This window comes from Streptomyces sp. NPDC048659 (genome assembly GCF_040650575.1).
Classification (GTDB): domain Bacteria; phylum Actinomycetota; class Actinomycetes; order Streptomycetales; family Streptomycetaceae; genus Streptomyces.
The window spans coordinates 1-220,813 of sequence record NZ_JBEZHM010000007.1; the positions used below are offsets into that span (position 1 = coordinate 1).

Annotated in this window: 189 protein-coding genes, 1 tRNA gene and 4 pseudogenes; 76 read left to right on the forward strand and 118 right to left on the reverse strand. The window is 73.4% G+C overall.

The window, feature by feature from the left end:
- Positions 1-130: 130 nt before the first annotated feature.
- From AB0C99_RS07560 to AB0C99_RS07615, 12 genes are all read right to left on the reverse strand, one after another.
- Entirely contained in the window at positions 131-466 is a 336-nt protein-coding gene (locus AB0C99_RS07560) for an RNA polymerase-binding protein RbpA (protein WP_003976875.1), read from the reverse strand.
- A gap of 77 nt (positions 467-543) precedes the next feature.
- Positions 544-774, reverse strand: coding sequence for a preprotein translocase subunit SecG (gene secG, locus AB0C99_RS07565; protein WP_362470785.1), 231 nt, complete (start codon positions 772-774; stop codon positions 544-546).
- A 97-nt stretch (positions 775-871) separates the two neighbouring features.
- Positions 872-1,627: a triose-phosphate isomerase gene (gene tpiA / locus AB0C99_RS07570; protein WP_362471275.1), complete on the reverse strand. Its 756-nt coding sequence runs from the start codon at positions 1,625-1,627 to the stop codon at positions 872-874.
- Positions 1,628-1,658: 31 nt separating this feature from the next.
- Positions 1,659-2,870, reverse strand: coding sequence for a phosphoglycerate kinase (locus AB0C99_RS07575; RefSeq protein WP_362470788.1), 1,212 nt, complete (start codon positions 2,868-2,870; stop codon positions 1,659-1,661).
- Between the two features lie 106 nt (positions 2,871-2,976).
- Positions 2,977-3,987 (reverse strand): type I glyceraldehyde-3-phosphate dehydrogenase, encoded by a 1,011-nt coding sequence (gap, locus tag AB0C99_RS07580; protein ID WP_362470791.1) that lies wholly within the window; start codon positions 3,985-3,987, stop codon positions 2,977-2,979.
- A gap of 252 nt (positions 3,988-4,239) precedes the next feature.
- A complete protein-coding gene (locus AB0C99_RS07585) occupies positions 4,240-7,200 on the reverse strand; it encodes a M14 family zinc carboxypeptidase (RefSeq protein WP_362470794.1) in 2,961 nt (986 codons plus the stop codon).
- A gap of 167 nt (positions 7,201-7,367) precedes the next feature.
- Complete coding sequence (whiA, locus tag AB0C99_RS07590; protein WP_046911893.1) at positions 7,368-8,357, reverse strand: DNA-binding protein WhiA; 990 nt, start codon at positions 8,355-8,357, stop codon at positions 7,368-7,370.
- Positions 8,348-9,376 (reverse strand): uridine diphosphate-N-acetylglucosamine-binding protein YvcK, encoded by a 1,029-nt coding sequence (gene yvcK, locus AB0C99_RS07595; RefSeq protein WP_362470798.1) that lies wholly within the window; start codon positions 9,374-9,376, stop codon positions 8,348-8,350. Before yvcK ends, whiA begins: the two co-directional genes overlap by 10 nt.
- Positions 9,373-10,362, reverse strand: a complete 990-nt coding sequence (gene rapZ, locus AB0C99_RS07600) for an RNase adapter RapZ (RefSeq protein ID WP_362470801.1) — start codon at positions 10,360-10,362, stop codon at positions 9,373-9,375. The genes yvcK and rapZ overlap by 4 nt, the downstream gene beginning before the upstream one ends.
- A complete protein-coding gene (gene uvrC, locus AB0C99_RS07605) occupies positions 10,359-12,395 on the reverse strand; it encodes an excinuclease ABC subunit UvrC (RefSeq protein WP_362470804.1) in 2,037 nt (678 codons plus the stop codon). The genes rapZ and uvrC overlap by 4 nt, the downstream gene beginning before the upstream one ends.
- A gap of 109 nt (positions 12,396-12,504) precedes the next feature.
- Positions 12,505-13,338 (reverse strand): hypothetical protein, encoded by an 834-nt coding sequence (locus tag AB0C99_RS07610; RefSeq protein WP_362470806.1) that lies wholly within the window; start codon positions 13,336-13,338, stop codon positions 12,505-12,507.
- A gap of 5 nt (positions 13,339-13,343) precedes the next feature.
- Positions 13,344-13,949, reverse strand: coding sequence for a papain-like cysteine protease family protein (locus AB0C99_RS07615; protein ID WP_362470809.1), 606 nt, complete (start codon positions 13,947-13,949; stop codon positions 13,344-13,346).
- 235 nt (positions 13,950-14,184) lie between these two features.
- Between AB0C99_RS07615 and AB0C99_RS07620 the strand changes: the two genes are divergently transcribed.
- Entirely contained in the window at positions 14,185-15,114 is a 930-nt protein-coding gene (locus tag AB0C99_RS07620; protein WP_362470812.1) for a hypothetical protein, read from the forward strand.
- An 18-nt stretch (positions 15,115-15,132) separates the two neighbouring features.
- Here the strand turns inward: AB0C99_RS07620 and AB0C99_RS07625 are convergent, their stop codons facing one another.
- Complete coding sequence (locus AB0C99_RS07625; protein WP_362470815.1) at positions 15,133-15,558, reverse strand: Rieske (2Fe-2S) protein; 426 nt, start codon at positions 15,556-15,558, stop codon at positions 15,133-15,135.
- Between the two features lie 144 nt (positions 15,559-15,702).
- Here AB0C99_RS07625 and AB0C99_RS07630 point away from each other — a divergent pair, with 144 nt between their 5' ends.
- Positions 15,703-16,596, forward strand: a complete 894-nt coding sequence (locus AB0C99_RS07630) for a carbohydrate kinase (RefSeq protein ID WP_362470818.1) — start codon at positions 15,703-15,705, stop codon at positions 16,594-16,596.
- Between the two features lie 56 nt (positions 16,597-16,652).
- Here AB0C99_RS07630 and uvrA read toward each other — a convergent pair whose 3' ends face one another.
- Complete coding sequence (gene uvrA, locus AB0C99_RS07635; RefSeq protein WP_362470821.1) at positions 16,653-19,688, reverse strand: excinuclease ABC subunit UvrA; 3,036 nt, start codon at positions 19,686-19,688, stop codon at positions 16,653-16,655.
- 167 nt (positions 19,689-19,855) lie between these two features.
- Between uvrA and AB0C99_RS07640 the strand changes: the two genes are divergently transcribed.
- From AB0C99_RS07640 to AB0C99_RS07650, 3 genes are all read left to right on the forward strand, one after another.
- Entirely contained in the window at positions 19,856-20,548 is a 693-nt protein-coding gene (locus tag AB0C99_RS07640; RefSeq protein WP_362470824.1) for a maleylpyruvate isomerase family mycothiol-dependent enzyme, read from the forward strand.
- A 47-nt stretch (positions 20,549-20,595) separates the two neighbouring features.
- Positions 20,596-21,252: an MBL fold metallo-hydrolase gene (locus tag AB0C99_RS07645; RefSeq protein WP_362470827.1), complete on the forward strand. Its 657-nt coding sequence runs from the start codon at positions 20,596-20,598 to the stop codon at positions 21,250-21,252.
- A gap of 102 nt (positions 21,253-21,354) precedes the next feature.
- Positions 21,355-22,644 (forward strand): MFS transporter, encoded by a 1,290-nt coding sequence (locus tag AB0C99_RS07650; protein ID WP_362471277.1) that lies wholly within the window; start codon positions 21,355-21,357, stop codon positions 22,642-22,644.
- A 75-nt stretch (positions 22,645-22,719) separates the two neighbouring features.
- On the opposite strand, the gene AB0C99_RS07655 is transcribed toward AB0C99_RS07650, so the two are convergent.
- The 5 genes from AB0C99_RS07655 to AB0C99_RS07675 all read right to left on the reverse strand — a co-directional run bounded on the left by AB0C99_RS07655 (position 22,720) and on the right by AB0C99_RS07675 (position 29,695).
- The gene (locus AB0C99_RS07655) at positions 22,720-23,733 is read right to left on the reverse strand and encodes a TerC family protein (protein WP_362470830.1); all 1,014 of its coding nucleotides are present in this window, start codon (positions 23,731-23,733) and stop codon (positions 22,720-22,722) included.
- Positions 23,734-23,953: 220 nt separating this feature from the next.
- Positions 23,954-25,825 (reverse strand): TerD family protein, encoded by a 1,872-nt coding sequence (locus tag AB0C99_RS07660; protein WP_362470832.1) that lies wholly within the window; start codon positions 25,823-25,825, stop codon positions 23,954-23,956.
- 51 nt (positions 25,826-25,876) lie between these two features.
- Positions 25,877-26,455, reverse strand: a complete 579-nt coding sequence (locus AB0C99_RS07665; RefSeq protein WP_362470835.1) for a TerD family protein — start codon at positions 26,453-26,455, stop codon at positions 25,877-25,879.
- Between the two features lie 127 nt (positions 26,456-26,582).
- The gene (uvrB, locus tag AB0C99_RS07670) at positions 26,583-28,715 is read right to left on the reverse strand and encodes an excinuclease ABC subunit UvrB (protein WP_362470838.1); all 2,133 of its coding nucleotides are present in this window, start codon (positions 28,713-28,715) and stop codon (positions 26,583-26,585) included.
- Between the two features lie 71 nt (positions 28,716-28,786).
- A complete protein-coding gene (locus AB0C99_RS07675) occupies positions 28,787-29,695 on the reverse strand; it encodes an MHYT domain-containing protein (RefSeq protein ID WP_362470841.1) in 909 nt (302 codons plus the stop codon).
- 156 nt (positions 29,696-29,851) lie between these two features.
- Here AB0C99_RS07675 and AB0C99_RS07680 point away from each other — a divergent pair, with 156 nt between their 5' ends.
- Together AB0C99_RS07680 and AB0C99_RS07685 are read left to right on the forward strand one after the other, a co-directional pair.
- Entirely contained in the window at positions 29,852-30,415 is a 564-nt protein-coding gene (locus AB0C99_RS07680; protein WP_362470843.1) for a methylated-DNA--[protein]-cysteine S-methyltransferase, read from the forward strand.
- 122 nt (positions 30,416-30,537) lie between these two features.
- Positions 30,538-31,797 (forward strand): MFS transporter, encoded by a 1,260-nt coding sequence (locus AB0C99_RS07685; RefSeq protein ID WP_362471280.1) that lies wholly within the window; start codon positions 30,538-30,540, stop codon positions 31,795-31,797.
- A 55-nt stretch (positions 31,798-31,852) separates the two neighbouring features.
- Here AB0C99_RS07685 and AB0C99_RS07690 read toward each other — a convergent pair whose 3' ends face one another.
- The 4 genes from AB0C99_RS07690 to AB0C99_RS07705 all read right to left on the reverse strand — a co-directional run bounded on the left by AB0C99_RS07690 (position 31,853) and on the right by AB0C99_RS07705 (position 36,095).
- Positions 31,853-32,821: a hypothetical protein gene (locus tag AB0C99_RS07690; protein WP_362470846.1), complete on the reverse strand. Its 969-nt coding sequence runs from the start codon at positions 32,819-32,821 to the stop codon at positions 31,853-31,855.
- Entirely contained in the window at positions 32,818-34,125 is a 1,308-nt protein-coding gene (locus AB0C99_RS07695; RefSeq protein ID WP_362470849.1) for an MFS transporter, read from the reverse strand. Before AB0C99_RS07695 ends, AB0C99_RS07690 begins: the two co-directional genes overlap by 4 nt.
- The gene (locus AB0C99_RS07700) at positions 34,125-35,456 is read right to left on the reverse strand and encodes a discoidin domain-containing protein (RefSeq protein ID WP_362470852.1); all 1,332 of its coding nucleotides are present in this window, start codon (positions 35,454-35,456) and stop codon (positions 34,125-34,127) included. The genes AB0C99_RS07695 and AB0C99_RS07700 overlap by 1 nt, the downstream gene beginning before the upstream one ends.
- A 282-nt stretch (positions 35,457-35,738) precedes the next feature.
- Positions 35,739-36,095 carry a cupin domain-containing protein gene (locus AB0C99_RS07705; RefSeq protein ID WP_362470855.1) on the reverse strand — a complete coding sequence of 119 codons (357 nt, stop codon included), beginning with the start codon at positions 36,093-36,095 and terminating at the stop codon, positions 35,739-35,741.
- A gap of 559 nt (positions 36,096-36,654) precedes the next feature.
- On the opposite strand from AB0C99_RS07705, the gene AB0C99_RS07710 reads away from it, so the two are divergent.
- The 4 genes from AB0C99_RS07710 to AB0C99_RS07725 all read left to right on the forward strand — a co-directional run bounded on the left by AB0C99_RS07710 (position 36,655) and on the right by AB0C99_RS07725 (position 40,770).
- Positions 36,655-37,509 carry a hypothetical protein gene (locus AB0C99_RS07710; RefSeq protein ID WP_362470858.1) on the forward strand — a complete coding sequence of 285 codons (855 nt, stop codon included), beginning with the start codon at positions 36,655-36,657 and terminating at the stop codon, positions 37,507-37,509.
- Positions 37,510-37,549: 40 nt separating this feature from the next.
- Positions 37,550-38,734, forward strand: a complete 1,185-nt coding sequence (locus tag AB0C99_RS07715) for a hypothetical protein (RefSeq protein WP_362470861.1) — start codon at positions 37,550-37,552, stop codon at positions 38,732-38,734.
- Positions 38,735-38,923: 189 nt separating this feature from the next.
- Positions 38,924-39,835, forward strand: a complete 912-nt coding sequence (locus AB0C99_RS07720) for a pseudouridine-5'-phosphate glycosidase (protein ID WP_362470864.1) — start codon at positions 38,924-38,926, stop codon at positions 39,833-39,835.
- The gene (locus AB0C99_RS07725; protein WP_362470867.1) at positions 39,832-40,770 is read left to right on the forward strand and encodes a PfkB family carbohydrate kinase; all 939 of its coding nucleotides are present in this window, start codon (positions 39,832-39,834) and stop codon (positions 40,768-40,770) included. Before AB0C99_RS07720 ends, AB0C99_RS07725 begins: the two co-directional genes overlap by 4 nt.
- Before the next feature lie 35 nt (positions 40,771-40,805).
- Here AB0C99_RS07725 and AB0C99_RS07730 read toward each other — a convergent pair whose 3' ends face one another.
- Positions 40,806-41,468, reverse strand: a complete 663-nt coding sequence (locus AB0C99_RS07730; protein WP_362470870.1) for a uridine kinase — start codon at positions 41,466-41,468, stop codon at positions 40,806-40,808.
- Between the two features lie 50 nt (positions 41,469-41,518).
- Between AB0C99_RS07730 and AB0C99_RS07735 the strand changes: the two genes are divergently transcribed.
- Positions 41,519-42,277, forward strand: a complete 759-nt coding sequence (locus AB0C99_RS07735; protein ID WP_362470873.1) for an SDR family oxidoreductase — start codon at positions 41,519-41,521, stop codon at positions 42,275-42,277.
- A 35-nt stretch (positions 42,278-42,312) separates the two neighbouring features.
- Positions 42,313-42,768, forward strand: a complete 456-nt coding sequence (locus AB0C99_RS07740; RefSeq protein WP_362471283.1) for a MerR family transcriptional regulator — start codon at positions 42,313-42,315, stop codon at positions 42,766-42,768.
- 58 nt (positions 42,769-42,826) lie between these two features.
- Here AB0C99_RS07740 and AB0C99_RS07745 read toward each other — a convergent pair whose 3' ends face one another.
- Positions 42,827-43,435, reverse strand: a complete 609-nt coding sequence (locus AB0C99_RS07745; protein WP_362470876.1) for a helix-turn-helix domain-containing protein — start codon at positions 43,433-43,435, stop codon at positions 42,827-42,829.
- 84 nt (positions 43,436-43,519) lie between these two features.
- Between AB0C99_RS07745 and AB0C99_RS07750 the strand changes: the two genes are divergently transcribed.
- Positions 43,520-44,731, forward strand: a complete 1,212-nt coding sequence (locus AB0C99_RS07750; protein ID WP_362470878.1) for a pyridoxal phosphate-dependent aminotransferase — start codon at positions 43,520-43,522, stop codon at positions 44,729-44,731.
- A gap of 470 nt (positions 44,732-45,201) precedes the next feature.
- Here the strand turns inward: AB0C99_RS07750 and AB0C99_RS07755 are convergent, their stop codons facing one another.
- Positions 45,202-45,936 (reverse strand): hypothetical protein, encoded by a 735-nt coding sequence (locus AB0C99_RS07755; protein ID WP_362470881.1) that lies wholly within the window; start codon positions 45,934-45,936, stop codon positions 45,202-45,204.
- Positions 45,937-46,050: 114 nt separating this feature from the next.
- Between AB0C99_RS07755 and AB0C99_RS07760 the strand changes: the two genes are divergently transcribed.
- Complete coding sequence (locus tag AB0C99_RS07760; protein ID WP_362470884.1) at positions 46,051-46,509, forward strand: hypothetical protein; 459 nt, start codon at positions 46,051-46,053, stop codon at positions 46,507-46,509.
- A 155-nt stretch (positions 46,510-46,664) separates the two neighbouring features.
- Positions 46,665-47,324 carry a DUF2293 domain-containing protein gene (locus tag AB0C99_RS07765; protein WP_362470886.1) on the forward strand — a complete coding sequence of 220 codons (660 nt, stop codon included), beginning with the start codon at positions 46,665-46,667 and terminating at the stop codon, positions 47,322-47,324.
- Positions 47,325-47,349: 25 nt separating this feature from the next.
- On the opposite strand, the gene AB0C99_RS07770 is transcribed toward AB0C99_RS07765, so the two are convergent.
- Positions 47,350-48,111 (reverse strand): chaplin, encoded by a 762-nt coding sequence (locus AB0C99_RS07770; protein WP_362470889.1) that lies wholly within the window; start codon positions 48,109-48,111, stop codon positions 47,350-47,352.
- Positions 48,112-48,860: 749 nt separating this feature from the next.
- Between AB0C99_RS07770 and AB0C99_RS07775 the strand changes: the two genes are divergently transcribed.
- On the forward strand, positions 48,861-50,186 hold the full coding sequence (locus tag AB0C99_RS07775) for a hypothetical protein (protein ID WP_362470892.1): 1,326 nt from the start codon (positions 48,861-48,863) through the stop codon (positions 50,184-50,186).
- 23 nt (positions 50,187-50,209) lie between these two features.
- On the opposite strand, the gene AB0C99_RS07780 is transcribed toward AB0C99_RS07775, so the two are convergent.
- From AB0C99_RS07780 to AB0C99_RS07795, 4 genes are read right to left on the reverse strand one after another with little or no spacing between them, the layout of a single operon-like run.
- Entirely contained in the window at positions 50,210-52,351 is a 2,142-nt protein-coding gene (locus AB0C99_RS07780; protein ID WP_362470895.1) for an AAA family ATPase, read from the reverse strand.
- The gene (locus AB0C99_RS07785; RefSeq protein WP_362470898.1) at positions 52,348-52,872 is read right to left on the reverse strand and encodes a hypothetical protein; all 525 of its coding nucleotides are present in this window, start codon (positions 52,870-52,872) and stop codon (positions 52,348-52,350) included. The genes AB0C99_RS07780 and AB0C99_RS07785 overlap by 4 nt, the downstream gene beginning before the upstream one ends.
- 46 nt (positions 52,873-52,918) lie before the next feature.
- The gene (locus tag AB0C99_RS07790) at positions 52,919-54,250 is read right to left on the reverse strand and encodes an SWIM zinc finger family protein (RefSeq protein ID WP_362470901.1); all 1,332 of its coding nucleotides are present in this window, start codon (positions 54,248-54,250) and stop codon (positions 52,919-52,921) included.
- Complete coding sequence (locus AB0C99_RS07795) at positions 54,247-57,156, reverse strand: DEAD/DEAH box helicase (protein WP_362470904.1); 2,910 nt, start codon at positions 57,154-57,156, stop codon at positions 54,247-54,249. The genes AB0C99_RS07790 and AB0C99_RS07795 overlap by 4 nt, the downstream gene beginning before the upstream one ends.
- 190 nt (positions 57,157-57,346) lie before the next feature.
- On the opposite strand from AB0C99_RS07795, the gene AB0C99_RS07800 reads away from it, so the two are divergent.
- Together AB0C99_RS07800 and AB0C99_RS07805 are read left to right on the forward strand one after the other, a co-directional pair.
- Complete coding sequence (locus AB0C99_RS07800) at positions 57,347-57,682, forward strand: hypothetical protein (protein ID WP_362470907.1); 336 nt, start codon at positions 57,347-57,349, stop codon at positions 57,680-57,682.
- 105 nt (positions 57,683-57,787) lie between these two features.
- Positions 57,788-58,057, forward strand: a complete 270-nt coding sequence (locus tag AB0C99_RS07805; protein ID WP_362470909.1) for a DUF6343 family protein — start codon at positions 57,788-57,790, stop codon at positions 58,055-58,057.
- Between the two features lie 76 nt (positions 58,058-58,133).
- Here AB0C99_RS07805 and AB0C99_RS07810 read toward each other — a convergent pair whose 3' ends face one another.
- From AB0C99_RS07810 to rpsA, 4 genes are all read right to left on the reverse strand, one after another.
- Complete coding sequence (locus AB0C99_RS07810; RefSeq protein WP_362470911.1) at positions 58,134-58,505, reverse strand: tetratricopeptide repeat protein; 372 nt, start codon at positions 58,503-58,505, stop codon at positions 58,134-58,136.
- Between the two features lie 186 nt (positions 58,506-58,691).
- A complete protein-coding gene (coaE, locus tag AB0C99_RS07815) occupies positions 58,692-59,297 on the reverse strand; it encodes a dephospho-CoA kinase (protein ID WP_362470914.1) in 606 nt (201 codons plus the stop codon).
- Positions 59,298-59,328: 31 nt separating this feature from the next.
- A complete protein-coding gene (locus AB0C99_RS07820) occupies positions 59,329-60,267 on the reverse strand; it encodes a PAC2 family protein (RefSeq protein WP_362470917.1) in 939 nt (312 codons plus the stop codon).
- Between the two features lie 154 nt (positions 60,268-60,421).
- Positions 60,422-61,930: a 30S ribosomal protein S1 gene (gene rpsA / locus AB0C99_RS07825; RefSeq protein WP_315890802.1), complete on the reverse strand. Its 1,509-nt coding sequence runs from the start codon at positions 61,928-61,930 to the stop codon at positions 60,422-60,424.
- A gap of 348 nt (positions 61,931-62,278) precedes the next feature.
- On the opposite strand from rpsA, the gene AB0C99_RS07830 reads away from it, so the two are divergent.
- Both AB0C99_RS07830 and hrpB read left to right on the forward strand, forming a co-directional pair.
- Positions 62,279-63,112, forward strand: a complete 834-nt coding sequence (locus AB0C99_RS07830) for a methyltransferase domain-containing protein (protein ID WP_362470919.1) — start codon at positions 62,279-62,281, stop codon at positions 63,110-63,112.
- Positions 63,113-63,259: 147 nt separating this feature from the next.
- The gene (gene hrpB / locus AB0C99_RS07835) at positions 63,260-65,818 is read left to right on the forward strand and encodes an ATP-dependent helicase HrpB (protein ID WP_362470922.1); all 2,559 of its coding nucleotides are present in this window, start codon (positions 63,260-63,262) and stop codon (positions 65,816-65,818) included.
- Here hrpB and AB0C99_RS07840 read toward each other — a convergent pair.
- The 3 genes from AB0C99_RS07840 to AB0C99_RS07850 all read right to left on the reverse strand — a co-directional run bounded on the left by AB0C99_RS07840 (position 65,802) and on the right by AB0C99_RS07850 (position 68,952).
- Entirely contained in the window at positions 65,802-66,881 is a 1,080-nt protein-coding gene (locus AB0C99_RS07840) for a DUF3068 domain-containing protein (RefSeq protein WP_362470925.1), read from the reverse strand. The two genes, hrpB and AB0C99_RS07840, sit on opposite strands and share 17 nt — an antisense overlap.
- A 12-nt stretch (positions 66,882-66,893) precedes the next feature.
- On the reverse strand, positions 66,894-67,034 hold the full coding sequence (locus AB0C99_RS07845; RefSeq protein WP_362470928.1) for an SPW_0924 family protein: 141 nt from the start codon (positions 67,032-67,034) through the stop codon (positions 66,894-66,896).
- Positions 67,035-67,212: 178 nt separating this feature from the next.
- On the reverse strand, positions 67,213-68,952 hold the full coding sequence (locus AB0C99_RS07850; RefSeq protein ID WP_362470931.1) for a lytic transglycosylase domain-containing protein: 1,740 nt from the start codon (positions 68,950-68,952) through the stop codon (positions 67,213-67,215).
- Between the two features lie 194 nt (positions 68,953-69,146).
- Here AB0C99_RS07850 and AB0C99_RS07855 point away from each other — a divergent pair.
- A pseudogene (locus AB0C99_RS07855) lies at positions 69,147-69,935 on the forward strand (DUF4184 family protein); the annotation flags it as partial.
- Positions 69,936-69,972: 37 nt separating this feature from the next.
- On the opposite strand, the gene AB0C99_RS07860 reads toward AB0C99_RS07855, so the two are convergent.
- Together AB0C99_RS07860 and polA are read right to left on the reverse strand one after the other, a co-directional pair.
- On the reverse strand, positions 69,973-71,088 hold the full coding sequence (locus tag AB0C99_RS07860) for a serine hydrolase (RefSeq protein WP_362470934.1): 1,116 nt from the start codon (positions 71,086-71,088) through the stop codon (positions 69,973-69,975).
- A 132-nt stretch (positions 71,089-71,220) separates the two neighbouring features.
- Positions 71,221-73,947, reverse strand: coding sequence for a DNA polymerase I (gene polA / locus AB0C99_RS07865; RefSeq protein ID WP_362470937.1), 2,727 nt, complete (start codon positions 73,945-73,947; stop codon positions 71,221-71,223).
- Between the two features lie 166 nt (positions 73,948-74,113).
- Here polA and AB0C99_RS07870 point away from each other — a divergent pair, with 166 nt between their 5' ends.
- The 9 genes from AB0C99_RS07870 to AB0C99_RS07910 all read left to right on the forward strand — a co-directional run bounded on the left by AB0C99_RS07870 (position 74,114) and on the right by AB0C99_RS07910 (position 85,071).
- Positions 74,114-76,396 carry an FdhF/YdeP family oxidoreductase gene (locus tag AB0C99_RS07870; RefSeq protein WP_362470940.1) on the forward strand — a complete coding sequence of 761 codons (2,283 nt, stop codon included), beginning with the start codon at positions 74,114-74,116 and terminating at the stop codon, positions 76,394-76,396.
- A gap of 437 nt (positions 76,397-76,833) precedes the next feature.
- Positions 76,834-77,778, forward strand: a complete 945-nt coding sequence (locus AB0C99_RS07875) for a hypothetical protein (RefSeq protein ID WP_362470943.1) — start codon at positions 76,834-76,836, stop codon at positions 77,776-77,778.
- Positions 77,779-77,843: 65 nt separating this feature from the next.
- A complete protein-coding gene (locus tag AB0C99_RS07880) occupies positions 77,844-78,347 on the forward strand; it encodes a hotdog fold thioesterase (RefSeq protein ID WP_362470946.1) in 504 nt (167 codons plus the stop codon).
- 145 nt (positions 78,348-78,492) lie between these two features.
- Entirely contained in the window at positions 78,493-78,927 is a 435-nt protein-coding gene (locus AB0C99_RS07885; RefSeq protein ID WP_362470949.1) for a hypothetical protein, read from the forward strand.
- Positions 78,928-79,367: 440 nt separating this feature from the next.
- Positions 79,368-80,609 (forward strand): branched-chain amino acid ABC transporter substrate-binding protein, encoded by a 1,242-nt coding sequence (locus tag AB0C99_RS07890; protein ID WP_362470951.1) that lies wholly within the window; start codon positions 79,368-79,370, stop codon positions 80,607-80,609.
- 100 nt (positions 80,610-80,709) lie between these two features.
- Entirely contained in the window at positions 80,710-81,642 is a 933-nt protein-coding gene (locus AB0C99_RS07895; protein WP_362470953.1) for a branched-chain amino acid ABC transporter permease, read from the forward strand.
- 5 nt (positions 81,643-81,647) lie between these two features.
- On the forward strand, positions 81,648-83,408 hold the full coding sequence (locus tag AB0C99_RS07900; RefSeq protein WP_362470956.1) for a branched-chain amino acid ABC transporter permease: 1,761 nt from the start codon (positions 81,648-81,650) through the stop codon (positions 83,406-83,408).
- Between the two features lie 5 nt (positions 83,409-83,413).
- Positions 83,414-84,358 carry an ABC transporter ATP-binding protein gene (locus AB0C99_RS07905; protein WP_362471286.1) on the forward strand — a complete coding sequence of 315 codons (945 nt, stop codon included), beginning with the start codon at positions 83,414-83,416 and terminating at the stop codon, positions 84,356-84,358.
- On the forward strand, positions 84,355-85,071 hold the full coding sequence (locus AB0C99_RS07910) for an ABC transporter ATP-binding protein (RefSeq protein WP_362470959.1): 717 nt from the start codon (positions 84,355-84,357) through the stop codon (positions 85,069-85,071). Before AB0C99_RS07905 ends, AB0C99_RS07910 begins: the two co-directional genes overlap by 4 nt.
- A 65-nt stretch (positions 85,072-85,136) precedes the next feature.
- Here AB0C99_RS07910 and AB0C99_RS07915 read toward each other — a convergent pair whose 3' ends face one another.
- Positions 85,137-85,805, reverse strand: a complete 669-nt coding sequence (locus AB0C99_RS07915; protein WP_362470962.1) for a response regulator — start codon at positions 85,803-85,805, stop codon at positions 85,137-85,139.
- 98 nt (positions 85,806-85,903) lie between these two features.
- On the opposite strand from AB0C99_RS07915, the gene AB0C99_RS07920 reads away from it, so the two are divergent.
- Both AB0C99_RS07920 and AB0C99_RS07925 read left to right on the forward strand, forming a co-directional pair.
- Positions 85,904-85,978 (forward strand) — tRNA-Leu (locus AB0C99_RS07920).
- Between the two features lie 110 nt (positions 85,979-86,088).
- Entirely contained in the window at positions 86,089-86,877 is a 789-nt protein-coding gene (locus AB0C99_RS07925; protein ID WP_362470965.1) for a helix-turn-helix domain-containing protein, read from the forward strand.
- A gap of 15 nt (positions 86,878-86,892) precedes the next feature.
- On the opposite strand, the gene pyk is transcribed toward AB0C99_RS07925, so the two are convergent.
- Together pyk and AB0C99_RS07935 are read right to left on the reverse strand one after the other, a co-directional pair.
- Complete coding sequence (gene pyk / locus AB0C99_RS07930; RefSeq protein ID WP_362470968.1) at positions 86,893-88,323, reverse strand: pyruvate kinase; 1,431 nt, start codon at positions 88,321-88,323, stop codon at positions 86,893-86,895.
- A gap of 146 nt (positions 88,324-88,469) precedes the next feature.
- A complete protein-coding gene (locus AB0C99_RS07935; protein ID WP_362470971.1) occupies positions 88,470-89,147 on the reverse strand; it encodes an SIMPL domain-containing protein in 678 nt (225 codons plus the stop codon).
- Positions 89,148-89,272: 125 nt separating this feature from the next.
- Between AB0C99_RS07935 and AB0C99_RS07940 the strand changes: the two genes are divergently transcribed.
- Positions 89,273-91,090, forward strand: coding sequence for a 5'-nucleotidase C-terminal domain-containing protein (locus AB0C99_RS07940; RefSeq protein WP_362470973.1), 1,818 nt, complete (start codon positions 89,273-89,275; stop codon positions 91,088-91,090).
- Between the two features lie 7 nt (positions 91,091-91,097).
- Here AB0C99_RS07940 and AB0C99_RS07945 read toward each other — a convergent pair whose 3' ends face one another.
- From AB0C99_RS07945 to AB0C99_RS07980, 8 genes are all read right to left on the reverse strand, one after another.
- Complete coding sequence (locus AB0C99_RS07945) at positions 91,098-92,510, reverse strand: SidA/IucD/PvdA family monooxygenase (RefSeq protein WP_362470976.1); 1,413 nt, start codon at positions 92,508-92,510, stop codon at positions 91,098-91,100.
- Positions 92,507-93,883 (reverse strand): aminotransferase class V-fold PLP-dependent enzyme, encoded by a 1,377-nt coding sequence (locus tag AB0C99_RS07950; RefSeq protein ID WP_362470979.1) that lies wholly within the window; start codon positions 93,881-93,883, stop codon positions 92,507-92,509. Before AB0C99_RS07950 ends, AB0C99_RS07945 begins: the two co-directional genes overlap by 4 nt.
- A gap of 109 nt (positions 93,884-93,992) precedes the next feature.
- Positions 93,993-96,185: a hypothetical protein gene (locus AB0C99_RS07955; RefSeq protein WP_362470981.1), complete on the reverse strand. Its 2,193-nt coding sequence runs from the start codon at positions 96,183-96,185 to the stop codon at positions 93,993-93,995.
- Positions 96,186-96,359: 174 nt separating this feature from the next.
- On the reverse strand, positions 96,360-97,097 hold the full coding sequence (locus AB0C99_RS07960) for a DUF3800 domain-containing protein (protein WP_362470984.1): 738 nt from the start codon (positions 97,095-97,097) through the stop codon (positions 96,360-96,362).
- 258 nt (positions 97,098-97,355) lie between these two features.
- Positions 97,356-99,854: an aminopeptidase N gene (pepN, locus tag AB0C99_RS07965; RefSeq protein WP_362470987.1), complete on the reverse strand. Its 2,499-nt coding sequence runs from the start codon at positions 99,852-99,854 to the stop codon at positions 97,356-97,358.
- A gap of 133 nt (positions 99,855-99,987) precedes the next feature.
- Positions 99,988-100,983 carry an asparaginase gene (locus AB0C99_RS07970; RefSeq protein ID WP_362470990.1) on the reverse strand — a complete coding sequence of 332 codons (996 nt, stop codon included), beginning with the start codon at positions 100,981-100,983 and terminating at the stop codon, positions 99,988-99,990.
- Positions 100,983-101,279 carry a chorismate mutase gene (locus AB0C99_RS07975; RefSeq protein WP_362471289.1) on the reverse strand — a complete coding sequence of 99 codons (297 nt, stop codon included), beginning with the start codon at positions 101,277-101,279 and terminating at the stop codon, positions 100,983-100,985. The genes AB0C99_RS07970 and AB0C99_RS07975 overlap by 1 nt, the downstream gene beginning before the upstream one ends.
- A 119-nt stretch (positions 101,280-101,398) precedes the next feature.
- The gene (locus tag AB0C99_RS07980) at positions 101,399-102,286 is read right to left on the reverse strand and encodes an AraC family transcriptional regulator (RefSeq protein WP_362471292.1); all 888 of its coding nucleotides are present in this window, start codon (positions 102,284-102,286) and stop codon (positions 101,399-101,401) included.
- A gap of 96 nt (positions 102,287-102,382) precedes the next feature.
- On the opposite strand from AB0C99_RS07980, the gene AB0C99_RS07985 reads away from it, so the two are divergent.
- Positions 102,383-104,128, forward strand: a complete 1,746-nt coding sequence (locus AB0C99_RS07985) for a beta-galactosidase family protein (protein ID WP_362470993.1) — start codon at positions 102,383-102,385, stop codon at positions 104,126-104,128.
- 136 nt (positions 104,129-104,264) lie between these two features.
- On the opposite strand, the gene AB0C99_RS07990 is transcribed toward AB0C99_RS07985, so the two are convergent.
- A complete protein-coding gene (locus AB0C99_RS07990) occupies positions 104,265-105,050 on the reverse strand; it encodes a serine protease (RefSeq protein WP_362470996.1) in 786 nt (261 codons plus the stop codon).
- A 174-nt stretch (positions 105,051-105,224) separates the two neighbouring features.
- On the opposite strand from AB0C99_RS07990, the gene AB0C99_RS07995 reads away from it, so the two are divergent.
- Positions 105,225-106,076, forward strand: coding sequence for a hypothetical protein (locus AB0C99_RS07995; RefSeq protein ID WP_362470999.1), 852 nt, complete (start codon positions 105,225-105,227; stop codon positions 106,074-106,076).
- 69 nt (positions 106,077-106,145) lie between these two features.
- Positions 106,146-107,969, forward strand: a complete 1,824-nt coding sequence (locus AB0C99_RS08000; protein ID WP_362471002.1) for an ankyrin repeat domain-containing protein — start codon at positions 106,146-106,148, stop codon at positions 107,967-107,969.
- Positions 107,970-108,216: 247 nt separating this feature from the next.
- Here AB0C99_RS08000 and AB0C99_RS08005 read toward each other — a convergent pair whose 3' ends face one another.
- Both AB0C99_RS08005 and AB0C99_RS08010 read right to left on the reverse strand, forming a co-directional pair.
- Positions 108,217-109,092 carry an SDR family oxidoreductase gene (locus AB0C99_RS08005; RefSeq protein ID WP_362471005.1) on the reverse strand — a complete coding sequence of 292 codons (876 nt, stop codon included), beginning with the start codon at positions 109,090-109,092 and terminating at the stop codon, positions 108,217-108,219.
- Complete coding sequence (locus AB0C99_RS08010; protein WP_362471008.1) at positions 109,092-109,865, reverse strand: SDR family oxidoreductase; 774 nt, start codon at positions 109,863-109,865, stop codon at positions 109,092-109,094. Before AB0C99_RS08010 ends, AB0C99_RS08005 begins: the two co-directional genes overlap by 1 nt.
- A 67-nt stretch (positions 109,866-109,932) precedes the next feature.
- Between AB0C99_RS08010 and AB0C99_RS08015 the strand changes: the two genes are divergently transcribed.
- Genes AB0C99_RS08015 through AB0C99_RS08035 form a run of 5 tightly spaced genes read left to right on the forward strand, consistent with a single transcriptional unit; the run spans position 109,933 to position 114,208 of the window.
- A complete protein-coding gene (locus tag AB0C99_RS08015) occupies positions 109,933-110,688 on the forward strand; it encodes an enoyl-CoA hydratase family protein (RefSeq protein WP_362471011.1) in 756 nt (251 codons plus the stop codon).
- Positions 110,685-111,533: a CoA-transferase gene (locus AB0C99_RS08020; protein ID WP_362471014.1), complete on the forward strand. Its 849-nt coding sequence runs from the start codon at positions 110,685-110,687 to the stop codon at positions 111,531-111,533. The genes AB0C99_RS08015 and AB0C99_RS08020 overlap by 4 nt, the downstream gene beginning before the upstream one ends.
- On the forward strand, positions 111,530-112,243 hold the full coding sequence (locus tag AB0C99_RS08025; protein ID WP_362471017.1) for a CoA-transferase: 714 nt from the start codon (positions 111,530-111,532) through the stop codon (positions 112,241-112,243). Before AB0C99_RS08020 ends, AB0C99_RS08025 begins: the two co-directional genes overlap by 4 nt.
- A complete protein-coding gene (locus tag AB0C99_RS08030) occupies positions 112,240-113,286 on the forward strand; it encodes a nitronate monooxygenase (protein WP_362471020.1) in 1,047 nt (348 codons plus the stop codon). Before AB0C99_RS08025 ends, AB0C99_RS08030 begins: the two co-directional genes overlap by 4 nt.
- A 31-nt stretch (positions 113,287-113,317) precedes the next feature.
- Positions 113,318-114,208 (forward strand): tyrosine-protein phosphatase, encoded by an 891-nt coding sequence (locus AB0C99_RS08035; protein ID WP_362471022.1) that lies wholly within the window; start codon positions 113,318-113,320, stop codon positions 114,206-114,208.
- A 60-nt stretch (positions 114,209-114,268) separates the two neighbouring features.
- Here the strand turns inward: AB0C99_RS08035 and AB0C99_RS08040 are convergent, their stop codons facing one another.
- From AB0C99_RS08040 to AB0C99_RS08055, 4 genes are all read right to left on the reverse strand, one after another.
- A complete protein-coding gene (locus AB0C99_RS08040) occupies positions 114,269-115,426 on the reverse strand; it encodes an acetyl-CoA C-acetyltransferase (protein WP_362471025.1) in 1,158 nt (385 codons plus the stop codon).
- Between the two features lie 36 nt (positions 115,427-115,462).
- Positions 115,463-116,050: a TetR/AcrR family transcriptional regulator gene (locus tag AB0C99_RS08045; RefSeq protein ID WP_362471028.1), complete on the reverse strand. Its 588-nt coding sequence runs from the start codon at positions 116,048-116,050 to the stop codon at positions 115,463-115,465.
- A gap of 127 nt (positions 116,051-116,177) precedes the next feature.
- On the reverse strand, positions 116,178-116,963 hold the full coding sequence (locus tag AB0C99_RS08050; protein ID WP_362471031.1) for an SDR family oxidoreductase: 786 nt from the start codon (positions 116,961-116,963) through the stop codon (positions 116,178-116,180).
- The gene (locus tag AB0C99_RS08055) at positions 116,960-118,111 is read right to left on the reverse strand and encodes an acyl-CoA dehydrogenase family protein (RefSeq protein ID WP_362471034.1); all 1,152 of its coding nucleotides are present in this window, start codon (positions 118,109-118,111) and stop codon (positions 116,960-116,962) included. Before AB0C99_RS08055 ends, AB0C99_RS08050 begins: the two co-directional genes overlap by 4 nt.
- A gap of 52 nt (positions 118,112-118,163) precedes the next feature.
- Between AB0C99_RS08055 and AB0C99_RS08060 the strand changes: the two genes are divergently transcribed.
- Positions 118,164-119,318 (forward strand): acyl-CoA dehydrogenase family protein, encoded by a 1,155-nt coding sequence (locus tag AB0C99_RS08060; protein WP_362471037.1) that lies wholly within the window; start codon positions 118,164-118,166, stop codon positions 119,316-119,318.
- Positions 119,318-120,319 carry an acyl-CoA dehydrogenase family protein gene (locus AB0C99_RS08065; protein WP_362471040.1) on the forward strand — a complete coding sequence of 334 codons (1,002 nt, stop codon included), beginning with the start codon at positions 119,318-119,320 and terminating at the stop codon, positions 120,317-120,319. Before AB0C99_RS08060 ends, AB0C99_RS08065 begins: the two co-directional genes overlap by 1 nt.
- Positions 120,320-120,345: 26 nt before the next feature.
- Here AB0C99_RS08065 and AB0C99_RS08070 read toward each other — a convergent pair whose 3' ends face one another.
- The 3 genes and pseudogenes from AB0C99_RS08070 to AB0C99_RS08080 all read right to left on the reverse strand — a co-directional run bounded on the left by AB0C99_RS08070 (position 120,346) and on the right by AB0C99_RS08080 (position 121,996).
- The gene (locus AB0C99_RS08070) at positions 120,346-120,891 is read right to left on the reverse strand and encodes a pyridoxamine 5'-phosphate oxidase family protein (protein WP_362471042.1); all 546 of its coding nucleotides are present in this window, start codon (positions 120,889-120,891) and stop codon (positions 120,346-120,348) included.
- Positions 120,892-120,987: 96 nt separating this feature from the next.
- A pseudogene (locus tag AB0C99_RS08075) lies at positions 120,988-121,353 on the reverse strand (VOC family protein); the annotation flags it as partial.
- Positions 121,354-121,396: 43 nt separating this feature from the next.
- Positions 121,397-121,996 (reverse strand): PadR family transcriptional regulator, encoded by a 600-nt coding sequence (locus tag AB0C99_RS08080; protein ID WP_362471045.1) that lies wholly within the window; start codon positions 121,994-121,996, stop codon positions 121,397-121,399.
- 105 nt (positions 121,997-122,101) lie between these two features.
- Here AB0C99_RS08080 and AB0C99_RS08085 point away from each other — a divergent pair, with 105 nt between their 5' ends.
- The 3 genes from AB0C99_RS08085 to AB0C99_RS08095 are packed head-to-tail and all read left to right on the forward strand — an operon-like array spanning position 122,102 to position 125,012.
- The gene (locus AB0C99_RS08085; RefSeq protein ID WP_362471048.1) at positions 122,102-123,229 is read left to right on the forward strand and encodes an LLM class flavin-dependent oxidoreductase; all 1,128 of its coding nucleotides are present in this window, start codon (positions 122,102-122,104) and stop codon (positions 123,227-123,229) included.
- Positions 123,226-123,951 carry a glucose 1-dehydrogenase gene (locus AB0C99_RS08090; protein ID WP_362471049.1) on the forward strand — a complete coding sequence of 242 codons (726 nt, stop codon included), beginning with the start codon at positions 123,226-123,228 and terminating at the stop codon, positions 123,949-123,951. The genes AB0C99_RS08085 and AB0C99_RS08090 overlap by 4 nt, the downstream gene beginning before the upstream one ends.
- On the forward strand, positions 123,948-125,012 hold the full coding sequence (locus tag AB0C99_RS08095; RefSeq protein ID WP_362471052.1) for an alpha/beta hydrolase: 1,065 nt from the start codon (positions 123,948-123,950) through the stop codon (positions 125,010-125,012). Before AB0C99_RS08090 ends, AB0C99_RS08095 begins: the two co-directional genes overlap by 4 nt.
- 127 nt (positions 125,013-125,139) lie before the next feature.
- Here AB0C99_RS08095 and AB0C99_RS08100 read toward each other — a convergent pair whose 3' ends face one another.
- From AB0C99_RS08100 to AB0C99_RS08110, 3 genes are all read right to left on the reverse strand, one after another.
- The gene (locus tag AB0C99_RS08100; RefSeq protein WP_362471054.1) at positions 125,140-126,600 is read right to left on the reverse strand and encodes a glutamate synthase subunit beta; all 1,461 of its coding nucleotides are present in this window, start codon (positions 126,598-126,600) and stop codon (positions 125,140-125,142) included.
- Positions 126,593-131,155 carry a glutamate synthase large subunit gene (gene gltB, locus AB0C99_RS08105; protein WP_362471055.1) on the reverse strand — a complete coding sequence of 1,521 codons (4,563 nt, stop codon included), beginning with the start codon at positions 131,153-131,155 and terminating at the stop codon, positions 126,593-126,595. Before gltB ends, AB0C99_RS08100 begins: the two co-directional genes overlap by 8 nt.
- Positions 131,156-131,676: 521 nt before the next feature.
- On the reverse strand, positions 131,677-132,405 hold the full coding sequence (locus AB0C99_RS08110; protein ID WP_362471058.1) for a VIT1/CCC1 transporter family protein: 729 nt from the start codon (positions 132,403-132,405) through the stop codon (positions 131,677-131,679).
- A gap of 243 nt (positions 132,406-132,648) precedes the next feature.
- On the opposite strand from AB0C99_RS08110, the gene AB0C99_RS08115 reads away from it, so the two are divergent.
- From AB0C99_RS08115 to AB0C99_RS08145, 7 genes are read left to right on the forward strand one after another with little or no spacing between them, the layout of a single operon-like run.
- On the forward strand, positions 132,649-133,644 hold the full coding sequence (locus tag AB0C99_RS08115) for an ADP-ribosylglycohydrolase family protein (RefSeq protein ID WP_362471061.1): 996 nt from the start codon (positions 132,649-132,651) through the stop codon (positions 133,642-133,644).
- Entirely contained in the window at positions 133,644-135,107 is a 1,464-nt protein-coding gene (locus AB0C99_RS08120; protein ID WP_362471064.1) for an ADP-ribosylglycohydrolase family protein, read from the forward strand. The genes AB0C99_RS08115 and AB0C99_RS08120 overlap by 1 nt, the downstream gene beginning before the upstream one ends.
- Complete coding sequence (locus AB0C99_RS08125; RefSeq protein ID WP_362471067.1) at positions 135,088-136,239, forward strand: ADP-ribosylglycohydrolase family protein; 1,152 nt, start codon at positions 135,088-135,090, stop codon at positions 136,237-136,239. The genes AB0C99_RS08120 and AB0C99_RS08125 overlap by 20 nt, the downstream gene beginning before the upstream one ends.
- Entirely contained in the window at positions 136,236-137,669 is a 1,434-nt protein-coding gene (locus AB0C99_RS08130) for an ADP-ribosylglycohydrolase family protein (RefSeq protein ID WP_362471070.1), read from the forward strand. The genes AB0C99_RS08125 and AB0C99_RS08130 overlap by 4 nt, the downstream gene beginning before the upstream one ends.
- Complete coding sequence (gene rbsK, locus AB0C99_RS08135; RefSeq protein ID WP_362471072.1) at positions 137,666-138,577, forward strand: ribokinase; 912 nt, start codon at positions 137,666-137,668, stop codon at positions 138,575-138,577. Before AB0C99_RS08130 ends, rbsK begins: the two co-directional genes overlap by 4 nt.
- Positions 138,574-139,812: a CoA transferase gene (locus AB0C99_RS08140; protein ID WP_362471075.1), complete on the forward strand. Its 1,239-nt coding sequence runs from the start codon at positions 138,574-138,576 to the stop codon at positions 139,810-139,812. The genes rbsK and AB0C99_RS08140 overlap by 4 nt, the downstream gene beginning before the upstream one ends.
- The gene (locus AB0C99_RS08145; RefSeq protein WP_362471077.1) at positions 139,809-140,624 is read left to right on the forward strand and encodes an aldolase/citrate lyase family protein; all 816 of its coding nucleotides are present in this window, start codon (positions 139,809-139,811) and stop codon (positions 140,622-140,624) included. The genes AB0C99_RS08140 and AB0C99_RS08145 overlap by 4 nt, the downstream gene beginning before the upstream one ends.
- A gap of 93 nt (positions 140,625-140,717) precedes the next feature.
- Here AB0C99_RS08145 and lgt read toward each other — a convergent pair whose 3' ends face one another.
- The 11 genes from lgt to hisI form a co-directional block, all read right to left on the reverse strand.
- The gene (lgt, locus tag AB0C99_RS08150; RefSeq protein ID WP_362471079.1) at positions 140,718-141,746 is read right to left on the reverse strand and encodes a prolipoprotein diacylglyceryl transferase; all 1,029 of its coding nucleotides are present in this window, start codon (positions 141,744-141,746) and stop codon (positions 140,718-140,720) included.
- 93 nt (positions 141,747-141,839) lie between these two features.
- Positions 141,840-142,667, reverse strand: a complete 828-nt coding sequence (locus AB0C99_RS08155; protein ID WP_362471082.1) for a thioredoxin domain-containing protein — start codon at positions 142,665-142,667, stop codon at positions 141,840-141,842.
- A gap of 64 nt (positions 142,668-142,731) precedes the next feature.
- The gene (gene trpA / locus AB0C99_RS08160; protein ID WP_362471084.1) at positions 142,732-143,559 is read right to left on the reverse strand and encodes a tryptophan synthase subunit alpha; all 828 of its coding nucleotides are present in this window, start codon (positions 143,557-143,559) and stop codon (positions 142,732-142,734) included.
- Positions 143,556-144,794: a tryptophan synthase subunit beta gene (gene trpB, locus AB0C99_RS08165; protein ID WP_362471087.1), complete on the reverse strand. Its 1,239-nt coding sequence runs from the start codon at positions 144,792-144,794 to the stop codon at positions 143,556-143,558. The genes trpA and trpB overlap by 4 nt, the downstream gene beginning before the upstream one ends.
- A gap of 79 nt (positions 144,795-144,873) precedes the next feature.
- On the reverse strand, positions 144,874-145,128 hold the full coding sequence (locus tag AB0C99_RS08170; protein ID WP_362471090.1) for a tryptophan synthase subunit(beta): 255 nt from the start codon (positions 145,126-145,128) through the stop codon (positions 144,874-144,876).
- A gap of 6 nt (positions 145,129-145,134) precedes the next feature.
- The gene (gene trpC, locus AB0C99_RS08175; RefSeq protein WP_362471093.1) at positions 145,135-145,944 is read right to left on the reverse strand and encodes an indole-3-glycerol phosphate synthase TrpC; all 810 of its coding nucleotides are present in this window, start codon (positions 145,942-145,944) and stop codon (positions 145,135-145,137) included.
- Between the two features lie 131 nt (positions 145,945-146,075).
- Positions 146,076-146,579 (reverse strand): DUF2752 domain-containing protein, encoded by a 504-nt coding sequence (locus AB0C99_RS08180; RefSeq protein WP_362471095.1) that lies wholly within the window; start codon positions 146,577-146,579, stop codon positions 146,076-146,078.
- A gap of 77 nt (positions 146,580-146,656) precedes the next feature.
- Positions 146,657-146,911, reverse strand: a complete 255-nt coding sequence (locus AB0C99_RS08185) for an HGxxPAAW family protein (RefSeq protein WP_362471098.1) — start codon at positions 146,909-146,911, stop codon at positions 146,657-146,659.
- Positions 146,912-147,025: 114 nt separating this feature from the next.
- A complete protein-coding gene (locus tag AB0C99_RS08190) occupies positions 147,026-147,685 on the reverse strand; it encodes a TIGR02234 family membrane protein (protein WP_362471101.1) in 660 nt (219 codons plus the stop codon).
- Positions 147,686-147,710: 25 nt separating this feature from the next.
- Positions 147,711-149,204 (reverse strand): anthranilate synthase component I, encoded by a 1,494-nt coding sequence (locus AB0C99_RS08195; protein ID WP_362471103.1) that lies wholly within the window; start codon positions 149,202-149,204, stop codon positions 147,711-147,713.
- Positions 149,205-149,215: 11 nt separating this feature from the next.
- The gene (gene hisI, locus AB0C99_RS08200) at positions 149,216-149,584 is read right to left on the reverse strand and encodes a phosphoribosyl-AMP cyclohydrolase (RefSeq protein ID WP_362471105.1); all 369 of its coding nucleotides are present in this window, start codon (positions 149,582-149,584) and stop codon (positions 149,216-149,218) included.
- An 84-nt stretch (positions 149,585-149,668) separates the two neighbouring features.
- Here hisI and AB0C99_RS08205 point away from each other — a divergent pair, with 84 nt between their 5' ends.
- Positions 149,669-150,304 (forward strand): TIGR03085 family metal-binding protein, encoded by a 636-nt coding sequence (locus tag AB0C99_RS08205; RefSeq protein WP_362471108.1) that lies wholly within the window; start codon positions 149,669-149,671, stop codon positions 150,302-150,304.
- 75 nt (positions 150,305-150,379) lie between these two features.
- Here AB0C99_RS08205 and AB0C99_RS08210 read toward each other — a convergent pair whose 3' ends face one another.
- The 10 genes from AB0C99_RS08210 to hisD all read right to left on the reverse strand — a co-directional run bounded on the left by AB0C99_RS08210 (position 150,380) and on the right by hisD (position 158,113).
- Positions 150,380-151,624: an MFS transporter gene (locus AB0C99_RS08210; protein WP_362471111.1), complete on the reverse strand. Its 1,245-nt coding sequence runs from the start codon at positions 151,622-151,624 to the stop codon at positions 150,380-150,382.
- A 4-nt stretch (positions 151,625-151,628) separates the two neighbouring features.
- A complete protein-coding gene (locus AB0C99_RS08215) occupies positions 151,629-152,216 on the reverse strand; it encodes a helix-turn-helix domain-containing protein (RefSeq protein WP_362471114.1) in 588 nt (195 codons plus the stop codon).
- Positions 152,217-152,333: 117 nt separating this feature from the next.
- Positions 152,334-153,089 (reverse strand): imidazole glycerol phosphate synthase subunit HisF, encoded by a 756-nt coding sequence (gene hisF, locus AB0C99_RS08220; RefSeq protein ID WP_362471117.1) that lies wholly within the window; start codon positions 153,087-153,089, stop codon positions 152,334-152,336.
- Entirely contained in the window at positions 153,086-153,499 is a 414-nt protein-coding gene (locus tag AB0C99_RS08225) for a RidA family protein (RefSeq protein WP_362471120.1), read from the reverse strand. The genes hisF and AB0C99_RS08225 overlap by 4 nt, the downstream gene beginning before the upstream one ends.
- Positions 153,496-154,227, reverse strand: coding sequence for a bifunctional 1-(5-phosphoribosyl)-5-((5-phosphoribosylamino)methylideneamino)imidazole-4-carboxamide isomerase/phosphoribosylanthranilate isomerase PriA (gene priA, locus AB0C99_RS08230; protein WP_362471123.1), 732 nt, complete (start codon positions 154,225-154,227; stop codon positions 153,496-153,498). Before priA ends, AB0C99_RS08225 begins: the two co-directional genes overlap by 4 nt.
- Positions 154,224-154,871 carry an imidazole glycerol phosphate synthase subunit HisH gene (gene hisH, locus AB0C99_RS08235; protein WP_362471126.1) on the reverse strand — a complete coding sequence of 216 codons (648 nt, stop codon included), beginning with the start codon at positions 154,869-154,871 and terminating at the stop codon, positions 154,224-154,226. Before hisH ends, priA begins: the two co-directional genes overlap by 4 nt.
- Complete coding sequence (locus AB0C99_RS08240) at positions 154,868-155,032, reverse strand: hypothetical protein (RefSeq protein ID WP_362471129.1); 165 nt, start codon at positions 155,030-155,032, stop codon at positions 154,868-154,870. The genes hisH and AB0C99_RS08240 overlap by 4 nt, the downstream gene beginning before the upstream one ends.
- Before the next feature lie 2 nt (positions 155,033-155,034).
- Entirely contained in the window at positions 155,035-155,628 is a 594-nt protein-coding gene (gene hisB, locus AB0C99_RS08245) for an imidazoleglycerol-phosphate dehydratase HisB (RefSeq protein WP_030211590.1), read from the reverse strand.
- On the reverse strand, positions 155,625-156,773 hold the full coding sequence (locus tag AB0C99_RS08250; protein WP_362471132.1) for a histidinol-phosphate transaminase: 1,149 nt from the start codon (positions 156,771-156,773) through the stop codon (positions 155,625-155,627). The genes hisB and AB0C99_RS08250 overlap by 4 nt, the downstream gene beginning before the upstream one ends.
- Positions 156,770-158,113 (reverse strand): histidinol dehydrogenase, encoded by a 1,344-nt coding sequence (gene hisD / locus AB0C99_RS08255; protein WP_362471135.1) that lies wholly within the window; start codon positions 158,111-158,113, stop codon positions 156,770-156,772. Before hisD ends, AB0C99_RS08250 begins: the two co-directional genes overlap by 4 nt.
- 172 nt (positions 158,114-158,285) lie before the next feature.
- On the opposite strand from hisD, the gene AB0C99_RS08260 reads away from it, so the two are divergent.
- The 4 genes from AB0C99_RS08260 (at position 158,286) to ybaK (ending at position 162,274) form a co-directional block, all read left to right on the forward strand.
- On the forward strand, positions 158,286-159,887 hold the full coding sequence (locus AB0C99_RS08260) for an oxidoreductase (RefSeq protein WP_362471138.1): 1,602 nt from the start codon (positions 158,286-158,288) through the stop codon (positions 159,885-159,887).
- Positions 159,888-160,005: 118 nt separating this feature from the next.
- Positions 160,006-161,028 carry a hypothetical protein gene (locus AB0C99_RS08265; RefSeq protein ID WP_362471140.1) on the forward strand — a complete coding sequence of 341 codons (1,023 nt, stop codon included), beginning with the start codon at positions 160,006-160,008 and terminating at the stop codon, positions 161,026-161,028.
- Between the two features lie 5 nt (positions 161,029-161,033).
- Positions 161,034-161,771, forward strand: a complete 738-nt coding sequence (locus AB0C99_RS08270) for an LON peptidase substrate-binding domain-containing protein (RefSeq protein ID WP_362471143.1) — start codon at positions 161,034-161,036, stop codon at positions 161,769-161,771.
- A gap of 8 nt (positions 161,772-161,779) precedes the next feature.
- Complete coding sequence (ybaK, locus tag AB0C99_RS08275) at positions 161,780-162,274, forward strand: Cys-tRNA(Pro) deacylase (RefSeq protein ID WP_362471146.1); 495 nt, start codon at positions 161,780-161,782, stop codon at positions 162,272-162,274.
- Between the two features lie 170 nt (positions 162,275-162,444).
- Here ybaK and AB0C99_RS08280 read toward each other — a convergent pair whose 3' ends face one another.
- From AB0C99_RS08280 to AB0C99_RS08295, 4 genes are read right to left on the reverse strand one after another with little or no spacing between them, the layout of a single operon-like run.
- On the reverse strand, positions 162,445-163,068 hold the full coding sequence (locus AB0C99_RS08280; protein ID WP_362471149.1) for a DUF2567 domain-containing protein: 624 nt from the start codon (positions 163,066-163,068) through the stop codon (positions 162,445-162,447).
- 34 nt (positions 163,069-163,102) lie between these two features.
- Positions 163,103-163,912 (reverse strand): ABC transporter permease, encoded by an 810-nt coding sequence (locus AB0C99_RS08285; protein ID WP_362471295.1) that lies wholly within the window; start codon positions 163,910-163,912, stop codon positions 163,103-163,105.
- A 55-nt stretch (positions 163,913-163,967) separates the two neighbouring features.
- A complete protein-coding gene (locus tag AB0C99_RS08290) occupies positions 163,968-164,939 on the reverse strand; it encodes an ABC transporter ATP-binding protein (RefSeq protein WP_362471298.1) in 972 nt (323 codons plus the stop codon).
- Positions 164,940-164,959: 20 nt separating this feature from the next.
- The gene (locus AB0C99_RS08295) at positions 164,960-166,309 is read right to left on the reverse strand and encodes an NYN domain-containing protein (RefSeq protein ID WP_362471152.1); all 1,350 of its coding nucleotides are present in this window, start codon (positions 166,307-166,309) and stop codon (positions 164,960-164,962) included.
- A 215-nt stretch (positions 166,310-166,524) separates the two neighbouring features.
- On the opposite strand from AB0C99_RS08295, the gene AB0C99_RS08300 reads away from it, so the two are divergent.
- On the forward strand, positions 166,525-166,701 hold the full coding sequence (locus AB0C99_RS08300) for a hypothetical protein (RefSeq protein ID WP_362471155.1): 177 nt from the start codon (positions 166,525-166,527) through the stop codon (positions 166,699-166,701).
- Positions 166,702-166,765: 64 nt separating this feature from the next.
- On the opposite strand, the gene dnaE is transcribed toward AB0C99_RS08300, so the two are convergent.
- Positions 166,766-170,305 (reverse strand): DNA polymerase III subunit alpha, encoded by a 3,540-nt coding sequence (gene dnaE, locus AB0C99_RS08305; RefSeq protein WP_362471157.1) that lies wholly within the window; start codon positions 170,303-170,305, stop codon positions 166,766-166,768.
- A gap of 157 nt (positions 170,306-170,462) precedes the next feature.
- Between dnaE and AB0C99_RS08310 the strand changes: the two genes are divergently transcribed.
- The 5 genes from AB0C99_RS08310 (at position 170,463) to AB0C99_RS08330 (ending at position 176,627) form a co-directional block, all read left to right on the forward strand.
- On the forward strand, positions 170,463-171,797 hold the full coding sequence (locus AB0C99_RS08310) for a DUF2252 domain-containing protein (RefSeq protein ID WP_362471159.1): 1,335 nt from the start codon (positions 170,463-170,465) through the stop codon (positions 171,795-171,797).
- An 81-nt stretch (positions 171,798-171,878) separates the two neighbouring features.
- Positions 171,879-172,592 carry a hypothetical protein gene (locus AB0C99_RS08315; protein ID WP_362471162.1) on the forward strand — a complete coding sequence of 238 codons (714 nt, stop codon included), beginning with the start codon at positions 171,879-171,881 and terminating at the stop codon, positions 172,590-172,592.
- A gap of 72 nt (positions 172,593-172,664) precedes the next feature.
- A complete protein-coding gene (locus AB0C99_RS08320; RefSeq protein WP_362471166.1) occupies positions 172,665-173,480 on the forward strand; it encodes a DsbA family protein in 816 nt (271 codons plus the stop codon).
- A gap of 184 nt (positions 173,481-173,664) precedes the next feature.
- Positions 173,665-175,314 carry an alkaline phosphatase D family protein gene (locus tag AB0C99_RS08325; protein ID WP_362471169.1) on the forward strand — a complete coding sequence of 550 codons (1,650 nt, stop codon included), beginning with the start codon at positions 173,665-173,667 and terminating at the stop codon, positions 175,312-175,314.
- 347 nt (positions 175,315-175,661) lie between these two features.
- Complete coding sequence (locus AB0C99_RS08330; protein ID WP_362471172.1) at positions 175,662-176,627, forward strand: zinc metalloprotease; 966 nt, start codon at positions 175,662-175,664, stop codon at positions 176,625-176,627.
- Between the two features lie 48 nt (positions 176,628-176,675).
- Here AB0C99_RS08330 and AB0C99_RS08335 read toward each other — a convergent pair whose 3' ends face one another.
- The 6 genes from AB0C99_RS08335 to AB0C99_RS08360 form a co-directional block, all read right to left on the reverse strand.
- A complete protein-coding gene (locus tag AB0C99_RS08335) occupies positions 176,676-177,245 on the reverse strand; it encodes a dienelactone hydrolase family protein (RefSeq protein ID WP_362471175.1) in 570 nt (189 codons plus the stop codon).
- Positions 177,246-177,289: 44 nt separating this feature from the next.
- Positions 177,290-178,876 carry a Na+/H+ antiporter gene (locus tag AB0C99_RS08340; RefSeq protein ID WP_362471178.1) on the reverse strand — a complete coding sequence of 529 codons (1,587 nt, stop codon included), beginning with the start codon at positions 178,874-178,876 and terminating at the stop codon, positions 177,290-177,292.
- A gap of 69 nt (positions 178,877-178,945) precedes the next feature.
- A complete protein-coding gene (locus AB0C99_RS08345; protein ID WP_362471181.1) occupies positions 178,946-179,431 on the reverse strand; it encodes a GNAT family N-acetyltransferase in 486 nt (161 codons plus the stop codon).
- Positions 179,428-180,369 carry an RluA family pseudouridine synthase gene (locus AB0C99_RS08350; protein WP_362471184.1) on the reverse strand — a complete coding sequence of 314 codons (942 nt, stop codon included), beginning with the start codon at positions 180,367-180,369 and terminating at the stop codon, positions 179,428-179,430. Before AB0C99_RS08350 ends, AB0C99_RS08345 begins: the two co-directional genes overlap by 4 nt.
- A gap of 64 nt (positions 180,370-180,433) precedes the next feature.
- Complete coding sequence (gene lspA, locus AB0C99_RS08355; protein WP_362471187.1) at positions 180,434-181,015, reverse strand: signal peptidase II; 582 nt, start codon at positions 181,013-181,015, stop codon at positions 180,434-180,436.
- A 34-nt stretch (positions 181,016-181,049) separates the two neighbouring features.
- Positions 181,050-181,811 (reverse strand): TraR/DksA family transcriptional regulator, encoded by a 762-nt coding sequence (locus AB0C99_RS08360; RefSeq protein WP_362471190.1) that lies wholly within the window; start codon positions 181,809-181,811, stop codon positions 181,050-181,052.
- A gap of 563 nt (positions 181,812-182,374) precedes the next feature.
- Between AB0C99_RS08360 and ileS the strand changes: the two genes are divergently transcribed.
- Both ileS and AB0C99_RS08370 read left to right on the forward strand, forming a co-directional pair.
- The gene (ileS, locus tag AB0C99_RS08365) at positions 182,375-185,518 is read left to right on the forward strand and encodes an isoleucine--tRNA ligase (protein ID WP_362471193.1); all 3,144 of its coding nucleotides are present in this window, start codon (positions 182,375-182,377) and stop codon (positions 185,516-185,518) included.
- An 800-nt stretch (positions 185,519-186,318) separates the two neighbouring features.
- Positions 186,319-186,489, forward strand: a pseudogene (locus AB0C99_RS08370) (pentapeptide repeat-containing protein); the annotation flags it as partial.
- Positions 186,490-186,738: 249 nt separating this feature from the next.
- Here AB0C99_RS08370 and AB0C99_RS08375 read toward each other — a convergent pair.
- The 16 genes and pseudogenes from AB0C99_RS08375 to rsmH form a co-directional block, all read right to left on the reverse strand.
- Positions 186,739-186,873, reverse strand: a pseudogene (locus tag AB0C99_RS08375) (DivIVA domain-containing protein); the annotation flags it as partial.
- 76 nt (positions 186,874-186,949) lie between these two features.
- Entirely contained in the window at positions 186,950-187,240 is a 291-nt protein-coding gene (locus AB0C99_RS08380) for a YggT family protein (protein ID WP_362471196.1), read from the reverse strand.
- 73 nt (positions 187,241-187,313) lie between these two features.
- A complete protein-coding gene (gene sepF / locus AB0C99_RS08385; protein ID WP_362471199.1) occupies positions 187,314-187,931 on the reverse strand; it encodes a cell division protein SepF in 618 nt (205 codons plus the stop codon).
- A 139-nt stretch (positions 187,932-188,070) separates the two neighbouring features.
- The gene (locus tag AB0C99_RS08390; RefSeq protein WP_362471202.1) at positions 188,071-188,790 is read right to left on the reverse strand and encodes a YggS family pyridoxal phosphate-dependent enzyme; all 720 of its coding nucleotides are present in this window, start codon (positions 188,788-188,790) and stop codon (positions 188,071-188,073) included.
- Complete coding sequence (gene pgeF / locus AB0C99_RS08395) at positions 188,787-189,527, reverse strand: peptidoglycan editing factor PgeF (RefSeq protein WP_362471205.1); 741 nt, start codon at positions 189,525-189,527, stop codon at positions 188,787-188,789. The genes AB0C99_RS08390 and pgeF overlap by 4 nt, the downstream gene beginning before the upstream one ends.
- Positions 189,524-190,735: a cell division protein FtsZ gene (ftsZ, locus tag AB0C99_RS08400; protein ID WP_362471208.1), complete on the reverse strand. Its 1,212-nt coding sequence runs from the start codon at positions 190,733-190,735 to the stop codon at positions 189,524-189,526. Before ftsZ ends, pgeF begins: the two co-directional genes overlap by 4 nt.
- A gap of 280 nt (positions 190,736-191,015) precedes the next feature.
- Positions 191,016-191,813: an FtsQ-type POTRA domain-containing protein gene (locus tag AB0C99_RS08405; RefSeq protein WP_362471210.1), complete on the reverse strand. Its 798-nt coding sequence runs from the start codon at positions 191,811-191,813 to the stop codon at positions 191,016-191,018.
- A 24-nt stretch (positions 191,814-191,837) separates the two neighbouring features.
- Positions 191,838-192,932, reverse strand: a complete 1,095-nt coding sequence (gene murG / locus AB0C99_RS08410) for an undecaprenyldiphospho-muramoylpentapeptide beta-N-acetylglucosaminyltransferase (RefSeq protein WP_189830621.1) — start codon at positions 192,930-192,932, stop codon at positions 191,838-191,840.
- Between the two features lie 6 nt (positions 192,933-192,938).
- Positions 192,939-194,279 carry a putative lipid II flippase FtsW gene (gene ftsW, locus AB0C99_RS08415; RefSeq protein WP_362471213.1) on the reverse strand — a complete coding sequence of 447 codons (1,341 nt, stop codon included), beginning with the start codon at positions 194,277-194,279 and terminating at the stop codon, positions 192,939-192,941.
- Positions 194,280-194,334: 55 nt separating this feature from the next.
- Positions 194,335-195,756 carry a UDP-N-acetylmuramoyl-L-alanine--D-glutamate ligase gene (murD, locus tag AB0C99_RS08420; protein ID WP_362471302.1) on the reverse strand — a complete coding sequence of 474 codons (1,422 nt, stop codon included), beginning with the start codon at positions 195,754-195,756 and terminating at the stop codon, positions 194,335-194,337.
- Positions 195,753-196,823 carry a phospho-N-acetylmuramoyl-pentapeptide-transferase gene (gene mraY / locus AB0C99_RS08425; protein ID WP_351659651.1) on the reverse strand — a complete coding sequence of 357 codons (1,071 nt, stop codon included), beginning with the start codon at positions 196,821-196,823 and terminating at the stop codon, positions 195,753-195,755. Before mraY ends, murD begins: the two co-directional genes overlap by 4 nt.
- On the reverse strand, positions 196,820-198,247 hold the full coding sequence (gene murF / locus AB0C99_RS08430) for a UDP-N-acetylmuramoyl-tripeptide--D-alanyl-D-alanine ligase (protein ID WP_362471216.1): 1,428 nt from the start codon (positions 198,245-198,247) through the stop codon (positions 196,820-196,822). The genes mraY and murF overlap by 4 nt, the downstream gene beginning before the upstream one ends.
- 4 nt (positions 198,248-198,251) lie before the next feature.
- Positions 198,252-199,877: a UDP-N-acetylmuramoyl-L-alanyl-D-glutamate--2,6-diaminopimelate ligase gene (locus tag AB0C99_RS08435; RefSeq protein ID WP_362471219.1), complete on the reverse strand. Its 1,626-nt coding sequence runs from the start codon at positions 199,875-199,877 to the stop codon at positions 198,252-198,254.
- A 118-nt stretch (positions 199,878-199,995) separates the two neighbouring features.
- Positions 199,996-201,966 carry a penicillin-binding protein 2 gene (locus tag AB0C99_RS08440; protein WP_362471222.1) on the reverse strand — a complete coding sequence of 657 codons (1,971 nt, stop codon included), beginning with the start codon at positions 201,964-201,966 and terminating at the stop codon, positions 199,996-199,998.
- Between the two features lie 4 nt (positions 201,967-201,970).
- Positions 201,971-202,543, reverse strand: a complete 573-nt coding sequence (locus AB0C99_RS08445; RefSeq protein ID WP_362471225.1) for a septum formation initiator family protein — start codon at positions 202,541-202,543, stop codon at positions 201,971-201,973.
- 37 nt (positions 202,544-202,580) lie between these two features.
- Positions 202,581-203,540 (reverse strand): 16S rRNA (cytosine(1402)-N(4))-methyltransferase RsmH, encoded by a 960-nt coding sequence (gene rsmH, locus AB0C99_RS08450; protein ID WP_362471228.1) that lies wholly within the window; start codon positions 203,538-203,540, stop codon positions 202,581-202,583.
- Positions 203,541-203,869: 329 nt separating this feature from the next.
- Between rsmH and AB0C99_RS08455 the strand changes: the two genes are divergently transcribed.
- The 4 genes from AB0C99_RS08455 (at position 203,870) to AB0C99_RS08470 (ending at position 209,395) form a co-directional block, all read left to right on the forward strand.
- Entirely contained in the window at positions 203,870-204,409 is a 540-nt protein-coding gene (locus AB0C99_RS08455) for a carbonic anhydrase (RefSeq protein WP_362471231.1), read from the forward strand.
- Between the two features lie 203 nt (positions 204,410-204,612).
- A complete protein-coding gene (locus AB0C99_RS08460) occupies positions 204,613-205,641 on the forward strand; it encodes a MoxR family ATPase (protein ID WP_362471234.1) in 1,029 nt (342 codons plus the stop codon).
- Positions 205,641-207,011 carry a DUF58 domain-containing protein gene (locus tag AB0C99_RS08465; RefSeq protein WP_362471237.1) on the forward strand — a complete coding sequence of 457 codons (1,371 nt, stop codon included), beginning with the start codon at positions 205,641-205,643 and terminating at the stop codon, positions 207,009-207,011. Before AB0C99_RS08460 ends, AB0C99_RS08465 begins: the two co-directional genes overlap by 1 nt.
- The gene (locus AB0C99_RS08470) at positions 207,008-209,395 is read left to right on the forward strand and encodes a DUF3488 and transglutaminase-like domain-containing protein (protein WP_362471240.1); all 2,388 of its coding nucleotides are present in this window, start codon (positions 207,008-207,010) and stop codon (positions 209,393-209,395) included. Before AB0C99_RS08465 ends, AB0C99_RS08470 begins: the two co-directional genes overlap by 4 nt.
- Positions 209,396-209,711: 316 nt before the next feature.
- Here AB0C99_RS08470 and AB0C99_RS08475 read toward each other — a convergent pair whose 3' ends face one another.
- From AB0C99_RS08475 to AB0C99_RS08485, 3 genes are all read right to left on the reverse strand, one after another.
- A complete protein-coding gene (locus tag AB0C99_RS08475) occupies positions 209,712-210,116 on the reverse strand; it encodes a DUF3040 domain-containing protein (protein ID WP_362471243.1) in 405 nt (134 codons plus the stop codon).
- A gap of 304 nt (positions 210,117-210,420) precedes the next feature.
- Positions 210,421-211,209, reverse strand: a complete 789-nt coding sequence (locus tag AB0C99_RS08480; RefSeq protein WP_362471246.1) for a methyltransferase — start codon at positions 211,207-211,209, stop codon at positions 210,421-210,423.
- Between the two features lie 67 nt (positions 211,210-211,276).
- A complete protein-coding gene (locus AB0C99_RS08485) occupies positions 211,277-211,807 on the reverse strand; it encodes an SAV_6107 family HEPN domain-containing protein (protein ID WP_362471248.1) in 531 nt (176 codons plus the stop codon).
- Positions 211,808-211,966: 159 nt separating this feature from the next.
- Between AB0C99_RS08485 and AB0C99_RS08490 the strand changes: the two genes are divergently transcribed.
- The 5 genes from AB0C99_RS08490 to AB0C99_RS08510 all read left to right on the forward strand — a co-directional run bounded on the left by AB0C99_RS08490 (position 211,967) and on the right by AB0C99_RS08510 (position 218,043).
- Entirely contained in the window at positions 211,967-212,902 is a 936-nt protein-coding gene (locus AB0C99_RS08490) for an ATP-binding cassette domain-containing protein (RefSeq protein WP_362471251.1), read from the forward strand.
- Entirely contained in the window at positions 212,874-214,961 is a 2,088-nt protein-coding gene (locus AB0C99_RS08495) for a YhgE/Pip domain-containing protein (protein WP_362471254.1), read from the forward strand. Before AB0C99_RS08490 ends, AB0C99_RS08495 begins: the two co-directional genes overlap by 29 nt.
- A gap of 19 nt (positions 214,962-214,980) precedes the next feature.
- Positions 214,981-215,589, forward strand: a complete 609-nt coding sequence (locus tag AB0C99_RS08500) for a TetR/AcrR family transcriptional regulator (protein ID WP_362471257.1) — start codon at positions 214,981-214,983, stop codon at positions 215,587-215,589.
- Positions 215,590-215,946: 357 nt separating this feature from the next.
- Positions 215,947-216,585: a DUF4126 domain-containing protein gene (locus tag AB0C99_RS08505; protein WP_362471260.1), complete on the forward strand. Its 639-nt coding sequence runs from the start codon at positions 215,947-215,949 to the stop codon at positions 216,583-216,585.
- A 30-nt stretch (positions 216,586-216,615) separates the two neighbouring features.
- Positions 216,616-218,043: an NAD(P)/FAD-dependent oxidoreductase gene (locus tag AB0C99_RS08510; protein WP_362471263.1), complete on the forward strand. Its 1,428-nt coding sequence runs from the start codon at positions 216,616-216,618 to the stop codon at positions 218,041-218,043.
- Positions 218,044-218,086: 43 nt separating this feature from the next.
- Here AB0C99_RS08510 and AB0C99_RS08515 read toward each other — a convergent pair whose 3' ends face one another.
- The 3 genes from AB0C99_RS08515 to thiE form a co-directional block, all read right to left on the reverse strand.
- On the reverse strand, positions 218,087-218,941 hold the full coding sequence (locus AB0C99_RS08515) for a hypothetical protein (protein WP_362471266.1): 855 nt from the start codon (positions 218,939-218,941) through the stop codon (positions 218,087-218,089).
- Positions 218,942-218,992: 51 nt separating this feature from the next.
- Positions 218,993-219,910 carry a methylenetetrahydrofolate reductase [NAD(P)H] gene (metF, locus tag AB0C99_RS08520; RefSeq protein WP_362471269.1) on the reverse strand — a complete coding sequence of 306 codons (918 nt, stop codon included), beginning with the start codon at positions 219,908-219,910 and terminating at the stop codon, positions 218,993-218,995.
- Between the two features lie 136 nt (positions 219,911-220,046).
- Positions 220,047-220,697, reverse strand: coding sequence for a thiamine phosphate synthase (gene thiE, locus AB0C99_RS08525; protein WP_362471272.1), 651 nt, complete (start codon positions 220,695-220,697; stop codon positions 220,047-220,049).
- Positions 220,698-220,813 lie beyond the last annotated feature (116 nt).

Here is a 220,813-nt window from a genome sequence, read left to right on the forward strand (position 1 = left end):
GTCTTTTCTGCCGCCTTCCCTGTGTCTAACGCGGCTCACGACGCCGCGGTCCTCGTTTCATCACCCGGTTCGGGGCCGTGGCCGCGCGTCCGCGCGGCCGGGGCCCGTATGTCATGTCGTCACGTCGTGCTCAGATCTCGCCGCGCAGCTTGGCGAGCGCCTCCGCGAGGATCGCCTCGCCGTCCGCGTCGCTGCGCCGCTCGCGTACGTACGCGAGGTGCGTCTTGTACGGCTCGGTGCGCGGCGGGTCCGGCGGGTTGTCCCGGTCCTGGCCGGCCGGGAAGCCGCAGCGCGGGCAGTCCCAGGTCTCCGGGACCTGTGCGTCACTGGCGAAGCTCGGCTGGGTCTCGTGCCCGTTCGAGCACCAGAAGGAGATGCGGAGACGGGGCGCGGACTCGCCCCGCTCGGCCTCGCCCATCGGCCCCGCTCCGACCCGGCTTCCCCGGATCGCGTTGCCACTTGCCACGGTCGTAACTCCCTGCGTGATGGTGCTCGAAGATGCCCCAGTCTACGTAAGGCCCAACGCGCGTCCAGTGATTGGAGTTACCCGTCCATCTTCATCAGCAGGCCGAGCACGACAATGGAGGCGAACCAGAGCAGACCGACCACGACGGTGATGCGGTCGAGGTTGCGCTCGGCGACCGAGGAGCCGCCGACGGAGGACTGCATGCCGCCACCGAACATGTCGGAGAGACCGCCGCCCTTTCCCTTGTGCATCAGCACGAGCAGCATCAGCAGCCCGCTGAAGACGATCAGGGCGATCGAGAACCCCATAACCACGGCTGGACCAACTTCCTCGGACTTATACGGACGGGGGCCGGGCACCTGCCCGACCCCCGCAAGGGTACGACGTATCTCCGCTACCGCATACTCACTGGTCGCGGAAGCGCACGATCTTGACGAACTCGTCGGCGTCCAGCGAGGCACCGCCGACCAGCGCGCCGTCGATGTCGGCCTTGGCCATGATCTCCGCGACGTTCGAGCCCTTGACGGACCCGCCGTACTGGATGCGGATCTTGTCGGCCACGTCCTGCGAGTACAGCTCGGCGAGCTTGCCTCGGATCGCCGCGCAGACCTCCTGCGCGTCGTCGGCGCCGCAGACCTTGCCGGTGCCGATGGCCCAGACGGGCTCGTACGCGATCACGATGGTCTCGGCCTGCTCGGCCGGGAGACCCTTCAGGCCGCCCTCGACCTGGGCCAGGGTGTGCGGCACGGCGTTGCCGGCCTCACGGACCTCCAGCTCCTCGCCGACGCAGAGGATCGGGGTGATCCCGTGCGCGAAGGCGGCCTTCACCTTGGCGTTGCAGAGCTCGTCGGACTCGCCGTGGTACTGACGGCGCTCCGAGTGGCCGACAGCCACGAAGGAGCACTTCAGCTTCGACAGCATGAGGCCGGAGATCTCGCCGGTGTAGGCACCGGACTCGTGCGCCGAGATGTCCTGGGCGCCGTACTTGATCTTCAGCTTGTCGCCGTCGACCAGGGTCTGCACGGAACGCAGGTCGGTGAAGGGCGCGAGGACCGCGACCTCCACGGCGTCGAGGTCCTTCTCGGTGAGGGCGAAGGCCAGCTTCTGGACGTGCGCGATGGCCTCAAGGTGGTTGAGGTTCATCTTCCAGTTGCCCGCCATCAGCGGGGTGCGGGTGTTGCTCATGAAAGGGTCAGTCCTCCAGTGCGGCGAGGCCGGGAAGCGTCTTGCCCTCAAGGTATTCGAGGGAGGCGCCGCCGCCGGTCGAGATGTGGCCGAACTTCGTCTCGTCGAAGCCCAGGTTGCGGACGGCCGCGGCGGAGTCGCCGCCGCCGACCACGGTGAAGCCCTCGCTGTCGAGCAGGGCCTGCGCGATGGCGGCGGTGCCGCCCGCGTAGTCGGGGTGCTCGGCGACGCCGACCGGGCCGTTCCAGAACACGGTCTCGGCGTCGACGATCTTCGAGGCGAACAGCTCGCGGGTCTTCGGGCCGATGTCCAGGCCCTCCTTGTCCGCGGGGATCTTGTCCGCGTCCACCGTCTCGAAGTCGGCCGGGGCCTTGGTCTTCAGGTCGGGGAAGTCCGTGGAGACCAGGACGTCGACCGGGAGGACGAGCTCGACGCCGGACTTGGCGGCGCGCTCCATGTACTCCGTGACCTTCGGGATCTGGTCCTCCTGGAGGAGGGAGATGCCGACCTCGTAGCCCTTGGCCTTGAGGAAGGTGTAGGCCATGCCGCCGCCGATCAGCAGCCGGTCGGCCTTGCCGAGCAGCTCGTCGATGACGGCGAGCTTGTCGGAGACCTTGGCGCCGCCGAGGATCACGGTGTAGGGCCGCTTGACGTCCTCGGTGAGCTTCTTGAGGACGCCGACCTCGGTGGCGATGAGGTAGCCGGCCGCGTGCGGCAGGCGGGCGGGGAGGTCGAAGACCGAGGCGTGCTTGCGGTGCACCGCGCCGAAGCCGTCGCCGACGTACAGGTCGGCGAGCTCGGCGAGCTGGTCCGCGAAGGCGCCGCGCTCGGCGTCGTCCTTGGCGGTCTCGCCCGCGTTGAAGCGCAGGTTCTCGACGACGGCCACCTTGCCGTCGGTCAGGCCCGCGACGGTCTCCTTGGCGGAGGGGCCAACGGTGTCGGTCGCGAAGGCGACATCGGCGCCGAGCAGCTCGCCGAGCCGCGCGGCGGCCGGGGCGAGCGAGAAGGCCGGGTCCGGGGCGCCCTTGGGGCGGCCCAGGTGCGAGGCGACGACGACGCGGGCACCCGCGTCGGCCAGCGCCTTGACGGTGGGGACGACGGCACGGATGCGGCCGTCGTCGGTGATGGCGGTGCCGTCGAGCGGCACGTTGAGGTCGGCGCGGACGAACACCCGCTTGCCGGAGACGCCCTCGGCGAGAAGCTCGTCGATCGTCTTCATCTGTTCACTGACTCCCTTGGTACGCGGTGGAGCACACGAACAGGGCCCGTACAGCGCGTCTTCGCGCTGCCCGAGCCCTGCTCACATCGAAAACCCGCCCTGAAGTTTAGAGCTGGCCGCCGACGAAGACGGTGAGGTCGACGAGACGGTTGGAGTAGCCCCACTCGTTGTCGTACCAGCCGAGGATCTTGACCGTGTTGCCTTCCTGGACCATCGTCATGAGGGAGTCGAAGGTGCAGGACGCCGGGTCGCTGACGATGTCCGAGGAGACGATCGGGTCCTCGGTGTAGTACAGGATGCCCTTCAGCGAGCCGTCCTCGGACGCCTTCTTGAAGGCCGCGTTGACCTCGTCCTTCGTGACCTCACGGTCGAGGGTCACGACGAGGTCGGTGGCGGAGCCGGTCGGGACCGGGACGCGCATGGCGATGCCGTCCAGCTTGCCCTTGAGCTGCGGGAGGACCAGGGCGGTGGCCTTGGCGGCGCCCGTCGTGGTCGGGATGATGTTCTCGGCGGCGGCGCGGGCGCGGCGGAGGTCCTTGTGCGGGAAGTCCAGGATGCGCTGGTCGTTGGTGTACGCGTGGACCGTGGTCATCAGGCCCTTGACGATGCCGAAGTTCTCGTCGAGAACCTTGGCCATCGGCGCCACACAGTTGGTGGTGCAGGACGCGTTCGAGATGACGTGGTGGTTGGCCGCGTCGTACTGGTCCTGGTTGACGCCCATGACGATGGTGATGTCCTCGTCGCTGGCCGGAGCCGAGATGAGGACCTTCTTCGCGCCACCGGCGATGTGCTTCTCGGCGTCGGCCTTCTTGGTGAAGATGCCGGTCGACTCGATGACGATGTCGACGCCCAGCTCACCCCAGGGGATGTCGGCCGGGTTGCGCTCGGAGAGCACCTTGATGGTGTGGCCGTCCACCGTGATGGTGTCGGCGGTGTGGGTCACCTCGGCCTTGAGGCGGCCCAGGATGGTGTCGTACTTCAGCAGGTGGGCCGTGGTCGCGGTGTCACCCAGGTCGTTGACAGCCACGATCTCGATGTCGGCACCCTGCTCAAGGAGCGCGCGGAAGTAGTTGCGACCGATACGGCCAAAGCCGTTGATGCCTACGCGGATCGTCACGAACCGATCTCCTCGTTAGGTGACGCCGGGTGCTCTTCGCCGCCCGGCGAGCTTCTCTTTTGGGATGTCCCCGACCGCTTACGACCCTACCTCTCCGAGCGGCCGAGAGTGACATCCAGTGGGGCCGTCCGGGCCTCGGAACAGCCGGAAAAAGGCCGACAGCCCTTACCTCCCAAGAGGTAAGGGCTGTCGCGGGACCTTCGCCCCCACTACGGAGAGTCACCGACGAGAGTGCTCGACTGAGCGCCCGGATCAGCGTCGGAGCGAATTAAGGGCCTTTCCGAGCAGAGCCGCCCGATCCGCCGCATTCGGGACGTGTTCCAGGCCGAAACCGAAGAGCACGGTGTCACGGGTGGTGACGGCCGCCTGCGAGTGGAAGAGCGCCGCCGAAACGGCCCAGTCGGTTCCGTTGCCGGGGCTGCCGGCCGGCGGACCCGGTACGGACCACTTCCCGGTCCCGTTCTCGAATCCCTCCGCGTCGGAGGCGGCCCCCGCGTTCAGCCGGAGGTCGTCGACGAAGGCGCCCATCTCGCCGGTGCCGGGGTCGGAGACGTACGAGATCGCCAGCTCGACCCGCTTGCCCGCGTAGGCGCTCAGGTCCACCTTCGCCTGCCGCCAGCCGTTGGACGGGCCCGTGAAGGCGTTCCAGGCGCCGGTGGTGCCGGTCGCCGCGCAGCCGTCCTGCCCGACCGTGAGGTAGTGGCCGAGGAAGGGGTGGCCGCGCACGTAGTAGCCCTCGCCGCAGTCGGCGGGCGGCTCGGCGGAGGTGCCGCCGTTGGCGTCGGGCAGGGTGGTCCAGTCGTCCTGGCCGACGGTGCGGGCCTCGACGATCAGGTTGTCGTAGCCCGGCTCGGTGTCGTAGCTGACCTGGAAGGTCAGGTTCGGCGCCTCGGCGGCCGTGACCCCGGTCAGGTCGACGGTCCGCGCGAGCCTCCCCCAGGTGTTGTCCGAGTGGCGCAGCGCCGCGAAGCGGGTGCCCTCGTACGGCTCGAAGGGGGTGCGCAGGCCCGGGTAGTCGCCGGCCGAGGCGCTGCTGGCGAACTGCGGGAAGAGCTTGGGCTTCAGGGTGTCGGAGGTGACGGTGTAGGCGCCCGCGTTGTCGAGCGGGTTGCCCGCCGCCGCGCCGAGGGGCGCGCCCGCGCCGCCGAGGCGGCCGGTCCCGGCGAAGGAGGCCGGGCCGTTGAGCCCGGCCCTGCGGTAGGCGCCGAGGTAGTACTGGGCGAAGTCGTTGGACTGGGCGCGGCCGATGGTGACCTGGCCACCGGACTTCTCGCCCGCGTTGACCAGCTTGCCGCCCTCGTTGAGGTAGGCGCGGACGGCGAGGACCGAGCCGCCGGAGGGCTCCTCGGCGCCGGTGTACCAGACGACGGAGCGGAAGTGGCTCAGGACGCCGAGGGGGTGCGGGGTGCCCTGGGTGGCGACGTCCCAGACGGCGGCGCGGCGGCCCTGGGCGGCGAGCGCCTGCACGTACAGACCGGCGTTGCGGGCGGCCGTGGTGCCGCCCTCCTCGGCGAGGACGAGGACGTCGCCGCGGGGGCGTTCGGCCACGGTGTACGTGAACGGGGCGGACGCGGTGGCCTTGCCCTCGCGGGTGCGGGCGGTGTACCAGACCTCGACCCGGTCGCCCGGCTTCGTGCCCTCGACCTCGGCGCGGTACTGGTCGAAGTAGAGGTTGTCCTCGCCGCCGAAGGTCTCGCCGCCCTTCCAGGGCTCCAGGCCCTCGCGGTGGGTGCGGCCGCCGTTGATCCGGTAGTTCAGGGTCTTGGCGCGCAGCGACTTGCGGGCCGTGACGGCGAGCTCCTGGTCCTGGCCGCGGGCGGCGTAGGAGACGGCGAAGGCGTCCGGGGTGAAGTCGGGGGCCTCGATGCCGACCGGGGAGACGGGCCGGTCCGGGTGGGCGGAGGTCTCGGCGACGGCGAGCGCGAAGGGGATGTTCTTCGCGAACTCGGCCTGGATCAGCTTCTCGTCGTCCGGGAAGGTGAAGACGGAGGCGCAGTCCGCCGGGTCCCAGGCGTCGTTCGGGTCGACGCGGGAGGCGGTGGCGCAGGTCGACATCTCCGGGGTGAACATCTGCATCCCGTTGACGTTCGCCGCGTGTCCGTCGGCCTCGCCGTTGGTGATGTAGAGCTCGGAGGAGACCTGCGGGCGGTAGCCGGGGACCGCGGAGTTCTGCGGGGTGCCGGCGAGCGCCTTGAGGGCGATGTCGTCGGGGGTGTCGGTGGCGACCTGCCAGCCGACCCCGTAGAGCAGCAGCTGGGCGGCGGAGTGGTAGTTGATGCCGTACTGGAAGCCGATGCGCTTCTCGAAGGCGTCGACGGCGCGGGTCTCGGGCTCGGAGCCGGCGCTGGGACCGCGGTAGGTCTCGTCGGCCAGGTCGGGCGAGGAGCCCTCGTCGTCGTAGCCCCACTTGTAGGCGAAGTTGCGGTTGAGGTCGACGCCGTCGCCGGAGTCGATGCGCCCGTCGCCGTCGTTGTCCCGCAGGTTCTTGCGCCACTGGCGGTTGGCCGGGTCGGCGTGGGTGAAGTCGTAGCCGTCCGGGTTGGCGGAGAGCACGAACCACAGCTCGGTGGTGTCCACCAGCCTGGTGAGCCGGGTGTCCTTGCCGTAGCCGTCGAGGTAGTAGTGCATCAGCCGCCGGGTCATCTCGGGGGTGATCCACTCGCGGGCGTGCTGGTTGGACATGTAGAGCGTGGCGGGCTTCGAGCCGTCCTTGCTCTTGGCGGCGCCCTTGCTGATCTTGAGGGCGAGGATGTCCTGGCCCCGGACCGTCTTGCCGATGGAGACGACCTTGGTGATCCCGGGGTGGGACCGGGCCGTGTCCATGATCTCCTGCTTGAGGCCGCCGGGGCCTCCGTACGGGCGGAAGACGCCGTCCCCGGCGCCCGCGACCCGCTTCTCCGCCTGGGCGGAGAGGGTGTGCTCGGTGATCTCGACACCCTCGCCGCGCAGCTTCCCGGCCTGGGCGTCGGTGAGGTAGAGCTCCACGGTGGCGGAGCCCTTGGCGGGCACCTGCTCGGTCAGCTCCCGGGCGTCGGTGCCCGCGTCGAGCAGCAGCGGCACCTGGTCCTTGCTCACCTTGGCCCGCCATACGGAGAGTGCGTCGCCCCGGGTCGTGCCGTCGGTGTTCGGCTGTGCCCCGGCGACGGGTGCCGCCGCCAGTCCCGCGATCAGCAGTGAACCGGCGGCGAGCACCGCTCTCACTCTGCGTCTCATAAGCCCCCCTTGCTCTTGTCTGCCACGAAAGTGAACAGACGCCAGGCTCGTGGTGACTCACGGGCCTCGTCAAGGGTGCGGACGGCGCGCCGGAAAGGAAGCCGCCGGTGCCTCAGGAAGGCACCGGCGGAAGGGAGTTGAACGGAACCGGCCGTTCAGCGAACGGGTCAGCCGACCAGGCTGTCGTCCAGCTCCTCGGTCAGGTTGGACTCGGTCCCGGGGATGCCCAGGTCCTGCGCCCGCTTGTCGGCCATGGCGAGCAGCCGGCGGATCCGGCCGGCCACCGCGTCCTTGGTCAGCGGCGGGTCGGCGAGCGCGCCCAGCTCCTCCAGGGACGCCTGCTTGTGCTCCATGCGCAGCCGGCCCGCGGCGGCGAGGTGCTCGGGCACCTCGTCGGCGAGGATCTCCAGGGCCCGCTGCACCCGGGCGCCCGCGGCGACGGCCGCGCGGGCCGAGCGGCGCAGGTTGGCGTCGTCGAAGTTGGCCAGCCGGTTGGCGGTGGCGCGGACCTCGCGGCGCATCCGCCGCTCCTCCCAGGCCAGCACCGACTCGTGCGCGCCGAGCCGGGTCAGCAGGGCGCCGATGGCGTCGCCGTCGCGGACGACCACCCGGTCCACCCCGCGCACCTCGCGGGCCTTGGCCGCGATGGAGAGCCGGCGGGCCGCGCCGACCAGGGCGAGGGCGGCCTCCGGGCCGGGGCAGGTGACCTCCAGGGAGGAGGAGCGGCCGGGCTCGGTCAGCGAGCCGTGCGCCAGGAAGGCGCCACGCCAGGCCGCCTCGGCGTCACAGGTGGCGCCGGAGACGACCTGCGGGGGCAGCCCCCGGATGGGCCGGCCGCGGCCGTCCACCAGGCCGGTCTGCCGGGCCAGCTGGTCGCCGCCCGCCACCACCCGCACCACGAAGCGCGAGCCCCGGCGCAGTCCGCCGGGCGCCATCACGATCAGTTCCGAGCTGTGGCCGAAGATCTCCAGGATGTCCCGCTTGAGGCGGCGGGCCGCCATCGCGGTGTCCAGCTCCGCCTCGATCACGATCCGGCCGCTCACCAGGTGCAGCCCGCCCGCGAACCGAAGGATCGACGAGACCTCGGCCTTCCTGCAGCAGGTCCGGGTGACGGGGAGCCGGGAGATCTCGTCCTTCACCGCTGCCGTCATCGCCATGGGCCGATCCTTCCATGCATCCGAAAAATACGGTCGTACGCGGCGGCCAACAGCTCCGGGTCGTGCTTCGGAGCACCGTCGGGCCTGGCCACGGGCGCCAGCTCGACCGCGGCGCCGAGCCGCTTGGCGGCGTCGGCGAGGGACTCGCGGTCGGGCACGGCGGCCTCGTCGGCCAGCACCACGTCCAGGGCGAGTTTAGGGGCGTGTCGGGCCAAAACCTCCAAATGACGCTGCGGGGAGAAGCCCTCTGTTTCTCCGGGCTGCGGCGCGAGGTTCAGCGAGAGCACCCGGCGGGCCTTGGTCTCGACCAGGGCGTCGAGCAGCTCGGGCACCAGCAGGTGCGGGATCACCGAGGAGAACCAGGACCCCGGGCCGAGCACCACCCAGTCCGCGTCCAGGACCGCCTCGACGGCCTCGGGCACCGCCGGCGGGTCGTGCGGCACCAGGTGCACGGACTGCACCTCGCCGGGGGTGAGGGCCACCGTGGCCTGGCCGCGCACGGTGTCCACGTCCCCCGGGCGCTCCGGGTCGTGGCCCTTGACCAGGGCCTGGAGCTCCAGCGGCACGGCGGACATGGGGAGCACCCGGCCCTGCGCGCCGAGCAGCTTGCCGACCAGGTCGAGGGCCTGGACGGGGTCGCCGCCGAGCTGCTCCCACAGGGCGACGATCAGCAGGTTGCCCACGGCGTGGCCGTGCATCTCGCCCTGGGACTGGAAGCGGTGCTGGATCACCCGGGCCCAGGTCTGGCCCCAGTCGTCGTCGCCGCAGAGCGCGGCGAGCGCCTTGCGCAGGTCTCCGGGGGGCAGCACGCCGAGCTCCTCCCGGAGCCGGCCGCTGGAGCCCCCGTCGTCGGCGACGGTGACGACGGCGGTCAGGTCGCCGGTGATGCGGCGCAGGGCGGCGAGCGAGGCGGAGAGCCCCATGCCGCCGCCGAGCGCGACCACCTTGGGCTGCGCGCCGCGCCTGCGGAGCGTGCGCCGCACCGAGAGGGTGGAGGCACGCCGCTTGGACGGCCTCACTCGCGCCCCATGTCCCGGTGGACGACGACGGTCTCGACACCCTCGGCGGCGATGCGGGCGGCCAGCTTCTCGGCGGTGGCCACGGAGCGGTGCTTGCCGCCCGTGCAGCCGACGGCGATCGTCACGTACCGCTTGCCCTCGCGGCGGTAGCCGGCGGCGATGAGCTGGAGCAGCTCGGTGTAGCGGTCCAGGAACTCCTTGGCGCCGGGCTGGTTGTAGACGTAGTTGGCGACCTCTTCGTTGAGCCCGGTGAAGGGGCGCAGCTCGGGGACCCAGTGCGGGTTGGGCAGGAAGCGCATGTCCACGACGAGGTCGGCGTCGACGGGCAGGCCGTACTTGAAGCCGAAGGACATGACGGTGGCCCGCAGCTCGGGCTCCTCGTCGCCGGCGAACTGGGCGTCCATCTTGGCGCGCAGCTCGTGCACGTTGAGGCTGGAGGTGTCGATCACCAGGTCGGCGTCGCCGCGCAGCTCGCGCAGCAGGTCGCGCTCGGCGGCGATGCCGTCGACGATGCGCCCGTCGCCCTGGAGGGGGTGCGGGCGGCGGACCGACTCGAAGCGGCGGACCAGGGCGTCGTCGGAGGACTCCAGGAAGACGATCCGGCGGGTGACCTGCTTGGCGTCGAGGTCGGCGAGGGAGTCGCGGAGGTTGTCGAAGAACTGCCGGCCGCGGACGTCGACGACGACGGCGATGCGGGCGACGTTGCCCTGCGAGCGGGCGCCGAGCTCCACCATGGTGGGGATCAGCGCGGGCGGCAGGTTGTCGACGACGAACCAGCCGAGGTCCTCCAGGCACTTCGCCGCGGTGGACCGGCCGGCTCCGGACATGCCGGAGATGATCACCAGTTCGGGGGTGGCCGCGTCGGCGCTGGTGTCGCCCGCGGGCTCGGTGGTGCCCGTGTCCATGTCTGGCGCTCCGTCTTCGTACTCGTTCTCGTTGTGCTGGTCGTTCCGGTCGTGCTCGTCGTGCCGGTCGTGCGTGGTCATGCCGTCGTGCCCCCGTCGTCTTCCATGATCTCTCCTGTTGCCGTGTTCACGGCGGGCGCGGCCGGGGCCGCCGTCGCGAGGGCCACCGCCACGGCCTCCGCCGTCTTGCGGCCCATGCCGGGAACCTCGCAGATCTGCTCGATTGTCGCCTGCCGGAGGCGTTTGACCGAGCCGAAATGCTTGATGAGTGCCTGTTTGCGGGTCTCCCCCAGGCCGGGGACCGCGTCCAGGGGGCTGGACCTGATGCGCTTGTTCCGCTTGGACCGCTGGTAGCGGATGGCGAAATCGTGAGCCGTGTCACGGACCCGCTGGAGGAGGTACAGCCCCTCGCTGGAGCGGGGCAGCACCACCGGGTCGTCGTCGCCGGGCAGCCAGACCTCCTCCAGGCGCTTGGCGAGGCCGCAGACGGCGATGTCGTCGATGCCGAGCTCGTCCAGCGCCCGGCGGGCCGCCGCGACCTGCGGCTGCCCGCCGTCGACCACGACGAGCTGCGGCGGGTACGCGAAGCGCTTGGGCCGCCCGTCGTCGTCCCGGCCCTCGGCGGCCCGGCCCTCGGTGTCCTCGGCCCCGGACGCCCGGCCTTGGGCGTCCTCGCCCCCGGGGACGTCCCCGTCGACCCACTCGCCGGTCTTCTCCTTCTCTGCGAGGTAGCGCTTGAAGCGGCGGCTGATCACCTCGTGCATGGACCGGACGTCGTCCTGGCCCTCGAAGCCCTTGATCTGGAAGCGGCGGTACTCCCCCTTGCGGGGCAGCCCGTCCTCGAAGACGACCATGGAGGCCACGACGTCCTCGCCCTGGAGGTGCGAGATGTCGAAGCACTCGATGCGCAGCGGCGCCGAGTCCAGGTCCAGGGCGTCGGCGATCTCCTCCAGGGCCCGCGAGCGGGTGGTGAGGTCGCTGGCCCGCTTGGTCTTGTGCAGCACGAGGGCCTGCTGCGCGTTGCGCGCGACGGTCTCCATCAGGTCCTTCTTGTCGCCGCGCTGCGGGACGCGCAGCGAGACCTGGGACCCGCGGCGCCCGGCGAGCCAGGCGCTGACCGCGTCCGTGTCGTCCGGCAGCGCGGGGACCAGCACCTCCTTGGGGACGCCCTCGCCGGTCTCCTCGCCGTACAGCTGCTGGATGGCGTGCTCGACGAGCCCGGCGGTGTCGACGGCCTCGACCTTGTCGGTGACCCAGCCGCGCTGGCCGCGGATCCGGCCGCCGCGCACGTGGAAGATCTGGACGGCGGCCTCCAGCTCGTCCTCGGCGAGGGCGATCAGGTCGGCGTCGGTGGCGTCGGCGAGGACGACCGCGCTCTTCTCCATGGCCTTGCGCAGGGCCCCTATGTCGTCGCGGAGCCGGGCGGCCTTCTCGTACTCCATGTCCTCGGCCGCGATCGTCATCTGCTTCTCCAGGCGGCGCAGATACGTGCCGGTGCGGCCGGCCATGAAGTCGCAGAAGTCCTCGGCCAGTTCGCGGTGCTCCTCGGGGGTGACCCGGCCGACGCAGGGGGCCGAGCACTTGCCGATGTAGCCGAGGAGGCAGGGCCGGCCGGCCGAGGCGGCGTTGCGGAAGACACCGGCCGAGCAGGTGCGCACCGGGAAGACCCGCAGCATCAGGTCGACGGTCTCGCGGATCGCCCAGGCGTGCCCGTACGGCCCGAAGTAGCGCACGCCCTTCTTCTTGTGGCCGCGCATCACCTGGACGCGCGGATACTCCTCGTTCAGGGTGACGGCGAGGTAGGGGTAGCTCTTGTCGTCCCGGTACTTGACGTTGAACCGGGGGTCGAACTCCTTGATCCAGGTGTACTCCAGCTGGAGCGCCTCGACCTCGGTCGACACCACCGTCCACTCCACGGACGCGGCCGTGGTCACCATCGTGGCCGTGCGCGGGTGCAGGCTCGCGAGGGGCTGGAAGTAGTTCGCCAGGCGCTGGCGCAGGGACTTCGCCTTCCCGACGTAGATCACCCGGCGGTGCTCGTCGCGGAATTTGTAGACCCCCGGCGAGTCGGGGATCTGTCCCGGCTTCGGGCGGTAGCTGGAGGGGTCGGCCATGGTTCCCACCCTACTGGCGGGGACCGACAGTCAGGCCGTGCCCGGCCCTCCTCGTGGGCGGGGGCCCGCCCGGCGCGCCGGCGCCGGACGGGCCCCCGCCGGGCGGGCCTCAGACCTCCCCGGACGCGCGCCGCCTGCGTATCGCGACGGTCCCGGCCAGGGCGAGGACCAGCACCGCCCCGGCGCCCGCCGCCGTGGACGCGGCGGTCACGGCGGACCCGTCGGCGGCCCCGGGGGCCTCGGCTGCCTCGGGGGCCGTCGCGGAGGCGGGGGCGGCGGTGTCGAAGCCGCCCGCCGCGCCCTTCCTGGCGTACGCGGACCCCGGCAGCTTGTCCCCGTACGCCTTCACGACCCGCTCCCGGTACGCGGCGAGGCTGGTCCCGTTCTTCCCGACCGCCCGTACCGCGTCCTCGTCCAGGGGGAGCACCTTCGCGCCCTTCTGGACGTACCAGGCGTCGATCTGCGGCTCGCGGAAGACGAGGCCGCCGGGCAGCGCCCGGTCGCCCTGTGCCGCGTAGCGCAGCTCGTCGTCGCCGGTGGCGATGTTCACGACCCGCCAGCCGCCGTCCGCCGGGACGGTCCACAGCGAGGCGGTCCGGCCGTCGGCGGCGACCGCCCTGCTCGCGCGGAACTCCACCCGGGCGACGGGCGCGCCCGGCTTCCCGGCGACGAAGTCCGGCGAGAGGATCCGCACCGGCACGGACGCGCCGTCGATCCGGGGCGCGGCGGCCGCGGTCCGGGCGAGCGCGGCGCCGTCCTTCGCGTCCCTGGCGAAGAAGCGGGCGACCGTGTCCAGCGTCTGCGGCGCGGCGGCCGCCTGTTCGGGGGTCGGCGCGGTCGGCGGGACCGGCGCCGGGGCCGCGCCGGCCGGGGCGGCGCCGAGGACGGTCAGGGCGGCGGCGGCGAGCAGGCCGGCGCCCAGGGCACGTGTGCGTGCGGTCATCGTCGTCACGCCCCGATCCGGTAGAGGGAGTGGGTCCAGGAGAACGAGCTGTTGTTGATGTACCAGTCGTGCGAGGCCCAGTTGTAGCGGTCGCTGGAGGGCCACGGGTCGCCCCAGTAGACCCAGCTGTTGGCGTCGTCGTAGCCGTAGATCACGTGCATGTGGCCGCCGCCGCTGGACCACTGGATGCGGGTCTCGACGGGCCGGTTGGCGTTGATCTCGGTCTGCACGGTGGAGTAGCGCAGCCAGCCGTCCACGTACGAGCCGGGGTTGATGCCGGCCCAGCTCAGTCCGGTCTGGACGTTGCCGAGGGTGGCCTGCGAGTTGGGGCACTCGTAGCCCTGCTGGCGGTTGAAGGCGGCGTTGCAGAACTGGTTCTGGCTGTAGGAGCGGCCGAACCAGGTGGCGATGGTGTTGCCGGCCGCCGCCCAGCACCAGTTGGTCTTCTGCTGGGCCTGCATGGTGATGTTGAGGCGCTTGTAGGCGTACGCCGACACCGTGTCGCTCTGCGTCCCGGAGCCGGCCGGCGCGGCGGTGGCCGGCGTGGCGGGCAGGACGAAGAGGGCGGCGGCTGCGGCGAGTGCCGCGAAGGAGAGCTTTCTCTTGCGCATCGCGTTCCTCCCGAGGCGGGGATGTGGGGAGCTGGAGGAGAGGAGCGCGTCCGGACGCTGGTCAGGAGCATCGGCCGTTGTCCGGAACGGGTCAACACGCTTCAATGCGGGGTGACGGCGAGCTGTGAACGGTGTGACCCGGCTGTGAACGGAGGCCCCCGGTCCACCAGCCCGCCCCTCCCGGGCGGCGCCGTGCTCCGTCCGCCCTGACGTGAACGTTCACTGAGGAGTCCTCGTGGGTCACACCGAGGCCGATCTGGCTCAGCTGCTGCACACCGGCCCCTTCCACCTGGCGCTGCGCACGGCGCTCGCGGTGCGCGGGCTGCCGCTCCAGCGGGTCCAGCACCATCTGGCGCACCGGGGCATCAAGGTCGGGGTGACCTCGCTGAGCTACTGGCAGCAGGGCGCCCGCCGCCCGCAGCGGCCCGAGTCGATGAAGGCGGTGCGGGCGCTGGAGGAGGTGCTCCAGCTGCCGGGGAACTCGCTGACCCGGCTGCTCGCCGAGGACGCCGCCGCCCGCGCGGACGTCGAGCGCCCGGCGACCCGCTCGTACCGCTCGCTGGTGGAGGCGTCCGGGGTGGTGGAGGGGCTGCTGGCCGAGCTGGAGAGCCCGGCGGACGGGGGGCTGCACACGGTCGGGCACCACGAGCGGGTGCGGATCGGGGCGCGCCGGGAGCTGCTGGGCCGGGACTCGCAGCAGGTGGTGCGGGCGCACCGGGACGGCATCGACCGCTATCTGGCGATCCACTGGGGCGATCCCGGCTGCGATCCGGCCCGGGTGGAGGTCCGGGCGGCGGAGAACTGCCGCGCGGGGCGGGTGCGGCGGCACGCGGAGACGGGGGTGCTGGTCGCGGAGCTGCTCTTCGACACGCGGCTGCGGGCCGGGGACACGTACTTCTTCTCGTACGGCTTCGAGGACGGCACGGGCGGCGCGAGCCGGGAGTACGTGCGGGGCTTCAGCTTCGCGGGCGGGCAGTACGTGCTGCAGGTGCGCTTCGACGAGGCGGCGCTGCCGGTGCGCTGCCGGCGCTTCGCCCAGGCGTCGGCGGGCGCGCCGCGCGGCGGCCGGGCCGAGCTGACGCTGAGCGGCCGGCACCGCGCGGTGCACCTGGTGGAGCAGGGGGTGCGCCCGGGGATCCTGGGGATCGACTGGGACTGGGCGTAGGGCCTGTCTGGTGGGCCGTCAGGCTTCCGGGCCGGCGACCAGCGTGCCGTTCTCGACGCGGACGGGGACCTCGGGGAGCGGCACGGTCGCCGGGCCCTGGAGGGCCTTGCCGGTGGTCACGTCGAAGCGGCTGCCGTGGCAGGGGCAGTTGCCCTCGTTGTCCTCGATCTTGTCGAGGACGCAGCCGGCGTGGGTGCACTGGGCGCTGAACGCCTTGTACTGGCCCTTGGCCGGGCAGTGCACCAGGACGCGCTGCTCCCGGTAGAGCTTGGCGCCGCCGACGGGGACCTCGTCGGGCGCGCCGAGGGAGACGGGCGCGGTCGGGGTCGGGGTCTGGGCGTGGCCGAGCTTGGAGTCCGTGGAGCAGGCGGAGACACCCAGTCCGGCGGCGCCGGCGAGGGCGGCGCCTTTCAGCACGGTGCGGCGGGTGGACTGGCCGGACATGAGCACTCCACGGGTTCACGGGGGCACGGGGAAATCGGGGACAAGCCACCCGAAGCGGGTGACCGAAACGACGATACCGGCGCGCTCTCGGGGCCCTGCGGCGGGGCTGTCGTGACGGGCGGGGCATGGGTTACCTTCCGGTACGTGATCGTCGTCGCCGGTGAGTCCCTGATCGACCTGGTTCCGGACGGGGCCGGTGGCCCGCTGTCCCCGCTGCTGCCCCGGCCGGGCGGCGGGCCGTACAACACGGCGGTGGCCCTGGGGCGGCTCGGCGCGCCGGTTGCCTTCTGCTCGCGGGTGTCGACGGACGCCTTCGGGGAGGCGCTGCTGGCCGGGCTGCGCGCGGCGGGGGTGGCGACCGGGCCGGTGCAGCGGGGGCCGGAGCCGACGAGCCTGGCGGTGGCCTCGGTGGGCCCGGACGGCTCGGCGCGGTACGGCTTCTACGTGGAGGGCACGGCGGACCGGCTCTTCGCGCTGCCGGAGCGGCTGCCGGAGGGGGTGCGGGCGGTGGCCTTCGGGACCTGCTCGCTGGCCCTGGAGCCGGGCGCGAGCGCGTACGAGGCGCTGCTGCGGCGCTCGGCCCGGGAGGGCGTCTTCACGCTGCTGGACCCGAACGTGCGGCCGGGCCTGATCCCGGACCCGGTGGCCTACCGGGAGCGCTTCGCGGGCTGGCTGCCGTACGTGTCGCTGCTGAAGCTGTCGGAGGAGGACGCGGCCTGGCTGGGCGGTTCGCCCGCGGCGTGGGCGGCCCGGGGTCCGGCGGCGGTGGTGCTGACCCGGGGCGCCGGGGGCCTGACGGTCTTCGCGGGCGCGCTGGAGGTGTCGGTGCCGGCGGTGCCGGTGCGGGTGGTGGACACGATCGGCGCGGGCGACACGGTGAACGCGGCGCTGCTGCACGGGCTGGCGGGCCGCGAGCCGGGCGCGCTGTCCCGGGAGGAGTGGCGGGAGCTGCTGTCCTTCGCGGCGCGCGCGGCGGCGGTGACGTGTACGCGGGCGGGCGCGGAGCCGCCGTACGCGCGCGAGCTGGGCGACGGCTGAGGGGGTGCCCCGCCGGGTCGGCGGGGCACCCCCTCGGGTGCCGGTGGCGGGCTCCGTCAGACCTTGCGGGTCTTCGCGGCGGCCTTCTTCGCGGTCGTCTTCTTGGCGGGCGCGGCCTTCTTGGCGGTGGCCTTGGTGGCCGTCTTGGTGGCCGTCTTGGCGGCCGTGGCCTTCTTGGTCGCCGGGGCCTTCTTGGCGGCGGTCTTCGCGGTGCCGCGCGCGGCGGGGCCCGCGGCGTCGCTGATCCGGTCGGCGCCCAGGACCTCGCGGAGGAACTTGCCGGTGTGGCTGGCCGGGACCGAGGCGACCTCCTCGGGGGTGCCCTCGGCGACGACGATGCCGCCGCCGCTGCCGCCCTCGGGGCCCATGTCGATGATCCAGTCCGCGGTCTTGATGACGTCGAGGTTGTGCTCGATGACGATCACCGAGTTCCCCTTGTCGACCAGGCCGGACAGGACCTTGATCAGCTTCGAGATGTCCTCGAAGTGGAGGCCCGTGGTCGGCTCGTCCAGGACGTAGACCGTGCGGCCCGTGGAGCGCTTCTGGAGCTCGGAGGCGAGCTTGACGCGCTGGGCCTCGCCGCCGGAGAGGGTGGGCGCGGACTGCCCGAGGCGGACGTAGCCGAGGCCGACCTCGTGGAGCGTGCGCAGGTGGCGGGCGATCGTCGGGACGGCCTCGAAGAAGTCCAGGGCCTCCTCGATCGGCATGTCCAGGACCTCGGCGATGGACTTGCCCTTGTAGTGGACCTCCAGGGTCTCCCGGTTGTACCGGTCGCCGTGGCAGACCTCGCACGGGACGTAGACGTCCGGGAGGAAGTTCATCTCGATCTTGATGGTGCCGTCGCCGGAGCAGTTCTCGCAGCGGCCGCCCTTGACGTTGAAGGAGAAGCGGCCGGGCAGATAGCCGCGGACCTTCGCCTCCATCGTCTCCGCGAAGAGCTTGCGGACGTGGTCGAAGACGCCGGTGTACGTCGCCGGGTTGGACCGCGGGGTGCGGCCGATGGGCGACTGGTCGACGTGGACCACCTTGTCGACGAGGTCGTCGCCGTCCACCCGGGTGTGCCGGCCGGGCACCGACTTGGCGCCGTTGAGCTCGCGCGCCAGGTGGGTGTAGAGGATGTCGTTGACCAGCGTGGACTTGCCGGAGCCGGAGACTCCGGTGACGGCGGTGAGGACACCCAGCGGGAAGGAGACGTCGATGTCCCGCAGGTTGTTCTCGCGGGCGCCGTGCACGGTGAGGCGGCGGCCCGGGTCCACCGGGCGGCGGATGTCCGGGGTGCCGATGGCCCTGCGGCCCGACAGGTACTGCCCGGTCATCGACTCCTCGTTGGCGAGGAGCTCCTTCAAGGGGCCGGAGTGGACCACCTTGCCGCCGTGCTCGCCGGCGCCGGGGCCGATGTCCACGACCCAGTCGGCGACCTTGATGGTGTCCTCGTCGTGCTCGACGACGATGAGCGTGTTGCCCATGTCGCGGAGCCGGACCAGGGTCTCGATGAGCCGGTGGTTGTCGCGCTGGTGGAGGCCGATGGACGGCTCGTCCAGCACGTAGAGCACGCCGACCAGGCCGGAGCCGATCTGGGTGGCGAGCCGGATGCGCTGGGCCTCGCCGCCGGAGAGGGTGCCGGCCGCGCGGTTGAGCGAGAGGTAGTCCAGGCCGACGTCGACGAGGAAGCGGAGCCGCTCGTTGACCTCCTTGAGGACCCGCTCGGCGATCTTCTTGTCCCGGGCGTTGAGGGTGAGGCGGCCGAGGAAGTCGGCGCAGTCGCTGATCGACATCGCGGAGACCTCGGCGATGGACTTCTCCATCACGGTGACCGCGAGGACGATCGGCTTGAGGCGGGTGCCCTGGCAGGTGGGGCAGGGCACCTCCCGCATGTACCCCTCGAAGCGCTCGCGGCTGGAGTCGCTCTCCGCCTCGCTGTGCCGCCGCTTCACGAAGGAGACGGCGCCCTCGAAGGCGGGGGTGGTGTAGGCCCGCTCGCGGCCGTAGCGGTTGCGGTAGCGGACCTCGACCTGGGTCTTGTGGCCGTACATCAGGGCCTTCTTGGCCCGCTGCGGCAGCCCGGCGTACGGGATGTCGGTGCGGAAGCCGAGGGCCTGGGAGAGGCCGCCGATGAGCCGCCCGAAGTACTCCTTGGTGTGGCCGTGCGACCACGGGTGGATGGCGCCCTCGTCGAGGGACTTCTCCTCGTCGGGGACGACCAGCTCGGGGTCGACCTCCATGCGGGTGCCGATGCCGGTGCAGTCCGGGCAGGCGCCGAAGGGCGAGTTGAAGGAGAAGGAGCGGGGCTCCAGCTCCTCGAAGGAGAGGTCGTCGTACGGGCAGTAGAGGTGCTCCGAGTACATCCGCTCGCGCTCGGGGTCGTCCTCGGCGAGGTCGACGAAGTCGAGCACGACCATGCCGCCGGAGAGGCCGAGCGCGGTCTCCACCGAGTCGGTGAGCCGGCGCTTGGCGCTGTCCTTCACGGTGAGGCGGTCGACGACCACCTCGATCGTGTGCTTCTCCTGCTTCTTGAGCGTCGGCGGCTCGCTGAGCTGGATCGTCTGCCCGTCGACCCGGGCGCGGCTGTAGCCCTTGGTCTGGAGGTCGGCGAAGAGGTCGACGAACTCGCCCTTGCGCTCGCGCACCAGCGGCGAGAGGACCTGGAAGCGGCTGCCCTCGGGCAGCTCCAGGACCTTGTCGACGATGGCCTGCGGCGACTGGCGGGAGATCGGGCGGTGGCACTCCGGACAGTGCGGCTTGCCGATGCGGGCGAAGAGCAGCCGGAGGTAGTCGTAGACCTCGGTGATCGTGCCGACCGTCGAGCGCGGGTTGCGCGAGGTCGACTTCTGGTCGATGGAGACGGCGGGCGACAGACCTTCGATGAAGTCGACGTCCGGCTTGTCCATCTGGCCGAGGAACTGGCGGGCGTAGGAGGAGAGCGACTCGACGTACCGGCGCTGCCCCTCGGCGAAGATCGTGTCGAACGCGAGGGAGGACTTGCCCGACCCGGACAGCCCGGTGAAGACGATCAGGGAGTCACGGGGGAGGTCGAGCGAGACGTTCTTGAGGTTGTGCTCACGAGCGCCACGGACGATGAGACGGTCGGCCACGCCGGTCCGCACCTTTCTTGAGAGAGCGGATGTGCCTGAGAGACCCAACAACCAAGGATGCCGGATGCTTCCTCCGAGCTTATAGCACGCACATTCGATTTCCGGAGTTCCGCCGCCCTCTTCACCCGAACGAGTGGCGGCACCCTCGCGGCGCTAGGGTCGGCGCCATGATCGACCATGTGCGTGACCTGACCTCCGTACGCGAGGCGACCGACCGGCTCATCGCCGAGGTCGCCTCCTGGGACAACGCGGCACTCGCCGAGCCGTCACGGCTTCCGGGCTGGACCCGCGGCCACGTCCTCGCCCACCTCTCCCGCAACGCCGACGCCCTGGTGAACGTCCTCCAGGGCCTGCCGATGTACAAGGACGCCGCCACCCGCGACGCCGACATCGAGCGGGACGCCGCCCGCCCGCTCGACGCGCACCTCGCCGACCTGCGCGCCACCGCCGGGCGCCTCCAGGAGGTCTGCGCCGAGCCCGCCGACTGGGACCGCACCGTCGAGCTGCGCAACGGCATCACCGACAGCGCCTCCCGGCTGCCGTTCCGCCGCTGGGTCGAGGTCGCCCTGCACCACGTCGACCTGGGCGCCGGCTACGAGCTCGGCGACCTCCCCGAGGAGTTCCAGCTCCGGGAGATCGACTTCCTCGCCGACCGCTGGTCCGGCCGCGCGGACGTCCCGCCGGTGACCCTGCGCACCCCCGACGGCGCCGACCGCGGCCGGACCGGCGGCGAGGAGGGCGCCCCGGTCACCGTCACCGGCCCCCTGGACGCCCTCCTCGGCTGGCTGTCCGGCCGCGGCGGGCCCGCCGCGGCCCTCACCACCGAGGGCGGCCCGCTGCCCCAGCTCCCGCCCCTGTAGGCGCCGTTGCCGCCCCGGGCGCCCGCGCCCGGGGATAGGCTGAGGCCATGACGTACAGCGGAGCGGTGAAGGTCGGCGGACCTGCGGACGTGCACGAGCTGACCGACCTGATGATCTCGAAGGTCGCGGTCGGCCCGATGGACAACAACGCGTATCTGCTGCGCTGCCGGGCGACCGGCGAGCAGCTGCTGATCGACGCGGCGAACGAGGCCGGGACCCTGCTCACGCTGATCGGTGACGACGGCATCGCCTCCGTCGTCACCACCCACCAGCACGGCGACCACTGGCAGGCGCTGGCGGAGGTCGTCGAGGCCACCGGCGCGCGCACCTACGCCGGGGCGTACGACGCGGAGGGCATCGCCGTCCCGACCGACGTCCTCGTCCGGGACGGCGACACGGTCCGGGTCGGCCGGGTCGAGCTCACCGCCCGCCATCTGGTCGGCCACACCCCGGGCTCGATCGCGCTGGTCTACGACGACCCGCACGGCCACCCGCACCTCTTCACCGGCGACTGCCTCTTCCCGGGCGGCGTCGGGAACACCTGGGGCGACGCCGACGCCTTCGCCAGCCTGCTCGGCGACGTGGAGACCAAGCTCTTCGCCGCCCTCCCCGACGAGACCTGGGTCTACCCCGGCCACGGCGGCGACACCACGCTCGGTGACCAGCGCCCGCACCTCGCGGAGTGGCGCGAGCGCGGCTGGTGAACCCCAGGTGAGCCGGTGAGCCCCCGCACGCCCCCGTAACCGGGACGGCGGGCGGGTAGTTGGCGCCACATGCGCCACAGTCACTCTCCGCACTCCCCCTCGATGGGGCGGCTCGCCGCCGCCTCCCTCGTGGGCACCGCCATCGAGTTCTTCGACTTCTTCGTCTACGGGACGGCCGCCGCGCTCGTCCTCGGCCCGCTCTTCTTCCCGAACTTCTCGCCGCTGGCCGGCACCCTGGCGGCCTTCGGCACCTTCGCCGTCGGCTTCCTCTCCCGCCCGCTCGGCTCGGTCCTTTTCGGCCACGTCGGCGACCGGTACGGGCGGCGGCCGGTGCTCTTCGCCTCGCTGCTGCTCACCGGCTGCGCCACCGTCGCCGTCGGCTGCGTCCCCACGTACGAGAGCATCGGCCTCGCCGCGCCCGTCCTGCTGCTCGTCCTGCGCTTCCTCCAGGGGCTCGGGCTCGGCGGCGAGTGGGGCGGGGCGGTGCTGCTCACCGCCGAGCACGCCCCGGCGGACCGGCGGGCGCTGTGGGCGAGCTTCCCGCAGATCGGGCCCGCGGTGGGCTTCCTGCTCGCGAACGGGGTGATGCTGGCGCTGACCGCCGGGCTCAGCGACGCCGAGTTCCGCTCCTGGGGCTGGCGGGTGCCGTTCTGGGCGGCGGGGCTGCTCGCGGCGGCCGGGCTCGGGCTGCGCTCCTCGCTCGCCGAGACGCCCCAGTTCGAGAAGCTGGCCGCCTCGGGGCAGCGGGCGGAGGCGCCGCTGACCGAGGTGTTCCGGGACCACTGGCGGCTCGTGCTGCTGACGGCGGGCGCGCTGGCGGTGGGCTACGCGGTCTTCTACACCGTCTCCACCTGGGCGCTCGCCTACGGCACCGAGCGGCTGGGCGTGTCCACCACGGTGATGCTGGTCTGCGTGATGGCGGCGGTGGCGGTCCAGGGGGCGGTGACCCCCCTCATGGCGCTGCTCGGCGACCGCTACGGGCGCCGGACGCTCTGCCTGGCGGGCTGCGCGGGCTCGGCGCTGTGGATGTTCCCGATGGTGGCGCTGCTGCACACCGCGTCGCCGCCGCTGATGTTCCTGGGCTTCCTGGGCTCCATGCTGGCCTTCATCACGATGTTCTCGGTCGTCGCCGCCTATCTGCCCGAGCTGTACGAGCCCCGGGTGCGCTGCACCGGCGCCGCCGTCGGCTACAACCTCGCCGGGGTGCTCGGCGGGGCGCTCACCCCGATCGTGGCGACGAGCCTCTCCGAGGGCGGCGAGGGGCCGCCGTGGGGCGTGGCGGCCTATCTGACGGTGGTGGCGCTGGTGAGCCTCGGCTGCTTCGCGCTGCTCCCGGAGACCCTGCCCGCGCGCGAGGCGTCGCGGCCGGAACCGGAGCCGGAGCCCGTCTGAGGCCCCGGGAACGGCACAGGGGCCGGTGCGGGTGGCGTGACACCACCGGGCACCGGCCCCTGCTCACGTCGGCCGTCAGGCGTCGACGCTGTCCTTCTCGCCGCCGTCGGCCGCCGGAGTCTCCGCGGCCTTGGCCGCCTCCAGCCGCTCCTGCTTCTTGGATGCGATGAGGCTCGTGATCGTGGTGATGATCAGGACACCGCAGATGACGGAGAGCGAGAACGGGATGGAGATCTCGGGGACGTGCACCCCGGACTCGTGCAGCGCGTGCAGCACCAGCTTCACACCGATGAAGCCGAGGATCACCGACAGGCCGTAGCTGAGGTGGACCAGCTTCTTGAGCAGGCCGCCGATCAGGAAGTACAGCTGCCGCAGACCCATCAGGGCGAAGGCGTTGGCCGTGAAGACGATGTACGGGTCCTGCGTGAGGCCGAAGATCGCCGGGATCGAGTCGAGGGCGAAGAGGATGTCGGTGGTGCCGATCGCCAGCATGACGACCATCAGCGGGGTCAGGATCCGCTTGCCGTTCTCACGGATGAAGAGCTTGGTTCCGTGGTAGCGGTCGGCGACGCCGAACTTCTTCTCGATCGACTTGAGGAGGCGGTTCTCCTCGAACTCCTCTTCCTCGTCGTCGGCACGGGCCTCCTGGATGAGCTTCCAGGCAGTGTAGATGAGGAACGCGCCGAAGATGTAGAAGACCCACGAGAAGCTCGTGATGATCGCGGCACCGGCCGCGATGAAGATCGCGCGGAGCACCAGGGCGATCAGCACACCGATCAGCAGCACCCGCTGCTGGAGGTGCGAGGGCACCGAGAACTTCGCCATGATCAGGACGAAGACGAACAGGTTGTCCACGCTGAGCGACTTCTCGGTGATGTAACCCGCGAAGAACTCGCCCGATGCCTGGCTGTTGCCCCAGATGAGCAGGCCCAGGCCGAACAGCACGGCGAGGACGATCCAGACGATCGTCCAGATGCCGGCTTCCTTGACCGACACGTCATGGGGCTTGCGCCCGATGAAGAAGTCGACCGCGATCAGGGCGCTCAGACCGAGAACGGTCAGCACCCACAGGGTCATCGAAACGTCCACTGCGCCTCCGGCGTCGTACGGCTTGTGATCAGCGTCGTCGCTGCCGGAGGTCTCTTCCACCCGGGGACTTCCCCGGGCCGACGCCCCGGGATCAGATCGCCGATCTGTCCGTACTGACGGGCACGCCGCGCATGGGGAGTACTCCCCTCCGCAAAAAAGAGACTACCCGAAGAACCAAGGAAAGGTAAAGAGAAGGGTAAAGTCGACCCAAAACCGCAGGTCAGCGGCCCCACTGCCGCCGAGCGTCAGTCACCTGGGAGAGCACCTGCCGGAGCACCGAGCTGCCCGGCGGGACCACCGGCGGCTCGTACGTCCAGGCGTGGCCGACCCAGGGGTCGGCGAGGTGGTCGTCGGGGACCGGGGTGAGCCGGGTCAGCGCCCGCCACAGCGGGTCGAGCACCGGCCCGTACGCGGCGGCGTCCGCGCGGTCCGCGACCATCAGCAGGTGCAGGCCGACCTCCGGGCCCTCGTCGGCGAGGTAGCGGAGCTGGTTGACCGTCCGGTCGTCGAAGCCGTGCGGGAAGTCGTGGACGACCAGGAGGTGCTCCGCGGTGTCGAGGCCCGGCGGCAGGTCCTCGGCGGCGCCCGCGCGGGAGGCCATCTGGAGCAGGTCCACCCGCTCGGTCAGCTGGGCCAGGACGGCCGCGACCCCGGCGGCGCCCGCCGCGGGCGGGCCGGCCAGCACCCCGGACTCGACCAGCGGCGCGAAGGCGCCCGCGCCCGCGCCGGCCGGGTCGATCACCCGGACCCGGAAGCAGTCCGCAGGGTGGACCGCGACCAGCCGGGCGACCAGCGAGACGGCCGTGTCCAGGGCGAGCCGGCGCAGCTCCGCCTCGTCCAGGAGCGCCGCCGCCTCGGAGTGGCCGCGCCCCGAGTCCACCCACAGGCCCCGGGCCAGCGGGAGCCGGGCGAGGAAGGGGATGCGCAGGGCGGTGCGCTCGGGGAGGTGCAGATCGCCGAGCCGGACGGCCATCGGCGCCTCCATGGGCACCCGGTACGCCTGCCAGACGGGGCTGTCCCAGCGCGCGTACGCGGCGGGCAGGGCCGGCTCGACGACCTCGGACTCGGCGGTGAGCTGGGCGAGGTCGCGGTCGAGGGCCTCCCGCGCGCGGGCGGTGAGCTCGTCGTGCTTCGCCTTGGCGGCGGCCCGGGCGGCGTCCCCGGCGCCGCCGATCCGGCCGCGCGGGTCGGAGAGCGCCCGGTCGAGCTCCTGGTCGAGCCGGGACTCGGCGAACTGGCAGGCGCTGCGGTAGGCGGCGGTGGTGCGGGCCAGGTCCTCGAACATGCCCCACACCTGGTTGTAGAGGCGCTCGTCCATGGACCAGCCGGTGGCGTCGCCCGCGACGGGGGCCGGGTGCCCGGCCGGGGCCGGGGGCTGCTCGGGGCGCGGCGGGACGCCGTCGGGCGCGGGGCGGCGGCCCCGGTGCGTGTAGTCGATGGGCCCGCCGGGGGCGGCCGGGGCGGCGGGTGCGGCCGGGGCGGGTCTGCGGACCCGGTCGGGCTCGGGGACGCGCGGCGGCGGGGCGGTGACGGTCCGGGCCGGCTCCTGGGCGACGGCCGCCAGGATCGAGCCGGCCAGCTCCGCCGGGCGCTCCAGGCCCTGGTCGGTGAGGAGCTCGGCGAGCCCGCCCTCGTACCCCTGGCCGACGGCGCGGACCTTCCAGGCGCCCTGGCGGCGGTAGAGCTCCAGGGCGACCAGCGCGGACTCCTGGTCGAGGCCGGTGATGGTGTAGTCGGCGATGCCCGTGCCGTCGGGCGCGGCGACGGTGAGGACCGGGGAGGCCGAGGCCCCGAAACGGGCGGGTCCCGCTGCCCCGACCGGCAGGGCGAGCAGGACGCAGACGCGGTGGACGGCCGGGTCGACGGCCGCCAGGTCGACGGCGAGGCGGTGCGTGGCGGCGGCCTGCCGGGGCACCTCCACGCCGGGCAGCGCGGTCGCGCCCGGGTGGGCGACGGCCCCGGCGCCCGGGACGCGGCCCGCCTCGTCGGCCAGGGTGACCGCGGCGAGGACCGGATGACCGGCCGAGACCCGGATCTCCAGACGGGTGTGGGGCAGGGGGTGGTTCTGCCCCCGGACCAGCTCGGCGGTCATCTGCTGCGTCTCTCCGTACGTGCGGTCTGCGTACTGGGGTGCTCGGGGTGCTTACAGGACGGGGAAGATCGACGGCATGAGGTCCTGGAAGGTGCGGCCGTTGGCCCCGTTGCCCAGGGCCGTCATCTGCCAGCCCGCGCCGGCCCGGTGGACCTTGGCCATGATCTGGGCCGTGTACTGGCCGCCGCCGGCCAGCGTGTAGCGGGCGAGCTCCTGGCCGTTGGTCTCGTCGACCAGGCGGCAGAAGGCGTTCTGCACCTCCTGGAAGGTCTGGCCGGTGAAGGAGTTCACCGTGAAGACGATCTGGTCGATGTGGACCGGGACGCGCTGGAGGTCGACCAGGATCGCCTCGTCGTCGCCGCCCTGGCCGACGCCGCCCACCAGGTTGTCGCCGGTGTGGCGGACCGAGCCGTCGTCGCTGACCAGGTGGCGGAAGAAGACCACGTCCACGGGCTGCTTGTCGGCGAAGAGGACGGCGGAGGCGTCCAGGTCGATCTCGCGGGTGCGCGAGCCGAACAGGCCGCGGCGGGGCGCCGCCTGCCAGCCGAGACCCATCCGCACGGAGGTGAGGCTGCCTCCGTCCTTCTTCTCCAGGCTGATGGCCTGCCCCTTGGTCATGTTGACCGTCACGCGCTGCCCCTCTCATCGGTGTGAGCAGCACCCTACGCAGGGGCACTGACAACGCGCCGGGAGCGGGCCGGTTTTGTGTCGTTCTTGCAACACACCGGGCCCGCCTCCGGGCGCTCGGCGCGGCCGGTCAGGCCAGGCCGGCCTCCTTCATCTGGCGGAGCTCCTTCTTCAGCTCGGAGACCTCGTCGCGCAGCCGGGCGGCGACCTCGAACTGGAGCTCGGCGGCGGCGGCCTTCATGCGGTCGGTCATCTCCTCGATGATCGAGGCCAGTTCGGCCGCGGGGCGGTCGCCGAGCTCGACGGTGGAGCCGGACTTCGCCGCCCTGCCCTTCGGGGCGTGCGCGGCCAGCGAGGGGACGGGGGCCTTGGCGGCCTTGCCGTCCTTCGCCTTGCGGTAGCCGCTGCCGAGCAGCTCCTCGGTGTCGACCTCCTCGCGCGCGATGGTGGCGACGATGTCGTTGATCTTCTTGCGGAGCGGCTGCGGGTCGATGCCGTGGGCCGTGTTGTAGGCGACCTGCTTCTCGCGGCGCCGGTTGGTCTCGTCGATGGCCTGCGCCATCGCCGGGGTGATGGTGTCCGCGTACATGTGGACCTGGCCGGAGACGTTGCGCGCGGCGCGGCCGATGGTCTGGATGAGGGAGGTGCCGGAGCGCAGGAAGCCCTGCTTGTCGGCGTCGAGGATGGCGACCAGGGAGACCTCGGGCAGGTCGAGGCCCTCGCGGAGCAGGTTGATGCCGACCAGGACGTCGTACTCGCCCGCGCGGAGCTCGCGCAGCAGCTCGATGCGGCGCAGGGTGTCGACGTCGCTGTGCAGATAGCGGACCTGGATGCCGAGCTCCAGGAAGTAGTCCGTGAGGTCCTCGGCCATCTTCTTGGTGAGGGTGGTGACCAGGACCCGCTCGTCGCGCTCGGTGCGCAGCCGGATCTCGTGCACCAGGTCGTCGATCTGGCCCTCGGTGGGCTTGACCACGACCTCGGGGTCGACGAGTCCGGTCGGGCGGATGATCTGCTCGACGAAGCCGTCGCCCCGGGAGAGCTCGTAGGTGCCGGGGGTGGCCGAGAGGTAGACGGTCTGGCCGATCCGCTCCTGGAACTCCTCCCACTTCAGCGGCCTGTTGTCGAGGGCGGAGGGGAGCCGGAAGCCGTGGTCGACGAGGGTCCGCTTGCGGGAGGCGTCGCCCTCGTACATCGCGCCGATCTGCGGGACGGTGACGTGCGACTCGTCGATGACGAGCAGGAAGTCCTCCGGGAAGTAGTCCAGGAGGGTGTTGGGCGGGGAGCCGGGCTCGCGGCCGTCGAAGTGCATCGAGTAGTTCTCGATGCCGGAGCAGGAGCCGATCTGGCGCATCATCTCGATGTCGTACGTGGTCCGCATCCGCAGGCGCTGGGCCTCCAGGAGCTTGCCCTGCTTCTCCAGCTCCTTCAGGCGCTGCTCCAGCTCGCGCTCGATGTCGTTGACCGCGCGCTCCATGCGCTCGGGGCCCGCGACGTAGTGGCTGGCGGGGAAGACGTAGAGCTGCCGGTCGTCGCTGATGACCTCGCCGGTGAGCGGGTGCAGCGTGGAGAGGGCCTCGATCTCGTCGCCGAACATCTCGATGCGGACGGCGAGCTCCTCGTAGACCGGGAAGATCTCGATGGTGTCGCCGCGGACCCGGAAGGTGCCTCGGCTGAACGCCAGGTCGTTGCGGGTGTACTGGATGTCGACGAAGCGGCGCAGCAGCTGGTCGCGGTCGATCTCGTCGCCGACCCGGAGGTCGACCATCCGGTCCACGTACTCCTGGGGGGTGCCGAGGCCGTAGATGCAGGAGACGGAGGCGACGACGATGACGTCGCGCCGGGTCAGCAGCGAGTTGGTCGCGGAGTGGCGCAGCCGCTCGACCTCCTCGTTGATCGAGGAGTCCTTCTCGATGTAGGTGTCGGACTGCGGGACGTACGCCTCGGGCTGGTAGTAGTCGTAGTACGAGACGAAGTACTCGACCGCGTTGTTCGGCAGGAGCTCGCGGAACTCGTTGGCCAGCTGGGCGGCGAGCGTCTTGTTGGGCGCCATCACCAGCGTGGGGCGCTGGAGCTTCTCGATCATCCAGGCGGTCGTCGCCGACTTTCCGGTGCCGGTGGCGCCGAGCAGGACGACGTCCTTCTCGCCGGCGCGGATGCGCCGGTCGAGCTCGGCGATGGCGGCGGGCTGGTCGCCGCTGGGCTGGAAGGGGCTGACGACCTCGAAGGGCGCCACCGTACGTTCGATCTGGGAAACGGGCCGCATGGAACCACCGTACGACCCGGCACTGACAGCCGGGCGGTGATCGGCCCGGTGCCGTGGCCGGAGAGGGTCGCTCACCAGTCCTGGGAGCGGTACGTGCCCCGGGCGGCGCCTCTGCGGGCGGTGCGGGCGGCGGGCCGCGCGGAGGACCAGTTCGCCGGTTCGCCGTAGGCGGGGGAACGGCGCGGCGCGGGCACGCCGGGGGCGCCGTGGCGGTAGCCGCCGTGGGCCGTGGGGCGCTGCCAGTCGGGCTCGCCCATGACGAGCAGCGGGTCGAACATGACGACGACGGCGGCCAGCAGCAGGAAGACGGCCGGTCCGATCAGCATGGGCAGCAGCAGGGAGGTGGCGGAGTCGCCGGTGCCGGCGGCGGCCGTGCCGTGCAGCCGGACGTCGACCGCGGCCATGGCGGTGTAGTGCATCCCGCTGACGGCGACGCCCATCACGATGCTGGCGCCGAGGCTGGCGAGGAAGCCGTGGACGGAGACGGCGGCCCAGAGGGCGACGGTGGCGGCGACGACGGCGATGACCACGGAGAGGGCGACGGTGCCCGTGTCGTACGTGATCTGGCCGTGCAGCCGGATCCCGGCCATGCCCAGGTAGTGCATGGTGGCGACGCCGAGGCCGGTGATGGTGCCGCCGGTGACCAGGGTGAGGGCGGTGGCGCCGCGGTAGCCCACGATGAAGATGCCGATGCCGACCATGAGGATGGCGACGCCGAGGCTGGCGAAGGTGAGGGGCCGGTCGTAGGCGACGGGCGCCTGCTGGACGGAGAAGCCCATCATGGCGATGAAGTGCATGGTCCATATGCCGGTGCCGATGGAGGTGGCGCCGAGCGCGAGCCAGCCCGCCTTGAAGGTGTCGTCGTGGCGGAGCGAGCGTGTGGTGCAGCGCAGTCCGAGCGCGCCGCCGAGGCAGGCCATGAGGAAGGCCGCCACCGGTGTGACGAGTCCGTAGCTGAATCCGTCGACCGTGCCCTGCATGAGCGTCTGTCCTCCACCCCTGGCGCAACGTCGTCCGAAAACAGTCGGTACCGCTGAGTAGTGCTATCGGATTATGGCGTCCGGCGGGCCTTGTCGGCCATGCCGTCCGGGAATTGCCGTGCCCGGCTGTCAGTGCCGGGCCGTACGGTGGGCGGCATGGAGAGCGAGGGTCCGGTGACGCCCCGGCCGACGGGGCGGGCGGAGTGGACGGTGGTGCCGAGCGCCATCGGTCCGCTGCTGCTCGCCGCGACGGAGCGGGGTCTGGCGAGTGTCGTCTTCCACGCGGACGACCGGATGCGCGAGCGGGCGCTGGGGCGGCTGGCGGGGGCGCTGGGCGGGGAGCTCGTGGAGCGCTCCTCGGGGCTGCTGGCGGAGCCGGTGCGGCAGCTCGCGGCCTATTTCGACGAGGGGCTCCGGAGCTTCGACGTCAAGCTGGACTGGTCGCTGGTGACCGGATTCAACCGGCAGGTCCTGCGCGAGCTGGCGGCGGGAGTCCCGTACGGCACGGTGGTGGGGTACGGGGAGCTGGCCCGCCGGGTGGGGCAGCCGGGGGCGGCCCAGGCGGTGGGGGCGGCGATGGGCGCCAATCCGCTGCCGGTGGTGGTGCCGTGCCACCGGGTGGTGGAGCGCGACGGGGGCATCGGCGGCTTCGGCGGCGGCCTGGAGACCAAGCGCAGGCTGCTCGCCCTGGAGGGCGTGCTGCCGGAACCGCTGTTCTGAGCCAGGGCCGTCCCGGGCGGGCCGCTCCCGGCGTTCCCACGCTGTGGGAAGGCTGGCAGTATGCGTAAGTGACCACCACCCCAGACGCCCCTGACACCCCTGACGCCGTCCAGTCGGACGGGATATCGGACGGGATATCCGGCACCGTCTCCCCCGCGCGGCTCCCGGCGCTGCGGCGGCGCATCCAGGCCGTGCTGATCGCCACCCAGATCCTGGGCGGGCTCGGCATCGCCACCGGAGTGGCGCTGGCCGCGGTCCTCGCCAAGGAGGTCAGCGGCACGGAGGCGCTGTCGGGGCTCGCCTCGACGGCGTCGGTGGCGGGTCCGGCGCTGCTCGCGATGCCGCTCGCCTCGCTGATGACCCGCCGGGGGCGGCGCGCCGGTCTGGTCCTCGCCTATCTGGTCGGGGCGGTCGGCGCGGGGGTCGCGGTGCTCGGCGCGGTCCTCGGCAGCTTCCCGGTGCTGCTGCTCGGCCTGGTCGGTTTCGGGGCGGGTTCCTCGGCCAATCTCGCGGCCCGCTTCGCCGCCGCCGACCTGGCGGAGCCGGACCGGCGGGCCCGGTCCATCTCCACGGTCGTGTGGGCCACCACCATCGGCGCCGTCCTCGGCCCCAACATCGCCGCCCCGGCCGGGGAGTCCGTGGCGGGCCTCGGGATCCCGGTGGCGGCCGGGCCCTTCGTCTGGGCGTCGGGCGTGTTCGTGATCTCGGCCCTCGTGGTGGCCCTGCTGCTGCGCCCGGACCCGCTCCTGACGGCGCGCGCGCTGGCGGGCCCCGAGGAGGACGCGGCGGCGGAGGGGCGCTCCCTGAAGGCGGGGTTCCGGGCGGTCCGGGAGTCCTCCCGGGCCCGGCTCGCCCTGGTCACGGTGGCCGGCTCGCACACGGCGATGGTGTCGATCATGTCGATGACCCCGGTCGCGCTGAGCCACCACGGGGCGGACATCCGGCTGATCGGGCTGGTGATCAGCGGGCACATCGCGGGCATGTACGCGTTCTCGCCGGTGATGGGCTGGCTGTCGGACCGGCTCGGCCGGCTGACGGTGATCGGCCTCGCCGTCGCCCTGATCGCCGTCGCCGCGCTCCTCGCGGGCACGGCGGGGGCGAGCCACGGGCAGACCGCGCTGGGCCTGTTCGTGCTCGGCCTGGGCTGGTCGGCCGGGCTGGTCTCCGGCTCGGCGCTCCTGACGGACTCGGTCCCGCAGGCCGCCAGGGCGGCCGTGCAGGGCGTCTCCGACTTCATCATGAACACCTCGGCCGGTGTGGGCGGTCTGGCGGCGGGCCTGATCGTCTCGACGGCGGGCTACGGCTGGCTGAACGCGGTGGGTGCCTGCCTGCTGGTCCCGATGGCGCTGCTGGCGCTGCGCGGCACGGCCCGCCGGGCCTGAGCGGCCGATACCGGGCCGCCCGGGTCGCCCGCCCGGGCCGCCGCCCGCGCGGGCGTCAGCGCGGCACCACCGGCGAGCTCGCCCCGTCCGCCGTCCGGCGCGGCGCCCCCGTCCCGTCCGCCGGCACGCTCCAGACCGCGCCCCCATAGGCGTACGCGACCGTGCCGGGCCCGGTCCAGGACGCCTGGTCGTCGACGGACCGGGTCTCGGCGAGCGGGTGTTCGCGCAGGGTGGCGAGATCGAGGACGTACAGCCGCCAGGGGGCGGCGGGGTCGGTGGAGACCTTCTTCTTGTACGCGATCCGGGTGCCGTCCGGGGAGAGCGAGGGGCACTCGACGTTCTCCTTGAGCGCGCGCGCCGACCAGTTCCGCAGGTCGCCCTCGACGAGGTAGGTGTGCCCGCCGGTCGCGACGGTGGCGTAGAAGCGGTTGTCGTCGGCGGCGAAGGAGACGCCCCAGTAGTTGACGTCGGGGGCGTGGTGGCGGCGCCCGTCCAGGGTGAGCGGGATCTGCTCGATGTTCTTGATCAGGTAGCCGGTGCGCAGGTCGAGGATCGAGGTCCGGGTGGCGAAGGCGGAGGTGTTGTAGGAGTCGCCGCTGGCGAAGGCGGTCCAGGCGAGCACGTGGCCGGAGGGGGAGACCCGGGCCCGGTTGGGGATGCCCGGCAGGCTCATCCGGCGCACCTCGCGCAGCCGCCGGTCGAGCACGAGGACGTACGAGCGGGCCGGGAGGCCGGGGCGGCGCTGGAGGCAGAGGGCGGTGCCCCCGGCGGCGTGGAAGCGGTCGCAGCGGGGGCCGCCGGTGATCCGGCCGCCGGGCGCCGCCGGGTCCTGGCGGGCGACGCGGCCGGTGGCGGTGTCGCGGAACCAGAGCGCGTCTCGGGGCCCGTCGAGTCCGAAACCCGCGTCGGCCCCCGTGTTCGCCGCGTTCGGGTGGTCGGCGGCGGCGCGCAGGGTGTAGGCGGTGGCGCCGCCGAGGAGCAGCAGGGTGCCGAGGACGAGTGCCCACAGACGACGGGCGGTCATGGCGTGGTCCTTCCGTGCGGGGGTTCGGCGGGCAGCAGGCGGGCCGCGCAGCAGAGGGCGGCGAGGAGCCCGGCGCAGGCGAGGAGGAGGGCGGTGGAGGGGCCCCAGAAGGTCCAGGCCGCGCCGAAGCCGGTGGCGGCGGCGACCTTGGCGAGGGCCTGGGCGGTCTGGACGACGGCGAGGCCGCCGGCCCGCCGCCCGGCGGGGAGCAGCGGTCCGGTGAGCGCCATCAGGACGCCGTCGGTGGCGGCGTAGAAGATCCCGAGGAGGGCGAGGACGCCGCCGACGAGGAGCGCGTCCGGGAGGGGGGCGAGGAGCAGGGCCATGGCGAGGAGCAGGGCGCCGTGCCCGTACAGGAAGGGGCGGCGGCGGCCCACGCGGTCGGCGAGCCGTCCGGCGGGGACGGCGAGCAGCAGATAGCCGGCCGCCGCGCCGAGCGGCAGGAACGGGAACCAGGTGGCGTCCAGCCCGGTCCGGTGCTGGAGCAGCAGGTAGAGGAAGGCGTCGCCGATGGTGGCCGCGCCGAGCAGCGCGGTGGCGAGCGCGACCCGGCGCACGGCGGGCAGCCGGAGCGGGGCGAGGGGGCGGAGCAGTACGGCGGAGGGGCGGGACGCGGCGGACGGGCGGGGCGCGGCGGAGGGGCGGAGCGGCGCCCGCGTGGGGGGCGCCGTCGTCGTGCGGGCGCCGCCGGGGACGAGCACGGCGAGGAGCAGCACGCCGAGGAGCCCGACGCAGAAGCTGACGACGAAGACCGCGTCGTACGCGTCGGCGGTCGCCCAGAGCAGCGCGAAGGCGGCCAGGGGGCCGAGGAGGGCGCCGGTGGTGTCCATGGCCCGGTGGACGCCGAAGGCGCGGCCGAGGTCCTCGGGCGGGCTTTCGAGGGTGATGAGGGCGTCGCGCGGGGCGGTGCGGATGCCCTTGCCGAGCCGGTCGGCGGCGAGGGAGGCGGCGATGAGGCCGGTGGCGCCGCCCGCCAGGAGCAGGCCGAGTCGGGAGCAGGCGGAGAGGGCGTAGCCGATCCCGGCGATCCGCTTGTGCCGGCCGCCCCGGTCGGCGGCGTGTCCGCCGATCAGCCGGACGAGCGCGGTGGCGCCGTTGAACAGGCCGTCGAGGAAGCCGAACTGGAGCGGTGTCAGGCCGAGGCCGAGCACCAGGTAGAGGGGCAGGACGGCGGTGACCATCTCGGAGGACACGTCGGTGACGAGGCTGACGGTGCCGAGGGCGAGGACGGTGGCGGGGACGCGCCGCCGCACCCCGGAGGGGGTGGGCGGCGCGTCGCGGCGACCGGTGGTCGCGAGGTACATCAGTGGCAGGTGTAGGTCGGGCCGGTGTCCTTGACCGAGCCGTCGGTGCCGACGTACTGCCAGGTGTACGTGGTGTCGGTGAAGTCCAGCTTCAGCACCCCGTACGGGCCGCTGATCCGCTTCTGGCTGTTGGGCTGGACGGTCTCGATGGGGTAGGGCTCGGCGCCGCCCATGCCGCCGACGATCTCGACGATGCCGTCGGCGGTCGCCTTGCCGTTCGGGTCCTGCGGGGCGAAGCGCTCGTAGTGGTGGTCGTGCCCGTTGAGGACGAGGTCGGTCTTGGCGGCGTAGAGGATCTGCCAGACCGGCTTGGAGACGGGGTCGTTGCCGTGGCCGCCGGAGGAGTACAGGGGGTGGTGGAAGTAGGCGGCGACGCAGCCCTTGGCGTTGCGGGCGAGGTCGTCCTTGAGCCACTGGATCTGGGCGGGGTCGTCGAAGGAGTTGGAGTCGAGGGCGACGAAGTGCCAGTTTCCCTCGTCGTAGCTGTAGTACGACTTGCCCTGGGGGTACGCGATCGAGCCGAAGTACGCCTTGTAGCCGGCGAGCGAGCCGGCCGGGTCGTAGGTCTCGTGGTTGCCGGGCACCGGGCGGGTCTTGGCCTTGAAGGCGCCCCAGGTCTTGTCGTAGTAGGCGCGGTAGTCGCTGAGGCGGGCGTCGTCGTACTGGTTGTCGCCCATCGTCAGATAGAACTTCGGGGCGATCCGCTGGGCCTGGGCCGCGGTCTTGGGGTGGGCGCAGGAGCTGCTGGAGGCGGTGCACTGGGCGGCGATGTCGCCCGCGGCGACGACGGTGAAGGCGCCGGTGGGCGGGGTGGTGCCGTCCGTCGTCCCGTACACCTCCACCTCGTGGAGGGAGTAGCCGTACGCGGTGCCCCGGGCGGTGCCGTAGACGCGTAGATAGCGGCCCTTTCCGGAGAGGCCGGTCCAGTCGTCGGTGCCGCCGTTGCCCGCGGTCTCGGTGGCGACGGCGGTCCAGGTGGCGCCGTCGGCGGAGACCTCGACGCGGTACGCCTTGGCGTAGGCGGCCTCCCAGGAGAGGCGGACGCGGCTGACGGTGGCGGGGGCGCCGAGGTCGACGCGCAGCCACTGGGGGTCGGAGCCCTCGGCGCTGGCCCAGCGGGTGGCGGGGTCGCCGTCGAACGCCTTGGCGGGGGTGAGGGTGGAGTCCTCGTTGGAGGAGGAGGTGGCGGGCCGGCCGCGGGAGAGCAGCGGGTCGGCGGCGTCGGCGCGCCCGGGGGCGGCGAGGAGGAGGCCGCCGGTCAGCAGGACGAGGGCGGCGAGGAGGAGGGAAAGGACGGAGCGGCGTGGTGGGGCGGAGGCGTACAGGCGCATACCTGGGGCTCCCTGGCCTGGGGACGGCGAGAGCTGGACACCGGTGCGGGGCAGCGCGGCCCGGCCCGCGCGGCGGGGAGCGCCACGGGGCGTGCTGCGGTGCGCGGCGGCCGGGTCAGAGCTCTCGCTGAGCGCGTCACGCCCGCTCCCGGGTGGTCCCGGGCGCGGGCGCCGCGCCAAGCCGCTGCCCGGATCGTAGTGGACAGGAAAGTTTCCTACCAGACTGCGGAGCAGGCTCTTCCGAAAGACGCCCGAGGCCGGTTCAGAGTGCCCGAGGCCGGTTCAGAGGCTGATGTGGTACGCCTTGCGCAGGGTCTCGTGGACGGTCCAGGTGGTGCGGTCGCCCTCGCGCAGCACGCAGGCGTCGCCGGGGCCGATCTCCAGGGTCTCGCCGCCCTCGACCTCGACGGTGGCCCGGCCGCTGACGACGACGAAGAGCTCGTTGGCCTCGGTGTCGGTGACCACGCCGGGGGTGATCTGCCAGATGCCGCGCAGCTGCGTGCCGTCGGCGGACTCCCACAGGACCTTGCCGGTCACCTCGGGGGTGCCGGAGACGATCTGGCCGGGGTCGAGCGGCTCGGCTTCGAGCTCGGCATCGGGGATGTGGACGGCGAACGAGGGCTGCGCGTGAGTGGTCATGGCGGGTGACTGTAGCGGGGCGCGGGAGCCGCCCGGGGGCCGGGACCACCTGGAAGCCCCTCCTCCGTTTCCCGCTCCCACCAGGCACTTCTCCGGCGGCTCCGGCACGACGGAATCCGCAGGAGGGGTTTACCGCCGGGCCACGCCCGAAGGGGCGGGCGGGGAGGGCGGGGTGGGGGTGCGGGGCACCGAATCCGTAGGGGTGGGCGTACGGGGAAAACGCGGGCACGCGCGGGAGCGCGGGAGACCACCGGCCGCGCGCGCCGGGGGGCCGGGGGTCGCCGGTCTCCGCCCCGCCGCCCCCGGACGCGCGGGAGGCGCGGGGGGCCACGGAGCCGCCAGGGGCGGGCATTTCCGGCCAGCGATACCGAAAACAACGCCCCGCGCGGAGGGCGGAAAACCGCGTCACCGCAGGTCAGGGGCGACACCTTTGGTGGGCCCCATGGCGGGTTGGCGAGTTGTGGCCGACCCCTGGCAACGGTCCCGCGCGGGCCCCACACTCCGAACCGGAACACCCCGCTCCTCCTCCCCCAACCCCCACCACGGACAGGAGAGTGCGATGCCCCCCACCCGAACCCTCGCCCGCGCGGCCGTACTCGGCGCGGCGGTCCTGCTGACCGCCGCCACGGCCCTCCCCACCGCCTCCGGAGCCGCCGCCTCCGGAGCCACCCCTCCCGGTGCCGCTCCGGGCGCCGCCCCCGGCGCCGACTACAAGGCCGCCCACGACACCCTCGGCCCGCAGCGGCTCACCCCGGCCCAGCGCAGACTCGCCGCCGCCAAGCAGGCCGCGGCGGACCGCCCGGCCGCGACGGCCGCCCGCGCGCTCGCCGGGTACAGGCTCTCCGGCGCCCTCCACCAGTCCCAGCAGACCTCCTACTGGTGCGGCCCGGCCGCGCTGGTGATCACCCAGTCCGCCCACGACGAGGTCGCCGGCCGCTCGCAGCAGGCGGCGGCGACGCTGCTGAGGACGACCACCGCCGGGACCGCCTGGTACGGCGTCGACATCGACGTGCCGAACCCGACCGGCTACCCGATGGCGGACGCCCTGAACGCCCGCCTGCCCGGCGCCGGTTACGTGCCCCGGGCCCTCCCGTACACCCCGACCGCCGCCGACAAGGCCGCCTTCCGGCAGCACATCACCCACGACACCGACAACGACTACGCCATCGCGGGCAACGCCTGGGAGGTGCCGGGCGGACCGCACCTCGTGGGGCACCCCAACGTCGAGATCTTCCACTGGGTCTCGATCGACGGCTACAACACCGACACGGCGGCCGGACAGGTCGACTACCTCGACCCGGTCGGCGGGGTCAGCACCAGCGTCATCTCCTGGGCGGGCGCGGTCCCGAAGTCCGCGCACATCTCGTCCGACACCCTCACCACCATCATGGGCGGCCGTGGGTACGTCTGGTAGCCACCGTCGCCGTCCCCTCCGGCGTCTCCGCCTCCTGCCGGTGCCGCTCCTGGCGGGCGCCCTGCTGCTCGCGGGCTGCTCCCCGGGCGGCGGCACCGGCACCGGCGGGGACGACAAGGGCGCGCCGACATCCTCCCCGTTCGCGGCTCCGACGCCGGTTCCGGTGCCTTCCCCGGCCCCGGTTCCGGCCCCGGCCCCGAGCGGGGCGGCGCCGACGGACGCGGGGACCGCGGCCTGCCGGGTCCCGCTGCCCGCCGCCTGGCGCGCCGCCTTCGCCGCGGGCGAGTACCGCCCGCCGCCGGGCGAACAGGCCGTCCTCACCGAGACCGGGCCGGGCTGGACGGTGCTCCAGCTCAGCGGCCCCGCCGGGCGCCGCGCCGTCCTCGTGCGCCGGGGCGGGGCGGCCCCGGAGACCCTGCTCCGCCTCGCCGACCCCGTCGAACACCAGCTGCTGGCGGCGGACTTCGACGGGCGCCGCTGGGCCGTCCTCGCCGTCCTGGAGGGCCGGACCCTGGACAGCCCGTGGAGCCTGTACGTGTGGGACGCCACGACCGGCGCGGCGCGGCGGCTCGCCCGCGCCGACCGGCCGGGCCCGCTCCCCCGCCCGTACGTCCGCGACGGCACCGTGGTGTGGGCGCAGGGAACCGGCTCCGGCACGGCCGCCGTGCTCGCGGCCCCGGCCGCCGGCGGCGCCCCGCGCGCGTGGCACACGGGCGTGCTGGACGGGCCGTTCGCGGCGGGCGGCCTGCTGGTGTGGCGCGAGGCCGCGGGCGGCGGGACCCGGCTGGCCGCCGTCTCGCTGCGGGACGGGCGCCCGGCGGCGCTGCCCCCGCCGATCGCCGCCCTGCGCGACATCCGGGCCGCGGTCTCCGACGGCCGGAACTGGGCCTGGGTGGCGGGCGAGAGCGCGCCGCGCCTGATGGTGTGGCGCGCGGGCGGGTCCCGGCCCTCGGCCGCCGTGACCGGCTCCCCCGCCGCCGACGGCATGGACCAGCTCCGCGTCTCCGGCCGCCTGGTCACCTGGCGCACCCCGGAGACCTCCTACGCCCTGGACCTGGACGCGCGCGCGTACGCCGAACTCACCCCCGCCTACGGCTACGCGCAGGCCGCGGGCGGCGCGCTGGCCCTCGCGTACAGCGTCGGCGACGCGAAGACCGCCGGGTCCCGCCCGGTGATCCAGGTGGTGGACGCGGAGCGACTGCCCGGCCTGCCGGGGTGCGGCTGACCGGGGAACGGCTGACCCGGATGCGGCCGAGGGTGTACGCGGCTGACCGGCGTGCGGCGCGCCTGGGTGCGGCTCACCTGGGTGCGGCTCACCTGGGTGCGGCTGAAACGCCCGCCCGCGCGGGGGCGCGATGTGGCCGATGCGCGCCACCGAGGTTTGCGGGGACCGGGGTTGCGTCAGAGATCCCCCATGTCCACACAGGTGTCCGAGGAGGTACGGGAGGCGCTCCACGAGCGGCGTCCCGTCGTCGCGCTGGAATCGACGATCATCGCGCACGGTCTGCCGCGCCCGCGCAACCTGGCGGTGGCCCGGGAGCTGGAGGCGCTGGTGCGGGAGGGCGGGGCGGTCCCCGCGACCATCGCCGTGCTCGACGGCACGGCCCGGATCGGCCTGGACGAGGCGGGGCTGACCCGGATCGCGGAGGACCCGGCGGTACGGAAGCTGGGGCACCGCGATCTGGCGCCCGCGCTCGCGACCGGGGCGACGGGCGCGACGACGGTCTCCGCGACGGCCTGGCTCGCGGACGCGGCGGGCATCCGGGTCTTCGCGACCGGCGGGCTCGGCGGCGTCCACCGGGAGTGGGCCGAGACCCAGGACGAGTCGGCCGACCTGCGCCTGCTCGCCCAGGTCGGCGTCACCGTCGTGTGCGCGGGGGTCAAGTCGATCCTCGACGTGCCGGCGACGCTCCAGCGCCTGGAGACCCTCGGGGTCACCGTCGTCGGCTACGGGACGGACCGCTTCCCCGGCTTCTACCTGGCCTCCTCGGGCGAGCCCATCGACTGGACGCTGCGGGACCCGCGCGAGGTGGCGGCGGTGATACGCGCGCAGGACGCCCTCGGCGGCCCGCGCGCGGCGCTGATCGTCGCCAACCCGGTTCCGCGCGAGCAGCAGTTGGACCCGGCGCTGCACGACCGAGTGCTCGCCCAGGGCCTCGCGGCGGCAAAAGAGAAGGGCGTCACGGGACAGGCGGTGACGCCCTTCCTGCTCGACCATCTGACGGTCCACACCGAGGGCGCGTCCCTGGAGGCCAATCTGGCGGCCGTACGGGGCAATGTGCGGCTCGCGGCGCGGATCGCGGCGGCCTACCGCGAGCGGCCGTGACCGGCGCGGGCGCGCCCCGCGCGGGCGGGCTGCTGGTCGTCGGGGACGTCGTCACGGACGTGGTCGCCCGGCACCGCGAGCCCCTGAAGGCCGCCACCGACACCCCCGCGCGGATCCGCACCCTCCCGGGCGGCGCGGGGGCGAACGTGGCCTGCTGGGCCGCCCGTTCGGGCTGCGCGGACGTGCGGCTGCTCGGGCGGGTGGGCACCGACTCGGCGTCCTGGCACGAGGCGGAGCTGCGCCGCGCGGGCGTGCGGCCGCTGCTCGCCGTGGACCCGGACGCGCCGACCGCGTCGGTCATCGCGCTGGTGGGCCCGGACGCGGAGCGCACGTTCCTCACCGACAGCGGGGCCTCGCTGCGGCTGGCGCCCGGGGACTGGTCGCCGGGGCTGCTGGCCGGGGTCGCCCGAGTACACCTGTCCGGGTACCTGTTCTTCGCGGAGCCGAGCCGCGAGACGGCCGCGCGGGTGCTGGCGGACGCGCGGGCGGCGGACGTGCCGGTGAGCGTGGACCCGGCGTCGGCCGGGTTCCTGGCGGAGCTGGGCGCGGACCGCTTCCTCGGGGCGGCGGCGGGTGCCGCCTGCCTGCTGCCCAACGCGGACGAGGCCCGGGCGCTGACGGGGCTGACCCGCGCGGACGAGGCCGCGGCGGCCCTGAGCCTGCGCTTCCCGCTGGTCGCGGTCACCCTGGGCGGCGAGGGCGCCGTCCTCGCCGCCGACGGCCGGGTGACGGCCCGGGTGGGCGCGCCGCCGGTCCGCCCGGTGGACTCCACCGGCGCCGGGGACGCCTTCACGGGCGCCTTCCTGGCCGCCCTGCTCGCGGGCGCGACCCCTTCCCGGGCCGCCGCCGCGGGCTGCCACGCGGGCGCCGAGGCCGTCACCCGGGTGGGCGGCCGCCCGGAGCCGGGACGGCCGGCGGGCGGGGCGGGGGCTTAGGGCCTGTCCGGTGGAGGGGGCGCGGGGCTACGACCTCACCCGCCCCCGCCCCTACCTCCGTCCCCGTCCCGGAAGCCCGCCCAGGCCGGGCGCCGGGGGTCGTCGACGCGGACGACGGCGTCGGCCGTGTCGGCGGGGCCGACCTCCTGCTCGTACCGCTCGAAGGCGGGCAGGGTCCAGGACTCCTCGGTGCGGCGGGCGAGGGCGGCGGGCGACAGGCTCAGATGGACCGTCAGGTCGAAGGGGAACCAGCGGCCGAGCAGGAAGGGGCCGTGCAGGACCAGCACGCCGCCGGGCGGCAGCGGTACGGCGGGGCTGCGGGTCGCGCGGTCGGTGACCGGGTCCCACAGGTCGGGCAGGACCCGCCCGGAGCCGCCCGCCTCCAGCGGCCCGAAGACCTCCCGCCACAGCGCCCCGGTGTCGGACCAGCCGCCGTAGTAAGCGTCCGGGTCCCGCTTGCCGTACTCGAAGCGCAGCGAGGCGGGCCGCAGGAAGCCTCCCGTGCCGACCACGAGCACCGACCGGCCGCGCAGCCGCAGCGCCTCGGCGAGCCGCTCCGCGAACTCCGCGCCCGGCGCCGCCGGGGCGCCGTCCACACAAGCCTTGAGCCAGGCGCTCCCGTCGGACGGCCCGGCCCCGTCGAGCCGGTCGGCCACCGCGTCGGCGAGCCGCTCCCAGCTGATCGCTTCGAATCGCATCCGTCCCGTCCTTGACCTTGTCGTTGGCGGCAGGGTTCGACCCTCACCGTATGGACACCAGCACAGAGCAGCACAGCAGGGTCGTCGTGGTCACCGGCGCCGGTACGGGGATCGGCCGGGCCACCGCCCGGGCCTTCGCGCGCGAAGGGGCCACGGTCCTCGCCGTCGGGCGCCGCCCCGAACCGCTCGCGGAGACGGCCGCAGGCTTCCCGGGCATCCGCCCCCTGGTCGCGGACGTCACGGCGGACGGCGCGCCCGAGGCGATCACGGCGGCGGCCACCGACGCGTACGGACGGCTCGACGTGCTCGTCAACAACGCCGGGATCGGCGGCGGCGGACCCCTCGGCACGCTGGACCGCGAGACGATCGGCCCGCTCCTGGCGACCAACCTCGTCGCCCCGGCCCTGCTCGCCCAGGCCGCCGTCCCGGCGCTCGCGGCCTCCCGGGGCGTGATCGTCAACGTGACGACGACGATCGGGCAGCGCGGCTGGCCCAACGGCTCGGTCTACCCGGCGACGAAGAGCGCCCTGGAGACGCTGACCCGCTGCTGGGCGGTGGAACTCGCCCCGCGCGGGGTGCGGGTCGTCGCCGTCGCGCCCGGCGCGATCGAGACGCCGATCGCCGACCACATGGGGCTGTCCCCGGAACGCCGGAAGGCCCTGCGGGACTGGCAGCTCGCGCACATCCCGATGGGCCGGATCGGCCGCCCGGAGGACGTGGCCTGGGCGGTCACCGCGCTGGCCGCGCCGGACGCCGGCTATCTGACCGGCACCGTGCTGCCCGTCGACGGGGGCGCCCTGGTGGCGTGAGCGGCGTGATACGACTGCGCGGGGAGGTGGTGTCCTTGCGCATCGGCGAACTCGCCCGGCGGACCGGGACGACGGCGCGCGCCCTGCGCCACTACGAGCAGGCGGGCCTGCTGGGCTCGGCGCGCGCGGCCAACGGGTACCGGGTGTACGACGAGGGCGCGGCGGTGCGTGTCGCCAACATCCGCTATCTGCTGGACGCGGGCCTGACGCTGGACGACGTGGCCGCGTTCGCGAGCTGTCTCGACGGGGACCTGCCGTCCGTGCGGCCGTCCGCGCGGGGCCTGGAGATCGCCCGCGACCGCCTCGCCGTCCTCGACGCCCGCATCACCGCCCAGACGGCCGCCCGGGACCGCCTGGCGGCGACGCTGGCGCGCACCCGCGCGGGAGCCGCGGAAGACGCGGAAGACGCCGGAGACGCCGGAGACGCCGAAGACGCGGGAGCCACTGAAGCCGCAAGAACCGCGGGAGACGCACGGATCAGCGGCGAATAAGCCCCGCTCCGGCACCCGCCCTCACCTTTCCGCCCTCCCGCGCGGGCGCGCGGCAGGATCACCCCGCCCCCGCCTCCACAAGCTCCGCCCGGCCCGCCGCCACCGCGTCGGCGAGGGTCGTCTCGCCGTTCGCGAGGGCCCGGCAGGTCGCCGCGTCGGTCAGCAGGCGCAGGTCCGCGTCGGCGGCCGGGCCGTCCCCGTACTCCGCCCGGCCGTCGGCCCCGGCGCGTACGTGGAACTCCCCCTCGTCGAGGGTGACCTGGACGACCCGCGCGTCCAGCGGTTCGAGGGCGGTCAGGAGCGGGATCGCGAACCAGTGGGCGCGCACCGCGTCGGTGGGCCGGGGCTCGTCGAGGACGGGCGCGCCCCAGGCGGCGAGGGCGCGCAGGACGGGGAGCAGGTCCCGGCCGCGGGCGGTGAGCTCGTACACGTACGCGGCGACGGGCGGCGGCAGCCGGCGGCGGGTGACGAGCTCGGCGCCCTCCATGTCCTTGAGCCGCCCGGCGAGCATGTCGGTGCTGACACCGGGGAGATCGGCGTGCAGATCGGTGTAGCGGCGCGGCCCGGCGAGGAGTTCACGGACGATCAGGAGCGTCCAGCGGTCGCCGACGGCGTCGAGGGCACGGGCTGCGGCGCAGTACTGGTCATAGCTTCGGCGGCGTGGCATACGACGCAGTCTAGACATGTTGTTGGACTTTCCAAGCTCGAACTTGGTAAAACCAAGCATCAACGATTCTGGGGAGGTCGGCGCATGGAGTTCCGGCAGTCGAGCAAGCTGAGCGAGGTCTGTTACGAGATCCGCGGCCCGGTCATCGAGCAGGCCAACGCCCTGGAGGAGGCGGGCCACAGCGTCCTGCGCCTCAACACCGGAAACCCCGCGCTCTTCGGCTTCGAGGCGCCCGAGGAGATCGTCCAGGACATGATCCGGATGCTCCCGAAGGCCCACGGCTACACCGACTCGCGCGGCATCCTCTCCGCCCGCCGCGCGGTCGCCCAGCGCTATCAGTCGATGGGGCTGCGGGAGGTCGACGTCGACGACGTCTATCTCGGCAACGGGGTCTCCGAGCTGGTGTCGATGGCCGTCCAGGCGCTCCTGGAGGACGGCGACGAGGTCCTGATCCCGGCCCCCGACTTCCCCCTGTGGACGGCGGTCACGACCCTCGCGGGCGGCAAGGCCGTGCACTACCTGTGCGACGAGTCCGCCGATTGGTACCCCGACCTCGACGACATGGCCGCGAAGATCACCGACCGCACCCGGGCCGTCGTGATCATCAACCCGAACAACCCCACGGGCGCGGTCTATCCGAAGGAGATCGTCGAGGGCATCCTCGACCTCGCCCGGCGGCACGGCCTGATGGTCTTCGCCGACGAGATCTACGACCAGATCGTCTACGACGACGCCGTGCACTACCCGGCCGCCTCCCTCGCCCCCGACCTGGTCGTCCTCACCTTCGGCGGCCTCTCGAAGACGTACCGGGTCGCGGGCTTCCGCTCCGGCTGGCTGGTCGTGACCGGCCCCCGCGAGCACGCCCGCAGCTATCTGGAGGGCCTGACGATGCTGGCCTCCATGCGGCTCTGCCCCAACGCCCCCGCGCAGTACGCCATCCAGGCCGCGCTCGGCGGCCGGCAGTCGATCCACGAGCTCACCGCCCCCGGCGGACGGCTGCGCGAACAGCGCGACCGGGCCTGGGAGAAGCTGAACGAGATCCCCGGCGTCTCCTGCGTCAAGCCGAAGGGCGCCCTCTACGCCTTCCCGCGGCTCGACCCGGCCGTCCACAAGATCCACGACGACGAGCGCTTCGTGCTCGACCTGCTGCTCCGGGAGAAGATCCAGGTCGTGCAGGGCACCGGCTTCAACTGGCCGCGCCCGGACCACTTCCGCATCCTGACCCTGCCGTACGCGGACGACCTCGACGCCGCCATCAGCCGCATCGGACGCTTCCTGAGCTCCTACCGGCAGTGACGCCGGGCGGCGGGCCGAGGCCCAGGCGCCGGGCGGCGGGGGCCGGGGCACGTACGGGCCCCGGAAACGGCAGCGGGTCCGAGGGCGTAGCCGGCCCCCGGACCCTTGTGATGCCGCTCCTCTTCACACGCCGGCACGGTTGGAGGACCCGGGTCAGTCGTCATTGCGTCGCGTCCTGCCATTGGACCACCGCCGATCGAAGCTCGGCGGACCAGATTCGAACTGGCATTTCGACGCACCAGGGCCCGGGCCCGGTCGATCCGGCGATGAGCGGCGCATACTGAATCTGGAGCAAGAGTCTGAGATTGATCGCGGTCGCCTCTGCCGGCTTGGGCCACCCCGGCACGAGAGTGCCGGGAGGAGGATTCGAACCCCCACTGGAACCGCGTTCGTCACGACAAGGCTCAGCTTCAGCTTTGCGCTCCTCGCGCACCCCGGCCGCGCTCGCGGCCGGGGAGTTCATGGATGGGCTACCCGAAGAGGTAGCCGAATACGGCCTCGCCGACGCGCCGGTCGGTGACCTCCCCGCCGTTCGCCTCCTCGCGGGCGAACTTCACCGCCTGCTGGAGCTTCTCGACCCGCTCCACCAGCTCGTTCACCCGCCGGGCGGGCAGCGCGCCGGAGAACTTCACGGTCGTCCAGTACCCCACCGGGATGTCCTCGTAGTACACCTCGACCTGCGCCGGGTGCTTCTCCGTCGCCTCCGCCTTGACGTGGTTGCGGGGCACCTTCTTCGTACGGACCGTGCGGACCGGCTCGGTCTTCCAGGCGTCCGTCGACGGGTCCTGCGTCCACGACTCGGCCGCGTCGAGGACCGGCAGCTTGCGGACGAAGGTGAGGATGTCCGTCAACTGCTTCTCCAGGAACAGCAGATACGCGACCGGCACCCCGTCCACCAGCACCCGCCCGTCGACGGTGATGTCGGCGCGGGCCTCGCAGTTCGCCCAGTCCTTGGTGGCGGTGACGTCGAAGAGACGGGTCAGCGTCCGCGCGGTCTCGCGCAGCACGTCCTCGGCCTTGACCTGCACCAGCGTCGACTCGGGCGGAAGCTGCTCGCCCTCCTCGTCCTTCGGCTGGTACGTACGGGAGATGCCCGCCAGCAGGCCAGGCTTCTGCAGTCCGTGGTGGGCGGTGGTCAGGTCCTGATGCGCCCGGGACTTGACGCCTTTCTCTACTGCGATGATCTGATTGAGTTTCGTTGCCACGCGACCGACCCTAGAGGGCGGCGCGCGACGAATCGAACTGTTTTTCCTGCCGGTTGACGGCACGCGCTGACGAGGCGTCGGGGGCGCGTCGAGAGTGCGAGGAGCGGATCCGTCATGGACGTGGCGCTGATAGCCGTCGTCGGAACCCTGCTGGGCGTGGTCGCCACCCACTGGTTCCAGGGCCGGGCGACCGAGCGGACGGCGGCCCTGGCGCGGACCGAACAACTGCGGCAGGAACGGATCTCGACGTACAGCGCGTTCGCGGGCGCGGTCGTCGACTACCGGCACAGCCAGAACGACCGCTGGTTCCGGGCGCGCCTGGAGCCCGGCTCCGAGGAGGCGGAGGCGTCCCGGCACGCCTCCTACCGACAGCGCACGGTCGCCCGCCAGGCCCTCTTCCGGGTCCAGCTGGTCTGCGACGACGCGCGCACCCGCCAACTCGCCGAGGACGCCTTCGAGGTGACCCACTGCATGCACGAGGCGGCGGACGACGAGGAGCGCGGCGTGCGCTCGGAACGGGCGAAGGAGGCACTGGCCCGCTTCATCTCGTCGGCGGCACCGGAACTCCGCTGACCCCGGGCCGGGGAGGGGATACGAGGAGACAAGGGGCGCCACCCCCGGGCCGGGGAGGGGATACAAGGAGACAAGGGGCGTCACCTCCGGGCCAGGGAGGGGGATACCAGGCGATACGGGGCGTCGCCCCAGCCCCGTACGGGTAGGAGGTCCTCGTGGATCTCGTCGCCCCCGTCGTCGTCGAACCGCTCAAGCGGCGCCGCTGCTCGGAGTGCCGCCAGGGACCGCTCGACCGGGTGATCGTCGAGTACGGCTCCTTCGTCTGCCTGGACTGCGCCGACCTCGGCCATCTCGTCTTCCTGCGCCGCGGCGACACCGCGCTGACCCGCAGGGCCCGCGAGGGCAGCGCGCTGTGGGCGGTGGTGATCCGGCACAACAGGCGGCGCACCCGCTACGAGCGCCAGGGGCTGCTCGTCGAGGAGGCCGCGCTGCGGCGCGCGGAGACCGCCTGCCTCGCGGACGCGGAGGCGCGGGCGCGGCGCCGGGCCCGCGACGCGGAGCGCCGGGCCGGGCGGGACGCGCTGATCACGGCGGCGCTGGAGGAGGAGATCCGGCGCCTGTTCCCCGGCTGCCCGGCCGACCGGGCGGCCGAGATCGCCGGGCACGCCTCGGCGAAGGGCAGCGGCCGGGTCGGGCGCACGGCCGCCGGCCGCTCGCTGGACCGGGGCGCGGTCACGGCCGCGGTGCGGGCCGCCGTGCGGCATGTGGACACCGACTACGACACGCTGCTGATGACCGGGATCCCCCGGCACCAGGCCCGGACGAGGGTCGCGCCCGCCATCGAGGCGGTGCTCCGGGCCTGGCGTACCGGCTGAGCGGGCGCGCGCGAGAGACGTCCGGTCAGCCCTCCTCGCCCGCGCGGCGGGCCCTGCGGTACATCAGCGCGCCGCCGAGGAGCAGCGCCGCGGCGGCCGGGGCGGCGAGGCCGACCGCGTCCGAGCCGGTGCTGGCGAGCTGGACCGAGCTCGACTGCGGGGCCGGGGCCGGCGGCACCTCGTCGCCCTTGCTCGGGACGGGCGGCACCGTGCGCGGCGGGGTGGGCGGGCGGGGCGTGGGGTGCTCGTCGCAGGGCTCGTCGGACGGGCCGTTGACGGCGGTGTTGCCGAAGGCCGGGTTGCCGATGCCGACGACGTTCAGCGAGTTGCCGCTGAGGTTGACCGGGAGGTCGATGGGGAGCTGGAGCCCGTTGCCGGAGAGCACGCCGGGCGAGCCCTTGGCGAGGCCCTCGGCGGTGGCGCCGCCCCCGTTGGAGGAGCCGCCGGTCCGCCCGCCGTGGTCGGAGGAGCCGGTGCGCGGCGTGCCCGGGAGGTCCTTGTGGGTGGGGCCGCGGCCCTCGGAGCCGTGTCCCGACGGCGCCGAGGAGCGGTTCTCACAGCCGTTGCCGAACGCCGGGTTGAGCAGTCCGACGACGTTGACCGTGTTCCCGCAGAGGTTGACCGGGGCGTGCACGGGGAGCTGGACCGCGTTGCCGGAGCCCACCCCCGGCGAGCCGATCGCGGCACCCTGGGCCGCGGAGTCGGCGTGGGCGGCGCCCGCCGAGAGCGCGAGCGCGCCACCGGTGACCAACAGTGTGGCCAGACCACTTCGGCGAATCTGCCTCATGGGTTCCTGCCTTCCGGATGTCTTCACGAGCAGTCGCCCGTACCCGAAATAACGCCATCCGCGAGGTGCCCGGCTCCGACCGATGACGGGTTTCACTCCATCGAGCGAGTGTGGCGTGATGGATCATGTCCCGACGTCGGGGGTTCGCGGAGCGTTATCGTGACGCGGGACGGGGGTGAGGTGACGGTGGGACTGGAGCGTCTTCGGGTGCCGGTGGGGCCGGACGCGGACCGCTGGCGGACCCGCGAGGGCGTCCGCACCGTGCTGTTCGTGGTCCACAACGTGACCTCGGCGACCCGGCTGCTCGACGTGCTGCCGCTCTTCGACGACGCCCCCGACGTGCAGTGCCTCGCCACCTGCACCGGCTCCTCGCCCTTCCAGTCCGGCGTCCCGGAACTGCTGACGGCGGCGGGTCTGCCGGTCCTCCCATGGGAACAGGCCAAGGAACTGGCGGCGCGGGAGGAGGTGGACCTGGCCGTCACAGCGAGCTACGGCGGTGAACTCCAGGCGCTGCAAGGGAAGTTGACCATCCTCTCACACGGCGCTGGCTACAATAAGAGGCTCCGGACACCGGGACACCGGGACACCGGGACACCGGGACACCGGGACACCGGGACACCGGGACACCGGGACACCGGGACACCGGGACACCGGGACACCGGGCCGACGGGCCGACGGGCCGACGGGCCGACGGGTCCACGGCCGACGCCCGGGCCGAGGCGCCCGTCTTCGGGACGGCTCCGGAGTGGGTGCTCCACGAGGGCCGGCCGCTCGCCTCGGACACGGTGCTCTCGCACCCCGAGCAACTGGACCGGCTGCGGCGCGACTGCCCCGAAGCCGCCGCCACCGCCGTCCTCGCCGGTGACCCCTGCTTCGACCGGATGCTCGCCCTCCGCCCCCGACGCCCTATGCTGCGCCGTGCGTTCGGCGCGGGCGACGGGCGCAGGCTCGTCGTCCTGAACTCCACCTGGGGCCGCACCTCCCTCCTCGGCTCGCCCGGGTTCCCCGCCCTGCTGCGGGAGTTGACCGAGACCCTGCCGCTGGACGAGTACCGGCTCTGCGCGGTCCTCCACCCCAACATCTGGTACGGGCACGGGCCCGGCCAGGTCCGCAGGTGGCTGCGCCGGGCGGAGGACTCCGGGCTCACCCTCGTCGACCCGCTCGGACCCTGGCGGCAGGCGGTCGCCGCGGCCGACTGCGTGCTCGGCGACCACGGCTCGGTCACCTACTACGCCGCCGCGCTCGGACGGCCCGTCCTGCTGGGCGCGTTCGCGCACGAGGACCTCGACCCCGCGTCGCCGGTCGCCGCGCTCGGCCGGGCCGCGCCCGCACTCCGCCCCGGCGTGCCGCTGCGCGCCCAGGTGGACGCGGTCGTGGACGGGCACGTGCCCGGGCGGTACGACGGCTTCGCGGCGGCCCTGACCTCCGACCCGGGCGAGTCCGCGCGGCTGCTGCGGACGCTGTTCCACGCGCGGCTCCGGCTGCCCGAACCGGCCCGCCCCGCCCGCCTCGACCCGCTCCCGGTGCCCGTGGACCTGGGCCCGCCGCCCGTCACCGTGCCCGTCCGGGTCCTCACCTCCGTACGACCGGCCGCCGGGCCCGACGGGCCGCCCGAGGTCTCCGTCGCGCGGTACGCCGATCCCACCGCGGAACCGGACGCGCCCGGCGCCCAGGACGCGCACACGGCCGTGGACGAGGCGACCGCCGACACCGGCCGGCCCTCCCTCGCGGACGTGGTCCTCGACCGCCCCCGCGAGGGCGACCCCGCGGGCCCGCGCGCGGCGGAGCTGCTGCGGCAGCACCTGTACGCCGGTCTCGTGGGCGTACGGACCGGGCCCGCGAGCTGCCTGGTGCGGGTCCGGGAGGAGGCGGCTCCGGTGCTCGAACTGACCGCGCTCCCCCGGCCGGACGGCTTCGCCGACCCCTGCGACCCTGCCCTCCTCGCCTCCGCCGTCTACGCCTGGCACGCCGAAGGGCGCCCCCTCACGTCCCTCGCCGCCGGCGGGACCCTGACCGTGGTGACGGGCGCGATCCGGCACCTGGTCCGGGTGGAGGCGAGCCCGGCCCGGTCCTGAGGGCGAGGGCGGGGCCGCTCCGTCTAGTCGTCCTCCCGGCCGGGCCGCCCGGGCTCCGCGTCGAGCGCGTCCCGCTCCGCGCGCAGGGCCGCCGCCGCGGGCGAGCCGAGGCGTTCGTACCGGTCGGCGGCCTCGGTCAGGAACGCACGGCGCTCCCCCGGGGTGGCCGCCGCCTTCGCGCGCAGGGCCGCGATGGCCGCCTCCTGGACCGGGACCCGTTCGCGGGCCATCCGCTCGGCCGCCTCGGCCAGCCGGGCGGCGGCACGCTCGCGGTCCCCGGCGGCCAGGGCGGCCTCGCCGAGGCTGGTCAGGGCGCGGGCCTCGTTGTACGGGTCGGGGAGTTCGGCCAGCAGCGTCCTGGCCCGCTCCAGGGTGTCGGCCGCCTCGGCGTGCCGCCCCTGGCCGGAGAGGGCGCGGCCCAGGTGGTGCACCAGGAGGGCCTGGGCGCGGGGGTCCTCGGCGAGGGCGCGCGCGGCCCGGAAGGAGTCGGCCGCCTCCGCGAACCGGCCCTGGGCGAGCCGTACCAGGCCCAGGGACTCGACGGCCGTCGCCTCGCCCCTGCGGTGCCCGCAGCGGCGGTCCGCCCCGGCGGCGGCCTCGAACTCCGCCTCCGCCTCGGCGTGCCGACCGAGGCCGAGCAGGGCGAAGCCGAGCTGGGCGCGCATCCGGCCCTCGGCCTCGGGGACCTCCGGGCAGGCCGCGGCGGCGCGGACGCCGAGGCGGTGGGTGTCGAGCCAGTCCCGGTGGAAGCCCTGGCGCAGGAAGAGGCTCCAGAGCGCCTCGCACAACTGCCAGGTGAGGTCGTCCAGCCCGTACTCGTCGGCGGTCCGCACCGCCTCGACGAGGTTCTCCCGCTCGGCGAGCAGCCAGGCGGCGGCCTCGTCGGCGGACCGGTGGTCCTCGGCGGGGCGCGCGTAGGCGGGGCCGAGGCGCCAGCGCCCGGGCATGACGCGGCGGTCCGCCGCGGCGGCCGCGCTCAGGTGGTGGCGGAGCAGCCGGCCGACCGCCGCCGCCGAACGGCCGGGTCCGTCCTCCTGGGCGGCCCGGCGCGCGGCGTCGGCGGCGAGCAGGTCGTGGTGGCGGTAGCGGCCGGGGGCGTGCTCCTCGACGAGGTGGCAGGAGGCCAGCTCTTCGAGGAGCCGGGCGGCTTCCACCTCCGGGAGCCCTGCGAGCGCGGCGGCGGCCGGGGCGGTCAGCGCGGGCCAACGGCGCACCCCGGCCAGTCGGTAGAGCCGGGCGGCGTCCGGGCCGAGGTCGCGGTACGAGGTCTCGACGGCGGCGGCTACGGGATCGGGCGCCGCCGCACCGCCGGATCCGGCACCGTCAGCCGCCGCCGCTGCCACATCGCGCTCCAACTGCTGCCAGGTGAGATGGGACCGTACGGCGAGCCGCTCGCCGGCCACGCAGAGGGCGAGCGGCAGTCCGCCGCAGTGCCGGGCAACGGCTTCCGCACCGGCGCCGCTCCCGGCCGGGCCGGGCTCGCGGCCGGACAGCCGGGTGAGGAGGAGCGCCGCGTCGGCCGGGCCCAGGGGCGGCAGGGTCAGGTGGTGGGCGCCCACCGCGCCGCCGAGGCCGGCGAGCCGGCGGCGGCTGGTGACGAGGGTGAGCGAACCGGGGCCGGTGGGCAGCAGCGGGAGGACCTGGGCGACCGAGTGCGCGTTGTCGAGGACGGTGAGGAGGCGGCGGTCCGAGGTCAGCGTGCGGAACCAGTCCGTCTGCTCCTGCTCGTCGGCCGGCACGTACTGCGGGGCGACGCCGAGAGCCCGCAGGAAGCGGACCAGGATCGTGGAGGGGGCGGCGGCGGTCGCGGTGGCGTCGCCGCGCAGGTCGGCGTGGAGTTCGCCGCCGTCGTAGCGGTCCCGCAGGCGCGCCGCGAAGTGCAGCGCGGTGGCGGACTTCCCGATGCCGCCGGTCCCGGTCAGCACCACCACGCGGGGCGCCGGGTCCTCCGCGTCGCCGTCCAGGAGGGCGGTGAGCCGGTCGAGTTCGGCGCTCCGGTCGGTGAAGTGGCGGGTCGGCGCCGGGAGTAACCGGGGGGTCCGGGCGCCTGGGAGGATGACCGGGACGACCGCCTCCATGGTCAGCGTGTCGATCCGGCCCGCCTGGACGACGGGCCCGTGGACCGTGCCGCCCAGCTCGTTGCGCACCACTGAGTCGCCGCTCACGGGCGGGGGCCGCCCTGCCCGGAGGGACCGGAGGGTTCGGCGGGGGTGCCGCCGCCCGTCCGGTCGACGTGGCCGACGTGCCCGATGCGGCCCACGTCGCCGATGGTGCCGGCCTGGATGGTGATGCCGTGGTGGACCCCGCCGGTCATGGTGTTGGTGATCACGGTGGTGTGCGGGGCGGGCGCGGAGGAGTCGGGGCCGGACAACTCGTCGAGGATCCGGCGAAGTTCACCGGCCGCGTTCGGGTCCGCGAGGAGGCTGCGGCGCATCCTGGCACGCCATTCGGTGCGGGCCTCGGACTGCGCCTCCGCCGCCGCGTCCGGGTCGCCGGACCGCTCGGCGCTCAGCAGGTCCTCGCGGGCCGCGTCGAGCTCCTCGCCGATCGCCGCCTCGTCGGCCCCGGAGCGCGCCGCGAAGTACCCGGCGATCCGGGTCCGGGCGCGCTCCCAGCCCTCGGTCACCATCTGCTGGACCAGGGCGGTCGCGCCCGCCGTCGCCAGTGTCACCAACTCGGCTTCCACCGGGCCCCCTTAGCTCCGTCTGTCGTGGTGTCAGCCTATCGGGCGGTCACCTCCCGAGCAGGGTGGTGACGACACCGACCGGGTCGGCCTCCGGGGTGCCGCGCGGCCACCAGTCCTCGCGGTCGAGGTCCGACTCGTAGCCGTACCAGAGTCCGTCGCGGCCGAAGCGGAGCTGGAGAGTGCGGGTGGAGAGGCGGTTGCGCCAGGGCCGGAAGGCGGGGTGCTCGGCGGCGAGCAGGGCGGGCCTGGCGCGGTCGAAGGGCCCGGCGGGCGGGTCCCAGGGCTCTTCGAGGACCGCGAGCCCGGCCGGTCCGCCCTGGCGCCAGGCGGCCACGGCGCGGGCCAGGTCGGTCGGGGTGCGGTCGAGGGCGTGGGACAGGTCGCGGTAGAGGGCGCGGGTGGAGGCGGTGAGCCCGGAACCGGGGTGGGCGGCGGCCAGCCGTACCGCGTCCTGCCAGGGGGTGAGCGCGGCGACGGGGTCCCGGCCGGTGGTGAGGAAGACGTGGGCGCGGGCGGCGGCCTCGCCGGCGAGGAGGTCGAGGGCGAGCGGGTCGGGGGCCTCGGGGTCGGCCGGGAAGACGGCGGGGCGGCCCGGTTCGGCGGGGACGGGCAGCGGCGGGGGCAGCGGCGGCAGGCCGCGCCCGGTGAGCGGGGCGAGCGCGGCGCGGGCGGGGACGGTGGGGAGGTCCGGGGCGGCGCCGGGGCGCTCGGCGGCGGAGCGGGCCGCGTTGCGCCGGGTGAGGTCGGCGAGGAGCTCCTGCTCGCCGCGGCCCCGCATGAGGAAGAGGACGAAGGGGTCCTCGTCGAGGAGCCGGGCGGCCTGGTAGCAGAGGGCGGCGGCGTGCTTGCAGGGGTAGCCGTCGTCGGGGCAGGAGCAGTCGGGGACGAGGTCCCCGGGGGCGGGCAGCAGTCCGGTGACGGCCTCCAGGGCGTGCGGGACGTCCTTGTCGAGGAGGGCGGCGATGTGCTCGGGGCGGGCGGCGGCCTGGTCGAGGAAGGTCTCCCAGTCGTCGTCGCCGAGGGTCCGCAGCCAGATCTCGGTGCGGTACGGGCGCGGCCTGCTGCCGTGCACGTAGGCGACGACCCGGCCCGGTGTGACGGTGATCGCGTCCACGTGGCCGCGCTGGGCGTACGTCCTGCCGCGGGCGAGCCTGGCCTGGTCGAGCGCGGTGCCCTCCAGGGACTCGACCCAGGCGTTGCCCCACCAGGTGGCGGCGAACCGTCCGTCGGGGGCCTTGCGCGGGGCGAGCTGGGGGAAGGTCCTGCGCCGGTCGTCGTGGCGGGGCAGGGCGGGGCGGGCGGGGGGCGTGCGCGAGGACCGGGTGCGGGCGGGTGCCTCGGCGGGCCGGGCGGAGGGGCGGCGGGCACCGGGGGTCATGACGGCCTCCTCAGGGACACCAGGTCGGCCAGCTCGCGGTCGGTCAGTTCGGTCAGGGCGGCCTCGCCGCCGCCGAGGACGGCGTCGGCGAGGGCCCGCTTGGCGCGCAGCATCTCCGCGATGCTGTCCTCGACGGTGCCCTCGGCGATGAGGCGGTGCACCTGGACGGGCTGGGTCTGCCCGATGCGGTAGGCCCGGTCGGTGGCCTGCTCCTCGACCGCCGGGTTCCACCAGCGGTCGTAGTGCACGACGTGTCCGGCCCGGGTGAGGTTGAGGCCCGTGCCGGCGGCCTTGAGGGAGAGCAGGAAGACGGGGACCTCGCCGGCCTGGAAGCGGTCCACCATCCGCTCCCGCTCAGGCACGGGCGTGCCGCCGTGCAGGAGCTGGGCGCCGATGCCGCGGGCGGCGAGGTGGTCGGCGAGGAGCCGGGCCATCGACACGTACTGCGTGAAGACGAGGACCGCGCCGTCCTCGGCGAGGATCGTGTCGAGGAGCTCGTCGAGGAGGGCGAGCTTCCCGGAGCGCCCGGAGAGCCGCACGGCCCCGGCGCCCGCGCCGCTGGTTCCGCGGTTTCCCGGGGAGCACTCCTTCAGGTACTGGGCGGGGTGGTTGCAGATCTGCTTGAGCGAGGTCAGCAGCTTCATGATCAGTCCGCGCCGGGCCATGCCCTCGGACGCCTCGATCTGTGCCATGGTCTCGCGCACGACGGCCTCGTAGAGCGAGACCTGCTCGCGGGTGAGGGCCACGGGGTGGTCGGACTCGGTCTTCGGCGGCAGCTCGGGGGCGATGCCGGGGTCGGACTTGCGCCGCCGCAGCAGGAAGGGCCGGACCAGCCGGGCGAGCCGCTCGACCGCCTCCTCGTTGCCGACCTCCTCGTTGTTCTCCACCGCGCGGGCGTGCCGGGAGCGGAACGCCTTGAGGGGGCCGAGGAGGCCGGGGGTGGTCCAGTCGAGCAGGGCCCACAGCTCGGAGAGGTTGTTCTCCACCGGGGTGCCGGTGAGGGCGACCCGGGCGGGCGCCGGGATCGCGCGCAGGGCCTTGGCCGTCGCCGAGAAGGGGTTCTTGACGTGCTGGGCCTCGTCGGCGACGACCATGCCCCACTCCTGCCCGGCGAGCCGGTCGGCGCTGGTGCGCAGGGTGCCGTAGGTGGTGAGGACGAAGCCGCCGTCGAGCCCGTCGAGGGTGCGGTCGGCGCCGTGGAAGCGGCGGACGGGGACGCCGGGGGCGAAGCGGCGGATCTCGCGCTGCCAGTTGCCGAGGAGCGAGGCGGGGCAGACGACGAGGGTGGGCGCGGGGCGGGCGCGCCGCAGGTGGAGGGCGATGAGGGTGAGGGTCTTGCCGAGGCCCATGTCGTCGGCGAGGCAGCCGCCGAGGCCGAGGGAGGTCATCAGGTCGAGCCAGGCCAGGCCGCGGAGCTGGTAGTCGCGGAGGGTGGCGTCGAGGCCGGGCGGCGGGGGCACCTCGCCGGGTCCGGCCAGCAGCCGGTCGCGCAGCGCGGCGAGGGCGCCGACGGGGACGGCGGGGACGGTCTCGCCGTCCACCTCCGCGGTGCCGCCGAGGGCGACGGCGAGCGCGTCGACCGGCTCCAGCAGACCGAGCTCCCGCTTGCGGGCCTTGCGGACGAGGGCGGGGTCCACCACGACCCACTGGTCGCGGAGCCGGACGACGGGGCGGTGGGCCTCGGCCAGGGCGTCCATCTCGCGCTCGGTGAGGGGGTCGCCGTCGAGGGCGAGCTGCCAGTTGAAGCGGAGCAGTTCCCCGCTGTCGAAGAAGGCGGTGCCGTCGGTGGCGGAGCCGGGCGCGGAGTGGGCGGGGCGGACGACGGCGGAGGCGCTGAGCGAGCGGGCGAGGTCGCGGGGCCAGTGGACGACGACCCCGGCGTCGGCGAGCCGGGGGGCGGCGGGGCCGAGGAGCTCGTACAGCTCGTCCTCGGTGATCGGCAGGACGTCGGGCACGTCCCGTTCCAGGAGGCGGCCGAGCGGCGGCCAGACGCGGGCGGCGCGGCGCAGGGCGAGGACGGCGTCGATCCGCGCGCGGGGGCCGAAGTGCTCCTGGCCGTCGCCCGCCCACAGGGCGGCGGCGTCGATGACCAGGGTGGGATCGGCGAGGCTGTGCACCTGGAGCAGCACGGCCGCGGCGTGCCGCTCGGCCGCCTCTCCCGTCTCCTCCGGCCGGTCCGCGATGTCGAAGAGCTCGAACGCCGAGAGGTCGAGGCGGAGCGAGACCCGGACACCCGCGTCCATGCCGGCGGCGGCCTCTGCGGCCCAGGCGCGCGCCCGGGGCAGGTGGACGGCCTCCCGCGCGGCGAACGGCCGGCCGACGGCGTGGGGCGCGGCGGGGGTACGGGGCAGGGTGTCGGCGACCGCGTCGAGGAAGGCTCTGACCAGGGCCTCCGGCTCGGGCAGGCGCAGCGGTCCGCGCCCGGAGCCGGGGCCGGGCACGGGCGTGGCGTGCCCTTCGTAGGGCATGGCGGCGGCGATCGCCCGCAGGTGCGCGATGTCGTCCGCGTCGAGCGGCCCGGCCCGCCAGGCGTCGTGGTCGTCGGCGGTCAGTCCGGGCAGCAGCCGGCCGCGGGCGAGCAGGTGCAGGGCGTGCAGGGCGGCGGCGCCCCAGCAGGCCGCGGCGGGGTGCGCGGCCGGGTGGTGGCGGGCGGCGACCAGGAGAGGCAGGGCCTCGGCGACGGGCAGGAACAGGGCGGGCACCGGCCGGCCGCGCGCCCCGGTCCCGTGGCGGCGCGCGACGGTCAGCTCGCCGCTCGTGGCGGTGGTGGGCCCGTCCCCGGCCGGGCCGAGCCGCCCTGGGTCCGGCAGCGGGGCGCCTTCGGGGGACCAGAAGGCGATCCGGCCCTCGCGGGGCAGGGCGGCGGGCAGGAAGACGGCGGCGGCGCCGAGCAGCGACTCGTTCACGGCACTCCTCACCTCCCGTTCCGCGACGGAACTCCGACTGGACCTCCGACCATACGGGTGGGGTCTGACAACAGAGTGTCACGGCGGATCGCCCGGACGGCCCAACCGGACATGACGGCCGGTCCCGGAGGGGGCACGGTGGCCAGGAACACCCTTCCGCCGCCAGTCTCCGACAGACGAGGATCCCGCCATGTCCCTTCGCCGGCGTCTCACCATCGCCACCGGGGCCGCCCTGCTCGCCCTCACCGTCACGGGCTGTTCGGGGCTCGGCCGCAGCATGGTCGGCACGCTCTCGTACGAGACCGGGCGGGAGCTGGTGGTGACGGTGACGAGCCCGTCCGTGAAGGGCTGCCACCGGCTGGCGCCGTCGGGCGCGACGCGAGTCGAGAACAACACGCTGGTGGACATCCAGCTGTACCGGACCCGCGACTGCAAGGGCGAGAAGCCGATCTACGTGGCGACGAGCATGTCGAACACGATCGCCCCGGGCAGCCTGCCCTGGCGCAGCTACAACGTCATCCACTGACCCGGGCCGGGACAGCCGGAGAAGGCGGGCCCCGCTTCCGGTTCGCGCGCCGCGGGTGGATGCTGGAAGGACCCTGGGGGGGCCGCCTGGGGAGATGTCCGCGTCATGCGTACAGGGAGCGAACCGGTGACCGCGCGCAGTCCGCTGCGGCTGCGGTTCCTGCTGAGCCTGTGGGGGCTGCTGTGGGCCGGTTTCGGCACCACGGTCTTCGCGCTGCTGGCCCGGCCCGGCTGGGCGGCGGCCTGCGGGGTGCTGTTCGTGGTGGCCGCCGTCGACCTGGTGCTGGTCGTACGGCATCTGCGGCAGGGCCCGCACTGGCAGCCGGGCCGGGACGTGCCCCCGTACGAGCCCGATCACGGCGAGCGGCGGCGCTGACACCCTCCGGGACCGGTCCGCCCGGGACCTGCGGTCAGTCGTCGCCGTCGATCGCCGCCGTATCAGTCGGCGGCCGTCAGTCGGCTTCCGCGCCGAAGCGGGCCGCTTCCAGGTACTCGGGCTTGGGGTCGAGCGCGGCGGCGAGCCGGAAGTGGCGCATGGCCTGCTCGGGGCGGCCGGAGCGCTGGAAGGTGCGGGCGAGCGCGAAGTGCGCGAAGGCGTTGTCCGGCTCGCGCTCCAGGACCAGCTCGAACTCCAGCTCGGCGGGTCGGAGCTGGGCGGCGGCGAAGAACGCGCGGGCGCGCAGCAGGCGGGCCGCGGTGTTCTCGGGATGGGCGGCGATCACCGAGTCGAGCAGCTTGACGGCACCCCTCGGGTCCCGGGCGGCCAGCAGCTGCTCGGCGGCACGGAAGTCGATGACGTGGGTCTCCGGGTTCCTCTCGGCCACAGTGGCGTCCTTTCCTCGCTCCGGCGGTTCAACAAGCGGGCACGGCTGCCGTATTCCGCGAGGACCCGAGCGTGCGCAAGCCCCCGCGCAGCTCATCTCTACCCATTCCGCGGGCACTTGCGAACCGCCGCGCTCCCCCGGTCTTTCCCGGTCTTCCCTGAGGGGATCCCGGCGCGGCACGGACCGTCACGGGGCGCCGGTGGCGCGCTCCTTGAGCGCCTCCCAGATCTTGCGCACCTGGGGTTCCAGCTGCTCCAGCGGCCCGTTGTTGTCGATCACCACGTCGGCGATCTCCCGGCGCTGCGCGCGGTCGGCCTGCGCGGCCATCCGCGCCCTGGCCTCGTCCTCGGTCATGCCGCGCAGCCGGACGAGCCGGTCGAGCTGGGTCTCGGGGGATGCCTCCACCACGACGACCACGTCGTAAAGAGGGGCGAGGCCGTTCTCGGTGAGCAGGGGGACGTCGTGGACGACGACGTCCCCGGCGGTGGCCCGCGCCTCCAGTTCGGCGGAGCGGGCGCCGACGAGGGGGTGGACGATCGCGTTGAGGGCGGCGAGGCGCTCGGGGTCGGCGAACACGACCGACCCGAGCCTGGGCCGGTCCAGGGTCCCTTCCGGGGTGAGGATCCCGGGCCCGAACTCCGCGACGACGGCTTCGAGACCGGGCGTACCGGGCTCGACGACCTCCCGGGCGATCCGGTCGGCGTCGATCAGCACGGCCCCGTACGAGACGAACAGCCGGGACACTTCACTCTTGCCGGCGCCGATACCGCCGGTCAGGCCAACCTTCAGCATGAGCGGCAGCTTAGATGCCACGGCCGGGCGGCTAGCCGTCGCCCTCCCGTTCGGCGAGGAAGCGCTCGAACTCGCGGCCCAGCTCGTCGGCGGAGGGCAGGTCGACGGGCTCGGCGACCAGGCTGCCGCGCGTCTCGGCGCCCGCCATGGCGTCGTACTGGTGCTCAAGGCCCTGGACGAGCGCGACGAGCTCGTCGTCGCCCTCGCCGATCTGGCGCTCGATCTCGGTCTGGGTGCGGCGGGCCTCGGTGCGCAGGGAGTGCGCGACACCGGGCAGCACCAGGCCGGTGGCCGCGGTGACGGCCTCCAGCGCGGTCAGGGCCGCGTCGGGGTACGGGGAGCGGGCCACGTAGTGCGGGACGTGGGCCGCGACGCCGAGGGTGTCGTGGCCGGACTCGCCGAGGCGGAACTCGATGAGCGACTCGGCGCTGCCGGGCACCTGGGCCTCGTCGAAGGGGCTGCGGTGGCCGGGCATGAGGTCGGTGCGGCTGCCGTGCGGGGTGAGGCCGACGGGGCGGGTGTGCGGGACGCCCATGGGGATGCCGTGGAAGTTGACGGCGAGGCGCACGCCGAGGCGCTCGACGATCTGGCGCACGGCGGCGGCGAACCGCTCCCACTCGACGTCGGGTTCGGGCCCGGAGAGCACCAGGAAGGGGGCGCCGGTGGCGTCCTGGACGAGCCGGACCTCGATCACGGGCGTCTCGTACGCCGCCCAGCGGTCGCGCCGGAAGGTCAGCAGGGGCCTGCGGGCCCGGTAGTCCACGAGCCGGTCGTGGTCGAAGCGGGCCACGAGCTGGTGCGGCAGCGTGTCGAGCAGGCCCTCGATGATCTGCTCACCGGTCTCGCCGGCGTCGATGTAGCCGTCGAAGTGGTAGAGCATGACCAGCCCGGCCGACTCCTGGGCCAGGGCCATGTCGACCACGGCCAGACCCTTCTGGTCCCATTCGTACAAATCCTGGGGATCAAGCACGATTTCCGCTCCTCCTCGCGTCCTTCCTGGACAACACCGCCTGTGACGGCGCCATTCCCCGGCCGTGGATCCGGTGCGGAAAAAGACCGAGGCCCGCTCCCCCGAAGGGGAGCGGGCCTCGACGCTAGCTACTGAAGCTCAGCGGAGAGCCTGTTCAGCTCTGGCCGCCGGCCAGCTTCTCGCGCAGGGCAGCCAGGGCCTCGTCCGACGCCAGGGCGCCGGAGTTGTCGTCCGACTCCGAGGAGTACGAACCACCGGAGACACCCGCCGGGGCACCGGCCGGAGCGGCGGCGCCACCCTCGGCAGCGGCGGCCTCGTCGGCCTCGCGGGACTTGATGACCTGGGCCTGGTGCTGCTCGAAGCGCTGCTGCGCCTCGGCGTACTGGGTCTCCCACGCCTCGCGCTGGGTCTCGTAGCCCTCGAGCCAGTCGTTGGTCTCGGGGTCGAAGCCCTCGGGGTAGATGTAGTTGCCCTGGTCGTCGTAGGACGCGGCCATGCCGTACAGGGTCGGGTCGAACTCGACCGAGGCCGGGTCGGCACCGAAGGACTCGTTGGCCTGCTTCAGCGAGAGGCTGATGCGGCGGCGCTCGAGGTCGATGTCGATGACCTTGACGAAGATCTCGTCGTTGACCTGGACGACCTGCTCCGGGATCTCCACGTGGCGCTCGGCCAGCTCGGAGATGTGGACCAGACCCTCGATGCCCTCGTCCACGCGGACGAACGCACCGAACGGAACCAGCTTCGTGACCTTACCCGGGACGACCTGGCCGATCTGGTGGGTACGGGCGAACTGCTGCCACGGGTCCTCCTGCGTCGCCTTCAGCGACAGGGAGACACGCTCGCGGTCCATGTCCACGTCGAGAACCTCGACGGTGACCTCCTGGCCGACCTCGACAACCTCGGACGGGTGGTCGATGTGCTTCCAGGACAGCTCGGAGACGTGCACGAGACCGTCGACGCCACCCAGGTCCACGAAGGCACCGAAGTTGACGATCGAGGACACGACGCCGGAGCGGACCTGACCCTTCTGGAGGGTCGTGAGGAACGTCTGGCGGACCTCGGACTGGGTCTGCTCGAGCCAGGCACGGCGGGACAGGACCACGTTGTTGCGGTTCTTGTCCAGCTCGATGATCTTCGCCTCGAGCTCCTTGCCCACGTAGGGCTGGAGGTCGCGGACGCGACGCATCTCGACCAGGGAGGCCGGGAGGAAGCCGCGGAGGCCGATGTCGAGGATGAGACCACCCTTGACGACCTCGATGACGGTACCGGTGACGATGCCGTCCTCTTCCTTGATCTTCTCGATGGTGCCCCAAGCACGCTCGTACTGGGCACGCTTCTTCGAGAGGATCAGGCGGCCTTCCTTGTCCTCCTTCTGGAGAACCAGGGCCTCGATCTCGTCGCCGACCTTGACGACCTCGTTGGGGTCGACGTCGTGCTTGATCGAGAGCTCGCGGCTCGGGATGACACCTTCGGTCTTGTAACCGATGTCGAGCAGGACCTCGTCCCGGTCGACCTTCACGATGACGCCGTCGACGATGTCGCCGTCGTTGAAGTACTTGATCGTCTCGTCGATCGCGGCGAGGAAGGCTTCCTCGTTACCGATGTCGTTGACCGCAACCTGCGGGGTGGTGCTGGTGGCGGTGGTCTCGGTGCTGCTCGTCATGTGGGAAAGGGCTCCGGTTACGGACAGAAAGTCGTAGGTACTGCTACGCCGAAAGCCCGTATCGCAGCTGATGAAGCCGGCCAGCCAAGGAAGCGCGTCTCCCGTGACCGGGAAGCGCCTCGAAAACCGAGGGGACATACAACAGATGCGAGCGCGACCTGCTCCGTCTGAGGCGCGCAGGCTCGCAACGCAACCTTTAGCATACGGGGGCGGCCGGACAGGGTCAATGCGCGAAGCGCTCACCCGGGGCGGATCGCCGCAAACCCGGCACAACTCATGTCGGCCCAGGCCATCCTGGCCGGGGGTGCCGCGCCGCAGCACTGAGCGCAAACTACATCGGCAGGCGAGATGAACCAAGAGTACGGACAGGACGAGGACCCCCAGGACGAGCCGGAGGCGACCCGGCGCGAGACGGGGGACGCGGAGAGCAGCCGGGCGAGCCGGGGCTGGTGGGACCGGAACGCCGACGAGTACCAGAACGAGCACGGGGCCTTCCTCGGGGACGACCGCTTCGTCTGGGGGCCCGAGGGCCTCGACGAGGAGGAGGCGGGGCTGCTCGGCCCGGCCGGCTCGCTGAAGGGGCTGGACGTCCTGGAGATCGGCGCGGGCGCGGCGCAGTGCTCGCGGTGGCTGGCGGCGCGGGGGGCCCGGCCGGTGGCCCTGGACCTCTCGCACCGGCAGCTCCAGCACGCGCTGCGGATCGGCGACGACGTGCCGCTGGTGGAGGCGGACGCGGGGGCGCTGCCGTTCCGGGACGGCTCCTTCGACCTGGCCTGCTCGGCGTACGGGGCGGTGCCGTTCGTGGCCGACCCGGTGCGGGTCTTCCGCGAGGTCCGGCGGGTGCTGCGGCCGGGCGGCCGGTGGGTGTTCTCGGTGACGCACCCGATCCGCTGGGCGTTCCCGGACGAGCCGGGGCCGGAGGGCCTGTCGGTCGCGGCCTCCTATTTCGACCGGACGCCGTACGTGGAGCAGGACGAGCGGGGGCGGGCGGTGTACGTGGAGCACCACCGGACGCTCGGCGACCGGGTGCGGGACGTGGTCGCGGGCGGCTTCCGCCTGGTGGACCTGGTCGAGCCGGAGTGGCCGGAGTGGAACAGCCAGGAGTGGGGCGGCTGGTCTCCGCTGCGGGGCAATCTGATCCCGGGCACGGCGATCTTCGTCTGCGAGCGGTCGGAGGACTGAGCCGGGGGCCGGCGGGCCGGGCGGGGGGGGCGGGTCCAGGGCCGAGCCGGGCTGTGCGGCCGGGCGCGCCCGGTAATAGTCCTACTAATAGGTGGGGCCTGTGGACAGCCGTGCACGCCGGTCGGCGGGGCGTACGAGACTGAGTCCGTGATCCGAAACGACGCACTCGACCTGCTTCCCGTCCGCCATGCCGTCCCCGAGCTGCTGACCGCGCTCGCGGAGCGCGGCAGCGCGGTGCTGTACGCCCCGCCCGGGACCGGCAAGACCACGCTGGTCCCGCTGGCCCTCGCGGGGGTCATAGGGGACGGGCCGCGGCGGCGGGTGCTGGTGGCCGAGCCGCGCCGGATGGCGGTGCGGGCGGCGGCCCGGCGGATGGCGTGGCTGCTCGGCGAGGAGGTCGGCGGGACGATCGGCTTCTCCGTGCGGGGCGAGCGGCGGGCCGGGCCGGGCACCCGGGTCGAGGTGGTGACCACGGGCATCCTGCTCCAGCGGCTCCAGCGCGATCCGGAGCTGCACGGGGTGGAGGTGGTGCTGCTCGACGAGTGCCACGAGCGGCATCTGGACGCGGACACGGCGATGGCGTTCCTGGTGGACGTGCGGGCGACGCTGCGGCCGGAGCTGAAGCTGATCGCCGCCTCGGCGACGAGCGACGCGCAGGCGTGGGCGGAGCTGCTGACCGTGCTGGAGGGCGGCGGGCCCGCGCCGGTCGTGTGGGGCAAGGGCGAGGCGCACGGGTACGGGGTCAGGTTCGCCGCGCCGCCCGCGGGGATCCGGCCCGCCCACGGCACCTGGGTGGACCCGGCGCTGCTGCGGCACGTGGCGGCGACGGTGCGGGAGGCCCTGGGGCGGCACGAGGGCGACCTCCTCTGCTTCCTGCCGGGCACGGGGGAGATCGCGCGGACGGCGGGCCTGCTCGCGGACCTGGACGCCGACGTCCTCCAGCTGCACGGGCGGGCGCCCGCCGCGGTGCAGGACGCGGTGCTGCGGGGCGCGGGCCCCGGCGGGCGGCGACGGGTGGTGCTGGCGACCTCGGTGGCGGAGTCGAGCCTGACGGTGCCGGGCGTGCGGATCGTGGTCGATTCCGGGCTGGCGCGGGAGCCGCGGATGGACCACACAAGGGGGCTCGGCTCGCTGGCGACGGTCCCGGTGTCGTTGGCGGCGGCGACGCAGCGGGCCGGCCGGTCGGGGCGCGAGGCCCCGGGCACGGTCTACCGCTGCTGGGCGGAGGCGGAGGACGGGGCGCGGGCGCGGTTCCCCTCCCCCGAGATCCGGATCTCGGACCTGGCGGACTTCGCGCTGCGCGCGGCCTGCTGGGGCGATCCGGCGGGTACCGGGCTCGCGCTGCTCGACGCGCCGCCGGCCGGGGCGATGGCGGCGGCCCGGTCGGTGCTGACGGCGATCGGCGCCGTGGACGGGGAGGGCCGGGCGACGGACCGGGGGATGCGGATGTCCCGGCTGGGCCTGCACCCGAGGCTGGGGCGGGCGCTGCTGGACGGGGCGGCCGAGGTGGGGCCGCGGCGGGCGGCGGAGGTGGTGGCCCTGCTGAGCGAGGAGCCGCCGCGAGAGTACGGGGACGATCTGGCGGCGGCCTGGCGGGAGGCGCGCAAGGGCGGCGACGGGTACGCGGCCCGCTGGAAGGCCGAGGTGCGGCGGCTGGAGCGGGCGGCGGGAGAGGAGGCGGGCGGGCGGCCCGGGGGCGGGGCCGGGGCAGTGGGTGAGGACGCGGCGGCCGGGCTGGTGACCGCGCTGGCCTTCCCGGAGCGGGTGGCCAGGGCCCGGGAGCAGGGCGGGTATCTGATGGTGTCGGGGACGGGCGCCCGGCTCGCGGAGGGCTCGGGGCTACGGTCCAGCCCCTGGCTCGCGGTGGCGGTGGCGGACCGCACGGCGCAGAGCGCCACGGCCCGGGTGCGGCTGGCGGCCGTGGTGGACGAGGGGATGGCGCGGGAGGCGGCGGGGCGGCTGTTCGCCTCGGGTGAGGAGGTGCGCTGGGAGGACGGGGACGTGGTGGCCCGCGCGGTCGACCGGCTCGGCGCGGTGGAGCTGACGGTGCGCCCGCTGCGGGACGGCGCCGATCCGGTGCTGGTGCGGGCGGCGCTGCTGGAGGGGCTGGCCCGGGAGGGTCTGTCGCTGCTGCGGTGGAGCCAGGGGGCGACGGAGCTGCGGAGCAGACTGGCCTTTCTGCACCGGGAGTTGGGCGAGCCGTGGCCGGACATGGCGGAGGAGGCGCTGCTGGCGCGGGCGGAGGAGTGGCTGGAGCCGGAGCTGTCGCGGGCGCGGCGGCGGGCGGATCTGGGGCGCGTCGACGCGGGGCAGGGGCTCCAGCGGCTGCTGCCGTGGGCGTCGGGCGAGGCGGGGCGGCTGGACGAGCTGGCGCCGGAGCGGATCGAGGTGCCGAGCGGTTCGCGGATCCGGGTCGAGTACGGCGGGGAGCGGCCGGTGCTGGCGGTGAAGCTCCAGGAGATGTTCGGCCTCGCGGAGACGCCCCGGGTCGCGGGGGTCCCGGTCCAGGTGCATCTGCTGTCGCCGGCGGGGCGGCCGGCGGCGGTGACGGCGGATCTGGCGTCGTTCTGGCGGGAGGGGTACCGCTCGGTGCGGGCGGAGCTGCGGGGGCGCTACCCGAAGCACCCGTGGCCGGAGGACCCTTCGACGGCGGAGCCCACCCGGCACACGAGCGCCCGGCAGCGCTCGCTCAGACCGGAGCGGTGAAGGGACCGGGGCCGGGGTCCGGGCCGGGGCCACGGCCGGGAGCGGGTCCGGGGTCCGGGCCGGGGCCTTGGGGCGGGCCCGGGGCGGGGTCCGCGGTCGGGGGCTCGGAGGGCGTCGGGTGCGGGCGGCGGGAGCGGGCTTCGAGCCAGAGGGAGAGGGCCAGCAGGAGGAGGGCGAGGAGGGAGAAGGTCCAGGGGAGGTAGGAGACGACCATGAGGACGGCCAGGCGGTTGGACTTGACCAGGGCGCCGATGCTCTCGATGTAGTCCTCGCGCATCTTCACGTGGCCGTCGAAGACGGTGATGGTGTCCTGGCCCATCAGGGCCTTGGCGTTGCGGAGTTCCTCGGTGTGGATCTCCTCGCCGTTGACGGGGGCGCCGGTGACGGGGTCCACCCAGAACATGCGCTTCGTGGTGTACCAGCGGGTGAGGCCGGTCTGGGCGAGGACTTCGGGGGTGATGCCCTTGATGGGCATCGCCTTGGGCATGGGGACCTTCGTCCAGGGGACGGTCTGCTCGAAGTAGTAGACCTCCATGCCGCGGAAGGTGCGGGTGCCCTTGTAGTGGATGGGGGCGGAGGTGCGGGTCTGGGCGTCGAAGTACTGGTAGTCCCGCTTCTCGACGAGGAAGGGCCACTTGAACTCGATGCCCGTGCGCCGGACCGGGTCGCCGTCGACCATCTCGCCGGTGGCGTTGACGGGGTCCTGGGTGTGGGCGTCGAAGACGTAGCGCTCGGGGATCTTGGAGACCATCTTGCCGTCGGGGCCCTGGACGTAGGAGAGGGAGTCCCAGACGACGACGTCGCGCCCGGCGTCGCGTCCGATCCGGCGGGACTCCTCCACGTTGCCCTTGAGGGTCTGGATGATCGTGAGCTTGTCGACCTTCTCGGCCTTGAAGGTCGAGTAGTTGAGCAGGGTCGCGGGCTTCGCCTCCAGGACGGTCACCTGGTACTGGTTCGACGGGATCTTCACCACGCGGGGGAAGACGTACCACCGCAGGGTGGGGGCCATCGCGGCGAAGAAGACGGCGAGCGAGAGCAGGACGAGGCTGGCTCGGCGGCGCATGGTCGGCCCCCTCTACTTCGCGGGGCCGGGGTCGGCGGTCAGCAGGGGTCTGGGCGAGGTGGGGCCTGCCGGCGGCATGTCGACCAGGGCGAGGAACAGGACGATCAGCAGGACCGGGACCAGTCCGATGGCGGCGGCTGCTAGGGCGCGCATGGTCGGCCTCCCGGCGCTGGATCTGATAGGTCGTCAGGGCGGGGGCACCGTAGCAACGCGACCGCGAGATGAGAACACGTTGCACTCAGAACGACGGACGCCGCCCCCGTGTCCTGCGCGGACACGGGGGCGGCGGAAAGGATCCGGAAAGGAGCCGGAATTGGAGAGGGAGCGGGTGTCAGGAGGTCGGCGTGGCCTCCGGGGCGGCCGAGGACTGCGACGCGGAGGGCGTCGGGGTCGGGGTCGGCGTGGGGGTCGGCTCGGGGGCGGGCTCGGTGACCTTCAGGGTGACGGTCAGCGTCCCGCCGCCGGGCACGGTCAGCCGGAGCTGGTAGCTGCCGACCTTCCCGTCCGCGTAGATCTTCGGCAGCGTGAGGACGCCCTCGGCGTTCGTCCGCAGGCCCGTGAGGGTGCGCACGGCGGTGCCGTCCGCGGCCTTGAAGAAGGGCCCGTCGGTCGCCGGCTGCGGGGTGTCGCCCGCGGTGACGAAGGTGGCGGTGAGGAGGACGCCGGAGGCGGCGGCGCCGCCGACGGTGGCCTTGACCTGCACCTGGTCGGCGAACTCGGCGCCGGTGACGGCTTCGAGCTCCTTTGTGTCGAGCCGGGTCAGCTTGTCGGCGCTCCGCTCGGTGACCGTACCGGCGATCGGGACGGCGGCGAGGGTGCGGCCGACGACCGTGGCGCCGACGGTGAAGCCGCCGGTCCGCTCGCCCGCCCTGAGGACGGGCGCGAGGGCCTTGCCGTTGGCGCCGGTGGTGGCGGTGAACTCGACGGCGCCGGTGGCGAAGCGGGCGTCGGCGTCACCGGTGATCCGGAAGCGCACCTGCACGCCGACGACCGGCTTGCCCTTGGCGTCGAGGGCCAGGACGGCCGGGCGGGTGACGAAGGTGCCGCCCGCGGTGGCGGTCAGCGCGGCGCCGGTCGCGTCCTGGATCCGCGCCACCGAGGCCGCCGGGGAGGTGGTCGGCGGGGTGGTCGGCGGGGTGACGGGGGGCGTCGGCTTCGGCGGGGTCGGCTTGGGGGTGACCGGCGGAGGCGTCGTCGTGGGCGGCCGGTTGGTACCGGGCGCGGTGACGCCGTCGTCGCTGCGGTCGCCGGGCGGCACGCCCTGGCCGTCGGGCACCTGGTGGGTGCCGCGCTTGTAGTACTCGAACCAGGAGAGCACCGTCCGCAGGTACTCGGTCGAGCGGTTGTAGCTGAGGATCGCGCGGTCCAGGTCCGCCTTGACCGCGAGGTTGCGGTTGTTGGCGCACAGGTACATGCCCGCCGCCTGGGCCGCGTCGTAGATGTTGTTGGGGTCCTTCTTCCCGTCGCCGTTGGCGTCCTGGCCCCAGGTGGCCCAGGTGGACGGGATGAACTGCATCGGGCCCACGGCGCGGTCGTGCGTGGAGTCGCCGTCGTAGAGCCCGTTGTCGGTGTCCGAGATGTTGGCGAAGCCGACGCCGTTGAGGACCGGGCCGAGGATGGGCGAGTTGGTCGTGCCGTTGGCGTCGACCTGGCCGCCGCGCGCCTGCCCGGACTCGACCTTGCCGATGCCCGCGAGGAGCTGCCACGGCAGGTTGCAGCTCGGGTCCGTCGACTTGATCGACTGCTCGGCGCGCTTGTAGGCGGCGAGGACGGTCGCGGGTATGCCGGCCTCGGCGGGGCCGGTGATGATCGGCAGGTTGGTGGTGGCGCCGGGCTTGTTCGGGGTGTTCAGCGGCGGCAGGTCGGTGTAGTACGGCGAGTTGCCGGAGGCCGAGCCGTCCGGGGGTGTCGTCGTGTCGCCGGCGCCGATCGGCACGTCACCGCTCGCGTTGTCCGCGGGCGGGGGTGCCAGGTCCGGTGCCTGCGAGGCGGCGAGCGCGGCGACGGCCGCCGCCACCACCGCACCACTGGTGGCTCCCCTGCGCAGCCGGCGGCCCAAGTGCGATGCCATACGTGTGGTCCCTCCCCGTTCACCTCGTCCGCGCTCCCCGCGCGAATATCTGACCAGGTGACCCTATGCCAACTCCCGGCACGGCGGCACCGGGCCCTGACCGTGTTTCACGGTTTCGTCACCGCGTGGCCGCCCCCGGTTCCGGCCCCGGCCCCTCTTGCATACTGGGCTGGACGCCAGTCGAGGAGATCCAGGTGCCGTTCACGCTCAGCCATGCCGCCGCCGTCCTGCCGGGCATCCGAAGCGACGGCCGGGCGCGCGGACCGCTGGTGGCCTCGGCGCTCGTCGCCGGCTCCTTCGCCCCCGACCTGACCTACTTCGCGGCGAGCGTCGTGCCCGGCGCCATGGAGTTCGGGAACGTCACCCACTCCCCCGTCGGCGTCCTCACCGTGGACGTGCTCATCGCGGCGGCGCTGGTGGCGCTGTGGCTGATGGTGCGTGAGCCGCTGTTGGGGCTGCTGCCCCGGCGGTGGAGCGGCCGGGCGTACGGGCTGCTGCGGGGCCGGCCGTGGCGGGAGCGGCGGCCGGCCGGGCTCGCGCTGTGGTTCGCGCTCTCGGCGCTGCTCGGGGCGACGACCCACGTGGTGTGGGACGCGTTCACCCACCACGGGCGCTGGGGCACCCGCGCGCTCCCGTTCCTGGGCGAGCTCACGGGCGGCTTCCCCGGCTATCTGTACGCGCAGTACGGGAGTTCGGCGCTGGCCCTGCCGCTGCTCGGCTGGTTCGTCGTACGGGCGCTGCGGGCGGCTCCGGCCGGGGCCGAGCCGCCCGCCGCGGTCCCCGTCCTCGACCGGCGCGGGCGGCTGCTCGCGGCCCTCGCGATCGGGGCGTGCGTGCTGGCCGGCGTCGCCCACCGGGTGGCCCGCTTCTACGCGTACTGGGGCCGCGTCGACAAGCCGCTCGACCTCGTCCCCACCGTCTGCTTCGGGGCCGGTTCGGGGCTGGCGCTCGGGCTGCTGCTGTACGGGGCGGGGATGCGGCTGCGGTCGCTCGGCCGGGCCGCCGCCCCGGGCGCCCGCCCTACGGCCGGGACGGCAGACCGGCCCGTAGCCCGCCCCGCGGACCGGCCCGCAGTCCGTCCCGCAGCCACTCCGACAGCGGGCTCCGGAGTCCGGCCGTCCGTTCCTCCGGCCACCCCTCCGGCCACCCCCGCGTCCGCCCCTCCCGGCGCCCCTCCGGCCGTCCGTCCGTCCGCCCCTCCGGCCGCCGGTCCCCCGGCGGGCCCGGCCGGGGGGTCCGCCGAGTCGGGGCCGCTTCCGGAACGCTCCCGTCCGAGGTCTCGCTGATCGTCTCCTCCGGGGTGAAGCCGCGGTCCGCCGGGACGCCGCCGAGGCGGCGGTGGACCGCGAGGGCGACGCCCTCCAGGGTGCGCACGCCGTACTTCATGGTCTCGTTGTCGTGGCTCAGCAGGGCGAGCCGGTAGTCGAGCCCCGTACCCCGCACGATCCCGATGCTGTGCACCCGCCAGCCGTGGGTGGCGCGGGGCAGCCAGCCGTTCTTCAGGTGCACCTTGGCCCCCTTGGGGGCGCCCGCGCCGACGCCCCAGGACTGGCTGCGGATCACCTGCCCCATCAGGGCCAGGGCGGCGGGGCGCCTTGCGACGGCTGCAAGCAGGGCGAGCTGGTCGCGGGCGGTGGTGCGGGTGAGCCCCCAGTACTGGTCGTGGCCCAGCACCGTGTCGGTGGCGCCGGCCTCGCGCAGCACCCGGTTCATGCGCTCCCGGGACAGCCCCACCCACAGGTCCGTCGCGGCCTCGTTGTCGGAGCGGGTGATCATCGCCTTGAGCCGCCGGGCCTCCAGGGCGGTGGGCTCCCGGCCGAGCTCCTCGGCGCGGCCGAGCACCGCCTCCATGATGAGGACCTTCGCGATGCTGGCGGAGTCGTACGCCCGTAGCTGCGAGAGCGCGCAGCGCAGGCCCCGGCCGGGGGCGTGCACGGCGACGGAGACGGTCCCCTCGCGGCTCTTGAGGGCGGCGCGGATGTCCTGCGAGAGCCGGGTGGCGAGGGCCGGTTCGCGAGCGGAGGAGCACAGCGCGGGCGCGCGGTGGGCCGCGGCGGCCGACGGGATCGCCAGGGCTCCGAGAACGGTCCCCAGCACGGCCCAGACGCGCAGGCGGGGACGGTGGCAGTTGATCATGGCCCCAGTCTCGGGAGCCCCCGCCGCCCGGCGCCCCCGCGCTTGGCCCACCTGGCGCAAGGGCGGGAGCGGGGGCGTGGGGCGGCGAGGCGAGGGCGGCGGACCGGGGCCCGCCGCCCTCGCCGTACCACGTCAGTGCGCGGCCGAGTCCCAGTCGCGGCCGACGCCCACCGAGACGTCGAGCGGGGCGCGCAGGTCGGCGGCCCGGGACATCTGCTCGCGGACCAGGGCCTCTACCCGGTCGCGCTCGCCGGGGGCAAGCTCCAGGACGATTTCGTCGTGGACCTGGAGCAGCATCCGGGAGGCGAGGCCCGCCTCGGTGAGGGCGCGGTCCACGTTCAGCATCGCGACCTTCACGATGTCGGCCGCGGTGCCCTGGATCGGGGCGTTCAGCGCCATCCGCTCGGCGGCCTCGCGGCGCTGGCGGTTGTCGCTGTTGAGGTCCGGGAGGTAGCGGCGGCGGCCCAGCATGGTCTCCGTGTACCCCGTGGCGCGGGCCTCGTCGACGACCCGGCGCAGATAGTCGCGGACGCCGCCGAAGCGCTCGAAGTAGGTGTCCATCAGGCCGCGGGCCTCGGCCGGGTCGATGCCCAGCTGCTGGGAGAGGCCGAAGGCGGAGAGCCCGTACGCCAGGCCGTACGACATGGCCTTGATCTTGCGGCGCATCTCGGCGTCGACGGCGGACCGCTCGACGCCGAAGACCTGCGAGGCGACCGTGGTGTGCAGGTCCTCGCCGGAGGCGAACGCCTCGATCAGGCCCTCGTCCTCGGAGAGGTGGGCCATGACGCGCAGCTCGATCTGGCTGTAGTCGGCGGTCATCAGGGCCTCGAAGCCCTCGCCGACGACGAAGCCGTGCCGGATCGCGCGGCCCTCGTCGGTGCGCACCGGCACGTTCTGCAGGTTGGGGTCGGTGGAGGAGAGGCGGCCGGTGGCGGCGACGGTCTGGCTGAAGGTGGTGTGGATCCGCCCGTCGGCCGCGACGGTCTTGATCAGGCCCTCGACGGTGGAGCGGAGCCGGGCCTGCTCGCGGTGCCGGAGCATGATCACCGGGAGCTCGTGCTCGGTCTGGCCGGCCAGCCAGGCGAGGGCGTCGGCGTCCGTGGTGTAGCCGGTCTTGGTCTTCTTCGTCTTCGGGAGGTTGAGCTCGCCGAAGAAGACCTCCTGGAGCTGCTTGGGCGAGCCCAGGTTGAACTCGTGGCCGACGGAGGCGTGGGCCTCCTTCACGGCCTGCTGGACGGCGCCCGCGAACTGCAGCTCCAGGGCCTCCAGGTGGTCCCGGTCGGCGGCGATGCCGTGCCGCTCCAGGCGGGCCAGCAGGACGGAGGTGGGCAGCTCCACCTCGTGCAGGAGCTCGCGCGCGCCGACTTCGGCGAGCCGCTCCTCGAAGGCGGTGCCCAGGTCGAGGACGGCGCGGGCCTGGCTCATCAGGGCCTCGGCCTCGGCGGTGTCCTCGGCGCCGAAGGCGAGCTGGCCGTCGGCCGCGGCGGCGGGGGCGGGGGCGAGCTCGCGGCCCAGGTACTCGACGGAGAGGGCGTCCAGGGCGAAGGAGCGGCGGCCCGGCTTGACCAGGTAGGCGGCGAGCGCCGTGTCCATGGTGACGCCGTCGACGCTCCAGCCGTGCTCCGGGAAGACCCGCATGGCGCCCTTGGCGTTGTGCAGGACCTTGGGCCGCTCGGGGTCGGAGATCCAGGCGGCCCAGGCGGTCTCGTCGGCCTCGTCGAGCTGCGAGGAGTCGAACCAGGCGGCGGCGCCGCCCGCGGCGGCGAGGGCGACCTCGGCGACGCTGCCCGTGCCCAGGGCCCAGCTGTCGACCGTGGCGACGCCGAGGGGCCCGGTGCCGTGCTCGGCGAGCCAGCCGGCGAGCTCGCCGGAGCCGAGGACGGTGAAGTCGAGCTCGACACCGGCGGCGGGCGCCGGGGCGGCCTCCTCGGCGGCGCCGGGGTCGACGGCCAGGAGCCGCTCGCGCAGCGAGGGGTTGCGGATCTCCAGGGTGTCGAGGACGAGGGCGACGGCCGCGCGGTCGTACGGCTCGCGGGCCAGGTCCAGGACGCCCTGGGGGAGCTCGACGTCGCGGACCATCTCGGTGAGGCGGCGGTTGAGCTTGACCGACTCCAGGTGGTCCCGGAAGTTCTGCCCGGCCTTGCCCTTGACCTCCTCGGCGCGCTCCACGAGCTCGGCGAAGGAGCCGAACTGGTTGATCCACTTGGCGGCGGTCTTCTCGCCGACGCCGGGGATGCCCGGGAGGTTGTCCGAGGGGTCGCCGCGCAGGGCGGCGAAGTCCGGGTACTGGTTCGGGGTGAGTCCGTACTTCTCCTGGACCTTCTCCGGGGTGAAGCGGGTCAGCTCGGAGACGCCCTTGGTCGGGTAGAGCACGGTGGTGTGGTCGGTGACCAGCTGGAAGGAGTCCCGGTCGCCGGTGACGATCAGGACCTCGAAGCCGGCCGCCTCGGCCTGGGTGGCGAGGGTCGCGATGACGTCGTCGGCCTCGAAGCCCTCGACGGCGAAGCGCGGCGCGCGCATGGCGTCGAGGAGCTCGCCGATCAGCTCGACCTGCCCCTTGAACTCGTCGGGGGTCTTCGAGCGGTTCGCCTTGTACTCGGGGAACTCGTCGGACCGCCAGGTCTTGCGCGACACGTCGAAGGCGACGGCGAAGTGCGTGGGCGCCTCGTCGCGGAGCGTGTTCGCCAGCATGGACGCGAATCCGTAGATCGCGTTGGTCGGCTGCCCGGTCGCGGTGGTGAAGTTCTCCGCGGGCAGCGCGAAGAACGCCCGGTACGCCAGGGAGTGCCCGTCCATGAGGAGCAGGCGCGGACGGTTCTCTTCGGTCATATCGGTCTTCTTCGCTGCTGTCTCGGCCACGGGACGATCCTGCCACGCGCCGCTGACATTCCCGTCCACTCCACGGGCGCGCTCCGCGGGCGCCGACGGGGCCTGGGCCGCTGTCGGCGGGGCGTGACAGGATCGGAGGTGTACGAGACGTCCCTCCCGGACCCGTCCGGGGGCCCACCGCTCAAGGGAGAGCGCGATGGTCAGCAAGCCGCCCGCCGGCGACCCGGTCCAGGACGCGCCGCAGGTCGCGGCGCCGCAGCACGCCGCGGCCGGGCTGCCCGCCATCGGGCACACGCTGCGGATCGCGCAGGCGCAGATGGGCGTGCGGCGCACCGCGCGGACGCTGCTCAAGGTCAACCAGAAGGACGGCTTCGACTGTCCGGGGTGCGCGTGGCCGGAGGGCGACAAGCGGCATGTCGCGGAGTTCTGCGAGAACGGGGCGAAGGCCGTCGCCGAGGAGGCGACGCTGCGCCGGGTGACCCCGGAGTTCTTCGCCGCGCACCCGGTGGCCGACCTGGCGGAGCGCAGCGGCTACTGGCTGGGCCAGCAGGGCCGGATCACGGAGCCGGTCTATCTGGCGGAGGGCGCCGAGCGGTACGAGGCGGTGTCCTGGGAGCGGGCCTTCGCGATCCTGGCGGAGGAGCTGACCGCGCTCTCCTCTCCTGACGAGGCGCTGTTCTACACCTCGGGGCGCACGAGCAACGAGGCCGCGTTCCTGCTCCAGCTCTTCGCCCGCGAGTTCGGCACGAACAACCTGCCGGACTGCTCCAACATGTGCCACGAGTCCTCGGGCTCCGCGCTCAACGAGACCATCGGCATCGGCAAGGGCAGCGTCTCCCTGGAGGACCTGCACCAGGCCGAGCTGATCATCGTGGCGGGCCAGAATCCGGGGACGAACCATCCCCGGATGCTCTCGGCCCTGGAGAAGGCGAAGGCCCAGGGCGCGCGGATCATCTCGGTGAACCCGCTGCCGGAGGCGGGCCTGGAGCGCTTCAAGAACCCGCAGACGCCGCAGGGGATGCTCAAGGGCGCGGCGCTCACGGACCTCTTCCTGCAGATCCGCATCGGCGGCGACCAGGCGCTGTTCCGGCTGCTCAACAAGCTGGTCCTGGAGACGCCGGGCGCCGTGGACGAGGAGTTCGTCGCCGCGCACACCCATGGGTACGAGGAGTTCGCCGCCGCCGCGCGGGAGGCGGACTGGGACGAGACGCTGGCGGCGACCGGGCTGTCCCGGGCGGAGATCGACCGGGCCCTGGAGATGGTGCTCGCCTCGAAGCGGACGATCGTCTGCTGGGCGATGGGGCTCACCCAGCACAAGCACGCGGTGCCGACCATCCGCGAGGTGGTCAACTTCCTGCTGCTGCGCGGCGACATCGGGCGCCCGGGTTCCGGGGTGTGCCCGGTGCGCGGCCACTCCAACGTGCAGGGCGACCGGACGATGGGCATCTTCGAGCGGCCCTCCGCGGCCTTCCTCGACGCCCTGGACAAGGAGTTCGGGATCGTCTCGCCGCGCCACCACGGCTTCGACGTGGTCCGCTCGATCGAGGCGCTGCGGGACGGCGAGGCGAAAGTCTTCTTCGCCATGGGCGGCAACTTCGTCGGCGCGACCCCGGACACGGAGGTCACCGAGGCGGCGATGCGCCGGGCGCGCCTGACCGTGCACGTGTCCACGAAGCTGAACCGCTCGCACGCGGTGACCGGCACCCGCGCGCTGATCCTGCCGACGCTGGGCCGCACCGACAAGGACGTGCAGAAGAGCGGCAAGCAGTTCGTGACGGTCGAGGACTCGATGGGCCTGGTGCACGCCTCGCGCGGCAACCTGCCGCCCGCGGGCCCCCTGCTGCTCTCCGAGCCGGCGATCGTGGCGCGGCTGGCCCGCGCGGTGCTCGGCGAGGCGTCGGCGACGCCGTGGGAGGCGTTCGAGGCGGACTACGCGGCGATCCGCGACCGGATCGGCCGGGTGATCCCGGGCTTCGAGGACTTCAACGCGCGCCTGGCGGCGAACCCGGGCGGCTTCGCCCTGCCGCACGCGCCGCGCGACGAGCGGCGCTTCCCGACGGCGACCGGCAAGGCCAACTTCACGGCGGCGCCCGTCGAGTTCCCGAAGGTGCCGGAGGGGCGGCTGCTGTTGCAGACGCTGCGCTCGCACGACCAGTACAACACCACGATCTACGGCCTGGACGACCGCTACCGCGGCATCCGGGGCGGGCGCCGGGTGGTCCTGGTCCACCCGGAGGACGCGGCGGCGGCGGGCTTCGCGGACGGGGCGTACGCGGACCTGGTCAGCGAGTGGACGGACGGCAGCGAGCGCCGGGCGCCCGGCTTCCGGGTCGTCCACTACCCGACCCCCCGGGGCTGCGCGGCGGCGTACTACCCGGAGACCAACGTGCTGGTGCCGCTGGAGTCGACGGCGGACGTCAGCAACACCCCGGCGAGCAAGTCCGTGATCGTGCGGCTGGAGGCGCCGGCGGAAGACTGACCGGTTCTGTGCGGCGCGGGAGCGCGGGGATTCACTATCCTCCACTCCCGCGCCGCGGCAGCCGGCCGACGGCCGAGGACGCCACGGGGGTCCCCTTGACCACGCCACCCACCGGCGGACCGCCGCCGGACCAGCAGCCGCCGCAGCCGGACGAGCAGCCGCCCGGGCAGCCGCCGCAGCCGCCCATCCCGCCACGGCCGCCCGCCGCACCACCGCAGGACCCACAGGCACCACAGACCCAGCCGACCCAGCAAGACCCGCAAGCGCCGCAAGCCCCGCAGATCCCGCCCGTCCCACCCGTTGCACCGACCACGCCGACCACACCGACCGCGCCCACCCCACCAACCCCACCGCCCCCGGAGCCCCCCGGGCCCGCCGACCCCCCGGGCCCCACCCTCACGGAGCTCGCGCTGGAGCGGATCGCGCCGGGGAGTCCGGTGCCGCCCACCCGGCGGGGCCGGGGCCGGGTGCTGGTCCGGGGGCTGCTGGTGATCGCCGCCGGGCTGCTCGCGGGGGCGGTGCTGGCCCAGGCCGTCACCTATGTCTACGACACCGTGTTCGCCGCCGACCGGGCCCGGGCCGACGACGACGCCCAGGACCGGCTCGACGGTGAGCGGCCGCCCTTCACCGCCTCGGCCGACCCCGACCTGTCGGCGCTCGACGCGGACGAGTGGACGATCGTCCTCGACCGGACGCTGGCCCCCGCCGAGCAGCGCTCCCTGCGGGCCCTCGACGTCGGGAGCCCGGGCTACGGCCGCCAGGCGTGGCGGATCCTCGGCCCGCTCGGGGCGCGGGTCATCGGCACCACCCCGCGCCTGGACGCGGGGACGAAGGGGATCACCTCCCCGAGGTCCGGGCCGACCACCCGCTTCCGGCTGAACCTCTTCAGCGAGCGCACCTCACCCCTGTCGGTCACCGGCATGAGGGCGGTCGACCTGCGCTGCTCCCCCTCGGCCGCCCGCTTCGCGCTCTGGCACCCCGCGCAGGGCGAGGCCCCTTACCCGGGCGTCCTCTTCGACCTGCGCGGGCCGGACCCGACCCCGGTGATCACCGACCAGGGCGAGGACCAGGGGCAGCGGTACTTCGACCGGCGGCGCATCGACCTCGGCGGCAACAGCGAGCCCGGCGGGCTGCGGATCGCGGCCACGGTCGGGACCGAGAGCTGCGACTGGGCGATCAGCGCCACGTACCGCGACTCGGCCGGCACCCGCGGCGAGGTGCTGATCCAGGACGAGGACCGGCCGTTTCGCGCGGAGGCCCCGCCGGTCGCGCCGGAGCAGCTCTTCGTGGCGCGATTCGCCCCGTTCGCCCTCACCGCGTGCCATGAACCCGGGCAGGAGAAAGAGATCTTCTGCACAGTCTTCGGCCGACGGGGCGCATGACACAATCACCTCGCCTAAGCGTTTGCTCAGGCAGCAGCCGTACGAAGACGAACGGAGCCGGTCCCATGGGCGAGCAGCAGCATGTGAAGTTCCCGCAGGAGGTCATCGACGAGTACGCCTCGCTCGGCGTGGACCTGCCCGCGCTCTTCTCGGCCGGCCACCTCGGGAACCGGATGGGCGTGCAGATCCTGGAGGCTTCGGCGGACCGGGTCGTCGGCACGATGCCGGTGGAGGGCAACACCCAGCCGTACGGGCTGCTGCACGGCGGCGCCTCGGCGGTGCTCGCCGAGACGCTGGGCTCGATCGGCTCGATGCTGCACGGCGGGGTGTCCCGGATCGCCGTGGGTGTGGACCTGAACTGCACCCACCACCGCGGGGTGCGCAGCGGCCTGGTGACCGGGGTCGCGACGCCGGTGCACCGGGGCCGGTCCACCGCCACGTACGAGATCGTGATCACCGACGAGCAGGACAAGCGGGTCTGTTCGGCGCGGCTGACCTGTCTGCTGAAGGAGATCGGCGCGAACGACGCCGCCGCCCTGCCCGAGGCCGGGCGGGCCGCCGGGGCCTGAGCCCCGGGAGCCCCCGCCCGTTTGCAACTCCCTTTACCCCCAAGGCCCTTGCCTCCCCGGACGGCAGCCGCTTCACTGGCGGTCCACGCACACGTCCGGGGGGTCCGGTGAGCGCACGAGCATCCGCAGTGAAGCCGCGGCTCCCGTGACCCGGCGCCCGAAGACGACCACCGCCAGGACCGCGTACGCCGCGGCCCTGGCGGTCTGCGTTCTGGCCCTGTCCGGCGGGTGCGGGCGGGCCCCCGAGGAGCCGGCGCCGCGCGCGAGCTCGCCCGCGGACATCTGCGCGAACCTGGTCTCGTACTGGGTCAAGGAGGCCCTCAAGGGCAGCAAGTGGGCGGGGCTCGACTGGGAGCAGAAGGGCCTGTCCAACGAGCAGTACGGGATCCACGACGAGGTCCTGCTGCTGGCGCGGGCCGAGGAGCGCCGCGCGGGCCGTGAGGCGGCCTTCGCGCTGGCCGACCGGGAGAGCCGGCGGCGCTGCGAGGACGCGAAGGGCGCGACGGGGAGTTCGGAGAACTGGCGTCCGCCCAGCGAACAGAGAGTACCCACGGGCGGACCCTCACCCTCCCCTTCGTAACACTGCGTTACATCGGCGCAATGTCGGAGCGGAGCGCTCCGGTCAGCTCGAAACGTCCGATGACATCGAGCGTCGTGTCCGATATCCGGAGAGGCGACAGAGACGGTCGTCAGGAGCCAAAAGCGCTCAAGCCCCTTAGCGGAACTGCGTGTTCTCAGTATGTGAACACCGCACTACCGACCGTTGTGCCCGGCTTTGCCCACCCCCCGCACACCCTCTCCCCCCGTCGGCATAACAAGACAGTCACATCCTGACCTCGGCGCTCCCGGTCCTTCCCCACCTGCGCCTAGAGTCACGGCCAGTCACCGCGCCGCCGGGCGCCCTCTCTGCACGGCACCCGTTCCACCCCGTACGGCCCGGCATCGATACGGCACCTCTAGCTACACAGCTTCACGGCACCGCCTCAGCTCGAGGGGGCCGCGCCAGGGAAAGGATTCTTCGTGCGACACCGTTCATTGCTCATCCTCACCAGCGTTCTCACCACGGGAGCGCTCACCCTCACCGCCTGCGGTTCGCGCGACGAGGGCAAGGGCAACGGCGGCGGCGACAGCGCCGGCGGCTCCACCACCGTCGTGATCGGCGTCGACGCCCCGCTCACCGGCTCGCTCTCCGCTCTGGGCCAGGGCATCAAGAACTCCGTGGACCTGGCGGTCCAGACCGCCAACAAGAACAAGGAAGTCCCCGGGATCACCTTCAAGGTGGAGGCCCTGGACGACCAGGCCGTCCCGGCCTCCGGCCAGGCCAACGCCACCAAGCTGGTCGGCAACAAGGACGTCGTGGGCGTCGTCGGCCCGCTGAACTCCGGCGTCTCCCAGCAGATGCAGGGCGTGTTCGCCGCCGCCGGCCTCGCGCAGGTCTCCCCGGCCAACACCAACCCCTCGCTCAGCCAGGGCGACAACTGGGGCAAGGGCGAGTTCAAGCGCCCCTTCAAGACGTACTTCCGTACCGCCGCCACCGACGTGGTCCAGGGCAAGTTCGCCGCCCAGTACCTCTTCAAGGACGCCGGTAAGAAGAAGGTCTTCGTCGTCGACGACAAGCAGACCTACGGCGCCGGCCTCGCGGCGATCTTCACCGACGAGTTCAAGCGGCTCGGCGGCCAGGTCGTCGGCACCGACCACGTCACGGTGAAGGAGACCGACTTCTCCTCCACCGCCGACAAGGTCAAGACCTCCGGCGCGGACTCGGTCTACTTCGGCGGCCAGTACCCCGAGGGCGGCCTGCTCTCCGACCAGATCAAGAAGACCGGCGCCAAGGTCCCGGTCATGGGCGGCGACGGCATCTACGACCCGGCCTTCATCAGCGCCTCCGGCGAGGCCAACGACGGCGACCTGGCCACCTCGATCGGCTACCCGGTCGAGAAGCTGGACACCGCCAAGAAGTTCATCGCGGACTACAACGCGGCCGGCTACAAGGACCCGTACGCGGCCTACGGCGGCTACTCCTACGACGCCGGCTGGGCAATCATCCAGGCCGTCAAGGCCGCCGTCGCCGCCAACAACGGCAAGCTGCCCACGGACGCCCGCGCCAAGGTGACCGAGGCGCTCGGCAAGGTCTCCTTCGACGGCGTGACCGGCAAGGTCTCCTTCGACGAGTTCGGCGACACCACCAACAAGCAGCTCACGGTCTACAAGGTCGAGGGCGGCAAGTGGGTCGACGTCAAGAGCGACACCTTCAACCAGTAGTCCCCGGCTCGTAGCTCCACCAACTGAACCAACCCGCGCGAGGGCGCAAACAGCGCCCTCGCGCGGAGTCATATCCGACAAGCTCATCGGAGGCCCTGCGGTGAACGAACTGCCGCAACAGCTGGCCAACGGCCTGGCCCTCGGCGCCCTTTATGGCCTCATCGCCATCGGGTACACCATGGTCTACGGCATCGTCCAGCTCATCAACTTCGCCCACGGCGAGATATTCATGATCGGGGGCTTCGGCGCCCTCACCACCTACACCGCTCTGCCGAGCGGAACGTCCCTGCTGGTGGCGATCCCGCTCATGATCGTCGGTGGTGCGATCGCCTCCGTGGCCGTCGCGACCGCCGCCGAGCGCTTCGCCTACCGGCCGCTGCGCAGCGCGCCCCGGCTGGCCCCGCTGATCACCGCGATCGGTCTGTCCATCGCGCTCCAGCAGCTGGTCTGGCAGTTCTACCCGGACGCCAAGAAGGCGGTCAGCTTCCCCGAGTTCAAGGGTGAGCCCTACCACCTCCTGGACAACCTGACCATCCAGCGCGCCGACGCCTTCGTGCTCGCCCTCGCCCCGCTGTGCATGCTCGCCCTCGGCGTCTTCGTCTCCAAGAGCCGCAGCGGACGCGCCATGCAGGCCACCGCGCAGGACCCGGACACCGCGAAGCTGATGGGCATCAACACCGACCGCATCATCGTCATGGCCTTCGCCATCGGTGCCGCGTTCGCCGCCGTCGCCGCCGTCGCCTACGGCCTCGACAAGGGCCAGATCGGCTTCGAGATGGGCTTCATCCTCGGCCTCAAGGCATTCACCGCGGCCGTCCTCGGCGGCATCGGCAACATCTACGGCGCCATGATCGGCGGCGTGGTCCTCGGCATCGCGGAATCCCTCTCGATCGCCTACATCGAGGACATCCCCGGCATGTCGCAGCTCGGCGGCGGCGCCTGGTCCAACGTGTGGGCCTTCGTCCTCCTCATCGTCGTCCTCCTCGTGCGGCCCCAGGGCCTGCTCGGCGAGCGCGTCGCGGACAGGGCGTGAGCGGCATGAGCGAGAACCCCACCACCCACGAGACCGCCGAGACCGCGGCCTCCCCCGCGGCCAAGCCGGCCGGTCTGCTCTGGACCGCCGTCGGCGGCGGCGTCGCCACCGTCGTCAGCGCCTTCCTCGCCTGGACGTGGACCGACGCGTTCCCCGGCAACCTCACCATCTACGGCAACCCGGCCCCGCTCCAGCTGCTCACGCTGATCGGCGCCGTGCTCACCATCGCCCACGCGCTCTCCGCACGCGGCGTCAAGGGCCTCGGCTGGCTCACCCCCGGCGGCGCCCGCAAGGCGCTGTGGATCGTGGCCCTCGGCACCTTCGCCACCACCCTGTTCACCGCGATATCCATCGTCGTCGAGCTGGGCGCCCTGGTGGACCTGGAGCCCGGCGCCGGGGTCGCGGTCCTCGCCTCGGCCGTCCCCGCGCTGGCCGCGTACAAGCTGCCGGACGACAGCCGCAAGCCGGCCCGCGCCAAGGCGCTGCCCTCCTGGGCCGAGATCCTGATCATCGTCGTCGTCTTCGCCCTCGGCCTGTTCGTGGTCACCTTCGGCATCGACACCGACGACGCGGAGCCGCAGCTCTTCATCGCGTACCTGATCCTGGTCGGCTTCTCCGCCACGGCCCTCGTCAAGTCCGGCCTCACCGGGCGGCTTTCGGCGATGACCGCGCGCAACCGGCAGGTGACGATCACGGCCAGCCTGGTCATGGCCATCGCCTTCCCGTTCATCCAGCAGAGCGGCGACACGTACACGCTGATCGCGGTCAACATCCTGATCTTCGCGACCGTCGCCCTCGGCCTGAACATCGTCGTCGGTCTGGCCGGTCTGCTCGACCTCGGTTACGTCGCCTTCCTCGGCGTCGGCGCGTACACCGCGGCGCTGGTCTCCGGTGCCACCTCCTCCGCCTTCGGAGTCCAGTTCCCCTTCTGGGCCGCGGCCCTCACCGGCATGGCCGCCTCGCTGGTCTTCGGCGTCGTCATCGGCGCGCCGACCCTGCGGCTGCGCGGCGACTACCTCGCCATCGTGACCCTCGGCTTCGGTGAGATCTTCCGCATCGCCATGGGCAACCTGGACGGCACCTCCGGCCCGAAGATCACCAACGGCCCGAACGGCATCCCGAACATCCCGCAGCTGGAGTTCTTCGGCTACAACTTCGGCGAGCCGCACACCGTCCTCGGTGTCGAGCTCGGCGCGTACGCCAACTACTACCTGCTGATGATCCTCATCATGGTCATCGTCGTGGTGGTCTTCTCCCGCGCGGGCAACAGCCGCATCGGGCGCGCCTGGGTCGCCATCCGCGAGGACGAGACCGCCGCCACCGCGATGGGCATCAACGGCTTCCGGGTCAAGCTGGTCGCCTTCGCCCTCGGCGCGGCCCTGGCCGGCCTCGCGGGCACGGTCCAGGCGCACGTCAACACGACGGTGGTGCCGGAGAACTACGTCTTCGCCGGCCCCGTGCCGCCGAACTCCGCGTTCCTCCTCGCGGCCGTCATCCTCGGCGGCATGGGCACGATCAGCGGTCCGATCGTCGGCTCCGCGCTGCTCTTCCTGATCCCGGCCAAGCTGTCCTTCCTCCAGGACTACCAGCTGCTCGGCTTCGGCATCGCCCTGATCCTGCTGATGCGCTTCCGCCCCGAGGGCCTGATCGCCAACAAGCGCGCCAAGCTGGAATTCCACGAGAACGACGAACAGCCCGACGTACCGGAGCAGCGACGGCCCGCGGACGCGGAGTCCGGCACCGGTGCGGCGAAGGCGGGGGCGTGAACGCCATGACGACCACCACCGAGACCGGTACCGGCACGACGGAGACGGGCGCCGCCGTCCTGGAGGCGCGCGGGGTCACCATGCGCTTCGGCGGCCTGACCGCCGTCAGCGGCGTCGACCTGACCGTCCGCCAGGGCGAGATCGTCGGCCTCATCGGCCCCAACGGCGCCGGCAAGACCACCTTCTTCAACTGCCTGACCGGCCTGTACGTCCCGACCGAGGGCCAGGTCGGCTACAAGGGGACGGTCCTGCCGCCCAAGCCGCACCTGGTCACCCAGGCCGGCATCGCCCGTACCTTCCAGAACATCCGCCTCTTCTCCAACATGACGGTCCTGGAGAACGTCCTCGTCGGACGGCACACCCGGACCAAGGAGGGCCTGTGGTCCGCGCTGGTGCGCGGTCCCGGCTTCAAGCGGGCCGAGGCGGCCTCGCGGGCGCGGGCCATGGAACTCCTGGAGTTCGTGGGCCTGGCGGCCAAGGCCGAGCACCTCGCGCGCAACCTGCCGTACGGCGAGCAGCGCAAGCTGGAGATCGCCCGCGCGCTCGCCAGCGACCCCGGTCTGCTGCTGCTCGACGAGCCGACGGCCGGCATGAACCAGGCCGAGACCCGCACCACCGAGGAGCTGGTCTTCGCGATCCGCGACCTCGGCATCGCCGTCCTGGTGATCGAGCACGACATGAAGTTCATCTTCAACCTGTGCGACCGGGTCGCCGTCCTCGTCCAGGGCGAGAAGCTGGTCGAGGGCACCTCCGAGGTCGTCCAGGGCGACGAGCGGGTCGTCGCCGCGTATCTGGGCACGCCGTTCGAGGGCGCGCCCGGCGCGGAGGAGGCGGCCGAGGTCGCGGCGGCGGAGGCCCACGCGGCCGGGGCGGCCGAGTCCGCCGAGCCCGCCGAGTCCCCCGAGTCCGCCGAGGGCACGGACAGCACCACCGAAGGAGACTCCAAGTGACCGCGCTTCTGGAGGTCGAGGACCTCAGGGTCGCCTACGGCAAGATCGAGGCCGTCAAGGGCATCTCCTTCTCCGTCGAGGCGGGCCAGGTCGTCGCCCTGATCGGCACCAACGGCGCCGGCAAGACCACGACCCTGCGCACGCTGTCGGGCCTGCTCAAGCCCTCCGGCGGCACGGTCACCTTCGACGGCCAGGTGCTCAACGGCATCCCGGCCCACAAGGTGGTCTCGCTGGGCCTCGCCCACTCCCCCGAGGGCCGGCACATCTTCCCGCGCCTGAGCATCGCGGAGAACCTCCAGCTGGGCGCCTTCCTCCGCAAGGACAAGGAGGGCATCGAGCGGGACGTCCAGCGGGCCTACGACCTCTTCCCGATCCTGGGCGAGCGCCGCAAGCAGGCCGCGGGCACGCTCTCCGGCGGTGAGCAGCAGATGCTGGCGATGGGCCGGGCGCTGATGTCCCAGCCGAAGCTGCTGATGCTGGACGAGCCCTCGATGGGCCTCTCCCCGATCATGATGCAGAAGATCATGGAGACCATCGCGGCGCTGAAGGCCGAGGGCATGACGATCCTGCTCATCGAGCAGAACGCGCAGGCCGCGCTCTCCCTCGCGGACTACGCGTACGTGATGGAGGTCGGCACGGTGAAGCTCTCGGGCACCGGCCCGGACCTGCTGGTCAACGACGAGGTGCGCAAGACCTACCTCGGCGAGGAGTAGCCGCCGCCGTCCGGACACGAAGAGAGGCCCGCCCCACGCGCTCGTGGGGCGGGCCTCTCTTCGTGTCACTGCTCCTTGGCCTTGGCGGCCTTCTTCTCCTCGGCGTCCTCGATGACCGCCTCGGCGACCTGCTGCATGGACATCCGGCGGTCCATGGAGGTCTTCTGGATCCAGCGGAAGGCGGCCGGCTCGGTGAGGCCGTACTGGGTCTGGAGGACCGACTTGGCGCGGTCCACCAGCTTGCGGGTCTCCAGCCGCTGGGAGAGGTCGGCGACCTCCTGCTCCAGGGCGCGCAGCTCGGCGAAGCGGGAGACGGCCATCTCGATGGCGGGCACCACGTCGCTCTTGCTGAACGGCTTGACGAGGTACGCCATGGCGCCGGCGTCCCGGGCGCGCTCGACGAGCTCGCGCTGGGAGAAGGCGGTGAGCATGAGGACCGGGGCGATGGACTCGCCGGCGATCTTCTCGGCCGCCGAGATGCCGTCGAGGACGGGCATCTTCACATCGAGGATGACCAGGTCGGGGCGGTGCTCGCGGGCGAGCTCCACGGCCGTGGCGCCGTCGCCGGCCTCGCCGACGACGGTGTAGCCCTCCTCCTCCAGCATCTCCTTGAGGTCCATCCGGATGAGGGCCTCGTCCTCGGCGATGACGACGCGGGTCGTCAGCGGCGGGACGTGCGACGTGTCGGCGGCGGCGTCGTCGTCGGCGGGCTGGGGCGACTCGGGGGCGGTCACGCGGGCTCCTCGTTCCAGGGCAGATACTGCTCCCCCGAGCCTACCTAGCTCCTGTAGGGTGGTGCTCCGCAGGGGCCACATCCCCCTCGTTTTCCAAGGCCCCAGTACTCCAACTGGTCAGAGAGGCCGCTCTCAAACAGCGGACAGTGTGGGTTCGAATCCCACCTGGGGCACTTTTCTTTCGATTCCAAGGTCGATCACTCGTGACGCGATCGTCACCCACCCGCGTGAAGCCTCACCATCCGTACCGCAGGGCCGGAACGAAGCGGTCACGATCGGCCGTATGCACTTCCATGGAGCAGAGGTACGACAGCGGGCGCTGACGCTCCTGCGCGACGGCGCCAAGAACGCTGACGTCGCACGCGGGCTCGACGTCCCCCTCGGCACCATCAGCAGCTGGAAGCACGAGGATCGCGCGAAGCGCGGAGAGTGCCCGGGCAGGCCCGTCGCGGCCTGCCCCCGCTGCGACGGCCGAGAGCTGGACGAGACGGCGTACGCGTACGTTCTGGGGCTCTACCTGGGGGACGGCCACATCAGCCGGCACTCCGCTCACCGCACACCGAGCCTCATGATCACGCTCGACGACTCGTGGCCGGGAATCCAAGACGAGGCCGAATCCGCCCTGCGCGCGGTGTTCCCCGACAACGCCACATGCCGCGTGCGCAAGACGGGCTGCCACAACGTCAAGGTGTACTCCCTGCATCTCGGCTGCCTCTTCCCTCAGCACGGGCCCGGCAGGAAACATGAGCGGGCCATCGTTCTTGAAAGCTGGCAGCAGTCGATCGTCGACGCGCATCCGTGGTCCTTCGTCCGGGGACTCGTCCACTCCGACGGATGCCGGAACGTGAACTGGACCACGCGGGTCGTAGCAGGTGTGCGCAAGCACTACGAATACCCGCGCTACTTCTTCTCGAACGTCTCGGACGACATCCGACAGCTCTACACCGACACCCTCGACAAGCTCGGCGTCGAATGGAAGACCTGCAGCCGCCGCGGTCGTCCTTACAACGTCTCCGTCGCCCGGCGGGCATCCGTCGCGCTCATGGACGCCCACGTCGGCCCGAAGTACTGATACGCCGCCGGACCGTCAGTTCGTCAGCGCCTCGCCGATGCGGTGGACCCGGACCAGGTTGGTGGAGCCCGCCACGCCGGGCGGTGAGCCGGCCGTGATGACCACGATGTCGCCCTTCTCGCAGCGGCCGATCCGCAGCAGCTCCTCGTCCACCTGCGCCACCATCGCGTCGGTCGAGTCGACGTGCGGCCCCAGGAAGGTCTCGACGCCCCAGGTGAGGTTGAGCTGGGAGCGGGTCGCCGGGTCGGGGGTGAAGGCGAGCAGCGGGATCGGGGAGCGGTAGCGGGAGAGGCGCTTGACGGTGTCGCCGGACTGGGTGAAGGCGACCAGGAAGCGGGCGCCGAGGAAGTCGCCGATCTCGGCGGCGGCCCGGGCCACCGCGCCGCCCTGGGTGCGCGGCTTGCTGCGCTCGGTCAGCGGCGGCAGGCCCTTGGCGAGGACGTCTTCCTCGGCGGCCTCGACGATCCGGCTCATCGTGCGCACGGTCTCGACAGGGTACTTGCCGACGCTGGTCTCGCCGGAGAGCATCACGGCGTCGGTGCCGTCGATCACGGCGTTGGCGACGTCGGACGCCTCGGCGCGGGTCGGCCGGGAGTTGTCGATCATCGAGTCGAGCATCTGGGTCGCGACGATGACCGGCTTGGCGTTCCGCTTGGCCAGCTTGACGGCCCGCTTCTGGACGATCGGCACCTGCTCCAGGGGCATCTCGACGCCCAGGTCGCCGCGGGCGACCATGATGCCGTCGAAGGCGGCGACGATGTCCTCGATGTTCTCGACCGCCTGCGGCTTCTCGATCTTGGCGATGACCGGGACCCGGCGGCCCTCCTCGTCCATGATCCGGTGGACGTCCTCGATGTCCCGGCCGCTGCGGACGAAGGAGAGGGCGATCACGTCGGCGCCGGTGCGCAGGGCCCAGCGCAGGTCCTCGACGTCCTTCTCGGACAGCGCGGGGACGGAGACCGCGACGCCCGGCAGGTTGAGGCCCTTGTTGTCGGAGACCATGCCGCCCTCGACGACCCGGGTGTTGACCCGCGGCCCCTCGACGGAGACGACCTCCAGGGTGACCCGGCCGTCGTCGACGAGGATGCGCTCCCCGGCGGTGACGTCCTCGGCGAGGCCGGCGTAGGTGGTGCCGCAGCAGTGGCGGTCGCCCTCCATCGGCTCGACGGTGATGGCGAACTCGTCGCCGCGTTCAAGGAGTACGGGACCTTCACGGAAGCGGCCGAGGCGGATCTTCGGGCCTTGAAGGTCGGCCAGCACGCCGACGTTGCGGCCGGTCTCCTCGGCGGCCTTGCGAACGCGCTGGTAGCGCTCCTCGTGCTCGGCGTAGGAGCCGTGGCTGAGGTTGAGGCGGGCCACGTCCATCCCGGCTTCGACCACGGCCTTGATCTGGTCGTATGTTTCGGTGGCGGGCCCAAGGGTACAAACGATTTTTGCTCGGCGCATGAGGCGAGCCTAGGGCTTACCGGCGGGTAGCGAATGGGCCGGGCATGACTACTCAACAACCTTTCAGTGAAAGGTTGTTGACAAGTCTTGAATCTGTGCGACCGGCTGCTCTGATGAGCGATTTCCGGCCTCTTCGGGGGTACGTCTCAGAGTGCGGGCGGCGCCATCGTGAAGCGCGCGGCGACCTCCGCGGTGACCGTCTGCCGCTGCGGTTCGAGCTCCAGCGGGGCGGGCGCGTCGACCGCCTCCGCCGCGAACGCCATCCGCGCCCCGCCCATCGGCACCGGGCCGCCGCCCTGTCCGAGCCCGGTGTCGGACAGTTCGAGCAGCGCCACCAGCGAGGAGCCCAGCGCCTCCGCGTACTCGCGCGCCCGGCGCACCGCCTCCCCCACCGCGCGCCGGCGCGCCTCCGCGTACGCCGGGGAGTCCGGGCGCAGCGCCCACCACGGGCCGTCCACCCGGGTCCACTCCAGGTCGGCCAGGCGCGTGGTCAGCTCGCCGAGGGCGGTGAAGTCGGTCAGCTCCGCCGACAGGTGCACCCAGCCCTGGTAGCCGCGCACCCGCTCGCCGCGCCCGTGCCGGGAGGGCTCCGGGCTGACCGAGAGGGCGCCCGTCTCCAGCTTGGCGACGGCGTCCCCGTACGACTTCACGAGGGCGATGGCCTCAGCGTTCCGGGCGGTCAGGGCGGCGAGGACGGAGGAGCGGTCGGTGCCGCGGGCGCGGACCGAGACGCCGATCCGGGCCAGCTCCGGGTCGACCTCCAGTCGACCCTCGCCACGGACCGTCACCTGGGGCGCCTCGGGGGTGGGCTGCTGCTGTGTCATGCCGAACACTTTCCCACTCCGTAACCCGATAGGGCTGTTGCGACCGAGCGATCCGAGCCAGAATCTACGCGCGTTGTGCGCCACGGTCGGCGCCCGCGCCACAGAACCACTAGGGGAGAACACACATGCCGCTGAACCGCAGGACCTTCCTGGAGCGCTCGGCCGCCGCCGGGGCCGGAGTGGCCCTCACCGGGGCCGTCGCCGTTCCCGCCGAGGCCCACGACGGCGGCCACGGCCACGGTCACGACCGGCCGCGTCCGAAGAAGCGGTACTCCTTCACGGTGATGGGCACGACCGACCTGCACGGGAACGTCTTCAACTGGGACTACTTCACCGACAGGGAATTCGACGACAAGGCGCACAACGACGTCGGCCTCGCCAAGATCTCCACCCTCGTCGAGCAGGTCCGCGCCGCCAAGGGCCGCCGCAACACCCTGCTCATCGACGCCGGCGACACCATCCAGGGCACCCAGCTGTCCTACTACTACGCCAAGGTCGACCCGATCACGAAGGCCGGCGGCCCGGTCCACCCGATGGCCCAGGCCATGAACGCCATCGGCTACGACGCCGCCGCGCTCGGCAACCACGAGTTCAACTACGGCATCCCGGTACTGCGCAAGTTCGAGCAGCAGTGCGACTTCCCGCTGCTCGGCGCCAACGCGCTCGACGCGAAGACGCTGCGCCCGGCCTTCCCCCCGTACAGCATGCACCGGCTGCGCACCCCGCACGGGCGGGACGTCAAGGTCGCCGTGCTCGGGCTGACCAACCCCGGCATCGCGATCTGGGACAAGGCCAACGTCGGCGGCAAGATGGTCTTCCCCGGGCTTGAGGAGCAGGCGGCGAAGTGGGTGCCGAAGCTGCGCTCCATGGGCGCCGACGTGGTCGTCGTCTCCGCGCACTCCGGCTCCAGCGGCACCTCCTCGTACGGCGACCAGCTCCCGTACGTCGAGAACGCGGCCGGGCTCGTCGCCGAGCAGGTCCCCGGGATCGACGCGATCCTCGTCGGCCACGCGCACACCGAGATCCCCGAGTACCGGATCGCGAACAAGGCGACCGGCAAGGAGGTCGTGCTGTCCGAGCCGCTCAAGTGGGGCCAGCGGCTCACCCTCTTCGACTTCGACCTGGTGTGGGAGAAGGGCCGCTGGACCGTCGAGAAGGTCGGCGCGCAGGTCCTCAACTCCAACACGGTCGCCGAGGACCCGGAGATCACCGGGCTGCTCGCGGACGAGCACAAGAAGGTCGTCGCGTACGTCAACCAGGTCATCGGCACCTCCACCGCCGCCATGACCACCGCCGACGCGCCGTGGAAGGACGAGCCGATCATCGACCTGATCAACGTCGTCCAGGCCGAGACGGTGAAGGCGGCCCTCGCCGGCGGCGCCTACGCGGCCCTGCCGGTGCTCTCCCAGGCGTCCTGCTTCTCCCGCACGGCCCGGATCCCGGCCGGCGCGATCTCCATCAAGGACGCCGCCGGGCTCTACCCCTTCGAGAACACCCTGGAGGCCCGCCTGATGACGGGCGCCCAGATCGCGGAGTACCTGGAGTACTCGGCGAAGTACTACGTCCAGACCCCGGCGGGCGGCCCCGTCGACACCGCGAAGCTCACCAACGCGGACAACACCCCGGACTACAACTACGACGCCGTGTCCGGGCTGACGTACGAGATCGACATCGCCAAGCCGGTCGGCAAGCGGATCGTGAACCTCTCCTTCGAGGGCAAGCCGCTCGACCCGGCCGCGCGGTTCGTGCTCGCCGTCAACAACTACCGGGCCAGCGGCGGCGGCGCCTTCCCGCACGTGGCCAAGGCCCAGCAGCTGTGGGCGAACTCGGACGAGATCCGCAACACCCTCATCCAGTGGGTGCAGGCGAAGGGCACGGTCGACCCGGCCCTGTTCGCCTCGGTGGGCTGGAAGCTGACGCGGGACGGCGTCCCGGTCTTCTGATCCGGCCCTACTGCTGCACGAGAGGCGTCAGCTTCTGGCCCTGGGCCGGGATGCTCGGCGCCTCTCGCGCGTCCAGGCCGAAGGTGGTGAAGGCGGTCCGGCGCGGCAGCGGGTACGGCTCCGTGCCGGTGACCGAGTTGAGGATGACGGCGCTGCGCCAGGCGGCGAGCCCCAGGTCGGGGGCGCCGACGCCGTGGGTGTGCTTCTCCGCGTTCTGCACGTAGACCGAGCCGGTGACCGACGGGTCGAGGACCAGCCGGTACGCGGCGTCGATCCGGGGCCGCCCGGCCGCGTCGTGCCGCATGTACGGGTCGAGCCCGGCGAGCATCCGGCCGACCGGGCGCTCTTGGTAGCCGGTGGCCAGCACCACGGCGTCGGTGGTGAGCCGGGAGCGGGTGTTCTGCTGGGCGTGCTCCAGGTGCAGTTCGATCCTGGTGGTGGCGACCCGGCCGGCCGTGCGGACCCGGACCCCGGGGGTGAGGACCGCGTCCGGCCAGCCGCCGTGCAGGGTGCGCCGGTAGAGCTCGTCGTGGATGGCGGCGATGGTGTCCGCGTCGATGCCCTTGTGCAACTGCCACTGGCGGGGCACCAGTTCGCCGCGCACCGGCTCGGGCAGGGCGTGGAAGTAGCGGGTGTAGTCGGGGGTGAAGTGCTCCAGGCCCAGCTTGGAGTACTCCATCGGCGCGAACGCCTCGCTGCGGGCCAGCCAGTGCAGCTTCTCGGCGCCCTCGGGGCGGCCCCGCAGCAGGTCCAGGAAGACCTCGGCGCCCGACTGCCCGGAGCCGATGACGGTGACGTGCCCGGCGGCCAGCAGGCTCTCGCGGTGGGTCAGGTAGTCGGCGGAGTGGATCACCGGCACGCCGGGCGCGTCGGCGAGCGGGCGCAGCGGCTCGGGGACGTACGGCTCGGTGCCGACGCCGAGGACGACGTTGCGGCTGTACGCGCGGCCCAGCGCCTCCGCCTCCCCGTCGGCGTCCAGCTGGGTGAAGTCGACCTCGAACAGGCGCCGTTCGGGGTTCCAGCGGACGGAGTCGACCTGGTGTCCGAAGTGCAGCCCGGGGACCTGGCCGCTGACCCAGCGGCAGTACGCGTCGTACTCGGCGCGCTGGATGTGGAACTTCTCGGCGAAGTAGAAGGGGAAGAGGCGGTCGCGGCCGCGCAGGTAGCTGAGGAAGCTCCAGGGGCTGGCCGGGTCGGCGAGGGTCACCAGGTCGGCGAGGAAGGGGACCTGGAGGGTGGCGCCCTCGATGAGCAGGCCGGGGTGCCAGTGGAAGGCGGGGCGCTGCTCGAAGAAGGCGGTGGCCAGGCCGCCGGGGACGCCGTGGGCGAGCGCGGCGAGGGAGAGGTTGAACGGGCCGATGCCGACGCCCACCAGGTCGAGCGGGCGGTCGAGGTCGTGCGGGGGGGTGCTGCCGGTCATCGGTCGGTGCCGCCTTCCACGAGGGTGAGGATCTGTGCCAGGTCGCCGGGGGTGGCGTGGGGGTTGAGCAGGGTGGCCTTGAGCCAGAGCCGTCCGTCGGCCGCGGCCCGGCCGAGGACGGCGCGGCCCTCGGCGAGCAGGGTGCGGCGGATCCCGGCGACGGTCTCGTCGGGGGCGCCGGAGGGGCGGAAGAGGACGGTGGTGAGGGTGGGCCGGGCGTAGAGCTCCAGGCCGGGGGCCTTCTCGACCAGGTCGGCCAGCTCCTCGGCGAGCGCCATGCACGCGTCGACGAGGGCGCCGAGCCCGGTGCGGCCCAGCGCGCGCAGGGTGACGGCGGTCTTGAGGACGTCGGGGCGCCGGGTGGTGCGCAGGGAGCGCCCGAGCAGGTCGGGGAGGCCGGCGTCGGTGTCGTCGTCGGCGTTGAGGTAGTCGGCGGTGTGCCCGAGTACGGCGAGGTCGTCCGTGTCCCGGACGGCGAGCAGTCCGGCGGCGGCCGGCTGCCAGCCCAGCTTGTGCAGGTCGACGGTGACCGTGCGGGCCCGGTCGAGCCCGGCGAGCAGCGGGCGGTGCCGGTCGCTGAAGAGGAGCGGGCCGCCGTAGGCCGCGTCGACGTGCAGGTCGGCGTGGCCGTGGGCGGCGCACAGGTCGGCGAGCTGCGGGAGCGGGTCGATCAGCCCCGCGTCGGTGGTCCCGGCGGTGGCGGCGACGAGCAGCGGCCCGGGGAGCTCGGTGAGCGCCTGGGCGAGGGCGACCGGGTCCATGGTGCCGTTGGGGGCGGGCACGAGGACGGGTTCGGGCAGCCCGAGGAGCCAGGCGGCGCGGGTGAAGGAGTGGTGGGCGTTGGCGCCGACGAGGGTGCGCACGGTGCCGTGGCGTTCGCGGGCGAGGAGCAGGGCGAGCTGGTTCGACTCGGTGCCGCCGGTGGTGACGAGGGCGTCGGGGCGGGGCGCGGCGGGGAAGGTCTCGGCGGCGAGGGCGGCGGTGACGAGCGCTTCGAGGACGGAGGCGGCGGGGGCCTGGTCCCAGGAGTCCATCGAGGGGTTGAGCGCGGAGGCGGCGAGGTCGGCGGCGGCGGCGAGCGCGAGCGGCGGGGTGTGCAGGTGGGCCGCGCACAGCGGGTCGGCGGGGTCGGCGGCGCCCGCGGCGAGCGCCCGTACGACGGTGGCCAGGGCCTCGGCGGCGCCGGTGCCGTGCTCGGGCAGGGCCTCCCCGAGGGCCTCGCGCACCCGGTGGGCGACCGCCGCGGGCCCGCCGGCCGGGAGGGGGCCGCCGCGCTCCTCGGCGCCGGCGCGCAGGGCGTCGAGGACGGCGGCGAGGAGCGGACGGAGCTGTTCGGGGCCGGGGGCGCCTCCGGCGAGGGGTGCGGCACGCATGGACGACAGGGTGCCGGGGGTTCTGCGGGTTTGTCCGGAGAGTGCGGTGCTGTGACCCGAACGGGGGACGGGGCCCTTGCGGCGGCGCCCCCCGTTGGGCGGCTACGCGCTACTCGTAGAACTCCTCGTCTTCTTCCTCTTCGATTTCGTCTCCCGGCGGATCGACTCGGTGGTTGTAGATCGTCGTCCCCAGCGTCCGGACTCGGTCGTCCAGGGCCAGCCACTCGTCGTGGGAACCGAAGGCAACGAGCGTGGTCTGCTTCGCCTCCGAGGTCTTCGCGAAATCCAGCAGCTCGCCGAGGCGCGCGTGGGCCGCTTCGACCGCCTGCGTCAGCGCGCGCCTCCTGTGCTCGAAGATCTCGCTGACCGTCAGTGTCTCGTCCTCGTGGACCTGCTCCTTCTCCCACTCCCTGGCGCGCAGCGGATCGGAGGCGAGGACGAGACGCCACTGGTTGAGTGGCACGGCCGCGACACCTCCCTGATCGCGGCGCACACGGTCGGCACGGTCGAGGTCGATGTCGGAGATCGTGTACATCTCCGACCGTTCCCGGACCATGAGCTGCTGGGAGGTGAACGAGTTCACGCATTCGCGGCTCTCATCGAACGCGTTGGCCGCTGTGGCGAGCAGCCACAGCCCCTCCTCGTTCTCGGACAGCCCTTCGACGACTTGATCGACATTGGACCGCCACGGGACCGTGTGGCCCACCGCGGAACCCACGTTCCGGGTGATCAGTTTGTCGGCGATGAGTGCGATGCCACCCGCCACGGCCAGCGTCTGCCGGGCGTTCACATCACCGTCCTGGGCGGGCTCGACCAGTTCGGTGAAGTCCTCGCACGGCACCGGGTTCCACGTACCGAGCGTCCCCTTGTTCAGCACACCGCCGTTGGCCCAGGCATGGCGTGCCTGCTTCAGCGAGGCCGACTTCGCACCACGCCACGGCAGGTCGATGATCGGGCCGAGCAGGTCCGCGTAGCCCGCGCTGGTCATTCGGCGGGTGCCCTTGATGTCCTTCGCGGCGCGCTTGACCTGGCCGAACACTTCGGGTCTGGTGAGATGGTTCACCAGATACACCGCGCGCCACAGTGCCGTGGGCGGAATCCTCTGGTCCTTGAAGATCTCCGGCAGCTCCCGCGCGGCCCGCCGCCCGAGCGCCAGGCCCACTATGCCGCTGAGGAATCGCGAGTCCGCCGAACCGTCGAGGTGCACGCGCCGCAGGGCCCTGGAGCCGACCTCCACGTTCTGCGCGGCCGGCTCCCAGGCTTTGAACTCGACGTGCACGGAGGCGAGAATGGAGCGCACCGCGTCGTCGAACACTTCGTCGGCTTGGAGCCCGGCACTGCTGTGACGTCGTACACCTACCGTGATCTGCGCCGGAACCACCAGAGTCTGACCGAGCCGGACCGCACGGTCGGACGGATGCTCCCCCAGCCCTTGATAGAACTCCGCACGCAGGGCGGCCAACGTATCCCGGCGCCCGAGCGCCATCCGCTGGCCGAGCGGCTTCTCCGCTCCCCGCCGCTGTGGCTTCTCGGCGAGCAGCACATCCGCGGCGGTCTTCGCGATCTGGTCGGGGCCTGGGGCGTCCTCTCCTGTCAGAAGCGCCCAGGCGCTGGTCAGCCTGGTGATCCCATCACGCACCACGAGGACGTCGACGGACTCCGTCTCGTCGTTGAACTCCAGCCGCGCTGGATGCGCGATGACGGCCCGGGTGATCCGTCGGGCAAGGATTGACTGGTCGTAGGGGTCCGGGTTGGCCCGGCGGGTGGCGGCGATCGTCTGCTTGAGGTGGGCGCGAAGATGACTGAGGTCGCGGTACCGGTACACGACGGAGGCGCGAGGCTCCCCGTCGTCATCCACTTCGCCGAATACCTGTGGATCGTCCTCGGAGAGAGCCTCCTGGCCCGTACGGGGCTGAAGCCCCGGGAAGAGCTCGGTCAGCCAGGCCCGGGTGTGCAACGAGCGGAGGGTCGCACCCTCGACGTGCTCCTCGATGAGGGCGGACGTCCATCCCTTGTGGCTGCGCAACTGCGCGGCGGCAGCGTCCGGCGCGACGATGCCGCGCGCGACAGCGTGCCAGGACTCCGTGTTGAGGCTGGCGCCGTGAGACTGCTGCCCCGCCTTGACGAGTGCGCCGCGTTCGGAAACGGAGGACAGCTCAGGGAGATGGCTTTCAAATCCGGAGACGGTGAACTCCTCGTCTCCGAAGAAAAAGGTGATGGTTTGCGGACCTTCCCGCTCGAACTCTTCTTCATCACCCCTGAAGCCCTCAGGACCTTTGAACTCTGTAGCGATTTGCATCATTCTCCTTTGAGTCGAAGGCTCTATGGCGTCTACAGGGGTGTCTACTAGTGGCCTCAGACACCGTGGACCGCTAGAATGGGCACGTAGTCCGGGTGGTGTGCCGAAAGGCGCACGCCAGGTCTGCTCTCACGGAGCCCCGGCCACAAGGCCGGGGCTCCGTCGCTTCCGGCGACGTCAGGCTTCACGCGGAGGCGCTGCCTTCGGCAGGTACCGCTCGTACCAATCCCAGAGATGCACGCGCGTCTCATGACGCACCACGGACTGAAAGGCGCAGTACGCCACCAGGTCAGCGGCCTGGAGCCAGATCGAGCGGTGGGCCGGCAGCTGGAGCGGCGGCCCGACGATGCTCACCGGCCGGATCTCGCCGTACACCTCTTCGTAAAGCCGGTCCGTACCGTCACCGTCCACGATGAGTTCCGCGCTCTCGTGGTCTGCGACGAGACGCCCGTCGAGGTCACGCACCAGGCCGGCGAAGGCGGCCCGTTCCGCCGCCCGGATGTCGGTGCCGACCGAGTAGACGGACGTCACGACCAGGCCCGGGAACGCCCCGATGAGGTCAAGGGCTCCGCGAGCCATCCGGCGACGTTCGGCCCGGGAAGGGTTGCGCCCGCCGGGACGACCCCGTCCGGTGAGGAACTTGTAGGAGTGGAGCTCATAGTCGGTGGGGACACCGTGCCACTGCTCCCACAGCGAGCGGAGCGCGTTCCATTCGCGCGCGAAATCGGCCTCACGACCGATCGGAACGCTGAGGGCCGAATAGAAGCGGAGCCCTGTCTTCGCGTCACCGGAGTCATCGCTGTAGATGTGCCGGTCGACAGGGATGTGCGCGTTGATGGCGGTAGGGCCTTTCGCTGGATCCGTCCGGAATGCGGGCGTCGTGCGGCTGCACCGCTGACCCGTCGGCGGATCCATGCGATACGCGCTGCGTCGACCCGGAAAGCCGCTCAACGGACTCTCGCTCGCCCCCTGTCGAGTGACAGGATCAGCTCAAGGCTCCTCACCGGAGCATCCGACCGATGTCGAACACCGCGTCACGTCTCACCAAGTGGCTCGTAACCAGGCAAGGCTAGCAGGAACAACTGGCACCCCATCAGTTTCATTGGCACCATCCCCGACAACTCCCGCCACCGGCAACGGACTCCGGCGACGGGAGGCGGGAGGGGGACAGGCTCAGCTCTTGGCCGTGGCCGCCCTGACAGCAAGCGCCCGGCGCAGGTCGTCGAGCTGGTCGACGAGCTTGCGGTGGAGGGCCGGGGTCGTCTCGTCCTCGGCGAGGTGGCGGTCGCCGAGGGCCAGGGAGTCGGGGTCGACGGCGTCGGCGGGGAAGGCCCAGCGGCCGGCGGCCTCGGCCATGGCGGCGCCGCGGCGCTCGGCGAGGGCGAGGGCGTCGGGGTAGAAGCGGGCCACGTAGGGGTGGAGGAGCTCGGCCTGTTCGGGCTTCCAGAAGCCCTGGGCGGTGGCGGTGAACAGGTAGTTGGAGAGCTCGTCGGAGTCGAACATGGCGGCCCAGGCGGTGGCCTTGGCCTCCTCGGTGGGCAGCGCGGCGCGGCAGCGGGCGGCGCCCTCCTGGCCGGTGGCGCTGGGGTCGCGGTCGAGTTCGGCGGCGATGGCGGTCTCGTCGGTGGCGCCGAGGACGGCGAGCCGGGCGAGGATGCGCCAGCGGAGCTCGGGGTCGAGCTCGGGGCCGCCGTGCACGGTGCCCTCGTCGAGCCAGGAGGCGATCTTGTCGGGGGTGGTGGCGCTGTCGATGTAGCTGCGGACGGCGGTGAGGCGCAGCCCGGGCGCGTCGCCGTCCTCGGTGCGGCGGATCAGGTCGCGGGCGATCCCGCACAGGGCGGCGAGGGCGGCGGGGCGGTCGGCGGCGGAGACGTAGCGGTCGGCGAGCTGGCTCCGGGCGAAGCCGAGGACGCCCTGGACGACGGCGAGCTCGGTCTCCTCGGGGAGGTGCGCGACGGCGGTCTCCAGGTAGGCGGCGGGCTCCAGTTCGCCGTCGCGGACCATGTCGCGCAGGGCGTTCCAGACGACGGCGCGGGTGAGGGCCTCGGGGATCCGGGAGAGGCCGCGCAGCACGGTCTCCTCGGAGACCTCGTCGAAGCGGATCTTGGCGTAGGAGAAGTCGCCCTCGTTGAGGACGACGAGCGCCGGGCGGGGGCCGGTCAGCGCCAGCGGGGCCTCCTGGGGGACGTCCACCCAGGGGCGCTCGCGGAGCACGAGGCCGCCGGCCGCGTCGCGGTCGTAGACGCCGACGGAGACGCGGTGCGGTCGGCTGCCGTCGCGCTCGACGGTGAGCCGCCACTGGTTGCCGGCGCCCTCGACGCGCGGGGTGAGGGTGTCGACGCCGGTGGTGCGCAGCCACTGCTCGGCCCAGCCGTGGACGTCGCGGTCGGTGGCGGCGGCGAGGTTGTCGATGAAGTCGGCGAGGGTGGCGTTGCCGAACCGGTGCCGCTTGAAGTGGATGTTGATGCCGGCGAGGAAGTCCTCCTCGCCCATCCAGGCGACGAGCTGGCGCAGCGCGGAGGCGCCCTTGGCGTAGGAGATGCCGTCGAAGTTGAGGAGGGCGGAGGCGGTGTCGGGGACGGCGTCCGGGTCGGGGGCGACGGGGTGGGTGGAGGGCCGCTGGTCGGCCTCGTAGCCCCATGCCTTCCGGGTGGCGGCGAAGTCGATCCAGGTGTCGGCGAAGCGGTCGGAGCAGGCTTCGTTGACGGTCTGGAAGCCCATGTACTCGGCGAAGGACTCGTTCAGCCAGATGTCGTCCCACCAGCGCAGGGTGACGAGGTCGCCGAACCACATGTGGGCCATCTCGTGGGCGATGACCATGGCGCGGGTCATCCGCTCGGTGTCGGTGACGGCGGAGCGGAAGACGAACTCGTCGCGGAAGGTGACGAGTCCGGGGTTCTCCATGGCGCCGGGGTTGAACTCGGGGACGAACGCCTGGTCGTACGAGTCGAAGGGGTACGGCTCGTCGAACTTCTGGTGGTAGCGGTCGAAGCACGCCTTGGTGATGTCGAGGATCTCGTCGGCGTCGGCGTCGAGGTGGGGGGCGAGCGAGCGGCGGCAGTGGATGCCGAAGGGCAGGCCGGCGTGCTCGGTGCGGACGGAGTGCCAGGGTCCGGCGGCGACGCAGACGAAGTAGGTGGAAAGGAGCTGGGTGGGGGCGGCGGTCCAGCGGCCGTCGGCGCCGCGCTCGGTGACGCCGTTGGAGAGCACGGTCCAGCCCTCGGGGGCGGTGACGGCGATCTCGAAGACGGCCTTGAGGTCGGGCTGGTCGAAGGCGGCGAAGACCCGCTGGACGTCCTCCATGAAGAGCTGGGTGTAGACGTACGTCTCGCCGTCGGTGGGGTCGGTGAAGCGGTGCATGCCCTCGCCGGTGCGGGAGTAGCGCATGGTGGCGGTGACGGTGAGGGTGTGTTCGCCCTCGGTGAGGGTGAGCGGGAGGCGGTTGCCGTCGAGGGCGGCGGTGTCGAGGGCCTCGCCGTCGAGGACCGCGGTGTGCAGGGCGTCCGGCTTGAGCTCGACGAAGGTGTCCCCGGCGGCGCGGGCGGTGAAGCGGATGAGGCTGGTGGACTCGAAGGTCTCGTCGCCGGTGGTGAGGTCGAGGTCCACGGTGTAGCGGTGGACGTCGAGGAGCTGGGCACGGGTCTGCGCTTCGTCGCGCGTCAGTACGGACATGGGGGCCATGCTGCCTGATGGGCCCCCGGCTCGGCAGGGGGGTTGTCGATCGGGGTCGATCGGGGTCGATCGGGTCCGGCCGGGGATCCGCCCCGGCCCTCCCCCGGTCCCGCCCCGCCCCGGTCCCGCCCGGTCAGGCCAGTCCGGCGCCGTCCAGGTGGGCGAAGGCCGCCGCGATCCGGGGCCGGTCGTAGCCGGCGGGGCCCTTGGCGCCGCTGGAGAGCAGGGCGTGCAGCAGCAGCCGGGCCTTGGCGGGGGCGAGCGGGCCGGCCGGGACGAGGCCGCGGTGCAGCAGGTCGTACTCGGAGCCGGGGCCGCGGTAGGTGTGCGAGAGGGTCGCGCCCGCGCCCGTACGGGAGGCGAGGACGACCGGGATCCGCTCGGCGAGCGCGGCGAGGGGCTCGACGAGGGCGGCGGGGACGTGGCCCGCGCCGAAGGCGGCGAGGACGAGGCCGTCGTGGCGCTCGGCGACCGCGTCGAGGAGCTCGCCCCGGTCGCCCAGCGAGAGGGTGAGCAGGGCCACCCGTACGTCGGGGTCGACGTCCAGCGCGCAGAGGCGGGCCGGGACGGCGGGGCGGAGCAGGATCCGGGGCTCGCCCTCGACGACGGCGCCCAGGGGCCCCGCGCCGGGTGAGGTGAAGGTGGCGACGGAGGTGGTGTGGGCCTTGTGGGCGAAGCGGGCGGCGTGGATCTCGTCGGCGAGCACCACGAGGACGCCGAGGCCCGCGCAGCCGGGGTCGGCGGCGACGGCGAGGGCGGCGGCCAGGTTGGCGGGGCCGTCGGCGCCGGGCAGGTCGGGGCGGCGCATGGCGCCGGTGACGGCGACCGGCCGCTCGGTGGTGCACAGCAGGTCGAGGAGGAAGGCGGTCTCCTCCAGGGTGTCGGTGCCCTGGACGACGACGGCGCCGGAGCCGGCGGCGACGGTGGCGCGGACCTCCCCGGCGAGGGCCCGGAGGTCCTCGAAGGAGAGCGAGGAGCTGGGGACGCGGCGGAAGTCGCGGAGCTCGATCTCGACCCCCGCGGGGGCGACGCCGAGCTCGGCGAGGACCTCGGTGCCGGTCATGCGGGAGGCGTCACCGCCCCGCGCGGAGATGGTGCCCCCCAGCGTGAACACGGTGACGCGCGCCATCAGCGGGCTCCGTCCGCGATCGTCTCGTGGTGGCGGATGACCTCCGCGATGATGAAGTTCAGCAGCTTCTCCGCGAAGGCCGGGTCCAGTTTCGCGCTCCCGGCCAGCTCCCGCAGCCGGGTGATCTGGCGGGCCTCGCGGGCCGGGTCGGCGGGCGGCAGGTCGTGCTCGGCCTTGAGGACGCCGACCTGCTGGGTGCACTTGAAGCGCTCGGCGAGCATGTGGACGACGGCCGCGTCGATGTTGTCGATGCTCTCGCGCAGCCGGGTCAGCTCGGCGGTGACGGCGGGGTCGATGGCGCCCGCGGTGCCCCGGGTGCCGCGCCCGGCACCGCTCGCGTCGCCGGTCCCGCCGCCCGCCTGGCCGGTCTCCTCGGGCGTGCCGGTCTCACTGATCTCGCTCATGACCAGCGAGCCTAGCCGGATCTCGGGGGGATCGTGGGCGGGTGTTCGGGATCCGGAACGGTGGTGCTCCAGCCGCCGGGGACGGTCCGGCCCTGCTGCTCGCGGAAGCGGACGGGGGCGGTGCCGACGCGGCGGGTGAAGAGCCGGGAGAAGTAGGCGGGGTCGTCGTAGCCGACCCGGCGGGCGACGGCGGCGACGGGCAGCTCGGTGCCGGCGAGGAGTTCCTTGGCGCGGCCGAGGCGGACGGTGAGCAGGTAGTCCTTGGGGCTGCACCCGGCGGCGCGGCGGACGGCGGTGCGCAGTTCGGCGGCGGTCATGCCGTGCCGGGCGGCGTGCTCGGCGACGGTGAGGCGGCTGAAGGCGTCGCGGGCGAGGGCGGTGAGGACGGGGTCGCCCTCGGCGTTGGTGTCGGCGCGGGCGCGGCGCAGGGCGACGAGGAGCTCGTGGACGGCGGCGCCGGTCTCGACCTCCAGGAGCGGGTTGCCGGGGCGGGCGGCGCGGGCGATCCGGGCGATGGCGGCGCGGGCGGGGGCGGCGTCGGCGAGGGGGACGACGGGCCGGTCGGGTTCGATGTAGCCGAGCTCGGTGTAGGTGGCGGTGGCGGGCCCGGTGAAGTCGACGAACGCCTCGTCCCAGCCGGTGCCGGGGTCGGCGGCGTAGTGGTGGGGGACGCCGGGGGTGAGCCAGAGGACGGCGGGGGCGGTGACGGTGGTGCGGCGCCCGTCGGCGCCCCGGTACCAGCCGCCGCCGGAGCTGACGAGGACGGCGACGTGGTGGTCGAGGGTGCGCGGTCCGACGGTGGGCAGGGCGCCGTGCTGGAGTCCGACGCCGAGGCAGACCAGGCCGAGGCGGTGGTGGACGGGTCCGGGCGTGAAATAGCGCATCCAGGTGTGAAACATCGCGGCGACACCCTCCCCGGCGCCCTTCCGAAGGTCCAAACTGCGACGATCTTTGTCCATGGACCGGTCCGCCGCCAGAGGGCGAAGGTGAGGCGCATGAGCGAGTTCGTGGTGGGTGACGAGGACTTTCTTCTCGACGGGCGGCCCGTGCGGCTGCTCTCGGGGGCACTGCACTACTTCCGGGTGCACGAGGAGCAGTGGGCGCACCGGATCGCGATGCTGCGCGCGATGGGGCTCAACTGCGTGGAGACGTACGTGCCGTGGAACCTGTACGAGCCGGAGCCCGGCCGGTACGGGGACGTGGCGGCGCTCGGGCGCTTCCTGGACGCGGTGGCGGACGCGGGGCTGCTCGCGATCGTGCGCCCCGGCCCGTACATCTGCGCCGAGTGGGACAACGGCGGTCTGCCGCACTGGCTGACGGGGCCGCTGGGGCGGCGGGTGCGCACGGACGACGCGGAGTACCTGGGGCACGTGGAGCGCTGGTTCCGGCGGCTGCTGCCGCAGGTGGTGGAGCGGCAGATCGGCCGGGGCGGCCCGGTGGTGATGGTGCAGGCGGAGAACGAGTACGGCAGCTACGGCACCGACGCGGGCCATCTGCGGCGGATCGCCGACCTGCTGCTGGAGTGCGGGGTGGAGGTGCCGCTGTTCACCTCGGACGGCCCGGAGGACCACATGCTGACGGGCGGTTCGGTGCCGGGGCTGCTGGCGACGGCGAACTTCGGCTCGGGGGCGCGGGCGGCGTTCGAGACGCTGCGGCGGCACCGGCCGACGGGTCCGCTGATGTGCATGGAGTTCTGGTGCGGCTGGTTCGACCACTGGGGCACCGCGCACGTGGGCCGGGACGCGGCGGACGCGGCGGCGACGCTGCGGGAGATCCTGGAGTGCGGGGCGTCGGTCAACATCTACATGGCGCACGGCGGCACCAACGTCGCCGGGTGGGCGGGGGCGAACGGCGCCGGGGCGATGCACGACGGGCCGCTGCTGCCGACGGTGACCTCGTACGACTACGACGCGCCGGTCGACGAGGCGGGGCTGCCGACGGAGAAGTTCTGGCGCTTCCGCGAGGTGCTGGCGGAGTACGCGGAGGGGCCGCTGCCCCCGGTGCCGGAGCCGCCCGCGCGGATCGGGGCGCCCGCGAGCGGCGTCCTGGACGGCTGGGTGCCCGCGCCGGAGGTGCTGGCGGCGCTGGGCGACCCGGAGTCGGTCACGCCGGTGCCGCCGACCTTCGAGGAGCTGGGGGTGGACCGGGGCCTGGTCCGCTACCGGATCGAGGTGCCGGGCCCCCGGCAGCCGTACCCGCTGATCGTGACGGGGCTGCGGGACCGGGCCTCGGTGTACGTGGACGGGGTCCTGGCCGGGGTCCTCGACACGGAGGAGGCGACGCTGCCGGAGCCGGTGGCGGGGCCCGCGGTGGTGGAGCTGTGGGTGGAGTCGCTGGGCCGGATCAACTACGGGCCGCGGCTGGCGGAGCCGAAGGGGATCACCGGCGGCGTCCGGCACGAGCGGCAGTACCTGCACGGCGTACGGGCCCGGGGCCTGCGCCTGGACGCCTTCGAGGCGGCGGCGGTGGCGCGGCTGCCGTTCGGCCCGGTGCCGGCGGACGCGGGCCCGGGGCTGTACCGGGGCGTGGTGGAGGTTGCGGCGCCGGGCGACGCGGCGCTGCGGCTGCCGGGGTGGACCCGCGGCTTCGTGTGGGTGGGCGGCCACTGCCTGGGCCGCTACTGGAGCGCGGGCCCGCAGGAGTCGCTGTTCGTGCCGGGCCCGGTGCTGCGGGCGGGCGCGAACGAGGTGTGGGTGCTGGAGCTGGAGGGCGGGGCGGGAGGTCCGGTGGAGCTGGCGTAGCCGTCGGGCCCGTACGGGAGGCCGGAGGCGGGGGCCGGACGTGGAGGCCGGACACGGGGGCCACGCGGAGGTGCCCGGGACCGTGGGGAGTCCCGGGCACCTCGGTGCGCGTGTACGTGCTACGTGGTGCTACGAGCTACAGGGTGGCCGCCGCCGACTTGATGGCCGCGGCGAAGGTGGAGACCTCCGAGTACACGCCGGGGTAGCCGGCCCGGGCGCAGCCCTCGCCCCAGCTCACGATGCCGACCTGGACCCAGGCGTTGGTGTCGTCCTTGCGGAACATCGGGCCGCCGGAGTCACCCTGGCAGGTGTCGGTGCCGCCCTGGCTGTAGCCGGCGCAGATCTCCTCGCCCGGGACGAGCGAGCTGCCGTAGGCGGACTGGCAGTCGGCGTCCGAGACGAACGGCACGTTGGCCTTGAGCAGGTAGCGCTGCTGCGCGCCGCCCTCGCGGGCCGCGCCCCAGCCGGCCACGGTGAAGGTGCCGCTGTTGTACGCGGTGGTCTCGGCGATCTTCAGGTTGGGCAGGCTGGTGATGGGCGAGGCCAGCTTGATCAGGGCCCAGTCCTTGCCCTGGCCGTTGTAGCCGGGGGCCTGGTAGACCTTGGTCGACTTGACCTTGATGGCGCTGCTCGACTGGAGGTCCACGACTCCGGCGGTGGCGGTGATGCTGGTGTTGGGGCCGGAGCCGTTCACACAGTGCGCGGCGGTGAGGACGACCTGCGGGGTGATCAGGGAGCCGCCACAGCCCATCGAGAGCCGGACCATCCAGGGGAACTCGCCCTGGGCGGCGCGGACGCCGCCGACGACCGGCGCGGGCGCGGCCGAGGCGGTGGTGGTGGGCTGGAGGCTGACGGCGGCGAGCACGACGGCGCCGGCCGCGGCGAGTTTCTGCAGTGCGCGGACCAGAGTGTTCTTCTGCATCGACTGCCTTCTTTCATGGGGGGTTGATCTTGATGGCATGTGCCCGTCAAGACGTGGTCCGGATTATGGACAGCGCTTGACGGGGGTCACAAGGTGGCCTTTTCGGCCATGCGGGGGACGCCCGGGGCCGGCGGACGCACCGCCCGTACCCTGGACGGCAGGGGGTGGTCCGGGATGCCGCACAGCGATGAAGTCTCCCGTGTCGTCCACGGGTTCCCGCATCTCGACACGGTCCGCGCGGCCATCCGCGCGCTCTACCGGCGGCTCTCCCCCGAGGGCGTGCTGCGGTACGAGACGAGCGTGCCCGCCTCCGACGTCTCGATGGAGGGCGTCGAGCCGTCGCCGCCCGGCTCGGGTGTCCACCTCGGCGCGCAGGCGGTGGCCCGCGCCCTGGTCCGGCAGCTGCGGCTGCCCGGCGTGCGGATGGTGGTGGGCTTCCGCGCGATGGAGCACGCGGCGAGCGTCGAGCTGGCGGCGGGGCCCGAGTACTTCGTCGAGCTCAACGAGCGCTTCGCCCGCCCGGAGCACCGCCGGGACATCGGCGCCGCGCTCGCCCACGAGATCACCCATGTGCTGCTGCACCGGCTGGACCTGAGCTTCCCGACCACCGCCGAGAACGAGATCCTCACCGACGTCGCCGCCACCTATCTCGGGGCGGGCTGGCTGCTGCTCGACGCGTTCCGGCAGGACGGGGTGTCCAGCCAGAAGCTGGGCTATCTGACCCCCGAGGAGTTCGGGTACGTGCTCGCCAAACGGGCCGCGCTCTTCGGGGAGGACCCCTCCCCCTGGTTCACCGGCGCGGTGGCGTACGAGGCGTGGGTACGGGGCCGGGAGGAGGCCGCCCGCGACTGGCGCCGCCCGCCGCTCGCGGGCGCCGGCTGGGCCGCCCGGCGGCGCGCGCGGGCCGCCGGGGACGGCGTCTTCCCCTGCCCGGTATGCGGGCAGCGGCTGCGGATCGCGGCCGGACGGGGGCGGGTGCGGGCCCGCTGCGGGGTGTGCGCCACGGTCCTGGACTGCGCGCCCTGACGGCCCGTCCGGGCCCGCCCCGGGGAACGGATTTGCGCCGTTCGGGGGGCTCGGGCGAGGGTCGGGAGCATGAGCACGTTGTTCGAGGCGCTGTGGGACGGGGACGACGACGGGGTGGTGCGGGCCCTGCGGGGCGGGGCCGACCCCGAGAGCCGGGAGGACGACGAGACCGCGCTCTACCGGGCGGCGGTCGGGAACCAGCCGGTCGCGGTCCGGCTGCTGCTCGCCGCCGGGGCCGATCCCGGGCGGCGCGGCGGCGCGGACGAGGCCGACCTGCCGCTGTGCGGGGCAGCCTGCGGGGGCCACACCGAGGTCGTACGGGCGCTGCTCGCGGCGGGCGCGGACCCGGACCAGGAGGAGGGCTACGGCTTCACCGCGCTGGCCTGGGCGGTCCGGCTCGGCCACACCGAGGTGCTGCGGGAGCTGCTGGAGGCGGGCGCGGCGCCGGACCGCCCCGGGCCCGACGGGCTCGCCCCGCTGGTCGCCGCCGCCCGGCGCGGCTCGGCCTCCTGCGTCCGGGCGCTGCTCGAACACGGCGCCGGGAGCCGGGCGGAGGCGCTGGCGGAGGCCCGCCGGTGGGTCGGCGCGGACCTGGCGGCGGCGCTGCGGCGCGGGCTGGTCGAGGGCGGCGGCGCCGGGGACACCTACGAGGCGGTGGTGCGGCGCGTCCCCGAGGACGGCGGGGTGACCGTGGTCGTCGAGCTGCTGGGCGAGGACGGGGCGCCGACCCGGGGCGACGAACGCCAGTCCGGCCACGCGGCGATCGCCACGCTCCTGGAGGGCGCCCTGGGCATCCGCGTCCCGCACGAGGAACTCGCCGGACGCGCGCTGGCCTGCGGGGACCCGGCGGGGGACGACTGGACGACGGCGGTGGCCGCGTTGGCCGCCCGCGCCGACGAGACCGTCTTCACGGCCGCCACCGGCTGGTGCGACGCCCCCGACCCGCTGCGGCGCGCACTGGGCGCGCAGGTGCTCGGCGCGCTGCCGGGGTTCGCGGGGCGGGCGGTGGCGGTGCTGTGCGGGGTGGCCGCGCGGGAGGCGGGGCGCGGGGCGGAGTGGGTGGCGCGGGAGGCGGGTGGCGTGGCGGACCCGGCCGCGCGGGAGGCGGGGCGCGGGGCGGAGTGGGTGGCGCGGGAGGCGGGTGGCGTGGCGGACCCGGCCGCGCGGGAGGCGGGCGGCGGGTCGGAGCGGGCGGTACCGGACCCGGCCGCGCCGGAGACGGCCCACGAGCCGGACCCGGCGGCACCGGAGCCGCACGCGCGAGAGGCGGCCGACGGCCCGGACCCGGCGGCCCGGGAGGCGGGCGCCGACCCGGAGCGGGAGGCGCGGCAGACGGTCGGCTGGCCGTACCCGGCCCCGCGCAAGGCGGCCGACGGCCCGGCCCCGGCGGCTCCGGACCCGGCCCCGGAGCCCGCCCGCTCGCTGGCCGCCGCGCTCGGGCAAGGTGCGGACCCGGCGGCGGTCCCCGCGCTGCTCGGGCTCGCCCGGCACCCGGACGAGGAGGTGCGGCGGCTGGTGGCCGCCTCGCTGACCGGGCTCGTGCCCTCGGGGCACGCCGAGGCGCGGGCGGTGCTCATCGGGCTGAGCCGGGACCGGGCGCCCCGGGTCCGGGACTGGGCCACCCTGGCGCTCGCCGAACTCCCCGACGACACCCCCGCCCTGCGCGAGGCGCTGGCCGCGCGGCTCGCCGACCCGGACCCGGAGACGGCGGCCGAGGCGGCCCGGGGCCTGGCCCTGCGTCAGGACCCGCGCGCGGTGGAGGCCCTGGCCCGCCTCCTGGCGGACGCCGACCCGGCGGGCCCGGCCCGCGAGACGGCCCTGTCCGCATTGGAACACCTGACGGACGCCCGCACCCGGACCCGCCTGGAGTGGACGGCGCCCCGCTGCCGGTGAGGGCGGGGGCACCGGCCGCCCCTGGGCCCGGTACGGTCCCGGCTCGGCGCCCCGCTGCCGGTGAGGACGGGGCGGGGGCCGGGCCCGACCCGGGACCTGCCACAGCCACAGCCACACGGGACCGCGCGGGTCCGCGCCGACATCCCAAGCCCGGCGCAGAGCCGCACCCCGGGGCGCGGCCCCGCCCCCGGACCCCTACCCGCCGGGCCCGGCCCTCAGCGGCCCGGCACCGGGCCCCGCCCTCCCCTCACGCCCCGTACACCGCCCCCGGCGCCTCCGACTCCGCCAGCAGCTTGAGGGCCGTCTCGCCCGCCTCCGCCGGGGTGCGGCGGGTGGTGCGGGTTTCGGTGGGGCCGGGGCGCCAGCCCTCCATGACGGTGAGTCGGCCGCCCTCGGCCTCGAAGACGCGGCCGGTGACGCCGGCCGAGGCGGCCGAGCCGAGCCAGACCACGAGTGGGGAGACGTCCTCCGGGAGGGCGGCCAGGTCGGCGAAGGTCTGTTCGGTCATCCGGGTGCGGGCGGCGGGCGCGATGGCGTTGGCCTGGACCCCGTACCGGCCCATCTCGGCCGCCGCGACGAGGGTGAGGCCGACGATCGCGGCCTTGGCGGCGGCGTAGTTGCCCTGCCCGACGCTGCCGAGCAGCCCCGCGCCCGAGGTCGTGTTGACGACCCGCGCGGCCACCGGGCGGCCCGCCTTCGCCTCGGCCCGCCAGTGCGCGGCGGCGTGCCGCAGGGGCAGGAAGTGGCCCTTCACGTGGACCCGCAGCACCGCGTCGAAGTCGTCCTCGCTGAGGTTGACGAGCATCCGGTCGCGCAGGAACCCGGCGTTGTTGACGAGGGTGTCCAGGCGCCCGTACGCGGAGAGGGCGGTGTCCACCAGGGACGCGGCGCCCTCGGTCGTCGCGATGTCGCCGCCGTGCGCGACGGCCTCGCCGCCCGCCGCCCGGATCTCCGCCACGACCAGGGCCGCCGGGCCGCCGGGCTCCGGGCGCCCGTCCAGTCCGACGCCGAGGTCGTTGACCACGACCCGGGCGCCCTCGGCGGCGAAGGCGAGGGCGTGGGCCCGGCCGAGCCCCCGGCCGGCGCCGGTCACGATGACCACCCGTTCGTCACACAGACCCATCACGACTCTCCGTTCGGCTTGTTGACGGTCGCTGCGTTCAGGAAGGCGGGGCGTTCGCCGCCCCCGTGCACCAGGAGCGAGGCCCCCGTGACGTACGCCGCCCGGTCGGAGGCGAGGAAGACGGCCGCCTCGCCGATCTCGGACGGTTCGGCGAGCCGGCCCAGCGGCACGGTGGCGCCGACGGCGGCGAGGCCCTCGGCGTCGCCGTAGTGGAGGTGGGACAGCTCGGTCCTGACCATGCCGAGGACCAGGGTGTTGACCCGGACCTCGGGAGCCCATTCGACGGCCATCGTGCGGGCCAGGTTCTCCAGGCCCGCCTTGGCGGCGCCGTAGGCGGCGGTGCCCGGCGAGGGGCGGGTGCCGCTGACGCTGCCGATCATGACGACCGAGCCGCGGGAGGCCCGCAGCAGCCCGTGCGCGGCGAGCGAGACCGCGAGCGGGACGGTGAGGTTGAGCTCGACGACCCTTGCGTGCCGCTCGGCGGCGCCCTCGCCGAGCAGCCGGTAGGGGGTGCCGCCCGCGTTGTTGACGAGCGTGTCGAGGCGCCCGTACCGCTCGGCGATCCCGGCCATGAACTCCCGTACGGCCGCGGGTTCGCGCAGGTCGAGCGGGTGGAAGACGGCGGTCCTGCCGGCCGCGGCGACGGGTTCGCCGGGGGGCCTGCGGGCGCAGACCAGGACCTCGGCCCCGGCGCGCAGAAAGGCCCTGGCGATGCCCGCGCCGACCCCGCGCGTGCCACCGGTGACGACGGCGACCCTCCCGTCCAGCTCCATCGGCTGCTACCTTCCTCCCAGCACGGTCACCTAACAAACGTTTGGTGGAAAGGTAGCTGATCCGCACATGGGTGTCTCCACCTCCCGCCCGGACAAGGGCATCGCGCTCGTCACCGTCGACCGTCCCCCCGTCAACGCCCTGCCCGTACGCGACTGGTACGCGCTCGCCGACGCCGTCCGCGCGGCCGGCCGCGACCAGGAGGTCCGCTGCGTCGTGCTCGCCGCCGAGGGCCGCGGCTTCAACGCGGGTGTCGACATCAAGGAGCTCCAGCGGGACCCCGGCCACGCCTCCCTCATCGCCGTCAACCGGGGCTGCGCCGAGGCGTTCGCCGCCGTCTACGACTGCGAGGTCCCGGTCGTCGCCGCCGTCGGCGGCTTCTGCCTCGGCGGCGGCATCGGGCTCGTCGGCAACGCGGACGCGATCGTCGCCGCCGACGACGCCGTCTTCGGCCTGCCGGAGCTGGACCGGGGCGCCCTCGGGGCCGCCACCCACCTCGCCCGGCTCGTCCCGCAGCACCTGATGCGCGCCCTGTACTACACCTCGCGCACCGCCACCGCCGCCGAGCTGCACGCCCACGGCTCGGTGTGGAAGGTGGTGCCGCGCGCCGGGCTGCTCGACGCGGCCCTGGAGCTGGCGGCCGAGATCGCGGCCAAGGACGGCACCCTGATCCGGCTCGCCAAGGCGGCCATCAACGGCATCGACCCCGTCGACGTGCGCCGCAGCTACCGCTTCGAGCAGGGCTTCACCTTCGAGGCGAACCTGAGCGGCGTGGCCGACCGGGTCCGCGACGGCTTCGGCGCGAGCGCCCGGGAGGACGCGTGACCGACAAGACCATGAGCCCCGAGGACGTCGTGGGGCGGCTGCGTTCCGGCATGACGATCGGCATCGGCGGCTGGGGCTCCCGGCGCAAGCCGATGGCCCTGGTCCGAGCACTGCTCCGGTCCGAGATCACCGATCTCACCGTCATCGCGTACGGCGGCCCCGAGGTCGGCCTGCTCGCCGCCGCCGGCCGGATCCGCCGCCTGGTCGCCCCCTTCGTGACCCTGGACTCCATCCCCCTGGAACCCCACTACCGGACCGCCCGCGAGAGCGGCGCCCTCGCCCTCACCGAGCTCGACGAGGCGATGTTCATGTGGGGACTGCACGCCGCCGCCAACCGGCTGCCCTTCCTGCCGGTCCGCGCCGGTCTCGGCTCCGACCTCATGCGGGTCAACCCCGGGCTGCGGACGGTCCGCTCCCCGTACGAGGACGGCGAGGAGTTCGTCGCCGTGCCCGCCCTGCGGATGGACGCCGCCCTCGTCCACGTCAACCGCGCCGACCGCCGCGGCAACGGGCAGTACCTGGGCCCCGACCCGTACTTCGACGACCTGTTCTGCGAGGCCGCCGACACCGCGTACGTCTCCTGCGAGCGGATCGTCGACGCCTTCCCCGCCGACACCGTCCCGCAGACCCTGCTGATCTCCCGGCACAGCGTCACCGGCGTCGTCGAGACCCCGAACGGCGCCCACTTCACCTCCTGCGCGCCGGACTACCCGCGCGACGAGCCCTTCCAGAAGCTGTACGCGAGCACCCCCTGGCCCGAGTTCGCCGGACGCTTCCTGTCCGGCAAGGGCGAGGACGACTACCAGGCGGCCGTCCGCACCTGGCACGAGGAGGCACAGCGGTGACCAGCCGAGCCGAGTACTGCGTGATCGCCTGCGCCGAGGCATGGCGCGACAACGGGGAGGTGCTCGCCAGCCCGATGGGCCTGGTCCCCTCCGTCGGCGCCCACCTCGCCAAGCGCACCTTCTCCCCCGACCTGCTGCTCACCGACGGCGAGGCGCTGCTCGTCGGCCTCGACGGGGAGCCGGAGGGCTGGCTGCCCTACCGCCGCCACCTCGCGATGGTCACCGGCGGACGGCGGCACGTGATGATGGGCGCCAGCCAGATCGACCGGTACGGCAACCAGAACATCTCCTGCATCGGCGACTGGGAACGCCCGGCCCGCCAGCTCCTCGGCGTGCGCGGCGCCCCCGTCAACACCCTCAACAACCCGGTCAGTTACTGGATCCCCCGGCACTCGACCCGGGTCTTCGTCGAGCGCGTCGACATGGTCAGCGGCGTCGGCTACGACCGGGCCGCCGGGCCGTACCACCGCCTGGGCCGGGTCGTCAGCGACCTCGGCGTCTTCGACTTCGACACCCCCGACCACACCCTGCGGCTCGCCTCCGTGCACCCCGGGGTCACCGCCGAGGAGGTCCGGGCGGCCACCGGCTTCGCGCTCGCGGGCGGCGCGGACGTGCCGTACACCCGCGAGCCCACCGCCGGGGAACTGCGGCTGATCCGCGAGGTGATCGACCCGGCGGGCCTGCGGGAGCGGGAGGTCCCGGCCCGATGAGGACACGGCTCACCGAGCTGGTCGGCGTCGAGCACCCGATCGTGCAGACCGGCATGGGCTGGGTCGCGGGCCCCCGGCTCGTGTCGGCCACCGCGAACGCCGGGGCGCTCGGCGTGCTCGCCTCCGCCACCATGACCGTCGACGAACTGCGCGCCGCCGTACGGGAGGTGAAGTCCCGCACCGACCGCCCCTTCGGGGTCAACCTCCGCGCGGACGCGGGCGACGCCCGCGAGCGGGTCCGGATCATCGTCGACGAGGGCGTACGGGTGGCCTCCTTCGCCCTCGCCCCCTCCCGCGAGCTGATCGCCGAGCTGAAGGACGCCGGGGTCGTCGTCATCCCCTCCATCGGGGCCCGCCGGCACGCCGAGAAGGTCGCCGCCTGGGGCGCCGACGCGGTCGTCGTGCAGGGCGGCGAGGGCGGCGGGCACACCGGCGAGGTCGCCACCACCGTGCTGCTGCCGCAGGTCGTCGACGCCGTGGACATCCCGGTGATCGCGGCCGGCGGCTTCCACGACGGGCGCGGCCTGGTCGCCGCGCTGTCCTACGGCGCGGCCGGCATCGCCATGGGCACCCGCTTCCTCCTCACCTCCGACTCGACCGTCCCCGACGCGGTCAAGGCCCGCTATCTGGCCGCCACCGTCAAGGACGTCACCGTCACCACCGCCGTCGACGGCCTGCCGCACCGGATGCTGCGCACCGAGATGGTCGCCGCGCTGGAGCACGCGGGCCGGGTGCGCGCCCTGGCCCAGGCGGTCCGCAGGGCGGCCGGCTTCCGGCGCCTGTCCGGGCTCTCCTGGGCCGCGATGGTCCGCGAGGGCCTGGCGATGCGCCACGGCAAGGACCTGTCCTGGAGCCAGGTCCTGCTCGCCGCGAACACCCCGATGCTCCTGAAAGCCTCCATGGTCGAGGGCCGCACCGACCTCGGCGTCATGGCCTCCGGACAGGTCGCGGGGGTGATCGAGGACCTGCCCGGCTGCGGGGAACTCGTCACCCGGATCATGTCCGAGGCCGCGCACGTGCTCCGTACCCTTCCCGCCCCATGAGTCCGCACATGAGTCCGCAAGGGAGACAGCCATGTCGTTGTCGAGACGCGCACTGCTGGGCACCGCCGCCGCCACCGCGCTCCTGGCGGCCACCGCCCCACCGGCCCTGGCCCGCCCCCGCGCCGCCCACCCCATCCGCCAGATCCCGCTCCAGGGCGCGGTCAACGTCCGCGACCTGGGCGGCTACCCCACCTACGACGGGGCCAGGGTCCGGCACGGCCTGGTCTACCGCGGCGACCACCTCGGCAAGCTGACCGACACCGACCTGGGCGTGCTCGGCGGCCTGGGCCTGGCCCGGGTGATCGACTTCCGCATCCCGCTGGAGGTGCAGTCCGACGGGGCCGACCGCCTCCCGCCCGGCCCCGCCCTGGTCTCCCGCCCCGTCACCGACAACGGCCTGTACGGGCAGCTGCTCGCCGCGATCGGCTCCCGGGACCCGGTGCGGCAGGAGGAGATGCTGGGCGGCGGCCGGGCCGCGGCCTTCATGTCCGGGGTCTACCGCACCTTCGTCACCGACCCCGCCAACCGCGCCCGCTTCGGCGCCACCCTGCGCGAACTGGCCGCCCCGGGCGCGGGCCCGCAGCTCCACCACTGCACCTCGGGCAAGGACCGCACCGGCTGGACGAGCTGGCTCCTGCTCACCGCCCTCGGCGTCCCCGACCGCCTGGCGACCGACGACTACCTGGCCTCCAACACCTTCCGCGCCGCCAACGACGCCCGCGTCCGCGAGGGCCTGCGCCAGGCGGGCCTGATGCGGAACCCGGACCTGATCATCCCCCTCCAGGAGGTCCGCCAGACCTACCTGGACACCGCCCGCACCGAACTCCGCACCGCCTACGGCTCCGTCTTCCGCTACCTCACGGAGGGCCTCGGCCTGGACCTGCGCACCCTGGCGGGGCTGCGGGAGCGGCTGGCGGACTGAGCGGGCCGTGCCGTCCGCGGCCCGTGCCCCCACCGGAGGGCGCGGGCCGCGGTCGTGCGTTCAGAGGCGTTCGATGATCGTCACGTTGGCCTGGCCGCCGCCCTCGCACATCGTCTGGAGGCCGTAGCGGCCGCCGGTGCGCTCCAGTTCGTGGAGGAGGGTCGTCATCAGGCGGACGCCGGTGGCGCCCAGGGGGTGGCCGAGGGCGATGGCGCCGCCGTTGACGTTGACGCGGGACGGGTCGGCGCCGGTCTCCTTGAGCCAGGCGAGGACGACCGGGGCGAACGCCTCGTTGATCTCGACCAGGTCGATGTCGTCGATGGTCAGGCCGGTCTTCTTGAGGGCGTGGGCGGTGGCCGGGATCGGGGCGGAGAGCATCCGGATCGGGTCCTCGCCGCGCACCGAGAGGTGGTGGACGCGGGCCCGGGGGGTGAGGCCGTGTTCGCGGACCGCGCGTTCGCTCGCGATCAGCATCGCGGCGGCGCCGTCGGAGACCTGGGAGGAGCAGGCGGCGGTGATGGTGCCGCCGTCGACGACGGGCTTCAGGGCGGCCATCTTCTCCAGGGTGGTGTCCCGGCGCGGGCCCTCGTCGGCGGTGACCTCCCCGTACGGGACGGTCTCGCGGGCGAAGCGGCCCTCGTCGAGGGCGCGCAGGGCCCGCTGGTGCGAGCGGAGGGCGAACTCCTCCTGGTCGCGGCGGGTGATGCCCCACTTGGCGGCGATCAGTTCGGCGCCGTGGAACTGGTTGACCGGCGCGTCCCCGTACCGCGCCCGCCAGCCGGCGGAGCCCGCGTACGGGCCCTCGGTGAGGCCGAGCGGGTCGGCGGCCTGCCGGGAGGCGAAGGCGATGGGGATCATCGTCATGTTCTGGGTGCCGCCCGCGACGACCAGGTCCTGGGTGCCGGAGAGCACGCCCTGCGCGGCGAAGTGGACGGCCTGCTGGGAGGAGCCGCACTGGCGGTCGATGGTGACACCGGGGACCTCCTCGGGCAGTCCGGCCGCCAGCCAGGCGGTGCGGGCGATGTCGCCGGCCTGCGGGCCGACGGTGTCGAGGCAGCCGAAGACGACGTCCTCCACGGCGGCCGGGTCGATCCCGCTGCGCCCGACCAGGGCCTTGAGGACGTGGGCGCCGAGGTCCGCCGGATGGACGGCGCCGAGCCCGCCCTTGCGGCGGCCCACCGGGGTGCGGACCGCTTCGACGATGTATGCCTCGGGCATGGCTGTTCCTCCTGGAGGGCGAAGGGCGGAGAGTCGCTAGACGCGTACGGCGATCCCGTCCAGGACCATCGACAGGTACTGGCGGGCGATCTCCTCGGGGCTGTGCCGTCCGCCGGGGCGGTACCACGACGCGGCGACCCAGACGGTGTCGCGGACGAAGCGGTAGGTGAGGCGGACGTCGAGGTCGGCGCGGAAGGCACCGGAGGCGACCCCGCGTTCCAGGGTGCCGAGCCATGCCTTCTCGAACTTGACCTGCGAGTCGGCCAGGTAGTGGAAGCGGTCCTGGTCGACGAGGTGGCGGGACTCCTTCTGGTAGATCGCGACGGCGGCGCGGTGCCGGTCGATCTCCCGGAAGGACTCGGTGACGAGGGCCTCGATGGTCTCCCGGGGGCCGAGCGAGGCGGCGAGCACGGTGTCGTAACCGGCCCACAGCTCGTCCAGGAAGGTCGAGAGGATCTCGTCGAGCATCGACTCCTTGGAGTCGAAGTGGTAATAGAGGCTGCCCGCGAGCATCCCGGCCTCGTCCGCGATCTTGCGGACGGTGGTGGCGTTGTAGCCCTGGGCGGCGAACACCTCGGCGGCGATGCCGAGGAGTTCACGGCGCCGCTCGGGTGAGGCGCTCACCTGGGACTTCTTCGCGGCGGGCGGCTTCGCGGGCGATGACTTCGCAGGGGACTTCGCGGGCGATGGCTTCGCGGGGGTCTTGGGGGATGTCTTGGGCGTCGGCACGGGTCCATTGTCGTCTGCCGTCCTAGGGGTGCTGACTGCTGACGGAGACCGTCTCGCCGGTCATGTACGAGGAGTAGTGGCTGGCCAGGAAGACGATGACGTTCGCGACCTCCCAGGGCTCCGCGTACCGCCCGAACGCCTCCCGGGCCGTCAGCTCCTCCAGGAGCCCGGCGGAGGTGACCTTGACCAGGTGCGGGTGCATGGCGAGGGAGGGGGCGACCGCGTTGACCCGGACCCCGTAGGCGGCGGCCTCCATCGCGGCGCAGCGGGTCAGCGCCATCACCCCGGCCTTGGCGGCGGCGTAGTGCGCCTGGCCCTCCTGGGCGCGCCAGCCGACGACGGAGGCGTTGTTGACGATCACCCCGGTGCCGCCGGTGTCGCGGAAGTGGCGCAGGGCGGCCCGGGTGCAGCGGAAGGTGCCGTTGAGGGTGACGTCGAGGACCCGGTTCCACTGCTCGTCGGTCATGTCGGCGAGGGCGGCGGTGCCGCCGAGCCCGGCGTTGTGGACGAGGACGTCGAGGCCGCCGTGGAGCCGTACGGCCGTGTCGTACAGCTCCTGGACCTGGGCCTCGTCGGTGACGTCGCAGGGCCGGGCGGCGACCCGTCCGGCGCCGAACTCGGCGGCGAGGGCCTCCTCGGTCTCCTTGAGGCGGCGGGCGTGGGCGTCGCTGATCAGGACCCTGGCCCCCTCCTCCAGGAGGCGGCGGGCGGTGGCGCCGCCGATGCCCGCGCCGGCGGCGGCGGTGACGACGGCGGTGCGGCCGGCCAGCAGGCCGTGGCCGGGGACGTAGGCGGGCGCGGCGGTCACGGGCGCGGCTCCTTCGGGAGGCCGAGCACCCGCTCGGCGATGATGTTGCGCTGGATCTCGCTGGATCCGGCGTAGATGGTGTCGGCGCGGGAGAAGAGGAACAGGCGCTGCCAGTCGTCGAGTTCGTACGGTTCCCCAGCGGCGAGGGTGGCGGCCGGGCCCCGGATCTCCATGGCGAGCTCGCCGAGGTCCCGGTGCCAGTGGGACCAGTGGAGCTTGGCCATGGAGGGCTCGGTGCCGCAGCGGGCGTGGGCGCGCATGGCGCGCAGCCCGGTCCAGGCGCGGACGAGTCCGTCGCGGACGCGGGGGTCGTCGGCGGTGCCGTTGGCGCGGGCGAGCGCGGCCAGCGCCTCCAGCTCGCGGCGGAAGCCGACCTGCTGGCCGAGGGTGGAGACGCCCCGCTCGTAGCCGAGGGTGGCGAGGGCGATCCGCCAGCCGTCCCCGGGGGCGCCGACGACGTGGGCGGCGGGGGTGCGGGCGCCGTCGAAGACGACCTCGTTGAACTCGCTGGTGCCGGTGAGCTGGACGATCGGCCGGATCTCCACACCGGGCTGGTCGAGCGGGACGAGGAGGTACGAGAGCCCCTCGTGGCGCCGGGCGGTGCGGGGCTCCGTGCGGGCGAGGACGAAGCACCACTGGGACTCGTGGGCGAGGGAGGTCCAGATCTTGCGCCCGTCGATCACCCACTCGCCGCCGTCGCGGACCGCGCGGGTGCGGACGGCGGCGAGGTCGGAGCCCGCGTCGGGCTCGCTGTAGCCCTGGCACCAGAGCTCCTCGACGGCGCGGACGGCGGGCAGGAAGCGGGCCTTCTGCTCCTCGGTGCCGTGGTCGATGAGGGTGGGGCCGAGGAGCTGTTCGCCGATGTGGTTGACGCGGGCGGGGGCGTCGGCGAGGGCGTACTCCTCGTGGAAGGCGAGCTGCTGCTCGATGCTCGCGCCGCGCCCCCCGTACTCCTCGGGCCAGCCGACGCAGGTCCAGCCGTGGTCGGCCATGTGCCGCTCCCAGGCCAGGCGTTCGGCGAACGCCTCGTGCTCGCGGCCGGGGCCGCCGCGGCCGCGCAGGGCGGCGAACTCGCCCCGGAGCCGGTCCCGCAGCCAGTCCCGTATCTCGGCGCGGAACTCCTCGACGCTGCTCATGGCGCTCGTCATGAGCGTCACGGTAACCTACCAAACACTTGTTAGGGAAGGAGGTGGGGGTCCGATGGACCTCTCGTACACCGCCGGGGAGCACGCCTTCCGGGCCGAGGCCCGGGAGTGGCTGCGCGCCCGGGTGCCCCGGACGCCGCTGCCGTCCCTGGAGACCGCCGAGGGCTTCGCCGCCCACCGCGCCTGGGAGGCCGAACTCGCCGCCGGGCGCTGGTCGGTGGTCTCCTGGCCCGAGGCGTACGGGGGCCGGGGCGCCGACATCTTCCGCTGGCTGGCCTTCGAGGAGGAGTACCACGCGGCGGGCGGCCCCGGCCGGGTCTCGCAGAACGGCATCAGCCTGCTCGCCCCCACCCTCTTCGAGCACGCCACCGAGGAGCAGCGGGCCCGGGTGCTGCCGTCCATGGCGACCGGGGAGACGATCTGGGCGCAGGCGTGGTCCGAGCCCGAGGCCGGCTCCGACCTCGCCTCGCTGACCTCGCGGGCCGTGCGGACGGACGGCGGCTGGCTGCTGCACGGCCAGAAGACCTGGTCCTCGCGGGCGGCCTTCGCCGACCGGGCCTTCGGCATCTTCCGCACCGACCCGGGCCCGGCGGCCGAGGGGCGCCCGCACCGGGGGCTGACGTATCTGATGTTCGACCTGCGGGCACCGGGTGTGACCGTGCGGCCGATCGGACGGCTCGACGGCAAGCCCGCCTTCGCCGAGCTCTTCCTCGACGGGGTGTTCGTGCCCGACGCGGACGTCATCGGCGAGCCCGGACAGGGCTGGCGGATCGCCATGTCCACCACCGGCAACGAGCGCGGGCTCACGCTGCGCTCCCCCGGCCGCTTCCTGGCCGCCGCCGACCGGCTGCGGCGGCTGTGGGACGAGCGGGGCGACCCTTCGGACACGGCGCTGCGGGACCGGGTCGCCGACGCGCTGATCGGGGCCCGCGCCTACCAGCTGTTCACCGCCGCCGGGGCCTCGCTCTTCGCGGCGGGCGGCCGGATCGGGGCGGAGTCCAGCCTCAACAAGGTCTTCTGGTCGGAGCTCGACATCGCCCTGCACGAGACGGCGCTTGACCTGCTGGGGGCGGACGGCGAGCGGGCCGACACCGAGTGGGCCGAGGGGCACGTCTTCTCGCTGGCCGGGCCTGTCTACGCCGGGACCAACGAGATCCAGCGCGACATCATCGCCGAGCGGCTGCTCGGCCTCCCGAAGGGCCGCCGCTGATGCGCTTCCTGCCGACCGACGAGCAGCGCGACTTCGCGCGCTCCCTGGACGCGATGCTCTCCGCCGCCGGCACCCCGGCCGTCGCGCGGGCCTGGGCGGCGGGCGAGCCGGGGCCCGGCCGCGCGCTGTGGGCCCGGCTCGCCGACGCCGGGGTGTTCGCGCTGGCCGCGCCCGAGGCGTACGAGGGGGTCGGCCCGCTCCCCGTCGAACTCGCCCACGCCATGGTCGAGTCGGGCCGCCACGCGGTCCCGGGCCCGCTCGTGGAGACCGTCGCGGCGACGGCGCTCCTCGCGGAGCTGGCCGGGCGGGGCGAGGAGGGCCCGGCGAAGCGGCTGCTGCCGGGGCTGGTGGGCGGCGGGACGGTGGCGAGCCTGGCGATGACCGAGGTCTCCCCGTACGCGCTGGACGCGGACACAGCCGACCTGCTGCTGGTCGTGGACGGCGAGGAGCTGCGGCTGGCCCCCGGGCACGGGGAGCTTCTGGTCTCCGCCGACCCGGTGCGGCGGCCGGCCCGGCCCGCGCCGGGCGGGGAGCTGCTCGCGGCCGGGCCCGCGGTGGCCTCGGCGGCGGCGACGGCCCGGCGCTGGGCGCTGCTGGCGACGGCGGCGCAGGCGCTCGGGGTGGGGCTGGCGCTGCTGGACCGGACGGTGGAGTACGCGAAGCAGCGCACCCAGTTCGGGGTGCCGATCGGCTCCTTCCAGGCGGTCAAGCACCGGCTGGCGGACGCGCTGATCGGCCTGGAGTTCGCCCGGCCGCTGGTCTTCGGAGCGGCGCTCACCTTCGAGAGCGGCGATCTCGCCGCGGCGAAGGCCGCCGCCGGGGAGGCCGCGTACGCGGCGGCCGGCACCGCCCTGCGGACGCACGGGGCCGTCGGCTACACCGAGGAGCTCGACCTCTCCCTCTGGCTCCGCAAGGCCCGCCCGCTGCGGGACGCGTGGGGCGGCCCGGCCTGGTGCCGGGGCGAGGTCATCGCGGCGGCGGCAGCGGCGGCGGGGCGGTGAGCCGGAGGGCCCGGCCCCCTTGACCGTCACCCCTCCCGGGGCGGCGACTCGTCGTTGCCCCGGCGGATGGTGCGGGTGCCGCGCGCCGGGGTCCAGGCGGTCAGGACCAGGTCGTCGCCCTCGACGGCGGTGCGCACGACCTCCGTCGGCTCGACCAGGAAGACGTGGAACGGCATCGGCATCCCGACCTCCCCCGCGTACCACTCCAGGGTCGGCCGGTCGGTGATCTCGACCGCCCGGCCGGAGACGCGGACGTCGCCGCCGCCCATGGTGGTGCCCTCGCCGGGGTTGGCGAGCAGCGCGAAACGGGGGTCGCGGCGCAGGTCCAGCGCCTTGCGCGAGCCCGGCATCATGCCGAGCCACAGCTCCCCGGCCCGGAAGTCGGCCTCGATGCCGCTCAGGCGCGGGGAGCCGTCCTTGCGGAGGGTGGCGAGGGCGTGGTGGGTGTATCCGCCGAAGCGCTCGCGCACGAGGACGGCGAAGGCGGGCTCGGCGGCCTCGAAGGAGGCCCAGCCGGTGGGGTGCGCGGGGCGGGCGGTGCTGGCGGTGTCGGTGGTTCCGGTGTCTCCCATGCCTCCAGGAGACACCGGAATCCCGACACCTTCTGTCCGGATTACTCCGGGCGCCGGATCACTCCCGGCGCCGGATCACTGCGACCGCTGCGCGTCCCGCTCCGCCTGGCTGCGCTCCACGCAGAACTCGTTCCCCTCGGGGTCCGCCAGGGTCGCCCACCCCGTTCCGTCGGGCCTGCGGTGGTCGCCGACCAGCGTGGCGCCGAGCCCGAGCAGCCGCTCGACCTCCTCGTCGCGGCTGCGGTCCTGCGGCTGGAGGTCGAGGTGGACCCGGTTCTTCACGGACTTCGGCTCCGGGACCCGGATGAAGAGCAGCGAGGCGCCCGGCGACTCCACCGTGGCCTCGGGGTCGCCGGGGTTGTCGTCGTCGGCGAGCTTCGCGTCGAGCACCCCGGCCCAGAAGCTCGCGAGGGCGTAGGCGTCGGCGCAGTCGATGGTCACATGGCGTACGAGAGAAGTCATCCGGCCACTATGTCGTGCGCCCGCCGCACCCGGCCACCCGATATCAGCCGGGGCCGGGACCACCGGCGCGGTGGTCCCGCTCCAGCGCCTCGACGTCCGCGAGCATCGCCTCGGCCAGGTCGCGCTCGGCGGCGTAGTAGCGCTCGGCCCAGCGGAGGGTGAGCAGCGGGTACGCCCAGTCCGCGTCGGCCCCGGCGTCGGTGGCGTCCGTCTCGGCGCGGCGCCGCATGGCCTCGGCGTGTTCCCGGTGCGCGGTGAGGAGTTCGCGGGTGCGGGCGGGCTCCAGGAGGTGCCCGAGCCAGAGGCGCAGCATCGGCCCGTGTTTGAGGACCGGCGGGTCGACGGGGGCGCCGCCGGCCCAGGCGCGGACGGCGGCGAGCCCTTCGGGGGTGATCCGGTAGACCCGCTTGTCGCGCGAGCCGGACTCGGGGGCGACCAGGCGGGAGGTGGTGTACCCGGCCGCCTCCAGGCGCTTGAGCTCGGCGTAGATCTGGCTGAAGGAGGGGCTCCAGTAGAAGAGGCCGAGGGAGCGGTCGGACCACTTCTTCAGGTCGTATCCGGACAACTCCCGCCCGAAGGAGAGCAGTCCGAGCACCGCCCAGCTCGTCGCGGGCAGCGCGGGCACCTTCTCGTCATCCGGCACGGGCGCAGTCTACGGCCCTTCCCTCCCCCACCTATGCCTGCTAGAAGTATTTCGATTAGGCATAGCGCTCGCTCAGGCATCGGCCGCCGTCGGGAGGAGCTCCCCGTGAAGTTCTCGATGATCTTCGAAGCACAGCTCGTCGACCCCACCCCCGCCCGCGAACACCAGGTCATCCGCGACTGCGTCGAACAGGCCGTGTACGCGGAGGAGATGGGCTTCGACCGGATCTGGGCGGTGGAGCACCACTCGCTCACCCAGTACGCGCACATGAGCGCGTCCGAGATCTTCCTGACCTGGGTCGCCGCCCGCACCGAGCGGATCCGCATCGGGCACGGCGTGGTCACCATGCCCTTCGGCTACCAGCATCCGGTCCGGGTCGCCGAGCGCGCCGCCATGCTCGACGTGCTCTCCGGCGGCCGGGTCGACATCGGCGCCGGGCGCGGCGCGACCCGCCAGGAGACCCGCATGTTCGGCGTGGACCCCGCCGACACCCGGCCGCAGATGGAGGAGGCCCTGCGGATCCTGGCCGCCGCCTGGCGGGAGCCGGAGTTCGAGTGGCACGGCTCGATCGACATCGGCCCCGGCGCGGTGCTGCCCCGCCCGGTGCAGGGCCCGCACCCGCCGCTCTTCATGGCCTGCTCGCAGCACGACTCGCTGCGGCGGGCCGCCGAACTCGGCGTCGGCGCCCTGGTGATGGGCTTCGCGGGCGCCGACGACGTCCGCGCGATGCGCGCGGTGTACGACGCGGCCATCGCCGCGCGGGACGGCGCGCACCTGGTCTCCACCGAGGTCAACGACCACTTCTCGGCGCTCTGCCCGACCGTCGTCCTGGACGACGCCGCCCGCGCCCTGCGGCTCGGCACCAGGGGGCAGCGCTTCTTCGCGGAGTCGATCGCCCACTGGTACGGCGGCGCCCCCGCGCCCACCGGCTACGCGGAGGACGAGGACCACGCGGGCGCGCTGGAGCGGGAGCGGCGGGAGCTGGTGGCCCGGCTACACGAGGCGAACATCCCGGCCCGGCCCGTGGACACCGGCACGTACAACACCGACCACGCCTACGGGGACGCGGACACCGCCGTCGCCTACGTCGAGCGGCTGCGGCGGATCGGGGTCGACGAGGTGATGTGCCTGATCCAGATGGGGACCGTGCCGCAGGAGGTCTGCATGGAGACCATCCGCCAGTGGGGCGAGAAGGTCATCCCGCACTTCCGCGCCCTGGACGCCGCCAAGTGACGGACCTCGACGGCAAGGTGGTGCTCGTGACGGGCGCGGCGCGCGGCCAGGGCGCCGCCGAGGCGCGGCTGCTGACGGCGGCGGGGGCGCGGGTGGTGCTGACCGACGTGCGGGAGCCGGAGGGCCGCGCGGTGGCGGCCGGACTAGGGCCGGACCGGGCCGTGTTCGTACGCCACGACGTGACGTCCGCCGAGGACTGGGCGCGGGCCGTGGACACCGCGCTGACCGGGTACGGGCGCCTGGACGGCCTGGTCAACAACGCGGCCCTGTGGCGGACCGCGCCGCTGGAGTCGGAGACGTACGACAACTTCGAACTGCTGCTCAGGGTCAATCTGCTCGGCCCCTTCCTCGGGATGCGGGCCGCGCTCCCGGCGCTGCGCGCGGCGGGCGGCGGCTCGGTGGTGAACGTGTCCTCGACGGCGGGGCTCGTCGGCGTCCCGGGCCACGCGGCGTACGGGGCGGGGAAGTTCGGCCTGCGGGGCCTCAGCCGCTCGGCGGCCCGCGACCTCGCCGCGTACGGCGTCCGGGTCAACTCGGTGCACCCCGGCGCCGTGGACACCCCGATGACGGCGGCGGTCGCGGACAAGGACTGGTCGCACGTGCCGCTGGGCCGGATGGGCCGGCCCGAGGAGGTCGCCGGCCTGGTCGCGTACCTGCTCTCGGACGCCGCCTCGTACGTGACGGGCGCGGAGTTCACGGTGGACGGAGGACTGACGGCATGACCGAGCGACCTACGGATCCGGGGCCGGGGCCTCGGGATCCCGCGCCCGCGGATCCGGATCCGGCGCCTCGGGATCCGGCGCCTCGGGATCCGGCGCCCGCGGACCCGGCGGCCCCGGACCGGACGCGAGCCCCTTCGGCACCCGCGCCCGCACCCTCGCCCGGCGGGCCCGCCCCCGACCGGCCCGCCCCCGACCCCCTCACCCCCGCCGCCCGCGCCCTCTGCGACGCCCTGGCGGCGGGCTTCCCCCGGCCCGGGGCGGGCGCCGGGGCGCTGCGCGCGGCGGCCCGCGCGCACCTCGGCGCGGTCCCGCCGGGCGCGGAGGACCTGTCGGCGGACGGCGTCCCGGTGCGGGTGTACCCGGGAGAGGCGGACCCGGTGGTCGTCTTCGCGCACGGCGGCGGCTGGGTGCTGTGCGACCTGGACACCCACGACCGGCTGTGCCGCGCGCTCGCCGCGAGGACCGGGGCGACCGTGGTCTCCGTGGACTACCGGCGCGCGCCCGAGCACCGCTTCCCGGCGGCCGAGGACGACGTGTACGCGGTGCTGACGTGGGCGGCGGCCCGCCGGCCGGGGCGTCCGCTGGTCCTGGCCGGCGACTCCAGCGGCGGCAACCTGGCGGCGGCCGTCGCCCTGCGCGCCCGCGACCTCGGCGGGCCGCCCCTCGCGGGCCAGCTCCTGGTCTATCCGGCGCTCGACCACCGGCTGGCGGGCGCCTCGGCGGAGACGTACGCGGAGGGCTTCTTCCACACCCGGGAGCACATGCGCTGGTACTGGGAGCAGTACGCGGGCCCCGGCGGCGACCCGGCCGCGGCCTCCCCCGCCCTCGCGCCCGACCTCACGGGCCTCCCGCCGGCCCTGCTGGTCCTCGCCGACTGCGACGTGCTGCGCGACGAGGGCCTGGCGTACGCGCGCCGCCTGTCCGCGGCGGGTGTCCCGGTCCGGGTCCAGCTCCACACGGGCATGTTCCACGGCTTCCTGGGCGGCCTCGGCCTCCTCCCGGAGGCGGACGACGCGCTGGACGGGGCGGCGCGGTGGCTGGGGCGGCTGACGGCGGGGTGACCGGGTCCCGGACGCGCCGCGACGCCCTCCCTGTCGTCCGGTCGGGGACATTCGGGGGGCGTCGCGCTCAGTTCCGCACCTCGTTGTACGGGACGTTCTCGGGGTCCGACAGTCGGCCGGTGGCCGGTCAGACCGTCAGGGCGCGGTCCGTGGGACGGATCGGGGCCGGCAGCGAGCTGGCGCCCGTCAGGTGGCGGTCCACACCACGGGCGGCCGAGCGGCCCTCGGCGATGGCCCAGACGATCAGCGACTGGCCACGGCCGGCGTCACCGGCGACGAACACGCCATCGACATTGGTGGCGAAGTCCGCGTCACGAGCGATGTTACCCCGCTCGTCGAGGTCCAGACCAAACTGCGCGACCAGGCCGTTCTCCACGTCGGTGCCGGTGAAGCCCATGGCGAGGGTGACCAGCTCGGCGGGGATCCTGCGCTCGGTGCCCGGCTTCTGGGTCAGCTTGCCGTCGACGAACGCGACCTCGACGAGGTGCAGGAAGGCCACGTTGCCGTCCTCGTCGCCCTCGAAGTGGGTGGTGGAGACGGAGTAGACCCGCTCGCCGCCCTCCTCGTGCGCCGAGGTGACCTTGTAGAGCATGGGGAAGGTCGGCCAGGGCTGGCCGGCCGCCCGGTCCTCGCCCGGCTTCGGCATGATCTCCAGCTGGGTCACGGAGGCCGCGCCCTGCCGGTGGGCGGTGCCGACGCAGTCCGCGCCGGTGTCGCCGCCGCCGATGACGACCACGTGCTTGCCCTCGGCCGAGATCGGCGAGGAGACGAAGTCGCCCTCGACGACCTTGTTGGCGAGCGGCAGGTACTCCATCGCCTGGTAGACGCCCTTGAGCTCGCGGCCCGGGACGGGCAGGTCGCGGGCGGTGGTGGCGCCGGCGGCGACGACCACCGCGTCGAACCGCTTGCGCAGGTCCGTCGCGGTCAGGTCGCGGCCGATCTCGATGCCGGTGCGGAACTTGGTGCCCTCCGCGCGCATCTGCTCGACGCGGCGGTTGATGTGCCGCTTCTCCATCTTGAACTCGGGGATGCCGTAGCGCAGCAGTCCGCCGATGCGGTCGGCCCGCTCGTACACGACCACGGTGTGGCCGGCCCGGGTCAGCTGCTGGGCGGCGGCGAGTCCCGCCGGGCCGGAGCCGATGACCGCGACGGTCTTGCCGGACAGGCGCTCGGGGGCCTGCGGGCGCACGTCGCCGCCGTCCCACGCCTTGTCGATGATCGAGACCTCGACGTTCTTGATGGTCACGGCCGGCTGGTTGATGCCGAGCACGCACGCCGCCTCGCACGGAGCCGGGCACAGGCGGCCGGTGAACTCCGGGAAGTTGTTGGTGGCGTGGAGGCGCTCGGACGCGGCCGACCAGTCCTCGCGGTAGGCGTAGTCGTTCCACTCGGGGATGAGGTTCCCCAGCGGACAGCCGTTGTGGCAGAACGGGATGCCGCAGTCCATGCAGCGGCCGGCCTGCTTGCCGATGATCGGCAGCAGGGAGCCGGGGACGTAGACCTCGTTCCAGTCCTTGACGCGCTCGCCCACCGGCCGGGTCTTGGCGACCTCGCGCCCGGTGGTCAGGAAGCCCTTGGGGTCAGCCATGGGTCGCCGCCTCCATCATCTTCTCGGTGGTCTCGGCCTCGGAGAGACCGGCGAGCTCAGCGGCGTCCTTGGCGGCGAGCACTGCCTTGTACGTGGTGGGGATGATCTTGCTGAACCGGTCCGCGTGCGCGGTCCAGTCGGCGAGCAGCTTCTCGGCGACCGTCGAGCCGGTCTCCTCGGCGTGGCGGCGCACGACGTCGTGCAGCCACGCCTTGTCGGTGTCCGAGAGGGCCTCGACCGCGCCCAGGTTGCCGGAGTTGACGTTGTCCCGGTCCAGGTCGATCACGTAGGCGACGCCGCCGGACATGCCGGCCGCGAAGTTGCGCCCGGTCTGGCCGAGGACGACCGCCGTGCCGCCGGTCATGTACTCGCAGCCGTGGTCGCCCACGCCCTCCGAGACGACCAGGGCGCCGGAGTTGCGGACGCAGAAGCGCTCGCCGGTGCGGCCCCGCAGGAACAGCTCGCCGCCGGTCGCGCCGTAGCCGATGGTGTTGCCGGCGATGGTCGAGTACTCGGCCAGGTGCTCGGCGCCTCGGTCGGGGCGGACCACGATCCGGCCGCCGGAGAGGCCCTTGCCGACGTAGTCGTTGGCGTCGCCCTCCAGGCGGAGGGTGACGCCGGCCGGCAGGAAGGCGCCGAAGGACTGGCCCGCGGAGCCGGTGAAGGTGATGTCGATGGTGTCGGCGGGGAGACCGGCGCCGCCGAACCGCTTCGTGACCTGGTGGCCGAGCATGGTGCCGACGGTCCGGTTGATGTTCCGGATCGAGACCTGCGCGCGGACCGGCTGGGCGGTCTCGGCGGACTCGGCGTTCAGCGCCTCGGCGGCGAGCTCGATCAGCTCGTTGTCGAGGGCCTTCTCCAGGCCGTGGTCCTGCTCGACCAGGGCGTGGCGGACCGCGCCCTCGGCCAGCTCGGGCACGTAGAAGAGCGGCTCCAGGTCCAGGCCCTGTGCCTTCCAGTGGGTGACCGCGCGGCTGGTGTCGAGGAGCTCGGCGTGGCCGACCGCCTCCTCCAGGGTGCGGAAGCCCAGCTCGGCGAGGAGCTCGCGGACCTCTTCGGCGATGAACTCGAAGAAGTTGACGACGAACTCGGGCCGGCCGGCGAAGCGGTCGCGCAGCACCGGGTTCTGGGTGGCGATGCCGACCGGGCAGGTGTCCAGGTGGCAGACGCGCATCATGACGCAGCCGGAGACGACGAGCGGCGCGGTGGCGAAGCCGAACTCCTCGGCGCCGAGCAGCGCGGCGATGACGACGTCGCGGCCGGTCTTGAGCTGGCCGTCGGTCTGGACGACGATCCGGTCGCGCAGCCCGTTGAGCAGCAGGGTCTGCTGGGTCTCGGCGAGGCCGAGCTCCCAGGGGCCGCCCGCGTGCTTGAGGGAGGTCAGCGGCGAGGCGCCCGTACCGCCGTCGTGGCCGGAGATGAGCACGACGTCCGCGTGGGCCTTGGACACGCCGGCCGCGACCGTGCCGACGCCGACCTCGGAGACCAGCTTCACGTGGACGCGGGCGGCCGGGTTGGCGTTCTTCAGGTCGTGGATCAGCTGGGCCAGATCCTCGATGGAGTAGATGTCGTGGTGCGGCGGCGGCGAGATCAGGCCGACGCCGGGCGTCGAGTGCCGGGTCTTGGCGACCCACGGGTAGACCTTGTGGCCGGGCAGCTGGCCGCCCTCGCCGGGCTTGGCGCCCTGGGCCATCTTGATCTGGATGTCGTCCGCGTTGACCAGGTACTCGCTGGTGACGCCGAAGCGGCCGGAGGCGACCTGCTTGATCGCGGAGCGGCGCTCCGGGTCGTACAGGCGGTCCGGGTCCTCGCCGCCCTCGCCGGTGTTCGACTTGCCGCCGAGCCGGTTCATGGCGATGGCGAGGGTCTCGTGGGCCTCGCGCGAGATGGAGCCGTACGACATGGCGCCGGTGGAGAAGCGCTTGACGATCTCGGAGACCGGCTCGACCTCGTCGATCGAGATGGCCTCGCGGTCGGCGAAGCCGAACAGGCCGCGGAGCGTCATCAGGCGCTCGGACTGCTCGTTGACCCGCTCCGTGTACTTCTTGAAGATGTCGTACCGCTTGGAGCGCGTGGCGTGCTGGAGGCGGAAGACGGTCTCCGGGTCGAACAGGTGCGGCTCGCCCTCGCGGCGCCACTGGTACTCGCCGCCGATCTCCAGGGCGCGGTGCGCCGAGGGGATGCCGGTGGCGGGGTACGCCTTGGCGTGGCGGGCGGCGACCTCCTTGGCGACGACGTCGAGGCCGGCGCCGCCGATCTTGGTGGCGGTGCCGTTGAAGTACTTCCCGACGAAGGCGTCGTCGAGGCCGACGGCCTCGAAGACCTGGGCGCCGCGGTAGGAGGCGACGGTGGAGATGCCCATCTTGGACATCACCTTGAGGACGCCCTTGCCCAGCGCGTAGATCAGGTTGCGGATGGCCTGCTCGGCCTCCAGGCCCTCGATGAAGGTGCCGGCCCGGACCAGGTCCTCGACGGACTCCATGGCCAGGTACGGGTTGACCGCGGCGGCGCCGTAGCCGATGAGGAGGGCCACGTGGTGGACCTCGCGGACGTCGCCCGCCTCGACCAGCAGGCCCACCTTGGTGCGCTGCTTGGTGCGGATGAGGTGGTGGTGGACGGCGGCGGTGAGCAGCAGCGAGGGGATCGGCGCGTGCTCGGCGTCGGAGTGCCGGTCGGAGAGGACGAGCAGGTGCGCGCCGCCCTCGATCGCCGTGTCGGCCTCGGCGCAGATCGTCTCGATGCGGGCGGCGAGCGCCTCGCCGCCGCCGGAGACCCGGTAGAGGCCGGAGAGCGTGGCGGCCTTCATGCCGGGCATGTCGCCGTCGGCGTTGATGTGGATGAGCTTGGCCAGCTCGTCGTTGTCGATCACCGGGAAGGGCAGCGTGACGCTGCGGCAGGACGCGGCGGTCGGGTCGAGCAGGTTGCTGCCGGGGCCGAGGGAGGAGCGCAGCGAGGTGACGAGCTCCTCGCGGATGGCGTCCAGCGGCGGGTTGGTGACCTGCGCGAAGAGCTGGGTGAAGTAGTCGAAGAGCAGCCGCGGGCGGGCCGACAGGGCCGCGATGGGCGAGTCGGTGCCCATGGAGCCGATCGGCTCGGCGCCGCTGCGGGCCATCGGGGCGAGGATGACGCGGAGCTCTTCCTCGGTGTAGCCGAAGGTCTGCTGGCGGCGGGTGACCGAGGCGTGGGTGTGCACGATGTGCTCGCGCTCGGGGAGGTCGGAGAGCTCGATCTCGCCGGTCTCCAGCCACTCCGCGTAGGGCTGCTCGGCGGCGAGGCCGGCCTTGATCTCGTCGTCCTCGATGATGCGGTGCTCGGCGGTGTCGACGAGGAACATCTTGCCGGGCTGGAGGCGGCCCTTGCGGACGACCTTGGCGGGGTCGATGTCGAGGACGCCGACCTCGGAGGAGAGCACGACGAGGCCCTCGTCGGTGACCCAGTAGCGGCCGGGGCGCAGACCGTTGCGGTCGAGGACCGCGCCGACCTGGACGCCGTCGGTGAAGGTGACGCAGGCGGGGCCGTCCCAGGGCTCCATCAGGGTGGAGTGGTACTGGTAGAAGGCGCGCCGGGCCGGGTCCATGGAGTCGTGGTTCTCCCACGCCTCGGGGACCATCATCAGGACCGCGTGCGGCAGCGAACGGCCGCCGAGGTGGAGCAGCTCCAGGACCTCGTCGAAGGAGGCGGAGTCGGAGGCGTCGGGGGTGCAGACCGGGAAGATCCGGTCCAGGGAGCCCTCGCCGAAGACGGTGGAGTCGAGCTGGGCCTCGCGGGCGGTCATCCAGTTGCGGTTGCCCTTGACCGTGTTGATCTCGCCGTTGTGCGCGACGAAGCGGTACGGGTGGGCGAGCGGCCAGCTCGGGAAGGTGTTGGTGGAGAACCGGGAGTGGACCAGGGCCACGGCGGTGGCGCAGCGGCGGTCCGACAGGTCCGGGAAGAAGGGCTCCAGCTGGCCGGTGGTCAGCATGCCCTTGTAGACGATGGTGCGGGCGGAGAGCGAGGGGAAGTACGTCCCGGCCTCGCGCTCGGCGCGCTTGCGCAGGACGAACGCCTTGCGGTCCAGCGCGATGCCGGTGTCGGCGGCGGCGCGGTCCGCGACGAAGAGCTGGCGGAAGACCGGCATGGTGGCGCGGGCGGAGGCGCCGAGCAGCTCGGGGGCGACGGGGACCTCGCGCCAGCCGAGGACCTCCAGGCCCTCCTCGGACGCGATCGTCTCGATCCGCGAGACGGCCTGTGCGGAGCCGTCGGCGGGGAGGAAGGCGATGCCGACGGCGTACGCGCCGGCCTCGGGGAGCTCGAATCCGGCGACCTCGCGCAGGAAGGCGTCGGGCACCTGGAGGAGGATGCCGGCGCCGTCGCCCGAGTCGGGCTCGGAGCCGGTGGCGCCGCGGTGCTCGAGGTTGCGCAGTACGGTCAGCGCCTGCTCGACCAGCGCGTGGCTGGCAACACCGGTCAGGGTGGCCACGAACCCGACACCACAGGCGTCGTGTTCGTTACGGGGGTCGTACATCCCCTGCGGAGCGGGGCGACCGTCCATGGGCGACCAGGCGTCGGAACGCATCGGCTCTCCCGTCGTCGTCGTGGCATATACAGCAGCCGAGGGACGACGTTGGCCCTCCGCGAAATTTCGTGCAGGTTACATGATGGCTGGCTTCTCGGAAAGTGGAAAGCTCGTTCCAGCATGCGGACACCGCGTGGGTAGGCGGTGACGGGGATCCAGCAGGTGGGAGAGGGGAACGCGAGGGCTCCCACGGCTCCCATGGGGGGACGGATCGGGGTTTTCCGGAGGTCTGCCGCGACCGTCCGCAGGGCGGGCCTCATTGCCCGCGGCGCTTACGCCTCATGCCCGGTGGTCAGGCTTTCGAAACCGCCGGGTAACCGGCTAGTTATGTGGCGCTGCGCATAGTGTCTCACCGGAACGCCGGATCCGCTCCGGGATATACGTCACAGGGACACGGGCCCTCCGTCGTGTCTTCGGACATGCCGAAGGCCCCCGGCGGGTGGACCGGGGGCCTGGGGGCCGAACGACGCGGGCGAAGGCCACAGGGGCGGGCGGGAGGCCCGCACGGGGCGCCCGAGCGGCTAGAGCGCCGCCCCGAAGAGCATACCCAGCCCGTACGTGAGGGCGGCGGCGGCACCGCCGAGGACGAGCTGGCGCAGCCCGCTGAACCACCAGCTGCGGGCGGTGACCCGGGCGACCAGGGCGCCGCAGGCGAAGAGCCCGAGGAGCGCGAGCAGCACGGCGGGCCAGAGCGAGGTCGCGCCGAGCAGGAACGGCAGCACGGGCAGCAGGGCACCCAGCGCGAACGAGCCGAACGACGACACCGCGGCGACCATCGGCGACGGCAGGTCGTCGGGGTCGATGCCCAGCTCCTCGCGGGCGTGGATCTCCAGCGCCTGCTCCGGGTCGCGGGACAGCTGCATGGCGACCTCGCGGGCGAGCGCGGGCTCGACGCCGCGGGAGACGTAGAGCGCGGCCAGCTCCTCCATCTCGTCCACCGGGTGCTTGCGCAACTGGCGGCGCTCGACGTCCAGTTCGGCCTGGACCAGCTCGCGCTGCGAGGCGACGGAGGTGTACTCGCCGGCGGCCATGGAGAAGGCACCGGCCGCGAGCCCGGCGAGGCCCGTGATCACGACGGTCTGGGTGGAGACCGCGCCGCCGACGACACCGGTCATCAGGGCGAGGTTGGAGACGAGTCCGTCCATCGCGCCGAAGACCGCCGGGCGCAGCCAGCCGCCGTTGACGTCCCGGTGGGTGTGGTTGTCGCGGTGGGCCTCGTGGAGCGGTGCGACGGCTTCGATGATGGACATGCTTCTCCCCTGTCTTTCCAGCGGGTTCGGCAACGCCCGCCCCCTTCGACATCATCGAAAATACGCGCGATGTAAGGGGCGCGCCAGCAAGGCAGGCCGTACTTACTAAGGCCCGCTTTACTGAGGCAGACCTTCCTGACCCGCTTCCCGACCTGCTGTCACCCGGGTGACAGAAACGTTTCCTTGGAGGGTCCGGCCCCCGCGCGTGGCAGGCATCCGGGCGAGCGTGAAAGGGGAGCGAACATGATCCGCGAGACGGTGAGCGACATCCGGGAGCGCGCGAGGGGCGCGCTGCTCGGGCTCGCGGTGGGCGACGCGCTCGGCGCGCCCGCCGAGAATCTGCGCCCCTCGGAGATCCGGCGCCGCTGGGGCCGCATCGAGGGCTTCGTGACGGACCGCCCGGCGGGCACGGACGACACCGAGTACGCCGTGTTCTCGGGGCTGCTGCTCGCCCGGCACGGCTCGGCGCTGACCACCGCCCATGTCGAACGGGCCTGGCACCGCTGGATCGCCGACCTCGACGAGGGCCCGTTCCGCGGCGCGGGCTTCTCCGAGCGCGGCACCCTGGAGAACCTGCGCCGGGGGCTGACCGCCCCCATCTCCGCCCAGCACCGGCACGCCTGGAGCGACGGCCTCGCCATGCGCGCCGCGCCCTTCGGGGTCTTCGCGGCGGGCCGCCCCGCCGAGGCGGCGCGCCTGGTCGCGGTCGACGGGAGCGTCAGCCACGAGGGTGAGGGCATCTACGGCGGCCAGGCGGTCGCGGCGGGGGTCGCGGCGGCGATGGCCGGCGCCTCGGTCACCTCGGTGATCGCGGCGGCCCTCTCGGTCGTGCCCATGGACTCCTGGACGGCCCGCTCGATGCGCCGCGCGGTGGTCGCGGCCCAGCGGGTCCAGCCCGACCCGCCGACCCGGGAGCGCACGGTCCGCTCGGCGGTCGTCATCGGCGGCTACCCCTGGACGGACCTCGCCCCCGAGGCCGTCGCCCTCGCCTTCGGCGCCTTCGCGGCGGCCCGCGGCGACTTCCGCACGGCGGTCCTCACCGCCGTCAACATGGGCCGCGACGCCGACACGACGGCCGCGGTGGCGGGCGCCCTGGCCGGCGCCTCGGGCGGCCTCGCCGGCATCCCGGAGGAGTGGGCCGGTGCCATCGGCCCGGTCACCGGAAGCTGTCTGCCGTCGATGCGCGGCTATCACATCCTGGACATCGCGGACCTGCTGACCCCGGAGGGGGAATCCTGATGAGCGCCGACACCACCCTCCCCTCCGACCCGACGGCGGCGGACGGGCGCGCCCCGGGACGGCGGGGCACGTCCCCCCTGACGGAGTCCGGGGCGGAGCCGGGCCCCCGCCCGATGACCGGCCGCGACTGGGTCCGCGCCACCACGACGGCCCACCCCCCGCACGCCCCGGCCCCGCAGCCTCCGGCCCCTCCCGCCACCGCCCCCGAGCCCCCGGCACGCCGCACCCGCCGGGCGCCCGTCCTCGGCACCCGTACGACGCCCGCCACCGGCACCGGCGAGAAGGAGCGGGCGGCGGGAAGGGCCGGGGCGGCCACCCGGGTCCGGCGGGAGCGGATCGAGGGGCTGCTCCTCGGGCTCGCCGCGGGGGACGCCGCCGGGTGGCCTGCGGCCAGGCACCGGGCCGCCCGGATGCCCGAGTGGACCCGGCGCCTCACCCGCGAGCTCGACACCTTCGCCGAGCAGAACGCGACGACCACCCTCCCCGTCCCCATCGCCCTCAACCAGCCCCCCGAGCCGCTCCGGCTCGGCCCCTCCGACGACGCCGAGTGGGCGGTGTTCACCGCCGAGGCGCTGCTGGCCTCGGCGGGCCCGCTGTTCGACACCCTGCCCGTCGAGCGCCGGCTGCGCGCCGCCGTGGACCTGGCCTGGAACTCGCTGGCCAGCCAGGTCGCCGCCGCGGCCGACCGGGCCCCCGAGGTCGAGTCCGCCGTCCTGCCGCTGCGCGCCCGGATCTCCGTACGGGCCGGGCTCGGCAATCTGGCCGCCGGGCTGCGCCCGCCCGCCACCGGGCACGACAACCCGCACTACTTCGACGACGCCGCCTGCGTCCGCGCCGCCGTCCTCGCGCTGGCGCACCCCGGCGACCCGGCCGCCGCCGCCGAACTCGCCGAGTTCGACGCCCGGTACACCCAGGACGGCGACGGCGTGCACGGCGCCCGCGCGATGGCGGCGGCCACCGCGGCGGCCCTCGGCGGGGCGGGGCCCGACGAGGCGGTGGAAGCGGCCCTGGCGCAGCTGCCGCCCGCCACCGAGATCGGCCGCAACGGGCGGTACGCGGTCGGGCTGGCCCGCTCCGCGGACTCCGCCTTCGCGCTGGTGCCGCTGCTGGAACACCGGATCGTCGACCACGTCTACAGCTACGGGATCGCCGCCGCCGAGACCGTGCCGGTCGCCCTCGCCCTGACCGCGGCGGCGCGCGGTTCGCTCGCCGCCGCGCTGCCCGCCGCCGCCTGCCTGTCCCGGGTGGCCGACTCGGCCCCGGCGCTGGCCGGGGCGCTCACCGGCGCGCTGGGCGGCGGCCGTTCGGTGCCGGAGACCTGGCGGGCGGCCTGCCGGACCCTCGCGGGCTGCGCGCTGCCCCGGCTCGCGGGCACCGACCTGGTGGAACTCGCCGGTCTCCTCGGAGCCGCGGAACCGGCCGACCCGGGTGGACAATTCCGGCATGACACCCACTCTGGATGACCGGATCACCGGCAGCCTCATCGGCGCCGCCGTCGGCGACGCCCTCGGCGGCCCCGTCGAGGGCTACACGCCCGCCCAGATCCTGGAACGCCACGGCGGCCGCGTCACCGGCATCGTCGGCCCCTGGAACGGGGACTCCTGGCGCACCGCCCGGCCCATCGCCCCGTACCACAAGGGCGACGGGCACGTCACCGACGACACCTTGATGACCCACGCCCTGATCCGGGTGTACGAGAAGGTCCGCGACCACCTCGACGCGTACGCGGTCGCCGAGCACCTGGTCCCCGAACTCATGGGCCGCCCGGTGTGGATCCCCGAACTGGAGGCGGAGGCCCTCCCCCTCCAGCGGGTGTTCCTCGCCGAGAAGTGGATCGTGACCCGGCTGCACTACGCCCACGCCGACCCGCGCGAGGCCGGCACCGGCAACATCGTCAACTGCGGCGCCGCGATGTACATGGCGCCGGTCGGCCTGGTCAACGCGGCCGACCCGGCGGGCGCCTACGCCGAGGCGCTGGACGTCGCGGGCGCCCACCAGTCCTCGTACGGCCGGGAGGCGGCGGGTGTCTTCGCGGCGGCCGTCGCCGCCGCCTGCGTCCCGGGCGCCACCCCCCGCTCCGTCGTCGACGCGGCCCTGGCCCTCGCCAAGGACGGCACCCGCGCCGCGATCCGGGCCGTCGCCGAAGTCGCCGGGGAGCACCGGGACTTCGAGACCGCGCTGGAGCCGCTGCGGCGCGCGGTCGCCCCCTACGACTCCGTCGGCCCCGACTACCGCGCCCCCTCCCTCGACGCCCGCCGCCCCTCCCGGACGCACGCCATCGAGGAGCTGCCCGTCGCCCTCGGCTTCCTCCTCGTCGGCGCGGGCGACTACCGCCGCACGGTCCTCGGCGCGGTCAACTACGGCCGCGACTGCGACTCCATCGCCACCATGGCGGGCGCGCTCGCCGGAGCCCTCGGCGGCGAGTCCGCGATCCCGGCCGAGTGGGCGAAGCGGGTCGCCGAGGCCAGCCGCCTCGACCTGCACGCCCCGGCGTCCGCCCTCGCCGCCGTCTCCCGCGAGGTCCACGCCCGCGACACCGCCCGCCGCCGCGCCCACGAGGCGGCGTACGCGGCGCTGACGGGCCCGGCCCGGTGACCCCCGGCACCGGGCTCGCGCCCCGCCCGGCCGCCGCCGCCCCGCTGCGGCTGACCTGGGTCCAGCCCGAGGACCTGGTCGGCCACGAACTGCGGCAGGCCGCGGAGGACGGCCGCGACGGCCCCGAGGCCCGCGCGCTCGGGGCCCGATGGCGGGCGGCCGGCGGCCCGCCCGCCCCCACGGCCGCCGGGGCGTCCGCCGCGCCGCGCCCGGACCTGCGCCCGCTCGCCGAGGAGATCCTGGACGCCCTCGCCGCGCTCCCCTCCCCGCTCGCCGCCCGCGAACCGACCGCGCTCGACACCATCGTGGCCGCCTGCCCCGACTGGCCACGCGAGGAGCCCCGGCCCCCGGGACCACCCCGGGAGCCCGACCCCGGCCTCCTCCCCCGCCTGCACGCCGCCTGGCTCGGCCGCGCCGCCGGCTGCCTGCTCGGCAAACCGGTCGAGAAGCTGCCGCTGCACGCCATCCGCGCCCTCGCCCGCGCCACCGGCAACTGGCCCCTCGCCGACTGGTTCACGGCCCGCGGGGTGCCCGCCGCCCTGCTCGCCGCCCACCCCTGGAACCGCCGCTCCGCCGCCACCTCGCTCGCCGAGAACATCGACGGGATGCCCGAGGACGACGACCTGAACCACCCCCTCCTCGCGCTGCTCCTCCTCGCCCGCCACGGCCGCGCCTTCAGCACCGCCGACCTCGCCCGGCTGTGGCTCGACGAACTGCCCGCCGGCCGCGCCTTCACCGCCGAGCGGATCGCCTACCGCAACCTCCTCGACGGCGTCGAACCCCCCTTCACCGCCTCCCGCCGCAACCCCTTCCGCGAGTGGATCGGCGCCCAGATCCGCGCCGACGTGCACGGCTGGACCCACCCCGGCGACCCGGCCGGCGCCGCCCGCCAGGCCCACCGCGACGCGGTGCTCAGCCACACCGGCAACGGCGTCTACGGCGCCATGTTCGTCGCCGCCGCCCTCGCCACCGCCGCCACCGGCACCGCCGACGCGCACCGGGCGCTGGCCGCCGGACTCTCCGTCGTCCCGCCGGAGTCACGGCTGGCCGAGGCGGTCCGCCACGGCATCGCCCTCGCCCGCGGCACCCCGGACTTCGACTCCGTCGTGGACCGGCTCCACACACGCTACGGCGGGTATCACTGGGTCCATGCCGTCCCCAACACAGCCGTCCTCGCCGCCGCGCTCACCCACGCCGACGGCGACTTCAGCCGCTCCGTCTGCGCGGCCGTCTCCGGCGGCTGGGACACCGACTCCAACGGCGCCACCGCCGGATCCCTCGCCGGACTGCTCGCCGGCCACCCCGACCGGCTGCCCGCCCGCTGGACCTCCCCCCTCAAGAACCGGCTCGCCAGCTCCGTACCGTCCTTCGACGGCATCGGATTCGACACCCTGGCCGCACTGACCCACACGGAGGCCGTACGCCCATGACCAGCATCGTCGTGCTCGGCAGCACGAACATGGACCTCGTGGCCTACGTGCCCAGGGCCCCCGCCCGCGGCGAGACCGTGACCGGCAGCGCCTTCCGCACCGTCCCCGGCGGCAAGGGCGCCAACCAGGCCGTCGCCGCCGCCCGCGCCGGCGCGGAGGTGTCGCTGATCGGCGCGGTCGGCAACGACGACTTCGGCGTCCGGCTGCGGTCCGCGCTCGAACACAGCGGCGTCGACACCGACCTGCTGCGCACCTCCGAGGGCCCCTCGGGCACCGCCCACATCGTCGTCGACGACGAGGGCGGCAACGCGATCGTCGTCGTCCCCGGCGCCAACGGCACCGTCACCTCCCTCACCCACGGCGACGAGGCCCTGATCGGCACCGCCGACGCCCTGCTCCTCCAGCTCGAACTCCCCCTCCCCGTCGTCGTCGAGGGCGCGCGCACCGCCCGCGGCCTCGGCGTCCGCACCGTCCTGACCCCCGCCCCGGCCCGATCCCTCCCGCCCGAACTCCTCGCCGCCACCGACCTGCTGGTGCCCAACGAACACGAGGCCGCCGCCCTCACCGGACACACCGACCCGCACGCCGCCGCCGAGGCACTGCTCCGCTTCGTCCCCGAAGTGGTGATCACCCTCGGCGCCTCCGGCAGCCTCTACGCCACCCGCGAGACGGCCCCGCTCACCGTGCCCGCGCCCCGCGTCCGGGCCGTGGACACCACCGCCGCGGGCGACACCTTCGTCGGCGCCCTCGCCGTCGCCCTCGCCGAGGGCCGTCCCGCGCCCGGGGCCCTCGCCTGGGCCTCGGCCGCCGCCGCCCTGTCGGTGCAGCGCGCGGGCGCCTCCACCTCCATGCCGTACCGCTCGGAGATCGAGGCGGCGGCCGGCACCCCGGAGGCCGATCCCGCGTGAGCACCCCGACCCCGCCCGCCACGGTCCCGCCCACCACGCCCGCCACCCCCGCCCCTCCGCTGCGCGGACTGCGCGTCCTCGACCTCGCCACCCTCTTCGCCGGCCCGCTCGCGGCGACGATGCTCGGCGACTTCGGCGCCGAGGTGATCAAGATCGAGCACCCCCGCCGCCCCGACCCCTCGCGCGGCCACGGCCCCGCGAAGGACGGCGTCGGCCTGTGGTGGAAGGTCCTCGGCCGGAACAAGCGCACGATGACCCTCGACCTCTCCACCCCCGGCGGCCGCGACACCCTGCTCCGGCTGGCCGCCGACGCCGACGTCGTCGTGGAGAACTTCCGCCCCGGCACCCTGGAACGCTGGGACCTCGGCTGGGAGGAGCTCTCCACCGTCAACCCGCGGCTGGTCCTCGCCCGGGTCACCGGCTTCGGCCAGTTCGGCCCGTACGCCCGCAGGCCCGGCTTCGGCACCCTCGCCGAGGCCATGAGCGGCTTCGCCGCCCTCACCGGCGAACCCGAGGGCCCCCCGACCCTGCCGCCCTTCGGCCTCGCCGACTCCATCGCCGCCCTCGCCACCGCGTACGCCGTGATGACGGCGCTCACCGCCAGGAACACCACCGGCCGCGGCCAGGTCGTCGACATGGCCATCATCGAACCGATGCTCTCCGTCATCGGACCCCACCCCCTCTGGTACGACCAGCTCGGCTACGTCCAGCCCCGCACCGGCAACCGCTCCCGCAACAACGCCCCGCGCAACACCTACCGGACCGCCGACGGGTCCTGGGTCGCCGTCTCCACCTCCGCCCAGTCGATCGCCGAGCGCGTGCTGCGCCTGGTCGGCCGCCCGGAGCTGATCGACGAGCCCTGGTTCGCCGACGGCACCGGCCGGGCCGCCCACGCCGACCTCCTCGACGAGGCCGTCGGCTCCTGGATCGCCCGCCACACCCGCGACGAGGCCCTGGCCGCCTTCGAGAAGGCGGAGGCCGCGATCGCCCCGGTCTACGACGTCCGCGACGTGCTCGCCGACCCGCAGTTCCAGGCGCTCGGCACCGTCACCGAGGTCCCGGACCCCGAACTCGGACCGCTCCGGATGCAGAACGTCCTCTTCCGGCTCTCCGAGACCCCCGGCGGGATCCGCTGGGCCGGCCGCCCGCACGGCGCCGACACCACCGCGCTCCTCACCGAGCTCGGCCTCAGCGGCGCCGAGATCGACGCCCTGCGCGAGGAGGGCGCCGTATGACCGGGACCGCCCCGCCCTTCACCCCCCTCACCTGGCTCTACGCGCCCGGCGACCGCCCCGCCGTGGTCCACAAGGCCCTCGCCTCCGGGGCCGACGTCGTCATCGTCGACCTGGAGGACGCGGTGGCCCCGGACCGCCGGGCCTACGCCCTCGCCGCCACCGCCGAACTGCTCGCCGAACCCCACCCCGTACCGATCCACGTCCGGATCCACTCGCCCCGTGACATCCCCGCACTCGCACCCCTCCCCGGGCTCGTCGCTCTCCGTGTTCCCAAGGTGACACACCCCACTGACATCCACCGGATCGCCGAGCTCGCCCAGGGCCTCCCGCTCTACCCGCTCCTGGAGAACGCCCTGGCCGTGGAGCACGCCTACGCCATCGCCGCCGCCCACCCCACGGTCCGCGGCATCGCCCTCGGCGAGGCGGACCTGCGCGCCGATCTGGGGCTGCGGGACGACAGCGGCCTCGACTGGCCGCGCGCCCGGATCGTCGTCGCCGCCCGCGCCGCCGCCCTCCCGCCCCCGGTCCAGTCGGTCCACCCCGACGTCCGCGACCTGGAGGCGCTCGCCGCCGGGTGCGCGCGGGGCCGGGCGCTGGGCTTCCTGGGCCGGGCCGCGATCCACCCCCGCCAGCTCCCGGTCATCACCCGCGCCTACCTCCCCACCCCCGACGAGGTCGCCGCCGCCGAGCAGGTCGTCAAGGCGGCCGAGGCCGAGGCGGGCGCGCTCGCCCTCCCCGACGGGCGCTTCGTGGACACGGCGGTGGTCGCGGGCGCCCGCCGCGTCCTGGCCCTGGCGGCCCGGGCGGCCTGAGGGCCGTGCGCGGACGACGGAGGGCCGCCGGGACCCGATGGTCCCGACGGCCCTCCGTCGTGTACGTCCTGTGTGCGGCCCGGAACGCCCGGGTCAGCGCCCTCCGGCTCCGGCCCCGTTGCCGGCACCGTCCTTGGCGGCCCCGTCGGCGGGAGCGTCACCCTCGCCGTCGGCGTCGCCGGACGCCCCGTCGGCGTCGCCGGCCTTCTCCGCCTTGTCGGCGTCCTCGGCCTTGTCGGCGCCCTCGGCCTTGTCAGCCTCGTCGGCCTTATCGCCCTTGTCGGCCTTGTCAGCCTTATCGCCCTTGTCGGCCTTCGGCTCCACGATCTCCTCGCGGCCCGGGCGGACCTTCGACGAGACGACGATGTAGACGACCGCGAGGACGAAGACGATGATCGCCGTCCACACGTTCAGCCGGAGGCCGAGGATGTGGTGCGCCTCGTCGACGCGCATGTACTCGATCCAGGCGCGGCCCGCGCAGTACGCGGCCACGTACAGCGCGAAGGCGCGGCCGTGGCCGAGCTTGAAGCGGCGGTCCGCCCAGATGACCAGGAGCGCGACGCCGATGCACCACAGCGACTCGTAGAGGAAGGTCGGGTGGTAGAGGCCCGCCTCCCGGTTGGCGCCGGCGGTGATCTTCAGGGCCCAGGGCAGGTCGGTCGGCTTGCCGTAGAGCTCCTGGTTGAACCAGTTGCCCCAGCGGCCGATGGCCTGGGCGAGGGCGATGCCGGGGGCGATGGCGTCCGCGTACGCCGGGAGCGGGATGCCGCGGCGGCGGCAGCCGATCCAGGCGCCGACGGCACCGAGCGCGATGGCGCCCCAGATGCCGAGGCCGCCCTCCCAGATCTTGAAGGCGTCGACCCAGTCCTCACCCTCGCTGAAATACAGCTGGTAGTCGGTGATGACGTGGTAGAGCCGGCCGCCGACGAGGCCGAAGGGCACCGCCCAGACGGCAATGTCGGCCACGGTGCCGGCGGTGCCGCCCCGGGCGATCCAGCGCTTGTTGCCGAGCCAGACGGCGACGAAGACACCGATGATGATGCAGAAGGCATAGCCGCGCAGCGGGATCGGTCCGAGGTGGATCACGCCGGTCGACGGGCTGGGAATGTAGGCAAGGTCCATGGCAGGTCCGACGCTACCCTGCCGGGCGGGCCGTGCGGCAGCCAGCCCGGCAACTTCTCCGTAACTACTCCGGCGGCCCCGGCCGCCACCCGCCTACTTCGGCGAGCCCGCGGCCGGGGAGGCCGTGCCCGCCTTCTTGCCCTTGTTGGCCTCGGCGACCCACTTCTTCAGGTTCTCCACGGAGATCTGCTCGTTGCCCTTCGAGGGGAAGATGGGTTCGCCGTTGAGCAGGACGGAGGGGGTGCCGGTGAATTCGCTGGCCTTGAAGGCGTCGTTCGACTTCTTCACCCAGCCGTCGTGCGTGCCGTCCTCGACGCAGCTGCGGAACGTCGGCGTGTCGAGCCCGGGGACCTTCGCCGAGAGCTCGATCAGCTTCGCGTTCTTCGCGTAGGCGTCGTCCGTCTCCTGGGGCTGGTTGGTGTAGAGGACGTCGTGGTACTGGGTGAACTTCCCGGCGTCCTGGGCGCAGGCCGCCGCGTTCGCCGCGCGCAGCGAGCCGCTGCCGCCCATGTTCCCGTCGATGAGGGTGGCGAGGTGGTACTCCGCCTTGACGGCTCCGGACGCCTCCAGCTCGTGGATGGTGTCCCGGAAGAAGTTCTCGAACTGCGCGCAGGCCGGGCAGCGGAAGTCCTCCCAGACGGCGAGGGTGGACGGGGCGTCCGGCCTGCCCTGGGGGATGGCCGGCTTGTCGCCGCCGATGGCCCCGGTGGGGGCGACGACGGGGCCCGCCTTGTCGGAGCTGTCCTTGCCGCCCGCGTTGGCGGCGATCACGCCGACGACGGCGGCGAGGCCGAGGACGCCGACGACCGCGGCCGACACGATGAGGACGCGGCGCTGCTTCTCGCGGGCCTTGTCGCGTCGGCGCTGCTGCTGGAGGCGCTCCCGCGCGCTCTGGGTACCACCACTGTTCTTCTCACTCACGCCCACAGCAACGAACCGGGGAGGCACCACCGTGCCTCCCCGGTCCGAAATCCACCCGTATGGGTTACGCGGTGCGGCGCACGCCCTCGGCGAGTTCGGCCGCCAGTTCCCTTACGGCGCCGAGCGCGGCGGCCTCGTCGCCGTCGGCGTCGAGGATCCGCTGGACGAAGGCCGAGCCGACGATGACGCCGTCCGCGAAGGCGGCGACCTCCTTGGCCTGGCGCGCGTTGGAGACGCCGAGGCCGACGCAGACCGGCAGGTCCGAGGTGGCCCGGGTGCGGCGGACCAGGTCGGACGCCTGGGCGCCGACGGACTCGCGGGTGCCGGTGACGCCCATGAGCGAGGCGGCGTAGACGAAGCCGGAGCCGGCCGCGGTGATGGTGGCGAGCCGCTCGTCCCTGCTGCTGGGGGCGACGACGAAGACGGTGGCGAGACCGTGCTTGTCGGCGTGCTCCCGCCACAGGGCGGACTCCTGGACCGGCAGGTCGGGCAGGATGCAGCCCGCGCCGCCGGCCGCGGCGAGCTCCTCGGTGAAGCGCTCGACGCCGTAGCGGTCGATGGGGTTCCAGTACGTCATGACGAGGACCGGCTTGCCGGTGGCCTCGTGGGCCTCCCGCACCGTGCGCATGACGTCGGCGATCTTGACGCCGCCGCGCAGGGCGATGTCGTCGGCGGTCTGGATGACCGGGCCGTCGAGCACCGGGTCGCTGTGCGGCAGGCCGACCTCGACGACGTCGGCGCCGCCGTCGAAGACGGCCTTGATGGCGGCGATGCCGCCGTCCACGGTCGGGAAGCCGGCCGGGAGGTAGGCGATGAGCGCGGCGCGGTCCTCCGCCCTGGCCTTGGCCAGGGTGTCGCTGAGCAGCTGGATGTTGCCGGTGCCGGTCGTCACTTGGAGCCCTCCCCGTCGTACAGGCCGAAGTAGCGGGCCGCGGTGTCCATGTCCTTGTCGCCGCGCCCGGAGAGGTTGACGAGGAGCAGGGCCTCCGGGCCGAGCTCCTTGCCGATCTCCAGGGCTCCGGCGAGGGCGTGCGCGGACTCGATGGCCGGGATGATGCCCTCGGTGCGGGAGAGCAGGCGCAGGGCCTGCATGGCCGCGTCGTCGGTGACGGCGCGGTACTCGCCGCGTCCGCTGTCCTTGAGGTAGGCGTGCTCGGGGCCGATGCCGGGGTAGTCGAGGCCGGCGGAGATCGAGTACGGCTCGGTGATCTGGCCCTCCTCGTCCTGGAGGACGTAGGAGCGGGAGCCGTGCAGGATGCCGGGCTCGCCCGCGGTCAGGGTGGCCGCGTGCTCGCCGGTCTCGACGCCGTGTCCGGCCGGCTCGCAGCCGATCAGGCGGACGGAGGCGTCCGGGACGAAGGCGTGGAAGAGGCCGATGGCGTTGGAACCGCCGCCGACGCAGGCGACGGCCGCGTCGGGGAGGCGCCCGGCGCGCTCCAGGATCTGGCGGCGGGCCTCGACGCCGATGACCCGGTGGAAGTCGCGGACCATGGCCGGGAAGGGGTGCGGGCCGGCGACGGTGCCGAAGAGGTAGTGGGTGTCGTCGACGTTGGCGACCCAGTCGCGGAACGCCTCGTTGATGGCGTCCTTGAGGGTGCGGCTGCCGGACTTCACGGCGATGACCTCGGCGCCGAGGATGCGCATCCGGGCGACGTTGAGGGCCTGCCGCTGGGTGTCGATCTCGCCCATGTAGATGGTGCAGTCGAGGCCGAAGAGGGCGCAGGCGGTGGCGGTGGCGACGCCGTGCTGGCCGGCGCCGGTCTCGGCGATGACGCGGGTCTTGCCCATGCGCTTGGTGAGCAGGGCCTGGCCGAGCACGTTGTTGATCTTGTGCGAGCCGGTGTGGTTGAGGTCCTCGCGCTTGAGGAAGACGCGGGCGCCGCCGGCGTGCTCGGCGAAGCGCGGGACCTCGGTGAGGGCGCTGGGGCGGCCGGTGTAGTCGACCATGAGGGCGTTGAGCTCGCGGGCGAACTCGGGGTCGGCCTTGGCCTTGTCGTACTCGACCGCGACCTCGTCGACGGCGGCGACGAGGGCCTCGGGGATGAACTTGCCGCCGTAGGCGCCGAAGTAGCCCTCGGGCGACGGGACCTGACCCTCCGGGTCCGGGATGAAGAACTCGCTGGACATGCGGTTGCTCCTGGTGCGCGTGCTGACGAATGGTCACCGTATGCGCGCGGGCACGGCCGGGTACGCCGCCCGACGGGTGTCAGGCGGTCGTGGTGTCCGTGCGGGTGCGCGCGACGCGCGGGCGCCATCGCATCCCGTTGACCTGGCCCGGCTCGTCGCCGATCACGTACCGCACCCGGCGGCCGTGGACCCGGCGGGCGGGCGCGCGGCAGCCGCGCGGCCGGCAGCCCCGGGCCAGCGGGGCGTGGGCCGGGGCGGCGGCGGTGCGGAGCCGCGTACGGCGCGCCGACGGGACCTCGGGCGAGGTCGGCGACGCGACGCGGCGGGCGGTCATGTCAGGTCAGCTCCGGCCGTGCCGCAGCGCCGGGTGGGCGCCTGCGGCGACCAGGTCGGCGACGGCGGCCTTGGGGTCGCGGCCGGTGACCAGGGACTCGCCGACCAGGACCGCGTCGGCGCCGGCGTTGGCGTACGCGATGAGGTCGTGCGGCCCGCGGACGCCGGACTCGGCGACCTTGACGATGCCGGCCGGGATCTCGGGGCCGACGCGCTCGAAGGTGCCGCGGTCGACCTTGAGGGTCTTGAGGTTGCGCGCGTTGACGCCGATGATCCGGGCGCCGGCGTCGACGGCCCGCTCGACCTCGTCCTCGTCGTGGACCTCGACCAGCGGGGTCAGGCCGATGGACTCGGCGCGCTCGATGAGGGAGACCAGGGCCTCCTGCTCAAGGGCGGCGACGATGAGGAGCGCCAGGTCGGCACCGTACGCGCGGGCCTCCCACAGCTGGTACGCGGTGACGATGAAGTCCTTGCGCAGCACCGGGATGTCGACCCGGGCGCGGACGGCCTCCAGGTCGGCGAGCGAGCCGCCGAAGCGGCGCTGCTCGGTGAGCACGGAGATGACGGCGGCGCCGCCCGCCTCGTAGTCCGCGGCGAGCGCGGCCGGGTCGGCGATGGCGGCGAGGGCGCCCTTGGACGGGCTGGAGCGCTTGACCTCGCAGATCACCTTGACACTGTCGCCGCGCAGCGCGGCGACCCCGTCCTTGGCCTGCGGGGCCTTGGCGGCGCGCTCCTTGAGCTCGTCGAGGGAGACCCGCGCCTGCCGCTCTGCGAGGTCGGCGCGCACGCCTTCGATGATCTCGTCGAGCACACTCACGCGAGAGGCCCCCTTCCGGGACGGTGACGGTGTTGATGAACGCCGAGGAACAGTGTTCAGCCAAGTCGATGGTATCCGCAGGTGGGCCCCGGACCCGCATCGGTCGCGGACGCGTCCCACCTGCTGGGACTTCAGGGGGCCAGCGCTGAGCCGAACGGGAGGTTCCGCACGACGGTGAAAACGGCCAGAACGGCCCCGATACCCCACCACAGCACCGGGGAGACCGAGAGGCGCATGGGGACGCCCCTGACGGCGCGAATCAGCCATACGGCCATGACGACGGCGAAGACGCCGTAGCCGATGACGGCCAGGGCGTTCGCGCCGAGGGCGGTGCCGAGCTCGCCGTGGACGACGGCGTGGGCGCTGCGCAGCCCGCCGCAGCCGGGGCAGTAGAGGCCGGTGAAGCGGAGCATCGGGCAGACCGGGTAGTGACCGGGTTCGTTGGGGTCGACCGTGCCGACGTACGCGAAGGCCGCCGCGACGGCGCCGAGCGTGCCGAGCGGTACGAGCAGCCGCCGGGCGAGCGGCCGGGGTGGCGGCGGGGCGTAGGGACCGTACGGGCCCGGGGCGCCGGGCGGGGCCCACGGGCCGGGCTGCGGTTCGGTGGCGGCTCCCGCCGCCGGCTTCACGTCCACCCGGTGATTCTCGCCCCTGACGCGCGAAGGCGCAGCCCCGTGTCGCGGGGCTGCGCCTTCGGAGTGAGCCGGGAGCGTCAGGCGCGGGCCTTGATGCTCGCGGTGGCGGCCTCACGGGCGGCCACGACGGCGGCCGACTGCTTCGGCATGCCGAGGCCCGCGATCTTCATGACGCCGCCGACGACACCGCCGAGGACGATGACGCCGACGCCGCCCCAGAAAGCGGGCACGTTGGCGGCCACCATGAAGACGCCGGCGATGCAGAAGCCGATGAAGGAGATGATGACACCGGTCCAGGCGGCCGGGGTGTGTCCGTGGGCGCTGCCCGCCATGAGTTGCTCCTCGTTGGTGTTGCTCGGTGGTGACGCCTCATTCTTCCGCACATGGGGGCGCGGAGATGAATCGGGGTGCCCGAACGATCACGCGTCGCGTCGCGGGCGCGCCGGTCAGTCGCTCCTGGTGGGGTCCTCGCCGCGGTCCAGCGCCTTCCACAGCTCCTCGGGCCGGTCCGGATCGGCGGCGGCGCCGCGGCGCGCCGCGCGCGGGGCGCCACCCCGCTCGTACCGGCCGCCCATCGCGGGCCACGCCTTGCCGTAGCGGAGGGCGAAGAGCCCGGCGGCCAGGATGAGGACGGCGCCCGCGGCGGTGACGTACGGCCAGACGGTGTGGCTGAGGCCCTGGACGGCGGCGGCGGTGTTGCCGCTGACGCGGGCCGCCTCGGCGTTCAGGGCGGCGCTGTCGGAGGCGCCGAGGAACGCGGCGAGGGCCGCTCCCGCGCCGCTGAGCGCGAGCAGGGCGGCGACCAGGGTGCGGCCGGTGCGGCGGACGGCGAAGACGGCGACGAGCGCGGCGAGGCCGACGATCGCGAGGGCGGTGGGGACGCCGGTGACGGTGCCGCCGTTGGCGTGCACCGGGACGGCGCCGCCGCCGACCGCCGCGGTGCCCTCGGCCCAGATCTGGCCCGTGGAGAGCAGCACGACGGTGGCTCCGAGGGCGCCGAGCAGGAGGGCCGCGGCGAGGCTGCGGCGGGCGCCCGAAGGGGAGGCGGCGCCGCCCGCGCGGGCGGCTCGGGGCTGGGGTACGGGTACGGCACTCACGTACCCCACTATCCCCTACCGGCCCGGCGCGCGTTCATCCGGTCGTGGTCATCCGGTTGGCCGTGTGGACGGCGCGGAGCACCGCGGCGGCCTTGTTGCGGCACTCGTTGTCCTCGGCGACCGGGTCGGAGTCGGCCACCACACCCGCTCCGGCCTGCACATACGCGGTGCCGTCGCGCAGCAGGGCGGTGCGGATGGCGATGGCGGTGTCGGAGTCCCCGGCGAAGTCGAGATACCCGACACATCCGCCGTAGAGGCCGCGCCGGGTCGGTTCGAGCTCCTCGATGATCTGCATCGCGCGGGGCTTGGGCGCGCCGGACAGCGTGCCGGCCGGGAAGCAGGCGGTGAGCACGTCGAAGGCGGTCCGGCCTTCGGCGACCCGGCCGGTCACGGTGGAGACGATGTGCATGACGTGCGAGTACCGCTCGATCGACATGAAGTCGACGACCTCGACGGAGCCCGGCTCGCAGACCCGGCCCAGGTCGTTGCGGCCGAGGTCGACGAGCATCAGGTGCTCGGCGCGCTCCTTGGGGTCGGCGAGCAGCTCCTCGGCGAGGTCGTGGTCCTCCTGCGGGGTGGCGCCGCGGTGCCGGGTGCCGGCGATCGGGTGGAGCATCGCGTGCCCGTCCTCGACCTTGACCAGCGCCTCGGGCGAGGAGCCGACGACGTCGAAGCCGTTCTCGAAGCGGAAGAGGTACATGTACGGGGACGGGTTGGTGGCCCGCAGCACCCGGTAGACGTCCAGGGCGCTCGCGGCGCACGGGGTCTCGAAGCGCTGCGAGGGCACCACCTGGAACGCCTCGCCCGCCCGGATGCGCTCCTTGATGTCCTCGACGGCGTCCTGGTAGGCCGGGCCGCCCCAGAGGGCCGAGAACTCCGGCAGCGCGGAGTCGGGCAGGGCGGCGGGGACGGTGGCGACGGGGCGGGCCAGGTCGGCCTCCATCGCGTCGAGGCGGGCGACGGCGCCCGCGTACGCCTCGTCGACGCCGGTCTCCAGGTCGTTGTGGTTGATCGCGTTGGCGATCAGCAGGACCGTGCCGTCCCAGTGGTCGAGGACGGCGAGGTCGCTGGTGAGCAGCATGGTGAGCTCGGGCAGCTTCAGGTCGTCGCCGCCGTGCTCGCCGATGCGCTCCAGGCGGCGGACGATGTCGTAGCCCAGGTAGCCGACCATGCCGCCGGTGAACGGGGGCATCCCGCCCGCGAGGTCGCGTGGCGTGTGCAGGGTCTCGACGGTGGCCTTGAGGGCGGCCAGCGGGTCGCCGTCGACGGGGACGCCGACCGGCGGGGTGCCGAGCCAGTGGGCCTCGCCGTCGCGGACGGTCAGGGTGGCGTCGCTGCGGACCCCGATGAAGGAGTAGCGGGACCAGCTGCGCCCGTTCTCCGCGGATTCGAGGAGGAAGGTGCCGGGGCGTTCGGCGGCGAGCTTGCGGTAGAGCCCGACCGGGGTGTCGCCGTCGGCGAGGAGCCTGCGGCTGACGGGGATGACGCGGCGGTCGGCCGCCAGCTTGCGGAAGTGCTCGAGATCCATGGCGCCAGACCCTACTCGGCCGCGAGGAGGACGTCGGCGTCGAAGCAGGTCCGGGCGCCGGTGTGGCAGGCGGCGCCGACCTGGTCGACCTTAACCAGCAGGGTGTCGGCGTCGCAGTCGAGCGCGACGGACTTGACGTGCTGGACGTGGCCGGAGGTGTCGCCCTTGACCCAGTACTCGCGGCGGCTGCGGGACCAGTAGGTGCAGCGGCCGGTGGTGAGGGTGCGGTGCAGGGCCTCGTCGTCCATCCAGCCGAGCATGAGCACCTCGCCGGTGTCGTACTGCTGGGCGATGGCGGGGACCAGGCCGTCCTCGCCGCGCTTGAGGCGGGCGGCGATGGCCGGGTCGAGGTCGCTGGGGGTGCGGGGCGTGCTGCTCATGCCGCCATTCTGCCGCGCGCGGCGGGCGGGCCCGGCGGTGCGTCCACTGGGCGGACGGGCGGGGGCCGCCGTACCCTGGCGAGCATGTCGACCCATGCCAAGCGTGAACGCCTTCTGCTCGCGGACCTGTTGGAGGCGGCCGGTCCGGACGCGCCGACGCTCTGCGAGGGCTGGCGGACCCGGGACCTGGCCGCCCATGTGGTGGTGCGCGAGCGCCGCCCGGACGCGGCGGCCGGTTCGCTGGTCCCGGCGCTGAAGTCCCGGCTGGAGCGGGTGCAGGCGGAGTTCGCCGAGAAGCCGTACGAGGAGCTGATCCAGCTCATCCGGACGGGTCCGCCGAAGCTCTCCCCGTTCACGATCAAGCAGGTGGACGAGGGCGCGAACGTGGTGGAGTTCTACGTCCACGCGGAGGACGTGCGCCGGGCGCAGCCGGACTGGTCGGCGCGCGAGCTCGACCCGGTGTTCTCGGACGCGCTCTGGTCGCGCCTGGAGAAGTCGGCCCGGCTGCTGGGCCGCAAGGCCCCGGTGGGCCTGGTGCTGCGGCGCCCGAACGGCCAGACGACGGTGGCGCACAAGGGCACCCCGGTGGTGACGGTCTCGGGCGAGCCGGGCGAGCTGACGATGTTCCTCTTCGGGCGGCAGGACGCGGCGAAGGTGGCGCTGGACGGCGAGCCGGAGGCCGTGGAGCGGCTGCACGACACGAAGCAGCTGGGGATCTGAGAAGCGGCACTTCCTGTACGGACCCGGCGCGGTCCCCGTAATGGGAAGTGCCCCTCTCTATCGCTGTCCCTATCCCTATCCCTGTCGCGTCAGCTCGGCCCGGCGGACCGCCGGGACGAGGAGCCCGTACGCCCCTGACAGGGCGCAGACGGACGCGCTCACGACGTACACGGGCCCGATGCCCCACAGGCCGATCGCCGCGCCCGTGAGCGGGAAGCTGAGCGGGGCGAGGCCGAGGGAGCACAGGCCGGCCACGGCGGTGACGCGGCCGAGGTAGGCGGGCTCGCAGTGGGTCTGGATGAGGGCGTTGCACAGCGCCCCGGAGAGCCCGGCGAAGAGGCCGATGGCGAGGCCGACGGCGACGGCGGCGGGCAGGGACGCCGTGAAGGCGAGGGCGCCGATGGCGACGGCCCCCAGGGTCATGGTCCAGCCGCTGACGGCCCCCGCGCGGGGCACGTGGCCCCGCACGGCGAGGAGCAGGGAGGCGGCGCCCGCGCCGGTGCCGAAGCCGGCGAGGATCCAGCCGATGCCGGCGGCGCCCCAGCCGCGCTGCTCCGCCAGGAGCGCGAGGCCGACGTTGAGGGGCCCGGCGAAGCCGAGGTCGCTGAGCAGCACGATGACGATCAGCGGGCCGAGGACGCGGTGGCGGCGCAGGTGGCGCAGCCCGTCGGCGAGGTCGCCGAGGGCGGTGCCCGCGCGGGCACCCTCGTCGGCGGGCAGGGCCCGCAGCCGCAGGGTGCACAGCAGCGGGACGGACAGGGCGAAGAGCACCCCGGCGGCGCCGAAGGCGGTGGCGGGGCCGCCGAGGGCGACGGCGAGGCCGCCGAGCGGGCCGCCGAGGACGGCGCCACAGCGGTACGCGAGGCCGCGCAGCCCCTGGAGCCGGGCGAGCTGGTCCGGGGCGGCGATGCGGGGCGGCAGGGCGCCGACGGCGGGCAGGAACAGGGCGTCGACGACGCCGAAGACGAGGGCGGCGGCGGCGAGCGCCCAGAGGCCGGGCGCGGCGACGAGGAGCGCGGCGGCGAGGCCGAGGACGAGGAGGGAGCGGGCCGTGTCGGAGCCGATGACGACGCGGCGGGGGCCGAGGCGGTCGGCGATCACTCCCCCGCCGAGCATGAGCAGCGCGCGGGGCACGGCGCTGACGGCCATGACGAGTCCGGCCTGGGCGGGGGTGCCGGTGCTGACGGCGGTCCAGGACAGGGCGAGGTAGAAGACGCTGTCGCCGAGGGTGGAGGCGGTGTAGGCGCCGACCCAGCGCAGCACGTTGGGGTCGCGGTGGGCGGGCCGGACGGGGGCCGGGGCGGTCGTCGTGGCGGTCACCGGGTCAGCCTCTGTAGGGGAAGCCGAAGAGGTGGACGGCGACGTTCTCGCGCCCTTCGGTCTCGCCCGCGGCCTCGGCGGCGCGGGACGCCTCGTCGTACTTCCGCACGACGGCGTCGAGCTCGGCGCCGAGGGCGGCCAGTTCGGCGGCGGTCAGCCGGGGCAGCCACTCGGAGCTCACCGAGGCGGCCCGCCACTCCTCGGACCAGGTGTGCCGCTCGTCGAGGAAGCGGCCGAGCATCTCGCTCCGCTGGGCGTTGACGGCGCGGCCGAACGCGGCGGTCGCGGCGACGAGTTCGGGCGCGTCCCGGACGTCCTCCTCGTGGATGCTGAAGCCGTAGGAGCTGGGCCGCCACCACCGCTCGCGGCCGTCGGCGGACTGCGCCTCGGCCTCCTCGATGAGGCCGTGCTCGGCCAGTTTGCGCAGGTGGTAGCTGACCAGCGAGACGGCCTCGTCGACCTGGTCGGCGAGCTGCGAGGCGGTGGCGGTGCGGGCGACGAAGAGGGCGCGGTAGAGGCGCATCCGCAGCGGGTGGGAGATGGCTTTGAGGGTGCCGAGATCGGTGATCCGGCGGTTCTCCGACGAGGTCATGCCGGAACCCTAGATAGGAAGGAAAACTTGCGCAATGAAAATTGCACAACTAATCCTTCGTATCGAAGGAAAGAGAAGGGCCCCCGGGATCCCCGGGGGCCCTCCAAAGCATCCCGCCTAACGGACCTGCCGGCCCGCCTCCCTCAGCGCCTGCTTGACCTCGCCGATCCGCAGGTCGCCGAAGTGGAAGACCGAGGCCGCGAGCACCGCGTCCGCGCCCGCGTCGACGGCCGGCGCGAAGTCGGCCAGCTTGCCGGCGCCGCCGGAGGCGATCACCGGCACGGTCACGTGCCTGCGTACCGCCTCGATCATCTCCGTGTCGTAGCCGTCCTTGGTGCCGTCCGCGTCCATCGAGTTGAGCAGGATCTCCCCCGCGCCCAGCTCGGCGGCCCGGTGCGCCCACTCGACGGCGTCCATGCCGGTGCCCCGGCGCCCGCCGTGCGTGGTGACCTCGAAGGAGCCGGACTCGGTGCGCCGCGCGTCGACCGACAGGACGAGCACCTGCCGCCCGAAGCGCTCGGCGATCTCGCGGATCAGCTCGGGGCGGGCGATGGCGGCCGTGTTCACGCCCACCTTGTCCGCGCCGGCCCGCAGCAGCTTGTCGACATCCTCGGCGGAGCGCACCCCGCCGCCGACGGTCAGCGGGATGAAGACCTGCTCGGCGGTGCGGCGCACCACGTCGTAGGTGGTCTCCCGGTCGCCGGAGGAGGCGGTGATGTCGAGGAAGGTCAGCTCGTCGGCGCCCTCGGCGTCGTACAGCTTGGCCATCTCGACGGGGTCGCCCGCGTCCCGCAGGTTCTGGAAGTTGACGCCCTTGACGACCCGGCCGTTGTCCACGTCCAGGCAGGGGATCACGCGTACGGCGAGACTCACGCGGTCCCTCCCTCGGTGCCGGCCGGGCGGTACGCCTCGACCTCGACCTCGACGACCAGGCGGGGGTCGACGAAACCGGAGACGATGATCATGGAGGCGGCGGGGCGGACCGTGTCGAAGAGCTCCTTGTGGGCCCGGCCGACCTCGTCCACGTCCCGCGCGTGGGTGATGTACATGCGGGTGCGGACGACGTGCTCGGCGCCCAGACCCAGCTGCTTCAGGGCGTCGAAGGCGACGTTGAAGGAGTTGACGGTCTGCTCGTACGGACCGCCGTCGGCGATCGCGCCGCCGACCACGGAGGTGCAGCCGGCGACCAGGACGGTCCCGTTCGGCAGCTCCACCGCGCGGGAGTAGCCGAACTGCTCCTCCCAGGGGGCGCCGGTCACGACCTTGCGCACGGAGTCGCTCATGCGGTCGCCACCGCCTTGAGGGCCTCCTCCAGGGTGAACGCCTTCGCGTACAGCGCCTTGCCGACGATCGCGCCCTCGACACCCAGCGGGACCAGGCCCGACAGGGCGCGCAGGTCGTCCAGCGAGGAGACGCCGCCCGAGGCGACGACCGGCTTGTCGGTGGCCGCGCAGACGTTCTTCAGGAGCTCCAGGTTGGGGCCCGCCAGCGTGCCGTCCTTGGCGATGTCGGTGACCACGTACCGGGCGCAGCCCTCCGCGTCGAGCCGGGCCAGCGTCTCGTACAGGTCGCCGCCGTCGCGGGTCCAGCCCCGGCCGCGCAGGGTGGTGCCGCGCACGTCCAGGCCGACCGCGATCTTGTCGCCGTGCTCGGCGATGACCTTGGCGACCCACTCGGGGGTCTCCAGGGCGGCCGTACCCAGGTTGACGCGGGTGCAGCCGGTGGCGAGCGCGGCGGCCAGCGTGGCGTCGTCGCGGATGCCGCCGGAGAGCTCGACCTTGATGTCCATGGCCTCGGTGACCTCGCGGACCAGCTGCCGGTTGTCGCCGGTGCCGAAGGCGGCGTCCAGGTCGACCAGGTGCAGCCACTCGGCGCCGGAGCGCTGCCAGGCGAGGGCGGCCTCCAGGGGCGAGCCGTAGGAGGTCTCCGTGCCGGACTCGCCGTGCACCAGCCGGACGGCCTGGCCGTCGCGGACGTCGACGGCGGGAAGGAGTTCGAGCGCGCTGGTCACAGGGTTCCGATCCAGTTGGTGAGGAGCTGGGCGCCGGCGTCGCCGGACTTCTCGGGGTGGAACTGGGTGGCCCACAGGGCACCGTTCTCCACCGCGGCGACGAACGGCTCGCCGTGGGTGGTCCAGCTCACCTTGGGGGCGCGGATGTGCGGGTTGCCGATCTCCAGCTCCCACTCGCGCACCCCGTAGGAGTGCACGAAGTAGTAGCGGGTGTCCGCGTCGAGCCCGGCGAAGAGCTCGCTGCCCTCGGGCGCGTCGACCGTGTTCCAGCCCATGTGGGGCACGACGGGCGCCTTCAGCGGCTCGACCGAGCCGGGCCACTCGTCGAGCCCCTCGGTCTCCACGCCGTGCTCGATGCCGCGGGCGAAGAGGATCTGCATCCCGACGCAGATGCCCATGACCGGACGCCCGCCGGAGAGCCGGCGCCCGATGATCCAGTCGCCGCGGGCCGCCTTCAGGCCCTCCATGCAGGCGGAGAAGGCGCCGACGCCGGGGACCAGCAGCCCGTCGGCGTTCATGGCGCGCTCGTAGTCGCGGGTGATCTCGACGTCGGCGCCGACCCGGGCCAGGGCCCGCTCGGCGGAGCGCACGTTGCCGAAGCCGTAGTCGAAGACGACGACCTTCTTGGAGCCGGTCACGCTCATGACCACACGTCCAGCCGCAGCAGACCGGCCGTCAGGCACATGACCGCGCCGAAGGACAGCAGCACGATGAGGCCCTTGGGCATCTTCTGCTTGACGAAGGAGTAGATGCCGCCGAGCAGGAACAGCCCGACGACGATCAGGATGGTGGAGAGGCTGTTCACGGTTACAGCGCGCCCTTCGTGGAGGGGAGGATCCCGGCGGCGCGCACATCCCGCTCGGAGGCGTAGCGCAGGGCGCGGGCGAGGGCCTTGAACTGGCACTCGACGATGTGGTGGGCGTTTCGCCCGTACGGCACGTGGACGTGCAGGGCGATCTGCGCCTGGGCGACGAAGGACTCCAGGATGTGCCGGGTCATCGTCGTGTCGTAGGAGCCGATCATCGGCGCCATGTTCTCGGGCTCGGTGTGCACCAGGTAGGGGCGGCCGGAGAGGTCGACGGTGACCTGGGCGAGCGACTCGTCCAGCGGGACGGTGCAGTTGCCGAAGCGGTAGATGCCGACCTTGTCGCCGAGGGCCTGCTTGAAGGCGGCGCCGAGGGCGAGGGCGGTGTCCTCGATGGTGTGGTGCGAGTCGATGTGGAGGTCGCCGTCGGTCTTCACGGTCAGGTCGAACAGACCGTGCCGGCCGAGCTGGTCCAGCATGTGGTCGTAGAACCCGACCCCGGTCGACACGTCGACCTTGCCGGTGCCGTCGAGGTCGATCTCGACGACGACGGAGGTCTCCTTGGTGGTGCGCTCCACGCGGCCTACGCGGCTCATGCGTCCTGCTCCTTCTTCAACTCACGAACCGCGTCGAGGAACGCGTCGTTCTCTTCGGGGGTGCCCGCGGTGACCCGCAGCCAGCCCGGTACGCCGTTGTCCCGGACCAGGACGCCCCGGTCGAGGATCTTCCGCCAGGCCGCGTGGGAGCCCTCCGCTCCGGCGAAGCGGCCGAACTGGACGAAGTTGGCGTCGGAATCGGTGACCTCGTAGCCGAGGCCCCGCAGCTCGGTGACGAGGCGGTCGCGCTCGGCCTTGAGCTGCTCGACGTACCCGAGGAGGGTGTCGGTGTGCTCCAGGGCGGCGAGCGCGGTGGCCTGGGTGACGGCCGACAGGTGGTACGGCAGGCGCACCAGCTGGACGGCGTCGACGACGGCGGGGTGGGCGGCGAGGTAGCCCAGGCGCAGTCCGGCGGCGCCGAACGCCTTGGACATGGTCCGGGAGACCACCAGGTTCGGGCGGCCCTCGATGAGGGGCAGCAGCGAGGCGCGGTGGCTGAACTCGACGTACGCCTCGTCGACGACCACCAGCGAGGGCTTGGCGGCCTGCGCGGCCTCGTACAGCGCGAGCACCGTCTCGGCCTCGACCGCCGTCCCGGTGGGGTTGTTGGGCGAGGTGACGAAGACGACGTCCGGCGCGTGCTCGGCGATGGCCCGCTCGGCCGCCGCGAGGTCGATGGTGAAGTCCTCGTTGCGGGGGCCGGAGATCCAGCCGGTGCCGGTGCCGCGGGCGATCAGGGCGTGCATGGAGTACGAGGGCTCGAAGCCGATCGCGGTGCGGCCGGGTCCGCCGAAGGTCTGGAGCAGCTGCTGGAGCACCTCGTTGGAGCCGTTGGCGGCCCACACGTTGCCCATGGTGACGGGGTGCCCGCCGGTACGGGTGAGGTAGCGGGCGAGCTCGGTGCGCAGCTCGACGGCGTCCCGGTCGGGGTAGCGGTTGAGGCCGCGGGCGGCCTCGGCGACCCGCTCCGCGATCCGGGCCACCAGGGCCTCGGGCAGCGGGTACGGGTTCTCGTTGGTGTTCAGCTGGACGGGGACGTCGAGCTGGGGCGCGCCGTACGGGGACTTGCCCTTCAGCTCGTCGCGGACGGGGAGTTCGTCCCAGGGGGAACGGTCGGGGTCGCCGGCCTGGTCGTACGAGGTCACTTGCTCTCCGGCACCTTCCACCCGAACCGGGCCTTGATCGCCGCGCCGTGCGCGGGCAGGTCCTCCGCCTCCGCGAGGGTCACCACGTGGTGGGCGACCTCGGCGAGCGCGTCGCGCGTGTAGTCGACGATGTGCACGCCGCGCAGGAAGGACTGCACGGACAGCCCCGAGGAGTGGCAGGCGCAGCCGCCGGTGGGCAGCACGTGGTTGGAGCCTGCGCAGTAGTCGCCGAGGGAGACCGGCGCCCAGGGGCCGACGAAGATCGCGCCCGCGTTGCGGACCCGGTCGGCGACGGCGGCGGCGTCGGCGGTCTGGATCTCCAGGTGCTCGGCGCCGTAGGCGTCGACGACCCGCAGGCCGTCCGCCAGGTCCGCGACCAGGACGATCGCGGACTGGCGGCCGGCCAGCGCGGGGACGATCCGGTCGTCGACGTGCTTGGAGACGGCGACCTGGGCCTTGAGCTCGGCCTCGACGGCCTCGGCGAGCTCCGCGGAGGCGGTGACGAGGACGGAGGCGGCCATCGGGTCGTGCTCGGCCTGGCTGATCAGGTCGGCGGCGACGTGCACCGGGTCGGCGGTGGTGTCGGCGAGGACGGCGATCTCGGTGGGGCCGGCCTCGGCGTCGATGCCGATGCGGCCCTTGAGGAGGCGCTTGGCGGCGGCGACGTAGATGTTGCCGGGCCCGGTGACCAGGTTGACGGGGGCGCAGCCGGGCGCCTCGGGGGTGCCCTCGGTCCCGTACGCGAACATGGCGACGGCCTGGGCGCCGCCGGCGGCGTAGACCTCGTCGACGCCGAGCAGGGCGCAGGCGGCCAGGATCGTCGGGTGCGGCAGCCCGCCGAACTCGCGCTGGGGCGGCGAGGACACGGCGATGCCCTCGACCCCGGCCTCCTGGGCGGGGACGACGTTCATCACGACGGACGACGGGTACACCGAACGCCCGCCCGGCACGTACAGGCCGACGCGCTCGACGGGGATCCACTTCTCGGTGACGGTGCCGCCGGGCACGACCTGGGTGGTGTGGGTGGTGCGGCGCTGGGCGCGGTGGACCAGGCGGGCGCGCCGGACGGACTCCTCCAGGGCGGCGCGGACGGCCGGGTCGAGCTCGTCGAGGGCGCGGGTGAGCTCCTCGGCGGGCACGCGCAGGCTCTCGACGCGGACGCCGTCGAACTTCTCCCCGTAGTCGATCACCGCTGCGGCGCCATGATGCCGGACGTCCTCGCAGATGGGCCGCACCTTCTCCAGGGCGGCTTCCACGTCGAACTCGGCACGGGGCAGCAGGTCGCGCAGGGCGGCACCCTCGGGGAGGGCCGCGCCGCGCAGATCGATTCGAGAGATCACGGGTCAATTCTCGCAGACGGCCCAGAGCCCCGGACGCCCGTATCACTGGCTGATACGGGCCACTCTGGCGTCTTGTCGCCACTCCTGACCGTTAGCGTTCAGTCCGTCACTCAGCGGGAAGAACGGCTGTACGAATCCGGGAAACGGAGTCGTGGGAAGCGAGGGGGCGGCAGTGACCGAGCCGCGCGTGGACGACGGGGTGCCCGAGGGCCTGACCGGCCCGGAGCGCTACATGTGGCGGGCGTTCAGGATCGGCAAGGCATGTGATCTCAGGGAGGGGGTCGCGGAGCGGGACGACCCGTTCGACCGGCAGCGCGTCTGGGGCGCGGAGCGCAGCGTGCGGGCCGAGGTGGTGGCGCTGCTGCTGCTCGACGGACCGCAGGCCCGGTCCGGGCGTGTCGCGGCCCTGAAGCTGCGCGGCGCGCGGATCACGGGGGTGCTCAACCTGGCGGGCGGCACGATAGGCCCGTACGTGGAGCTGAACGGCTGCCGCTTCGACGGCGAGGTGGTGCTGCCGGAGGCCCACTTCGGGACGCTGCGGATCATCGAGTGCGCGATACCCCGCCTGGAGGCCGCCCGGCTGCACACGGCCGGCGACCTCCACCTGCCGCGCTGCCGGGTGGAGCGGGGCATCCGCCTGACGGACGCGCAGATCGGCACGGACCTGCTGATCAACCAGATCCGGGTGTGGCCGGACCGGCGCGGCCGGGCGATCACGGCGGACGGCCTGGCGGTCGCCCAGGACCTCCAGGCGGAGCTGATCGAGACGCACGGGGAGGTGAGCCTGCGCGGGGCGAAGGTCGGCGTGTCGCTGAGCCTGCGGGGCAGCGTGCTGCGCGGCGCCCAGCAGCGCCGCGCGCTGAACGCGCCGCAGCTCACGGTCGAGCGCACCCTCTATCTGAACGCCGCCTGGGTCTACGACGCCTCCGGCGACGCGACGGCGACCCCGCCGTACGGGGTGACCCCCTCCCAGGGCGCCCGCCGCAAACCGGTGGAGTGCCACGGCGGGGTGCGGCTCGACGACGGGCGGTTCGGCGACTCGCTGGACCTGCACTACGCCCGCTTCCTGCTGGACGGCGCGCGCCGCGAGGAGCTGTCGCTGCGCCGCATCGTCACCCCGGAGCTCCGCTTCAACGGCGAACGCCCGGAGGAGGGCAGGGTCGTCCTCAACGGGGCGAAGGTGGTGACCCTGATCGACCTCTCCACCAGCTGGCCGGGCCCCGGCGGCCTGGCGCTGAGCGGCTTCGTCTACGAGAACCTCGTGCCGTACGGGCACTTCCCGCTGAGCAGACGCCTGGAGTGGGTGGCGTCGGCGACCCCGGAGTACGCGCCGGAGCCGTACGAGCGGCTGGCGGCGGTGCTGCGCAACAGCGGGGAGGACGCCGACGCGCGGGTGGTGCTGCTCGCCAAGCAGCGCCGCCGCCGGGAGACCCTGCCCCTGGCGGGCAAGCTGTGGGGCTACGTCCAGGACCTCGCGGTGGCGTACGGCTACCGCCCGGGCCGGGCGCTGGTGTGGATGGCGGTGCTGTGGGCGGCGGGCGCCTACGCGTTCGCCCACTACGACCCGGTCCCCCTGAAACAGGGCGAGGCCCCCACGTGGAACGCCACCCTCTACGCCCTGGACGTGCTGCTCCCGGTGATCGACCTGGGCCAGGTCGGCTACTGGCGGATGGCGGGCTTCTGGCAGTGGGCGTCGACGGTGCTGATCCTGCTGGGCTGGGTGCTGGCGACCACGGTGGCGGCGGGCGCGTCCCGCCTCCTGAGACGCGGCTGAGAACCCACCCGCAACCCCCTCTTCCTTTACACACTCTTGACTGGCCCGGGGACAACCTTCCAGCCGCCACCAAGTCTTCACAGTCCCCCACTGGCGCGGCTCTCACCTGCGCTTTTCAATGTTTTGCACCATGTCATTGCTCCGCGCCCTGAGGGGCACCGCCCGGATGCTCCGGCACGCCCCGCGGCTGGCCGCCGGCCTCCCGCCGGACGATGACGTGCTGCTGGACGCGCCGGACACCCGGATGGCGCCGGCGCTGGTCGCCGCGGCCCTCGGCGACCCGGAACCGGCGGCGAAGCTCCTCGCCACCACCCGGGACGCGGCCGACTGGGAGGACCGCGACCGCTGCGTGACGCGCCTGAGCACCTTCGCGTACAGCAGGGACGCCTGGCTGCGGCACTGGCTCTCGGCCACCCCGGACGACCCGGACGCCCTCCTCGTGGCGGCCCAGCTCGCGGTGCGGCGCGCCTGGGAGTCGCCGGCCAGGGCGGAGCGGCTGCGTGAGCTGGACCCGCTGATCGACGCGGCGGCCGAGGCGGCGCCGCGGGACCCGGTGCCGTGGCGGCTGGCGCTGGACCACGCGCGGGGCGCGCACGCCGGGCACAGCCGCTTCGAGGCGCTGTGGGAGCAGGCCGTGCGCCGCGCCCCGCACCACTACGGCTGCCATGTGGCGGCCCTCAAGTACCTGTCGGCGCAGTGGTACGGCTCGCACCGGGAGTGCTTCGACTTCGCCGAGCAGGCGGCGGAGGACGCGCTGCCCGGCTCCCTGGTGCAGACCCTGCCGGTCCGGGCGGCCTTCGCCCAGCTCCTCGCGGGCCCGGACCACGGGGTGCCGGCCGGGCGGCTGGACGCGGCGGCGGACCGGGCGCTGGCCCGCTCCGCGGACGCGCCGTGGCCACCGGAGACCCGCAACCTCCTGGTGCGCGTCCTCGTGCACCGTTCCCGCTGGCACGAGGCCCTGGCGGAGTTCGCCCGGATCGGCACCCTGGCCACCTCGTTCCCCTGGAGCGCCCAGGCGGAGGACCCGCTGCGGGCCTTCCTGGAGGCCCGGAGCACCACGGTCCGGGAGGCCGCCCGCCGCACCCGGCTGCGCGAGGGCGCCCGGACAGGTAGTGACGGCCCGGACGCCCATTACGCTTGACCGCTGTGACCACAGCTCGCCTGCCCCTGTTCCCGCTCAACGCGGTGCTGTTCCCGGGCCTCGTGCTGCCCCTGAACGTCTTCGAGCAGCGTTATCGCGCCATGATGCGCGAGCTGCTGAAGACCGACGACTCCGAGCCGCGGCGCTTCGCGGTGGTGGCGATCCGGGACGGCCGGGAGGTCGCGCCGACGGCGCCGGGCCTGCCGGACCAGACCGCGCTGCCGGAGAAGGGCCCCACGGCCGGCTTCGGCCCCGACCCGATCCAGGCGTTCCACCGGGTGGGCTGCATCGCCGACGCGGCCCAGATCCGGGAGCGCCCGGACGGCGGCTTCGAGGTGATGGCCACGGGCACGACCCGGGTGAAGCTGCTGTCGGTGGACTCCGGAGGCCCGTTCCTGACCGCGGAGCTGGAGGAGATCCCGGAGGAGCAGGGCGACGAGGCCGAAGCCCTGGCCGAGGGCGTCCTGCGGGCCTTCAGGAACTACCAGAAGCGACTCGCGGGCGCCCGCGAGCGCTCCCTGACCACGACCGAACTGCCGGACGACCCGTCCGTCGTGTCGTACCTGGTCGCGGCCGCGGCCGTCCTGGACACCCCGTCGAAGCAGCGCCTGCTCCAGGCACCGGACACGGCGACGCGGCTGCGCGAGGAGCTGGCGCTGCTGCGCAAGGAGACGGCGGTCCTGCGCCACCTCCCGTCCCTGCCCGCGGTGGAGCTGACCCGCACCCCCACCAGCCCGAACTAGGACAGGTCATGGCCAAGAAAGAAAAGAAGCCAGGCGGCACCCCGGCAACGGTGGCACTGACGACGACAGGCACCCCGTTCACCCTGCACGCGTACGAGCACGACCCGGCGAGCCCGTCGTACGGCGAGGAGGCGGCGCGGGCCATGGGCGTGGAGCCGACCCGGGTGTTCAAGACCCTGGTGGCGGACGTGGACGGCGAGCTGACGGTGGCCGTGGTCCCCGTGGCGGGCCAGCTGGACCTGAAGGCGCTGGCGGCGGCGGTAGGGGGCAAGAAGGCCGCGATGGCGGACCCGGCGGCGGCCGAGCGCACGACGGGCTACGTACGGGGCGGCATCTCCCCCCTGGGCCAGCGCAAGCGCCTGCGCACGGTCCTGGACAGCTCGGCGGAGGAACACACGACCATCTGCGTCTCGGCGGGCCGCAGGGGCCTGGAAGTGGAACTGACCCCGCAGGCTCTGGCCCACCTGACCAGCGCGACCCTGGCCCCCATCGGCCGCAGCTGAAAGACGACGCGAGCGGGCGCCGTGGAGGGGGCCGCGTTCCGGACGTAAAGCGTGATTTGCGGCGCGGAACGCGGCCCCGAGCCATCAGGAGCTCCAGGCTCCGCGCCGTAAATCATGCAGTCCGGAACGCGGCCCCCTCCACGGCGCCCGCGCCGCCCCCGCGCACCGCCTCAGACGGTGGGCAACGGCGGCCAGCCCTCGTCCTCGGGCTCAGGGTCACGGACCCCGAAGAGCGCGGTCAGCCCGAGGTGCACGATCATCGCGGCGATGGGCCAGGCGAGCATGGCGGCGGCGGCCATGTTGAGCTCCAGGGGCGCCTGGAAGTCGACGTTGGGCCCGACGGCCTTGGCGTGGGCGACGACGTCCCGCTCGGGCCCGAGGGAGATCCCCACCCACCAGGCGAGCAGCGACCCGAGCACACCGCCCACGGCGAGCCCGAGCACCAGCGCGACCCCACCGTGCCGGTGCACGAGGAAGACGACGAGGGCGGCGACGGCGCCGAAGCCGAGCGCGAGGAGCACGAAGGTCCCGTCGATCCCGATCGCGGCCTCCCCCTCGCTGTTGCGCAGGAAGACGGCCTTGCCGTCCGAGATGAGGGTGACGCGCGGGGCGAGCCACAGCCAGAGCAGCCCGAGCAGGGCACCGACGACGCCGGAGACGACGGCCACGACGGCGGCCTGCCGCAGTTCGGTCGCGGTGCTGGGGGCGCCGTCCGGAGCGGCGTCCGCGGGGTAGGGCGCGGGCCACTGGGAGTCGTGCGGCGGCTGGTGGGGCGGCGTCAGAGGTGCGGTCACCCCGCCATCGTGCCAGGTGTGGCTGTGGGCCGCCTCAGCGGACCGCCGCCCGCCGGTAGGCCCAGGTGGCGACGGCCAGCGACAGCACCCCGACGGCACCGCAGATGCCGAGATCGAGACAGACGGCCGCCCAGTCGGGCCGCGAGTCGAAGGTCCGGGCGAGCGCCTCGACACCGTACGTGGAGGGCAGCAGGTCCCGCGCCCAGCCGATGGGCCCGGGCAGCCGCTCGGCGGGCAGCACCCCGAGCAGCAGCGCGGCGGACATGCCGAGCTGCCCGAGCAGGGTGGCGAGCTCCGGCCGCGGCGCGAGCAGCCCGAGCGCGGCGCCGAGCCCGGCGAGGGCGGCGCCGGAGAGCGGCACGACGGCGGCGAGGATCCACAGGTTCCCGAGCGGCAGCCCGAAGAGCACGGATCCGGCGACGGCGGTGACGACGGTGCCGGGCACGGTGAAGGAGGCGTACGCCCCGGCGGCGCCGAGCACGACGGCGGCGGGCGGCACGGGCAGGGTGGCGTAGTGGTCGAGCCCGCCGCCGGCCCGGAGCTGCCCGAAGTACTGGGCGAGCAGGTTGAGCGCGACGAAGGCGACGACGAGCACGGCGGACCCGGCGACGACGGCCCGCGCCTCGGAGCCCCCGTCGACGACCCCCCGCATCAGGACCATGATCCCGACGGACTGGAAGGTGGCGACGAAGAGCAGCGGGATCCGGGAGACCCGGGCGCGCGAGAGCTGCGCGCGGTAGACGGCGGCGAGGGAGGGCCACAGTCTGGCGCGGGGCGCGAGGGGCGCGGCGTCGTGGTCCTCGGCGTCCCGGGCGGGCTCGTGGCCGAGGGCGGCGGCGGGCAGGACCTCCGCGGGCAGGGTGCTCAACTCGTACGGCTCCTGACATGCGACACGGGCGTCACGCCTTCACCAGTCCCCGGTTCTCGCCGCCGAGCGCGAGGTACACGTCCTCCAGGCTCGGCGTGGCCAGCGTGAAGTCGTCGAGGGCGGCGAAGGCGGCGCCGCCGGTGACGGCGGCGACCGCCGCGCGGGCCTCGTCGGGGGCGAGCCGCAGCGTCCAGCGCCGCCCGGTCTCCTGGGCGGCGGGGCGCAGCGCGGCGACCTCGGGGAGGTCGAGGGGCGCCCGCTCGCGCCAGACGAGGTCGACGCGGACCTCCCCGGCGACGCGCTCCTTGAGCCCGGCGGGGGTGTCGCAGGCGATGACCCGGCCGCGGTCGATGACGGCGACGCGGTCGAGGACGGTCTCGGCCTCGATGACGTTGTGGGTGACGAGCAGCACGGTGGCGCCGCGTTCGGCGCGCCGCCGGTCGACGGCGGCCCAGACGGCCCGGCGGGCGACGGGGTCCATGCCGGTGGTGGGCTCGTCGAGGACGAGGACGGGCCGTTCGCCGACGAGGGCGGCGGCGACGCAGGCGAGCCGGCGCTGTCCGCCGGAGAGCTTCTTGAGGGGGCGCCCGGCGATCTCGGCGAGTCCGAGTTCGTCGAGTACGGCGTCGCGCTCGGCGCGGGCCGCGCGGGCGTCGAGTCCGCGCAGCCGCGCGGTGGTCTCGGCGGCGAGGGCGACGGTGAGCTCGTCGAGCGCGGTGGACTCCTGGCCGAGGTGGGCGAGGAGGCGGGAGGCGCGCTCGGGGTGGCGTACGAGGTCGTGGCCGAGCATCCGGACGGTGCCGGAGTCGGGGCGCATGAGTCCGGTGAGCTGGCGGACGAGGGTGGACTTGCCGGCGCCGTTGGGTCCGAGCAGCCCGAAGATCTCACCGCCGGCCACGTCGAGGCTGATCCCGTCGGTGGCCCGGACCTCGGGGGTCGCGGGGGCTCCGCGTCTGCCGCGCGTGGCGGGGTACGTCTTGACCAGATCCCGCACCACGCACACCGTACTCACGAGGGATGAGCCTACGGGGTCCCCCGGCTCTCCTCGGGCGCGGGGGCGTGTTGGGCGGCGGCGTGGACGTCGATCTCGCGCCAGAACCCCGCCCGGATGGCGTAGCGGTCGTGCTCGTCGATCTGGTCGTCCTTGTGGGCGAGGAGCCCGAAGCGTGCGGCGTAGCGGAGGAGTTCCCCGTCGATGCGGTGCGGGATGCGCGGGTACATGACGGCGAGCTTCTGGACGTGGCCGGGTTCGGGGAGCCGGTCGAGCCAGCGGCGGGCGAAGACCTGGCCGACCTCGTAGGGGTCGCCGCCGACGGTGGTGATGTCCTCCTCGCGGTCGGCCCAGCGCTGCTCGGCGCTGGTGAGCTGGGCGAGGGTGGGCAGGACGGCGGTCTCGGCGGGTTCGCCGAGGGGGGCGGCGGGGCGGTCGATCCAGCCCTTGTCGGAGGACCAGCGGAGGGTGGCGCCGTTGGCCCCGTTGGCGCCGTTGGCCCCGTTGGCCCCGTTGACGTGGGGGGCGGCGGGCGCGGCGGGCCCGCGCAGGGCGGCGAGGTCCTTGGGCGTGGGGACGGTCTTGGCGGAGGCGGGCGCGGGGATGGCGGACCCGTTGACGCCGTCGGCGCCGACGGTGTCCGCTCCGGCGGGCCCGCCCGCGTCGGCGCGGGCGGGGTCGGCGCGGGCGGGGTCGTGGCCGACGGCGGCCGCGGCGGCGGCCCGTTCGGCGGAGGCGGCGAGGGCGGATTCGGGCAGCGGCGCGGAGAGGATGGCGGCGATCTCGGGGCGGGGCGCGGGCGGCGGGGCGCAGAGCCCGCTGAGGTCGCGGGCGCGGACGGCCCGGGTGATCCAGGCCCGGTCGAGGACGCTGCGCTCGTCGGCCTCGGCGACGAGGTCCTCGGACTGGTTGTAGTCGCCGTCGGCTGCCTGGACGGCCCAGAGGTGGACGGCGACGCCGTGTTCCTTGGCGGACATGAGGCCGGGGAGGAGGTCGCCGTCGCCGGTGACGAGCACGATGTCGGAGCAGGCGCGGTTGCGGGCGAGCTCGGTGAGCTCGGTGTGCATGGCGGCGTCGACGCCCTTCTGGGCCCAGCGCCCGTCGCTGCGGGTGAGGGCGCCGAGCCGGACGGTGACCCGGGGCATCACGCGGAGCCTGCGGTGCTCGGGCTGGGGCACCCGGTCGGGCGCGCCGTCGAACCAGTAGATCCGCAGCAGCGGCTGCGCGGTGTCGGCCTCGGCGCGCTCGCGGAGCTGCCGGATCAGCGCGGCGTGGTCGACGGTGATCCGTGAGCGGGCGGGCTCCCCGGCGAGGAGGCTGGCGGCGGCGCCCAGCAGATAGCCGGCGTCCACCAGGACGACGCAGCGGTCCACGTGTTCCACCCTCTTTCGGGAACCTCGGGATCGGAAGTGCTCCAGGTTGCTCCGAGTCTGCCCGACGGCGCCGATGGAGAGGTCCGGAACTGGATCATCGGCGTGGCGGATCTCACTCAGGGGCCCCGATTACGGTCCGTAATGATCCAAAATGCGGTGCTTCACGCCCTATGTGAGTCTGACAGCGGCCCCGGCCCACACCCCCCTTGAGGAGGCATCACCCCATGGCCAAGAACCGAAAGCAGGACCGCAGTCAGCAGCAGCGCGGCTCGCAGGCCGAGCGCGGCCGGCAGCAGGCGCAGGCGTCCGCGATGGAGTCCCAGGCCGAGCAGCGCGCCACCCAGGTCACGCCGGGCGACATGGCGCGCAAGGGCCGCCAGAAGCGCTTCGGGCACAACTGACGGAAGCACGGCAAAGGGGCGCGCCCGTGACGACGGGCGCGCCCCTTGCGCGTGGGTGGAGGTCCTATCCGGCCAGGCAGGCCGGCCCGAGCAGCACCTTCAGATCGCCGAACAGCGCCGGATCGGGCTGCACCCGGTGCCGGTCGAGCCGGAGCACGGTGGTGGAGCGGGGTCCCTGGAGCCTGATGCGGACCTCGGTGTTGCCCCGGTGGTGCTTGAGGATCTCGCCGAGCCTGCTGACCATCGGCGGGGTGACCTTGACGGTGGGGATGGTGAGGATCACCGGGGCGTTGGTCCCGGCGTTGGAGAGGTCGGGGACCATGAGCTCCATGGCGACCAGCCGCGGGATGTCCTCGCGCTTGTCGAGCCGCCCCTTGACGAAGACGACGGTGTCCTCGACGAGCTGGGTGGAGACCAGCTGGTAGGTGGCGGGGAAGAACATGCACTCGATGGAGCCGGCCAGGTCCTCGACGGTGGCGATGGCCCAGGCGTTGCCCTGCTTGGTCATCTTGCGCTGGAGGCCGGAGATGATGCCGCCGATGGTGACGACGGCGCCGTCGGCGTGCTCGCCGCCGGTGAGCTGGGAGATGCCGGCGTCGGTCTTGTCGGAGAGCACGTGCTCCAGGCCGAAGAGCGGGTGGTCGGAGACGTACAGGCCGAGCATCTCGCGCTCCTGGGCGAGCAGGTACGCCTTCTCCCACTCGACGTCGGAGAACTCGACGTCGAGGCCGAAGCCGGGCTCGTCGCTGTCCTCCTCGCCCATGCCGCCGAAGAGGTCGAACTGTCCCTCGGCCTCCTTGCGCTTGACGGCGACCACGGTGTCGATCATGGGCTCGTGCTGGGCGACCAGGCCCTTGCGGGTGTGGCCCATGGTGTCGAAGGCACCGGCCTTGATCAGCGACTCGACGGTCCGCTTGTTGCAGACGACGGCCTCGACCTTGTCGAGGAAGTCGGGGAAGGAGGAGTACTTCCCCTTGCTCTTGCGCGTCTTGATGATCGACTCGACGACGTTGGAGCCGACGTTGCGGACGGCGGTGAGGCCGAAGAGGATCACGTCGTCGCCCTGGGCGGCGAAGTTCGACTCGGACTCGTTGACGTTCGGCGGGAGCACCTTGATGCCCATGCGGCGGCACTCGTTCAGGTAGACGGCGGACTTGTCCTTGTCGTCCTTGACCGAGGTGAGCAGGCCCGCCATGTACTCGGCGGGGAAGTTCGCCTTGAGGTAGGCGGTCCAGTAGGAGACCAGTCCGTACGCGGCGGAGTGCGCCTTGTTGAAGGCGTAGCCGGCGAAGGGGACCAGCACGTCCCAGAGGGCCTGGATGGCCGCGTCGCTGTAGCCGTTCTTCTGGGCGCCGGCCTGGAAGATGGTGAAGTTCTTGGCCAGCTCGTCGGGCTTCTTCTTGCCCATGACGCGGCGGAGGATGTCGGCCTCGCCGAGCGAGTAGCCGGCGATGATCTGGGCGGCCTTCTGGACCTGCTCCTGGTAGACGATGAGGCCGTAGGTGACCGCGAGCACCTCTTCGAGCGGCTGCTCCAGCTCGGGGTGGATCGGGGTGATCTCCTGCTGCTTGTTCTTGCGCAGGGCGTAGTTCGTGTGCGAGTTCATGCCCATCGGGCCCGGGCGGTAGAGCGCGGACACGGCGGAGATGTCTTCGAAGTTGTCGGGCTTCATCAGGCGCAGCAGGGACCGCATGGGTCCGCCGTCGAACTGGAAGACGCCGAGGGTGTCGCCGCGCTGGAGCAGCTCGAAGGTCTTGGGGTCGTCGAGCGGGAGGGCCAGGAGGTCGAGGTCGATCCCCTTGTTGGCCTTCACCATCTTGACGGCGTCGTCCATGATCGTGAGGTTGCGCAGGCCGAGGAAGTCCATCTTCAGCAGGCCGAGCGACTCGCACTGCGGGTAGTCCCACTGCGTGATGGTGACGCCGTCGGTGTGCCGGACCCAGATCGGGGCGTGGTCGACGATGGGCTCGCTGGACATGATCACGCCGGCGGCGTGCACACCCATCTGGCGGACCAGGCCCTCGACGCCCTTGGCGGTGTCGATGACCTTCTTGACGTCCGGCTCGTTCTCGTACATCCCGCGGATCTCGCCGGCCTCGCTGTAGCGCGGGTGCGAGGGGTTGGTGATGCCGTCGAGGTCGATGCCCTTGCCGAGGACGTCGGCGGGCATGGCCTTGGTGAGCCGGTCGCCCATGGCGTACGGGTAGCCGAGGACGCGGGCGGAGTCCTTGATCGCGTTCTTGGCCTTGATCTTGCCGTAGGTGCCGATCATGGCGACCTTGTCGGCGCCGTACTTCTCGGTCACGTACCGGATCACCTCGACGCGCCGGCGCTCGTCGAAGTCGATGTCGACATCGGGCATCGAGATGCGCTCGGGGTTGAGGAAGCGCTCGAAGATCAGGCCGTGCGGGATGGGGTCGAGGTCGGTGATGCCCATGGCGTACGCGACGATCGAGCCGGCCGCGGAGCCTCGGCCGGGGCCGACCGCGATGCCCTGGCTCTTGGCCCACATGATGAAGTCGGCGACGACGAGGAAGTAGCCCGGGAAGCCCATCGAGATGATCGTGTCCATCTCGTACTCGACCTGCTTCATGCGGTCCTCGGGGATGCCGCCGGGGAAGCGCCGCTCCATGCCCTTCATGGTCTCCGCGCGGAACCAGGTGACCTCGGTGTAGCCCTCCGGGATGTCGAACTTCGGCATGAGGTTCTTGGCCTCGAACATGCCGGTGGTGTCGATCTGCTCGGCGACCAGGAGGGTGTTGCGGCAGCCCTCCTGCCAGGCGTCGGAGGAGTCGACGGCGTACATCTCGTCCGTGGACTTCAGGTAGTAGCCGGTGCCGTCGAACTTGAAGCGGTCCGGGTCCGAGAGGTTCTTGCCGGTCTGGATGCACAGCAGGGCGTCGTGGGCGGTGGCCTCGTGCGCGTACGTGTAGTGCGAGTCGTTGGTGACCAGCGGCGGGATGCCGAGCTTCTTGCCGATCTCCAGGAGCCCGTCGCGGACCCGGCGCTCGATCTCGATGCCGTGGTCCATGAGCTCCAGGAAATACCGGTCCTTGCCGAAGATGTCCTGGTACTCGGAGGCGGCCTTCAGTGCCTCGTCGAACTGGCCGAGGCGGAGCCTGGTCTGGAGCTCGCCGGAGGGGCAGCCGGTGGAGGCGATGAGGCCCTCGGACCACTGGGAGATGGTCTCCTTGTCCATCCGGGGCCACTTCTGGAGCCAGCCCTCGGCGTACGCGTCGGAGGACAGCCGGAAGAGGTTGTGCAGTCCGGTGGCGTTCGCCGCCCAGATGGTCTTGTGGGTGTAGCCGCCGGAGCCGGAGACGTCGTCCCGCTTCTGGTGCGGCTGGCCCCACTGGATCTTCCGCTTGTTGCGCCGGGACTCCGGGGCGACGTACGCCTCGATGCCGATGATCGGCGTGACGCCGGCCTTCTTGGCGCTGTGGAAGAAGTCGTAGGCCCCGTGCAGGTTGCCGTGGTCGGACATGGCGATATGGGTCATGCCCATCTCGTTGCACGCGTTGAACATGTCCTTCAGCCGCGCGGCACCGTCCAGCAGGGAGTACTGGGTGTGGACGTGGAGGTGCGTGAAGGGCGGCTTGGTCACGGTGGGATGCCTCCGATGAATTCCTGGGGGGACAGCGTGGAAGTCTACGTCGGCCGACTGACAGACGGCGGGCACTCGGCGGTACGGTCACGCGTTGGAAGACCGGGAACACCTGTCCCAATTGTCATGAACAGTCGTGCACCAGGAGGCACCCTCGATGTCGGTCACCCAGCCCACCGCGGCCGAGCGCGGTGAGCAGATCCTCGCCGTCTTCGACACCGCCTTCGGCGAGCTGCTCGCCGCCGACCCCGCCGCCTTCAAGGTCAAGTTCCGCAAGATGGCCGGCTCCGCTTTCGCCTTCTACCGGGGCACCGCCTGCCTCTTCTACCAGGACCTGGAGCACGAGGCGCACGACGGGCACGACGGCCCGTACCTGGACGAGCGGACCGCCCGGGTGTGGATCCACGGCGATCTGCACGCGGAGAACTTCGGCACGTACATGGACGCCAACGGGCGCCTGATCTTCAACGTCAACGACTTCGACGAGGCGTACGTCGGCCCCTTCACCTGGGACCTCAAGCGGCTCGCGGCCTCCCTGGCGCTGCTGGGCTACCAGAAGGCGCTGGGCGACGAGCAGATCAGCGAGCTGGTCCGGATCTGCGCCGCCGCCTACCGGGAGCGGATCCACGCGCTGGCGACCGGGGGCAAGGACGACGACCTCCCGCCCTTCACCCTGGACACGGCCGACGGCGCGCTGCTGGACGCGCTGCGCGACGCGCGCGGGATGACCCGGTTCGGGCTGCTGGACTCGATGACCGAGATCCGCGAGTACGAGCGCCGGTTCTCGGCCGGCGGCGGCGCGATCGAGCTGGACGCGGCCACCCGCTACAAGGTGCTGGCCGCCTTCGACGGCTATCTGGAGACCCTGCCGGAGGCGAGCCTGGTCCGCCCGGACTCGTACCGGGTGAAGGACGTCGTGGGCCGCCGCGGCATCGGCATCGGCTCGGCCGGCCTCCCCTCGTACAACATCCTCCTGGAGGGCCACAGCGACGCCCTGGAGAACGACGTCGTGATCTACATGAAGCAGGGGCAGACGCCGGCCGTCTCGCGCCACGTGAAGGACGCGGCGGTACGGGACTACTTCCGGCACGAGGGCCACCGCACCGTGATCTCGCAGCGGGCGCTCCAGGCGCACGCCGACCCGTGGCTCGGCTGGACGGAGCTGGACGGGGCCGGGCAGCTCGTCGCCGAGGTCTCGCCGTACGCGGTGGACCTGGACTGGTCCGACATCGACGACCCGGAGGAGATCGCGGCGACCGTGGCCGACCTCGGGCGGGCCACGGCGGCCATGCACGCGGCGGCGGACGACCTCAGCGGGCAGTCGCTGGTGCCGTTCTCCACCGAGCGGGCCATCGACGCGGCCATCGCGGCCGACGAGGAGGGCTTCGCCGGGCTCCTGGTGGACTTCGCGCACACCTACGGGGCCAGGGCGCGGGCCGACCACCAGATCTTCGTGGACCTCTTCCGCAACGGGCGCATCCCGGGGCTGTAGGGGCGTCCGGGGCCGGCCCGGCGCTTTCACAGCTCGGGCTTAGGGACGCCTTACGGGCGGGCATGACACACTTTCCCGGCGATGGACATGGCAAGCACTCAGCTGAGAGCCCTGCGGGCGGCGATCTTCACGACCCTGGTCGTGACGCTGTCCGTGGCCTCGCACGTGCTGCTGTCCGGGGTGCCGCTGCCGCTCGGGACGGTCGTCCCGGTCGCCGCCGGCGTCTTCGCCGTCGCCTACGCGCTGGCCGGGCGGGAGCGGGGCCTCGGCCCGATCGCCGGGCTGCTCGTGCCGCTGGAGCTGGCCGCCGACACGCTGTTCACCAGCGGCCAGACCGCCTGTTACGGGCCCGCCGGCGGCCCGGTCTCCGGCGCGCTGCGCTCGGTGGGCTTCGACGCCCTGTGCGGCGGCGCCCTCGGCACCCCGCTGCCGGGTGTGGCGGCCCCGGGCGGCGGGACGGCGGCGGCGCTGCTGAGCTCCCCCGACCCGGCGGTGCCCTGGCTGCTGCTCGCCGCGCACGTGGCGGTCGGCCTCTCGGCGGCCTGCTGGCTGCGCGGCGGCGAGCGGGGGCTCGCCCGGCTGCTGCGCGCGGCCGAGGCGCTCGCCTTCCGGCCGCTGCGCCTGGTGGCGGCCTTCCTCCGCGCCGTGGGCACGGCCCCGCGGCGCGCCGGGCGTCCCGCGGACCGGCCGCGCCGGTCGCGGGCCCGGCTGCTCGTGCACTCCGTGGGACGGCGTGGACCGCCGCGCTCCGCGGGCCTCCGGCTCGGCCGCGCGCCGATGCCCGCCCTCGTCTGAGCCGGCACGCGCCCCTTCCCCCCTCCCCCCTTCTTTCTTTTCTTCCTTCTTCATGTCACGGAGATCACGATCATGAGCAAGCGCAACAGCCAGGCCAACAAGGCGGCGGCCCGCGAGCGGCTGCGCGAGGAGCGCGAGCGCCAGGCCAAGAAGGACAAGGCGCGCCGCCAGGTCGTCGTCGCGGTGTCGGCGGTCGCCGCCCTCGCCGTGGTCGGCGGCGTCAGCTACGCCATCGTCCAGGCCAACAAGCCCTCCGCGTGGGAGGCCGCCGCGGACGCGAAGAACATCACGGCGCCGAAGAACACCGAGGGCACGAACGGCACCACGGTCGTCATCGGCAAGCCCGAGGCCAAGAAGACCCTGGAGCTGTACGAGGACCCCCGCTGCCCGGTCTGCGCGACCTTCGAGCAGGGCGTGGGCGCGACGGTGGCCAAGGACGTCGCCGACGGCAAGTACAAGATCAAGTTCGTCGGCGCCACCTTCCTGGACAACTCCGACCAGGGCGAGGGCTCGAAGAACGCCCTGTCGGCGCTGGGCGCGGCGCTGAACGTGAGCGGGGACGCCTTCCTGAAGTACAAGGAGGCGCTGTACTCGACGAAGTTCCACCCGGAGGAGAGCCAGGACAAGTTCGCCAAGGACTCCCTCCTGCTGGAGATCGCGGACACGGTGCCGGCCCTGAAGGGCAACGCCGAGTTCAAGAAGAACGTCGAGAGCGGCACCTTCGACGCCTGGGCGATGAAGATGTCGAAGACCTTCGACGAGAGCGGGGTCCGGGGCACGCCGACGCTGAAGATGGACGGCAAGACCCTGACCGCCGAGGGCAGCGAGAACCCGCCGCTGACGGTGGACCAGTTCAACGCGGCGCTCACCAAGGTGATGAAGGGCTGACCCCGCCCCTCGCCGCGCCCGTCGCTCCTTCCGGCCCCCGGACCGCCCCGCCCCGCGCGGGCGGCCCGGGGGCCGCGGCGCTTCCGGGGCGCGCCGCCGCCCCGGGCGACGCCCCGCCGAAGAGTCGGCGAACTTTGCGCGCGGAGCTGCCACAACTCCTTACCGGCCGGTAATCTGACGGCCCGTGACCAGTCCTCACCTCATAGCCGCCCCCACCCGCCGCACCGTCGTGAAGGCCGCCGCCGTGACGGCCGTCGTGACCCCGGCCCTGGTGGCCACCGCCTCCCCCGCGCTCGCCGAACCGGCCGCGCCCGCCTTCCTGCACGGCGTCGCCTCGGGCGACCCGCTGCCCGACGGCGTCCTGCTCTGGACGCGCGTCACCCCCTCCCCCGACGCCGTGCCCGGCTCGGACCTCGGCCCCGACACCACCGTCGGCTGGGAGCTCGCCGAGGACCGCGGCTTCGCCCGGACCGTCGCGAGCGGCAGCACCCTGGCCTCCGCCGCCGCCGACCACACCGTGAAGGCGGACGTCCGGGGCCTGCGCCCGGGCACCGCCTACTACTTCCGCTTCACCGCGGGCGGGACCGTCTCGCCGACCGGCCGCACCCGCACCGCCCCCGCCGCCGACTCGGCAGGCCCCGGCGTCCGCTTCGGCGTGGTCTCCTGCGCCAACTGGGAGGCCGGCTACTTCTCCCCGTACCGCCACCTCGCCGCCCGCGCCGACCTGGACGCGGTGCTGCACCTCGGCGACTACATCTACGAGTACGGCACCGGCTCCTACCCGGAGGCGAAGTACGTCGTCCGCGCGCACGAGCCGGCCCACGAGATCGTCTCGCTCGCCGACTACCGCACCCGGCACGGGAAGTACAAGACGGACGCCGACCTCCAGGCGCTGCACGCGGCGCACCCGGTCGTGGCGATCTGGGACGACCACGAGTTCGCCAACGACGCGTGGTCGGGCGGGGCCGAGAACCACACCCCCGGCACCGAGGGCGACTGGGCGGCGCGGGTCGCGGCGGCCAAGCGGGCCTACTTCGAGTGGATGCCGGTGCGCGCCTCGACCGAGGGCACGGTCTTCCGCCGGCTGCGCTTCGGCAGGCTGGCCGACCTGCACCTGCTGGACCTGCGCTCCTTCCGCTCCCAGCAGGCGGGCACGGGCAGCGGCGCGGTGGACGACCCGGAGCGCTCGATCACCGGCCGGGCGCAGCTGGACTGGCTGAAGTCGGGCCTGTCGGCCTCGGACGCCGCCTGGCAGCTGGTCGGCACCTCGGTGATGATCTCGCCGGTGGCCTTCGGCTCGCTGCCGGCCCATCTGCTGGAGCCGCTGGCTGGTCTGCTCGGGCTGCCCAAGGAGGGCATCGCGGTCAACGTCGACCAGTGGGACGGCTACACGGACGACCGCAAGGAGCTGCTGCGGCACCTGCGGGACCGGTCCATCCGCAACACCGTCTTCCTCACCGGCGACATCCACATGGCCTGGGCGAACGACGTGCCGGTGACGGCGGCGACGTATCCGCTGTCGGCCTCGGCGGCGACGGAGTTCGTGGTGACCTCGGTGACCTCGGACAACCTGGACGACCTGCTGCACGTGGCGCCGGGCACGCTGTCGGTGGTGGCGGCGGGCGCGGTCAAGACCGCCAACCGGCACGTGAAGTGGGTGGACATGGACCACCACGGCTACGGGGTGCTCGACGTGACGGCGGAGCGCTCGCAGATGGACTACTACACGGTCTCGGACCGGGCGGACGTGAACGCGACGGCGTCCTGGGCCCGCTCGTACCGCACGCTGAGCGGAACGCAGCGCGTCGAGCGCGTGTACCAGCCGGTGCGCTGAGGCGTACGGGCGGGAGTCACGGGCCTCCGTGACGGCACTTTTCAGCCATGATCGGCCCTGTTAACGGGAGATCACATGGCTACGGCGGGTGGTGAGTCCGGACGTTCGAACCCGGACACACCACCCGCCTTCGCCGTCTCTTCTGTTACCCCCTTGTCTCAAACCCCATGGCAGACAGAAGTTTTTCTTCCCGATGACCCGCTTTGCCCCATGAATGATTGGGCTTGATCACTCCTCAACGGCGTCTGACATGCACGCGTAATCTCCCGGCCAGTGGCGAGGAAGCGCCTCCCCACCACCCCCCGCAAGGAGTCGCCGTGCGTGCTCTTGTCCGTATATCGCCGCGTATGTCACGTCGTATGCTCGGCACCGCCGTCATGGCCGGAACCCTGGCCCTGGCGCCCCTCTCCGCCCCCGCGGCCACCCCGGCCGGCACCACCGCCCTGGCCGCCGCCGAGAAGTGCGCGGACGACTCCGCCGCCCTGTCCGGCGCCCGCAAGGCCAAGGACCACGCCACCGAGGCCGAGCCCAACGAGGTCACCGCGGCCCAGGCCAAGGCCATGGACGACGACCTCAAGAAGAAGGTGAACGCCGCCCGCGCCGCCGGCCGGCTCTCCGCGGGCGCGAGCGCCGCCGCCGTGACGACGATCCCCGTGTACTTCCACGTCATCCACAGCGGCACCGCGGGCAAGCTCAGCGCGGCCGCCGTCAGCAACCAGATGGCCGTCCTCAACGCCGCCTACGCGGGGCAGGGCACCGGCAACGTGAACAGCGGCTTCCAGTTCACCCTGGCCGGCACCGACTACACGGACAACGCCACCTGGTACAACGTCTCCGACGGCACCCAGGCCGAGAAGGACATGAAGAACGCCCTGCGCAAGGGCGGCGCCAACGCGCTGAACGTCTACACCGCCAACCTCGGCGGCGGGCTGCTCGGCTGGGCCACCTTCCCGTCCTCGTACAAGGCCAGCCCCAAGATGGACGGCGTCGTCATCCTCGACGCCTCGCTCCCGGGCGGCTCCGCGGCCAACTACAACGAGGGCGACACCGCCACCCACGAGGTCGGCCACTGGATGGGGCTCTACCACACGTTCCAGGGCGGCTGCAACGGGAACGGCGACTACGTCAGCGACACCCCGGCCGAGAAGAGCGCGGCCTTCGAGTGCCCGACCGGCCGTGACACCTGCGCCAACAAGCCCGGCGTGGACCCGATCCACAACTTCATGGACTACACGTACGACTCCTGCATGTACCAGTTCACGTCGGGCCAGGTGACCCGCATGAACGACTCCTGGACCGCCTACCGCGCCTGACGGACCGTCCGGCCGGGCCTAGGTCCTCGGGGGAATCCCCCCGGGGGCCTACAGGCCGTCCAGGAACGCCAGCGCGACCTGCCAGGTCCGCTCCGCCGCCTCCGCGTCCCAGTCCGGCAGCTCCGGGTCGGTGTACAGGTGCCCGGCGCCCCGGTAGCGGTAGACCTCCACGTCCGCACCGGCCCGGCGCATCTGGAGGTACCAGGACGACAGCCAGTCGTCCGTCTCGAACGGGTCGGGCTCCGCCACGTGCAGCTGCACCGGCAGCTCGTCCACCGACGCCGACTCGGCCAGGTCCGAGGTGCCGTGGAGCAGCAGCAGCCCGCGCGCCTTCTCGTCGCCCAGCGCCAGCGTCTGCGCGACCGAGGCGCCGAACGAGAAGCCCATGTAGACCAGCCCGCGCTCCGAGTACGGCGCCGCCGCCAGGACCGCCCGCCGCAGCAGCTCGTCCTTCCCGATCTTGTCCCGCAGCGCCATGCCCTCCTCCACGGTGCCGGCGGCGGCGCCCTCGAAGAGGTCCGGCGTCCAGACCTGGTGCCCGGCGGCCCGCAGCCGCTCGGCCGCGGCCTCGACGGCGGGGCGCATCCCGTAGACCGAGTGGAAAAGCATGATGTCCATGCCCCCATCCTCCCATCCGGCCTTGGCCGCCCGCCCCCGGCCGCTCAGCGCATGCTGCGCACGTCGAGCTGCCGCAGCACCCGGTCCACCACCTCCGGGTCGGCGCCCGGCTCGCTGCGCGCCGCCAGCACCTCGTGGCGGGCCGCCGACATCAGCTCCCGCTGGATCCGCTGCGTCTTCCGCAACCGGTCCACCCGCTCGGTGAACGCCGCCCGCCGCTCCTCGTCGACCATGTCCGGGCTGATCCGCGCCCCGATGTCGAAGGCCCCGCGCTGGAGCCGCTCGGCGACCTCCTCGGGCAGCTCCTCGACCTCCTCGATCTCCTTCAGGCGCCGTTTCGCGGCCTTGGCCGCCCGGATGGCCAGCTCCCGCTCGAAGGCCCGCTCGGCCTCCGTGTCGGCCTTCACACCCAGCCGCCGCACCAGCCAGGGCAGGGTCAGCCCCTGGACCACCAGGGTGGCGATGATCACGCAGAAGGCGATGAAGACGATCTCGTCCCGGCCCGGGAAGGGCTCGCCGCCGTCGGTGCGCAGCGGGATGGCGAGGGCCAGCGCCACCGAGGCCACCCCGCGCATCCCGGACCACCACATGACGACGGTCTCCCGCCAGCTCATCGGGATCTCCTCGGCGTAGTCGCGGCCGGTGTGCAGCCGCTTGGTCAGCCAGGTGGCGGGCAGCAGCCACAGCAGCCGGACGCCGACGACCACGCCCACGACGGCCGCGCCCCAGCCGATCACCTCGCGGCCGTGCTTCTCCACGACGCCGAAGACGTTCACCAGCTCCAGGCCGATGAGCCCGAAGGCGATGCCGGTGACCAGGGTGTCCACGATCTCCCAGAAGGTCTGCCCGGCGAGCCGGCCCATCACGTCGTCGGCGTCGCTCGCGTACTCGGCCAGGAAGAGGGCGGTGACCAGGACGCCGAGGACGCCGGAGCCGTGCAGTTCCTCGGCGAGCACGTAGGCGACGAAGGGGACCAGCAGGGTGAGGCCGATCTGGAGGGTGGGGTCGCCGAGCAGGCTCATCAGCCGGTTGGCGGCCCAGCCGAGGGCGAGCCCCACGGCGACGGCGACGACGGCCGACAGGACCAGCTCGCCGAGCGCCTCGGGCCAGGAGAAGGCGCCGCTCACCACGGCGGTGATGGCCACGTTGTAGAGCACGATCGCGGTGACGTCGTTGAAGAGCCCCTCGCCCTCCAGGATCGACACCAGGCGGCGGGGCAGCCCCAGCGAGCCGGCGACGGCGGTCGCGGCGACCGGGTCGGGCGGGGCGACCAGCGCGCCGAGCGCCAGGGCGGCGGCGAGCGGGATGCCCGGCACGAGCGCGTCGGCGACCGCGCCGACGGCGGCCGTGGTCACGAAGACCAGGGCCACCGCGAGCAGGAAGATCGGCCGCTTGTTGGCGGCGAACTGGCGCCAGGAGGTCCGCTGCACGGAGGCGTACAGCAGCGGCGGCAGCACCAGCGGGAGGATGAACTCGGGCGGGATGGCCACGTCGGGCACGAAGGGCGTGACGGCCAGCACGATCCCGACCAGGGTCATCAGGACGGGTGCGGGCAGCCCGAGCCGCTCCCCGAGGGGCACGGTCAGCACGGCGCCGAGCAGCAGAAGGAAGAGCAGGGCCAGTTGATCCACGACCCTACCCTGTCACGTACGTCCTATTTCGCCGCGATTGCCCCCACCGGAGCGCGGGGGCGGAGCGGCTCAGAGCGTCCGGCGCATCGCCCGGTGCGGCATCCCGGCGTCCGGGAACTCCGGACCATACGCCACGTAGCCCAGCCGCTCGTAGAAGCCGAGGGCGTGGGTCTGGGCGTGCAGGTCGACGGCGGCGAGCCCGCGCGCGCGGGCCGCGTCCTCGATGGCCCGCACCAGCGCGGCGCCCACCCCGAGACCGCGCGCCGCCTTGTTCACCGCGAGCCGCCCGAGGGAGCCCACCGAGGCGTCGGCGCCGGTCTTGCCGGTCGCGTCGGCCCCGTACAGCAGCCGCCCGGTGCCCAGCGGCGTGCCGTCGGCGGCGACGGCCAGCACATGCGCGGCGGTCGCGTCGTACGGGTCGTACTCCAGCTCCTGGGGCACGCCCTGCTCCTCGACGAAGACCTCGCGGCGCACGGCGAAGCAGGCGTCCAGGTCGGCGCCCTCCACGGCCTCGCGGACGGTGACACCCGCGGCCGCGGACGACGGGGCGCTCACCGGCTCTCCGCGGCGATGCGGTCGAGCGCGGTCTGCAGGTCGGCCGGGTAGGTGCTGGCGAACTCGACCCACTGCCCGTCGCCGGGGTGCTCGAAGCCGAGCCGGACGGCGTGCAGCCACTGGCGGGTCAGCCCGAGGCGCTTGGCCATCGTGGGGTCGGCGCCGTAGGTCAGGTCGCCGACGCAGGGGTGGCGCAGCGTGGACATGTGCACCCGGATCTGGTGGGTGCGGCCGGTCTCCAGCTTGATGTCCAGCAGCGAGGCCGCGCGGAACGCCTCGATCAGGTCGTAGTGGGTGACGGACGGCTTGCCGTCGGCGGTCACGGCCCACTTGTAGTCGTGGTTCGGGTGCCGGCCGATGGGCGCGTCGACGGTGCCGCTCATCGGGTCCGGGTGGCCCTGCACCAGGGCGTGGTAGCGCTTGTCCACCACGCGCTCCTTGAACTGGCGCTTCAGCGAGGTGTACGCGTACTCGGACTTCGCCACCACCATCAGGCCGGACGTGCCGACGTCGAGGCGGTGCACGATGCCCTGGCGCTCGGCGGCGCCGGAGGTGGAGATCCGGTAGCCGGCGGCGGCGAGGCCGCCGATCACGGTGGTGCCGGTCCAGCCGGGGCTGGGGTGGGCGGCGACGCCGACCGGCTTCATGATCACGACGATGTCGTCGTCGTCGTGGACGATCTCCATGCCCTCGACGGGCTCGGCGACGATCTGCACCGGGGCCGCGGCGCCCGGCATCTCGACCTCGAGCCACGCGCCGCCGCTGACCCGCTCGGACTTGCCGACGACGGCGCCGTCGACCTGGACCTTGCCTGCGGCGGCCAACTCGGCGGCCTTGGTACGGGAGAACCCGAACATACGGGCGATGGCGGCGTCGACGCGCTCGCCCTCCAGGCCATCGGGAACGGGCAGGGTGCGGATCTCGGGACTCGTGCTCACCCGTCGAGTATGCCTTGTGCGGACGACACGCTGTCGTCCGCACGGGTCGGGCGGGGGCCCCGGCTCAGTCCTTGTGGACCGTTCCGTCCGGGTCCAGGCCCCGGAAGGACAGGAAGACGATGAGGATGCCGCCGCAGACGATCGCCGAGTCGGCGAGGTTGAAGACGGCGAAGTGGGCGGGGGCGATGAAGTCGACGACCGCCCCCTCGAAGACACCAGGCGAGCGGAAGATCCGGTCGGTGAGGTTGCCCAGCGCGCCGCCCAGCAGCAGGCCCAGCGCGATCGCCCAGGGCAGGCTGTAGAGCTTGCGGGCGAGCCGGATGATCACGATGATCACCACGGTCGCGATCCCGGTGAAGATGAAGGTGAACGCCTCGCCCATGCCGAAGGCGGCCCCCGGGTTCCGGATGGCCTCGAAGCGCAGCAGGTCGCCGATCACCTTGATCGGGGCGTGTCCCTCCAGCTTCTCGACCACCAGCATCTTGCTGCCGAGGTCGAGAAGGTAGGCCAGCACGGCCACGACGAGGAGCGCGACGATCCGTCGCCTCCCCTTGGGCCGCTCCTCGGGGACGGCCGTCTCGTCGGCCCCTGCTGAATCCGGCGTACCTGAATCCGGCGTACCGATGACGCTCTCCGCCTCTGCCATGTGCACGAGAGTACGGCACACTCCTCCGGCCGCGTCAGCCGCGGCGCTCCTGCCTCTGCTTGTCCTCCACACACAGCGTGGCGCGGGGGAACGCCTGCATCCTGGCCTTGCCGATCGGCTTGCCGCAGACCTCGCACAGGCCGTACGTGCCGGCGTCCATCCGCTCCAGGGCGTGCTCGCTCTGTTCCAGCATCTCGCGCGCGTTCGCCGCCAGGGAGAGCTCGTGCTCGCGCGTGATGTTCTTGGTCCCCGTGTCGGCCTGGTCGTCGCCCGCTCCGTCGCCGGAGTCGCGCATCAGCCCGGTCAGCTCCTCCTGCGAGTGCACCAGCTCGCTGCGCAGCCGCAGCACCTCCGCCTGGAGCCCGCTGCGGGCCTCGGCGATCTCCTCCGGGGTCCATGGGTCCTCGCCGGGGCGCACGGCGAGCTCGCCGGGCCGGGAGTGAGGCACCGCGGCCTCCCCCGGGGCCGTCGTGACGCCACCCGCAGTCTTCTTCGCTGCCACCGTCCTGGCTCCTGTCTTCTCGGTCGCGGCCTTCGCCGCCTTGGCGGGCGCCTTCTTCGCGGCCTTCGCGGCCTTGGCGGGCGCCGCCTTCTTCGCGGCCTTCTTGGCGGCCGTCGTCGCTGTGGCCTTCTTCGCCGTGGCCTTCTTCGCCGGGGCGGCCTTCTTCGCTGCCGCCGCCTTCTTCACGGGGGCCGCGCGCTCCTCCGCTGCCTTCTCCGCGGGCGCGGACTCCTCGGCGGACGCCGTCTTCCGCGCGGCCGTCGTCTTCTTCGCGGCGGTCTTCTTCGCCACCATGTCGCGGCCCCTTACACATTTTGTGATCTTGCGCGCGAATCGTGCTGGGACGATAAATCGGCCCAGGGCCCGCGGCAACGGGGCACGCCGCCCTGCACGCCCGCCCCGGCGCCCGTCGGGACGGACCTGCCTGCGTTGTGCCCAGCTCCCCGGCCGGTTATCCGTCCCGGCCGTCCCCCACTTGGCCGAAGTCCGACTCCGGGCGGGCCGGTGTGCCCATTCGGGTCACCGGGAAACGCGGGAAATCCGGTCGGCCGGGCCCGCCCCGGCCCCGTACACTGGGCTCAGCGAAAGGCTTGGATGGGGACGAGTAGCGTCGCAAGCAGCCATGAGCGACCCGGGGACGGTGAGAGCCCGGGGGCGAGCCCGATGTGAAGCATCACCCCGGAGCCGCCGGAAGAAAGCCGCGGGCGACCACGGCGAGTAGAACCGGCGTCGCGACCCCAATGAGGGGGCGCGGGACGGCAGCGGCCGGCCCCGGGCCAAGGAGGGTGGTACCGCGGGAGCAGTGCTCTCGTCCCTCCGGACGGAAGCGAACCAGTCCGCCGGAGGAGCTCGCAAGCATGACGCCGCCGCAATACCGCCAGGTGCCCGCCCAGGTCGACCTGCCCTCGCTTGAGCACGGAGTGCTCGACTTCTGGCAGGACAACAAGGTCTTCGCCAAGACCCTGGAGCAGTCCGAGGGCCGCCCCGAGTGGGTGTTCTACGAGGGCCCGCCCACCGCCAACGGAATGCCCGGCGCGCACCACATCGAGGCGCGCGTCTTCAAGGACGTCTTCCCCCGCTTCCGGACCATGCGCGGCTACCACGTGGCCCGCAAGGCCGGCTGGGACTGCCACGGCCTGCCCGTCGAGCTCGCCGTCGAGAAGGAGCTCGGCTTCTCCGGCAAGAAGGACATCGAGGCGTACGGCATCGCCGAGTTCAACGCCAAGTGCCGCGAGTCCGTGACCCGGCACACCGACGCCTTCGCCGAGCTCACCACCCGGATGGGCTACTGGGTGGACCTCGACGACGCGTACCGCACCATGGACCCCTCGTACATCGAGTCGGTCTGGTGGTCGCTGAAGCAGATCTTCGACAAGGACCTGCTGGTCCAGGACCACCGCGTCGCCCCCTGGTGCCCGCGCTGCGGCACCGGCCTGTCCGACCACGAGCTGGCCCAGGGCTACGAGACGGTCGTCGACCCCTCGGTCTACGTGCGCTTCCCGCTGACCTCCGGCCCGCTCGCCGGCAAGGCGGCCCTGGTGGTCTGGACGACGACCCCGTGGACCCTGGTGTCCAACACGGCCGTCGCCGCCCACCCCGAGGTGACCTACGTGGTCGCCACCGACGGCGACGAGCGCCTCGTCGTCGCCGAGCCGCTGCTGGAGAAGGCCCTCGGCGACGGCTGGGTGACCACCGGCGAGTCCTTCACCGGCGCCGAGATGGAGCGCTGGACCTACCAGCGCCCCTTCGAGCTCATCGACTTCCCGGCCGAGGCCCACTACGTGGTCAACGCCGAGTACGTCACCACCGAGGACGGCACGGGTCTGGTCCACCAGTCCCCCGCCTTCGGTGAGGAGGACCTCAAGGTCTGCCGCGCCTACGGCCTGCCGGTCGTGAACCCGGTCCGCCCCGACGGCACCTTCGAGGAGGAGGTCCCGCTGGTCGGCGGCGTCTTCTTCAAGAAGGCCGACGAGAAGCTGACCGCCGACCTCGACGAGCGCGGCCTCCTCTACCGGCACATCCCGTACGAGCACAGCTACCCGCACTGCTGGCGCTGCCACACGGCGCTGCTCTACTACGCGCAGCCGTCCTGGTACATCCGTACGACCGCCGTGAAGGACCGCCTTCTCGAAGAGAACGAGAAGACCAACTGGTTCCCGGACTCGGTGAAGCACGGCCGCTTCGGCGACTGGCTGAACAACAACATCGACTGGGCGCTCTCCCGCAACCGCTACTGGGGCACCCCGCTGCCCATCTGGCGCTGCGAGGAGGGCCACCTCACCTGCGTCGGCTCGCGCGCGGAGCTGTCCGAGCTGACCGGCACCGACCAGTCCGAGCTCGACCCGCACCGCCCGTTCATCGACGCGGTCACCTTCACCTGCACCGCCGAGGGCTGCTCCCACGAGGCCGTCCGCGTGCCGGAGGTCATCGACGCCTGGTACGACTCGGGCTCCATGCCGTTCGCGCAGTACGGCTACCCGTACCAGAACAAGGAGCTGTTCGAGAGCCGCTACCCGGCGCAGTTCATCTCCGAGGCCATCGACCAGACCCGCGGCTGGTTCTACACGCTGATGGCCGTCGGCACCCTGGTCTTCGACAAGTCCTCGTACGAGAACGTGGTCTGCCTCGGCCACATCCTCGCCGAGGACGGCCGCAAGATGTCCAAGCACCTGGGCAACATCCTCCAGCCCATCCCGCTGATGGACCAGCACGGCGCCGACGCCGTCCGCTGGTTCATGGCGGCCGGCGGCTCCCCCTGGGCGGCCCGCCGGGTCGGCCACGGCACCATCCAGGAGGTCGTCCGCAAGACGCTCCTCACCTACTGGAACACGGTGGCCTTCCAGGCCCTGTACGCCCGCACCTCGGGCTGGGCCCCGTCCGCCGCGGACCCGGCGCCGGCCGACCGCACGGTCCTCGACAAGTGGCTGCTCTCCGAGCTGAACACGCTGGTCGGCGCCGTCACCGAGGCGATGGAGGCGTACGACACCCAGCGCGCCGGCAAGCTGCTCTCGGCCTTCGTCGACGACCTGTCCAACTGGTACGTGCGCCGCTCCCGCCGCCGCTTCTGGCAGGGCGACAAGGGCGCGCTGCGCACCCTGCACGAGGTCGTCGAGACGGTCACCCGCCTGATGGCCCCGCTGACCCCCTTCATCACGGAGCGGGTCTGGCAGGACCTGGTCGTCCCGGTCACCCCGGACGCCCCGGAGTCCGTGCACCTGGCCACCTGGCCGGAGGCGGACACGGCGCTCGTCGACGAGGTGCTGTCCGAGCAGATGCTGCTGGTCCGCCGCCTGGTCGAGCTGGGCCGCGCGACCCGCGCCGAGTCCGGTGTGAAGACCCGTCAGCCGCTCTCCCGCGCGCTGGTCGCGGCGAACGGCTTCGCGGCGCTCTCCCCCGAGCTCCAGGCGCAGATCACCGAGGAGCTGAACGTCTCCTCGCTGGCCTCCCTCTCCGAGGTCGGCGGCAGCCTGGTCGACACCACCGCCAAGGCCAACTTCCGGGCGCTGGGCAAGCGTTTCGGCAAGGGCGTCCAGGACGTGGCGAAGGCGGTGGCCGCGGCCGACGCGGCGGCGCTGTCGCTGGCGCTGCGCGGCGGCGAGGCGGTCGTGACGGTGAACGGCGAGGAGGTGACCCTGACCCCCGAGGAGGTCATCATCACCGAGACCCCGCGCGAGGGCTGGTCGGTGGCCTCCGACTCGGGCGCGACGGTCGCGCTCGACCTGGAGATCACCCCGGAGCTGCGCAAGGCCGGTCTGGCCCGTGACGCGATCCGGCTGATCCAGGAGGCCCGCAAGAACAGCGGCCTCGACGTGGCGGACCGGATCGCGCTGCGCTGGACCTCCACCTCGCCGGAGACGGCCGAGGCGCTGGCCGCGCACGCGGGCCTGATCGCGGACGAGGTGCTGGCCACGGACCACGCCGAGGGCGCGGGCGACGACTCGTACGGCAGCCCGTTCGAGGACGAGGGCCTGGCCTTCAGCTTCCGCCTCCGCAAGGCGTAGCCGGTACGGCGAAGGGCCCGGCACCCCGCGAGGGGGGCCGGGCCCTTTCCCGTACCCCGGGAGACACGGTGCTCCGGGGACGCGCAAAAGGGCCGGGCCCCGGGTTCTCACCCGGGGCCCGGCCCTTGCGACTGCCGCCGACGGCTACGCGCTGGGCGCGTGGACGTGCGGCGCCGTCAGTTGTCGTCCTCGTCGATCAGGAAGCCGCGCATCGGCGCCGGCGCCTGCTGCATCGGCTGCGGGGCCTGCGGCCGGACCGGAGCCATCGGCTGGGTCATCGCCGGGGACATCTGCTGCTGGCCGCCGTAGGACGGGGCGCCGCCCATCGGGCCGTTGCCGCCGAAGGACGGGGCGGGGGCACCCGCCGAGGCCATCGAGGGGGACGGCGGCAGGGAGGCGGTCGCGGGCGTGCGCGCCGGGGCCAGCGAGTCGTCGGCCTGGGTCTCCAGCTGACGCAGCTGCGACTCCAGGTACGACTTCAGGCGGGTCCGGTACTCACGCTCGAAGCCCCGCAGGTCCTCGACCTTGCGCTCCAGCGTGGCGCGGGCGGACTCCAGGGAGCCCATCGCGACGCGGTGCTTCTCCTGCGCGTCCCGCTCCAGGGCGTCGGCCTTGGCGCGGGCGTCCCGCTCCAGGCCCTCGGCGCGCGAACGGGCCTCGCCGACGATCTTGTTGGCCTCGGAACGGGCCTCCGCGATCGCCTGGTCGGCGGTCTGCTGGGCCAGCGAGAGGACACGCGCGGCGCTGTCGCCGCCGGGGCCCTGCGGAGCCGGCTGCATCTGCTGCATCTGCTGCTGCGGGTGCCCCATCGGGCCGCCCTGCATGGGACCGCCCTGCATCGGGCCACCCTGCATGGGTCCACCCTGCATCGGGCCACCCTGCATGGGACCGCCCTGCATCGGGCCACCCTGCATGGGACCGCCCTGCATCGGGCCACCCTGCATGGGACCGCCCTGCATCGGGCCGCCCTGCATGGGGCCACCCTGCATCGGGCCACCCTGCATGGGGCCGGGGGGCAGCGCCGGGGCACCGGACGGAAGCTGCGGCGGGCCCATCTGCGGGGGCTGCTGCTGGGCCGGCGGTCCGGATATGGCGGCGGGCACCGGGGCGCCGGGACCGACGGGACGGTCCTGCTGCTCCGGGGGCTTGCGCATTCCCTGCTGCTGCTGGTTCTGCGCGGCGGCACGGGTCGCGGCGGCCAGCTTGGCGCGCAGGTCCTCGTTCTCGCGGAGCAGCCGGGTCAGTTCGGCTTCGACCTCGTCGAGGAAGGCATCGACCTCGTCTTCGTCATAGCCTTCTCGAAGGCGGACGGTCGTGAACTGCTTGTTCCGCACGTCCTCGGGGGTCAACGGCATCTCTTCTTCACCTCTACGTAGTCGTCGGCAGTCGGCAAGACCGTATCGTCCACATTTCCCTGATGCTCCTGCACCATCACCTCGCGAAACCACTCACGACGTTGATCAGGATGTAGACGATGATCATCAGAACGAAGAAGGACAGGTCGAGTGCCACGCCCCCGAGACGCAGCGGCGGGATGAGCCGCCGCAGAAGCTTGAGCGGTGGATCGGTGACAGTGTAGGTGGCCTCCAGAACGACCACCATCGCCTTGCCGGGTTGCCATGAACGGGCGAACTGGAAGACGTAGTCCATGACCAGCCGGAAGATCAGGAGGACCAGGAAGCACATCAGCGCGATGTAGACCACTTGTAGTGCGACGCCCATTCCCGCGCTTCCCTCTCCCCTGGCTCTCGCTTGTCCGGCCGCCCTGCGGCCGGGTCGTTCTCGGTCTCGGTTCTCAGCTCTGGTTGAAGAACCCGCCCTCTGCGATGCGGGCCTTGTCCTCCGCCGTGACATCGACGTTAGCAGGCGACAACAGGAACACCTTCTGCGTCACGCGCTCAATGCTGCCATGGAGACCGAAGACGAGACCGGCGGCAAAGTCGACAAGTCGCTTCGCGTCGGTGTCGTCCATCTCCGTGAGGTTCATGATCACCGGAGTGCCCTCACGGAAGTGTTCCCCGATGGTACGGGCCTCGTTGTAGGTCCGCGGGTGCAGCGTGGTGATGCGGTAGGGCTCCCGCTCGGACACGACCTTGGGCATGATCACCGGCGCGTTCTTCTCCAGGCTCGGGCGTTCGGGTGTGATGGATGCCACGGGGGCAATTCGGGCCGGACGCCCGCTCTCGGCGGGTACCGGGACAGAATGGGACACCGGCTCGCGGGGCGCGGGCGGGGAGACCACGCGTACCGGCTCCTCGCGCTCCACCTGGCGCGGGGGCTGGTGATGGCGCCGGTCGCGCTCGGGCTCCGGCTCGGGTTCGAAGTCGTCGTCGGGGTCGAAGCCCCGGCCGTCGTAACCATCGTCCTCCACGAGGCCGAGGTAGACCGCCATCTTGCGCATCGCGCCGGCCATGCTCTGCATCCTCCGCTCTGTGGTGGATCGCCCTTACCGAATGTCGCAGTGTCACCAAGTGCCCGCGATCCACGAGGTCTCCCCGCCTTTCTGGCGGAATGACCATATTTTCTGCTGTGGTCCGACCTGCTTCGCGACGTTACCCGAGCTTCGGGCGGACACCGAGTACCGCCGTACCGATGCGCACGTGTGTCGCTCCGGCCGCCACGGCCTCCTCGAGGTCCGCACTCATCCCTGCTGACACCATGTTCGCAGCCGGACGGGTCGCGCGCAGGGCAGTCGACAAATCCATCAACCGGTCGAAGGCGGCGCGTTGCCGCCCGGCGTACGCGCCGGACAGCGGGGCGACGGTCATCAGTCCGTCCAGCCGCAGCCCCGGCGCCGCGTCCACCGCGGCCGCCAACTCCTCGATCCCGTCGGGCGCGACCCCGCCCCGGTCGCCGCGCGCGCCGGACTCGGCGTCCAGCGCCACCTGGATCAGGCAGCCCAGCTCCCGCTCCGCCTTCTCCGCGCCCGCCGAGAGCGCGGAGACGAGCTTCAGCCGGTCGACGGACTGCACCACATCGGCATAACCCACCACGGAACGGACCTTGTTGGTCTGCAACTGGCCCACGAAGTGCCAGTTCAGGTCCAGGTCCGCGCAGGCGGCGGCCTTGGGGGCGGCGTCCTGGTCCCGGTTCTCGGCGACATGACGGACCCCCAGCCCGTGCAGGATCCGCACGTCGCTCGCGGGGTAGGTCTTGGTGACCACGATGAGGGTCACGTCCCGGCGCGCCCGGCCGGCGGCGGCGCACGCGGCGGCGATGCGCTCCTCCACCCGTGCCAGATTCGCGGCCAGTTCCTCGGTGCGGTCCGTCATGTCTCTTCCCGGTTCAGCCAGACATATCCCGCGAGTCGCCCGGTGGTGCGGTCGCGGCGGTACGAGTAGTGGTCCGGCGACTCCAGGGTGCAGACCCCGCTCGCCGCCACGTCGGTGACGCCCAGTCGGGCGAGCTGGGCCAGGACGCCCGCGGTCACGTCGACGGCGGGGGTCCCCCAGGAGGTCTCGGCGTGCGCGGCCGGTTCGACGGCGGCGACCTCGGCGCGCATCGCGTCCGGCACCTCGTAGCAGCGCCCGCAGACGGCGGGGCCGGTGCGGGCGACGATCCGCTCGGGGCGGGCGCCGAGTTGGGTCATCCGGGCCACCGCGGCGGGGACGACCCCGGCGGTCATCCCGGGCCGCCCGGCGTGGGCGGCGGCGACGACCCCGGCGACGGGGTCGGCCAGCAGGACCGGCACGCAGTCCGCGGTGAGCACCGCGAGGGCGAGGCCGGGCCGGTCGGTCACGAGCGCGTCCACCGAGGGGACGGGGTCCGTCCCCCAGGGGCGGTCCACGACGGCGACGCCGGCGCCGTGGACCTGGTTCATCCAGACCACCCGGGCCGGGTCGAGGCCGAGACCGGCCGCCGCCCGCTCGCGGTTGGCGAGGACGGCCGCCGGGTCGTCGCCGACGGCTCCGCCGAGGTTGAGCTCCTCGTACGGAACGGCGCTCACCCCGCCCCACCGGTCGGTGAAGGCGAAGTGGGCGCCGCTCGCGTGGTGACGCTGTCCTATCACTTCAAGAAGTCCGGGACATCCAGCTCTTCGGCCTGGCTGTCCGGGTACGGGCGGGCCGGCGGGACGACCGGCGAGGAGACGGGCGGCAGCGGGATCTCGCTGACGGCCGGCGCGGGCTCGGCCTGCGCGGGCTCCTCGCGGGGGGCCACCGTGCCCAGTCCGCCCAGCGGGCGGGAGGTCTCCGCGGCACGGGGGGCCGGGGCCGGCTCCTCGCGCTTGGCCGAGACCGAGCCGATGATGTTGTCCCGGCGGGCCGGCGGCTGGCCGCCGTCGAAGCCCGCGGCGATGACGGTGACCCGCACCTCGTCGCCGAGGGCGTCGTCGATGACGGCGCCGAAGATGATGTTCGCCTCGGGGTGGGCGGCCTCGCTCACCAGCTGGGCGGCCTCGTTGATCTCGAAGAGACCGAGGTCGCTGCCGCCGGAGATGGAGAGCAGCACCCCGCGGGCGCCGTCGATGGACGCCTCCAGGAGCGGGGAGGAGATCGCCATCTCGGCCGCGGCCACGGCGCGGTCGTCGCCGCGGGCGGAGCCGATGCCCATGAGCGCGGAACCCGCCTCGGACATGACCGACTTGACGTCGGCGAAGTCGAGGTTGATCAGGCCCGGGGTGGTGATCAGGTCGGTGATGCCCTGGACGCCGCTCAGCAGCACCTGGTCGGCCGACTTGAAGGCGTCGAGCACGGAGACCTGACGGTCCGAGATCGACAGCAGCCGGTCGTTCGGGATGACGATGAGGGTGTCGACCTCTTCGCGGAGCTCGGCGATGCCGTCCTCCGCCTGGTTGGCGCGCCGACGGCCCTCGAAGGTGAACGGCCGGGTGACCACACCGATCGTCAGGGCGCCGAGCGAGCGCGCGATGTTGGCGACGACGGGTGCGCCGCCGGTGCCGGTGCCGCCGCCCTCGCCGGCGGTCACGAAGACCATGTCGGCCCCCTTGAGGACCTCCTCGATCTCCTCGCGGTGGTCCTCTGCCGCCTTGCGGCCGACTGCCGGGTTGGCCCCGGCGCCGAGGCCGCGGGTGAGTTCACGGCCGACGTCGAGCTTGACGTCGGCGTCGCTCATCAACAGCGCCTGAGCGTCGGTGTTGATGGCGATGAACTCGACGCCCTTGAGACCGACCTCGATCATTCGGTTGATGGCATTGACACCACCGCCGCCGACACCGATGACCTTGATGACTGCGAGGTAGTTCTGCGGTGCTGCCACGTCGAAGGCCTCTCGCCTCGAGTTACGTGTCGCCGCTTCGCGGTGGTAAGCGCGCCGCGACGACGGATGCCGATTGGGACGGTCCGAAACGCCGACCCAAACCCTAACGTTGAAGTTTAGGGTTACCAGTGTCTCTGTTCGCTGGACTCTTCCGAACAGGACACTAAGTCGACAAGTGGCGCACGTTCAACGAACACGCCGAACCTCCCGTTTTTCTTTTCACCCTATGTGATCACCCGTAGCGCTGGCCAACCAGGGTGCTGGCCAGGGGTGATGAGCGTCAACTTCCCGACGAAGCGGGCGCCGTGGGGGCACTTACGTCGAAGTGCCCCGCTTTGGGCGTCGCCTTCATCAGCGCGGTCAGGACCCGGGCCTTGACGGCCCCGTCCTCACCGCTGCCCCAGAAGACCGTGCGCCCCCTGCCGAGCTCCAGGGTGATGGAGTCATACGACGCGATCCGGACGACACGGGCGTCCTGGGCGATTTTCTCCGGGAGTTCGCCCGTCACGCCTACCGCCTCGGCCAGCAGCCGGTCCTCGTCGAAGCGGCGCAGGCTGGGCGAGGCGCCCGCGTCGAGCACGAGCCGGGGTACGCCGGGGGGCGCCTTGGCGACGGTGGCGAACCGCACACCGCCGGAGTCCACTTCAATGAACTTTCCGCCCTTTTCCCACAGGAGTACGGGCTTGCGCTCGGTCACTTTCAGGCCGATTCCGTGCGGCCAGGACCGGACGACGTCCACGCTGTCGATCCGGGGCAGCCGCTCGCGCAGCCGCGCCTCGATCCCGTCGGTGTCGACGGAGACCATCGGCGCGCCGACCGGGACGGCCGCGATCCGCTCCACCTCGGCCCGGGTGAGCACCTCCATGCCGGAGGTGCTCACCCGCTCCACGCGGAGCCAGTTCGAGCCGTAGAGGGCCCAGGCACCGCCGGCCAGCACGGCGAGGGCGCCGAAGGCGAGGAGGAGGGTGCGCGGGCCGGGGACCCGGGCCCGACCGCCGCCGGACCCGGGGGACGCCCCGGACGAGCCCTTGGACCCGCCGCTCGCGCTCTTCTGCTCGGTCGCCGGTCCGGCTGCCACAGGGCGTCTCCCTTTCCGCCGCCGCTACGCCTGTCGGCGGGCGGCGATCGCCTCGTACACCATGCCGACGAGCAGGTCGTCGGCGTCCCGGCGGCCGAACTCGGCGGCGGCGCGGGACATCTCGTACAGCCGGTGCGGATCGGCGAGTACGGGCAGGACGTTGCCCTGCACCCACTGCGGCGACAGCTCCGCGTCGTCGACGAGGAGCCCGCCGCCGGCCTTGACCACCGGCTGGGCGTTCAGCCGCTGTTCGCCGTTGCCGATGGGCAGCGGGACGTAGGCGGCCGGCAGCCCGACGGCGGAGAGCTCGGCGACGGTCATCGCGCCCGCGCGGCAGAGCATCATGTCGGCGGCGGCGTACGCGAGATCCATCCGGTCCACGTACGGTACCGGCACGTACGGCGGCATTCCGGGCATGTTGTCGACACGCGGCATTTCGTTCTTCGGGCCGACCGCGTGCAGGATCTGGATGCCCGAGCGCTGGAGCACCGGGGCGATCTGCTGGACGACCTCGTTGAGCCGCCGGGCGCCCTGCGAGCCGCCCGAGACGAGCAGCGTCGGCAGGTTCGGGTCCAGCCCGAAGGCGGCGCGCGCCTCGGGGCGCACCCGGGCGCGGTCGAGGGTCGCGATGGTGTGCCGCAGCGGGATGCCGATGTAACGGGCGTTGCGCAGCTTGGAGTCCGGGGTGGCCACGGCGACCCCGGCCGCGTACCGCGAACCGATCTTGTTGGCCAGGCCGGGCCGGGCGTTCGCCTCGTGGACCACGATGGGCACGCCGAGCCGCTTGGCGGCCAGGTAGCCGGGCAGCGCCACGTAGCCGCCGAAGCCGACCACGCAGTCCGCCTTGGTGCGCTCCAGGACCTGCTCGGCGGCCTTGATCGTGCCGCGCAGCCGTCCGGGGACGGTGATCAGCTCGGGCGTGGGCTTGCGGGGCAGCGGCACGGCGGGGATGAGCGCCAGCTCATAGCCCCGCTCGGGGACCAGCCGGGTCTCCAGGCCCTTCTCCGTGCCCAGCGCCGTGATCCCCACGGAGGGGTCCTGCCTGCGCAGGGCGTCCGCGAGTGCGAGCGCGGGCTCGATGTGGCCGGCGGTACCTCCGCCGGCGAGGACGACATGCACCGAAATTCACCGCTCTCCGGACGGACGCTTCTTGACGCGCCGTCGCATCGACTTCCATCTCCCCCCGGCCCGCTTGCCCCAGCCGGGGCGGCGCAGGGCCAGGGCCGCTTTCGCGGCGGGTTCCTGTCGCGCGAAGGCGATCAGGAGCCCGACGGCGAACATGGTCGGCAGCAGGGCCGATCCCCCGTAGGAGAACAGCGGGAGCGGGACTCCGGCGATCGGCAGCAGACCGAGCACCGCACCGATGTTGATCACGGCCTGCGCCGTGATCCAGGTGGTCACGCCTCCCGCGGCAAACCTCACGAAGGGGTCCTCCGTACGTCCGGCCACGCGGATACCCGCATAGCCTAGAGCCGCGAACAGGGCCAGCACCGACAGCGTCCCCGCGAGACCCAGTTCCTCACCGGTCACGGCGAAGATGAAGTCGGTGTGCGCTTCGGGGAGTTGGCCCCATTTTTCCACACTCGCCCCGAGGCCGGAACCGAACCAGCCGCCGGAGGCCAGGGCGTAGATCCCGTGCGCCGCCTGGAGGCACGGGGCGCCCTCTCCGCCGGGATCGGTGGCCCCGATGCAGGCGAAGCGCTTCAGGCGGTTGTCGCTGGTCTTGATCAGCAGGAAGCCGATCGCCCCGGCCACGGACAGCACCCCGACGAAGAGCCGGGTGGGCGCGCCGGCGGTCCACAGCAGTCCGAAGAGGATCGCCGAGAGGATGATCGCCGTGCCCATGTCACCGCCCAGCATGATCAGCCCGAGCAGCAGAAACGTTCCGGGCACCAGCGGGACCAGCATGTGCTTCCACTGCGTGAGCAGTTTCATGTCCTGTTTGCGGGCCAGCAGATCGGCCCCCCACAGGATCAGCGCCAGTTTGCCGAACTCGCTGGGCTGGAGCATGAACGGTCCGCCCAGCGAGATCCAGTTCTGGTTGCCGCCGACCGCCACCCCTATCCCGGGGATCTGGACGAGCACCATCAGGAAGATCGCCCCGACCAGGATCGGGTAGGCCAGCGCCCGGTGCAGCTTCACCGGCATCCGGGAGGCCACCAGCAGCAGCCCCGCCCCGAGCAGCGCCGCGAAGAACTGCTTGCGGAAGAAGTACGAGGGCACCAGGTCGTAGCGGAGCGCCGTGATCATCGAGGCCGAGTAGACCATCACCAGGCCGAGCGCGGTGATGAGCAGTCCGGCGCCGACGATCACGTAGTACGCGGTGAGCGGCCGGTCCCAGGCCCTGCGGGCCCGTTCGGGCAGCCCGCGCAGCCCGCCCCGGCGCGGCTTGCGCGGCGGGGCCGGGGCGCGCCCTCCGCCGCGTACGGCGGACGGGCCGCGGGTCCCCGCGGTTCTGCTCGGCATGGTCGCCGTCCCCTCCAGTCGTGCCCGGCCCGGCCGGACCTCCTTGCTGGTCAGGTCAGGCGCGCCCGGTCGCGGCGAGGGCGCGGACCGCGTCCGCGAACGCCTCGCCCCGCTTGTTGTAGTTGGTGAACATGTCCATCGAGGCACAGGCCGGGGCCAGCAGGACCGTGTCCCCCGGCCGGGCGAGCGAGGCCGCCTCCCGGACCGCCGCGGACATCGCCCCAGTGTCGGTCCGGTCGAGGTCCACCACCGGGACCTCGGGGGCGTGTCGGGCCAGTGCTTCGCGGATCAGCTCCCGGTCGCGGCCGATCAGCACCACGCCGCGCAGCCGCTTCGCCGCGTTGGTGACGAGCTCGTCGAAGGCGGCGCCCTTGGCGAGGCCGCCGGCGATCCAGACGATCGGGTCGTAGGCGGCCAACGACGCCTCGGCGGCGTGGGTGTTGGTCGCCTTGGAGTCGTCGACGTAGACCACGCCCTCGATCTCCTCGACCAGTTCGATGCGGTGCGGGTCGGGCCGGAAGGCCCGCAGCCCGTCCCGTACGGCCTTCGGCTCCACGCCGAAGGCGCGGGCGAGGGCGGCGGCGGCGAGCGCGTTGGCGATGTTGTGCGGGGCCGGCGGCTGGACGTCGGCGACCTCGGCGAGCTCCTGGGCGTTCTTCTGCCGGTTCTCGACGAAGGCCCGGTCGACCAGGATGTCCTCGACGACGCCGAGCTGGGAGGGGCCGGGGGTGCCGAGGGTGAAGCCGATGGCCCGGCAGCCCTCCTCGACGTCGGCTGCCATGACCAGCTCCTCGGTCGCCCGGTCGGCCACGTTGTAGACGCAGGCGATCCGGTTGCCCTCGTAGACCCGGCCCTTGTCGGCGGCGTACGCCTCCATGGAGCCGTGCCAGTCGAGGTGGTCGGGCGCCAGGTTGAGCACGGCGGCCGAGTGGGCGCGCAGCGAGGGCGCCCAGTGCAGCTGGTAGCTGGAGAGCTCCACGGCGAGCACGTCGTACTCCTCGTCGCCGAGGACGGCGTCGAGGAGCGAGACGCCGATGTTGCCGACGGCCGCGGTGCGCAGCCCGGCGGCGGTCAGGATGGAGGCGAGCATCCGCACGGTCGTGGTCTTGCCGTTGGTGCCGGTGACCGCGAGCCAGGGGGCGGCGTCGGGGCCGCGGAGCCGCCAGGCCAGCTCGACGTCGCCCCAGATCTCCACGCCCGCCTCGGCGGCGGCCAGGAAGAGGGGCTTGTCCGGCTGCCAGCCGGGGGCGGTGACGATCAGTTCGGTGCCGGGCGGCAGGGTCGCCCCGTCGCCGAGGCGGACGGTGACGCCCGCCGCCTCCAGCTCCGCGGCCTGCGCCCGGGAGCGCTCGTCGTCGCCGTCGTTGACGACCGTGACGACCGCGCCCCGGGCGTGCAGGGCACGGGCGGCGGGGATGCCGCTCACGCCGAGCCCGGCGACGGTGACCTTCTTGCCCTGCCAGTCCAGCTCGCTCACTTCTCTGCTGCCCATCCCGCGTAGAAGAGGCCCAGGCCCACGATCACGCACATGCCCTGGATGATCCAGAAGCGGACGACGACCAGGACCTCCGACCACCCCTTGAGTTCGAAGTGGTGCTGGAGGGGTGCCATCCGGAAGACGCGCTTGCCGGTCATCTTGAAGGAGCCGACCTGGATGACCACGGACATCGTGATCATCACGAACAGGCCTCCGAGGATGGCCAGCAGCAGCTCCGTGCGGGAGCAGATGGCGAGACCGGCCAGCGCGCCGCCGAGGGCCAGCGAGCCGGTGTCGCCCATGAAGATCTTGGCGGGCGAGGTGTTCCACCACAGGAAGCCGAAGCAGGCGCCCATCAGGGCCGCGGCGACGACCGCGAGGTCGAGCGGGTCGCGGACCTCGAAGCAGGCGTTCGGGTTGGTCAGCGTCATCGCGTTGGCGCAGGACTCCTGGAACTGCCAGAGCCCGATGAAGGTGTACGCGCCGAAGACCATCACCGACGCGCCGGTGGCCAGGCCGTCCAGACCGTCCGTCAGGTTCACGCCGTTGGACATGGCCAGGATCATGAAGAGCGCCCAGACCACGAACAGCACCGGGCCGATGGACCAGCCGAAGTCGGTGATGAAGGAGAGCTTCTCGGAGGCCGGGGTGTTGCCGCGCAGGTCCGCGAACTGCAGCGAGAGCACGGCGAAGGCGATGCCGACGATGAGCTGGCCGGCCATCTTCGCCTTGGCCCGCAGGCCCAGCGAACGCTGCTTGACGATCTTGATGTAGTCGTCGAGGAAGCCGACCAGGCCCATGCCCGCCATCAGGAACAGCACCAGGACGCCCGAGTACGTCGGGTCCTCACCGGTGATGACCTTGGTCAGGGCGTACGCGATGAGCGTGGCCAGGATGAAGGAGATGCCGCCCATGGTGGGCGTGCCCTTCTTCCCGGCGTGGCCGCGCGGGCCGTCGTCGCGGATGAACTGCCCGTATCCCTTGCGGGCGAGCAGCTTGATGAGCAGCGGGGTGCCGATCAGGGTCAGGAAGAGGCCGATGGCCCCCGCGAAGAGGATCTGCCTCATCGGCCGGAGACCTCGCCCTCGGCCGTGTCGAGCAGTGCCAGGGCGACCCGCTCAAGACCCACCGACCTGGACGCCTTCACCAGGACGATGTCCCCCGGACGCAGCTCACTGCGCAACAGGTCGACCGCCGCCTGCGCGTCGGACACGTGCACCGACTCCTCACCCCACGAACCCTCGTTATAGGCGCCCAGTTGCAGCCAGGACGCTTCCCTGTCCCCGACCGCCACGAGCTTGCTGACGTTGAGCCGGACGGCGAGCCGTCCGACCGCGTCGTGCTCGGCGAGCGACTCGTCACCGAGCTCGGCCATCTTGCCGAGCACCGCCCACGTACGGGACCCCTGGGCCTGTGCGGGCCTGCCCATGGCCGCGAGCGCGCGCAGTGCGGCTCGCATGGACTCGGGGTTCGCGTTGTAGGCGTCGTTGACGATCGTCACGCCGTCCGGACGCTCGGTGACCTCCATGCGCCAGCGGGACAGGTTGCCTGCCCCGGAGAGCGCGGTGGCGATCTCCTCGACGGACATGCCGACCTCATGGGCGACGGCAGCCGCGGCGAGCGCGTTCGACACGTGGTGCTCACCGTACAGGCGCAAGGTCACGTCGCTGCACCCGGTGGGTGTGTGAAGCCTGAATGAGGGCTGTCCGCCCGCTGTGAGGCGGACGTCGTCGGCGCGTACGGACGCGTCCTCGGCCTCGCCGAAGAGCACGACGCGCGCCGAGGTGCGGCTCGCCATGGCCCGTACGAGCGGGTCGTCGGCGTTGAGGACGGCGACGCCGCCGTCGGCCTCGGCGGGCAGCGACTCGACCAGCTCGCCCTTGGCCTGGGCGATCTGCTCCCGGCCGCCGAACTCGCCGATGTGCGCGGTGCCCACGTTGAGGACCAGGCCGATCCGCGGCGGGGTGAGGCCCGTGAGGTAGCGGATGTGGCCGATTCCGCGCGCTCCCATCTCCAGGACGAGGTGCCGGGTGGCCGCGTCGGCCTTCAGCGCGGTCAGCGGCAGGCCGATCTCGTTGTTGAGGGAGCCGGGTGTCCACACGGTCGGCGCGTGACGCTCCAGGACCTGGGCGATCAGGTCCTTGGTGGAGGTCTTGCCGGCCGAGCCGGTGAGCGCGACGACGTCGGTGCCGAGCCGTTCGACGACCGCGCGGGCCAGCGCGCCGAGCGCGGCCTGCACGTCGTCGACCACGATCGCGGGCACGCCGACGGGGCGGGCGGCGAGCACCGCCGCCGCGCCCGCCTGGACGGCGCGCTCCGCGTACGTGTGGCCGTCGACGTGCTCCCCGGTGAAGGCGGCGAAGAGGCTGCCGGGCTTCACCTCGCGGGAGTCGATGACGACGGGACCGGTGACCCGCACGGCCCGATCCGGTATGTCGTGCGGCTGCCCGCCGACGATTTCGGCGATCTCGGCGAGGGAGAGGGCGATCACTGCTTCATCCCTGACTGTTCTCGTGACGGTGTGCGTCCTGTGCCTGCTGTGCGTCCTGCGCCTGCTGTGCCCGCTGCCGGGCGAGCCGGTCCAGCACCGCCGCGCGCAGGACGTGGCGGTCGTCGAAGGGGCGGACCACGCCGCCGGCCTCCTGGCCCTGCTCGTGGCCCTTGCCCGCGACCAGCACCGTGTCGCCGGGCTCGGCCCGGGCCACGGCCGCCGCGATGGCGGCGGCCCGGTCGGCGTCCACGAGGACCTCGCCGCGCTCGGCGGCGGGGACCCCGGCGGCGCCGGTGAGCATCGCGGTGAGGATGGCGAGCGGGTCCTCGGAGCGGGGGTTGTCGGAGGTGAGGACGGCGGTGTCGGCGAGCCGGGCCGCCGCGGCGCCCATCGGGCCGCGCTTGGTGGTGTCGCGGTCGCCGCCGCAGCCGATGACGATGTGCAGCCGGCCGCGGGTGACCTCGCGCAGCGAGCGCAGGACCGATTCGACGGCGTCCGTCTTGTGCGCGTAGTCGACGACGGCGAGGTACGGCTGGCCCGCGTCGACCCGCTCCAGGCGCCCGGGGACGCCGGGGACGGCGGCGACGCCGTCGGCGGCGGTCTGGGGGTCGATCCCGGCGGCGGCGAGGGTGACGATCGCGGCGAGGGTGTTGGCGACGTTGAACGGACCGGGCAGCGGCGCGGTGGCCGAAACTCGCTGTCCGTCGGGGCCGAGGACGGTGAAGGCGGAGTCGGCGGCTCCGCTCACCACGTCCACGGCGCGCCAGTCGGCGTCCGGGTCGCCGTCGGCGGAGAAGGTGACGACGGGGACGCCGGACTCCTTGGCGAGCCGGCGGCCGTACGCGTCGTCCAGGTTCACCACGCCGCGTTTGCTGCGCTCGGGGGTGAAGAGGCGCGCCTTGGCCTGGAAGTAGTCCTCCATGTCGGAGTGGAACTCCATGTGCTCCGGGCTCAGGTTGTTGAAGACGGCGACGTCGAAGACGCAGCCGTCGACCCGGCCGAGCACGAGGGCGTGGCTGGAGACCTCCATGGCGACCGCCTCGACCCCGCGCTCGCGCATGACCGCGAAGAGGGCCTGGAGGTCGGTGGCCTCGGGGGTGGTCCGCTCGGACTTGATGCGCTCGTCGCCGATGCGCATCTCGACCGTGCCGACCAGGCCCGTGGCGCGGCCCGCGCCGCGCAGCCCGCCCTCGACGAGGTAGGCGGTGGTGGTCTTGCCGGAGGTGCCGGTGATGCCGATCTGGAGCAGGTCCGCGCCGGGGCGCCCGTAGATCTCGGCGGCGAGCTCGCCCATCCGGCCGCGCGGGTCCTCGGTGACCAGGACCGGCAGGCCGGTCGCGGCGGCGCGCTCGGCGCCGGCCGGGTCGGTCAGGATCGCGGCGGCGCCGAGCCCGGCGGCCTGGGCGACGAAGTCGGCGCCGTGCATCCGGGCGCCGGGCAGGGCCGCGTAGACGTCACCGGGACGCACCGCCCGCGAGTCGTGCGTGATGCCCGTGACCTCCGTGGCGCCGGTGACGGCGGTCCCTTCGGCGGTCCCGGTGCCGAGCCGTGCGGCGAGCTCGCCCAGGGGTGTCGGGCGGAGCCGCTCCGGGCGGGGCGGGGTGGTTCGGTACTGATCAGCGTGTGGCACGGCGGTGAGCGTACCGGGCGCACCGGCCGGGGGGCTAAATGAGGCCGCGGCGTCGCCGGAGTTCGATTTCCGGTTCCCGGAACGGGGGGTGATGGTCGTCACTGGTGCTCCCGGCGTGTCACGGGGTGGGCTTGAAGGTGGTGGGCAGGCGGGCGGGGTCGGTGCCGGTGGGGGCGACGTGGAGGGTCTTGAGGGCGAACTCCATGACCTTCTTGTAGATGGGTCCGCAGATCTGGCCGCCGAAGTAGCTGCCCTTGGTGGGGTTCTGGATGGCGCAGTAGACGGCGATCCGGGGCTCGTCGGCGGGGGCGAAGCCGGCGAAGGAGGCGGTGTATCCCTTGTAGACGCCGAGTTCGGGGTCGACGCGGTTGGCGGTGCCGGTCTTGCCGGCGACCCGGTAGCCGGGGATGGCCGCCTTGTTGCCGGTGCCGTCCTCGTCGTCGACGACGGACTCCAGCATCTGGGCGAGGGTCTTGGCGGTCTTCTCGCTGACCACCCGGTTCTCCTTGGGCGCCGCCGCGGGAGTGAAGCGGCCGTCGGGGCCCTTGGTGCCGCGGACCAGGGTGGGCTCGATCCGTACGCCTCCGTTGGCGATGGTCTGGTAGACGGAGGTGGCCTGCATGGCGCTGAGCGAGAGGCCCTGGCCGAAGGGGATCGTGTACTGCTGCGAGGTGGACCAGTCCTGCGGCTTGGCGAGGATGCCGGGGGTCTCGCCGGGGAAGTCCAGGCCCGTCGGGCTGCCGACGCCGAAGCGGCGCAGGTAGTCGTAGAGCACCCGGTTGGCCTCGGGCTGGGTCTTGCCGAGCTGTCCGGTGGCGAGGATGGTGCCGATGTTGCTGGACCGGGCGAGGACGCCGTTGAGGGTCAGGTACCAGGTGACGTGGTCGATGTCGTCGCTGAAGAGGCGGTCGCCGCGGTGCAGCCGGTTGGGGACGGTGACCCGGGTGGCGGGGGTGGCCGCGCCCTCCTCCAGGACTGCGGCCATGGACATCACCTTGCTGGTGGAGCCGGGCTCGTAGGCGTCCTGGAGGGCCGCGTTGCCCATGGCGGTGGCGTTGGCCTGGGAGAGGTCGTTGGGGTCGAAGCCGGGGGCGTTGGCCATGGCGAGGACCTCGCCGGTGCGGGTGTCCTGGACGACGACGTAGCCGCGGTCGGCCTTGGACTTCCTGACCTGGTCGGTGATGGCCTGCTGGGCGGCCCACTGGATGTCCCGGTCGATGGTCAGCTCGATGTCGGAGCCGGGGACGGCGGGGGTGCCCTGGGAGCCCGCGGTGGGCACCCGGCGCCCGCCGGACTGGGCGAACCTGATCTTGCCGTCCTTGCCCGCGAGGTCCTTGTCCAGCATGGACTCCACGCCGCCGGCGCCGCGGCCCTCGGCGTTGACGTAGCCCAGTATCCCGGCGGCCAGCTCGCCGTTCGGGTAGACGCGCTTGGTGACCGGCTCGCTGAGGATGCCGCCGAGGAGGCTGATCCCGTTGCCGCCGTTCTCGGTCTTGGCCTTGCGCTCGTAGACCTTCTTCAGGTCCTTGATCTGGTTCCAGACCTGCGGGGTCTGCTTGCGGGCCAGCAGGGTGTAGCGGGACTTCGGGGTGCGGAGCTTCTTCGCGAGTTCGGCGGGCTCCTTGCCGAGGATCGGGGCGAGGAGCGCGGCGGCCTGCTCGGGCGCGTCCTTGATCTTCGCGTCCTCGAAGGTGAAGAGCTTGGGGTCGGCGGTGATGTCGTACGCGTCGACGCTGGCGGCCAGCGCGACGCCGGACCGGTCGGTGATCTCGCCCCGGTCGGCGGAGAGCGTGTACTCCTGGTAGCGGTGCTTCTCGGCCTTGGCCGCGTAGGCGCTGGCGTCCACCGCCTGGACCTGGAGCAGCCGCACCACGAAGACCAGCATGACCAGGGTCAGGCCGAGCGAGACCAGGCGCAGCCGGGGCCGGGCGCTGCCGAGCCGGATGGTGCGCCCGCCCGCCGGGGGCCGGGGGGCCGGGCGGCGGGCCTGCGCGGGCCGGGGCGCGGGGCGGCCGGCGGCGGGCTGGCGGGGGCGCGCGGGCCGGGCGGGGCCGGGGACGCGGCGGCGCGGGGGCTCCTTGGAGGGCACGGGTTCACCTGCCGGAGGTCGTGGGGGCGGTCGCGGTCGTCTTCGGCGTGTCGGGGGTCTTCGCGGGTGTCCCGGCCGCGGGCGGCTTCGGCGTGTCGCCGGGCTTGGGGGACGCGCCGGGGGGAGCCCCCGAGGAGGCCGCCGGGTCGGCGGGCGGGGTGGTGGCCGGTGCCGTGGTGGCGGGCGGGGCGGGCGGCGGCGTGGGCTTCGGCGAGGCGGCCTCGGAGGGCACGCCGCGGACCTTGCCGCCGGGGTCGAGGAAGACGGGGCTGCCGCCGGGGACCATGCCGAGCTCCCGGGCGCGCCGCTCCAGGGCGTCGGGGGCGGAGCTGTCGTCCACGTCCCGCTGGAGGGCCTGCTCCTCGTCGGTGAGCTCGGTGGTCTTCTTCTTGAGCTCGCTGAGCTCGAAGGAGCCCTGGTTGACGGCGGAGTTGAGCAGCAGCAGGCTGATCAGGCCGCCGCCGAGCAGCACCACCACGAGCAGGACGAAGGGGGTGCGGGCGGCGCTGCTCGGCCCGGAGGGCATCAGCCGCCCGAGCCGCGCGGCCCGCCCTTTGAGGGGGCCCTGTCGCGTCATCGCGCCTCCTGGTCCGCCGCCGGGCGGTGCCCCCGCCTCACGAAGGCTCGTCCTCCCGGATCCGCTCGGCCCCGCGCAGCCGGGCCGGGGCCGCGCGGCGGTTCTCGGCGACCTCCTCCTCGGTGGGGAGCTCGGCGCCTCGGGTGAGCAGCTTGAGGCGGGGCTGGTAGCGCTCGGGGACGACCGGGAGTCCGGGCGGCGCGGTGTTGGCGGCGCCGGCCGCGAACACCTGCTTGACCAGCCGGTCCTCCAGGGAGTGGTACGAGAGGACGGCGATCCGGCCGCCGACGGCGAGGGCCTTCACTGCCGCCGGGATGGCCCGCTCCAGGACCGAGAGCTCTCCGTTGACCTCGATGCGCAGGGCCTGGAAGGTGCGCTTGGCGGGGTTGCCGCCGGTGCGCTTGGCGGCCTGCGGGAGGGAGTCGCGGATCAGCTCGACCAGGCGGGCGCTGTTGCTGAAGGGCTCCTTCTCGCGCTCGCGCACGACCGCGGAGACGATCCGCTTGGCCTGCTTCTCCTCGCCGTACGCGCGCAGGATGCGGACCAGCTCGCCGGGCGGGTACGTGTTGAGGACCTCGGCGGCGCTCATGCCGGTCGTCTGGTCCATGCGCATGTCGAGCGGGGCGTCCTGCGCGTAGGCGAAGCCCCGGTCGGCCTCGTCGAGCTGCATGGAGGAGACGCCGAGGTCGAACAGGACGCCGTCGACGCGCGGGATGCCGAGCCGCTCCAGGACCTCGGGGAGCTCGTCGTAGACGGCGTGGACGAGGGTGGCCCGGTCGCCGTAGGGGGCGAGCCGCTCACCGGAGAGGCGCAGCGCCTCCTTGTCCCGGTCGAGGGCGACGAGCCGGGCCTCGGGGAAGTCCCGCAGCAGCGCCTCGCTGTGACCGCCGAGGCCGAGGGTGCAGTCGACGACGACCGCGCCGGGGCGCTCCAGGGCGGGGGCCAACATGTCCAGGCACCGCTGGAGCATCACCGGGACGTGTCGGTCGTTGCTCAAAGCGCCCTCTCAGATCCGGCGGGAACGGGTACCACCGGCGAGCGGGAGGAGGCCGAGCCGCAGGTACCGCCGCACATACAGGGGAGAAACAGCGGAAATCGCTCGATGTCTCCGTGAACTTCGCGTCACTTTAGTCCACCGGACGGGCCGGTCAACCAACCGGCTGGCGCGTCGCGCGCCCGGGCCCGACTCGCGCGCCGCCCGGCGCGGCTCACCCGGACGGCCCCGTCCGGCGCGGCCTGTGGGTTCGCTCACAACAAGGTTCAATGGCGCTCTTTGTCCGCTCTCACAGCAGGCTGGAGCGGTCGGTGACCGTTAACGTCGGAGACATGTCGACCTCTGCGCACCCCTCCGCCGACGCCATACGTTCCGAGAGCGCGGTCACCGACCGTCTCGTCCGGGCCAACGAGCGTTACGCCGCCGACTTCACCGACCCCGGGATGGACGCGCGCCCCGTGCTCCACGTGGCCGTGGTCGCCTGCATGGACGCCCGTCTCGACCTGCACGCCGCGCTCGGCCTGGAGCTCGGCGACTGCCACACCATCCGCAACGCCGGCGGGGTCGTCACCGACGACGTCATCCGCTCCCTGACCATCAGCCAGCGGGCGCTCGGCACCCGCAGCGTGATGCTGGTGCACCACACCAACTGCGGCCTGGAGTCGCTCACCGAGGACTTCCGGCACGAGCTGGAGGACGAGGTCGGCCAGCGCCCGGCGTGGGCCGTGGAGGCGTTCCGCGACGTGGACCAGGACGTGCGCCAGTCGATGCAGCGGGTGCGGACCTCCCCGTTCCTCCTGCACACCGACGACGTGCGCGGCTTCGTCTTCGACGTGACGACCGGCCTGCTGCGGGAGATCAGCCCCGCCTGATCGCCCCGGCCCCGTCGGCCGGATCTGCCCGATCGGCCCGACACAAGGTCGCAAACCCCGGCAATTCGCCCCGAGTTATCCACAGGGCGACGGCGGGCAAGTGACACGACCCGGCCACGGCAACAAGAATGCACGGGTGACACCCCCCGGACCTCGTTCCGGGGGCAGGTGTCGGTGCTGCCGGAAGGGCCGAGGAGGGCCGGGTGACGACCTATGACGATCGAGCGAGCCTCACAGATCTGACCACCACAGCGGAGCGGGTGCGCCGGTCGGTGGAAGGTGTGATCGAGGGCAAGCCCGAGGTCGTACGGCTTGCGCTGACCGTGCTGCTGGCCGAGGGACACCTCCTCATCGAGGACGTCCCCGGCGTCGGCAAGACGATGCTCGCCAAGACGCTGGCGCGGTCCATCGACTGCTCGGTCCGCCGTATCCAGTTCACGCCCGACCTGCTGCCGTCGGACATCACCGGCGTGTCGATCTTCGACCAGCAGCGGCGCGAGTTCGAGTTCAAGCCCGGCGCGATCTTCGCCCAGATCGTGATCGGCGACGAGATCAACCGGGCCTCCCCCAAGACCCAGTCCGCGCTCCTGGAGTCCATGGAGGAGCGCCAGGTCACGGTCGACGGCCAGACCTACGAGCTGCCCAGCCCGTTCATGGTCGTCGCCACGCAGAACCCGGTCGAGATGGAGGGCACCTATCCGCTGCCCGAGGCCCAGCGCGACCGCTTCATGGCCCGGGTCTCCATCGGCTATCCGAGCGCCGAGGCCGAGCTCCAGATGCTCGACGTGCACGGCTCGGCCTCCCCGCTGGACGACCTCCAGCCGGTCGCCCACGCCCATGACGTGGCCAAGCTGATCGACGCCGTCCGCGGGGTCCACGTCGCCGAGGCCGTCCGGCGGTACGCGGTGGACGTCGTCGCCGCCACCCGCACCCACCCCGACCTCAGACTCGGCGCCTCCCCGCGCGCCACGCTCCACTTGCTCCGCGCCGCCAAGGCGTCCGCCGCCCTGAGCGGCCGGGAGTACGTGCTGCCCGACGACCTCCAGGCGCTCGCCGCCCCGGTCCTCGCCCACCGCCTGCTGCCCACCGCGCAGGCCCAGCTCAACCGGCGCACCGCCGAGCAGGTCGTCCAGGACATCCTGCAGCGCACGCCCGTCCCGGCCGCGGCGCCCCCGGCGGCGCCCGCCGGACCGCTCTACGGCCAGCAGCAGCCCGGCGCCCGGCGGCTGTGATGGACACCGCCGCCGCTCAGCGGGGACAGGTTCCCCCGGGGGAGAGGGACGGCGACGACGCCCGGGGCGGCCTGCGCGCCGCCCTGGCCGGACTCACCACCCGCGGCAGGTCCTTCCTGGCCGCCGGGATCGCCGCCGGCGTCTGCGCCTACGTGCTGGGCCAGGCCGACCTGCTCCGGGTCGGCCTGCTGCTCGCCGTGCTGCCGCTGGTCAGCGTCGTCGTGCTGCACCGCACCCGCTACCGGGTCGCGGGCAGCCGACGGCTCGCCCCGCAGCGGGTCGAGACCGGCGCCGAGGCCCGGGTCCACCTGCGCGTGGACAACGTCTCCCGGCTGCCCACCGGGCTGCTGATGCTCCAGGACCACGTGCCGTACATGCTGGGCCCCCGCCCCCGCTTCGTGCTCGACCGGGTCGAGGCGGGCGGCCGGCGCGAGGTCTCCTACCGGGTCCGCTCCGACCTGCGCGGCCGCTTCGCCCTCGGCCCCCTCCAGCTGCGGCTCACCGACCCGTTCGGCATGTGCGAGCTGACCCGCTCCTTCAGCGCCCACGACACGCTCACCGTGATCCCCCGCACCGAGGCCCTGCCCCCGGCCCGCCCGGCCGGCGAGTCCGCGGGGTACGGGGACGGGCAGCAGCGGGCCCTCGCGCTCGCCGGGGACGACGACATCATCCCGCGCGCCTACCGGCACGGCGACGACCTGCGCCGGGTGCACTGGCGCTCCACCGCGCGCTACGGCGAGCTGATGGTGCGCCGGGAGGAGCAGCCGCAGCGGGCCCGCTGCACGGTGCTGCTCGACACCCGCGGCATCGCCTACGAGGGCGGCGGACCCGACTCGGCCTTCGAGTGGGCCGTCTCCGGCGCCGCCTCCGTCCTCGTGCACATGCTGGAGCGGGGCTACGGGGTGCGGCTGCTCACCGACACCGGAAGCACCGTCCCCGGCGAGGGCGCGGAGGGCTTCGCGGGCTCCGGGCAGAACACGGCGGACGCCGCCGGGCTGATGCTGGACACCCTCGCGGTCGTCGACCACTCCGACGGCGCCGGGCTCTCCCGCGCCCACGACGTGCTGCGCGGCGGACACGAGGGCCTGCTGGTCGCCTTCCTCGGCGACCTGGACGAGGAGCAGGCGGCGCTGGCCGCCCGGATGCGGCAGCGCGGCGGCACCGCGCTCGCCTTCCTGCTGGACTCCGGGACCTGGCTCACCGGCGGCGCCGTGACCGGCGCGGTCGAGGACCGGCTGCGGCAGCTCCGGGAGGCCGGCTGGACGGCCGTCGCCGTGCCCGCGGGCGCGCGCCTGGCCGAGCTCTGGCAGCGGACCGGCGGCACCCAGACCCAGGCCCCCGCGGCCGACACGTACGGAGGTTGGTCATGAGCGGGCGCGGGCGGCTGACGCTTGCGGCCTTCGGCGCGACGCTCCTGGCGTCCGCCGCGCTGCTGCCGCTGGTGAAGCCGGCGACCTGGATCTTCACCGCGGCGATCCTGCTGGGCCTGGTCAGCGCGGTCGGCACGGCCACCCGGCGGGTGCCGCTTGCCCGGCCGCTGACGATCGCCGCGCAGACGCTGGTCGCGCTGCTCGTGCTGACCGTGGTCTTCGCCCGCGAGCAGGCGGTCCTCGGGCTGCTGCCCGGACCGGACGCCTTCGCCGCCTTCGGCACGCTCTTCCAGCAGGGCGTGGACGACGTCGGCACCTACGCGGCCCCGGCCCCCGACACGGCCGGCATCCGGCTGCTGCTCGTCGTCGGCGTCGCCGCGGTCGGGCTGCTCGTGGACACCCTCGCGGTGACCTTCCGCAGCGCCGCCCCCGCCGGCCTCCCGCTGCTCGCCCTGTACTCGGTGGCCGCCGGGCTCTCCGGCGGCGGCGCGGGCTGGCTCTTCTTCCTGCTGGCCGCGGTCGGCTATCTGCTGCTGCTCCTGGCCGAGGGCCGGGACCGGCTCTCGCAGTGGGGCCGGGTCTTCGGCGGCGCCCCGCGCGGGGGCCGGGGACCGGCGGCCGGCGAGGGCCGCGCCGCCTCCGCCCCGGTGCGCACCGGGCGCCGGATCGGCGTGGTCTCCCTGGGCATCGCGCTGATCGTGCCGTTCGCCCTGCCCGGCCTGGGCGGCGGGCTGTTCGGCGGCGGGGACGGCGAGGGCCCCGGCGGCCAGGGCGGCACGATCTCGGCGGTGAACCCGCTGGTCTCCCTCCAGGACAACCTGCGCCAGCAGGACGACCGCGAGGTGCTGCGCTACCGGACCAACGCCCGGGACGCCTCCGGGATGTATCTGCGGCTCGTCGCGCTCGACCAGTTCGACGGGACGGCGTGGAAGTCCTCGGTCCGCCCGATCGAGGCGGTGCCCGAGCTCCTGCCCTGGCCGGACGGGCTGGCCCAGGACGTCACCACCACCGAGGTCACCAGCAACTTCGTCGCCTCCACGGCGTACGAGCAGAAGTGGCTGCCGATGCCCTACCCGGCCTCGAAGGTCGCCATCGGCGGGAGCTGGCGGTACGAGCCGGCCGGGCGGATGCTCGTCGGCGACAACGGGCAGAACACCAAGGGCGCCCGCTACTCGGTGACCAGCCTGGACGTCCGGCCCACCGCCGAGCAGCTCGCGGCGGCCCCGGCCGCGCCGGAGAAGCTGCGCCAGGAGTACACGAAGGTCCCGGCCTCGCTCCCGGCGGACGTGAAGGCGACGGCCCTGGAGGTCACCCGCGGCGCGCGCAACGGCTACGAGCGGGCGGTGCGGCTCCAGGACTGGTTCGCCCGGGACGGCGGCTTCCGCTACGACGTGGACGTCGACTCCGGCACCGGGGTCCAGGCGATCTCCCGGTTCCTCAGGGACAAGCAGGGCTTCTGCATCCACTTCTCCTTCACGATGGCCGCGATGGCCCGCTCCCTGGGCATCCCCGCCCGGGTCGCGGTCGGCTTCATGCCGGGCACCCCGCAGCAGGACGGCTCGCTGTCCGTCGGCATCCGGGACGCGCACGCCTGGCCCGAGCTGTACTTCGAGGGCGCGGGCTGGACCCGCTTCGAGCCGACGCCCTCGCGCGGCACGGCGCCGGACTACACCCGCGAGCAGGCCACGGGCGGGACGGCGGCCCCCCCGGCGCAGCCCTCGGCGGGCGCGTCGGCCGAGCCCTCGGCCGTGCCGAGCGCCTCGGAGAGCTGCCCGGCGCAGCTGCGGCGCCTGGGTGAGTGCGGTCCGGACCAGGCGGCCGGGGCCGCGGCGGCGGGAGGCTCCGGGACGCCGCCGCTCCAGCTCGCCCTGCTGGGCCTGGGCGTGCTCCTCCTGCTGGCCCTGCCCTTGCTGCCCTGGCTCTGGCGGGCCCGGCTGCGGGCGCGCCGCCTCGGCCCGGCGGGCGATCCGGTCACCCGGGTCCTCGCGGTCTGGGCGGAGGTCCAGGACACGGCCTGGGACCACGGGGTGACCCCGGACGGTTCGCTGACCCCGCGCGGCACGGCGGCGCGGCTGGTCCGGCTGGGCCAGCTGGGGCCGGAGGCTGCGGACGCGGTGCACCGGGTGGCGCGGGCGGTGGAGCAGGCGCTGTACGCGCCACGCCCCGCGCCCGTGACGGGCCTGACCGACCAGGCGCTGCTGATCCGGCGCGGCTTCGCCGCCTCGGCGACCCGCACGGGCCGGCTGCGCGCGCTGCTGGCCCCGCGCTCGGCGGCCAGGGTCTCCTGGGCGGCGCGCGCCCGCTGGGATTCCCTGCGCACCACCACGTCGACGAGGACCCGCGCCCTCGTCCAGCGCCGCCCGACCCGCGACCCGGCGGCCTGACGGGCCGCGCCTGACGCCCGGCAGCCCCGGGGACTCGGCGACCTGACGCCCGAGGCCCTCGGGGCCCGCATGGCGCGCACCCCGGCGGCCTGGCGCCCCGGGACCCCGGGGACCTCGGCGAGCTGACGCCCTGGGTCCACGGGGCCCGCGTGGCGCAGGCCCCGGGGGCGCCGGAGGTGCCGGGGCGCAGGGCACTCGGAGGCGCCATGCCCCTGGAGGCACGGCGCCCTGCCCCCGCCCCTCCCCCAGACATAGCTGAGCCCCGCTTTCGCCGGGGGCTGCCGCGGGGCTCAGGTGAGTGTGGGGGTCGGGCGGGTCAGTGGTGGCCGTCGCCCTGCTGTTCGTCGCGGCGGCGCTGCCACCGCTCTTCGATACGGGTCATCATCGAGCGGCGCTGCCGGGCCTGTCGCCCGCCGCCGCCGGTCGGCCGGGGCTGTTCGCCCGGCTTGGGCGCCTTGCGCCATCCGGTGACCGCCAGGACCGCGCAGCCCAGCATGATGAGGAACCCCACCACACTGAGCGGCCAGATCTGCGGAGCGATCATTCCGGCCATGAGGAGCGCGATACCCACCAGGAAGCCGGCGACTGCCTGGTAGACCCGTCGCCGGGTGTACGTACGCAGCCCGCTTCCCTCGAGCGCTGTCGCGAACTTGGGATCTTCGGCGTACAGCGCTCGCTCCATCTGCTCGAGCATTCGCTGCTCGTGCTCCGAGAGCGGCACGGAGTCCTCCTAGTCGTCGGTCGCGGGGGCGACCGGTTTGCGGCCCTTTCAGGATAGGCAGGGAATCGCCCCCGTGAAACCCGCCCTCAATGCCAAATCGCCAATCCGGGCCGCCATGCGGTTCGGATGCTGAGGCGTTGATTCCCCAGCCCCCTGCCCGTCATGCCGGATCGTGTCTCCCGATCATACGGGGACATGTCCTCGAACGGGCGGCCTGTGGCGTACTCCATCTGCGGTTGCGTCGCTGATCAGCGCGTGCGGCGGCGGCCCGGGGCCCGAGCCCCGGGGCACCGCCGTGCGGGTGTCAGGCGCGCTTCTCGCCCAGGACGTGCAGCTGGGTGGCGATGGCGTGGAAGGACGCCAGCTCCGCGGCGGCGGCCTCCAGCTTGAGCAGCGCCTCGGCGGCGCCCGGCTCGGTGTCGACGAGGACGCCGGGGACGAGGTCGGCGAAGACCCGCACGCCGTGCACGGCGCCGACGTCCAGGCCCGCGTCCTGGGCGAGCTCGGTGAGCTGCTCGGCGGTGAAGCGGCGCGGCACCGGGTCGCCCTCGCCCCAGCGGCCCGCCGGGTCGGTCAGCGCGTGCCGGGCCTCGGTGAAGTGCCCGGCCAGCGCGCGGGCCAGCACGGCCCCGCCCAGTCCGGCGGCGAGCAGGCTCAGCGCGCCGCCGGGGCGCAGCGCGGCGACCGCGTTGCGCACGCCCTCGGCCGGGTCGTCCACGTACTCCAGGACGCCGTGGCACAGGACCGCGTCGAAGCCCTCACGGTCGACCACGTCGAAGAGGCCGCGGATGTCGCCCTGCACTCCCCGCACCCGGTCGGCGACGCCGGCCTCGGCGGCGCGCCGCTCCAGGGCGAAGAGCGCGTTCGGGCTGGGGTCGACGACGGTCACGCGGTGTCCGAGGCCGGCCGCGGGCACCGCGAAGTTACCGGAGCCGCCGCCCGTGTCGAGGACATCGAGGCAGTCGTTCCCGGTGGCCTTGACCCGGCGGTCGAGGGCGTCTTTGAGGACGTCCCGGACGACGGCGGTACGCAGGGAGGCGCGCGACGGGCGCGAGGTCGCCTCTCGACCGAAGACAGGGGAAGGGTCCGACACGGTTGCTGACTCCTCGGTGACGGGGACGAACGCCTCCCACCCTATGGCCTCGGACCTCCCCTCCCGATCATCCCGCGGTCTCCCCGGCCCCCGGCTGTCGCGGCAGCACGGGCTGGAGCACCAGCAGCCGCTCCACCAGGCGCAGGAACATCCCCGCGTCCCGCAGGAGGTCGTCGGCGTCGCGGCGGCTGGCGGCGCCGGCGATCCCGGCCTCGGCCCTGGCCCGGCGGGCGGCGCCGGAGGCGAAGAGCGCGCTCCACTCGGTGAGCTCGGGCGCTATCTCCGGGAGCACCTCCCAGGCGCTGCGGATGCGGGCCCGCCTGCGCGGGTCGCGCTCGGGCCGGCCGCGGGCGGCGAGCACGGCGGCGGCGGCGCGCAGGGCGGCGAGGTGGGCGGTGGCGTACCGCTCGTTGGGCACGTCGAGGGCGGCGGCCTCGTCGAGTCCCGCCCCGGCCTTGGCGAGCAGGTCGAGGGCGGCGGGCGGGGCCGAGGCGCGGCGCTGGACGGGATGGATGTCGGACGCGGGTCCGAGCTGGGCGGGGGCGGGGCGCGGCGCGGTGTGGCGCCGGGGTGCGGCGGCGGCGTGGTGGCCGGCCATGACGAGCCTCCTGTCGTCGGGTGACGGCGCTGTGGCCGTATGTGTTCATCGTGCACGCCCCCACTGACATCGCCCTTGACCTGGGGTTTTGCCTGGACGGCAGAGCGGCGGTACTTTTTGCACTGACCGGTCAGTTCAAAAGAGTTCCTAGGGGGGATCGTGGACGCGCAACCGGACGAGCCGCACGGCGCCGCCGTCGTCGCGGACGGATACGGGCTGAAGGGCCCGCGCGGCTGGGCTTTCCGCGGCATCGGCTTCGAGGCCGCGCCCGGCTCGCTGGTGGCCATCGAGGGGCCGTCCGGCTCCGGCCGCACCTGCCTGCTGCTCGCCCTCACCGGCCGTATGAAGGCCCACGAGGGCCACGTCGAGGTCGCCGGGCTCCGGCTGCCCCGCAAGATGGCGGCCGTGCGCCGGATCAGCGCGCTCGGCCCGGTGCCTGGTGTCAGCGACCTGGACCCGGCCCTCACCGTCGCCGAGCACCTGCGCGAGCGGGCCCTGCTCCAGCGCCGCTTCGACGGCTCGCTCAAGGCGCTGCTCCGGCGGCCCGCCGAGCGCGCCGCCGCCACCCGGGCCCGGATCGACGAGGCCCTGAAGACCGCCGGGCTCGACCCGGAGACCCTGCCGAAGGGCGACCGCACCGCCGTACGGGACCTGGAGCGGCTGGAGGCGCTGCGCCTCTCGCTGGCCCTGGCCCTCATCGGGCGGCCCCGGCTGATCGGCCTGGACGACGCCGACCTCAAGCTCTCGGACGGCGACCGCGCCGAGGCGTGGGCGCTGCTGCGGTCCCTCACGGACTCCGGCACCACCGTCCTCGCCGTGTGCAGCGAGGCGCCCGAGGGCGCCCTGCGCGTCTCCACCGCGCCCGCCGCCCGGGCCACGACCCGCAAGCGGAAGACACCCACGGCACCCGCCGAAGCCGCGCCCGCCGAGGCCCCCGCGCCCACCGCCGACACCGCACCCGGCGCACCCGCCGAGCCCGCCGAGCCCGCCGAAGCCGCGCCCACCGAAGCCCCCGCACCCGTCACCGACACCGTCCCGATGCACAAGGCCCGGAAGGGGGAGTCCGATGCGATCGCCGCGACTCGCCGCGCTTGAGCTGAAGCGGTTCGGCAGGGGGAAGCTGCCGCGTGCCGCGCTCGTCGCGATCCTGCTGCTGCCGCTGCTCTACGGCGCGCTCTACCTGTGGTCCTTCTGGGACCCGTACAGCAGGCTCGACAAGATCCCCGTCGCCCTCGTCAACGAGGACCGCGGCGCCACCACCGGCGGCAAGAAGATCACCGTCGGCGACGACCTCACCGAGAACCTGCGCGAGAGCGCCGTCTTCGACTGGCACGAGGTGAGCGACGACGAGGCCCGCGCGGGTGTCGAGGACGGGAAGTACTACCTCTCCCTGACCATGCCCTCGGACTTCAGCGAGCGGATCGCCTCCAGCTCCGGGGACTCGCCGGAGACCGGCGCCCTCAAGGTGCGCACGAACGACGCCAACAACTACATCGTCGGGCAGATCTCCCGCACGGTCTTCTCCGAGGTGCGCACCGCCGCCTCGACCAAGTCCTCGCGCACCTTCCTGGACAAGATCTTCATCTCCTTCTCCGACATCCACGAGGCCACCGCCAAGGCCGCCAAGGGCGCGGGCGACCTCAAGGACGGCGTCGACAAGGCGAAGGAGGGCTCCAAGAGCCTCGCCGACGGCCTGACGGACGCCAAGAAGGGCAGCGGCGACCTCGCGACCGGCATCAAGAAGCTGAACAAGGGCGCCGCCGACCTGGAGAACGGCTCCCGCCAGGTCGCCGACGGCACCCAGACGCTCGCCGACAAGGTGAACGGCACGGCCGACCAGGTCCGCCCGTACCTCGCGAACAACGGCAAGTCGATCCGCGACACCGCCAAGCTGGTCTCCGACTCGGCGACCGCCGTCCGGCACAACCTGGACGACCTGGTGCGCCGCGCCCCGGCCGCCCGCAGCGCCGCCCACCTGGCCGACGACAAGCTCGCCGCGCTCTACAAGAAGCGCTGCGAGACGGACCCGACACCGGACGCCCAGGAGTGCGAGGTCCTCAAGGAGGCGTCGGTCACCGCGGCCGACGTGGCCACGATCGCCGACGACATCCACGAGCTGACCAAGGACCAGAAGGGCGACCTGAAGACCCTGGACACCCGGCTCGCCACGCTGAAGAAGGACGCCGACGAGCTGGCCCGCCGCGCCCCGCACCTGGACGAGGACGTCGAGGGCGCCATCAAGAAGATCAACGAGCTGAACGCGGGCGCCCGCAAGGTCGCCGACGGCGCGGACCGCCTGCACACGGGGCTGACCGACGCCCGCACCGGCGCCGGCAGCCTCGACACCGGTGTCGGCAAGCTGAAGAAGGGCGCCGGCGAGCTCGACGGCGGACTGTTCAAGCTGGCCGACGGCTCGGGCGAGCTCGCCACCGGCCTCAACGACGGCGTGAAGCAGATCCCGGACTACGACAAGCAGGACCGCGACAAGCGGACCGAGGTGATGGCCGACCCGGTCAAGCTGGCCGCCCAGTCGATGCACAAGGCGCCCAACTACGGCACCGGCTTCGCCCCATACTTCATCCCGCTCTCCCTCTGGGTCGGCGCGATGGTCGCGTACATGATCATCCAGCCGCTCAACCGGCGCGCCCTGGCCGCCGGCGCCTCCGCCTGGCGGATCGCGCTCGCGGGCTGGCTCCCGGTCGCCGCGATCGGCGTCCTCCAGGTCGGCGCGCTGATGTCGGTGCTCCACTGGGGCCTGGGTCTGGAGATGGCCAGGGCCGCCGGGACCGTGGGCTTCCTCGCCCTGGTGACCTGCTGCTTCGCCGCCATCATCCAGTGGCTGAACGCCAAGTTCGGCGCGGCGGGCCGCATCCTGGTCCTCGCGGTGCTGATGCTCCAGCTGACCTCGGCGGGCGGCACGTACCCCGTCCAGACAAGTCCGGGCTTCTTCAACGCCATCCACCCCTACCTCCCGATGACGTACGTGGTCGAGGCGCTGCGCCGGCTGATCACGGGCGGCGGCATCGGGCCGGTCTGGCAGGCCGTCGCCGTCCTCACCGCCTTCACGGTGGGCGCGCTGGCCCTGACCGCGCTGACCGCGCGTCAGAAGCAGGTGTGGTCGCTCGACCGGCTGCACCCCGAACTGTCGCTCTGAACCTGTGAGAATCGAGCCCATGGAAAGCAGCAGCACCAGACGTCAGGCCACGCGCACCAAGCTCTACGAGGCGGCCGTCACGCTCATCGCGGAGCAGGGTTTCTCGGCGACGACCGTCGACGAGATCGCCGAGCGGGCGGGCGTGGCCAAGGGCACGGTCTACTACAACTTCAAGAGCAAGACCGAGCTCTTCGAGGAGCTGCTGCGGCACGGCGTCTCCCTCCTCACCGCCTCCCTGCGCTCGGCGGCCGAGGAGACCGCCGGGCGGGGCGGCAGCCGGATAGACGCGCTGGACGCGATGATCCGGGCCGGCCTGGTCTTCATCGACCGCTACCCGGCCTTCACCCAGCTGTACGTGGCCGAGCTCTGGCGCACCAACCGGGCCTGGAACTCGACCCTCCTGGTGGTCCGCCAGGAGGCCGTCGCGGTCGTCGAGGGCGTGCTGCGCGAAGGGGTCGAGGCCGGTGAGCTGAGCGACGAGATCGACGTGAAGCTGACGGCGGCGGCGCTGGTCGGCATGGTCCTGGTGGCCGCGCTCGACTGGCAGGCTTTCCAGCGCGAGCGCTCCCTGGACGACGTCCACGCGGCGCTCTCCCGCCTGCTGCACGGGCGCGTCGGCGGGCGCTGACCCCACAGGACACCCGGCACGAAGGAGGCGCCGGTCCCGCGAGGCTCGATCCCCCCGAGCCACGCCGGACCGGCGCCTCTTCCGTACGCGCCGCGGATCCCCGTATCCCCCGTGGACCCCCGGCTCCCCCGTACTCCCCCGTGTTTCCCCCGTGGGTCCGCGTGTCCCCCGTGGACCCCGTGCACCCCCGTGCCGGCAGGTGCGCGGCCCCCGTTCCGCAGCCCCGTGCCGGCGGTACCGGAGCCGCGCCCCTTCCGTGCGGTCCACTCTCCCTTCCGCGCAGGTCACGGCCCATCCGCGCACCTACTCATCTCGCCTCCTAGGTACGGATACTCAGTGCTGGCTACGATCGCGGACGTGTCCGTACTCCCCCTGGTGTTCACGAGCGGCTGGGCGAGCGGGATCAACGCCTACGCCGTGGTCCTGCTGCTCGGCCTGTTCGGCGCGGCCGGGATCACCGACGAGGTGCCCGAGGCGCTGCAGCGGCCCGACGTCCTGATCGCCGCCGGTGTGCTCTTCCTGTGCGAGGCGGTGGCGGACAAGATCCCGTACGTCGACTCCGTCTGGGACTCCGTCCACACCGTGATCCGGCCGATCGCCGGCGCGGTGGTCGCGGCCCTGCTCGCCGGGCAGTCCGGCTCGCTGCCGGAGCTGGCGGCGGGCGCGGTGGGCGGCACCACGGCGCTGCTGAGCCACTTCGTGAAGGCCGGCACCCGGATGGCGGTCAACACCTCGCCGGAGCCCTTCTCCAACATCGCGGTCTCCACGGCGGAGGACCTCGGGGTCGCCGGCATCGTCACCTTCGCGCTGTTCCACCCGGTCGCCGCCGCCGTGATCGCGGCCGTGCTGCTCGTGCTCGGCCTGGTGATACTGGTCTTCCTCGCCCACAGCATCCGCCGCTTCCGGCGGCGCCGCGCGCAGCGCCGGGAGGAGCGGCGGCTGGCGGACGCGCGGGAGCGGCCACCGGCGCCGACGGACGGTTCGGAGCATTTCTGAGCGCCCCGGCGGCCGGTTAAAGTCGCTGGCATGGCACGCATTGCAGTGATCGGGGCGGGGCTCGGCTCGATGGCGGCCGCCGCCCGGCTGGCCGTGGCGGGACACCGGGTGACGGTGTACGAGAGCGGCGCGACGTACGGCGGCGGGGTCCGCCGGCTGGAGCGGGACGGCTTCGGCTTCGACACCGGGCCGGGGCTGCTGCACCTCCCGGCGGTCTACCGGGACCTCTTCGTCAAGACCGGCAAGCAGCCGCTGGAGGAGTGCGTCACGCTCACCCAGGTGGACCCGGCGAGCCGTCACCTGTTCGCCGACGGCACCCGGGCCGACCTGCCGAACGCCTCGCGGGCGGGCACCCTCGCCGCGCTGGACGAGGCGCTCGGCGCGGGCGCGGGCGAGCGCTGGGGCGAGTTCCTGGTGCGGGCCCGCGAGACCTGGGACCGCACCCGGCGCCCGCTCCTGGAGGAGCCGCAGCCCGAGGACGTCTCGGCGCTGGGCCGCGAGCCCTACCCGGCCCCCAAGGCGGGCCTGCTGCGGCGCCCGACGACGACGCTGGCCCGGATCGGCGAGCGCGAGCTGCGCGACCCCCGGCTCGCCGCGCTCCTCGACTCGTACGCCTGGAGCTACGGCTTCGACCCGGCCACCGCCCCCGCCTCGGCGGCGGTGCTGCCGTACATGGAGCAGACCTTCGGGAGCTGGTACGTGGCCGGCGGCATCCGGGCGCTGGCCGACGCGGTGTACGAGCGCTGCCGGCAGCGGCGGGTGGAGTTCGTCTTCGACACCGAGGTCACCGACGTGCTGGCGGAGCGGGGCCGGGCCGTCGGCCTGGCGCTGGCGGGCGGCGAGAACGTGCCGGCCGACCACGTGGTCGCCGGGGCGCCGGTGCCCGCGCTCTACACCGAGCAGATCGTCGGCTGGACCTCCCAGGACGAGTGGCCGCGCCACCAGCCGGTGACCACGGGCCGGGTGACGCTCTGTCTGGCCCTGCGCGGGGCACGGGAGTCCGGCGCCGCGCACCGCACGGTCGTGCACGCGGCCGGGGGGCTGCCGACGGTGACGGTGCTGCGGCCCGACGACCCGGCGCTGCGGCCCGACGACGCGCACGAGTCGGTGACGGTCACGGCGACGGTCCGGATCCGGGAGGCCCGCACGGACCACGTGGAGCGGATGCTGGAGCAGGCCGAGGCGGCGGTGCCGGGGCTGCGGGAGCGGCTGCTGTGGCACGAGGCGCGCACCCCGGACGACACGCTCCTGGAGACGGGTGTGGGCGAGGTCCCGGGCCCGGCGCTCGCCGGGGCCCACGGGCAGTGGCTGCCCGCGCCCAACCGGACGGACCTCGACGGGCTGTACCTGGTCGGCGGCTGGTCGCACCCGGGCGGCGGGCTGGCGCACGCGGGGATGTCCGGGGCGCTGGTGGCCGGGCTGATCGTGGAGGGCGCGGACTTCCGCGGCTCGCGCTGACCGGCCGCGCCGCCGGGGCCGCACGGGCCCCGGACGACAGGACCTAGTAGCGGTACTGCTGGTCCTCGCCGTACCCGTGGTGCCCCTGCTGGTCCTGGTACGGCTGGGGCTGCTGGGGCTGGGCGCCGTCGTGGTCCGCGCGGTTCTGCTGCTGCGGGACCCAGACGCCGCCGGGCGGGGTGTCGTACGTGTACGAGGGCGCGTACGGGTCCGCGTAGGGCTGCTGGTAGCCGTCGTACTGCTGCGCGGTCTCCGGGTAGCTGCCGATGTACGGGTCGGAGTAGGCCGCGTACTGCTGCTGCTCGCCGCCGGCGTAGTCGTAGCCGGGCTGCTGCTCGTAGCCGCCGCCCGCGTAGGTGTCGGCGGCGGCATAGGGCTGGTGCTCGGCCCGGGGCTGCTCGTAGGAGGTGCCGTAGACGCCGTACTGGCCGGTGTCCTCGGGCATCGGCTCGGGCTCGTACACGGCGCCGGCCGCGGCGGTCCCGGCGGCGACCCCGGCGAAGGCGTCCCCGGCGAACGGGTCCTCGGCGCGGGCCGCGGCCCCCTCCGGCTCCGCGGCCTCGTAGGAGAGGTCGCTGACCTCCAGGGTCGGACCCTCCTTCGCGGCCCGGCCGGTGCCCCTGCGTCGGCGGCTCGCGCCCGGGTTGCCGCCGATCGCCCAGCCGGTGGAGAAGCCGCGCCGGAAGGAGAGCGTGACGTAGGTCTGGCCGACGGCGAAGGCGATCGCACCCGCCACGATCACCAGCACGGAGGGCAGCAGCACGCCGACGACGACGGTGAGGAAGCCGCCGAACGCGAGCAGCCGCCAGCGCAGCCGCGCCTTGTACTGGAGGAGCACCTCACCCAGCAGCCACAGCGCCACGACACCGAACGCGATGTAGAGGACCGTCCACCCCATGCCCGCCCCTCTCCTACGGCCACCGCCGCGGGAAGGGGCGGGTACGGCCGGTCACGACTGCTGGTGCAGTCCGAGATTCTCGTAGATCTCGAGCGTCGCCTTGGAGTTGTTCAGCGTGATGAAGTGCAGTCCGGGGACACCCTCGGAGAGCAGCCGCGCGCAGAACTCCGTCGCGAACTCGATGCCAATGGAGCGTACAGCGGCCGGATCGTCCTTGACGGCGAGGATGCGGTCTTTCACGTCCTCGGGGAAGGCGGCGTTGCTCAGCTGGGGCAGCCGCTCCAGGCTGCGCACGCTGACCACGGGCATGACCTCGGGGATGATCGGGGTGTCGCAGCCCGCCTTCTCGGCGCTGTCGCGCAGCCGCAGGTAGTTCTCCGGGTCGAAGAACATCTGGGTGATCGCGTAGTCCGCCCCCGCGCGGCACTTGTCCACGAAGTGCCGGATGTCCGTGTCCCAGTCGGTGGAGCGCGGGTGCATCTCGGGGAAGGCGGCGACACCGACGCAGAAGTCGCCGGACTCCTTGATCAGCCGGACCAGGTCGGCCGCGTACCGCACGCCCTCGGGGTGCGCGATCCACTCCCCCAGCGGGTCGCCGGGCGGGTCGCCGCGGACCGCGAGCATGTTCCTGATGCCCGCGTCCGCGTACTGGCCGAGGATGTTGCGGAGTTCGGCGATGGAGTGGTCGACGGCGGTCAGGTGGGCGACCGGCGTGAGCGTGGTGTCGGAGGCGATCTTCTGGGTGGCCTTGACGGTGCCGCCGCGCGTGGAGCCGCCGGCCCCGTAGGTCACCGAGACGAAGCTGGGCGCGACCGCCTCGATCCGCCGCATGGCGTTCCAGAGGCTCTGCTCGCTCTTCTCGGTCCGGGGCGCGAAGAACTCGAAGGAGAAGGAGGTGCCACCGTCGGCGAGGATGTCCCGCACCGTGCGGGCGCGGTCCGTGCGGGTGGAAGCGGTACCAAGGGCCATACGGGCAGGTTAGACGGGGTCCGGGCGACGACAGAAGCCGCGTCCGCTTTCTGGACGGCTTATGGACGGGTTCCGGTCGTATTTCCGGCCGCTGCGGCGCGCCGGGCGACCCTTCGGGGCCGCCCGGTCCGGCCGGTCAGCCGAGCCGCTCGCGGACGCGCTTGGCGAGGGCGGCGGTGGCGGCGGCCGGGTCGTCGGCCTCGGTGATCGCGCGGACGACGACGATCCGGCGGGCGCCCGCGTCGAGCACCTCGTCCAGGTTGCCCGCGTCGATGCCGCCGATGGCGAACCAGGGGCGGTCCTGCGCCAGCGAGGCCGCGTAGCGCACGAGGCCGAGGCCCGGCGCGTACCGCCCCGGCTTGGTGGGGGTGGGCCAGCAGGGGCCGGTGCAGAAGTAGTCCACACCCGGCTCGGCGGCGGCCGCGGCGGCCTCCTCCTCGGCGTGGCAGGAGCGCCCGACGAGGACCCCCTCGCCGAGGATCGCGCGGGCGGCCGGCACCGGCAGGTCGCCCTGGCCCAGGTGGAGCACGTCGGAGCCGATCGCGTGGGCCACATCGGCCCGGTCGTTGACCGCGAGGAGCTTGCCATGGCGGCGGCACGCCTCGGCGAACACGGACAGGTGCTCCAGCTCCTCGCCCGCCTCCATGCCCTTGTCCCGGAGCTGCACGATGTCCACGCCGGAGGAGAGCACGGCGTCGAGGAAGGCGGGCAGGTCGCCCTGGCGCTTCCGGGCGTCGGTGCACAGGTAGAGCCGGGCGTCGGCGAGCCGCTCGCGAGGCGTGGGCATGGTGGATCCCCCCGTCGGGTGGCGCGGGCGCGGGGCCGGACCGGATCGGCCGGTCCGCCGCTGGAAGGTCGTCAACGCCCTGCCGGACGCCCGCGACCTGGACGAGTACGCGAAGG

Bases quoted from the DNA above. Each gene is read 5' to 3' on its own strand.
- AB0C99_RS07945 (WP_362470976.1), bottom strand. From the start codon at position 92,510: ATGACCGGCAGCACCCCCCCGCACGACCTCGACCGCCCGCTCGACCTG.
- AB0C99_RS08315 (WP_362471162.1), top strand. From the start codon at position 171,879: ATGGACATGGCAAGCACTCAGCTGAGAGCCCTGCGGGCGGCGATCTTC.
- AB0C99_RS07720 (WP_362470864.1), top strand. From the start codon at position 38,924: ATGTCCACACAGGTGTCCGAGGAGGTACGGGAGGCGCTCCACGAGCGG.
- AB0C99_RS07735 (WP_362470873.1), top strand. From the start codon at position 41,519: ATGGACACCAGCACAGAGCAGCACAGCAGGGTCGTCGTGGTCACCGGC.
- AB0C99_RS07680 (WP_362470843.1), top strand. From the start codon at position 29,852: ATGGAGAGCGAGGGTCCGGTGACGCCCCGGCCGACGGGGCGGGCGGAG.
- AB0C99_RS08360 (WP_362471190.1), bottom strand. From the start codon at position 181,811: ATGGTGGCGAAGAAGACCGCCGCGAAGAAGACGACGGCCGCGCGGAAG.
- AB0C99_RS08215 (WP_362471114.1), bottom strand. From the start codon at position 152,216: ATGACCTCGTCGGAGAACCGCCGGATCACCGATCTCGGCACCCTCAAA.
- AB0C99_RS08485 (WP_362471248.1), bottom strand. From the start codon at position 211,807: ATGGCCGGCCACCACGCCGCCGCCGCACCCCGGCGCCACACCGCGCCG.
- secG (WP_362470785.1), bottom strand. From the start codon at position 774: ATGGGGTTCTCGATCGCCCTGATCGTCTTCAGCGGGCTGCTGATGCTG.
- AB0C99_RS07900 (WP_362470956.1), top strand. From the start codon at position 81,648: ATGAGCGAGAACCCCACCACCCACGAGACCGCCGAGACCGCGGCCTCC.
- AB0C99_RS07935 (WP_362470971.1), bottom strand. From the start codon at position 89,147: ATGACACAGCAGCAGCCCACCCCCGAGGCGCCCCAGGTGACGGTCCGT.
- AB0C99_RS07870 (WP_362470940.1), top strand. From the start codon at position 74,114: ATGGTCAGCAAGCCGCCCGCCGGCGACCCGGTCCAGGACGCGCCGCAG.
- AB0C99_RS07745 (WP_362470876.1), bottom strand. From the start codon at position 43,435: ATGCCACGCCGCCGAAGCTATGACCAGTACTGCGCCGCAGCCCGTGCC.
- AB0C99_RS07660 (WP_362470832.1), bottom strand. From the start codon at position 25,825: ATGACCGCCGAGCTGGTCCGGGGGCAGAACCACCCCCTGCCCCACACC.
- AB0C99_RS07575 (WP_362470788.1), bottom strand. From the start codon at position 2,870: ATGAAGACGATCGACGAGCTTCTCGCCGAGGGCGTCTCCGGCAAGCGG.
- AB0C99_RS07650 (WP_362471277.1), top strand. From the start codon at position 21,355: ATGGGGCGGCTCGCCGCCGCCTCCCTCGTGGGCACCGCCATCGAGTTC.
- AB0C99_RS07985 (WP_362470993.1), top strand. From the start codon at position 102,383: ATGAGCGAGTTCGTGGTGGGTGACGAGGACTTTCTTCTCGACGGGCGG.
- AB0C99_RS07700 (WP_362470852.1), bottom strand. From the start codon at position 35,456: ATGCGCCTGTACGCCTCCGCCCCACCACGCCGCTCCGTCCTTTCCCTC.
- AB0C99_RS07640 (WP_362470824.1), top strand. From the start codon at position 19,856: ATGATCGACCATGTGCGTGACCTGACCTCCGTACGCGAGGCGACCGAC.
- uvrB (WP_362470838.1), bottom strand. From the start codon at position 28,715: ATGCGGCCCGTTTCCCAGATCGAACGTACGGTGGCGCCCTTCGAGGTC.
- AB0C99_RS07805 (WP_362470909.1), top strand. From the start codon at position 57,788: ATGCGTACAGGGAGCGAACCGGTGACCGCGCGCAGTCCGCTGCGGCTG.
- AB0C99_RS08225 (WP_362471120.1), bottom strand. From the start codon at position 153,499: ATGAGCGACTCCGTGCGCAAGGTCGTGACCGGCGCCCCCTGGGAGGAG.
- AB0C99_RS08005 (WP_362471005.1), bottom strand. From the start codon at position 109,092: ATGGGTCTGTGTGACGAACGGGTGGTCATCGTGACCGGCGCCGGCCGG.
- AB0C99_RS08120 (WP_362471064.1), top strand. From the start codon at position 133,644: ATGAGCGCCGACACCACCCTCCCCTCCGACCCGACGGCGGCGGACGGG.
- AB0C99_RS07905 (WP_362471286.1), top strand. From the start codon at position 83,414: ATGACGACCACCACCGAGACCGGTACCGGCACGACGGAGACGGGCGCC.
- AB0C99_RS07645 (WP_362470827.1), top strand. From the start codon at position 20,596: ATGACGTACAGCGGAGCGGTGAAGGTCGGCGGACCTGCGGACGTGCAC.
- metF (WP_362471269.1), bottom strand. From the start codon at position 219,910: ATGGCCCTTGGTACCGCTTCCACCCGCACGGACCGCGCCCGCACGGTG.
- ileS (WP_362471193.1), top strand. From the start codon at position 182,375: ATGACGCCGCCGCAATACCGCCAGGTGCCCGCCCAGGTCGACCTGCCC.
- AB0C99_RS08065 (WP_362471040.1), top strand. From the start codon at position 119,318: ATGCGCTTCCTGCCGACCGACGAGCAGCGCGACTTCGCGCGCTCCCTG.
- AB0C99_RS08055 (WP_362471034.1), bottom strand. From the start codon at position 118,111: ATGACGAGCGCCATGAGCAGCGTCGAGGAGTTCCGCGCCGAGATACGG.
- rpsA (WP_315890802.1), bottom strand. From the start codon at position 61,930: ATGACGAGCAGCACCGAGACCACCGCCACCAGCACCACCCCGCAGGTT.
- AB0C99_RS08195 (WP_362471103.1), bottom strand. From the start codon at position 149,204: ATGGATCTCGAGCACTTCCGCAAGCTGGCGGCCGACCGCCGCGTCATC.
- AB0C99_RS08145 (WP_362471077.1), top strand. From the start codon at position 139,809: ATGACCGGGACCGCCCCGCCCTTCACCCCCCTCACCTGGCTCTACGCG.
- whiA (WP_046911893.1), bottom strand. From the start codon at position 8,357: ATGGCGATGACGGCAGCGGTGAAGGACGAGATCTCCCGGCTCCCCGTC.
- AB0C99_RS08445 (WP_362471225.1), bottom strand. From the start codon at position 202,543: ATGACGCGACAGGGCCCCCTCAAAGGGCGGGCCGCGCGGCTCGGGCGG.
- AB0C99_RS08185 (WP_362471098.1), bottom strand. From the start codon at position 146,911: ATGGCGGGCAGCGCCCACGGACACACCCCGGCCGCCTGGACCGGTGTC.
- AB0C99_RS08040 (WP_362471025.1), bottom strand. From the start codon at position 115,426: ATGCCCGAGGCATACATCGTCGAAGCGGTCCGCACCCCGGTGGGCCGC.
- pepN (WP_362470987.1), bottom strand. From the start codon at position 99,854: ATGTCCGTACTGACGCGCGACGAAGCGCAGACCCGTGCCCAGCTCCTC.
- hisB (WP_030211590.1), bottom strand. From the start codon at position 155,628: ATGAGCCGCGTAGGCCGCGTGGAGCGCACCACCAAGGAGACCTCCGTC.
- AB0C99_RS07995 (WP_362470999.1), top strand. From the start codon at position 105,225: ATGCCGCACAGCGATGAAGTCTCCCGTGTCGTCCACGGGTTCCCGCAT.
- lgt (WP_362471079.1), bottom strand. From the start codon at position 141,746: ATGGACCTTGCCTACATTCCCAGCCCGTCGACCGGCGTGATCCACCTC.
- AB0C99_RS08465 (WP_362471237.1), top strand. From the start codon at position 205,641: ATGGACACCGCCGCCGCTCAGCGGGGACAGGTTCCCCCGGGGGAGAGG.
- sepF (WP_362471199.1), bottom strand. From the start codon at position 187,931: ATGGCCGGCGCGATGCGCAAGATGGCGGTCTACCTCGGCCTCGTGGAG.
- AB0C99_RS07790 (WP_362470901.1), bottom strand. From the start codon at position 54,250: ATGACCCCCGGTGCCCGCCGCCCCTCCGCCCGGCCCGCCGAGGCACCC.
- AB0C99_RS07860 (WP_362470934.1), bottom strand. From the start codon at position 71,088: ATGATCAACTGCCACCGTCCCCGCCTGCGCGTCTGGGCCGTGCTGGGG.
- hisI (WP_362471105.1), bottom strand. From the start codon at position 149,584: ATGAGCAGCACGCCCCGCACCCCCAGCGACCTCGACCCGGCCATCGCC.
- AB0C99_RS07610 (WP_362470806.1), bottom strand. From the start codon at position 13,338: ATGACCGCACGCACACGTGCCCTGGGCGCCGGCCTGCTCGCCGCCGCC.
- AB0C99_RS08510 (WP_362471263.1), top strand. From the start codon at position 216,616: ATGGCACGCATTGCAGTGATCGGGGCGGGGCTCGGCTCGATGGCGGCC.
- AB0C99_RS08515 (WP_362471266.1), bottom strand. From the start codon at position 218,941: ATGGGGTGGACGGTCCTCTACATCGCGTTCGGTGTCGTGGCGCTGTGG.
- AB0C99_RS08500 (WP_362471257.1), top strand. From the start codon at position 214,981: ATGGAAAGCAGCAGCACCAGACGTCAGGCCACGCGCACCAAGCTCTAC.
- AB0C99_RS07955 (WP_362470981.1), bottom strand. From the start codon at position 96,185: ATGATGCAAATCGCTACAGAGTTCAAAGGTCCTGAGGGCTTCAGGGGT.
- AB0C99_RS08330 (WP_362471172.1), top strand. From the start codon at position 175,662: ATGTCACGTCGTATGCTCGGCACCGCCGTCATGGCCGGAACCCTGGCC.
- pyk (WP_362470968.1), bottom strand. From the start codon at position 88,323: ATGCGCCGAGCAAAAATCGTTTGTACCCTTGGGCCCGCCACCGAAACA.
- AB0C99_RS07970 (WP_362470990.1), bottom strand. From the start codon at position 100,983: ATGGCGCGCGTCACCGTGTTCACGCTGGGGGGCACCATCTCCGCGCGG.
- AB0C99_RS08100 (WP_362471054.1), bottom strand. From the start codon at position 126,600: ATGGCTGACCCCAAGGGCTTCCTGACCACCGGGCGCGAGGTCGCCAAG.
- AB0C99_RS07770 (WP_362470889.1), bottom strand. From the start codon at position 48,111: ATGAGGCAGATTCGCCGAAGTGGTCTGGCCACACTGTTGGTCACCGGT.
- AB0C99_RS07615 (WP_362470809.1), bottom strand. From the start codon at position 13,949: ATGCGCAAGAGAAAGCTCTCCTTCGCGGCACTCGCCGCAGCCGCCGCC.
- hisH (WP_362471126.1), bottom strand. From the start codon at position 154,871: ATGAGCGTGACCGGCTCCAAGAAGGTCGTCGTCTTCGACTACGGCTTC.
- AB0C99_RS07845 (WP_362470928.1), bottom strand. From the start codon at position 67,034: ATGCGCGCCCTAGCAGCCGCCGCCATCGGACTGGTCCCGGTCCTGCTG.
- AB0C99_RS08470 (WP_362471240.1), top strand. From the start codon at position 207,008: ATGAGCGGGCGCGGGCGGCTGACGCTTGCGGCCTTCGGCGCGACGCTC.
- AB0C99_RS07880 (WP_362470946.1), top strand. From the start codon at position 77,844: ATGGGCGAGCAGCAGCATGTGAAGTTCCCGCAGGAGGTCATCGACGAG.
- AB0C99_RS07760 (WP_362470884.1), top strand. From the start codon at position 46,051: ATGGACGTGGCGCTGATAGCCGTCGTCGGAACCCTGCTGGGCGTGGTC.
- AB0C99_RS08015 (WP_362471011.1), top strand. From the start codon at position 109,933: ATGGGTGTCTCCACCTCCCGCCCGGACAAGGGCATCGCGCTCGTCACC.
- AB0C99_RS07585 (WP_362470794.1), bottom strand. From the start codon at position 7,200: ATGAGACGCAGAGTGAGAGCGGTGCTCGCCGCCGGTTCACTGCTGATC.
- ybaK (WP_362471146.1), top strand. From the start codon at position 161,780: ATGGCCAAGAAAGAAAAGAAGCCAGGCGGCACCCCGGCAACGGTGGCA.
- AB0C99_RS08095 (WP_362471052.1), top strand. From the start codon at position 123,948: ATGACCGAGCGACCTACGGATCCGGGGCCGGGGCCTCGGGATCCCGCG.
- tpiA (WP_362471275.1), bottom strand. From the start codon at position 1,627: ATGGCGGGCAACTGGAAGATGAACCTCAACCACCTTGAGGCCATCGCG.
- AB0C99_RS07705 (WP_362470855.1), bottom strand. From the start codon at position 36,095: ATGACCACTCACGCGCAGCCCTCGTTCGCCGTCCACATCCCCGATGCC.
- rbsK (WP_362471072.1), top strand. From the start codon at position 137,666: ATGACCAGCATCGTCGTGCTCGGCAGCACGAACATGGACCTCGTGGCC.
- AB0C99_RS08035 (WP_362471022.1), top strand. From the start codon at position 113,318: ATGTCGTTGTCGAGACGCGCACTGCTGGGCACCGCCGCCGCCACCGCG.
- AB0C99_RS08265 (WP_362471140.1), top strand. From the start codon at position 160,006: ATGTTTTGCACCATGTCATTGCTCCGCGCCCTGAGGGGCACCGCCCGG.
- AB0C99_RS08390 (WP_362471202.1), bottom strand. From the start codon at position 188,790: ATGACGGACCGCACCGAGGAACTGGCCGCGAATCTGGCACGGGTGGAG.
- AB0C99_RS08010 (WP_362471008.1), bottom strand. From the start codon at position 109,865: ATGGAGCTGGACGGGAGGGTCGCCGTCGTCACCGGTGGCACGCGCGGG.
- thiE (WP_362471272.1), bottom strand. From the start codon at position 220,697: ATGCCCACGCCTCGCGAGCGGCTCGCCGACGCCCGGCTCTACCTGTGC.
- AB0C99_RS08115 (WP_362471061.1), top strand. From the start codon at position 132,649: ATGATCCGCGAGACGGTGAGCGACATCCGGGAGCGCGCGAGGGGCGCG.
- uvrC (WP_362470804.1), bottom strand. From the start codon at position 12,395: ATGGCCGACCCCTCCAGCTACCGCCCGAAGCCGGGACAGATCCCCGAC.
- AB0C99_RS07675 (WP_362470841.1), bottom strand. From the start codon at position 29,695: ATGCAGGGCACGGTCGACGGATTCAGCTACGGACTCGTCACACCGGTG.
- coaE (WP_362470914.1), bottom strand. From the start codon at position 59,297: ATGCTGAAGGTTGGCCTGACCGGCGGTATCGGCGCCGGCAAGAGTGAA.
- AB0C99_RS08125 (WP_362471067.1), top strand. From the start codon at position 135,088: ATGACACCCACTCTGGATGACCGGATCACCGGCAGCCTCATCGGCGCC.
- AB0C99_RS07950 (WP_362470979.1), bottom strand. From the start codon at position 93,883: ATGCGTGCCGCACCCCTCGCCGGAGGCGCCCCCGGCCCCGAACAGCTC.
- AB0C99_RS07695 (WP_362470849.1), bottom strand. From the start codon at position 34,125: ATGTACCTCGCGACCACCGGTCGCCGCGACGCGCCGCCCACCCCCTCC.
- AB0C99_RS08310 (WP_362471159.1), top strand. From the start codon at position 170,463: ATGTCGGTCACCCAGCCCACCGCGGCCGAGCGCGGTGAGCAGATCCTC.
- AB0C99_RS07940 (WP_362470973.1), top strand. From the start codon at position 89,273: ATGCCGCTGAACCGCAGGACCTTCCTGGAGCGCTCGGCCGCCGCCGGG.
- AB0C99_RS07830 (WP_362470919.1), top strand. From the start codon at position 62,279: ATGAACCAAGAGTACGGACAGGACGAGGACCCCCAGGACGAGCCGGAG.
- AB0C99_RS08320 (WP_362471166.1), top strand. From the start codon at position 172,665: ATGAGCAAGCGCAACAGCCAGGCCAACAAGGCGGCGGCCCGCGAGCGG.
- AB0C99_RS08205 (WP_362471108.1), top strand. From the start codon at position 149,669: ATGTCGACCCATGCCAAGCGTGAACGCCTTCTGCTCGCGGACCTGTTG.
- AB0C99_RS07960 (WP_362470984.1), bottom strand. From the start codon at position 97,097: ATGGATCCGCCGACGGGTCAGCGGTGCAGCCGCACGACGCCCGCATTC.
- AB0C99_RS07690 (WP_362470846.1), bottom strand. From the start codon at position 32,821: ATGACCGCCCGTCGTCTGTGGGCACTCGTCCTCGGCACCCTGCTGCTC.
- AB0C99_RS08495 (WP_362471254.1), top strand. From the start codon at position 212,874: ATGCGATCGCCGCGACTCGCCGCGCTTGAGCTGAAGCGGTTCGGCAGG.
- AB0C99_RS08455 (WP_362471231.1), top strand. From the start codon at position 203,870: ATGTCGACCTCTGCGCACCCCTCCGCCGACGCCATACGTTCCGAGAGC.
- rapZ (WP_362470801.1), bottom strand. From the start codon at position 10,362: ATGACCACGCACGACCGGCACGACGAGCACGACCGGAACGACCAGCAC.
- AB0C99_RS08110 (WP_362471058.1), bottom strand. From the start codon at position 132,405: ATGTCCATCATCGAAGCCGTCGCACCGCTCCACGAGGCCCACCGCGAC.
- gltB (WP_362471055.1), bottom strand. From the start codon at position 131,155: ATGCGTTCCGACGCCTGGTCGCCCATGGACGGTCGCCCCGCTCCGCAG.
- AB0C99_RS08380 (WP_362471196.1), bottom strand. From the start codon at position 187,240: ATGGGCGTCGCACTACAAGTGGTCTACATCGCGCTGATGTGCTTCCTG.
- AB0C99_RS07840 (WP_362470925.1), bottom strand. From the start codon at position 66,881: ATGCGCCGCCGAGCCAGCCTCGTCCTGCTCTCGCTCGCCGTCTTCTTC.
- AB0C99_RS08170 (WP_362471090.1), bottom strand. From the start codon at position 145,128: ATGACCGCCCGCCGCGTCGCGTCGCCGACCTCGCCCGAGGTCCCGTCG.
- AB0C99_RS07710 (WP_362470858.1), top strand. From the start codon at position 36,655: ATGCCCCCCACCCGAACCCTCGCCCGCGCGGCCGTACTCGGCGCGGCG.
- AB0C99_RS08000 (WP_362471002.1), top strand. From the start codon at position 106,146: ATGAGCACGTTGTTCGAGGCGCTGTGGGACGGGGACGACGACGGGGTG.
- AB0C99_RS08335 (WP_362471175.1), bottom strand. From the start codon at position 177,245: ATGGACATCATGCTTTTCCACTCGGTCTACGGGATGCGCCCCGCCGTC.
- AB0C99_RS07925 (WP_362470965.1), top strand. From the start codon at position 86,089: ATGCACTTCCATGGAGCAGAGGTACGACAGCGGGCGCTGACGCTCCTG.
- AB0C99_RS07750 (WP_362470878.1), top strand. From the start codon at position 43,520: ATGGAGTTCCGGCAGTCGAGCAAGCTGAGCGAGGTCTGTTACGAGATC.
- lspA (WP_362471187.1), bottom strand. From the start codon at position 181,015: ATGGCAGAGGCGGAGAGCGTCATCGGTACGCCGGATTCAGGTACGCCG.
- AB0C99_RS07850 (WP_362470931.1), bottom strand. From the start codon at position 68,952: ATGGCATCGCACTTGGGCCGCCGGCTGCGCAGGGGAGCCACCAGTGGT.
- AB0C99_RS07800 (WP_362470907.1), top strand. From the start codon at position 57,347: ATGTCCCTTCGCCGGCGTCTCACCATCGCCACCGGGGCCGCCCTGCTC.
- AB0C99_RS07625 (WP_362470815.1), bottom strand. From the start codon at position 15,558: ATGTCCGGCCAGTCCACCCGCCGCACCGTGCTGAAAGGCGCCGCCCTC.
- AB0C99_RS08060 (WP_362471037.1), top strand. From the start codon at position 118,164: ATGGACCTCTCGTACACCGCCGGGGAGCACGCCTTCCGGGCCGAGGCC.
- AB0C99_RS07990 (WP_362470996.1), bottom strand. From the start codon at position 105,050: ATGCAGAAGAACACTCTGGTCCGCGCACTGCAGAAACTCGCCGCGGCC.
- AB0C99_RS08030 (WP_362471020.1), top strand. From the start codon at position 112,240: ATGAGGACACGGCTCACCGAGCTGGTCGGCGTCGAGCACCCGATCGTG.
- AB0C99_RS08070 (WP_362471042.1), bottom strand. From the start codon at position 120,891: ATGGGAGACACCGGAACCACCGACACCGCCAGCACCGCCCGCCCCGCG.
- trpB (WP_362471087.1), bottom strand. From the start codon at position 144,794: ATGTCCAGCGAGTTCTTCATCCCGGACCCGGAGGGTCAGGTCCCGTCG.
- AB0C99_RS08300 (WP_362471155.1), top strand. From the start codon at position 166,525: ATGGCCAAGAACCGAAAGCAGGACCGCAGTCAGCAGCAGCGCGGCTCG.
- AB0C99_RS07730 (WP_362470870.1), bottom strand. From the start codon at position 41,468: ATGCGATTCGAAGCGATCAGCTGGGAGCGGCTCGCCGACGCGGTGGCC.
- ftsW (WP_362471213.1), bottom strand. From the start codon at position 194,279: ATGCCGAGCAGAACCGCGGGGACCCGCGGCCCGTCCGCCGTACGCGGC.
- mraY (WP_351659651.1), bottom strand. From the start codon at position 196,823: ATGAGGCAGATCCTCTTCGCGGGGGCCATCGGCCTCTTCCTGACCCTG.
- AB0C99_RS07980 (WP_362471292.1), bottom strand. From the start codon at position 102,286: ATGTTTCACACCTGGATGCGCTATTTCACGCCCGGACCCGTCCACCAC.